205 protein-coding genes, 1 tRNA gene, 1 other RNA gene, 3 pseudogenes and 1 riboswitch (2 of these 211 only partly in view) are annotated in these 223,824 nt (G+C 72.4%); of the genes and pseudogenes, 115 read left to right on the top strand and 95 right to left on the bottom strand.

Annotated elements, in window-relative coordinates; genetic code table 11:
* The 3 genes from panB to DEJ48_RS27930 form a co-directional block, all read left to right on the top strand.
* On the top strand, positions 1-498 hold the 3' portion of the coding sequence (gene panB / locus DEJ48_RS27940) for a 3-methyl-2-oxobutanoate hydroxymethyltransferase (RefSeq protein WP_150218990.1). The gene continues 387 nt to the left of window position 1, outside the view; 498 of the gene's 885 nt are visible here — the last part of the coding sequence; its start codon lies off the left edge, out of view; its stop codon occupies positions 496-498.
* A 141-nt stretch (positions 499-639) separates the two neighbouring features.
* On the top strand, positions 640-1,662 hold the full coding sequence (locus tag DEJ48_RS27935; protein ID WP_150218989.1) for an ATP-binding cassette domain-containing protein: 1,023 nt from the start codon (positions 640-642) through the stop codon (positions 1,660-1,662).
* A complete protein-coding gene (locus DEJ48_RS27930; protein ID WP_150218988.1) occupies positions 1,659-2,489 on the top strand; it encodes an ABC transporter permease in 831 nt (276 codons plus the stop codon). The genes DEJ48_RS27935 and DEJ48_RS27930 overlap by 4 nt, the downstream gene beginning before the upstream one ends.
* Here the strand turns inward: DEJ48_RS27930 and DEJ48_RS27925 are convergent, their stop codons facing one another.
* Positions 2,490-5,786, bottom strand: a complete 3,297-nt coding sequence (locus tag DEJ48_RS27925; protein ID WP_150218987.1) for an ATP-binding protein — start codon at positions 5,784-5,786, stop codon at positions 2,490-2,492.
* A 252-nt stretch (positions 5,787-6,038) separates the two neighbouring features.
* Complete coding sequence (locus DEJ48_RS27920) at positions 6,039-6,524, bottom strand: DUF6578 domain-containing protein (protein WP_150218986.1); 486 nt, start codon at positions 6,522-6,524, stop codon at positions 6,039-6,041.
* A gap of 97 nt (positions 6,525-6,621) precedes the next feature.
* Between DEJ48_RS27920 and DEJ48_RS27915 the strand changes: the two genes are divergently transcribed.
* Positions 6,622-7,419, top strand: coding sequence for a site-2 protease family protein (locus tag DEJ48_RS27915; protein ID WP_150218985.1), 798 nt, complete (start codon positions 6,622-6,624; stop codon positions 7,417-7,419).
* A gap of 4 nt (positions 7,420-7,423) precedes the next feature.
* Here DEJ48_RS27915 and DEJ48_RS27910 read toward each other — a convergent pair whose 3' ends face one another.
* The 3 genes from DEJ48_RS27910 to DEJ48_RS27900 form a co-directional block, all read right to left on the bottom strand.
* A complete protein-coding gene (locus tag DEJ48_RS27910) occupies positions 7,424-7,612 on the bottom strand; it encodes a hypothetical protein (RefSeq protein WP_150218984.1) in 189 nt (62 codons plus the stop codon).
* 89 nt (positions 7,613-7,701) lie between these two features.
* Entirely contained in the window at positions 7,702-8,406 is a 705-nt protein-coding gene (gene npdG / locus DEJ48_RS27905) for an NADPH-dependent F420 reductase (RefSeq protein WP_150218983.1), read from the bottom strand.
* 24 nt (positions 8,407-8,430) lie between these two features.
* Positions 8,431-9,507 (bottom strand): sialidase family protein, encoded by a 1,077-nt coding sequence (locus tag DEJ48_RS27900; protein WP_150218982.1) that lies wholly within the window; start codon positions 9,505-9,507, stop codon positions 8,431-8,433.
* A gap of 79 nt (positions 9,508-9,586) precedes the next feature.
* On the opposite strand from DEJ48_RS27900, the gene DEJ48_RS27895 reads away from it, so the two are divergent.
* Both DEJ48_RS27895 and DEJ48_RS27890 read left to right on the top strand, forming a co-directional pair.
* Positions 9,587-10,189, top strand: coding sequence for a hypothetical protein (locus DEJ48_RS27895; protein ID WP_150218981.1), 603 nt, complete (start codon positions 9,587-9,589; stop codon positions 10,187-10,189).
* A gap of 60 nt (positions 10,190-10,249) precedes the next feature.
* Positions 10,250-11,530: an MFS transporter gene (locus DEJ48_RS27890; RefSeq protein WP_150218980.1), complete on the top strand. Its 1,281-nt coding sequence runs from the start codon at positions 10,250-10,252 to the stop codon at positions 11,528-11,530.
* Between the two features lie 66 nt (positions 11,531-11,596).
* On the opposite strand, the gene DEJ48_RS27885 is transcribed toward DEJ48_RS27890, so the two are convergent.
* The gene (locus tag DEJ48_RS27885) at positions 11,597-11,830 is read right to left on the bottom strand and encodes a hypothetical protein (protein WP_150218979.1); all 234 of its coding nucleotides are present in this window, start codon (positions 11,828-11,830) and stop codon (positions 11,597-11,599) included.
* A gap of 79 nt (positions 11,831-11,909) precedes the next feature.
* Here DEJ48_RS27885 and map point away from each other — a divergent pair, with 79 nt between their 5' ends.
* Both map and DEJ48_RS27875 read left to right on the top strand, forming a co-directional pair.
* Positions 11,910-12,767 (top strand): type I methionyl aminopeptidase, encoded by an 858-nt coding sequence (map, locus tag DEJ48_RS27880; RefSeq protein ID WP_150218978.1) that lies wholly within the window; start codon positions 11,910-11,912, stop codon positions 12,765-12,767.
* A 163-nt stretch (positions 12,768-12,930) separates the two neighbouring features.
* On the top strand, positions 12,931-13,608 hold the full coding sequence (locus tag DEJ48_RS27875) for a heme oxygenase (biliverdin-producing) (RefSeq protein ID WP_150218977.1): 678 nt from the start codon (positions 12,931-12,933) through the stop codon (positions 13,606-13,608).
* 63 nt (positions 13,609-13,671) lie between these two features.
* On the opposite strand, the gene DEJ48_RS27870 is transcribed toward DEJ48_RS27875, so the two are convergent.
* The 3 genes from DEJ48_RS27870 to DEJ48_RS27860 are packed head-to-tail and all read right to left on the bottom strand — an operon-like array spanning position 13,672 to position 17,409.
* Positions 13,672-14,349 (bottom strand): PhzF family phenazine biosynthesis protein, encoded by a 678-nt coding sequence (locus tag DEJ48_RS27870; protein ID WP_150218976.1) that lies wholly within the window; start codon positions 14,347-14,349, stop codon positions 13,672-13,674.
* A gap of 15 nt (positions 14,350-14,364) precedes the next feature.
* Positions 14,365-15,891: an HtaA domain-containing protein gene (locus tag DEJ48_RS27865; protein ID WP_150218975.1), complete on the bottom strand. Its 1,527-nt coding sequence runs from the start codon at positions 15,889-15,891 to the stop codon at positions 14,365-14,367.
* 60 nt (positions 15,892-15,951) lie between these two features.
* Complete coding sequence (locus DEJ48_RS27860) at positions 15,952-17,409, bottom strand: HtaA domain-containing protein (protein WP_150218974.1); 1,458 nt, start codon at positions 17,407-17,409, stop codon at positions 15,952-15,954.
* A gap of 177 nt (positions 17,410-17,586) precedes the next feature.
* On the opposite strand from DEJ48_RS27860, the gene DEJ48_RS27855 reads away from it, so the two are divergent.
* From DEJ48_RS27855 to DEJ48_RS27820, 8 genes are all read left to right on the top strand, one after another.
* Entirely contained in the window at positions 17,587-18,609 is a 1,023-nt protein-coding gene (locus tag DEJ48_RS27855; RefSeq protein WP_150218973.1) for a hemin ABC transporter substrate-binding protein, read from the top strand.
* Entirely contained in the window at positions 18,606-19,703 is a 1,098-nt protein-coding gene (locus DEJ48_RS27850; RefSeq protein WP_150218972.1) for a FecCD family ABC transporter permease, read from the top strand. Before DEJ48_RS27855 ends, DEJ48_RS27850 begins: the two co-directional genes overlap by 4 nt.
* Positions 19,704-19,717: 14 nt before the next feature.
* On the top strand, positions 19,718-20,623 hold the full coding sequence (locus DEJ48_RS27845; protein ID WP_150221439.1) for a heme ABC transporter ATP-binding protein: 906 nt from the start codon (positions 19,718-19,720) through the stop codon (positions 20,621-20,623).
* Between the two features lie 195 nt (positions 20,624-20,818).
* On the top strand, positions 20,819-21,985 hold the full coding sequence (gene efeO, locus DEJ48_RS27840) for an iron uptake system protein EfeO (RefSeq protein ID WP_150221438.1): 1,167 nt from the start codon (positions 20,819-20,821) through the stop codon (positions 21,983-21,985).
* Positions 21,986-22,000: 15 nt separating this feature from the next.
* Complete coding sequence (gene efeB / locus DEJ48_RS27835) at positions 22,001-23,239, top strand: iron uptake transporter deferrochelatase/peroxidase subunit (RefSeq protein ID WP_150218971.1); 1,239 nt, start codon at positions 22,001-22,003, stop codon at positions 23,237-23,239.
* 4 nt (positions 23,240-23,243) lie between these two features.
* Positions 23,244-24,095: an iron uptake transporter permease EfeU gene (gene efeU, locus DEJ48_RS27830; RefSeq protein ID WP_150218970.1), complete on the top strand. Its 852-nt coding sequence runs from the start codon at positions 23,244-23,246 to the stop codon at positions 24,093-24,095.
* Positions 24,096-24,172: 77 nt separating this feature from the next.
* A complete protein-coding gene (locus tag DEJ48_RS27825; RefSeq protein WP_150218969.1) occupies positions 24,173-24,511 on the top strand; it encodes a hypothetical protein in 339 nt (112 codons plus the stop codon).
* A 70-nt stretch (positions 24,512-24,581) separates the two neighbouring features.
* Positions 24,582-25,562 carry a hypothetical protein gene (locus DEJ48_RS27820; protein ID WP_150218968.1) on the top strand — a complete coding sequence of 327 codons (981 nt, stop codon included), beginning with the start codon at positions 24,582-24,584 and terminating at the stop codon, positions 25,560-25,562.
* A 7-nt stretch (positions 25,563-25,569) separates the two neighbouring features.
* On the opposite strand, the gene DEJ48_RS27815 is transcribed toward DEJ48_RS27820, so the two are convergent.
* A complete protein-coding gene (locus DEJ48_RS27815) occupies positions 25,570-26,307 on the bottom strand; it encodes a bifunctional DNA primase/polymerase (protein WP_150218967.1) in 738 nt (245 codons plus the stop codon).
* A gap of 171 nt (positions 26,308-26,478) precedes the next feature.
* Between DEJ48_RS27815 and DEJ48_RS27810 the strand changes: the two genes are divergently transcribed.
* Positions 26,479-27,342, top strand: coding sequence for a glycerophosphodiester phosphodiesterase (locus DEJ48_RS27810; RefSeq protein ID WP_150218966.1), 864 nt, complete (start codon positions 26,479-26,481; stop codon positions 27,340-27,342).
* A 6-nt stretch (positions 27,343-27,348) separates the two neighbouring features.
* Here DEJ48_RS27810 and DEJ48_RS27805 read toward each other — a convergent pair whose 3' ends face one another.
* On the bottom strand, positions 27,349-27,993 hold the full coding sequence (locus DEJ48_RS27805; protein ID WP_150218965.1) for a TetR/AcrR family transcriptional regulator: 645 nt from the start codon (positions 27,991-27,993) through the stop codon (positions 27,349-27,351).
* Between the two features lie 130 nt (positions 27,994-28,123).
* Here DEJ48_RS27805 and DEJ48_RS27800 point away from each other — a divergent pair, with 130 nt between their 5' ends.
* Together DEJ48_RS27800 and ddaH are read left to right on the top strand one after the other, a co-directional pair.
* Positions 28,124-28,306, top strand: coding sequence for a DUF6243 family protein (locus DEJ48_RS27800; protein WP_150218964.1), 183 nt, complete (start codon positions 28,124-28,126; stop codon positions 28,304-28,306).
* Positions 28,307-28,447: 141 nt separating this feature from the next.
* Positions 28,448-29,281, top strand: a complete 834-nt coding sequence (ddaH, locus tag DEJ48_RS27795; protein WP_362821980.1) for a dimethylargininase — start codon at positions 28,448-28,450, stop codon at positions 29,279-29,281.
* On the opposite strand, the gene DEJ48_RS27790 is transcribed toward ddaH, so the two are convergent.
* On the bottom strand, positions 29,278-31,302 hold the full coding sequence (locus DEJ48_RS27790) for a glycoside hydrolase (protein ID WP_150218963.1): 2,025 nt from the start codon (positions 31,300-31,302) through the stop codon (positions 29,278-29,280). The two genes, ddaH and DEJ48_RS27790, sit on opposite strands and share 4 nt — an antisense overlap.
* Before the next feature lie 187 nt (positions 31,303-31,489).
* Here DEJ48_RS27790 and DEJ48_RS27785 point away from each other — a divergent pair, with 187 nt between their 5' ends.
* The gene (locus DEJ48_RS27785; RefSeq protein WP_223832228.1) at positions 31,490-31,969 is read left to right on the top strand and encodes a hypothetical protein; all 480 of its coding nucleotides are present in this window, start codon (positions 31,490-31,492) and stop codon (positions 31,967-31,969) included.
* 1 nt (position 31,970) lies between these two features.
* Here DEJ48_RS27785 and DEJ48_RS27780 read toward each other — a convergent pair whose 3' ends face one another.
* The 4 genes from DEJ48_RS27780 to DEJ48_RS27765 all read right to left on the bottom strand — a co-directional run bounded on the left by DEJ48_RS27780 (position 31,971) and on the right by DEJ48_RS27765 (position 37,561).
* Positions 31,971-32,990 carry a small ribosomal subunit Rsm22 family protein gene (locus tag DEJ48_RS27780; protein ID WP_150218961.1) on the bottom strand — a complete coding sequence of 340 codons (1,020 nt, stop codon included), beginning with the start codon at positions 32,988-32,990 and terminating at the stop codon, positions 31,971-31,973.
* Positions 32,991-33,415: 425 nt separating this feature from the next.
* A complete protein-coding gene (locus DEJ48_RS27775) occupies positions 33,416-34,615 on the bottom strand; it encodes a serine hydrolase domain-containing protein (RefSeq protein WP_150218960.1) in 1,200 nt (399 codons plus the stop codon).
* Positions 34,546-35,844, bottom strand: coding sequence for a multidrug effflux MFS transporter (locus tag DEJ48_RS27770; protein ID WP_150218959.1), 1,299 nt, complete (start codon positions 35,842-35,844; stop codon positions 34,546-34,548). Before DEJ48_RS27770 ends, DEJ48_RS27775 begins: the two co-directional genes overlap by 70 nt.
* 82 nt (positions 35,845-35,926) lie before the next feature.
* Positions 35,927-37,561, bottom strand: coding sequence for an alkaline phosphatase D family protein (locus tag DEJ48_RS27765; RefSeq protein ID WP_150218958.1), 1,635 nt, complete (start codon positions 37,559-37,561; stop codon positions 35,927-35,929).
* A 133-nt stretch (positions 37,562-37,694) separates the two neighbouring features.
* On the opposite strand from DEJ48_RS27765, the gene DEJ48_RS27760 reads away from it, so the two are divergent.
* Positions 37,695-38,516: an SDR family oxidoreductase gene (locus DEJ48_RS27760; RefSeq protein WP_150218957.1), complete on the top strand. Its 822-nt coding sequence runs from the start codon at positions 37,695-37,697 to the stop codon at positions 38,514-38,516.
* 129 nt (positions 38,517-38,645) lie between these two features.
* Positions 38,646-39,116, top strand: coding sequence for a lamin tail domain-containing protein (locus tag DEJ48_RS27755; RefSeq protein ID WP_150218956.1), 471 nt, complete (start codon positions 38,646-38,648; stop codon positions 39,114-39,116).
* A gap of 146 nt (positions 39,117-39,262) precedes the next feature.
* Here DEJ48_RS27755 and DEJ48_RS27750 read toward each other — a convergent pair whose 3' ends face one another.
* Positions 39,263-39,586, bottom strand: coding sequence for a nuclear transport factor 2 family protein (locus DEJ48_RS27750; protein ID WP_150218955.1), 324 nt, complete (start codon positions 39,584-39,586; stop codon positions 39,263-39,265).
* Between the two features lie 158 nt (positions 39,587-39,744).
* On the opposite strand from DEJ48_RS27750, the gene DEJ48_RS27745 reads away from it, so the two are divergent.
* From DEJ48_RS27745 to DEJ48_RS27730, 4 genes are all read left to right on the top strand, one after another.
* Positions 39,745-40,320 carry a DoxX family protein gene (locus DEJ48_RS27745; protein WP_150218954.1) on the top strand — a complete coding sequence of 192 codons (576 nt, stop codon included), beginning with the start codon at positions 39,745-39,747 and terminating at the stop codon, positions 40,318-40,320.
* A 101-nt stretch (positions 40,321-40,421) separates the two neighbouring features.
* A complete protein-coding gene (locus DEJ48_RS27740) occupies positions 40,422-40,877 on the top strand; it encodes a MazG-like family protein (RefSeq protein WP_223832227.1) in 456 nt (151 codons plus the stop codon).
* Entirely contained in the window at positions 40,867-41,658 is a 792-nt protein-coding gene (locus tag DEJ48_RS27735) for an SAM-dependent methyltransferase (RefSeq protein WP_150218953.1), read from the top strand. Before DEJ48_RS27740 ends, DEJ48_RS27735 begins: the two co-directional genes overlap by 11 nt.
* Positions 41,659-41,677: 19 nt before the next feature.
* Positions 41,678-42,220, top strand: a complete 543-nt coding sequence (locus DEJ48_RS27730) for an MOSC domain-containing protein (RefSeq protein ID WP_150218952.1) — start codon at positions 41,678-41,680, stop codon at positions 42,218-42,220.
* A gap of 6 nt (positions 42,221-42,226) precedes the next feature.
* Here the strand turns inward: DEJ48_RS27730 and DEJ48_RS27725 are convergent, their stop codons facing one another.
* Entirely contained in the window at positions 42,227-43,156 is a 930-nt protein-coding gene (locus tag DEJ48_RS27725) for an aminoglycoside phosphotransferase family protein (protein WP_150218951.1), read from the bottom strand.
* 161 nt (positions 43,157-43,317) lie between these two features.
* Here DEJ48_RS27725 and DEJ48_RS27720 point away from each other — a divergent pair, with 161 nt between their 5' ends.
* Complete coding sequence (locus DEJ48_RS27720; protein WP_150218950.1) at positions 43,318-44,067, top strand: hypothetical protein; 750 nt, start codon at positions 43,318-43,320, stop codon at positions 44,065-44,067.
* 24 nt (positions 44,068-44,091) lie between these two features.
* Here DEJ48_RS27720 and DEJ48_RS27715 read toward each other — a convergent pair whose 3' ends face one another.
* From DEJ48_RS27715 to DEJ48_RS27700, 4 genes are all read right to left on the bottom strand, one after another.
* Complete coding sequence (locus tag DEJ48_RS27715) at positions 44,092-44,565, bottom strand: hypothetical protein (RefSeq protein ID WP_150218949.1); 474 nt, start codon at positions 44,563-44,565, stop codon at positions 44,092-44,094.
* Positions 44,566-44,768: 203 nt separating this feature from the next.
* Positions 44,769-52,073 (bottom strand): non-ribosomal peptide synthetase, encoded by a 7,305-nt coding sequence (locus DEJ48_RS27710; protein ID WP_150218948.1) that lies wholly within the window; start codon positions 52,071-52,073, stop codon positions 44,769-44,771.
* Positions 52,070-55,330 carry a type I polyketide synthase gene (locus DEJ48_RS27705; protein WP_150218947.1) on the bottom strand — a complete coding sequence of 1,087 codons (3,261 nt, stop codon included), beginning with the start codon at positions 55,328-55,330 and terminating at the stop codon, positions 52,070-52,072. Before DEJ48_RS27705 ends, DEJ48_RS27710 begins: the two co-directional genes overlap by 4 nt.
* Positions 55,327-56,640 (bottom strand): MFS transporter, encoded by a 1,314-nt coding sequence (locus DEJ48_RS27700; protein ID WP_150218946.1) that lies wholly within the window; start codon positions 56,638-56,640, stop codon positions 55,327-55,329. Before DEJ48_RS27700 ends, DEJ48_RS27705 begins: the two co-directional genes overlap by 4 nt.
* 257 nt (positions 56,641-56,897) lie before the next feature.
* Here DEJ48_RS27700 and DEJ48_RS27695 point away from each other — a divergent pair, with 257 nt between their 5' ends.
* Entirely contained in the window at positions 56,898-57,116 is a 219-nt protein-coding gene (locus DEJ48_RS27695) for a response regulator transcription factor (RefSeq protein ID WP_150218945.1), read from the top strand.
* Positions 57,117-57,146: 30 nt separating this feature from the next.
* Here DEJ48_RS27695 and DEJ48_RS27690 read toward each other — a convergent pair whose 3' ends face one another.
* From DEJ48_RS27690 to DEJ48_RS27660, 6 genes and pseudogenes are all read right to left on the bottom strand, one after another.
* Complete coding sequence (locus tag DEJ48_RS27690; RefSeq protein ID WP_150218944.1) at positions 57,147-58,550, bottom strand: DEAD/DEAH box helicase; 1,404 nt, start codon at positions 58,548-58,550, stop codon at positions 57,147-57,149.
* 114 nt (positions 58,551-58,664) lie between these two features.
* An RNA gene (gene rnpB / locus DEJ48_RS27685) (RNase P RNA component class A) lies at positions 58,665-59,082 on the bottom strand.
* 130 nt (positions 59,083-59,212) lie between these two features.
* A pseudogene (locus DEJ48_RS41115) lies at positions 59,213-59,995 on the bottom strand (DMT family transporter); the annotation flags it as partial.
* 19 nt (positions 59,996-60,014) lie between these two features.
* A complete protein-coding gene (locus tag DEJ48_RS27670; RefSeq protein WP_223832226.1) occupies positions 60,015-60,896 on the bottom strand; it encodes an AraC family transcriptional regulator in 882 nt (293 codons plus the stop codon).
* Positions 60,897-60,963: 67 nt separating this feature from the next.
* On the bottom strand, positions 60,964-61,494 hold the full coding sequence (locus DEJ48_RS27665; RefSeq protein WP_223832225.1) for a TetR/AcrR family transcriptional regulator: 531 nt from the start codon (positions 61,492-61,494) through the stop codon (positions 60,964-60,966).
* On the bottom strand, positions 61,487-61,939 hold the full coding sequence (locus DEJ48_RS27660) for a DUF4260 family protein (RefSeq protein ID WP_150218942.1): 453 nt from the start codon (positions 61,937-61,939) through the stop codon (positions 61,487-61,489). Before DEJ48_RS27660 ends, DEJ48_RS27665 begins: the two co-directional genes overlap by 8 nt.
* Positions 61,940-62,116: 177 nt before the next feature.
* Between DEJ48_RS27660 and DEJ48_RS27655 the strand changes: the two genes are divergently transcribed.
* Together DEJ48_RS27655 and DEJ48_RS27650 are read left to right on the top strand one after the other, a co-directional pair.
* Entirely contained in the window at positions 62,117-62,956 is an 840-nt protein-coding gene (locus tag DEJ48_RS27655; protein WP_150218941.1) for a MerR family transcriptional regulator, read from the top strand.
* Complete coding sequence (locus DEJ48_RS27650) at positions 62,953-63,672, top strand: hypothetical protein (RefSeq protein WP_223832223.1); 720 nt, start codon at positions 62,953-62,955, stop codon at positions 63,670-63,672. The genes DEJ48_RS27655 and DEJ48_RS27650 overlap by 4 nt, the downstream gene beginning before the upstream one ends.
* Here DEJ48_RS27650 and DEJ48_RS27645 read toward each other — a convergent pair.
* Complete coding sequence (locus DEJ48_RS27645) at positions 63,654-65,096, bottom strand: RNB domain-containing ribonuclease (RefSeq protein WP_150218940.1); 1,443 nt, start codon at positions 65,094-65,096, stop codon at positions 63,654-63,656. The two genes, DEJ48_RS27650 and DEJ48_RS27645, sit on opposite strands and share 19 nt — an antisense overlap.
* A 174-nt stretch (positions 65,097-65,270) precedes the next feature.
* Between DEJ48_RS27645 and yaaA the strand changes: the two genes are divergently transcribed.
* Entirely contained in the window at positions 65,271-66,077 is an 807-nt protein-coding gene (gene yaaA / locus DEJ48_RS27640) for a peroxide stress protein YaaA (protein WP_150218939.1), read from the top strand.
* A gap of 95 nt (positions 66,078-66,172) precedes the next feature.
* The gene (gene eda / locus DEJ48_RS27635) at positions 66,173-66,823 is read left to right on the top strand and encodes a bifunctional 4-hydroxy-2-oxoglutarate aldolase/2-dehydro-3-deoxy-phosphogluconate aldolase (protein WP_150218938.1); all 651 of its coding nucleotides are present in this window, start codon (positions 66,173-66,175) and stop codon (positions 66,821-66,823) included.
* 63 nt (positions 66,824-66,886) lie between these two features.
* Here the strand turns inward: eda and DEJ48_RS27630 are convergent, their stop codons facing one another.
* The 3 genes from DEJ48_RS27630 to DEJ48_RS27620 are packed head-to-tail and all read right to left on the bottom strand — an operon-like array spanning position 66,887 to position 69,846.
* A complete protein-coding gene (locus DEJ48_RS27630) occupies positions 66,887-68,218 on the bottom strand; it encodes a bifunctional RNase H/acid phosphatase (protein WP_150218937.1) in 1,332 nt (443 codons plus the stop codon).
* A gap of 36 nt (positions 68,219-68,254) precedes the next feature.
* A complete protein-coding gene (locus DEJ48_RS27625; RefSeq protein WP_190538060.1) occupies positions 68,255-68,998 on the bottom strand; it encodes a zinc ribbon domain-containing protein in 744 nt (247 codons plus the stop codon).
* Positions 68,995-69,846: a Nif3-like dinuclear metal center hexameric protein gene (locus DEJ48_RS27620; protein WP_150218935.1), complete on the bottom strand. Its 852-nt coding sequence runs from the start codon at positions 69,844-69,846 to the stop codon at positions 68,995-68,997. The genes DEJ48_RS27625 and DEJ48_RS27620 overlap by 4 nt, the downstream gene beginning before the upstream one ends.
* Positions 69,847-70,433: 587 nt before the next feature.
* On the opposite strand from DEJ48_RS27620, the gene DEJ48_RS27615 reads away from it, so the two are divergent.
* Positions 70,434-71,642, top strand: coding sequence for a hypothetical protein (locus DEJ48_RS27615; protein WP_223832222.1), 1,209 nt, complete (start codon positions 70,434-70,436; stop codon positions 71,640-71,642).
* 44 nt (positions 71,643-71,686) lie between these two features.
* A complete protein-coding gene (locus DEJ48_RS39850) occupies positions 71,687-71,860 on the top strand; it encodes a hypothetical protein (protein WP_190537638.1) in 174 nt (57 codons plus the stop codon).
* 114 nt (positions 71,861-71,974) lie between these two features.
* Here the strand turns inward: DEJ48_RS39850 and DEJ48_RS27610 are convergent, their stop codons facing one another.
* The 3 genes from DEJ48_RS27610 to DEJ48_RS27600 all read right to left on the bottom strand — a co-directional run bounded on the left by DEJ48_RS27610 (position 71,975) and on the right by DEJ48_RS27600 (position 74,922).
* Positions 71,975-72,916: a 3-oxoacyl-ACP reductase gene (locus DEJ48_RS27610; protein ID WP_150218934.1), complete on the bottom strand. Its 942-nt coding sequence runs from the start codon at positions 72,914-72,916 to the stop codon at positions 71,975-71,977.
* 13 nt (positions 72,917-72,929) lie between these two features.
* Positions 72,930-74,006, bottom strand: a complete 1,077-nt coding sequence (locus DEJ48_RS27605; protein WP_150218933.1) for a Zn-dependent alcohol dehydrogenase — start codon at positions 74,004-74,006, stop codon at positions 72,930-72,932.
* Between the two features lie 61 nt (positions 74,007-74,067).
* Positions 74,068-74,922 (bottom strand): MaoC/PaaZ C-terminal domain-containing protein, encoded by an 855-nt coding sequence (locus DEJ48_RS27600; RefSeq protein ID WP_150218932.1) that lies wholly within the window; start codon positions 74,920-74,922, stop codon positions 74,068-74,070.
* A gap of 405 nt (positions 74,923-75,327) precedes the next feature.
* Here DEJ48_RS27600 and DEJ48_RS27595 point away from each other — a divergent pair, with 405 nt between their 5' ends.
* Positions 75,328-76,530 carry a sensor histidine kinase gene (locus DEJ48_RS27595; RefSeq protein WP_150218931.1) on the top strand — a complete coding sequence of 401 codons (1,203 nt, stop codon included), beginning with the start codon at positions 75,328-75,330 and terminating at the stop codon, positions 76,528-76,530.
* Here DEJ48_RS27595 and DEJ48_RS39845 read toward each other — a convergent pair.
* Positions 76,520-76,666: a hypothetical protein gene (locus DEJ48_RS39845; protein WP_190537636.1), complete on the bottom strand. Its 147-nt coding sequence runs from the start codon at positions 76,664-76,666 to the stop codon at positions 76,520-76,522. The genes DEJ48_RS27595 and DEJ48_RS39845 overlap by 11 nt on opposite strands.
* A 595-nt stretch (positions 76,667-77,261) precedes the next feature.
* On the opposite strand from DEJ48_RS39845, the gene DEJ48_RS27590 reads away from it, so the two are divergent.
* Positions 77,262-77,903: a response regulator transcription factor gene (locus tag DEJ48_RS27590; protein ID WP_190537634.1), complete on the top strand. Its 642-nt coding sequence runs from the start codon at positions 77,262-77,264 to the stop codon at positions 77,901-77,903.
* A 33-nt stretch (positions 77,904-77,936) separates the two neighbouring features.
* On the opposite strand, the gene DEJ48_RS27585 is transcribed toward DEJ48_RS27590, so the two are convergent.
* The 5 genes from DEJ48_RS27585 to DEJ48_RS27565 all read right to left on the bottom strand — a co-directional run bounded on the left by DEJ48_RS27585 (position 77,937) and on the right by DEJ48_RS27565 (position 84,375).
* Positions 77,937-78,749 carry a hypothetical protein gene (locus tag DEJ48_RS27585; protein WP_150218930.1) on the bottom strand — a complete coding sequence of 271 codons (813 nt, stop codon included), beginning with the start codon at positions 78,747-78,749 and terminating at the stop codon, positions 77,937-77,939.
* Complete coding sequence (locus tag DEJ48_RS27580) at positions 78,749-79,306, bottom strand: SigE family RNA polymerase sigma factor (RefSeq protein WP_150218929.1); 558 nt, start codon at positions 79,304-79,306, stop codon at positions 78,749-78,751. The genes DEJ48_RS27585 and DEJ48_RS27580 overlap by 1 nt, the downstream gene beginning before the upstream one ends.
* Before the next feature lie 48 nt (positions 79,307-79,354).
* The gene (locus DEJ48_RS27575) at positions 79,355-80,842 is read right to left on the bottom strand and encodes an MFS transporter (RefSeq protein ID WP_411757491.1); all 1,488 of its coding nucleotides are present in this window, start codon (positions 80,840-80,842) and stop codon (positions 79,355-79,357) included.
* Between the two features lie 97 nt (positions 80,843-80,939).
* The gene (locus DEJ48_RS27570; RefSeq protein WP_150218927.1) at positions 80,940-82,130 is read right to left on the bottom strand and encodes a lipid-transfer protein; all 1,191 of its coding nucleotides are present in this window, start codon (positions 82,128-82,130) and stop codon (positions 80,940-80,942) included.
* 37 nt (positions 82,131-82,167) lie between these two features.
* Positions 82,168-84,375, bottom strand: coding sequence for an acyl-CoA dehydrogenase (locus DEJ48_RS27565; RefSeq protein ID WP_150218926.1), 2,208 nt, complete (start codon positions 84,373-84,375; stop codon positions 82,168-82,170).
* 262 nt (positions 84,376-84,637) lie between these two features.
* Here DEJ48_RS27565 and DEJ48_RS27560 point away from each other — a divergent pair, with 262 nt between their 5' ends.
* The 5 genes from DEJ48_RS27560 (at position 84,638) to DEJ48_RS27540 (ending at position 90,464) form a co-directional block, all read left to right on the top strand.
* On the top strand, positions 84,638-86,371 hold the full coding sequence (locus DEJ48_RS27560; protein ID WP_150218925.1) for an MFS transporter: 1,734 nt from the start codon (positions 84,638-84,640) through the stop codon (positions 86,369-86,371).
* A gap of 99 nt (positions 86,372-86,470) precedes the next feature.
* The gene (locus DEJ48_RS27555) at positions 86,471-87,145 is read left to right on the top strand and encodes a class I SAM-dependent methyltransferase (RefSeq protein ID WP_150218924.1); all 675 of its coding nucleotides are present in this window, start codon (positions 86,471-86,473) and stop codon (positions 87,143-87,145) included.
* A 98-nt stretch (positions 87,146-87,243) separates the two neighbouring features.
* The gene (locus tag DEJ48_RS27550) at positions 87,244-88,278 is read left to right on the top strand and encodes an N-acetylmuramoyl-L-alanine amidase (RefSeq protein ID WP_150218923.1); all 1,035 of its coding nucleotides are present in this window, start codon (positions 87,244-87,246) and stop codon (positions 88,276-88,278) included.
* Between the two features lie 194 nt (positions 88,279-88,472).
* Positions 88,473-89,339: a hypothetical protein gene (locus DEJ48_RS27545; protein WP_150218922.1), complete on the top strand. Its 867-nt coding sequence runs from the start codon at positions 88,473-88,475 to the stop codon at positions 89,337-89,339.
* A 114-nt stretch (positions 89,340-89,453) separates the two neighbouring features.
* The gene (locus tag DEJ48_RS27540) at positions 89,454-90,464 is read left to right on the top strand and encodes an LLM class F420-dependent oxidoreductase (RefSeq protein ID WP_150218921.1); all 1,011 of its coding nucleotides are present in this window, start codon (positions 89,454-89,456) and stop codon (positions 90,462-90,464) included.
* Positions 90,465-90,482: 18 nt separating this feature from the next.
* On the opposite strand, the gene DEJ48_RS27535 is transcribed toward DEJ48_RS27540, so the two are convergent.
* On the bottom strand, positions 90,483-91,034 hold the full coding sequence (locus DEJ48_RS27535) for a hypothetical protein (protein ID WP_150218920.1): 552 nt from the start codon (positions 91,032-91,034) through the stop codon (positions 90,483-90,485).
* A gap of 138 nt (positions 91,035-91,172) precedes the next feature.
* Between DEJ48_RS27535 and DEJ48_RS27530 the strand changes: the two genes are divergently transcribed.
* Entirely contained in the window at positions 91,173-91,466 is a 294-nt protein-coding gene (locus DEJ48_RS27530; protein WP_150218919.1) for a hypothetical protein, read from the top strand.
* Here the strand turns inward: DEJ48_RS27530 and DEJ48_RS27525 are convergent.
* The 3 genes from DEJ48_RS27525 to DEJ48_RS27515 are packed head-to-tail and all read right to left on the bottom strand — an operon-like array spanning position 91,460 to position 94,709.
* Positions 91,460-92,542, bottom strand: coding sequence for a prenyltransferase (locus DEJ48_RS27525; protein ID WP_150218918.1), 1,083 nt, complete (start codon positions 92,540-92,542; stop codon positions 91,460-91,462). The two genes, DEJ48_RS27530 and DEJ48_RS27525, sit on opposite strands and share 7 nt — an antisense overlap.
* Positions 92,539-93,303 (bottom strand): class I SAM-dependent methyltransferase, encoded by a 765-nt coding sequence (locus DEJ48_RS27520; RefSeq protein WP_150218917.1) that lies wholly within the window; start codon positions 93,301-93,303, stop codon positions 92,539-92,541. Before DEJ48_RS27520 ends, DEJ48_RS27525 begins: the two co-directional genes overlap by 4 nt.
* The gene (locus DEJ48_RS27515) at positions 93,297-94,709 is read right to left on the bottom strand and encodes a glycosyltransferase family 4 protein (RefSeq protein WP_190537633.1); all 1,413 of its coding nucleotides are present in this window, start codon (positions 94,707-94,709) and stop codon (positions 93,297-93,299) included. Before DEJ48_RS27515 ends, DEJ48_RS27520 begins: the two co-directional genes overlap by 7 nt.
* A gap of 214 nt (positions 94,710-94,923) precedes the next feature.
* Between DEJ48_RS27515 and DEJ48_RS27510 the strand changes: the two genes are divergently transcribed.
* Complete coding sequence (locus DEJ48_RS27510; protein ID WP_150218916.1) at positions 94,924-95,544, top strand: TetR family transcriptional regulator; 621 nt, start codon at positions 94,924-94,926, stop codon at positions 95,542-95,544.
* 291 nt (positions 95,545-95,835) lie between these two features.
* Positions 95,836-96,444, top strand: a complete 609-nt coding sequence (locus DEJ48_RS27505; RefSeq protein ID WP_150221431.1) for a response regulator transcription factor — start codon at positions 95,836-95,838, stop codon at positions 96,442-96,444.
* Between the two features lie 330 nt (positions 96,445-96,774).
* Here DEJ48_RS27505 and DEJ48_RS40460 read toward each other — a convergent pair.
* The 6 genes and pseudogenes from DEJ48_RS40460 to DEJ48_RS27475 form a co-directional block, all read right to left on the bottom strand.
* Positions 96,775-97,242 (bottom strand): annotated as a pseudogene (locus DEJ48_RS40460) (ATP-binding cassette domain-containing protein); the annotation flags it as partial.
* Between the two features lie 1,055 nt (positions 97,243-98,297).
* On the bottom strand, positions 98,298-100,025 hold the full coding sequence (locus tag DEJ48_RS27495; RefSeq protein ID WP_150218914.1) for an ABC transporter ATP-binding protein: 1,728 nt from the start codon (positions 100,023-100,025) through the stop codon (positions 98,298-98,300).
* A gap of 122 nt (positions 100,026-100,147) precedes the next feature.
* Positions 100,148-100,273: a SapB/AmfS family lanthipeptide gene (locus DEJ48_RS27490; RefSeq protein ID WP_150218913.1), complete on the bottom strand. Its 126-nt coding sequence runs from the start codon at positions 100,271-100,273 to the stop codon at positions 100,148-100,150.
* Positions 100,274-100,328: 55 nt separating this feature from the next.
* Entirely contained in the window at positions 100,329-103,043 is a 2,715-nt protein-coding gene (gene lanKC / locus DEJ48_RS27485; RefSeq protein ID WP_150218912.1) for a class III lanthionine synthetase LanKC, read from the bottom strand.
* Between the two features lie 219 nt (positions 103,044-103,262).
* Positions 103,263-103,496 (bottom strand): ferredoxin, encoded by a 234-nt coding sequence (locus tag DEJ48_RS27480; protein ID WP_150167258.1) that lies wholly within the window; start codon positions 103,494-103,496, stop codon positions 103,263-103,265.
* Complete coding sequence (locus DEJ48_RS27475) at positions 103,496-104,962, bottom strand: aldehyde dehydrogenase (RefSeq protein WP_150218911.1); 1,467 nt, start codon at positions 104,960-104,962, stop codon at positions 103,496-103,498. The genes DEJ48_RS27480 and DEJ48_RS27475 overlap by 1 nt, the downstream gene beginning before the upstream one ends.
* Before the next feature lie 188 nt (positions 104,963-105,150).
* Between DEJ48_RS27475 and DEJ48_RS27470 the strand changes: the two genes are divergently transcribed.
* From DEJ48_RS27470 to DEJ48_RS27440, 7 genes are all read left to right on the top strand, one after another.
* Entirely contained in the window at positions 105,151-106,206 is a 1,056-nt protein-coding gene (locus DEJ48_RS27470) for an MBL fold metallo-hydrolase (RefSeq protein ID WP_150218910.1), read from the top strand.
* Positions 106,207-106,261: 55 nt separating this feature from the next.
* Positions 106,262-106,343: riboswitch (cobalamin riboswitch) on the top strand.
* 143 nt (positions 106,344-106,486) lie between these two features.
* A complete protein-coding gene (locus DEJ48_RS27465) occupies positions 106,487-107,716 on the top strand; it encodes a prenyltransferase/squalene oxidase repeat-containing protein (protein WP_150218909.1) in 1,230 nt (409 codons plus the stop codon).
* Entirely contained in the window at positions 107,713-108,387 is a 675-nt protein-coding gene (locus DEJ48_RS27460; protein WP_223832221.1) for an SCO2322 family protein, read from the top strand. The genes DEJ48_RS27465 and DEJ48_RS27460 overlap by 4 nt, the downstream gene beginning before the upstream one ends.
* 42 nt (positions 108,388-108,429) lie before the next feature.
* Positions 108,430-109,773 carry an energy-coupling factor transporter transmembrane component T gene (locus tag DEJ48_RS27455; protein ID WP_150218908.1) on the top strand — a complete coding sequence of 448 codons (1,344 nt, stop codon included), beginning with the start codon at positions 108,430-108,432 and terminating at the stop codon, positions 109,771-109,773.
* Positions 109,770-111,695, top strand: coding sequence for an ABC transporter ATP-binding protein (locus DEJ48_RS27450; protein WP_150218907.1), 1,926 nt, complete (start codon positions 109,770-109,772; stop codon positions 111,693-111,695). The genes DEJ48_RS27455 and DEJ48_RS27450 overlap by 4 nt, the downstream gene beginning before the upstream one ends.
* Positions 111,635-112,528, top strand: coding sequence for an ECF transporter S component (locus DEJ48_RS27445; RefSeq protein ID WP_411757490.1), 894 nt, complete (start codon positions 111,635-111,637; stop codon positions 112,526-112,528). The genes DEJ48_RS27450 and DEJ48_RS27445 overlap by 61 nt, the downstream gene beginning before the upstream one ends.
* Before the next feature lie 345 nt (positions 112,529-112,873).
* Positions 112,874-113,329, top strand: coding sequence for a lytic transglycosylase domain-containing protein (locus DEJ48_RS27440; RefSeq protein WP_150218905.1), 456 nt, complete (start codon positions 112,874-112,876; stop codon positions 113,327-113,329).
* A gap of 84 nt (positions 113,330-113,413) precedes the next feature.
* Here the strand turns inward: DEJ48_RS27440 and DEJ48_RS27435 are convergent, their stop codons facing one another.
* Both DEJ48_RS27435 and DEJ48_RS27430 read right to left on the bottom strand, forming a co-directional pair.
* On the bottom strand, positions 113,414-114,721 hold the full coding sequence (locus tag DEJ48_RS27435) for an alpha/beta hydrolase (protein WP_150218904.1): 1,308 nt from the start codon (positions 114,719-114,721) through the stop codon (positions 113,414-113,416).
* A gap of 95 nt (positions 114,722-114,816) precedes the next feature.
* Entirely contained in the window at positions 114,817-115,986 is a 1,170-nt protein-coding gene (locus DEJ48_RS27430) for a steroid 3-ketoacyl-CoA thiolase (protein ID WP_150218903.1), read from the bottom strand.
* A 298-nt stretch (positions 115,987-116,284) separates the two neighbouring features.
* Here DEJ48_RS27430 and DEJ48_RS27425 point away from each other — a divergent pair, with 298 nt between their 5' ends.
* The gene (locus DEJ48_RS27425) at positions 116,285-117,532 is read left to right on the top strand and encodes a cytochrome P450 (RefSeq protein ID WP_150218902.1); all 1,248 of its coding nucleotides are present in this window, start codon (positions 116,285-116,287) and stop codon (positions 117,530-117,532) included.
* Positions 117,533-117,676: 144 nt separating this feature from the next.
* Positions 117,677-119,302 (top strand): hypothetical protein, encoded by a 1,626-nt coding sequence (locus DEJ48_RS27420; protein ID WP_411757489.1) that lies wholly within the window; start codon positions 117,677-117,679, stop codon positions 119,300-119,302.
* On the opposite strand, the gene DEJ48_RS27415 is transcribed toward DEJ48_RS27420, so the two are convergent.
* Positions 119,253-121,316 carry a bifunctional glycosyltransferase 87/phosphatase PAP2 family protein gene (locus tag DEJ48_RS27415; protein WP_411757488.1) on the bottom strand — a complete coding sequence of 688 codons (2,064 nt, stop codon included), beginning with the start codon at positions 121,314-121,316 and terminating at the stop codon, positions 119,253-119,255. The genes DEJ48_RS27420 and DEJ48_RS27415 overlap by 50 nt on opposite strands.
* A gap of 426 nt (positions 121,317-121,742) precedes the next feature.
* Here DEJ48_RS27415 and proP point away from each other — a divergent pair, with 426 nt between their 5' ends.
* Positions 121,743-123,227, top strand: a complete 1,485-nt coding sequence (proP, locus tag DEJ48_RS27410) for a glycine betaine/L-proline transporter ProP (RefSeq protein ID WP_317850933.1) — start codon at positions 121,743-121,745, stop codon at positions 123,225-123,227.
* Between the two features lie 728 nt (positions 123,228-123,955).
* Here proP and DEJ48_RS27405 read toward each other — a convergent pair.
* Positions 123,956-125,052: pseudogene (locus tag DEJ48_RS27405) on the bottom strand (serpin family protein).
* A 199-nt stretch (positions 125,053-125,251) separates the two neighbouring features.
* On the opposite strand from DEJ48_RS27405, the gene DEJ48_RS27400 reads away from it, so the two are divergent.
* Positions 125,252-125,929, top strand: a complete 678-nt coding sequence (locus DEJ48_RS27400; RefSeq protein ID WP_150218899.1) for an O-methyltransferase — start codon at positions 125,252-125,254, stop codon at positions 125,927-125,929.
* A 66-nt stretch (positions 125,930-125,995) separates the two neighbouring features.
* Here the strand turns inward: DEJ48_RS27400 and DEJ48_RS27395 are convergent, their stop codons facing one another.
* On the bottom strand, positions 125,996-126,388 hold the full coding sequence (locus DEJ48_RS27395) for an FHA domain-containing protein (protein WP_150218898.1): 393 nt from the start codon (positions 126,386-126,388) through the stop codon (positions 125,996-125,998).
* 111 nt (positions 126,389-126,499) lie between these two features.
* Here DEJ48_RS27395 and DEJ48_RS27390 point away from each other — a divergent pair, with 111 nt between their 5' ends.
* The 5 genes from DEJ48_RS27390 to DEJ48_RS27370 all read left to right on the top strand — a co-directional run bounded on the left by DEJ48_RS27390 (position 126,500) and on the right by DEJ48_RS27370 (position 129,168).
* The gene (locus tag DEJ48_RS27390; RefSeq protein WP_150218897.1) at positions 126,500-126,916 is read left to right on the top strand and encodes a DUF1992 domain-containing protein; all 417 of its coding nucleotides are present in this window, start codon (positions 126,500-126,502) and stop codon (positions 126,914-126,916) included.
* Positions 126,917-127,040: 124 nt separating this feature from the next.
* A complete protein-coding gene (locus DEJ48_RS27385; RefSeq protein WP_190537626.1) occupies positions 127,041-127,733 on the top strand; it encodes a hypothetical protein in 693 nt (230 codons plus the stop codon).
* Entirely contained in the window at positions 127,726-128,109 is a 384-nt protein-coding gene (locus DEJ48_RS27380) for a hypothetical protein (protein ID WP_150218896.1), read from the top strand. The genes DEJ48_RS27385 and DEJ48_RS27380 overlap by 8 nt, the downstream gene beginning before the upstream one ends.
* 127 nt (positions 128,110-128,236) lie before the next feature.
* Positions 128,237-128,554 carry an antibiotic biosynthesis monooxygenase family protein gene (locus tag DEJ48_RS27375; protein ID WP_150218895.1) on the top strand — a complete coding sequence of 106 codons (318 nt, stop codon included), beginning with the start codon at positions 128,237-128,239 and terminating at the stop codon, positions 128,552-128,554.
* Positions 128,555-128,631: 77 nt separating this feature from the next.
* On the top strand, positions 128,632-129,168 hold the full coding sequence (locus tag DEJ48_RS27370; RefSeq protein ID WP_150218894.1) for a GNAT family N-acetyltransferase: 537 nt from the start codon (positions 128,632-128,634) through the stop codon (positions 129,166-129,168).
* 48 nt (positions 129,169-129,216) lie between these two features.
* On the opposite strand, the gene DEJ48_RS27365 is transcribed toward DEJ48_RS27370, so the two are convergent.
* A complete protein-coding gene (locus DEJ48_RS27365; protein WP_150218893.1) occupies positions 129,217-131,301 on the bottom strand; it encodes an MFS transporter in 2,085 nt (694 codons plus the stop codon).
* A 140-nt stretch (positions 131,302-131,441) separates the two neighbouring features.
* Here DEJ48_RS27365 and DEJ48_RS27360 point away from each other — a divergent pair, with 140 nt between their 5' ends.
* Complete coding sequence (locus DEJ48_RS27360; RefSeq protein WP_150218892.1) at positions 131,442-132,398, top strand: peptidoglycan-binding domain-containing protein; 957 nt, start codon at positions 131,442-131,444, stop codon at positions 132,396-132,398.
* Between the two features lie 187 nt (positions 132,399-132,585).
* On the opposite strand, the gene DEJ48_RS27355 is transcribed toward DEJ48_RS27360, so the two are convergent.
* Positions 132,586-133,275 (bottom strand): HAD-IA family hydrolase, encoded by a 690-nt coding sequence (locus DEJ48_RS27355; protein ID WP_150218891.1) that lies wholly within the window; start codon positions 133,273-133,275, stop codon positions 132,586-132,588.
* Positions 133,276-133,545: 270 nt separating this feature from the next.
* A complete protein-coding gene (locus DEJ48_RS27350; RefSeq protein ID WP_150218890.1) occupies positions 133,546-134,127 on the bottom strand; it encodes a TMEM165/GDT1 family protein in 582 nt (193 codons plus the stop codon).
* Positions 134,128-134,636: 509 nt separating this feature from the next.
* Here DEJ48_RS27350 and DEJ48_RS27345 point away from each other — a divergent pair.
* The 4 genes from DEJ48_RS27345 (at position 134,637) to DEJ48_RS27330 (ending at position 139,741) form a co-directional block, all read left to right on the top strand.
* A complete protein-coding gene (locus tag DEJ48_RS27345; protein WP_150218889.1) occupies positions 134,637-135,299 on the top strand; it encodes an HNH endonuclease family protein in 663 nt (220 codons plus the stop codon).
* Between the two features lie 121 nt (positions 135,300-135,420).
* Entirely contained in the window at positions 135,421-137,079 is a 1,659-nt protein-coding gene (locus DEJ48_RS27340; RefSeq protein WP_150218888.1) for an alkaline phosphatase D family protein, read from the top strand.
* 144 nt (positions 137,080-137,223) lie between these two features.
* Entirely contained in the window at positions 137,224-139,206 is a 1,983-nt protein-coding gene (locus tag DEJ48_RS27335) for an FAD/NAD(P)-binding protein (RefSeq protein WP_223832220.1), read from the top strand.
* 79 nt (positions 139,207-139,285) lie between these two features.
* Positions 139,286-139,741, top strand: a complete 456-nt coding sequence (locus DEJ48_RS27330) for a DoxX family protein (protein ID WP_150218887.1) — start codon at positions 139,286-139,288, stop codon at positions 139,739-139,741.
* Positions 139,742-139,824: 83 nt separating this feature from the next.
* On the opposite strand, the gene DEJ48_RS27325 is transcribed toward DEJ48_RS27330, so the two are convergent.
* Entirely contained in the window at positions 139,825-140,427 is a 603-nt protein-coding gene (locus tag DEJ48_RS27325; RefSeq protein ID WP_411757487.1) for a superoxide dismutase family protein, read from the bottom strand.
* Positions 140,428-140,678: 251 nt separating this feature from the next.
* Here DEJ48_RS27325 and DEJ48_RS27320 point away from each other — a divergent pair, with 251 nt between their 5' ends.
* Positions 140,679-141,305 carry a DedA family protein gene (locus DEJ48_RS27320; RefSeq protein ID WP_150218886.1) on the top strand — a complete coding sequence of 209 codons (627 nt, stop codon included), beginning with the start codon at positions 140,679-140,681 and terminating at the stop codon, positions 141,303-141,305.
* Between the two features lie 79 nt (positions 141,306-141,384).
* On the opposite strand, the gene DEJ48_RS27315 is transcribed toward DEJ48_RS27320, so the two are convergent.
* Positions 141,385-141,612 (bottom strand): DUF2277 domain-containing protein, encoded by a 228-nt coding sequence (locus tag DEJ48_RS27315; RefSeq protein ID WP_150218885.1) that lies wholly within the window; start codon positions 141,610-141,612, stop codon positions 141,385-141,387.
* A gap of 142 nt (positions 141,613-141,754) precedes the next feature.
* Between DEJ48_RS27315 and DEJ48_RS27310 the strand changes: the two genes are divergently transcribed.
* Both DEJ48_RS27310 and DEJ48_RS27305 read left to right on the top strand, forming a co-directional pair.
* On the top strand, positions 141,755-142,111 hold the full coding sequence (locus DEJ48_RS27310) for a hypothetical protein (protein ID WP_150218884.1): 357 nt from the start codon (positions 141,755-141,757) through the stop codon (positions 142,109-142,111).
* A gap of 81 nt (positions 142,112-142,192) precedes the next feature.
* The gene (locus DEJ48_RS27305; protein ID WP_150218883.1) at positions 142,193-142,501 is read left to right on the top strand and encodes a hypothetical protein; all 309 of its coding nucleotides are present in this window, start codon (positions 142,193-142,195) and stop codon (positions 142,499-142,501) included.
* A gap of 93 nt (positions 142,502-142,594) precedes the next feature.
* Here the strand turns inward: DEJ48_RS27305 and DEJ48_RS27300 are convergent, their stop codons facing one another.
* Positions 142,595-143,485 carry a PRC and DUF2382 domain-containing protein gene (locus DEJ48_RS27300; RefSeq protein ID WP_150218882.1) on the bottom strand — a complete coding sequence of 297 codons (891 nt, stop codon included), beginning with the start codon at positions 143,483-143,485 and terminating at the stop codon, positions 142,595-142,597.
* A gap of 555 nt (positions 143,486-144,040) precedes the next feature.
* Here DEJ48_RS27300 and DEJ48_RS27295 point away from each other — a divergent pair.
* On the top strand, positions 144,041-144,664 hold the full coding sequence (locus tag DEJ48_RS27295; protein WP_150218881.1) for a hypothetical protein: 624 nt from the start codon (positions 144,041-144,043) through the stop codon (positions 144,662-144,664).
* 574 nt (positions 144,665-145,238) lie between these two features.
* Here the strand turns inward: DEJ48_RS27295 and DEJ48_RS27290 are convergent.
* On the bottom strand, positions 145,239-145,784 hold the full coding sequence (locus DEJ48_RS27290; RefSeq protein ID WP_150218880.1) for a flavoprotein: 546 nt from the start codon (positions 145,782-145,784) through the stop codon (positions 145,239-145,241).
* 133 nt (positions 145,785-145,917) lie between these two features.
* On the opposite strand from DEJ48_RS27290, the gene DEJ48_RS27285 reads away from it, so the two are divergent.
* The 4 genes from DEJ48_RS27285 (at position 145,918) to DEJ48_RS27270 (ending at position 148,544) form a co-directional block, all read left to right on the top strand.
* The gene (locus DEJ48_RS27285) at positions 145,918-147,096 is read left to right on the top strand and encodes a helix-turn-helix domain-containing protein (RefSeq protein WP_150218879.1); all 1,179 of its coding nucleotides are present in this window, start codon (positions 145,918-145,920) and stop codon (positions 147,094-147,096) included.
* A gap of 175 nt (positions 147,097-147,271) precedes the next feature.
* Positions 147,272-147,670 carry a hypothetical protein gene (locus tag DEJ48_RS27280; RefSeq protein WP_190537624.1) on the top strand — a complete coding sequence of 133 codons (399 nt, stop codon included), beginning with the start codon at positions 147,272-147,274 and terminating at the stop codon, positions 147,668-147,670.
* A gap of 205 nt (positions 147,671-147,875) precedes the next feature.
* Positions 147,876-148,124: a hypothetical protein gene (locus DEJ48_RS27275; RefSeq protein ID WP_150218877.1), complete on the top strand. Its 249-nt coding sequence runs from the start codon at positions 147,876-147,878 to the stop codon at positions 148,122-148,124.
* An 84-nt stretch (positions 148,125-148,208) separates the two neighbouring features.
* Positions 148,209-148,544 (top strand): DUF397 domain-containing protein, encoded by a 336-nt coding sequence (locus DEJ48_RS27270; protein ID WP_150218876.1) that lies wholly within the window; start codon positions 148,209-148,211, stop codon positions 148,542-148,544.
* A gap of 293 nt (positions 148,545-148,837) precedes the next feature.
* Here DEJ48_RS27270 and DEJ48_RS27265 read toward each other — a convergent pair whose 3' ends face one another.
* Both DEJ48_RS27265 and DEJ48_RS27260 read right to left on the bottom strand, forming a co-directional pair.
* Positions 148,838-149,092 (bottom strand): helix-turn-helix domain-containing protein, encoded by a 255-nt coding sequence (locus tag DEJ48_RS27265; protein WP_223832219.1) that lies wholly within the window; start codon positions 149,090-149,092, stop codon positions 148,838-148,840.
* Positions 149,093-149,333: 241 nt separating this feature from the next.
* Positions 149,334-149,405: transfer RNA gene (locus DEJ48_RS27260), tRNA-Val, on the bottom strand.
* A gap of 198 nt (positions 149,406-149,603) precedes the next feature.
* On the opposite strand from DEJ48_RS27260, the gene DEJ48_RS27255 reads away from it, so the two are divergent.
* The 5 genes from DEJ48_RS27255 (at position 149,604) to DEJ48_RS27235 (ending at position 154,250) form a co-directional block, all read left to right on the top strand.
* Positions 149,604-150,467, top strand: a complete 864-nt coding sequence (locus DEJ48_RS27255; protein WP_150218874.1) for a DUF4097 family beta strand repeat-containing protein — start codon at positions 149,604-149,606, stop codon at positions 150,465-150,467.
* Between the two features lie 77 nt (positions 150,468-150,544).
* The gene (locus DEJ48_RS27250; RefSeq protein ID WP_150218873.1) at positions 150,545-151,957 is read left to right on the top strand and encodes a hypothetical protein; all 1,413 of its coding nucleotides are present in this window, start codon (positions 150,545-150,547) and stop codon (positions 151,955-151,957) included.
* 111 nt (positions 151,958-152,068) lie between these two features.
* A complete protein-coding gene (locus DEJ48_RS27245) occupies positions 152,069-152,605 on the top strand; it encodes a DUF4383 domain-containing protein (protein ID WP_150218872.1) in 537 nt (178 codons plus the stop codon).
* Between the two features lie 23 nt (positions 152,606-152,628).
* Positions 152,629-153,279, top strand: coding sequence for a bifunctional 4-hydroxy-2-oxoglutarate aldolase/2-dehydro-3-deoxy-phosphogluconate aldolase (locus DEJ48_RS27240; RefSeq protein ID WP_150218871.1), 651 nt, complete (start codon positions 152,629-152,631; stop codon positions 153,277-153,279).
* Positions 153,276-154,250: a sugar kinase gene (locus tag DEJ48_RS27235; RefSeq protein ID WP_150218870.1), complete on the top strand. Its 975-nt coding sequence runs from the start codon at positions 153,276-153,278 to the stop codon at positions 154,248-154,250. The genes DEJ48_RS27240 and DEJ48_RS27235 overlap by 4 nt, the downstream gene beginning before the upstream one ends.
* A 239-nt stretch (positions 154,251-154,489) precedes the next feature.
* On the opposite strand, the gene DEJ48_RS27230 is transcribed toward DEJ48_RS27235, so the two are convergent.
* The 4 genes from DEJ48_RS27230 to DEJ48_RS27215 are packed head-to-tail and all read right to left on the bottom strand — an operon-like array spanning position 154,490 to position 159,281.
* Positions 154,490-154,717 (bottom strand): FmdB family zinc ribbon protein, encoded by a 228-nt coding sequence (locus tag DEJ48_RS27230; protein WP_150218869.1) that lies wholly within the window; start codon positions 154,715-154,717, stop codon positions 154,490-154,492.
* A 9-nt stretch (positions 154,718-154,726) separates the two neighbouring features.
* Entirely contained in the window at positions 154,727-155,542 is an 816-nt protein-coding gene (locus tag DEJ48_RS27225) for an HAD family hydrolase (RefSeq protein WP_150218868.1), read from the bottom strand.
* On the bottom strand, positions 155,539-158,067 hold the full coding sequence (locus DEJ48_RS27220; RefSeq protein ID WP_190537622.1) for a phosphoribosyltransferase: 2,529 nt from the start codon (positions 158,065-158,067) through the stop codon (positions 155,539-155,541). Before DEJ48_RS27220 ends, DEJ48_RS27225 begins: the two co-directional genes overlap by 4 nt.
* A 14-nt stretch (positions 158,068-158,081) precedes the next feature.
* Positions 158,082-159,281 carry an HpcH/HpaI aldolase/citrate lyase family protein gene (locus tag DEJ48_RS27215; protein ID WP_150218866.1) on the bottom strand — a complete coding sequence of 400 codons (1,200 nt, stop codon included), beginning with the start codon at positions 159,279-159,281 and terminating at the stop codon, positions 158,082-158,084.
* Positions 159,282-159,527: 246 nt separating this feature from the next.
* On the opposite strand from DEJ48_RS27215, the gene DEJ48_RS27210 reads away from it, so the two are divergent.
* Positions 159,528-160,379: a TerD family protein gene (locus DEJ48_RS27210; protein WP_150218865.1), complete on the top strand. Its 852-nt coding sequence runs from the start codon at positions 159,528-159,530 to the stop codon at positions 160,377-160,379.
* Between the two features lie 16 nt (positions 160,380-160,395).
* On the opposite strand, the gene DEJ48_RS27205 is transcribed toward DEJ48_RS27210, so the two are convergent.
* From DEJ48_RS27205 to DEJ48_RS27180, 6 genes are all read right to left on the bottom strand, one after another.
* Positions 160,396-161,133, bottom strand: coding sequence for a Tellurium resistance (locus tag DEJ48_RS27205; protein ID WP_150218864.1), 738 nt, complete (start codon positions 161,131-161,133; stop codon positions 160,396-160,398).
* Positions 161,134-161,302: 169 nt separating this feature from the next.
* Positions 161,303-162,448, bottom strand: coding sequence for a DUF475 domain-containing protein (locus DEJ48_RS27200; protein WP_150218863.1), 1,146 nt, complete (start codon positions 162,446-162,448; stop codon positions 161,303-161,305).
* Positions 162,449-162,512: 64 nt separating this feature from the next.
* A complete protein-coding gene (locus DEJ48_RS27195; RefSeq protein ID WP_150218862.1) occupies positions 162,513-163,088 on the bottom strand; it encodes a TerD family protein in 576 nt (191 codons plus the stop codon).
* A gap of 128 nt (positions 163,089-163,216) precedes the next feature.
* Positions 163,217-163,792: a TerD family protein gene (locus DEJ48_RS27190; protein ID WP_055545611.1), complete on the bottom strand. Its 576-nt coding sequence runs from the start codon at positions 163,790-163,792 to the stop codon at positions 163,217-163,219.
* Positions 163,793-163,905: 113 nt separating this feature from the next.
* A complete protein-coding gene (locus DEJ48_RS27185) occupies positions 163,906-164,373 on the bottom strand; it encodes a peroxiredoxin (RefSeq protein WP_150218861.1) in 468 nt (155 codons plus the stop codon).
* A 176-nt stretch (positions 164,374-164,549) separates the two neighbouring features.
* Positions 164,550-164,981 carry a DUF3052 domain-containing protein gene (locus DEJ48_RS27180; protein ID WP_150218860.1) on the bottom strand — a complete coding sequence of 144 codons (432 nt, stop codon included), beginning with the start codon at positions 164,979-164,981 and terminating at the stop codon, positions 164,550-164,552.
* A 369-nt stretch (positions 164,982-165,350) separates the two neighbouring features.
* On the opposite strand from DEJ48_RS27180, the gene aceE reads away from it, so the two are divergent.
* A complete protein-coding gene (aceE, locus tag DEJ48_RS27175) occupies positions 165,351-168,083 on the top strand; it encodes a pyruvate dehydrogenase (acetyl-transferring), homodimeric type (RefSeq protein ID WP_150218859.1) in 2,733 nt (910 codons plus the stop codon).
* Between the two features lie 215 nt (positions 168,084-168,298).
* Here aceE and DEJ48_RS27170 read toward each other — a convergent pair whose 3' ends face one another.
* The gene (locus DEJ48_RS27170) at positions 168,299-168,673 is read right to left on the bottom strand and encodes a peptidase inhibitor family I36 protein (RefSeq protein ID WP_190537620.1); all 375 of its coding nucleotides are present in this window, start codon (positions 168,671-168,673) and stop codon (positions 168,299-168,301) included.
* A gap of 217 nt (positions 168,674-168,890) precedes the next feature.
* Complete coding sequence (locus DEJ48_RS27165) at positions 168,891-170,501, bottom strand: MFS transporter (RefSeq protein WP_150218858.1); 1,611 nt, start codon at positions 170,499-170,501, stop codon at positions 168,891-168,893.
* 114 nt (positions 170,502-170,615) lie between these two features.
* Between DEJ48_RS27165 and DEJ48_RS27160 the strand changes: the two genes are divergently transcribed.
* From DEJ48_RS27160 to DEJ48_RS27150, 3 genes are all read left to right on the top strand, one after another.
* Positions 170,616-171,269: a TetR/AcrR family transcriptional regulator gene (locus tag DEJ48_RS27160; RefSeq protein WP_223832218.1), complete on the top strand. Its 654-nt coding sequence runs from the start codon at positions 170,616-170,618 to the stop codon at positions 171,267-171,269.
* A 107-nt stretch (positions 171,270-171,376) separates the two neighbouring features.
* On the top strand, positions 171,377-172,588 hold the full coding sequence (locus DEJ48_RS27155) for an alpha/beta hydrolase (RefSeq protein ID WP_150218857.1): 1,212 nt from the start codon (positions 171,377-171,379) through the stop codon (positions 172,586-172,588).
* Positions 172,589-172,663: 75 nt separating this feature from the next.
* Positions 172,664-173,548 carry a DUF4429 domain-containing protein gene (locus DEJ48_RS27150; protein ID WP_190537617.1) on the top strand — a complete coding sequence of 295 codons (885 nt, stop codon included), beginning with the start codon at positions 172,664-172,666 and terminating at the stop codon, positions 173,546-173,548.
* A gap of 30 nt (positions 173,549-173,578) precedes the next feature.
* Here the strand turns inward: DEJ48_RS27150 and DEJ48_RS27145 are convergent, their stop codons facing one another.
* The gene (locus tag DEJ48_RS27145; RefSeq protein WP_150218856.1) at positions 173,579-174,595 is read right to left on the bottom strand and encodes an aldo/keto reductase; all 1,017 of its coding nucleotides are present in this window, start codon (positions 174,593-174,595) and stop codon (positions 173,579-173,581) included.
* A 3-nt stretch (positions 174,596-174,598) separates the two neighbouring features.
* A complete protein-coding gene (locus DEJ48_RS27140) occupies positions 174,599-175,018 on the bottom strand; it encodes a MerR family transcriptional regulator (RefSeq protein ID WP_190537616.1) in 420 nt (139 codons plus the stop codon).
* Between the two features lie 94 nt (positions 175,019-175,112).
* Between DEJ48_RS27140 and DEJ48_RS27135 the strand changes: the two genes are divergently transcribed.
* The gene (locus tag DEJ48_RS27135; RefSeq protein WP_150218854.1) at positions 175,113-175,613 is read left to right on the top strand and encodes a GNAT family N-acetyltransferase; all 501 of its coding nucleotides are present in this window, start codon (positions 175,113-175,115) and stop codon (positions 175,611-175,613) included.
* Between the two features lie 18 nt (positions 175,614-175,631).
* The gene (locus DEJ48_RS27130; RefSeq protein WP_150218853.1) at positions 175,632-176,453 is read left to right on the top strand and encodes a serine hydrolase domain-containing protein; all 822 of its coding nucleotides are present in this window, start codon (positions 175,632-175,634) and stop codon (positions 176,451-176,453) included.
* A gap of 16 nt (positions 176,454-176,469) precedes the next feature.
* Here the strand turns inward: DEJ48_RS27130 and DEJ48_RS27125 are convergent, their stop codons facing one another.
* The gene (locus tag DEJ48_RS27125) at positions 176,470-177,132 is read right to left on the bottom strand and encodes a pirin family protein (protein WP_190537614.1); all 663 of its coding nucleotides are present in this window, start codon (positions 177,130-177,132) and stop codon (positions 176,470-176,472) included.
* Between the two features lie 70 nt (positions 177,133-177,202).
* Here DEJ48_RS27125 and DEJ48_RS27120 point away from each other — a divergent pair, with 70 nt between their 5' ends.
* From DEJ48_RS27120 to fabF, 5 genes are all read left to right on the top strand, one after another.
* Complete coding sequence (locus tag DEJ48_RS27120; RefSeq protein WP_150218852.1) at positions 177,203-178,411, top strand: PucR family transcriptional regulator; 1,209 nt, start codon at positions 177,203-177,205, stop codon at positions 178,409-178,411.
* A 100-nt stretch (positions 178,412-178,511) separates the two neighbouring features.
* The gene (locus DEJ48_RS27115) at positions 178,512-179,423 is read left to right on the top strand and encodes an ACP S-malonyltransferase (protein ID WP_150218851.1); all 912 of its coding nucleotides are present in this window, start codon (positions 178,512-178,514) and stop codon (positions 179,421-179,423) included.
* Positions 179,424-179,451: 28 nt separating this feature from the next.
* Positions 179,452-180,456 carry a ketoacyl-ACP synthase III gene (locus DEJ48_RS27110; RefSeq protein ID WP_150218850.1) on the top strand — a complete coding sequence of 335 codons (1,005 nt, stop codon included), beginning with the start codon at positions 179,452-179,454 and terminating at the stop codon, positions 180,454-180,456.
* Between the two features lie 97 nt (positions 180,457-180,553).
* A complete protein-coding gene (locus DEJ48_RS27105; protein WP_016642582.1) occupies positions 180,554-180,802 on the top strand; it encodes an acyl carrier protein in 249 nt (82 codons plus the stop codon).
* 70 nt (positions 180,803-180,872) lie between these two features.
* The gene (fabF, locus tag DEJ48_RS27100; RefSeq protein ID WP_150218849.1) at positions 180,873-182,135 is read left to right on the top strand and encodes a beta-ketoacyl-ACP synthase II; all 1,263 of its coding nucleotides are present in this window, start codon (positions 180,873-180,875) and stop codon (positions 182,133-182,135) included.
* A gap of 60 nt (positions 182,136-182,195) precedes the next feature.
* Here fabF and DEJ48_RS27095 read toward each other — a convergent pair whose 3' ends face one another.
* Positions 182,196-182,690, bottom strand: coding sequence for a DUF3145 domain-containing protein (locus DEJ48_RS27095; RefSeq protein ID WP_150218848.1), 495 nt, complete (start codon positions 182,688-182,690; stop codon positions 182,196-182,198).
* A gap of 343 nt (positions 182,691-183,033) precedes the next feature.
* Here DEJ48_RS27095 and DEJ48_RS27090 point away from each other — a divergent pair, with 343 nt between their 5' ends.
* Together DEJ48_RS27090 and DEJ48_RS27085 are read left to right on the top strand one after the other, a co-directional pair.
* Positions 183,034-183,945 carry an SGNH/GDSL hydrolase family protein gene (locus tag DEJ48_RS27090; protein WP_150218847.1) on the top strand — a complete coding sequence of 304 codons (912 nt, stop codon included), beginning with the start codon at positions 183,034-183,036 and terminating at the stop codon, positions 183,943-183,945.
* A gap of 27 nt (positions 183,946-183,972) precedes the next feature.
* A complete protein-coding gene (locus DEJ48_RS27085) occupies positions 183,973-184,962 on the top strand; it encodes an aldose epimerase family protein (RefSeq protein ID WP_150218846.1) in 990 nt (329 codons plus the stop codon).
* A gap of 20 nt (positions 184,963-184,982) precedes the next feature.
* Here DEJ48_RS27085 and DEJ48_RS27080 read toward each other — a convergent pair whose 3' ends face one another.
* Positions 184,983-187,451, bottom strand: a complete 2,469-nt coding sequence (locus DEJ48_RS27080) for a beta-glucosidase family protein (protein WP_150218845.1) — start codon at positions 187,449-187,451, stop codon at positions 184,983-184,985.
* 160 nt (positions 187,452-187,611) lie between these two features.
* Between DEJ48_RS27080 and DEJ48_RS27075 the strand changes: the two genes are divergently transcribed.
* A complete protein-coding gene (locus DEJ48_RS27075; protein WP_150218844.1) occupies positions 187,612-188,229 on the top strand; it encodes a TetR/AcrR family transcriptional regulator in 618 nt (205 codons plus the stop codon).
* Here the strand turns inward: DEJ48_RS27075 and DEJ48_RS27070 are convergent.
* Together DEJ48_RS27070 and DEJ48_RS27065 are read right to left on the bottom strand one after the other, a co-directional pair.
* Positions 188,152-188,547 (bottom strand): RidA family protein, encoded by a 396-nt coding sequence (locus DEJ48_RS27070; RefSeq protein ID WP_150218843.1) that lies wholly within the window; start codon positions 188,545-188,547, stop codon positions 188,152-188,154. The two genes, DEJ48_RS27075 and DEJ48_RS27070, sit on opposite strands and share 78 nt — an antisense overlap.
* A 16-nt stretch (positions 188,548-188,563) precedes the next feature.
* Complete coding sequence (locus DEJ48_RS27065; RefSeq protein WP_150218842.1) at positions 188,564-189,406, bottom strand: NAD(P)-dependent oxidoreductase; 843 nt, start codon at positions 189,404-189,406, stop codon at positions 188,564-188,566.
* Between the two features lie 58 nt (positions 189,407-189,464).
* Here DEJ48_RS27065 and DEJ48_RS27060 point away from each other — a divergent pair, with 58 nt between their 5' ends.
* The gene (locus DEJ48_RS27060) at positions 189,465-190,418 is read left to right on the top strand and encodes a LysR family transcriptional regulator (RefSeq protein WP_223832217.1); all 954 of its coding nucleotides are present in this window, start codon (positions 189,465-189,467) and stop codon (positions 190,416-190,418) included.
* 50 nt (positions 190,419-190,468) lie between these two features.
* A complete protein-coding gene (locus tag DEJ48_RS27055) occupies positions 190,469-191,368 on the top strand; it encodes an aminoglycoside phosphotransferase family protein (RefSeq protein WP_223832216.1) in 900 nt (299 codons plus the stop codon).
* A gap of 67 nt (positions 191,369-191,435) precedes the next feature.
* On the opposite strand, the gene DEJ48_RS27050 is transcribed toward DEJ48_RS27055, so the two are convergent.
* On the bottom strand, positions 191,436-192,068 hold the full coding sequence (locus tag DEJ48_RS27050; protein WP_150218840.1) for a LysE family transporter: 633 nt from the start codon (positions 192,066-192,068) through the stop codon (positions 191,436-191,438).
* Between the two features lie 428 nt (positions 192,069-192,496).
* A complete protein-coding gene (locus tag DEJ48_RS27045) occupies positions 192,497-193,093 on the bottom strand; it encodes a TetR/AcrR family transcriptional regulator (protein WP_150218839.1) in 597 nt (198 codons plus the stop codon).
* A 105-nt stretch (positions 193,094-193,198) separates the two neighbouring features.
* On the opposite strand from DEJ48_RS27045, the gene DEJ48_RS27040 reads away from it, so the two are divergent.
* Both DEJ48_RS27040 and DEJ48_RS27035 read left to right on the top strand, forming a co-directional pair.
* Entirely contained in the window at positions 193,199-193,438 is a 240-nt protein-coding gene (locus DEJ48_RS27040; RefSeq protein ID WP_150218838.1) for a hypothetical protein, read from the top strand.
* A 59-nt stretch (positions 193,439-193,497) separates the two neighbouring features.
* On the top strand, positions 193,498-194,754 hold the full coding sequence (locus DEJ48_RS27035) for a pyroglutamyl peptidase (RefSeq protein WP_150218837.1): 1,257 nt from the start codon (positions 193,498-193,500) through the stop codon (positions 194,752-194,754).
* A gap of 14 nt (positions 194,755-194,768) precedes the next feature.
* Here the strand turns inward: DEJ48_RS27035 and DEJ48_RS27030 are convergent, their stop codons facing one another.
* Complete coding sequence (locus DEJ48_RS27030) at positions 194,769-195,563, bottom strand: EI24 domain-containing protein (protein WP_150218836.1); 795 nt, start codon at positions 195,561-195,563, stop codon at positions 194,769-194,771.
* Positions 195,564-195,664: 101 nt separating this feature from the next.
* Here DEJ48_RS27030 and DEJ48_RS27025 point away from each other — a divergent pair, with 101 nt between their 5' ends.
* Both DEJ48_RS27025 and DEJ48_RS27020 read left to right on the top strand, forming a co-directional pair.
* Positions 195,665-198,259 (top strand): M14 family zinc carboxypeptidase, encoded by a 2,595-nt coding sequence (locus DEJ48_RS27025; protein WP_150218835.1) that lies wholly within the window; start codon positions 195,665-195,667, stop codon positions 198,257-198,259.
* A gap of 86 nt (positions 198,260-198,345) precedes the next feature.
* Positions 198,346-199,506 (top strand): serine hydrolase domain-containing protein, encoded by a 1,161-nt coding sequence (locus tag DEJ48_RS27020; RefSeq protein ID WP_150218834.1) that lies wholly within the window; start codon positions 198,346-198,348, stop codon positions 199,504-199,506.
* A 69-nt stretch (positions 199,507-199,575) separates the two neighbouring features.
* Here DEJ48_RS27020 and DEJ48_RS27015 read toward each other — a convergent pair whose 3' ends face one another.
* Both DEJ48_RS27015 and DEJ48_RS27010 read right to left on the bottom strand, forming a co-directional pair.
* The gene (locus tag DEJ48_RS27015) at positions 199,576-200,004 is read right to left on the bottom strand and encodes an organic hydroperoxide resistance protein (RefSeq protein WP_098242314.1); all 429 of its coding nucleotides are present in this window, start codon (positions 200,002-200,004) and stop codon (positions 199,576-199,578) included.
* Between the two features lie 81 nt (positions 200,005-200,085).
* Entirely contained in the window at positions 200,086-201,120 is a 1,035-nt protein-coding gene (locus DEJ48_RS27010; RefSeq protein ID WP_150218833.1) for an NADP-dependent oxidoreductase, read from the bottom strand.
* Positions 201,121-201,230: 110 nt separating this feature from the next.
* On the opposite strand from DEJ48_RS27010, the gene DEJ48_RS27005 reads away from it, so the two are divergent.
* Positions 201,231-201,698 (top strand): MarR family winged helix-turn-helix transcriptional regulator, encoded by a 468-nt coding sequence (locus tag DEJ48_RS27005; RefSeq protein WP_150218832.1) that lies wholly within the window; start codon positions 201,231-201,233, stop codon positions 201,696-201,698.
* Between the two features lie 13 nt (positions 201,699-201,711).
* Here the strand turns inward: DEJ48_RS27005 and DEJ48_RS27000 are convergent, their stop codons facing one another.
* The 3 genes from DEJ48_RS27000 to DEJ48_RS39840 all read right to left on the bottom strand — a co-directional run bounded on the left by DEJ48_RS27000 (position 201,712) and on the right by DEJ48_RS39840 (position 204,066).
* Positions 201,712-202,443 (bottom strand): hypothetical protein, encoded by a 732-nt coding sequence (locus DEJ48_RS27000; protein ID WP_150218831.1) that lies wholly within the window; start codon positions 202,441-202,443, stop codon positions 201,712-201,714.
* Positions 202,444-202,545: 102 nt separating this feature from the next.
* On the bottom strand, positions 202,546-203,874 hold the full coding sequence (locus DEJ48_RS26995; protein WP_411757548.1) for a helix-turn-helix domain-containing protein: 1,329 nt from the start codon (positions 203,872-203,874) through the stop codon (positions 202,546-202,548).
* Positions 203,875-203,913: 39 nt separating this feature from the next.
* A complete protein-coding gene (locus DEJ48_RS39840) occupies positions 203,914-204,066 on the bottom strand; it encodes a hypothetical protein (RefSeq protein ID WP_190537612.1) in 153 nt (50 codons plus the stop codon).
* A 228-nt stretch (positions 204,067-204,294) separates the two neighbouring features.
* On the opposite strand from DEJ48_RS39840, the gene DEJ48_RS26990 reads away from it, so the two are divergent.
* From DEJ48_RS26990 to DEJ48_RS26945, 10 genes are all read left to right on the top strand, one after another.
* Positions 204,295-205,329 carry a DUF3068 domain-containing protein gene (locus tag DEJ48_RS26990; RefSeq protein WP_150218830.1) on the top strand — a complete coding sequence of 345 codons (1,035 nt, stop codon included), beginning with the start codon at positions 204,295-204,297 and terminating at the stop codon, positions 205,327-205,329.
* 516 nt (positions 205,330-205,845) lie between these two features.
* Complete coding sequence (locus DEJ48_RS26985) at positions 205,846-207,075, top strand: glycosyltransferase family 4 protein (protein ID WP_150218829.1); 1,230 nt, start codon at positions 205,846-205,848, stop codon at positions 207,073-207,075.
* The gene (locus tag DEJ48_RS26980) at positions 207,072-207,791 is read left to right on the top strand and encodes a class I SAM-dependent methyltransferase (protein WP_150218828.1); all 720 of its coding nucleotides are present in this window, start codon (positions 207,072-207,074) and stop codon (positions 207,789-207,791) included. The genes DEJ48_RS26985 and DEJ48_RS26980 overlap by 4 nt, the downstream gene beginning before the upstream one ends.
* Entirely contained in the window at positions 207,788-212,209 is a 4,422-nt protein-coding gene (locus tag DEJ48_RS26975) for an alpha-(1->3)-arabinofuranosyltransferase (protein ID WP_150218827.1), read from the top strand. The genes DEJ48_RS26980 and DEJ48_RS26975 overlap by 4 nt, the downstream gene beginning before the upstream one ends.
* Positions 212,206-213,765 (top strand): condensation protein, encoded by a 1,560-nt coding sequence (locus DEJ48_RS26970; protein ID WP_150218826.1) that lies wholly within the window; start codon positions 212,206-212,208, stop codon positions 213,763-213,765. Before DEJ48_RS26975 ends, DEJ48_RS26970 begins: the two co-directional genes overlap by 4 nt.
* Positions 213,762-214,511: a class I SAM-dependent methyltransferase gene (locus DEJ48_RS26965; RefSeq protein WP_150218825.1), complete on the top strand. Its 750-nt coding sequence runs from the start codon at positions 213,762-213,764 to the stop codon at positions 214,509-214,511. The genes DEJ48_RS26970 and DEJ48_RS26965 overlap by 4 nt, the downstream gene beginning before the upstream one ends.
* A 14-nt stretch (positions 214,512-214,525) precedes the next feature.
* Positions 214,526-215,434: a hypothetical protein gene (locus DEJ48_RS26960; RefSeq protein ID WP_150218824.1), complete on the top strand. Its 909-nt coding sequence runs from the start codon at positions 214,526-214,528 to the stop codon at positions 215,432-215,434.
* The gene (locus DEJ48_RS26955) at positions 215,431-215,658 is read left to right on the top strand and encodes a Trm112 family protein (RefSeq protein WP_150183948.1); all 228 of its coding nucleotides are present in this window, start codon (positions 215,431-215,433) and stop codon (positions 215,656-215,658) included. The genes DEJ48_RS26960 and DEJ48_RS26955 overlap by 4 nt, the downstream gene beginning before the upstream one ends.
* 34 nt (positions 215,659-215,692) lie before the next feature.
* Complete coding sequence (locus tag DEJ48_RS26950; protein WP_150218823.1) at positions 215,693-216,496, top strand: FkbM family methyltransferase; 804 nt, start codon at positions 215,693-215,695, stop codon at positions 216,494-216,496.
* Positions 216,477-217,082 carry a hypothetical protein gene (locus DEJ48_RS26945; protein WP_150218822.1) on the top strand — a complete coding sequence of 202 codons (606 nt, stop codon included), beginning with the start codon at positions 216,477-216,479 and terminating at the stop codon, positions 217,080-217,082. Before DEJ48_RS26950 ends, DEJ48_RS26945 begins: the two co-directional genes overlap by 20 nt.
* 4 nt (positions 217,083-217,086) lie before the next feature.
* Here the strand turns inward: DEJ48_RS26945 and DEJ48_RS26940 are convergent, their stop codons facing one another.
* Positions 217,087-217,401 (bottom strand): hypothetical protein, encoded by a 315-nt coding sequence (locus tag DEJ48_RS26940; RefSeq protein ID WP_150218821.1) that lies wholly within the window; start codon positions 217,399-217,401, stop codon positions 217,087-217,089.
* A 154-nt stretch (positions 217,402-217,555) separates the two neighbouring features.
* Between DEJ48_RS26940 and DEJ48_RS26935 the strand changes: the two genes are divergently transcribed.
* From DEJ48_RS26935 to DEJ48_RS26920, 4 genes are all read left to right on the top strand, one after another.
* On the top strand, positions 217,556-218,461 hold the full coding sequence (locus tag DEJ48_RS26935; protein WP_150218820.1) for a LysR family transcriptional regulator: 906 nt from the start codon (positions 217,556-217,558) through the stop codon (positions 218,459-218,461).
* Positions 218,462-218,564: 103 nt separating this feature from the next.
* On the top strand, positions 218,565-219,134 hold the full coding sequence (locus DEJ48_RS26930; protein ID WP_150218819.1) for a cysteine dioxygenase family protein: 570 nt from the start codon (positions 218,565-218,567) through the stop codon (positions 219,132-219,134).
* Positions 219,134-220,225 carry a YeiH family protein gene (locus DEJ48_RS26925; protein ID WP_150218818.1) on the top strand — a complete coding sequence of 364 codons (1,092 nt, stop codon included), beginning with the start codon at positions 219,134-219,136 and terminating at the stop codon, positions 220,223-220,225. Before DEJ48_RS26930 ends, DEJ48_RS26925 begins: the two co-directional genes overlap by 1 nt.
* A 441-nt stretch (positions 220,226-220,666) precedes the next feature.
* Positions 220,667-222,118, top strand: a complete 1,452-nt coding sequence (locus tag DEJ48_RS26920; RefSeq protein WP_150218817.1) for an acyl-CoA synthetase — start codon at positions 220,667-220,669, stop codon at positions 222,116-222,118.
* Positions 222,119-222,230: 112 nt separating this feature from the next.
* On the opposite strand, the gene DEJ48_RS26915 is transcribed toward DEJ48_RS26920, so the two are convergent.
* A complete protein-coding gene (locus DEJ48_RS26915; protein ID WP_150218816.1) occupies positions 222,231-222,617 on the bottom strand; it encodes a peptidase inhibitor family I36 protein in 387 nt (128 codons plus the stop codon).
* 240 nt (positions 222,618-222,857) lie between these two features.
* Between DEJ48_RS26915 and DEJ48_RS26910 the strand changes: the two genes are divergently transcribed.
* Positions 222,858-223,316, top strand: coding sequence for an ArsR/SmtB family transcription factor (locus DEJ48_RS26910; protein WP_190537610.1), 459 nt, complete (start codon positions 222,858-222,860; stop codon positions 223,314-223,316).
* A 39-nt stretch (positions 223,317-223,355) separates the two neighbouring features.
* On the opposite strand, the gene DEJ48_RS26905 is transcribed toward DEJ48_RS26910, so the two are convergent.
* Positions 223,356-223,824: the end of a S8 family serine peptidase gene (locus DEJ48_RS26905; RefSeq protein ID WP_150218814.1), read on the bottom strand. 3,212 nt of this gene lie beyond the right edge of the window; the window shows 469 of its 3,681 coding nt (coding positions 3,213-3,681); its start codon lies off the right edge, out of view; its stop codon occupies positions 223,356-223,358.

Raw genomic sequence — 223,824 nt, 5'->3', positions numbered from 1 at the left:
ACGCGCCTGGTGAAGGAGGCGGGCGTCGGCGCGGTCAAGCTGGAGGGCGGCGAACGCTCCCTGGCCCAGACGGAGTTGCTGGTGCAGTCCGGCATCCCCGTCATGTCCCACCTCGGCCTGACCCCGCAGTCCGTGAACACCATGGGATACCGCGTGCAGGGCCGCGGCGACGAGGCCGCCCACCGGCTCCTCAACGACGCCAAGGCCGCGCAGGACGCGGGCGCGTTCGCGGTCGTCCTCGAGCTGGTCCCCGCGGAGCTCGCGGCCGAGGTCACCCGCTCCCTGCACATCCCGACCGTCGGGATCGGGGCGGGCTCCGACTGCGACGCCCAGGTCCTGGTCTGGACGGACATGATGGGCCTGACCGGCGGGAAGATGCCGCGCTTCGTGAAGCAGTACGCGGAGCTGCGCGGCGCCATGGCGGGCGCGGCGAAGGCATTCGCCGAGGACGTCGTGGGCGGCGCGTTCCCGGCACCCGAGCACGCGGTCCACCGATGACCGCCTGAGACCACCGCGGCACCACGGCAGCCCGCCGATCTTCCCCCGTCGGCGGGCTGCCGCTTTCCCCGCGCGGTGGCCGAAAGCCGTCTGTCGGTCGGCTGTCGGTGTTTTGTCGGTGGGCTCTGACACCTTGGGGGCATGAACCGAATCGACATCACCCCCGGCGGCGCAGGGAGCGCGGTCACCGTGAGGGGACTGGTCAAGCACTACGGCGAGACCAAAGCACTGGACGGCGTGGACCTCGACGTGCGCGAGGGCACCGTCCTCGGCGTGCTCGGTCCCAACGGCGCGGGCAAGACCACCCTCGTGCGCTGCCTGTCCACCCTCATCACCCCGGACGCGGGCTCCGCCCTGGTCGCCGGGTACGACGTGGTGCGTCAGCCCCGCCAGCTCCGCCGCGTCATCGGCCTCACCGGGCAGTACGCGGCGGTGGACGAGAAGCTGTCGGGACGCGAGAACCTCTACATGATCGGGCGGCTGCTCGACCTGTCCCGCAAGGAGGCCAGGTCCCGCGCCGACGGTCTCCTGGAGCGGTTCTCGCTCACCGAGGCGGCCAAGCGCCCCGCCAGCACGTACTCCGGCGGCATGCGCCGCCGCCTCGACCTCGCCGCGTCGATGATCGGCAGCCCCTCCGTCCTCTACCTGGACGAGCCGACGACCGGCCTCGACCCCCGCACCCGCAACGAGGTGTGGGGCGAGGTCAAGCGCATGGTCGGCGACGGCGTGACGGTGCTGCTCACCACGCAGTACATGGAGGAGGCCGAACAGCTGGCCTCCGAGCTGACGGTCATCGACCGCGGCAAGGTCATCGCCAACGGCGGCATCGACGAGCTGAAGGCGAAGGTCGGCGGCCGCACCCTGCGCATCCGTCCGGCCGACCCGCTGGAGCTCGGCCCGCTCGCGAGCGCCCTCGACGACCTGGGCCTGACCGGCCTCGCCACCACCACGGTGGACACCGAGTCCGGCACGGTCCTCGTCCCGATCCTCAGCGACGAGCAGCTGACCGCCGTCGTCGGCGCGGTCACCGCGCGCGGCATCACCATCGGCTCGATAGCCACCGAACTGCCCAGCCTGGACGAGGTGTTCCTGTCCATCACCGGCCAGAAGGCCAGTGCCCCGCAGGACGCGCGTCCCACGGAACTCGAGGAGGTCGCCGTATGAGCGCCACCACACTCACGGCCACCCCCCTCAAGAAGGGCGAGGCGGACGCCCGCATCGGCCTGCGCGGCCATGTCCGGCACACCGGCGCGCTGGTCCGCCGCAATCTGCTGTGGATCAGGCAGGACCCGGAGTCGATGTTCGACGCGGTCCTGATGCCGATCGTCTTCACGCTCCTGTTCGTGTACGTCTTCGGCGGCTCCATCGGGCAGGCGCTCGGCGGCGGTCAGGACCAGTACGTGCAGTACGTGGTGCCCGGCATGATGGCGATGATGAGCATGAACATCGCGATGGCCGTCGGCACCGGCTTCAACCAGGACTTCCAGAACGGCATCATGGACCGCTTCCGGACCCTGCCGATCGGTCAGGGCTCGGTGCTCTTCGCCAAGATCGTGGTGGAGCTGATGCGGCTGCTCATCGCGACGACGATCATGATGATCGTCGGTGTCCTGGTGGGCTTCGACATCACCAACTGGGGCGGCCTGTTCGCCGCCGTCGGCCTCTCCGCCCTGTTCGGCACGTCCATCATGTGGATCTTCCTGGTCCTCGGCGTCTCGATGAAGAGCGCCCAGTCCGTGCAGGCGATGGGCTTCCTGGTCCTGATGCCGCTGCAGTTCGGCTCGTCGATCTTCGCGCCGACCCAGTCGATGCCGGGCTGGCTCCAGGGCTTCACCGACTACAACCCGCTGTCCGCGCTCGCGGACTCCGCGCGCGGACTGATGGTCGGCGGTCCCGTCGCCCACGACCTGTGGGTGACGGTGGGCTGGTCGGTGGCGCTCACGGTGGTCATGGCGCCCATCGCGATCCACAAGTTCCGCACGAAGAACTGATCACCGGGCCGCCCACGCGGCACACAGGGCGGTGACCTCCTCCAGGGAGAGGTCACCGCCCGACGCGTACGCCGCCTCGAACGCGTCGTCGCCGAGCGCGGCGCGGCACCGCTCGTCCGCGCCCTCCCGGATCTCCCGCTCCATGGTGGTCGCGAAGTGCCCGGGCGGCAGCTGGCCGTCGGAGACCGCGAGGAGCCGCGCCGCCTCGTACGCGTGCTCGCCCTCCCCGGCGAGCGCCATGACGACGATCGACAGGTGCACGGCCACCATCTGCGGGGCGACGATCCGCGACAGCGGATCGAGCGCCTTCCCGAATGCCTGGCACGCCCCCACGAGGCTCTCGGCGTACCGCCCGTCCAGCGCGTCGAACCAGGCGGTGACGCCGAGCACGGAACTGTCGAAGATCGCGTACCCGATACCGCTGAACTCCAGGCGCAGCAGGCGCAGTTGCTCGCGCGCCTCGTCGAGGCGGTGGCTGCGGCCGAGCGCCAGGGCGAGGAAGAGCCGGGCGGCGGGCAGGGCGTCGGTCGTGCGGTGCCGGCCCGGGTCGTCGAGGACCTCCCGCAGCAGCGCCTCACCCCGGTCGAAGAGGTCACGCCGCGCGGGCGAGTCCGTCAGGATCGAGCCGAGCCGGGCCTTGAGCAGCGCCACCTGGCTCTGCGCGTCGAGCTGCGCGGCGTACTCGATCGCGGCCTCGTAGTCCTTCGCGGCCGCCGCGAACTCACCGCGCCGCTCCCGCGATTCGCCGCGCGCGGCGAGCGCCTCGGCCATGCCCCACACGTCACCGATCCGCCGGAACGCCCGCAGCGCCTCGTCCGCGTCGCCCAGGGCGTCACCGGCCCAGTCGGTGCGGTTGGCGAAGATGTTGGCCCGCGTCTGGAGGGCGGCGGCGAGCTCCCATTCGTACCCGAGCGCACGGCAGGCGGCGACCGTCTCGTCGAGTACGTCCCGCAGCGCGTCCATGCCGCCGCCGAGCAGCACGGCGAAGAACCAGAGGTTGCCGGGGGTCCGGCAGGTCTGCGGGAGGCCGGGCCGGTAGGCGCGCCGGACGCCCTCCAGCCTGGTCGCCGCCTCCGGCGACTGCCAGTCCACCATGTCCATCTCCATGCAGGAGACGAGGAGCAGGTGCACGCCGCGGCGGGCCTCCACGAGGACCTCGGGGCGCATCGGCGGGGGCGCGTCCGTGCACGACTCGTACAGCGGGGGCGCGGGCTCGACGGGCGGCGCGAACGGGTCGGGGCCGAGGGCGGCGACGTCGCGGGACCAGTTGCGGGTCTCCAGGCGCAGGCCGCGGATCTGCCAGAACCAGGAGAGGGACAGGACGAGGCAGAGCGCCTCCTGTTCGTCCCGGGCGGCGACCGCGTGACGCAGGGCGGTGCGCAGGTTCTCGTACTCTGCCTCGAAACGCTCCACGGCGGCGAGTTGCCCGCGGCCCCGCAGCTCGGGGTCGGTGGTCCGCGCGACCTCGCGGTAGTGCACGAGGTGGGCGCGCTCGGCGGCGGCCCTGTCCCCCGACTCGTCGAGCCTCTCCCCCGCGTACTCGGCGACGGTCTCGAGGAGCCGGTAGCGCATGCCGCCGTCGGAGAGCGCCGCCGGGGCGGCGACGACGAGGGACTTGTCGACGAGGGATCCGAGCAGGTCCGCGACGTCGTGCGGGCTCCCGGGGACCGCGCACACCTCCTCCGCCGCGGTCAGGTCGCAGCCGCCCGCGAAGACCGCGAGGCGCCGCAGGACCGTGCGCTCGGCCTCGTCCAGGAGGTCCCAGGACCAGTCGACGACGGCCCGCAGCGTCTGCTGGCGCGGCAGGACCGTGCGGGCGCCGCTGGTGAGCAGCCGGAAGCGGTCGTCGAGACGGTCGGCGATCTGGCGTGGGGTGAGCATCCGCAGCCGGGCGGCGGCGAGTTCGATGGCGAGCGGCAGGCCGTCGAGGCGGCGGCAGATCTCGGCGGCGGCCGCCGGGTCCGCCCCGACGGTGAAGCCCGGCCGGGCCGCGGCGCCGCGGTCCGCGAAGAGGCGCAGCGCGACGGGCTCGGGCAGCGGCTCGACGGGCCGCAGCAACTCACCTGGTACGCCGAGGGGTTCACGGCTCGTGGCGAGGACCGTCACCCCGGGGCAGCGGGCGAGGAGTTCGTCGGCGAGGCGCGCCGCGGCCTCGACGACGTGCTCGCAGTTGTCGAGGACGATCAGCATGCGGCGCGCGCCGCAGTGCTCGACGAGCCGGGCGACGGGGTCCTTGCCCTGCCGCTCCGTCATGGCCCGCATCTCCTCGGCGCCGGCGCCGCGCAGCACGGTCTCGCGGGCGCCGAGCGCCGTGAGGACGGCGGCGGGGACGTCGGCGGGATCCTCGACCGGGGCGAGCTCGGCCAGCCACACGCCGTCCGGGTGACCTCCCGCGACGGCCTCGGCGACCTCCTGCGAGAGCCGCGTCTTCCCGGCGCCGCCGGGGCCCAGCAACGTCACGAGCCGCGCGCCGTCGAGGTCGCTCCGGAGCGCGTCGATGTCGGCCTCGCGGCCGACGAAGGAGGTGAGCCGGGCCCGGAGGTTGCCGGGGGCGCGGTCACGGGCGGGGGCGGGGGGCGGCTGCCTCAGCAACTCCTCGTGCAGGGCGCGGAGTTCGGGGCCCGGGTCGGCGCCGAGCCGGTCCGCCATGCCGCGCCGCACTCCTTCGTACGCCGAGAGCGCCTCCGCCGCGCGGCCCGTGTCGCGCAGGGCCCGCAGCCGCAACGCCTGCAGCGGTTCGTCCAGGGGGTACGTGTCGCAGAGCTCGGCGAGCTCGGGCAGGGCCCGCTCGGCGTCCCCCAGGGCGAGGGCCGCGGTCATCCTGGCGCGGCGGGCGTCGAGGTGGCGGGCCTGCCAGCGGGCGGTGTCCGCGGTGCGTTCGGGGAGGTCGGCGAGGGGCTCGCCGGTCCACAGGGCGAGCGCGTCGTCCAGGGCCGCGGCCGCCTTCGCCGCGTCGCCGTCCGCGAGGGCGCGGGTGCCGTCGGCGACGAGGCGGTCGAAGCGGAACACGTCGACGTCGTCCGGGTCCGCGCGGAGCCGGTAGCCGCCGTCCGCCGAGGCGACGGCGTCCGCGCCGAGCGTCCTGCGAAGGCGGGCCACCAGTGCCTGCAGCGCGCCGTTCGCGTCCGCGGGGGGATCGGCCGTCCATACGTCGTCGACGAGGGCCTGGGCGGGGACGAGGGAGCCGGGGCGCAGGGCGAGGGCGGTGAGGAGGGCGCGCAGGCGGGCGCCGCCGACGGGAACGGGGGTTCCGTCGGGGCGGGTGGCTCTGGTCGTCCCCAGCACGCGGTATCTCACCGGGACATTCTCCCTGACCCTCGACCGGGGCGGTCCTGGCCCGCCGCTCCGCGGCGGATGCCTCCCACCCGCCCGCCCGTTCGCCCCGCGACGTCCCGTGGGAGCAGGAGCCCCGGCCCGCCGCTCCGCGGCGGGTCACTCCCACCCACCCATTCACCCCGCGCCGTCCAGCGGGAGCAGGGGCCCGCCGACGGAGGCAGGCGGGCGGGGCGCGGGGCCGTACCGGTGAGCCACCTCCGCCTACACCTCCACCTACACCTCCACCTCCAGTGCCACCAGCACCCCCGTCTCCTCCCGGCGCAGCTTCGCCCCCGCCGCCGCCCTGCCCACGTGCTCGAAACGCTTCGGGCACCTGTCCACCGGGCGGAGGGTCCTCTTCCCCGGTACCAGGTTCTCCTCCAGAAAGCCCTGGCCGACCACCTGGATGCCACGGACCACCCCCGTCGTCCGCGGCCACTCGCCGCCGTGGTGCTCCACCCTGAGCAGGCCCCTCAGGTGCAGCCGCGGCGGCCACGCCCCCGATCCCGTCCACGGCACCGTCACCCCGCCCGAGCAGACCACCGGGCCGCCTCCCGCCGACTCCACCGGTCCCTCGATCTCGGTGAGTTCCGCCCGCCACTCGCGCTCGGGCGCCGTCGTGTCGACCATGAGCCGCCACGTCACCTCGTCGCCCACCGCGAACGGGTCACCGCAGCACTCCAGCTGCCAGTCCTCGTACATCACGTTCCATACGGTCATGCGCCCAGCGTCCCCGGAACCCGGCGCGGCGTGCGAGACGTTTTCGGTACGGTCGGCACGCCCGGCCGCCGCCGCCAGACTCCAGGAGCACCGCCCCATGACCACCACCCCCGTCCGCCGCTCCGACCGGCGGATCAGCCCCGTCTTCCTGGGGATCGCCGCCGTCACCGCGGTCTCCGGCTGGGCCGCCTGGACCGGTTTCGCCGACAACCCCGGGCTCGCCGTCTTCCTCTTCGTGACGGCCGCCTGGATCGTCTCGCTCTGCCTGCACGAGTACGCGCACGCGCGCACCGCGCTGCACAGCGGCGACATCTCCATCGGCGCGAAGGGCTATCTGACCCTCAATCCGCTCAAGTACACGCACGCGCTGCTCAGCATCGTGCTGCCCGTGCTGTTCGTGATCATGGGCGGCATCGGTCTGCCCGGTGGCGCCGTCTTCATCGAGCGCGGCCGCATCCGGGGCCGCTGGCGGCACAGTCTGATCTCGGCGGCGGGCCCGCTGACGAACGTGCTGTTCGCCCTCGTCTGCACGGCGCCGTTCTGGCTGCACGCCCTGGACGGCGTCCCGGACACGTTCCGCTACGCGCTCGGGTTCCTCGCCCTGCTCCAGGTGACCGCCGCGATCCTGAACTTCCTGCCCGTCCCGGGCCTGGACGGGTACGGCGTCATCGAACCGTGGCTCTCGCACAGGATCCGCCGCCAGGTGGAGCCGTTCGCGCCGTTCGGGCTGATCGCGGTCTTCGTCGTCCTGTGGATCCCGGAGGTCAACCGCGCCTTCTTCGACGCGATTGACGCGGTCCTGCGTTCCCTGGGCGTCACCGAGTGGGACACCTACTGGGGCCACGAGCTGTACCGCTTCTGGGAGGGGTCCCAGGAGATTCCTCCCAGGCCCTAGGGCTTTACGCCTGCGCCCGCTGCGCGTCCCGCTCCGCCTTGGCCCGCCGCAGGTAGAACCAGGCCATGTTCGACGAGAGCCCGGCGAGCAGCACCCACACGATGCCGAGCCAGCTGCCCTGCACGAAGGAGATCACGGCCGCGGCGACGGCGAGGGCGCAGACGACGAGGGCGTACACGGCGAGGCGGGGCATGGGGGTCGGCTCCTGTCGGGGAAAGCGTGCTGACGTACGCATCCAGTGTCCCCCATGCCCCGCCCCGGCCCCGCACGCCCCGGCGGTCTCTAGACGTCCGTGACGCGCAGGCCCGCGTGCGCCTTGTAGCGGCGGTTCACGGAGATCAGGTTGGCGACCAGCGACTCGACCTGGTGGGCGTTGCGGAGGCGGCCCGCGAAGACGCCGCGCATGCCGGGGATGCGGGCGGCGAGGGCCTGGATCGTGTCGGTGTCGGCGCGGCTCTCGCCGAGGACCATCACGTCCGTGTCGATCTCCTCGATCTCCGGGTCCTGGAGGAGCACGGCCGACAGGTGGTGGAAGGCGGCGGTGACGCGGGAGTCGGGGAGCAGCGCGGCGGCCTGCTCGGCGGCGCTGCCCTCCTCGGGCTTGAGGGCGTAGGCGCCCTTCTTGTCGAAGCCGAGCGGGTTCACGCAGTCGACGACGAGCTTGCCGCTCAGCTCCTCGCGGAGCCCTTCGAGGGTCTTGGCGTGGCCGTCCCACGGCACGGCGACGATCACGATGTCGCTGCGCCGGGCGCACTCCGCGTTGTCCGCGCCCTCGACGCCGTGGCCGAGCTCGTCGGCGGCGGCCCGCGCACGCTCGGCGGCGCGGGAGCCGATGATCACCTTCTGGCCCGCGCGGGCGAGGCGGTAGGCGAGCCCCCGCCCCTGGTCGCCGGTGCCGCCGAGCACGCCGACGACGAGCCCGGACACGTCGGGCAGCTCCCAGGGGTCCTTGGCGGGGGCCTTCTGCACACTGTCGTTGGAAGTCATGCGGCGACCTTACTCAGCCGTACGTCACGTCAGTTCCGCGACCGGCACCCGGCGGAACGTGATCGTCTCGTACGCGCTGAAGTCACCGGTCTCGTAGAGCAGCCCGACGGTCTCCGCGTCGAGGCGCACGAGGTCGGAGTACGCGGCGGGGAGCCCGTCGACCGTGTGGGCGACCTGCCAGGTCGTGCCGCCGTCGGTGGAGCGGCGCACGGTCATGAGCGCGCGGAAGCCCGGGTCGGCGGGGCCGGAGAAGAGGAGCACGTCGGGGTCGCGCAGCTGGAGGACGCTGCCCTCGACGACGGGGCCGGTGAGGCCGGCCTGGGGGCGGAAGGGTCGGGCCAGGCTGTGGCCGCCGTCGTGGGAGTGGGCGTCGCCCCGGGTGCCGGGGGCCGGGGAGTCGTTGCGGGTGTTGAAGTAGACGCGGCCGTCGGGGAGTTCGGCGGCGGTGGTCTCGTTCACGTTGATGTAGCCGTTGGTGTTGTCGTCGATGTAGCCGATGCGCCAGGTCGCGCCCGCGTCGTCGCTGAGCAGGCAGTGTCCGCCGTTGTACTTCCCCTCGGTGCCGTTGTCGGCTCCGGAGGGCGGCAGGGAGTGGTTGGCGGGGACCAGCACCCGGCCCGTGGTGAGCTGCACGGCGTGCCCGGGTGTCGTCGCGTACCACCGCCAGTTCGCCCGCTTGGTCTGGCCGGTGATCTCGCGCGGGGCGCTCCAGGTGAGGCCGTCGTCGTCGCTGTGCTGCACCCAGACGCGGCGTCCGGCAGCGGCGGAGACCTGGCCGCGGCGGATGGCGTCCTCGGTGGCCGCGGCGGCGTTCCTGACCTGGACGAGGAGGACGCGTCCGGTGTCCAGGACTACGGGGGCGGGGTTGCCCGCGAGGTCGGCGCCGTTCTTGCCGACGACCTGGAGCGGGCCCCAGGTGCGGCCGCCGTCGGCGGAGCGCTTGAGGACGATGTCGATGTTGCCGAAGTCGTCCTGGGAGCCGACGCGGCCCTCGCAGAAGGCGAGGACGGTGCCGGTCGTGCTGGTGACGACGGCGGGGATGCGGAAGCTCGCGTATCCCTCGCGGCCCGCCCGGAAGGGAACAGATGTCTCAGCAGTCATCCCCCGCCCTTCCCCTGCGCGGGGGAATTCCCCGTGAACGCCCGGTGACGAGTGGCCTGTTGCTGCATGATGCGACGCCATGGACGCCGTTCGGGTCGCGCTGCTGCGCGAAGTGCTCGCCGGGACGGAGTGGCTGGGCGCCACCCGCCGCTTCGCCGGGACGCTGCGGACCTCCGTCGTGCCGCACGGCGGCGGGCTGCTGCTCGTGGGCACGGAGGCGTACGAGCCGTGGCACCTGGCCGCGCACCTCGTCGACGAGGCGGCCTGGTCGGGTACGCCGGAGCTGACCCCGACGCTCGTGCGCCACCGGGTCCTCGCCACGGACCCGGCGCATCTGTCGACGGGGCTCGGCCGCATCGAGGCGGCACGGCGCGGCGAGACGCTGCTCGTGGTGGCGCCGGACGCGCCGGACCCGGAGCTGCTCACGCGGGTGCACGACGCGCGGCGGGCCGGCGCGACGGTGCTCGCGCTCGACGCCGGGGACCGGGACCTGGCGGCGCTCTCGCACGAGGTCCTCGCCGTACCCGAGACGCCGGAGCTCGACCTCGACACGGTCCAGCACCTGGTGAGCGCGGCGGCCGGCGAGAACGCGCTGCCCGCGGCGCGGGGCCGCAGGCGGCTGCGCGACCGTCTTTCCCGGCTCGCCGACCAGCTGACGTCTCCGCCGCCGACGCGGTGGTGAGTGCGGAGCGAACAGAAATAAGTTGCTCACCGCACCGGTCTGCGCAGAGCATGACTCTTCGTGCCTCTCTCCGCGATACTGCCCGATCTCTCCCCCTGGCGATCCACCCGTGACTTCCGGTTGCTGTGGGTGCAGGGGCTCGTCACCACGTTCGGCAGTTTCATGGCCCTGGTCGCCCTGCCGCTCCAGATCAAGGAGCTGACGGACTCACCGGTCGCGGTCGGCGCGATGGGCGCGGTGGAGTTGGTGCCCCTGATCGTCTTCGGTCTGTACGGCGGGGCGCTCGCCGACGCCGTGGACCGGCGCAAGGTGATCCTCCTGACCGAGGCGGGCCTCGGTCTCCTCGCCGTCGTCCTCCTGGTGAACGCGCTGCTGCCCGAGCCGCTGCTGTGGCCGCTGTACGTCGTGGCGGCCGGTGTCTCCGCGCTCGCCGGGTTGCAGCGGCCCGCCCTGGACTCCCTGATGGCGCGGATCGTGCCGCACGACCAGCTGACGGCGGCCGCGGCGCTGAACTCGCTGCGGTGGAACGTGGGCGCCATCGCGGCGCCCTCCCTCGCGGGCATCGTCGTCGCGTACGCGGGCCACGCCTCGGCGTACGGGGTCACGGCCGTCTGCTTCGTGCTCTCCGTCGCGCTGTGCACCCGTCTCTCCCCGGCGCCCGCCGCCCACGACGCGGAGAAGCCGTCGCTGAAGGGGCTCGCGGAGGGCGCGCGGTACGCGTGGTCACGGCCGGTGCTGCTCGGTACGTACGCGATCGACATGGCGGCGATGTTCTTCGCCTTCCCGAACACGATCTTCCCGTTCCTCGCGGACGACCTGGACGCGAAGTGGGCGCTGGGCCTGATGTACGCGGCCGGGGCGGTCGGGTCCCTGGTGTTCAGCCTCACCAGCGGATGGACGTCGCGGGTGCGGCGGCACGGGCTGCTCGTCGTGTTCGGGGCGGCGGGCTGGGGCCTCGCGATCACCGCGGCGGGCTGGCTCTCCAACATCTGGCTGGTGCTCGTCTGCCTGGCGTTCGCGGGCGCCGGGGACATGGCGAGCGGGCTCGGGCGCTCCACGATCTGGAACCAGACGATCCCGGACGAGCTGCGCGGGCGGCTCGCCGGGATCGAGGTCCTGTCGTACAGCGTCGGCCCGCAGCTCGGGCAGGTCCGCGCGGGCACGGCGGCCGGCTGGACCGGCACACGGCCCGCGATCTGGTCGGGCGGCCTCGCCTGCCTGGCCTCGGTCGGCATCCTCGCGGCGGTGCTGCCGAAGCTCGTCTCGTACGACGCGACGACGGACCCGGACGCGAAGCGACGCAGGGAGGCGGGCGAAACGCCGGAGCCGGTGGCCCCGTAAGGGGCGCGGGGAACAGCGCGACCAGCCACCCCCGGCCCGCGGAGGCCCACCGGCTCCGGAAACCCCCTACGTGTCGCCGTCCTCGCCCCGCGCACTCGCGTCATGCCACTTGGGATCGTTCTCCCATTCGAGATTCCGCTCCTGAGCGGTCTGCATCGCGTGCTGCGCCTCCTCGCGGGACGCGTAGGGCCCCATCCGGTCCTTGCCGGGGCAGTCAGGGCCCTCCTCGACCTTTCCGTGCTCCAGGCAGTAGAACCACTCGCCCGGCTTGCCGACTGTGCGCTTCTTGAACAGCGCCATGCCCCGCTCCTTCCGTCCCCGTTCGGGTACCGCTCTCCGAGACCATGCTGCCCCACGACGGCTGGCTAGACTCGCTGGCATGTCTGGCCAGTCACTGCTCGTCCCGGGGGAGCTCTCTCCCCACCGTTCCGTCCCCGGCGCCATCCGCCGCCCGGAGTACGTGGGGAAACCCGCGCCGACCCCGTACTCGGGACCCGAGGTGCAGACCCCCGAGACCATCGAGCTGATGCGTACCGCGGGCCGCATCGCCGCCCGCGCCATGGAAGAGGCCGCGAAGCACATCGCGCCGGGCGTCACCACCGATGAGCTGGACCGCGTCGCGCACGAGTACATGTGCGACCACGGGGCCTACCCCTCCACGCTCGGCTACCGCGGCTTCCCGAAGTCGCTGTGCAGCTCGGTCAACGAGGTCATCTGCCACGGGATCCCGGACTCGACCGTCCTGAACGACGGCGACATCATCAACCTCGACGTGACGGCGTACATCGGCGGCGTGCACGGCGACAACAACGCCACCTACCTCGTGGGCGACGTCGACGACGAGTCGAAGCTGCTCGTCGAGCGGACCAGGGAGTCCCTCAACCGCGCCATCAAGGCCGTCAAGCCCGGCCGCCAGATCAACATCATCGGCCGGGTCATCGAGTCGTACGCCAAGCGCTTCGGCTACGGCGTGGTGCGCGACTTCACCGGCCACGGCATCAACACGTCGTTCCACTCCGGCCTGATCGTCCCGCACTACGACAGCCCGCACGCCACGACCGTCATCCAGCCCGGCATGACGTTCACGATCGAGCCGATGCTGACGCTCGGCACGCACGAGTACGACATGTGGGAGGACGGCTGGACCGTCGTCACCAAGGACAGGAAGCGGACCGCTCAGTTCGAGCACACGCTGGTGGTGACGGACACCGGGGCGGAGATCCTGACGCTGCCCTGAGCAGGATTTCGTCCAGGAGGTTCCGCGGGCCTCAGGCGGGTAGCGTTTTTACCGACAGGATGTCGGGAACCAGTTGACTTAGGTAAGCCTAACTTGCATGATCTGCGGAGGGCGCACCGGTTCCCGCCATTCCGTCAGCCCACGGCTCCCCTGGAGGCATCGCATGGTCACGCCGCACCCGCCGCTCACGCCGTTCTCGACGGTCATCCGCACCGCGTCCCACGAGCAGCACACCGAGGCGGAGACCTCGTCCTTCATGAGCGACCTCCTCGGCGGCAGGCTCGGCGTCGACGCGTACACGCGGTACACGGAACAGCTCTGGTTCGTGTACCGCGCCCTGGAGGACGGCGCCCGCGCGCTGCGCGAGGACCCCATCGCCGGGCCGTTCATACGGCCCGAGCTGGCCCGCGTCGGCGAGCTGGAGCGCGACCTCGCGCATCTGCGGGGCGCGGACTGGCGCGCGGGCCTCACCCCGCTGCCCGCCACGGAGGCGTACGCGGCCCGGGTCGAGGAGTGCGCCCGCACCTGGCCCGGCGGGTACGTCGCCCACCACTACACGCGGTACCTGGGCGACCTCTCCGGCGGCCAGATCATCCGCGGCAAGGCCGAGCAGACCTGGGGCTTCGCCCGCAAGGGAGACGGCGTGCGGTTCTACGTCTTCGAGGGCATCTCCAACCCGGCCGCGTTCAAGCGGAGTTACCGCGAGCTGCTCGACGGGATCGACGCGGTGGTCACGGACGAGCTGGAGAAGAAGCGGATCGTCGACGAGTGCAAGTTCGCTTTCGCTCTGAATACGGCGGTGTTCCGTGAGCTCGGGGACGAGTTTCCGCTGACCGCCTGACCGGTGGACGACTCGGGGGCTCCGCCCCCGGGCCCCCGCTCCTCAAACGCCGGAGGGGCTGAATTACCCGCCCGTCGGGCTGAATTGACCGTCTGGCCGGCTGAATTCCACTCTGCCGCCCACCTCGATCACGTTCCCCGGACCCGGCGCCGTGAGGATCTGTGAGCCGCGGCCCTGCGTGATGTTGAGGGCGCGGCCCAAGTCGTGGGTGAGCAGGAGTGCCGCCGCGCCCGTCGCCTCGTCCTCGTCGATGCCGTCGTTCCGGCCGGGGAACGCCCGTGCTCGTACGCGCCCCGCGGCCTCGTCCTGCCACGCCCAGGCGTAGACCCACTCCCCCGGCGGCGGCACGTCGAGCGCGTCGACCTCCGCCGCCGTCCCGTACCGTCGCAGCGTCCTCGGCGGCGCCCACTCCGCGCGGGCCGAGATCCACGTGAACTCGCCGTCCTGACGTGACGTCACCACCCCTGCGGGCGTGACCAGTTCGGGCAGGTCGAGGAGCCATGCCGTGCCGACGCAGGGGTGACCCGCGAAGGGCAGCCGCAGGGTGGGCGTGTAGATGTCGATGACACCGCGTTCCGGGTCGTCGACGAAGACCGTCTCGCTGAAGCCGAGCTTGCACGCCAGCGCCTGGCGGTCCTCGCGGACAGGCGTGCGGGCCCCGTCGCGCACGACACCGAGTTCGTTGCCGTGCCGACCGTCGGGCCCGCAGAAGACGCGTACTACGTCGAATGGTTCAGTCACCCGGGCATTGAAGCATCACACCGCTTCGGGGCCCCGTCGCCGCCGTGCCGCGACGACCGCGCCCGCGCCCGCCGCCAGCGCCACACCCGCCGCGCCGAGCAGCGCGGTGGAGGGGACGGAGGAGCCGGTGGCCGCGAGTGTGCCCGTACCGCCGCCGACCGCGCCTCCGCCGCCGACCGATCCCGAGCCCGTCGTGCCGGTGCCCTTGGTGCCCGTGCCGCCCGCCTCTCCGCCGTCGGCCTCCGGAAGGTTCGCGCCCGCCTTGGCGGAGAGCGCGACCGTCACCGGGTCGAGCTTCTCGCCCGGCTCGTACGGGGAGCCGGTCGTGTCGTTGGCGAACTGCTCCGCGCCCGCCGCCGTGAGGGTCGCGGGCACCTTGTCGAAGTGCACCACGTCGTTCTTGGGCCGGTACGAGACCCCGGAGAGGTCCAGCGTGGCGAACTGCACGTCGTTGTTGGTGCCCTTGGGCGTGGTGACGTCGGCGAGCAGCGTGCCCTTGGTGCCGTTCGCCCGCACCTTGAGGTCGCCGAACTTCATGTCGATGCCGTGCGCCTTGTACGTGAAGCGGACGCTGCCGCCGAAGGACGCGTCGGCCTTCTTCGCGTCGGAGTCCAGGTCCGCCTTGGCGTAGGGGAACCGGAAGCCGCTGGAGATCTTCTTCGCGCCGCCCGCGACGGTCGCCTCGCCGCCGGTGGAGATGTACTTGCGGAAGGACTCCTTCAGCCCCCAGGACAGCGAGCCGTCGACCACTCCGGCCGGGGTGGCCGCCGCGGGCTTCTGGGGCTTTTCGGCCGCGGGCTGCCGCGACTTGGTGGGCTCGGGGCGCTTGGGGGGCTTCGGGTGCCTGGGGGTCTCGGCGGGCTTCGTCGGTTCGGCGGGCGCGGGGGGCTCCGCGGGCACGGGCCCGCCGGGCGTCACCGTGAGCGTGGCCGGGTCCAGCTTCTCGCCCTTCGCGTACATGCCGTTGAACGCCTTGGCGCCCTTCTCGGTGAGCGTCGCCGGTATGTCCTTGAAGACCATCGCGCCGCCTTCGCCCCCGCCCTGGCCGGGGCCGACCGCGCTCAGGTCGAGCAGGGCCAGGTCGATGTCGTTCTGCTTGGCGCCGTTGAGCGTCACATCGGCGCGGATGGCGCCGGTCTTGCCCTTGGTGCGGACCTTGACGTCGGCGATGCTGATGTCGAACTTGTGGAGCGCCGACGTGAAGCGGACGTCGCCCTTGAAGGCGGTGTCGGTGGCGTGCGTGCCGGTGTCGTACGTCCCCTTGCCACCGGAGAACGTGAACACCCCGTTGTCCGCGGCCTGCGTGGCGCCGTTCTTCGCCTCGATCTTGCCGTGGGCCATGCCCATGACGTACTTCCGGAAGGACTCCTTCACACCCCACTGCAGCGTGCCGTCCTTCAGCTCCAGCTTCGGCGGGGCGGGCTTCTTGGCACCGCCACCGCCGTCGGCGGCGAGCGCGGGCAGCGTCAGGGCGCTCGCGCCGAGGGCGACAGCGGTCGCGACGGCTGCCGCGAAGGTCATGGAACGACGGGTGGCGGCCATGATCAGGCTTCTCCTTGGGAGAGAGGGAGGGGGTGAGGAGGGAGCGGGGGGGGGAGGTGGTCAGGAGTCGTCGGGGTCGGGCGTCGGCGTGTCGGTCGCCGCCCGCCTCTTGCGTACGACGCCGAAGGCGACCGCCGCGGCGAGCAGTACCGCTACGCCCGCGCCGACGCCGATGGGCACGGCGTTCGACGAGGAGTCGGCGGATTTCGCGGCGTTCTCGGTCTTCGGCTGCGCGTGCTTCTCCGGCTTCTCCGGTGCGGAGTCAGGCCGCGCGGACGAGCCGAGGTCGGGCAGCGCGGGGAGCTTCGCGTCCGTGTCGAGGGCGACGGCGAGCGACAGGGGGTCCATCGCGGAACCCGCCCTGTACATGCCGCCGAACGCCTCGGCGCCCTCGGCGGTGAGCTTCGACGGCACCTCGGCGAGGGAGACGAGGCCGTCCTTCGGCTTCAACTCCTTCTCCCCCGCCGGGAAGGTGATCAGCGGGGCGTCCTTGAGGGTCGCGCCGCGGTCGCCCTTGCTGTCGACGTCCGCCGACAGCGTGCCCTTGCCGTCCTTCACCTCGACGGCGATTCCGGCGAGCGTCAGGTCGAGGCCGTGCGCGCCGGTGAAGCGCACCGATCCGGCGAAGTCCGCGGCGAGGGTGTGCTTCTTCTCGTCGTACGTGCCCTCGCCCTTCGGGAAGCGGAAGAGCGCGCCCCCGTCCTGGGCGCCGGCGGACAGTTTCCATTCGCCCTCGGCGATGGGCCCGGTGACGTACTCGCGGAAGGTGCGGCGCACGCCCCAGTCGACGGCGGCGTTCTCGATGCGCCCCGCCTTCGCCTTCTCTTTCCCCTTCGCCTTGCCGTCCGAAGGGGCCTTCTCGGGTTCGGACTCGGGCGCCGACTTCGCGACCAGGTCCGTCGACAGGCTCACCGGGTCGAGCGCGGTGCCCGCCGGGTAGTACCCGGCGAACGCCTTGGCGCCCTGTGACGTGAGTGTCGCGGGGAGGCTGTTGAGGGCGATCGGCCCCGTGCCGCCCTTCATGTCGATGCCGGAGACATTGAGCGAGGCGAGCGGCACCTGCGGGGTCGAGGTGACCTTGCCGGTGCCCTTCTCCTTGCTGACCATGTCGGCGTAGAGCGTGCCGGAGCCGCCGGAGACCTTCACGGTGGGGCGGCTGATCGTGAGGTCGAGCTCGTACGAGCCGCCCTTCTTGTGGCCGGTGAAGCGCACCCCGCCGGAGAACCCGGCGCCGAACGTCCCGCTCTCCGGGTCGTACGAGCCCTTCGCCGAGTGGAAGCGGAACTGGCTGCCGCCGACCGTGGCGGCGCCCCCTTGCAGGGTCGAACCGCCGTGGGCGATGGGCCCGGTGACGTAGCTCTGGAAGGAGGACTTGATGCCCCAGTCGAGCCGACCGCCCCGGACCGTGCGGTCGTCGGCGTGCGCGGCGGCCGCCGGGAACAGGGCTCCGGCCAGTGCGGTGAGCGCGGCCACGGTTCCTGCGCGGCCGATGGCGCGCGCCTGTCCGGACGACGGCATGGGGATCTCCTCCAGCTCTGCCAGGGCCTGGCTAATTAGGTAAGGCTAACCTAAACTACGATCACTCCGGACTGGAAGACCACAACCGGAATCCGGCCGGACCCGACCGGAACCGACCGGCTCCGATCCCTCGGGGCAGGCATCAACTACGCGACAGGACGGTGGACTTCGGTGCGTATGGCGCGCTCACTCCGTATCGCCGGCGCATGGGCCGCCGTGCTCGCGCTCGGCCTGACCGGGTGCGGGACGTCGGACGACGGCGGCGGGCGGACACCGAAGACGGGCACCGGGGCGGCGGCCTCGGCGCCCGACCGGGTCGAACCGCTGGCGGCCCGGCCGAAGGCCGAACTCCCCGCCACCGTCACCTCCGCCGACGGCCACCGGGTGACCGTGCAGGACACCAGCCGCATCGTGCCGCTCACCGGCAGCCTGAACGAGATCGTCTTCACCCTGGGCCTCGGCGGGAACGTCGTCGCCCGCGACATCACCGCCACCTTCGAACAGGCGAAGAAGCTGCCGGTGGTGACGCGCGCGCACGACGTCTCGGCGGAGAGCGTGCTCTCGCTCGAACCGTCCGTCGTCCTCGCCGACTCCACCACCGGCCCCGCCGAGGCCCTCGACCAGATCCGCGACGCGGGCATCCCCCTCGTCGTGTTCGACCCCGCGAAGAGCCTCGCCGACGTGGGCCCGCGCATCGAGGCGGTGGCGAAGACCCTGGGCGTCGAGAAGGCGGGCGCCGAGCTGACCGCGCGCACCGAGCGGCGGATCGACGCGGTCCGTGACGACATCCCCGCCGGGACCCGCGGAAAGAAGCCGCGGGTCGCCTTCCTCTATCTGCGCGGCTCCGCATCCGTGTATCTGCTGGGCGGCCGCGAGTCGGGGGCGGGTTCGCTCCTGGAGGCGGCGGGCGCGGTCGACGCGGGCAAGGAGTCCGGGCTGCGCAAGGACTTCACCGCGATCACCAGCGAGGCGCTCGCCAAGGCCGCGCCGGACGCGATCCTCGTGATGACGAAGGGCCTGGACTCGGTGGGCGGCGTCGACGGTCTCCTGAAGGTGCCGGGCGTCGCCGAGACCCCCGCGGGCCTCGACCGCCGCGTCGTCTCCGTCGACGACGGCGTCCTCCTCAACTACGGCCCACGCACCGACCAGGTCCTCAAGTCCCTGGTGAAGCAGTTGTACGCGGGCGACTCCGCGTCATGAGCCTGTTGACCGGGCCCGGGGCCCGAAGGACCACCCCCGCGGCCCCCGACGAGCCCCCTCGGACCCGCCGGGGCGCCGCCCTCCCGCTGACCGTCGGCCTCGCCGCCGCCCTCGTCGTCCTGTGTCTGGTCTCCGCGGGCGTCGGCGCGTACGACATCCCGCTCGGCGACGTCGTCTCCTCCGTGCAGCACCGCATGGGGCTCGGCGGGGCCGCGCTCGACCGGGTCGGCGAGAGCGTGCTGTGGAACGTGCGGCTGCCGCGCGTCGTGCTCGCCCTCCTCGTCGGCGCCTCGCTCGGCTGCGCGGGCGCCCTGATGCAGGGCGTGTTCGGCAATCCGCTCGCCGAACCCGGCGTGATCGGGATCTCGTCGGGCGCCGCCGTCGGCGCCGTCGCCTCCATCGCGCTCGGCTTCTCCTTCTTCGGGAACTGGACCGTCACCGTCTGCGCGTTCGTCGCCGGGCTCGCGACCGTCCTGCTCGTGTACGCCATGTCGCGCGAAGGCGGCCGCACGGAAGTCGTCACGCTGATCCTCACCGGCATCGCCGTGAACGCCTTCGCGGGCGCCCTCATCGGCCTGTGCATCTTCTTCGCGGACAACGCGCAGATCAGCCAGATCACGTTCTGGCAGCTCGGCTCGCTCGCCCAGGCGACGTGGCCGAAGGTCCTCGCCGTGCTGCCCTGCGCGCTGCTCGGCCTCGCCGTCGCGCCGCTGTACTCCCGAAAGCTGGACCTCCTGTCGCTCGGCGAACGGCCCGCCGGACACCTGGGCGTGGACGTGGAACGGCTGCGGCTCGTGCTCGTCCTCGTGGTGGCGCTGCTGACCGCGGCGGCCGTGTCCGTCGCCGGGATCATCACCTTCGTCGGCCTCCTCGTCCCCCATCTGCTGAGGATGGCCGCGGGCCCCGGGCACCGCTTCCTCGTGCCCGGGAGCGCGCTCGGCGGTGCGCTGGTCCTCGTCGTGGCCGATCTGGCCGCGCGCACGCTGGCCGCGCCCGCCGAGCTGCCGCTCGGTGTGCTGACCGCGCTCTTCGGCAGCCCGTTCTTCTTCTGGCTGCTGCGCAGGACCCGTCGCAGGCAGGGAGGCTGGGCGTGAACGGACAGGTGGGCATGATCGGGCAGTTGAGCAGGAGGCTGTTCGCGGGGCGTGACCGGGCGCTGCCCGCACCGGCCGCCCCGGGTGACGTCCTCGCCGAGGCCGAGGGGGTGCGGGTGCGGCTCGGCGGGCGCGAGGTGCTGGGCGGGAAGTCGGGCGGGATGTCGGGCGAGGCGTCGGGCGGGGTGTCGCTCGCCGTTCGCGCGGGCGAGGTGCTGGCCCTCGTCGGGCCCAACGGGGCGGGAAAGTCGACCCTGTTGGCCGCGCTCGCCGCCGACCTGCCACCCGCCGAGGGGGTCGTACGCGTCTGCGGCAGGCCCGCCGCCGACTGGCCCGCACCGGACCTCGCGCTGCGCAGGGCCGTGCTGCCGCAGTCCGCCGCGCTGTCCTTCCCCTTCCCCGTCGAGGACGTCGTCCGCATGGGCCGCGCGCCCTGGGCCGGGACGCGTCCGGCGGACGACGACGACCGGATCGTGCGCGCGTCGATGGCGGCCACCGAGGTGACGGAGTTCGCCGCGCGCCCCTTCTCCGCGCTCAGCGGCGGCGAGCGGGCCCGGGTCGCGCTGGCCCGCGTCCTCGCCCAGCGCGCCCCGCTGCTGCTGCTCGACGAGCCGACCGCCGCCCTCGACCTGCGCCATCAGGAGCTGGTCCTGCGGATCTGCCGGGAGAGGGCGGCCGCCGGTGACGCGGTCGTGGTGGTCCTGCACGATCTGGGGCTCGCGGCGGCGTACGCGGACCGGGTCGCGGTGCTGCGCGACGGGACCGTCGCGGCGGAGGGCGCCCCCGGCGACGTATTCGAGGAAGCACTGCTCTCCGAGGTGTACCGGCAGCCGGTCGAGGTCTTCCCGCATCCGCGCACCGGCGCCCCCGTGGTCGCCCCGCTGCGGAAGCCGCCGCAGGGCCCGCACACCCCCGCTTGACCGTCGCTTTGCCTGGTCATGGCCCATCCATCAGGCTGCTGTGATCGGGCCGTGAGCGGTGGTGGAACGTGAGAGCTGAATCACGGAACGGGCGGGTATTACCGAGGTAAGGCTCAGTTAAGTTAGGTCCGCCTCGCCCGCCTGTGGCGAGGCCAGCGCCTGCCGTGAACCGCCTTGGAGCCCCCTATGCGCCCCGTGCGACCCGCCCGTGTCCCCGTCGTCACCGCCGTCGTCGCCGTGGCCGCCCTGACCGCCGTCACCGGCTGCACGGAGAAGAGCGACGCCAAGAGCGGCGGGACGAACAGCGTCAGCGTGACCGCCACCGACGACGCGTGCGAGGTCTCCAAGAAGGAGTTCACCGCCGGACACGTCGAGCTGGCCATCGAGAACAAGGGTTCCAAGGTCACCGAGGTCTACCTCCTCTTCCCCGACGACCGCATCGTCGGCGAGCGCGAGAACATCGGCCCCGGCACCAAGCAGAAGCTGACCGCCGAGGTGAAGGCGGGCTCGTACGACATCGCCTGCAAGCCCGGCATGAAGGGCGACGGCATCCGCCAGAAGGTCACCGTCACCGGCGGCGGCAAGAGCGCGAAGCGCGACCCGCGCCTGGACAAGGCCGTCGCCGCGTACCGCGCCTACGCGCAGGCACAGGCCGACGAGACGCTGCCCGCCACGAAGACCTTCACCGACGCCGTGCGCAAGGGCGACCTCGACGCGGCGAAGAAGGCGTACGCCACCTCCCGCATCGGCTGGGAGCGCACCGAGCCGGTCGCGGAGTCCTTCGGCGACATCGACCCGAAGGTCGACGTGCGCGAGGACGGCCTCGAAGAGGGCCAGGACCTGGCGAAGGACTGGACGGGCTGGCACCGTCTGGAGCGCGCGCTGTGGAAGGACAAGAAGATCGGCGAGCGCGAGAAGACGCTCGCCACGCAGCTCGACAAGGACCTCCTGGACTGGCAGAAGCGGGTCGGCAAGGCTGTGATCACGCCGACCTCCATGGCCAACGGCGCCAAGGAGCTCCTCGACGAGGTCGCCACCGGCAAGGTCACCGGCGAGGAGGAGCGCTACTCGCACACCGACCTCGTCGACTTCAAGGCCAACGTCGAGGGCGCCCAGAAGTCGTACGAACTCCTGAAGCCGGTCGCCGCCGAGAACGACCCGGCGCTCACCAAGGAGCTCGACAAGCAGTTCGCTGCCCTGGACAAGCTCCTGGAGAAGCACCGCGAGGGCGGCGCCGGCTCCTACGCGTTCACGTCGTACGACAAGGTCGGCAAGGCGGACCGCAAGGAGCTGCACGACGGCGTCAACGCGCTGGCCGAGCCGCTGTCCAAGCTCGCCGCCGCCGTCGCCGAGTCCAAGTAGCGGCAAGGGGGAACGATGGCTGAGACCACCACCACGAGGCGTTCCGTGCTCGGCTGGGGCGGCGCCGGGCTCGCGCTCGGCGCGGCCGCGGCGGGCGGCGCCGTGGCGATGGCCCGCTCCGGCGACGACGTGACACCCGCCGCCGATCCGGGGGCCGCCGTCGCCTTCCACGGCGCGCACCAGGCCGGCATCGCGACCGCCGTCCAGGACCGGCTGCACTTCGCGGCGTTCGACGTGAAGACGGACGACCGGGAGGAGTTCGTGCGGCTCCTCAAGGACTGGACGAAGGCCGCGGCGCGGATGACCGCGGGCCACGCGGTCGGCGAGGGCGCGTACGGCGGGCTCGCCGAGGCGCCGCCGGACGACACCGGCGAGGCCCTCGGTCTCAGGCCGTCCCGGCTGACGCTCACGATCGGCTTCGGGCCCTCCCTGTTCGGGAAGTTCGGGCTCGACGACAAGCGGCCCGAGGCCCTGGTCGACCTCCCCAAGTTCCCCGGCGACAACCTCGACAAGGACCGCAGCGGCGGCGACCTGTGCGTGCAGGCCTGCGCGGACGACCCGCAGGTCGCGGTGCACGCGATCCGCAACCTCGCCCGCATCGGCTTCGGCAAGGTCGCCGTGCGCTGGTCCCAGCTGGGCTTCGGCAAGACGTCCTCGACGACGCCCGACGCCCAGACGCCGCGCAACATGATGGGCTTCAAGGACGGCACGCGGAACGTCTCCGGCACCGACGCCGCCGCGCTCGCCCGGCACGTGTGGGTCGGGCCGAAGGACGGCACGGACTGGATGACGGGCGGCTCCTACCTGGTCGCCCGCCGGATCCGCATGAACATCGAGACGTGGGACCGGACCTCGCTGCAGGAGCAGGAGGACGTCTTCGGCCGCGACAAGGGCGAGGGCGCGCCGGTCGGCAGGGCCAAGGAGCGGGACGAGCCGTTCCTCAAGGCGATGAAGCCGGACGCGCACGTCCGCCTCGCCCACCCCGACACCAACGACGGGGCGACGATCCTGCGCCGCGGCTACTCCTTCACGGACGGCACCGACGGCCTGGGCCGCCTGGACGCGGGCCTGTTCTTCCTCGCGTACCAGCGGGACCTCCGCAAGGGCTTCATCCCGGTGCAGCGCAGCCTGTCGCGCTCCGACGCGCTCAACGAGTACATCCAGCACGTGGGTTCCGCGGTCTTCGCGGTCCCGCCGGGCGTCCGCGACAAGGACGACTGGTGGGGCAGGGGCCTGTTCACCGGGGAGGCATGAGCCGATGTTCGGCAACTATCTGATCGGCCTGCGCGAGGGCCTTGAGGCCAGCCTGGTCGTCTGCATCCTCATCGCGTACCTGGTGAAGACCGGGCGGCGGGACGCGCTCGTCCCCATCTGGGCGGGCATCGGCGTCGCGGTGGCGCTGGCACTCGGCTTCGGCTGCGCGCTCACCTTCGGCTCGTCGGAGCTGACGTTCGAGGCGCAGGAGGCGCTCGGCGGCTCGCTGTCGATCGTCGCGGTGGGCCTGGTGACGTGGATGGTCTTCTGGATGCGGCGCACGGCACGGCACTTGAAGGCCGAGCTGCACGGCAAGCTGGACGCGGCCCCGCGGATGGGCACGGCGGCGCTGGTGGCGACGGCGTTCCTCGCGGTCGGCCGGGAGGGCCTGGAGACGGCACTGTTCGTGTGGGCGTCGGTCCGCGCGTCGAGCGACGGGTCGCACGCCCCGCTGATCGGCGTGATCCTCGGGCTGCTCTCCGCGGTCGCGCTCGGCTGGCTGTTCTACCGGGGCGCGGTCCGCATCAACCTCGCGAAGTTCTTCACCTGGACCGGCGCGATGCTGGTCGTCGTGGCCGCGGGCGTCCTCGCGTACGGCGTGCACGACCTCCAGGAGGCGCGGTTCGTCGGCGGCCTGAGCGACAAGGCGTTCGACATCAGCGCGACGATCCCGCCGGACAGTTGGTACGGCACGCTCCTGAAGGGCGTCTTCAACTTCCAGCCCGACCCGACGGTGCTGCAGGTCGTGGTGTGGCTGCTGTACCTCGTCCCGACGCTGGCGTTCTTCTTCGCGCCGACGCGTTCCACTCCGCGGAAGGCCGCGCCCGAGAGGGCAACAGTTCCGGAACAGGGTTGATCGGGACTCGTCAAGTTGCAAAGGCGTGTGCCTATGATCGGCGCGTTCATCAGTCGATCGACCTACGGGGAAGCTCCATGCGTAACTCCCGGTTCGGGAAGAGCCTTGCCACGCTGACCGCGGTCACCGCGGTGGCGCTCGGCGCCTCGCTGATCACCGCTCCGACCGCCTCGGCGGTCGGCGGCAGCGCCTGCACCAAGAACGTCAAGAACCACAACATGATGGTCATCAACGTGGGCGCCACCGCGTACTCGGGCCCCGGCACGAGCTACAGCAAGCGCAAGCGCCTCGAGTGGTTCGACAACGTCTACGTCCGCTGCTACACGGTGAAGCGCAACACCCAGTGGTACTACGGCGACCTGCCCCGCACCAGCAAGCGCGGCTGGGTCAACGCGCAGCTCCTGCAGGAGATCTGACCCGCACCACGCACCCTTTCCCGGGCCCGATAAGGTTCGGGCCCGGGAAGGGGTAGGTGAGGGAATTCCGATGAGCAACGTTCGCAGGGCACGACGGCTGCGCAGGCCCGTCACGGCGTCGGCGGCGGTGACGGCACTCGCGCTCGCGGCGACCGGATGCGTGACCGTGCACGGTGAGCGGGAGATCGTTCCCACGGCCACCAAGCCGGAGGCGGAGCGCGCCCTCAAGGACTTCCTCAAGGCGTACAACGCGGCGGACAAGGCGTACGACCCGGCCCTGGACGCCCCCCGCATCACCGGGCCCCTCGGCGCCATCAACCAGGGCGGCCTGAAGTCGCGGCGCGTGCAGCACCCGGACGGCAACGCGGGGCACGTGCCGCTCGAACTCTCCGACGCGACGTACGCGATCCCGAAGAAGGCCGGCTGGCCGCGCTGGTTCATGGCCGACACGAAGGCCAACCGCCGCTCGGACCTGCGCTGGCTGTGGGTGTTCACGAAGGGCGGCCCCGACGAGATGTGGCGGGCCACCTACCTGAACCTGGTGTCGCCGCAGAAGATGCCGGAGCTGAAGAAGGACGAGGACGGCTGGGCCGTGCCGGTGGCGCCGACCGCGAAGGACCTCGCGATGGCCCCGTCGGACCTCGGCAAGGAGTACACGACGTACCTGAAGTCGGGCGGCGACGGCTTCGCGCCCGGCGATCACACGACGCGCTGGAAGGCGTACCGCGAGCGCAACAGCAAGCGGGCCGGTCTCGCCGTGCAGTACGTCGACGAGCCGCGCAACGAGGGCACGTTCGCGCCGCTGGGCCTGCGCACCGAGGACGGCGGCGCGCTGATGTTCTTCTCCACGCACCACTACGAGAAGCAGACCGCGTTCAAGGGCCTGAGCCCGAAGGTCGACGCGGACGCGAAGGCCCTCCTCAAGGGCACGGTGCGGCAGACCCTGATGCTGGAGCGGGTCTCCAACCAGGTGGTCGTCGACCCGACGGGTGGCGGCGATGTGGCGTTCCTCGGCCGCATCCAGGGGTTGACGGGCGCGAAGGGCGACTAGCGGCCCCTCAGCCGCGCAACGGCCAGGCGGCGATGTCGTCCTGGGGCTCGCCCGCGACCCGGGCGCACTCGTCGGTGAGCGTCGCGAGGAGCGTCAGCGGGTCGGGCAGCGGGTGCTCGGGGCCGCGCAGCCAGCGCACCTCCAGGTCACCGGGGAGCCGGGCGGGCGGCACCAGGACGTAGGAACCCCGGCAGTGCCAGCGCAGGCCCGGGTGTTCGTCCATCGTCTCGGGGTGGCTGTCCAGCTCGCAGGGCCACCACTCGTCCTCGTCCTCGGGGGTGCCGCGGGTCGCGGTGAAGAAGAGGAGCCTGCCGTGTCCGTTGCTGCCGCCCGACTCGGCGACGGGGCCGACGTCGATGCCGGCCGCGAGGAGCCGTTCGAGGGCTTCGAGGCCGGCGTCCAGCGGTACGTCGAGGACGTCGTGGACCATGCCCGTCGCGGTGATGAAGTTGGCCTGGGGCTGGTGGCGGGCCCACCGCTCGATCTGGCCGCGGTCGGTCGTGGACTGCGTCTGCCAGGCGAAGGAGACGGGGTGCCGGGCCGGTGTGGGGCAGCCGATGCGGTCGCAGGAACATCGGTACCCCGACGGATACGCGGCGGGCGCGAGGGGCAGCCCGGCCCCCGCGGCGGCGAGGAGCAGCTCCTCGCGGGCCCGGTCATCCGCCGATGTGTCCTTGGGACGCCGACGGAGCCACTGGGAAATCCTGCCCTGCCCGCCGGACCGGCTGCCGAACTCCGCGCCCATCTAGCCCCTCACCTCGCCGTTGTGCCGAAAGCATGACCCCATGGTCGCACCATCCTGCGCCCCGGGGGGCCGGAGCTCACATCCGGGGTCTCCCGGGGTGATGCCAGCCTGTGGGTGACATAGCGGTCTATTTCAGTGCAAGGAGTGATGTACCGGCCTACCGTGGGCGCCATGGTCATTAGGACTGTGCTGACGGGCCTCACGGCGCTCACCCTGACGGCACCGCACGGGTTCCTCGCCCCGATCGAGTGGGGCGGCGGGCCCCTGACCGTGGACGCACTCCCCCGCGTCGTCTACACGGCCCACCGCGGCGGGGCCCTGGAAGTGCCGGAGAACAGCATGTCGGGCCTCCTGGCGGCCTTCGAACGCGGCACGGCCCAGGTCATCGACTTCGATACGCGGATACTGCGCGACGGCACCCTGGTGGTCATGCACGACGAGACCGTGGACCGCACCACGTACGCGTCCGGCTCGGTCCGCACCATGGACCGCTGGGACTGGCTGGCCGTCCGGCTGCGGCCGGGGACCACGCTGCCGGGCAACTGGCGCCCGGAGCGGCCGCCGACGGTCGCGGAGGTCCTCGACCGGTTCGGCGGGAAGATCATGCTGATGCTGGAGGCCAAGGACCCCAAGAGCCTCGATCCGCTCGCCCGGCTCATCCGGTCGCGCGGGCTGACCCGCTCGGTGTTCGTGAACACCAACGACCCGGCGGTCGCGCGGCGCGCCCACCGGCTGGGGCTGCTGGCCCAGCTGTGGCGTTCCCGGGGGCAGATGCTCACCGACCGCCCGGAGGGGTGGGCGGCGTTCGTGGACGTCCTGGACGTGGACTACAAGGCGCGCGACGGCGACCTGCTGCGGGCGGTCAACTCGGGCATTCCGCGGGTGTGGGCGCACACGGTGACCAAGCCGAGGCAGCGGGACCGGGTGCTGTGGCTCGGCTGCAACGGCGTGATCACGGACGCCCCCGGCCTGCTCTCGCGCACGCCGGTCAAGAAGTACAAGCGGGTCAGGGTCGGCGGGCCGGTCCGGCGGTGAGCCCGGTCAGGGTGCCTCGGGGCGCGGAGTGATGCCGTAGAGGGCGTACTCCACGAGCGTGTCGGCGTAGGCGTGGGTGAGCGGCCCCGAGCGCATCATCCAGCGCTGGGCGAGCGGGCTCGCCCACAGTTCCAGGGCGATGCGGGGGTCGATGCCGGGGGCGACCTGCCCGGCGTCGCGGGCCTGCTCCACGCGCCGCACGTAGAGCTGGAGCTGCGGCTCCAGGAGCTTCTCGACGAACTCGGCGCCGAGCTCGGGGTTGAGCAGCCCCTCGGCGGCGAGCGCGCGGTAGGGGGCGTCGTACTTGGCGTCGTTGAACTCGTCGACGGTGGCCCGCATCACGTACTTGAGGTCGGCCTCCAGGTCGCCCGAGTTGGGGATCTCCGTCTGGAGCTCGGCCTGGCCCGCGTTCTCGCTCGCGGCGCGTGCGGCCTGTTCGCCGAGGTCGAGGAAGGCGTCGAGCAGGACGGCGCCCTTGGACGTCCACCAGCGGTAGATCGTCTGCTTGCCGACGCCGGCGCGGGCGGCGATGGCCTCGATCGTGAGCTTCGCGTAGCCGACCTCGGTGACGAGGGCGAGGGCGGCGTCGTAGATCGCGCGGCGCGAGCGTTCGCTGCGGCGCGTGGAGTCGGGGGCAGTCTTCTGGACCATGCGTCGAATGTAGCAGCGGGCGAACCGAGACGTCCCGTCTTGACAAGACGTTCCGTCTCGCTGATAGTAGTCGATATCGCGAGACGCTCCGTCTCGTTAAAGGTGTCGACGCACGCTGAAGGAGTACGACATGACCCGAGGTGGATCCGGAAACATGCTGGGCGTCGGCGGCACGCGCAGCAATCTCTCCCGCGGCGCACTGCGCGGCGCGGGCCGCGGCGACCGTGTCGGCGGCGGGCTCAGCCCCCAGCAGCAGAAGCGTGAGCTGCTGCGCAGGCTGCGGGAGGGCCGCGAGGCGCACGGCAGGCCGTGAGGCATGGCACGGGTGGTGCGGATGACCATCTCGGCAACCACCCGTTCGGTGCACAGCGCGAAGGCTCCTCACACCGCACTATGGGCATCAACTGCCCCACCAAGGGCAGCACATGACCCTGCGGTACGTGAGGAGCCTTCTTTGTCCCGTAATCCTCGCTCTCCTCGGCGCGCCACACCCCGGCGCTATCTGATGTGCCCACCGGCACACTTCAAGGTCACTTACTCCATCAACCCCTGGATGGACCCCACCAAACCGGTCGACGTCCCCCTCGCCATCGCCCAGTGGGAGGACCTGCGCGACCGCTACCGCTCGCTCGGCCACACCGTCGAGGAGCTCACCCCCCGGCCCGGCCTGCCGGACATGGTCTACGCGGCGAACGGCGCGACCGTCGTCGGGGGCCGCGTGCTGGGCGCCCGCTTCGCCTACGCCGAGCGCGAGCCGGAGGCCGTGGCCCACCTGGAGTGGTTCCGCGCCCACGGCTTCACCGAGATCCACGAACCCGTCCACATCAACGAGGGCGAGGGCGACTTCGCCGTCACGTCCTCCTACGTCCTGGCCGGACGCGGCTTCCGGGCCAGCCCGCTCTCCCACGGCGAGGCACAGGAGTGCTTCGGCCGCCCGGTCATCGGCCTCGACCTCGTCGACCCCCGCTACTACCACCTGGACACCGCACTCGCCGTCCTGGACGACGCGGCGGACGACGTCATGTACTACCCGCCCGCCTTCTCGCCCGGCAGCCGCGCGGTCCTGCGGCGGCTCTTCCCCGACGCGCTGATCGCCGAGGAGCCCGACGCCGTGGCGCTCGGGCTCAACGCCGTCTCCGACGGGCTCCACGTACTGCTGCCGCAGGCCGCGGCTGGTCTCTTCCAGCCGCTGCGCGAGCGGGGCTACGAACCCGTCCCGATGGATCTGAGCGAACTGCTCAAGGGCGGCGGCAGCGTGAAGTGCTGCACGCAGGAGCTGCGGAGCTAACTCTTCCGCAGGTCGGCCGGGCAGAGCCGGCGCGGTTCGTCGTCACCCTTGAGGCGGGCGTCGACGCAGCCGCCCGGCAGCCCGTCGTGCGCCGTGGTGCCGAAGTTGGCCGTGACGGTCAGCGTGCCCCCGCCGAACACCGTGCGCTGGACCGTGTTGTCGGCGGTCAGGCGCCGGTAGGAGGTGAGGGGCTCGGTGCCCGCGGCCTTGTGCAGCGGCGCGAAGTACTTCTGCAGCGCCGCGAGTTCGGCACCGTGCTGCTTCAGGGAGGGGCCGTCGAGGACGTAGTTGAGCGGGGTGTTGTAGAGCATCGCGGTCAACGCGCGGTCGGTCTTCTGGTCCGGCAGCTTCTCGTACGAGAGCTCCCAGCGCTCGGCGTTGACGAGCGAGCCGTGCAGCGCGGTCTCGTAGAGCGGCACGCGGTAGCGCGGGTCGTACATCGCCTTGTCGAGGTCGGCGGGCAGGTCGACCGGCTTGAAGAAGATGCCGGGCGCGTCCTCCGGGTAGTAGCCGCCCCACTTCTCGCGGTCCTTCTGGAGCGCCCACAGGCCGTCGGCGACCGGGGTGCCCGCGCCGTGGTCGAAGGCGAGGACCTGGTTGGCCCAGGCTCCGGCGGTCTCGGAGCCGAGGACGAGGCCGCCCTTCCCGTGCTCCGCGATGCGCTGCATCCGCGCGAGGCGGTTCGTGCGGTCCTTCGCCTTGGTCATGCGGTGGCCCTCGGCGTGGTCACGGAAGAGTTCGCCGGTGGCGTCCACGTCGAGGAAGTAGCTGTCGGCGCCGTTGGCGACCATGGAGCGGGTGCGGTCCGCGAGGTGGTGCTCGCGCGGTTCGGACTGCTCGAAGGCCTGGGAGCTGAGGTAGCAGCCGCGGCCGCCGAAGCCGGTCTCGGGCTCGCCCTTCGCGTCGCGCACGCAGTAGTCGGGGTAGACGGTGCCCGGCCAGGCGGAGGTGGGGCTGTCCGCGCTCTTCGGGTCCTGGCCGTTGGCGAAGGAGTCGTAGGGTCCGACGAGGTAGCCGGCCTTCTTGGCGGCGCTCACCGCGGCCTTGTCCATGGGGCCGGGGCCCGCGTCGTAGCCGAGCCACATCCGGTCGACGCCGAGCTCACGGAGCCGTTCGACGCCCTCCGCCTTGCGGGCGGTGCCCCAGGTGTAGGCGTGGAAGGCGCCGAGGAGCTTCTCCGTGGCCGGGTTCTTCGCGATCTTCCGCTTCAGGCTGCCGAGGCGGCCGCGCTCGGCGAGGTAGGAGCGGTAGTCGGCGGCGGGCGCGACCGCGTTGCCGTCGGTCAGGGCGAACGTGACGGTGTAGTCGCGGGTGCCCTCGCCCCGGTCGAAGGTGTGCTCGGCGGTGGTGCGCAGCCGCCCGTCGTCGGCGGTGAAGCCGAGGTCCGTGCCGATGTCGGTGGGCGTGAGGTAGCTGACACCGGTCCGCTTGCCGGTGTGTTTGCCGAGGGTGTAGCCCCACAGGGGCAGGGTCAGCCCTTCGCTCATGTCGACGGTACTGCCCGCGAGTTGGCCTTTCCCCTTCGTCCAGAACGCGTCCTCGACGGGTATGTCCAGGCCTTCGCCGCGGGGCAGTTGGAGGGAGGAGGCGGTGGCGTCGGTGCCGGTGACGGGCCAGCTGACCTTGGTGTCGCGGTGCGCCTTCATGCTGAGGGAGAGGCGGCCGTGGTCGGTGCGCGCGGTGACGTCGATGCCGCGTGCGGGGTAGCTCCAGCGTGCCCGGTCCTTGCCGGTGCGGGTCACGGGGCCCGGCGTGCCGAGGTCGGTGCCCGCGGCGTCGGAGAGGGTCAGGTCGCGCCCCGCGCCGGTGCGGGCGCGGACGGCGAGCGTGGCGGTGTCGACGACCGCGGTGCCGCCGTCGAGGGAGAGTTCGACGTCGCGGCCGTGCGGCTCCTGCGCCCCGGCGGTGAAGGCGTACGTGGTGGCTCCCGCGGCGGCGACCGCGAGGGCGATGGACAGGGCGAGGAAACGGGTCTCCGACCGCCTGCGGGCGTGGCCGGGAGAGCTGCTCTTGTTCGGCATGGACCAGTAAGTAGTCGCCGACTCTAAGAACCTTTTAAGAACAGCGGCGGACCGGCCGTGAACAGGGGCGGTTCAGCCATCTGGCCGACTTCGTGCTAACAATACGAACGCAACACCACAACCAAAAAGTTGGGCCCACCAGGGCCCAGGGGGAAGAAGAGGTATCAGCGCAGTGAACCGCATGCGCATGTCCGCCGCAGTTCTGGCCACCGCGGGGGCGCTCACCGCCGCACAGCTGGGCCTGGCCGGGTCCGCTTCCGCGGCGTCCGGACCGACCGCCAAGGCCTCGCCGCGGGTCGTCAACGGCTGCCCGATCGACATCGTCTACCCGAAGCGCTTCTCGTACGACCGCTACGGGAACGTGACCAACGGTGGCCTGTACTTCGGCATCAAGAGCAAGACCACGAAGAGCATCAAGAAGGTCACCTTCACGGTGACCAACACCAAGAACGTCCGCTTCAGGACGGCGACGCCGACGGGCGGCAAGATCACCCACCGCACGACGAAGACCGTCTCGGTCTACGACAAGTCCTTCGCCGGCAAGGCGAAGCTCGGCTTCAAGGTGAAGACCCGGCTGCTCAACACCCGTTCGTTCGGCGTGAAGTTCACGCTGCGCGGGTCGGGCTGGAACTGCTCGGTGAACCAGGGGACCTGGGGCCCGAGGTAGTTCACTGCGCGGACGGGGGCGGCCACGCGTCGCCCCAGTCCGCGTCGCGCGCGGCGCGGTAGAGGAGGCCGTGGCGCTTGGTCACGGTCTCCCTGCGCAGCACCTCCTCGGCCTCGCACAGGTCGAGGAGGACCTGGCCCTTGCGGATCTGCGGGCGGCGCACGATGCGCGTGGGCGCGGGTTCCGGGTCGAAGCGGACCGCGGCGACGTAGCTGAACTTCTCGTCCTCGTACGCCAGGGAGCCGCCCTTGACCCGGCGGTGCAGGGACGACCTGCTGACGCGGGCGGAGAAGTGGCACCAGTCCGTGCCGGGCTCGATGGGGCAGGCGGCGCTGTGCGGGCAGGGCGCGGCGACGCGGTAGCCGGCGGCGATGAGGCGGTCGCGCGCCTCGATGACGCGCTGGTAGCCGTCGGGGGTGCCGGGCTCGATGACGACGACGGCCTGTTCCGCCGCGTGGGCGGCGGCGTCGACGACGGACCGCCGGTCGGCTTCGGTGAGCTCTCCCAGCACGTACGACACCGTGACGAGATCAGTGCTCTCGATCGCGAGCGCCGCTCCGATACGGGAGCGCTGCCACTGGACGTCGCGCAGCTGAGGTGCCGCGCCGGCCAGTTCCCGTCCCAGTGCGAGCGCGGGCTCGGCCCAGTCGAGGACCGTCACGGGCCGCTCCCCCGCCCAGGTCGCCGCGACGGCCCACGTCGCCGCGCCGGTTCCGCCGCCCACGTCCACGTGACTCCCGGGCGCCCACCCTTGTGGCGCGGCGTCCGCGAGCGCGCCGAGCGCGGCACGGACCGCCTCGAAGGTCGCGGGCATCCGGTACGCCGCGTACGCCACGACATCCGCACGGTCCCGCAGGATCGGCGCGTCGGTCGGGGTCCGCCCCCGATAGTTCGCGATCAGCCGCTCGACGGCCTGGGTCGCCTGCCGCGGCGGAAGACCGTCCAGCAGCCCGGCGAGGGCGGCGCGCAGGGTCTCGGCCGGGGACGCGGTGGCCGTGGCCTGGGGGGTGGGGGCGTTCACCCCGTGATTCTACGGGGGGCGGGTGTGACACGTGCCCCCCACTGTGCCTGAGCCCTGGACACGGGCTCGTCTGCCCGGCCGGGCAGCGTCGGCGGCTGCGGGCCCGCTCCGGCTGGTCGCGCAGTTCCCCGCGCCCCTAAAAACACCCCCGGCACCGCCAGGGCCCCGCACAACCAAGACACACGAACGCCCCCCGCAAGGACGCGAAGAACCCCGCGACCCAGCCCCGCCGGGGTTAGGGGCGCGGGGAACTGCGCGACAGACCCGCAGGGGCTGCTCAGGGGCGCGGGGAACTGCGCGACAGACCCGCAGGGGCTGCTCAGGGGCGCGGGGAACTGCGCGACCAGCCACCGGCGGCCCGCACCCGCCGACGCTGCCCAGTCGGGCAGACGAGGCCGCGTCACCGCCCCCGAGCAAGCGCAGCGCTACCGTCCCCGCGCCGCGCGAGCGAGCCGCGTCGCCGCCGCGACCCGGGGCGCGTTGTCCGCCGCCCGCCGGCGCGGATGGACCGTGTTGGCGAGCAGGACCAAGAACGTGTCCGTCGACGGATCGAGGACCAGCGACGTCCCCGTGAACCCCGTGTGGCCCGCCGCCCCCCGCCCCGCGAGCTCGCCCATGAACCAGGGCTGGTCGATGCCGAAGCCGAGGCCGGACCCCGCGAGCATCAGCTCGACGAAGTCGGGCCCGAGGATGCGCGCCCTGCCGTACGACCCGCCGCACAGCAGCGTGCGGCAGAGCACCGCCAGGTCGCGAGCCGTGGAGAACAGCCCCGCGTGTCCCGCGACGCCGCCGAGCGCCCACGCGTTCTCGTCGTGGACGGTGCCGCGCAGCATCCCCCGGTCGGCCTTGGCCCAGGGCTTGCGCTGGTCCTCCGTCGCGGCCGCGTCGGGGCGCGGTCCGAAGCCCGTGGCCGTCATGCCGAGCGGGCGGGTGATGCCCTCGCGGATCAGGTCGTCCAGCGGGCGGCGGGTGAGGCGCTCCAGGATGTGCTGGAGGAGCAGCATGTTCAGGTCGGAGTAGACGTAGTCGCCGGGTTCGGTGGCGGGGGCCTCGGCGCGCAGCGCGGCCAGGCGCGCCGCGGCGTCCCGGCAGTCGTACAGCGGCAGCTCGGGCCGGAGCCCGGAGGTGTGGGTGAGCAGCTGGCGGACCGTGATGCGGTGCTGCGCGGCGGCCGTGAATTCGGGGACGTACGCCCCGACGAGCGCGTCGATGCCGAGTGTGCCCCGCTCCAGCTGCTGCACGGCGGCGACGGTCGTGAAGAGCTTGGTGAGGGAGGCCAGGTCGAAGGGCGTGGTCGTGCGCATCGGCACCCGCCATTCGGGCGGCAGCTCGACGCCGCTGTCGGCTACCGGGTCGTACGAGGCGTAGCGCACCGCCCAGCCCGCCGCCTGCTCCGCGGCGATGACGGGCCCGCGGCCCACGAGGACGACGGCGCCCGCGCACCAGGGCCGCGGCCCGCGCGTCAGGTCGGTCACCTCGGCGACGAGGCGGCCGATCTCGTCGGGGTCGAGGCCCGCGCGGTCCGGGGTGCCGGGGCGCAGGAGTCTGGGTGCGCTCAGTGGTCCGCCTCCGTCGCGTGCGCCGTGGGTTCGTGCTGCCAGGGGCGGCACAGTCCTACGAAGCATGCGATGGCTGCCACCGCGCAGGCCAGTTGGACCACGGCCATCGGGACGGCCGTGTCCTCGCCCGCGATGCCGACGAGGGGCGAGGCGACGGCGCCGACGAGGAAGGAGGAGGTGCCGAGGAGCGCGGAGGCGGAGCCCGCGGCGTGCGGGGTGCGGTTCAGTGCGAGGGACTGGGTGTTGGGCAGGGTGAGGCCCATCGACGACATGAGGACGAAGAGCCCGGCGGCGACGGGAACCAGGCCGACGTCGCCGAAGACGCCGGTGGTCATGAGCAGCAGCGCCACCGCGGCAACCGTGATCATGGCGAAGCCGACGGCGAGGACCTTGTTGAGACTGGTGCGGCCGACGAGGATCTTGCCGTTGATCTGGCCCGCGGCGATCAGTCCGACGGAGTTGACGCCGAAGAGGAGGCTGAAGGTCTGCGGGGACGCGCCGTAGATCTCCTGGATCACGAAGGGCGAGGCGGAGATGTACGCGAAGAGCGCGGCGAACGCGAAGCCGCCCGCGATCATGTAGCCGGCGAAGACGCGGTCGGCGAGGAGCGACTTCATGGTGCGCAGCGCCTCGACGGTGCCGCCGCTGTGCCGCTTCTCGGGGGCGAGGGTCTCGGGCAGGCGGCGCCAGACCAGCAGGGTCAGGGCGGTGCCGACGACCGTGAGGACGACGAAGATGCCGCGCCAGTCGGTGAAGCGGAGCACCTGGCCGCCGATGAGGGGCGCGGCGACGGGGGCGACGCCGGAGATCAGCATCAGGGTGGAGAAGAAGCGGGCCATCGCCACGCCGTCGTACAGGTCGCGGACGATCGCGCGGGCGATGACGATCCCGGCGGAGCCCGCGAGGCCCTGGAGCAGGCGGAAGCCGATGAGGAGCTCGACGGTGGGCGCGAAGGCGCAGGCCGCGGTGGCGATCACGTAGACGAGCAGGCCGGCGAGGAGCGGTCGGCGGCGGCCCCACTTGTCGCTCATGGGGCCGACGACGAGCTGGCCGAGTGCCATGCCCATGAGACAGGCCGTCAGGGTCAGCTGGACGGTCGCGGCCGGGGAGCTCAGGGCGTCGGTGACCTCCGGCAGCGCCGGCAGGTACATGTCCATGGAGAGCGCGGGGACGGCGGTGAGCCCGCCGAGCACGAGGGTGACCAGGGCTCCAGTACGGCGAAGGGCGGCGGGACCGGATGGCTCCGCCGCCTTCGGTATCGGATGGTCTTCCGTGGCCTGCCCGAGCTCAGGCATCGCGCCCCTCCCAGTCGCTGCGTCTCGCCTCTGCGGCTTCTATCGTCGCAGCTGTGGGTGGGTGGTACGGACCGGTTTCCGGCTACGCCGGGTGCAGGCCCGGGTTTCCCGCCTCCGTCACGAAGGACGCAGCCGTGCTGATGGGGGCGCCCGGCTTGGTGATCACGGGGACCGTCTTGAAGTCGGCGAGCGCGGAGTTGCGGTCGAGGGCGACGGTCACGTAGCCGCGGCGGCCGTTGTAGAACTTCATGTGCGGGTTGGCCTTCATGAGCGTGTTCCAGTTGGCGGGCTTGTCCGCGCCGTCCTTGCCGCTCGCGATGGACGTGGCGACGATCTCCGTGCCGACGTTCTTCGAGGAGGGGTCGTCGAAGTCGTCCTTGATGTCGAAGGCGTAGCCGACGTGCACGTCGCCGGTGAGGACCATGAGGTTGTCCAGGCGCGCGGCCTCGGCGCCCGCCAGGACCCGCTTGCGGGAGGCGCGGTAGCCGTCCCAGGCGTCCATGGAGAGCTTGGCCTGCGCGTTGAGGTCCAGCCTGCGCTCGGAGAAGGCGACCTGCTGCGGTACGACGTTCCACAGGGCCTTCGAGCGGCGCCAGCCGTCGATGAGCCAGCGCTCCTGGGTGGCGCCGGTGATGCTGCGCGCCGGGTCGTCCGACTCGGGTCCCGGGACGTGGGCCGTGTCGCCGTAGGCCTGGTCGGAGCGGTACTGGCGGGTGTCCAGGATGTCGAACTGGGCGAGCGTGCCCCAGGTGAGGCGCCGGTAGAGCTGCAGGTCGGGTCCGCTCGGCAGCTGGGCGCGGCGCAGCGGCTGGTTCTCCCAGTAGGCGCGGTAGGCGGCGGCGCGGCGCAGCAGGAACTCGGCCGGCGGGTCGTCGTTCTCGGAGATGTCGTCGGCGTAGTTGTTCTCGGTCTCGTGGTCGTCCCAGGTGACGACGAAGGGGTGCGCGGCGTGTGCGGCGCGCAGGTCGGGGTCGTGCTTGTAGAGGGCGTACCGCAGGCGGTAGTCCTCCAGGGTCTTCGTCTCCTTGTTGAAGTGCGCGGGCAGCGTGCGGTCGGTGTAGTTGCGGGCGCCGCCGACCGCGTTGACCGCGTACTCGTAGAGGTAGTCGCCGAGGTGGAAGACGACGTCGACATCGTCCTGGGCGAGGTGCTTGTACGCGGTGAAGTACCCGTCGTGGTACGCCTGGCAGGAGACGGCGGCGAGGGTGAGGCTGCCGGGGCGGGCGCCCTGGTGGGGCGCGGTGCGGGTGCGGCCGGTCTCGCTGATCCAGCTGCCGGTCCTGAAGCGGAAGTAGTAGGTGCGGCCCGGGAGCAGGTGGTCCGCCTCGACGTGCACGGTGTGGCTGAACTCGGGGTGCGCGGTGACCGTGCCCCGTCTGGCGACGCGCCGGAACCGGGCGTCGTGGGCGACCTCCCACTGGACGGTGACGCGCTGCTGCGGGAGGCCGCCGCCGGGCTCGTAGGGGGCGGGGGCGAGGCGGGTCCAGAGCAGGACCGAGGTGGGCTGCGGGTCGCCCGACGCGACGCCGAGGGTGAAGGGGTTGTCCGCGAGGCGCCGGGCGTCGAGCTCGGCGGCGCCCGCGACGCCCGCGGTGGGCAGGTTGGTGGCGAAGGCGAGTGCGGCGGCGGCGCCCGTGACGGTGAGGAAGCGACGGCGTCCCACGTGCTGGGCGGCGGCCCGGATCTCGGGTGCGTGCTGCTGGCCTGCGTTGGTCATGTGGCCCTCCCCTGACGATTGGTGTCAGGGGCATGGAAGTAGTGGGGGACGACGCGCGACTGTCGCGTACACAACACCCGTATGGCGGGCGGATGATGTCCGCGTGGACGCCCCTCCCGTACGCTGCGGGGCCATGAACGCTGAGCGAACTGCCGCATCGAACGGGTCGGGGACCACCCCTTCCGGAGCCTCGTCCAAGGTCGCCGTGGTGACCGGCGCCGGGTCCGGGATCGGCCGCTCCGTCGCCCTCGAACTGCTCGCCGCGGGCTGGTCCGTGACGCTCGCGGGCCGCCGCACCGAGACCCTGGAGGAGACGGCGGCCCTCGCGGCCGCCGGGTCGGGCGCGCGGGACGACGCCGTCGTCTGCGTGCGTACGGACGTGTCGCGCCCCGAGGACGTGGCGGCCCTCTTCGCCCGCGTCGGCGACGCCTTCGGCCGCCTGGACCTCCTCTTCAACAACGCCGGCACGTTCGGCCCCGGCGGCGTCCCGGTCGAGGAACTCCCCTACGACGCCTGGCGCCACGTCGTCGACACCAACCTGAACGGCGCTTTCCTGTGCGCGCAGGCGGCGTTCCGGCAGATGAAGGAGCAGGACCCCCAGGGCGGCCGCATCATCAACAACGGCTCCATCTCGGCGCACGCCCCGCGCCCCAACTCGGTGGCGTACACGGCGACGAAGCACGCCCTGACCGGCCTGACGAAGTCCCTCTCCCTGGACGGCAGGCCGTACCGGATCGCGGTCGGCCAGATCGACATCGGCAACGCCGCGACCGACATGACCGAACGCATGCAGTCCGGCATCCTCCAGGCCAACGGCGAGCTGGCGAGCGAGCCGGTGATGGACGTGTCGGACGTGGCCCGCACGGTGCGGCACATGGCGGAGCTGCCGCTGGAGGCGAACGTTCAGTTCGCGACGGTGCTCGCGACGAACATGCCGTACGTGGGGCGCGGCTGAGGCGATGGCGCGGCCCGGGGGCCGGCGCGAGATCTCCACAAGTGGAATAGGAACTACCGCATCAATCGGGGTCACTGCTCCCCTTATGCTCAGTTCCTCTCCACGAGAACTTCACACTTGGAGCACTCCTTGCGCATACGCACCACGGCCCCCGCCGTCCTCGCCGCCGCCGCCCTGTCGGTGTCGCTGCTCGCCGCGTCCCCCGCGTCGGCCGCGACGGCTCGTCACCAGGGCGGTCTGCACCTCGGCACCATCCAGTACGACAGCCCGGGCCGGGACAGCCGTTCGAACTCCTCGCTGAACGCGGAGTGGGTGAACATCCACAACAGCGGCCGCTCGGCGGTCCAGCTCAAGGGCTACAAGCTGAAGGACGACACCGGCTACACGTACACCTTCGGCAGCTACAACATCGGCGCCGGCAAGACCGTCAAGGTCCGCACCGGCAAGGGCTCCAACGCCTCCGGCGTGCGCTACTGGGGCCGTACCAACTACGTCTGGAACAACACCGGCGACAAGGCCCGCCTGATCAAGCCGAGCGGCTCGCAGCTCGACTCCTGCAAGTGGACGCGGCTGGCCTCGGGCTCCATCAGCTGCCACTGACCACCATCAGGGGAGGGGAGGGCGACCGCTCCGCGGCGGGGGCCCGCGGTTGGGGCCGCGGGAACGTTCCGCGCCGCGGAACGGTCGCCCTGCGACGGAACCCCCGCGATGGAAGGCCTTTCGACGGACGCTCTTACGACGTTCCGTCAGGCCTGGCCCGTCTCGAAGCGGGTGACCTTCCCGTCGTCGACGGTGAAGCGCCACTTCGTACGCATCTCCCCCCAGGCGTCGTTGCGGTACGAGACCGTCAGCACGCGGCCTCCGTCCGCCTCCGACTCGACGTCCATGTGGCCGTTGGACGAGAAGATCTCGCGGTCCGTCCAGTCGGCGACGTCACGGTCCGTGCCGTCGTCCGACATGGTCGCGCCGGGCGCGAGCAGGGCCTCGAAGGCGGCCTTGTCGTGGGAGTTCACCGCGGTCACGAAGGCCCGGACCGTGGGGTCCGCGAGCCGGTTCACCTGGATGCTCATGGGTTCACGCTCACACCGGGCGCGGCCCGCCGCCACCGCTGCCCCGCCGTACGGGCGTCACCCGTACGGCCCGGTGACCGGGTGGCCGGGGCCGGTCCGGTGGACGGTGGAGGCGGACGCGACCGCCACCCCGCCGAGGGGCCGAACCAGGAGTTCCCATGACCACCTGCACGTGCCTGGACCGCCGTGACCTCGGGCTGCTGCTGCTCCGCGCGGGAACCGGCGGCGTGCTCGCCGCCCACGGCGCCCAGAAACTGTTCGGCTGGTTCGGCGGCGGCGGTGTCGCGGGCACCGGCGCCTTCATGGAATCCGTCGGATACGCGCCGGGCCGCCTGAACGCCGTCGTCGCCGGTCTCTGCGAGGCGGGCGGCGGCGCGCTCCTCGCGCTCGGGCTCGCGACGCCCGCGGCGGGCTCGGCGGCGGCAGGCGCGATGGCGGGCGCAGCGGCCGTGCATGCGCCGAACGGCTTCTTCAGCCAGGGCGGCGGCTACGAGTACCCGGCGTTCCTCGGCATGGTCTCCGCCGCACTCGCCGTCACCGGACCCGGCCGCTACTCCGCCGACCACGCGCTCGGCCACTCCCTCAACCGCTCCTGGATGGTCCCCGCCGCACTCGCGGGCACGGCGGTCGGGGTGCTCGCGACGATCGGCGCGAGGAACAAGAACGTACGCGCGGCGGCGCGACCCGACGAGCCCGCGGCGGACAACGACGAGACGGCGGCGCGGGGGGCCTAGCGCGCTGAGGCCCGGCGCGCGGGGCCCGGGCCCGCGGGTCCGGGGCGCCCGCCGTCGCCCGACGGGAGAAGCACGGCAGGGCTCGTGGCAGTCTGCGGGGCATGGACGACGAGCAGCAGCCCCCCTCCCCCGCCCAGCCCGCCTCCCCCGCCGAACCCGCCGAACCCGCCGAACCCGCCGACGGCGACCCCTGGCCCACCGTCGAGCGGCTCCACGCCTGGCTCGACGCGCACAACCAGCAGCAGCCCCAAGCAGCCCTGCTGCTGCGCATGTTGAAGCTCTCGGAAGAGGTCGGCGAGGTCGCGCAGGCGGTGATCGGGGCCACGGGGCAGAACCCGCGCAAGGGCACCACGCACAGCTGGGACGACGTGCGGGCCGAGCTCTGCGACGTCATCGTCACCGCCATGGTCGCCCTGCGCACGCTCACCCCGGACGCGGCGGCCGTCCTCGCCGACCACCTGCGCCGCGTCGACGAACGCTCCACGGCCCACGGCGGCACCAAAACCGTTGTGCCGCCCGCCGGTCGTCGGGCTAGCGTCCCCGTTCATGACCACTGAGACCAGCGAGACGACTCCCGCCGACGGCGAACGGCCGCCGCGCCTCACCCGCCTCACCTTCCACGGCCCCCTCTCCGAAGCCCGCGCACAGCGGCTCGTCGAGCGCCTCGCCGCGTCCGGTCCGCGCACCGTGCTCGATCTGGGCTGCGGGTGGGGCGAGTTGCTGCTCCGCGTCCTCGAAGCCGTCCCCGGCGCCACCGGCATCGGCGTCGACATCAAGGGCGAGGACCTGGACCGCGGCCGGGCGGCCGCGAAGGAGCGCGGGCTCGACGGCCGGGTCCTGTTCGTCGAGGAGACGGCGCGGGACACCGCCCGCGGCCCCGCCGACGTCGTCCTGTGCCTCGGCGCGAGCCAGGCCCTCAGCTCCGCCGCACCCGCCCTGGCCACCGTCGAGGCGCTCCGCGCGCTGCGGGGCCTGGTCGAGCCGGGCGGCCGTGTCGTGCTCGGCGAGGGCTTCTGGGAGCGCGAGCCCACCGCGCGGGAGCTGGCCGGGATGTGGCCGGACGCCGACGCCGGCGAGCACCTGTACCTGGGGGACCTCGTGGACGCGGCGATCGAGGCCGGATTCCGCCCGCTGCGGGTGGAGACGGCGGGCGTGGACGAGTGGGAGGAGTTCGAGTCGGGCTACCGTGCCGACGTCGAGGAGTGGCTGGCGGCGCATCCCGACCACCCGGAGGCGGCGGAGACCCGCGCACGCGTGGACGCCCAGCGTTCGTCGTGGCTGCGCGGCTACCGCGGAGTGCTCGGCATCACCTATCTGACCTTGGTTCCGGTGGGCTGAGGCGGGTTAGGGTCGCCGTATGGGCGCCACGGTCGCTGCGGTCAGCAGCAACGCAACGTACTCCTTCACCAAGCCGACCCGTGAGAGCGTCACGCTGCTCACGGGCCTCGGCGTCGAGGGGGACGTGCACGCGGGTACGAAGGTGAAGCACCGCTTCCGTGTCGCGCAGGACCCGGACCAGCCGAACCTGCGCCAGGTCCACCTCATGCACGAGGAGCTCTTCGACGAGCTGGCCAAGGACGGCTTCACCGTGGCGCCCGGCGAGCTCGGCGAGAACGTCACCACGCGCGGCATCGACCTCCTGGGCCTCCCCACCGGCGCCCTTCTGCACCTGGGCGACGAAGCGGTCCTGGAGATCACGGGCCTGCGCAACCCCTGCCGGCAGATCGACGACTACCAGGCCGGCCTGATGAAGAAAGTCGTCGGCCGTGACGCGTCGGGGACCGTCTTCTACAAGGCGGGCGTGATGAGCGTCGTGCGCCGCGGCGGCGAGGTCCGCCCCGGCGACGCGATCGGCGTCGTGCTGCCGGAGGGCCCGCACCGGCCGTTGCGGACCGTCTGACGGGCTCTACCGCCCGAACCACGCCTCCGCCAGCGCGTCCGGCGTCGGCTCCGGCGGAGCGGGCAGTTCCCGCAGGTACCAGGGCAGATTGCTGTACACGTGGAGCAGGGTGTACGCGAGCAGCGGACGTGGCTCGAACGTCCGGCCGTACGCCTTCATGAAGCGGGCGAGCAGGCCCGGTTCGGCGCGCGTGACGAAGAGGCCGACGCCCACGAAGTCGTACGCGGGATCGCCGATCATCGCGGGCTCGAAGTCGAAGAGCCCGGTGAGCCGCCAGCCGTCGGCCGGGTCGACGATCAAGTGCTGGCGCATGAACTCGGTGTGCAGCAGCGCCGGCCGTACGCTCCCCGCGTCGGGCAGCGGCACGGAGTCCAGGAACACGGGGAGCTGCTCCAGCCAGGCCTCCGGCAGTCCGCACTTCCGCTGGCGGGCGACCGCTCCGGCCCGCTGCCGGTCGACGAACGCGCCCCAGTCGCCGGGCCCGAGGACGTCGGCGAGCGGGGCCGGGTCGAGCGCGTGGAGCGCGGCGAGCGCTTCGGCGGCGTCGGTGACGACGCGCTCGCGGTCGGCGCGCGGGATGCGCGGCCAGGCGGCGGAGAGGTCCTCGCCGGGCAGGCGGGACATCAGGACGTAGCGCCAGCCGTTCTCGTACGGCCCCTCGGCATGCAGGCGGGGCGTGGGGACGGGGAGGCGGCCCTCCACATGGCCGAGGACGCGGGCCTCGGTGACGGCGTCCCGCGCGGCCGTCCCGGGGAACAGCTTCAGTACGTGGGCGTCGCCGACCGCGTAGACCGGCTGGGAGCCCGCGGAGTAGCGGGTGAGGCGCGCCCCGGCGAGCCCGAGGCGGGCGCACAGGTCCTCGGCGGCGGGCCGCACGATCGTGTCGTCGGGGACGACGCGGTCCCACTCTTCGTCCGTGGTCACTTCGGGAAGCATGATCGGCACGGTAGAGGCGCCGTGGCGCGACGGCGACCGGGTTTCGCGGGGGATGGCTACCGAAGTAGGTGCGGGACCGACTTTCGGCCGCTGTGCGACGCCCCTCCTCCCTCCTAGCGTCCGGAGTGAAGACGGTCGACGGGCGGAACGGAGTCCACGAGATGCCGGGCAAAGAGCGCGGGAACAGCGAGGTACGGGGCGGGCGGTACGGCGAGGAGGACGGCGGGGCGCCAGGCGCGGCCACCCGCCTCGGTCACCCGCGGAGCGACCTGCTGGTGCTGCTCGTCGGCACGCCGCTCCTCGGGCTGCTGCTCGGGCTCGCGCTGCCGCCGTTCGCCCGCTGGGCGTCCGGGTCGCCGGTACTGCCGTGGCGGGACGGCATCGAGTTCCTCGGCAGGCTCGACGCGCCCTGGCAGCTCGGGCTCTTCGTGGCGGCGGGCCTCGTCGCCGGTGTCCTGCTCGTCCTCGCCGCGCACGCGGAGGAGATGAGCCTGACGCTCACCGACGAGCGGGTGGAGGTCGTGCGGGACAGCCGGCCCCGGGCCTTCGCACGCGCCGACGTCTCGGCGGTGTTCCTCGACGGCAAGCAGCTCGTGCTGCTCGGCACGGATTCGGGCGAACTCGTGCGCGGCGCGCACGCACCGCGCGCCGCCGCGCTGGCCGGGGCGTTCCGCGCACACGGTTACCCGTGGCGGGACAGCGACCCGCACGCGGCACTGTTCCGCCGCTGGATTCCCGGCACCCCGGACCTCCCCGCCGAGGTCCACGCGCTGCTCGCGGCGCGCGAGGCCGCGCTGAAGCGGAAGGCGCCGCGGGACGCCGGTGACCTCGGCGGGACGGTACGGGAGCTCGGTTACGTCGTACGCGACGAGGGGACGGAGCAGTACTGGCGCCCCCTCGCCGCGGTGTGAGGGGTGCGGGTCGGAGGGTGCGGGTCAGAAGACGAACGGTCCCGGTGACTGCGCCGACGTCGCGTCGCACGTCACCGTGAGGCCGAAGACGACGATCTTCAGGGACGTGCCCTCCAGGCTGTCGCCCGCGGCGACGGTCCCGGTGAGCGGTCCGGTGGAGACGTCGCCGCCCGCCGGGATGGCCGGGTTGGAGCTGCCGGTGAAGTCGGTCGTCCCCGAGCCGTTCTTCGCGAGGGTGAGCGTCGAGTTCACCGAGCCCGCTCCGATGTCGATCGGGGCCTTTATCGCCGAGGTCGACACCTCGATGGTCGCGCTGGTGCCGTCCTGGCTCGCGGAGAGCGTCGCCGTGCCCGAGCCGTACGTTCCGCAGTCGAACGAGAGCGTGGCGCTCTGCGGTTCGACGGCGCCCGCCGCGGGCGCCGTCGCGAGCGCACCGACGGCGAGGGCGCCGACGCCGAGAGCCGTGCCGATTCCTCTGCCGAGTCTGCCGTTCCGCATGGGGGACCTGCCTTCGTGGGGTGGGGGGAGGGCGGGGGCCTCGCATTCCTGACGGGTAGTCAGCTGTCCGGCCCGCCGCCCATTGAGGCACAGGGACCTTGGAGTGACAAGGCAAGGCTTGATGATTCTTGACATGTCACGACCAATTCCGGCCGTGCAGCGCACGTGCCCCTCTCACCCCACGTGGCCCCCTCCCCCCGGACTCACCTCTCGCCCCGGAGCGCCTCCCCCACCTCCTTCGCCAGGAGCCGCACGTACGCCTCGGTCCAGGCCTCGACCGTGGACCGGTCCCACAGGTCGGTCGAGTACTCCAGATACCCGGAGAGCACGTCGCCCGTCGGGATCAGCCCGAAGTTGAACTCGGAGCGTGCGCCCGGGACCGCGAGGTCCTCGACCGCCGTGGCCAGGCCCGGCAGTTCGACCTCGGTCTCCAGCGAGCTCTGGTACTGGAACCCCAGCGGCAGCCGGTCCGGCACCTCCGTGCCCAGCACCGCACCCACGTCCGCCGCCACCGCGCGGAGCGGCGCCGCATGGTCGATGGCACCGACCGCGGCCCGCGCCGCCCGGTCCACCAGCTCCCCGAACGACGCGTCCGCATCGCCCCGGACCCGCAGCGTGAAGGACGACACCGTGCAGGCCGCCAGCGCCTCGAACTCGCGCCGCTCGCGGTTGGCGTGGGAGATGCCGAGCACGACGTCAGGGCCCTGCTCCCCCACCTCAGCGACCAGCCGCGCGAACGCGGCCGCCGTCACCACGAAGGGAGTCGTACGGTGCCGTCGCGCCAGCGCCTCCACGTCGGCGCGCGCCTCCTTGTCCACCGTGAACAGGACGACGTCGCCCGCACCGCTCAGCTCCGCCGGACGGACCCGGTCAAGCGGCAGCGGCATCCCGTACCGCGCGCCCGCCAACTCCCGCGCCCAGTAGTCGACCAGGCGGCCCTTGTCCTGCGTACGGGTCTGCTCGCGCTGCCAGCGCGCGTACTCGCCCGGCTGCGGAAGGCTCTCGGCGGCGGGCAGGCCGTCGGGGGCCCCGGTGGCCGCGGCCCCGTACAGCGCCGCCAGCTCACGCAGCAGCAGACTGACCGACCAGCCGTCGCAGGCCGCGTGGTGCAGGACGAAGAGCAGCACCCAGCGGTCGCCGTCCACCCGCATCAGCCGCAGCACGGGCGCGAGTTCGGCCTCGATGTCGAAGGGGACGGCCACCGCATCCCCCGCCAGCCGCTCCGCCTCGTCGGCCGCGGCGTCCGCCGACCCGAGCCGCGCGAACAGGTCCTCCTCGGGCAGGGCCACGGGCCGCGCCGGCAACGCCTCCTGCCACCACTCCCCCTCGCCGTCCGCCACGAAGCGCGTCCGCAGCGCCTCGTGCCGGGCGACGAGCCGGGTGAGCGCGGTGCGCAGGGCCGGTACGTCGAGCGCTCCCGTCAGGGTGAGCCGCATCGCCACGTTGTAGATCTGCGGGCGCGGATGGGTGCGGTGGCGGGTGAGGAAGGCGGACTGCTGGGCGGTGAGAGGGGCACGGGCAGGCGTGTCGCCGGGCTCCGCGGTCTCACCGCCCGCCGCCGGGCGGACCCCGTCCCGCGCCAGGTGGGCGGCCATCGCCCGGAACGTGGGCTCCTCGTAGAAGCGCGCCACGGGGTACTCCGTGCCGAACTCCTCCCGTACGCCGTTGGCCAGCCGGATCGCCGTGAGGGAATGCCCGCCGAGCTCGAAGAAGGACGCGTCCGGCGCGATAGCCGACGCGTCGACCTCGAACTCCTCGGCCCAGAGCCGCTTGAGCCGCGCCTCGACGGACGCCGCGTCCGCGGCCCCCGACTGCGCGGAACCGGTTGCGTGCGGGGGCGTCTCGGGGTTGGTCACGATGCCGGGCGCGGGCAGGGCGGCGCGGTCAAGCTTGCCGTTGCCGGACAGCGGAAGGCCGGGCAGGACGGCCCAGGCGCGGGGCACGAGGTGGTCGGGCAGCCGCTCGGCGAGGCCGGCCGTCAGCCGTTCGCAGAGCTCCTGCGCGGCGACGCCGGGGTCGTGCGCGCCGTCGCGCACCACGTAGGCGACGAGGCGGGCGTCGCCGTGGCGGTCGCGACGGGCAAGCACGACGCCGTCGCGCACCCCGGCGAGGCCGTTGAGCGCGCGGGACACCTCTTCGGGCTCGACACGGTGACCCCGCACCTTCACCTGGTCGTCCGTACGGCCGCGGAACTCCAGGGCGCCGTCACCCCTCCAGCACACCAGGTCGCCGGTGCGGTACATCCGCCCGCCGGTGCCGTGTGGATCACGCACGAAGCGCTCGGCCGTCAGCTCGGGCCGCCCCAGGTACCCGGTGGCCACGCCGGGCCCGCCGACGTACAGCTCCCCGACCTCCCCGGCGGGAACCTCGCGGCCGTCCGCGCCGAGCACCCGGAGGGTGACGTTGTGGACGGGCCGGCCGATCGGGATCGGCAGGTCGGGTCCGTCCGGGGAGCGCGGCCCGACCGTCTCGGCCGTGCACAGCACGGTCACCTCGGTCGGCCCGTACACGTTGACCGTCTCGTACGGCGCGCCGGGGCGCGGGCGGGCCCGCATCACATCGCCGCCGAGCAACAGGTGACGCAGAGGCGGCTGTTGGGGCTCGGGAAGGGCGAGGACCGCCTCGCCGAGGGCGGTCGGCAGGATCGAGAAGGTGACGCCCCGGTCCGCGTACCAGCGGGCCAGCGCGGCCGGATCCTTGCGAACCGCCTCGTCCGCCACGACGACGGTGGCACCCGCCGTCAGCGCCGGCCAGATCTCCAGGGCGGCGGCGTCGAAGCCCTGGCTGCAGACGGCGGCACTGCGGTCGTCCACGGTGAACCCGAACCGCTCGTGGTGCCACTGGCAGAGATCGACGACGGCCCGGTGCGGAAGGGCGACGCCCTTGGGGGTCCCGGTGCTGCCGGAGGTGTAGATGGCGAAGCAGAGGGAGTCGGGGGCGGCGGTCGCGGTGTCGGGGGCCGTGGTTCCGTCCCGGCGGGCCGTCATGCTCGCCGAGACGTCCACCAGCGCCGTCCCGGCCGGGACCTTCGGTCGCCCGGCTCCCGGGTCCGCGCTCGTGCCCGTCACCAGAACCCGCGCCCCGCACTCCGCGAGGACCGCCTCGGCCCGCGCCGTGCCCTGGGCCGGGTCCAGGGGGACGTACCCGCGCCCCGACTTGAGGGCCGCCAGCATCGCGACGATCAGGTCGGCGCCGCGCGGCAGCCACAGCGCGACCGGTGTGCCGGGCCCTTCCGCCGTACGCAGCACCGCCGCGAGCCGCTCCGCGCGCTCCTCCAACTCTCCGTACGTCAGCTCGCCTTCGCCGCTGATCACCGCCGTACGGCCGGGGGCCACCTGCGCCCACCGCGACGTCAGCGAGTCGACCGTGCTGCTCGTCCGCTGCCGGACCGGCCCGTGGCGCCACTCCCCCGGCACCGCGCCCGCGGGGTCCGGGTCCGTGAGGTCCGCGCCCACCGCCTCCGCGAGGATGCCCCTGAACGTCCCGAAGAGCGCGTCGACCGTCGCCTCGTCGAAGAGGTCCGTGTGGTACTCCAGGTGGCAGCGGATGCCGTCCGGCAGGTCGGTGAAGTAGACGCTGAGGTCGGTCAGCGCCTTGTCCGGGCCCGAGTCGAGCGGTGTCGCCCGCACCTCGGGCAGGTCGAAGAGGAACGGGTCGCCCGTCTCGAACTCGGCGAGCGTCTGGAAGACGGGCGTACGGTCCAGGGTGCGCGGCGGCGCCAGCTCCCGCACGACCGCCTCGAAGGGCACGCCGGCGTGGTCGTACGCGTCCAGGGCCACCCCGCGCACCCGGTCGAGGAGCGTGGTGAAGTCCGGGTCCCCGGAGAGGTCGAGGCGCAGCGCGAGCGTGTTGACGAAGAAGCCGATGACGTCCTCGTACTCGGGCTTGCGGTCGGACATCGGCGTGCCGACGACCAGATCGTCCTGGCCGGTGACCCGGTGCAGCGCGGCCGCGTAGCCGGCGAGCAGGGTCATGAAGAGGGTGCTGCGGCGGGTCCGGCTGAACTCCCGCAACCGTGTGGACAGTTCGGGGTCCAGGGTGCGGAACAGGGCCCGGCCGTTGGACGTCATCACCGCGGGCCTCGGCCGGTCGGTCGGCAGGTCGAGGACGGGCAGGTCGCCGTCGAGCGCCTTCTTCCAGTACGCCAGGTCCTCGGCCGCCTCGGGGCCGCCCAGGGAGTCGAGCTGGGTGCGGGCGTGGTCCGCGTAGGTGCGGGTGAGGGCCGGGAGGTCCGTCGACGGCTCGCCCCGCAGCCGGGCTCGGTAGAGGGCGGACACATCGCGGGCGAGCACGGCCGCGGACGCCGCGTCCATCACGATGTGGTGCAGGGAGAGCACGAGGACGTGCCGCCGCTCGCCGAGCCGGACGAGACGTGTGACGAACAGCGGGCCCTCCGCCAGGTCGAAGCGGCGCTCGCTCTCGTGCGCGAGGACGGCGGCGACGGCGTCCCCGCCCCCCGTGCCGTCGACGACCTCGAAGTCCACCCCGCCCGGCGGGCGCGTGAACTGGCGTGCCTCCCCCGCCACTTCACGGAAGACGGTGCGCAGCTGACCGTGGCGCGCGGCCAGGTCGCCGAGCGCGGCCCGCAGCGCCGGGACGTCCAGCGGGCCTTCGAGCTCGATGGCCTTGGTCTCGTTGTACGCGGTGCGGCCCGGCAGCATCCGCTCCAGGAACCAGACACGCTGCTGACCCGGGGAGAGCGGCGCGCCCCGGTCGGCGGCCACCGGCACGGGCGCGCTCTCGTGCGCGCCGCGCAGCGCGTCGAAGTGCCGCAGCCCCTCCCGCAGCGCCGTCGGCTCCACGCCGAAGTCGACGAGCCCGACGATTTCGTCCGCGCCCGCCGCGCGCACCGCGTCCACGACGGGCCGCACACTCTCGGGGCTGCCGATGAGGGCGCGCTGGTCGCAGTAGCGGTCGTAGGCGCGGCGGAAGACCACATCCAGGTCGTCCTCGCTCAGGGCGGACATGTCGATCTTCTGGCCCAGGCTGTTCGCCACGTTGCCGAACAGGGACAGGGACGAGCGCATGTACCGCGCCAGGGGGTCGCGTGCGACGGCGCGGGCCGCCGCGTGGTCCTCGGCGAGGTAGGTGTGCAGCAGCACGGCCACGTGCCCGGCGTCCGGGTCGAGGCCGCACTCGGCGCGCGTACGGCGGTAGAGCGCGACGTTGTCGCGTAGCTGCTCGACGCTCTGGGTCATGAGGTTGGTGACGATGCCGACGTCGTTGCGGGCCGCGAGCTCGTACGACGCGGGGTTGCCGACGACCGCCGTGTACATCGGCGGCGCGTCCTGCACGGGCCGGGGGAACAGCCGCAGGTCGCTCTCCCCCTTCCCGGTGGTGCGGCGCACCGCCTCGCCGCGCCACAACTTCCGTACCTCCGCGACCTGTTCGTACATCAGCTCCTTGTGGGAGCCGAAGCGCTCGGGGAAGAAGACGAAGTCGTTGGCGTGCCAGCCGCTCGCGCAGCCGATGCCGATCCGGCCGCCGGAGAGGTTGTCGACCATCGACCACTCTTCGGCCACCCGGATCGGGTCGTGCAGCGGCAGCACGACGGAACCCGCGTTGATGCGGATGCGCCCGGTCTCGCGGGCGAGCGCGGCGGCGAGGACGACGGGGTTGGGGAAGAGGCCGCCGAAGGAGTGGAAGTGCCGCTCGGGGATCCACAGGGAGTGGAAGCCGTGGCGGTCGGCGAACCGGGCCGTCTCCAGGAGGTGGTCGTACTTGCCGTGCCCGGAGGTCGCGTCGTCGTCCTGCGGATAGTCGCCGAAGAAGTAGACGCCGAAGTCGAGGGGGCGGGACTTCCGTTCCGCCCCCTCCGGCCGCTCCGGCCGCTCCGGCCGCTGAGCGGTCACGGCCGCACGGTTCCAGGCCATGGCCTTAGGCTTCGCCGCGGGAACGGGAGCCGCCCCGGGAACGGGAACCGCCTCGGGAGTGGCCCTCCGCGCGGGCACCGCGGGCTTGTTCCCGAGCGGGAACCCGGCCCCGCGCAACTCCCGGAGCGAGTCCTTCACCGCTTCCGCGATGAACTCGACGTCGCCGTCGGAGTGTTCGGTGGACAGGAAGAAGTTGCGCCACTCCCACACGTGCACGCCGCGCAGCATCAGGTGGTGGTAGAGGAGTTCCATGTCCGCGCGGTGCTCGAAGCGGAACATCGAGCCGAAGTGGCTCATGCTCAGCGCGTATCCCTCGGCCTCGAAGAACGAGTTGAGCGTGGCGGCCAGTTCGTCCGTGCGGGCGTTCAGCCGCTCCTGGAGGCGCGGGCTGTGCTCCTTGAGGTGGGCGAGCACGGCGCGGGTGGCGACCATCGACACCGGGTGCTGGATGTACGTACCGCCGAAGAACGTGGTGTCGGCGGCCGGGTAGCTGTCGTCCCCGTAGCTCCAGTGGCCGCCGTCGATGCCGTCCATGATGTCGGCGCGGCCGGCGATGGCACCGATGGGGAAGCCGCCGCCGAGCAGTTTCCCGTACGTGGCGAGGTCGGGCGTGACCCCGTAGAGCTCCTGGGCGCCGCGCGGCGCGGGACGGAAGCCGGTCAGCATCTCGTCGAAGAGGAGCACGATGCCGTGCCGACGGGTCAGCTCGCGCAGGCGGCGTACGAAGTCGGCGGGCCGGAGCGACGGGTGGCGGCTCTGCACGGGCTCGACGACGACCGCGGCGATGTCGGCGGCCTGCTGCTCGATGACGGCGAGGCTCTCCTCCCCGCCGTACGGCAGGACGAGCAGGTCGGCGACGGCGCCCTGCGGGACGCCCGCGGACATCGGGACCGTCGTCAGGCCCTCGCCGCCGGTGCGCGGGGAGCGCCCGAGCACGTTGTCGTTGTGGCCGTGGTACGCGCCCTCGAACGTGATGATGCGGGAGCGTCCCGTGGCGGCGCGGGCGAGCCGGATCGCCGCGGAGTTCGCCTCCGTACCGGAGTTGGCGAAGGCGACGCGCTCCATCCCGGTCAGCTCGGCGAGCAGCTCGGCGGCCTCGCCGGTCTCCACGTTGCGCGGGCCGAGCTGGATGCCGCGCGAGAGGTGCTCGCGGACCGCCTCGGTGACGAAGGCGGGCTCGTGCCCGAAGAGCAGGACGCCGAAGCCCATCGTGATGTCGACGTACCGGTTGCCGTCGATGTCCTCCAGCCACGACCCCCGCGCCCGGCGCCCCGCGATCGGATACAGCATCTCCTTCGTGCTGCTGCGGAAGCCGACCGCCGCCCTGCTGTCGGCGAGCACGCGCCGGTAGCGCTGGGCGATGCTCTTCGACGTGGGCGTCTTCGCGGTGTAGCGGCGCACCAGGTCGTCGAGATGGGCCCGCTGCGTGTCGGTCGCGTTGCCGCGGATCATGCCGGAGCCGCGGGCGACCTCCAGGCGCGGCCCGTGCTGGGCCGGGCGGGGCGCCGGGGACTCGGCCGGGGGCTGCGCCTCCTGCGGGGTGTCCATCTGCCGGGCGATGCGCCGCGAGAGCTCGGCCATCGCGGCGAGGTCCTGGTCGACGGCGGCGGATACGGTGTCCGCTCCCCCGGTCATCGGCCCGCCTGCGCGGTGAGCAGCTGGGAGAGCTGTCCCATCAGCTGGAGCTGCACCTGCGTGAGCTGCTGGAGCTGCCGCCGGAGCTCTTCGACCTCATGACGGGTGGCGTACGCGTCCTGACGCGTGGCGTCCACGGCGGCAGGCGGAGTGTCGTGGACGGCCGGGCGCTCCTCGGTCGCCGCCACGGGGGCCGAGGCCACGGTGGGGGCCGGGGCCACAGCGGGGGCCGAGGCGCGGGCCGGAGCCGCCTTGCCCGCGATGATCACCGCCAGGCCGCGCGCCGTTCCCGCCTCCTCGAAGAGCTCCCGCATCGACACCTTGACCCGGTGCTCCTCCTCCAGTTCCCGGAGCACCCCGATCATCTGCAGCGAGTCCGCGCCGAGGTCGAAGAAGGACGCGTCCTCCGCTATCTCGCTGGTGTCGTAGCTGAGGTGTTTCGCGGTGACCTTGATGATGTGCTGGAGCACCCGCTCGACCGCTGCCTCGTCCTGTGCCACTGCCGCCCCATCCCTTGTCGGTTGTTCGCGTACGGGTTGTTCGGGTTTCACGGGCCGGGGGAGGTGGTTCTCCGGCCCCGTCCAGTAGTCCTTGTGCTGGAAGCGGTATCCGGGCAGCGGGATCCTCCGGCCGCCCGTCCCGCCCATGAAGGCCCGCCAGGCGACCGGCGCCCCCGCCCGGAACAGCCCGGCGGCCGCGTCCCACAGCGGTGCGAGCCCCGCGCCGCGCCGCAGCGTCGGATGCCCGGCCCGGTCCGGGAGCGCGCGCCGCGCGAGGCCGCTGAGTGTCGTGTGCGGGCCGATCTCCAGCAGCGTGCCAACGTTGTCGTACGAGGCTGCCAACTCCCCCAGTACGTCGGCGAACCGGACCGGCTCACGCGCCTGACGTACGACATAGTCGGCGTCCGGCACCCACCCGGCCGGCCGCGTACGCCCGTCGAGCCCGCTCACGAACGGCACGCGGCTCCCCCGCCACTGCACCCCGCCGACCAGTTCCCGCACCCCGTCGAGCGCCGGGTCCATGAGGGCCGTGTGGAAGGCGTGCCGCACCGGGAGCGCGCGTACGTCGATGCCGCGCCCGGCGAGGAGTTCCGTCAGGCGTGCCATGGCGTCCGCCGGGCCCGCGAGGACCTGACTGTGTTCGCCGTTCGTGACGGCGAGCTCCACGCCGGGCACCTCCGCCGCCAGGTTCCGCGCCGTGTGCGCGTCCGTCGGGACGGCGACCATCGCGCCGGGCGCGCACCGCTCCCGCATGAGCCTGCCCCGCCCCGCGGTCAGCCGCAGCCCGTCCTCGACGCCGAGCACACCGGCCGCGTACAGCGCGCCGTACTCCCCCACGCTGTGTCCCGCCACCACGTCCGGCTCGATCCCTGCCTCCTGCCACAGGCGGACGAGCGCGCACTGCAGCGCGAAGAGGGCGGGCTGCGCCACCTCGGTGTCGAGGACCGGCTCCCCTGGGTCCCCGCTCCCGGCGTCGCCGAGCAGCGGGCCGAGGAGGCTGCCCCCGCCGGTGAGGCCGGCGAACTGCCGCTCGCAGGCGTCCAGGACTTCGCGTACGACGGCGAAGCGCCCGTACAGGGGACGGGCCGCGCCCCGGTGAAGGCTGCCCTGCCCCGTGAAGAGGAAGCCGACGCCGCCTCCGCCCGACCGCCGTGACCGGGACGGTCCGGACCCCGCGATCCACTCGTCCAGCGCCCCCGTCAGCGCCGCCACCGTGTCGCCGCGCACCGCGAGCCGGTGGCCCCGGTGGGAACGGCCCAGGGCCAGCGTGGTCACGAGGTCGGCGTGGTGCGTCGCGGGGTGGGCGCGCAGGTGGTCGCGGAGGGCCGCGGCGTTGTCGGCGAGCGCCTTCTCCGTGTGGCCGGAGACCACCAGGACGCCCGGGGGCGGCGGCACGTCGGCGGCGGGCCTCGGCGTGGGCCCCGGGGCCTCCTCCAGGACCATGTGGACGTTGGTGCCGCCGACACCGAACGAGCTGACGCAGGCCCTGCGCGGCACGTCGCCCGCGGGCCACGGCCGGGCGGATTCGGGGATGTGGAACGGGCTGGCCGCGAGGTCCAGGGCGGGGTTGGGGCGGCGGAAGTTGGCCATCGGCGGGATGACGCCGTGCCGCAGGACCAGGAGGGTCTTGACCAGGCTCGCCAGGCCCGAACACACGTCGAGGTGGCCGATGTTGGCCTTCACGGAGCCGAGGGCGCAGTAGCCCGTGCGGTCGGTGTCGGCGCGGAACGCGGCGGTGGCACCCTCGAATTCGATGGGGTCGCCCTTGAACGTGCCGGTGCCGTGCGTCTCCAGATAGCCGACCGTGCCCGCGTCGACGCCCGCACGTTCCAGGGCGCGGCGGATCGCACCGCGCTGGCCGTCCGCGCTGGGCGCGCTGAACGCCTTCTTGTCCGCGCCGTCGTTGTTGACGCCCCAGCCCCGGATGACGCCGTGGATGTGGTCACCGTCCGCGACGGCCCGGTCCAGGCGCTTGAGCACCAGCGCCACGACCCCCGTGCCGCCGACGGTCCCGTCCGCGTCGGCGTCGAAGGGCCGCAGGCGGCCGCTCTTGGAGAGGATGGACCCCTTGACGTACTGGTAGCCGAGCACCTGCGGCACGTGGAGGGCGGTGGCCCCGGCGACGGCGATGTCGCACTCCCCGGCGACCACGGACTGCGCGGCGAGGCAGGCCGCCGTGAGCGAACTGGAGCACGCCGTCTGGACGTTGACGGCGGGGCCGGTCAGGCCGAGCCGGTAGGCGGCGCGGTTGGCGGTGAAGTCGGTGAAGTTGCCGATGGTGACCTGGAGCCCGGCGACCCAGTCCTCGATGCCGCCCTGGAGGACGTTGTTCTGGAGGTACGTCTGGAGGGAGTAGAGGTGATAGCCGGTGCTCGCGTACACGCCGACGTCGTTGCGAGCACCCCCGGACCGTCCCCCCGCGTACCCCGCGTCCTCCAGCGCGTGGTGCACACACTCCAGGAACAGCCGCTGCTGCGGATCGGTGATCCGCGCCTCGTGCGCACTCATCCCGAAGAACGCCGCGTCGAAGCCCGCGATCCCGTCGAGCACCCCGCTCGCCCCGACGAACTCCTCGGCCCGGTACACCTCTTCGGGCACCCCGGCGGCGGCGAGTTCGCCCTCGGTGAAGCGGCGGATGCGGTCGGCGCCGTCGTGGATCGTGCGCCAGAACTCCTCGGGGGTGTCGGCGCCGGGCAGCCGGAAGGACATGCCGATGACGGCGACGGCGTCACGGGCGGGGGCAGCGGCTGTGGTCATCGGGGGGCCTCGCTCTCGCGCTCCACGGATTCATTGCCCTGCCGGTGCGGCGGCTCCTGCGCCACCGGTAAGGGGTCGTCGGACGCCGCTCTCCGCCCCTGACGCACCAGGGCGACGAACATCCCGAAGCACAGGACGATGGCCGACCCGTGCAGCAGCCCCACGACGTGGAACGGCGAGAAGCGGTCGAGCAGCGCGCCGCTGACCAGCATGCCGAGACCGAAGCCGGTGTTCTCGACCGACGCGGAGAGGCCGAAGAGCCTGCCGCGCTGCTCGTCGGGGGCGGCCTGCAGCCTGGTCACATAGGCGATCTCGGTGAGCCCGTCGGCCATGCCCGCGACGAGGGCGGCCGCGACCGCCACGTACGTGGGCAGCCCGGCGAAGACCACGATGAACGCGGCCGACATCACGCACGCCCCGACCGCGAAGGCCCGCTCCCCCGGCCCCTGCCGCCCGCCGCGCCCGGCCCACCGCCCGCACACCTGCTGCATGACGATGTTGCCGATGGCCCACGTCGCCCAGAACTGGCTGACGAACGTGGCCGGATGGGACGGGTCGAGGTCGCTGGAGTAGACCGGCAGGGCCACGTTGTGGGAGGAGGAGCCGAGGCCGTCGGCGGCCCTGAGCGCGATCATCAGGGCGAGGACGGGGGCGGCCCGCAGCAGGATCAGCGCGCCGACGCCACGCTCCCCGGAGTCACCCGTCGAACCGTCCTCGGCCGCGCCCTCCTCAGCGCCCCCGTCCTTCTCCCGCCGCGCCCGCGTACGGATCGGCAGGGAGAGCAGGACGCACGCGGAGACCGCGAACGTGGCGGCGTCGAGGGAGATCGCGGCGACGTAGCCGAGTTGCGCGACCACGACCCCCGCGGAGGCGAAACCGGCGATCATGGCGAGGGAACGCCCGGTCGCGAGCAGCGAGTTGGCGCGCAGCCGCAGGTCGCCGCCGACGATCTCGGGGATGCTGCTGCGCAGCGCGACACCGGAGAGGGTCGAGCAGAAGCCGGTCACGACGGCCAGCACGTACAGCAGTCCGGCGCGGCCCCCGTCGGGCGCGATCAGCAGCGCTATCATGGCGGCGCACTGTGTGAGATCGGCGCCAACCATCAACATCTTCCGGTCGTGCACCGAGACCAGCCGCCCGCTCACAAAGCCGGAGACGACGCTGGTCAACAGGCGTACGGCCATGAAGATTCCAGCGGCCAGGGCGCTGTCGGTCACCTCGTAGACGAAGACGTTGAGGGCGACCATGTTCAGGTAACTGCCGTACGCCGATATGCCGTTGCCCACGACGAGCAGGCGAAAGTACCGCAAGCTTCCCCCCTGGTCCACGCGCCGGGCTGCCTTGAGAACGTGCACGGCTGCGCTCAGCCGAGGCCGCCTTCACAGTCACCCGCGCCGAACCCCGCTCACAGTCCCTCGAATTGGGGACTTGACACGGCCTGTCGCCCTCAGTAGCGCCGCGTTTCCCCTGGGTACGCGGGGTTTCCTTTCTGTTTCTTCACAAGCGTGGTTAGATCACGTTGCGGCTACAGCCGTCGTACGTGTTGACAGTCCCTCCCGGAGGGAAGATGCCAGTAAGCAGCCGCCCGCCGAACCCGCCGGCGTTGTCCCACAGGGAGCGTCAGGTGCTGGCCCATATCGCGGATGGCCTCTCCCACAAGCAGATCGCCCGGCGTCTGGGCATCAGCGTGCACACCGTGAGCACGTACTTGCGCCGCATCCGCAGCAAGCGCACCGCGCCCACGGTGGCCCATCTGATCCACCTCAGCCACACGGAGGACTGCTGACAGCCCTCCGGTGAGTGCCGCCCTCCGTGGTCAGCCCCCGCGCCGCACCCGAGCCGCCCTGCGCGCCTCCGCGAGCTTGCGGGCCTCGGCCGTCTTCCGTGAGGACGACTTGCCGCCACCCTTGCCGCCCGAGCCGCCGGGACCCTCCTTGGTGCTGCCGAGGCCGCGGAAGGGCGCGTTGTGGTTCTTGGCGCGGCCCGCGCCACCGTCGAGCGGGGTGCCCGAGGGGGCCTTCGCGCCGGTGATCCGGGACAGCTCCGCCTCGCCCGAACGCACCTTGGTCGTCTTCGGCTCGACGCCGGCGTCGGCCAGCACCTGGACGGTCTCGCGCCGCTGGTTGGACAGCACCAGGGTGACGACGCGGCCGGACTCGCCGGCGCGTGCGGTGCGGCCCGCGCGGTGCAGGTAGTCCTTGGGGTCGGTCGGCGGGTCGACGTTGACGACGAGGTCGAGGTCGTCGACGTGCAGACCGCGGGCCGCGACGTTGGTCGCCACGAGAACGGGGAGCCTGCCGTCCTTGAACTGCGCGAGGGTACGCGTGCGCTGCGGCTGGGACTTGCCGCTGTGCAGGGCCTCGGCGTGCACCCCGCTGTCCCGCAGGTGCTTGGTGAGGCGGTCGACGGCGTGCTTGGTGTCCAGGAAGAGCAGGACGCGGCCGTCGCGGGCGGCGATCTCGGTGACGACGGCGTACCGGTCGGGGCCGTGGACGACGAGGACGTGGTGGTCCATCGTCGTGACGGCGCCCGCGGACGGGTCGACGGAGTGCACGACGGGGTCGTTCAGGTAGTCGCTGACCAGCTGGTCGACGTCCCGGTCCAGGGTGGCCGAGAACAGCAGGCGCTGCCCGTCGGGCCGCACCTGGTCGAGGGCCTCGGTGACCTGCGGCAGGAAGCCCATGTCGCACATCTGGTCGGCCTCGTCGAGGACAGTGATCCGGACCTTGCCCAGTCGGCAGCCCCTGCGGTCGATGAGGTCGTGCAGGCGTCCGGGGGTGGCCACGACGACCTCGGCGCCGTCGCGCAGCGCGGCGGCCTGGCGGGCGATCGAGATGCCGCCGACGACGGTGGCCATGCGCAGCCGCAGCGCCTCCGCGTACGGCGTGAGCGCCTCGGTGACCTGCTGGGCGAGCTCGCGGGTGGGCACGAGGACCAGCGCGAGGGGCTGCTTGGACTCGGCGCGCCGCCCGGCGAGCCGGGCGAGCAGCGCCAGGCCGAAGGCGAGCGTCTTGCCGGAGCCGGTGCGGCCACGGCCCAGGACGTCCCGGCCCGCGAGGGCGCTGGGCAGCGTGGCGGCCTGGATCGGGAAGGGCTCGGTGACGCCGAGCCCGTCGAGCGTCCGCAGCAGCGCGCCCGGCAGTGCCAGCTCCGCGAAGGAGGAGACGGCGGGCGGGGCGGCGTCGGCGGGGGTGCCGGGGCGGTCGTCCTGGGGGGTCATGGCGGGCCTTCCGCATCGGGAGCGTACGCGTACCGAGGAAGGCCCGGCAGGCTGCGGCCCAGCGGGCGCGGGCCTGGGTGGTGCGCCGCTCCGGGCGGGCCGGAGCGGGTGGGGCAGACGAGCCGGGCTGTACGCCGGGTTCTGTACCGCGGGTCCTCGCGGACGTCGCGGTGACGGCCATCCATCTAGGGCCGGCATTGCTGCCGGCCTCGTGCGGTCTACCCGCGGACTCGGGCGGGCAGCCCTCGATCATCCGCGCAGAGGCGCCTCTTCCTGAGAAGAGGCGTCTCCTCTTGACCTTGCTCCAGGTGGGGTTTACCTAGCCGCCTGAGTCACCTCAGGCGCTGGTGGTCTCTTACACCACCGTTTCACCCTTACCGAGGGCCTTGCGGTCCCCGGCGGTCTGTTCTCTGTGGCACTGTCCCGCGGGTCACCCCGGGTGGCCGTTAGCCACCACCTTGCCCTGTGGAGCCCGGACGTTCCTCGGGAAGGGCCCCCGAAGGGGTCTTCACGCGGCCGCCCGCCCGGCTCGTCTGCCGTGCCGACCATGGTACCCGCCGGTCCTGCCGGGTCGGCGCCGCGGCCACCCTCGCCGTCGCCGTCGCCAGGACCGATCCGGTGAGGATCAGGGCGAACGCCGCCACGACGTCCCCCGTCAGCGGCTCGGAGAGGAAGGTGACGCCCGCCGCCACCGCGACGGCCGGGTTGACGTAGGTGAAGACGACCGCGCGGGTCGGCCCCGCCTCCCTGATCAGTTCGAGGAAGACGACGAAGGCCAGCGCCGTGCAGATGACGCCGAGGCCCGCGAGGGACGCCAGGGTCGCGCTGTCGGGCATGGCGGCGGGCCGGGACGCCACGGCGGCCGGGGCGTAGACGAGCGCGGCCAGGGCGAGGCAGGGCGCGATCAGCTGCAGGGTGGGTACGTCGCGGAGGTGCCGGGCCACGATCAGGGGGGCGATGGCGTACCCGAGGGCGGTGAGCATCACCTCCGTGAGGGACCAGGCGTCGCCGCCCGTCAGGTGGGGCACCGTGAGGACGGCGACGCCCCCGAGGCCGAGGCCGAGGCCGGTGAGGCGGCGCGCGCCGAGGCGTTCCGTGTCGCCGAAGAAGCGGGCGAGCAGGGCGCCGATGATCGGGACGGCGGCGATGAGGAGCCCGGCCGTGGAGCTGGAGATGCGGCGTTCGGCATCGGTCAGGGTCCACCACGGACCGAGGATCTCCACGCAGGCGAAGGCGAGCATGGGACGCCAGTGCGTACTGAGGACGCCGGGGAGCCCGCCCTTCCGTACGGCGAACGGGAGCAGCAGGGCCGCGCCGAGCGCGCAGCGCGTGAAGACCACGAACGACGGGGACAGGTCGCTGTCGACCGCCACTTTGATCATGAGGTAGGGGATGCCCCACAGGACACCCATGAGGGAGAAGAGAAACCAGGCGCGTGCCGTCATGCGGGCAGTTTCGGCCGCGTCACCGTCCGGTGTCTTGAACGCTGTTGCGACGGACACCGCTGCCGCGGACGCTGCTGCGGTACGCCGCCGGGGTCACCCCCAGCACCCGGCGGAACCAGCGCGTGAGGTGCGCCTGGTCGGCGAAGCCCACGAGCGGAGCCACCTCGGAGGGGCGCAGTCCCGCCTCCAGGTGGGCGCGGGCCAGCGTCACGCGATGCTGGGCGAGCCAGGCGTAGGGCGGCATCCCCGTCGACGTACGGAAGGCGCGCAGCAGCTGGTAGCGGGAGAGGCCGAGCGGGGCGGCGAGTTCGGTGAGGGTGGGCGGGGTCAGCAGCTCGTCGGCGAGCCGGCCCCGCACGGCGCGGGCGATGTGGTCGGCGCCGGGGACGCGGTCGTCGAGGGGGCGGGCGGTGCCGTGCCTGCGGGCGAGGGCGGCGAGCAGCCACGGGATCCTGGACTCGGCCTCCAGCGGGTCGGCGTGGGCGGCCAGTTCGGTGTGGGCGGCGCGCAGGGCGGCGGCGAGTTCGGGGTCGTCGACCACGGGGTCGCGGAAGTGCGGTGCGGCGGTGGTTCCCTCGGCGAGGAGGGGCGGCGCCGGGTACATGGCGCGGTAGGCGTAGCCCCCCGCGGCGCCGGGGCCGCCGGTGTGCACCTCGCCGGGGGCGAGGACGACGATGGAGCCGGGCCCCACGTCGAGCCGCCCGCCGCGGTAGTCGATGACCTCCCGGCCCTCCACACAGACGCCGACGCTGAACTCGTCGTGGCAGTGCGGCGCGTAGCGGTGCCGGTCGAAGCGGGCGGTGAGGAGGTCGAGGGGCGGGGTGCGGGGGCCGAGGGGGGCGCGGGCCCAGACGGCTTGTTCGCGGGGCTGGCTGCCCGCTCTCGTCATGCCGTCGTCCATGCGCTGTCCGCTCCCCCGGTGGATCACCGCCGGTACCGTCCCTACGGCCCGTGCGGCTCACGTCGTCTCACCGGTCCAACGCCCGCGAGCCCCTCTTCCATGCCGCCCCGAGGTCGACGCCCTCAGGGAACCGTCCGTGGATCTCCAGGATCACCATGCCGTGCGCGAACGCCCAGGCGGCGCGGGCCAGGTCGGTGTCGCCGCCGCAGACCCGCATCAGGGGTGCCGCGGCCCGCTCCTCCAGGCCCTGCGGCAGGGCGTGGCGCGGGAGGGGGCGTTCGGTGGCCAGGCGGTAGAGGTGGGGGTGGCGCAGGGCGTAGGCGCGGTAGGCCTCGGTCAGGGCGTCGAGGGAGCCGGGGGCGGTGGCCTCGGCCTCCTCGCAGGCCGCCGCCGACTCGTCGAGCATCTGCGCGACGAGCTCCACCTCGACGGCGGACTTGTCGGGGAAGTGCTTGTAGAGGGAGGGGGCCTTGATGCCGAGCCGGTCGGCGAGCGAGCGCATCGTGAGCTTCTCGGCGCCGGACTCCTCCAGGAGGTCGCGGGCGGCCGCGACGATCTCTCTGGCGCGGGGGGTGAGGCGCTCGTTCTGGTCAGACACGCTGGAAGCCGTCCTTCGTCCGCAGTCCATAGCCGAAGGCGCGATCGTACGAGATGTGGGCGAGCCACCCGCACAGGGCGGCGAAGGCGGGCGCCCAGACGACGGGCGTGAAGGTGTAGAGGGCGATGAGCGCGAGAGGGAGCAGCGCGCGGTGGGCGGTGTTGTAGTACGGGACGGCGCGGGGCGGCAGCTGGCCCTTCGCCATGTGGGGGGCGTCCCGCAGGCCCACGAGGAACGTCAGATCGGGGGCGATGAAGAACGCTCCGGCGAGCAGGCCCGCGAGCCAGCCGTGGTTGACGCCTTCGAGCACGGCGAAGGCACTCCAGAAGAGCGCGTTGGCGAACCAGGCGGTACGACGGGTGACGGCGAGGGCGCGCTTCGCGGGGGTGCCGGGGGTGTCGACGGTGTTGGCGGTGCCGGTGGGGGTGTGGGTCAGGGTGCTCATGGGGTCCTCCTCCGAGGTTCGGGCCTTGCGGCTACACGGGCTAACTTTGTTAGCTAGAACGTATGGCTAACAAAGTTAGCCGTCAAGGGGTGGGGGCGGAACTCTCCGAGGACGGGCCCCGAACACCGCCCGCTCGGCGCTTGACCTTGCCGCAGCGTCAACGTTTCTACTGAGCTCATGCGGATCGGAGAACTCGCCGGCCTGGTCGGCGTCACCACGCGCGCCATCAGGCACTACCACCACCAAGGCCTGCTGCCGGAGCCCGAACGGCGCCCGAACGGCTACCGCGAGTACGGCCTGCGGCACGCCGTCGCCCTGGCCCGCATCCGGCGGCTGACGGAGCTCGGCCTCGGCCTCGCCGAGGTGCGGGACGTCCTGGCGGACGACGCGGGCCGCGAGCTGACCGAGGTCCTCGGCGAACTCGACGCGGACCTCGCGCGGCAGGAGACCGCGATCCGCGAGAGCAGGGAACGGCTGCGGTCGCTGCTCGACGACGCGGAGCGCGGCCGCCTCTCGCCCGAGGGCCCGCTCTCCCCCGAACTGGCCGCCTTCTTCGGCGAGCTGGCGCACTCGGCCGAGGGGCGGCCGGGACCGGAGTCCGCGATGGCGGCGAAGGACCGCGAGTTCCTCGTCCTGCTCGACACCACCGCGTCACCGGAGGACCGGGACGCCTTCCTCACCGCGCTCCGCCCGGCGTTCGAGGCGCCGGGCGCGGTCGAGCGTGCCCACGAGGTGTACGCGCGGCTCGACGCGCTGGCCGACGCCGACCCGGCGGATCCGCGTACCGCCGCCGAGGTGGACGCGGCAGCGCGGACGCTCGCCGCCATGCTGCCGGACTCGCTCCTCGCCGAGATCGGCACGGAGGGCGTGCTGGCGGTGGCCGACGGCCGCGGTGTCCGCGACGACGGCTTCCTGGAGGCCTTCTTCGCCGACTTCGCGCCCGCGCAGGCGGAGGCGGTACGCCGCGCGATGCGGATGCTCGCGGAACGCGGCACGGAGAAGGAGACCGGACCATGAACTCCCGCACGGCCCGAACCACGAGCCCCCGCACGAACCGGACCCCGAGCCCCCGCACACGACTCCGCCGATGGAAGGACCGGCTCACGGCGATCACCCCGGCCCCCCTCCGACACCTGGCCGGGCACGAACTCCGCGTCCTGGTCAGCCTCGTGATGTGGGTGGCCCGGCGGCGCCACGGGGTGGACCGGGCGGCGGGGGAACGCGCCTTCGGGCACGCCCGCGGCCAGGCGGCGATCATGTACGGCCTGACGTTCGTCTGTGTCGTCGAGGCGTTCGGCATGTCCGTCCTGCTGCGCGGCTTCCCGGCCGCCCACGCCGTGATGCTGTTCATCGACGTCTACAGCGTGATCCTGATGGTCGGCATCCACGCCGCGTCCGTCACCCGCCCGCACGTCCTCTCGCCGGACGCGCTGCGGGTGCGCCAGGGTGCGCACCGGGACCTGCGGATACCGCTCGCGCTGGTGGACACCGTGCGCGCCGAGCGGCTGTTCACGCACGAGCCCGCCGACGGCGTGCTCGCCCTGCCGGTCGCCTCGACGACATCACTCACGCTCACCCTGACCGAACCGGTCACCGCCGTGGGTCTCCTGGGGAAGCGGCGCGAGGTGACGACGGTGCGGCTGCAGGCGGACGAGCCGCGGCGGCTGCACGAGGCCCTGAAGGAACACCTGGCGGCCCGCGCCGCCGACCCCTCTCACGCGGGCGCGAACTGAACCTTCGCCGCGCCGGGGTCAGCCCGGGTGAGCCGGACCCGCAACCGCTCGCCCAGCGGCAGCCCGGCCGAACCGCCCTCGATCCGGGCCACGATCGCGGGCTCCGTCAACTGCACGGTCCCGACGGCCGGTTCGCCGTCCTTGACGTCCACCACGACCGCGTCGAACATCTCGCCGACCCGCCCCTGGAGCAGGGCGGCCTCCACGATGTCGACGCACTCCCGCTCCACGGTATTGCCGCGCCGCGTGCCCTCCGCCATCTCCTTGGGCAGCTCGTCCAGGGCGGCGAGCGCCCACTCCGGAGGCGGCGCCTCCGCGCAGGCCGCGAGGCAGAGCTCGGCGGCGTAGCGGTCGACGAGGCGGCGCAGGGGTGCGGTGCAGTGGGCGTAGGGCGCGGCGACGGCGGCATGGGTGGTGAGCTCGGGCAGCCGGCCGTCCCGGAACGCCGTGTAGCCCGCGCCGCGCAGCAGCGTCGTGCACTCCTGGAGGAAGGCGGCGTGGTGCGGGATGCGGGGGTCGAGGGAGCGTACGAGCTGCGCGTACGACACGTGGTGCGGCCAGTCGATGTGCAGGGCCTTCGCGGTGCGGCGCAGGCGGCCCACGGCGCCGTCGGGGGCGGTGGGCAGGGTCCGCAGGACGCCGGCGCCCGAGGCGAGCATGAGCTCGGCGGCGGCCATTCCGGTGAGCAGGGAGATCTGTGCGTTCCAGCCGTCGGCGGGGAGCGGGGCGCGGAAGCCGAGCTCGTACGTTCCGTCGCGCTCGACGATCTCCTGCTCCGGTACGTCGAGGGAGATGCCGCCGCGCTCGACCTCCAGCCGTTCGCGCAGCCGGCCGATGTCCCGCAGCAGCGCGACGGGCTCCTCCGCGGTGCCGCCGTCGATGGCGGACTGCACTCCTTCGTAGTCGAGCTTGGCGCGGCTGCGGACGAGGGCGCGCCGCACGTCGGTGCGCTCCGCCCGTCCGTCCTCGTCCAGGTCGATCGTCCACAGGGCGGCCGGGCAGGTCTGCCCGGGCAGCAGACTGGCGGCGCCCTCGCTGAGCGCGGTGGGGTGCAGGGGGACCTTCTCGTCGGGGAAGTAGAGGGTGGTGACGCGGCGGTGGGCCTCGGCGTCGAGGGGGCCGCCGGGGGTGACGTACGCGGCGACGTCGGCGATCGCGTACGACACGCGGAACCCGCCTCCGGCCCGCCGGGCCAGGTGCATGGCCTGGTCCAGGTCGACGGAGGCGGGCGGGTCGACGGTGAAGAGGGGCAGGTCCGTGGCGTCGTACTCCGGGAGTCTCGGGGACGCGGCGGCGCGGGACGCCTCCGTGAGGACGTCGGCGGGGAACTCCTGGGGCACGTCCAGTCTCGTACGCAGGTCACGCAGCGCCGCCCGCAGCGGGGCGTCGGCTGCGCCGGTCACGCGGAAGTGGCGGCGAGGCATGTGCCGAGCGTATCCGGGCTGCGCCCGGCTTGTACGGTTTCGCACCCACCCGTTCACCCCGCACCGCCCTGCGGGAGCAGGGGCGCGAACCCGGCCCCGGCAACCGGCCCCACGCGCCCCGTACCCTTTCGCAGGGGCCGCACCCCTCCCCCGTACCCCCTAAGGAGTCCCACCGTGCTCGTCCTGCTGCCGCCGTCCGAAGGCAAGGCCTCCTCCGGTCGTGGTGCGCCGCTCAAGGCGGAAGAACTGTCGCTGCCGGGTCTCACCGAAGCGCGGCAGGCCGTTCTCGACGAGCTCGTCGAGTTGTGCGCCGCGGACGAGGAGAAGGCCCGCACCGTGCTCGGCCTCAGCGAAGGGCTGCGCGGCGAGGTCGCGAAGAACGCCGCGCTGCGCACCGCGGGCGCCCGCCCCGCCGGCGAGGTCTACACCGGCGTGCTCTACGACGCCCTCGGCCTCGCCTCCCTCGACACCGCCGCCAAGCGCCGCGCCACCCGCTCGCTCCTCGTCTTCTCCGGCCTGTGGGGCGCCGTCGGCGTGAACGACAGGATCCCCTCGTACCGCTGCTCGATGGGCGTCAAGCTGCCCGGCCTCGGCGCACTCGGCGCGTACTGGCGTACGCCGATGGCCTCCGTCTTGCCCGAGGCCGCCGGCGACGGTCTCGTCCTGGACCTCCGCTCGTCCGCGTACGCCGCCGCGTGGAAGCCGAAGGGTGAGGTCGCCGGCCGGACGGCGACCGTCCGCGTGCTGCACGCGCAGGTCGACGAGGAGACCGGCGCCGAGAAGCGGTCCGTGGTGTCGCACTTCAACAAGGCGACGAAGGGCAGGATCGTCCGGTCCCTGCTGACCACGGGGACCAACCCCGAGGACCCGGCGGAACTGGTCGAGGCGCTGCGCGACCTGGGGCACGTGGTGGAGGCGGAGGCGCCCACCAAGGCGGGCAGGCCGTGGGCACTGGATGTCGTGGTGCGCGAGATCCACTGACGGGGCAAGCCGAACCCGGAGACCCCAGCTCAAGCCCGTTGCAGTATTTGCAACGGGCTTTGCGCATGCTGCATGCCTAGGTGCAGGATGCCCCCATGACCTCTCCCGCGTCCGCCTCCGCCTCCCCGTCCCCCGCCTCCGTCCTCGACCTCGCCCCCGTCGTCCCCGTGGTCGTCGTCTCGGACCTCGCCGACGCCGTGCCGATGGCGCGCGCCCTCGTCGCGGGCGGGCTGCCCGCGATCGAGGTGACCCTGCGGACGCCCGTCGCACTCGACGCGATCTCCGCCATCGCCGCGGAGGTCCCGGACGCGGTGGTCGGCGCGGGCACCGTCATCTCCGCACGGAACGTCTCCGAGTCCGTCGAGGCGGGCGCCCGGTTCCTCGTCAGCCCGGGCTGGACGGACACGCTGCTGGACGCGATGCAGGGCTCCGGCGTGCCGTTCCTGCCGGGTGTGTCGACGACGTCGGAGGTCGTGGCACTGCTCGAACGCGGCGTACGGGAGATGAAGTTCTTCCCCGCGGAGGCCGCCGGCGGCACCGCCTACCTGAAGTCGCTCGGCGCCCCGCTGCCGCAGGCCCGGTTCTGCCCGACGGGCGGCATCACCCCGGACTCCGCGCCCTCGTACCTCGCGCTGAAGAACGTCGGCTGCGTGGGCGGCAGTTGGATGCTGCCCGCCGACGCCGTCGCCGCGAAGGACTGGGACCGCGTGGAGTCGCTGGCCCGCGAGGCGGCGTCCCTGCGCTAGTGCCGGCGCACACGTACGTGCATGGGTGCACGCATGCGTACGTGCATGCGTACCCGCATGACGTCAGCGCAGGTACGACGTGTCGTTGAGGAGGCGCAGCGACGCGTTGCCGTCGGCGTAGTACGCCACGGCCGACACCGAGGCCGCCGAGAGCTCCATGCGGAACAGGGACTCCGGCGGCGCGCCGAGCGCGAGCCGCACCAGCGTCTTGATGGGCGTGACGTGCGTGACGAGCAGGACGGTGCGGCCCGCGTGGGCACGGGTCAGACGGTCGCGCGCGGCGGACACGCGACGGGTGACCTCGGCGAACGACTCGCCGCCCGGCGGCGCCGCGTCCGGCGAGGCCAGCCAGGCGTTCAACTCCTCCGGCGAACGCTCGCGCACCTCGCCGAACGTCAGCCCTTCCCACGCCCCGAAGTCCGTCTCGCGCAGGCCGTCTTCGAGGTGTACGTCGAGTCCGAGACGGGCGGCGACGGCGTGCGCGGTCTCCTGGCAGCGCTTGAGCGGCGAGGAGACGATCGCCTGCACAGTGCCGCGCGCGGCGAGCGCGGCGGCGACGCGTTCCGCCTGCTCGCGCCCCACGTCCGACAGGGCGGGATCGGAGCCGCCGCTTCCGGAGAACCGCTTCTCGGGCGTCAACGGGGTCTCGCCGTGCCGCAGCAGCACGAAGGTCGCGGGCGTACCGAGATCGGCGGGCGCGGCCCATCCGGCCCGCGGGGCCCGCACGGCGCTGCCCGAGGCATTACCGGCGGCCCGGGCGTCGACAGCCTCCGCCACGGCGACACCACCGTCACCCGAGACTCCGCCGGCAGCACCGGCGCTGACACCGGCACCGGCAGCCCCGCCGCCCCGCCCCGCCATCGCCGCCCGCGCGAGGGCAGCCCCCGCCGCCGCGTCGCCGGGCGGGCCCGTCGGAGCCTCCGCCGCCGAGCGGGCCGCACGCGCGTCGAGCTCCGCCGTGGACGCCGACGGCGACCACTGCTCCCCCCGCTTGCCCGCGTCCATCGCCTCGTTCGCGAGCCGGTCCGCGTGCTTGTTCCTGTCGCGGGGGATCCACTCGTACGTCACCTGGGACGAGGGGAAGATCCGCGCCGCCTCCGCCGCGAGCGGCTTCATGTCCGGGTGCTTGATCTTCCAGCGGCCCGACATCTGCTCGACGACGAGCTTGGAGTCCATGCGCACGTGCACCGAGGCGGCCGGGTCCAGCTGGTGGGCGGCCTTGAGACCGGCCACCAGGCCCTTGTACTCGGCGACGTTGTTCGTCGCGACGCCGATGTACTCCGCGGCCTCCATCAGGGTCTCCCCCGTGGCCGCGTCGATGACGACCGAGCCGTAGCCCGCGGGCCCCGGGTTGCCCCGGGAGCCGCCGTCGGCCTCGACGATGAATTCGCGCATGTCCAGAGGTCCTTACGTCCCTACGCCCTTACGTCCTTACAGGCCGGACTCGGACGTACGGACCAGGATGCGACTGCAGTTCTCGCAGCGCACCACCGTGTCCGGGGACGCCGCCTTCACCTCGTTGACCTCGGTGATGTCGAGCTCGAGGCGGCAGCCCTCGCAACGCCGCTGGTGGAGCCTGGCGGCACCGATGCCACCCTGCTTCTCGCGCAGCCTGTCGTAGAGCTTGAGCAGGTCGGCGGGGATGGAACCCGCCACGACCTCGCGCTCCTTGCCGACCGTCGAGGTCTCGCCGTCGAGCTCCTCGAAGGCGGCGTCACGGCGCGCCGTGGCGTCGTCGATCTTGGACTGGACCGACGAGACCCGGCCGGTGAGCTCGGTGACGCGCTCCTGCGCGGACTCGCGGCGCTCCATGACCTCCAGGACGACGTCCTCCAGGTCGCCCTGGCGCCTGGCGAGCGAGGTGATCTCCTTCTGGAGGTTCTCCAGGTCCTTCGGCGAGGTGACGGCGCCGGAGTCCAGGCGCTGCTGGTCGCGGACCGCGCGCTGGCGGACCTGGTCGACGTCCTGCTCCGCCTTGGTCTGCTCGCGGGCGCAGTCGCTCTCCTCGGTCGTCGCGGCGACGAGCAGGTCGCGCAGCTGCGCGAGGTCCTTGTTCAGCGACTCGATCTCGGCGTGCTCGGGCAGCGACTTCTTCTTGTGCGCGAGCTGCTGCAGGCGTACGTCCAGGGCCTGGACGTCGAGCAGTCGGATCTGGTCGGCGGGCGCGGCGTTCAGTTGGGGGCTCCAGTTGAGTCGTGAGGTGCGGCCGCGTGGGCGGTCCAGGGGTCGGTGACCGTCTTCGAGACGTGGACGCGCAGTCCCCATCCGTGACGGTCGGAGATTTCGTCGAGCTGCGCGGCGGCCAGTTCGCACCACGGCCACTCGGTGGCCCAGTGCGCGGCGTCGAGCAGCGCGAGCGGGGTCTGCGCGCGGGCCTCGGAGACCGGGTGGTGGCGCAGGTCCGCGGTGAGGAACGCGTCCACGCCCGCGGCGCGCACGTCGTCGAAGAGGCTGTCGCCTGAGCCGCCGCTGACCGCGACGGTCCGGATCAGTGCGTCGGGGTCGCCTGCGACGCGGATGCCCTGCGCGGTCGCGGGCAGCCGCTTCGCCGCGCGCCCGGCCAGCTCGGCGAGGGTCACGGGGTGGTCGAGCTCGCAGACCCGGCCGAGGCCTCGGCGGCCCCGCGGGTCGGCGGGGTCCGGCACGAGCGGCCGTACGACACGGAGGTCGAGCGCGCCCGCGAGGGCGTCGGAGACGCCGGGGTCCGCGCGGTCGGCGTTGGTGTGCGCGACGTGCAGCGCGACGTCGTGCTTGATGAGGTCGTGGACGACCCGGCCCTTGAAGGTGGACGCCGCGACCGTCGTCGTACCGCGCAGGTAGAGGGGGTGGTGGGTCACCAGGAGCTGGGCTCCGAGCGCGACTGCCTCGTCGGCGATCTCCTGGACGGGATCGACGGCGAAGAGGACGCGGGAGACCTCCGCATCGGGGTCGCCGCAGACCGTGCCGACCGCATCCCAGCTCTCGGCCAGATCGGCGGGCCACAGGGCGTCGAGCGCGGCGATGACTTCAGACAGACGGGGCACGGAGAAAGGCTACCTTCCCGCTGCGCTCGGCATGTCGTGCGTTACTTACCGCTACGGGTCGGCTACGGACCGGCCCGCGACCCGCGCCCCTGGCGGGGCCAGCCATCACCGAATGGCCCCGCCGCGCGGGTGCGGACGGTCGCGGACGCGTCTGCTCAGCACGCAGCGTTGGCGTCTGCGACCCCGTCGCGGGCTGAGCGCGCAGTTCCCCGCGCCCCAGACGGGGCACGCCACCCACCAAACGACCCCGGCCCGCGGGTGCCCACGGCCGCAGCCCCGTCTGCTCAGCACGCAGCGAAGGCGTCTGCGGGCCCTCGCGGGCCGAGCGCGCAGTTCCCCGCGCCCCTGACGGGGCACGCCACCCACCAAACGACCCCGGCCCCCAGGTGGCCCACCAACGCAGCCCCGTCTGCTCAACACTCAACGATGGCGTCTGCGGGCCCTCGCGGGGCGCAGGGCACAGCACACGCGCCCCTGCCCTCTCAGGTGAATCAGCGCATCGCCACCCTTCTGTGTGAAGCGGACGCCCGTCGGTGCCACGTCAGTGCGGGCGAAAACTAGCTTCGGGGCCGGAGGTGACACTCACGATGACAGCGCCACCAGCACCGACGGCGCCCCCGGCGCCGCCGGAGCCGCCGCCACCGGCCCGGGCCCGCATCCGGGTCCGCACACCCGCCCGCACCGCGGGCTGCACCATCTCGGCCGACGGGTCGTACGCGGCACGCCTCGCCCGTGCCGCCGGATCGCCGGACGCCTGGTACCCCGAACGCTGGACCCTCGGCTCCGCCGAGCCGTACGCGGTGCCGCTGCCCGGCAACCAGCCCGAGGAACCGTCCACGGAAGTGCTCCCGATGGCCGACGGCCGCGTCCTCGTCCACCGCGTGGTGAGCGAGCGGCACGTCTTCACCCTGCTGTATCCGACGGGTCCCGGCACGGGCGAGGTGCCGCTGGGGGCCGTGGAGTGCGGGGAGTTGACCCTGCTGCCGCCCGCGCCGGGCGGCACCCGCGCCTACGCCGTCGCGCCCGGCACCCGTTCCTCGGACATCTGGCTCGTGGCGGGCGGCGCCTTCGGGCCCGAACACCTCGCCGCCGTGCCGGGCCGCTGCTCCGGCGGGGTCTGGCTGGACGGCACCGACCGCATGCTGGCCCTCGACCGCGAACTGGACGGCCGCACCAAGACGGTCGCGGTGGACCTGGAGCGCGACGGCGAGGTCTCCCCCCTGCTGCAGATCTCCGAGGACAGCGACGACCGGCTGCTGCTCGCCGACGCCGACAGCGGACTGCTCCTGATCCGCTCCGACGCCCCGGGCGACGACCGCCTGGGCTGGGGCGTCCTCGGCGGTACGCGTCCGGTGCGTTTCCCGGAGAGCCTGCGTCTGCCCGACCTCACCGTGACGCCGTTCGCGATCCAGCCGGGGCAGGTCCTGACGCCGGAGGCGTGCGGGGTGGCCCTGCGGATCGACGGGCCCACGCTCCCGGCCGGCGCGGGCAGCTGGCTCGGGCTGTGGCGGCCCGCCGCACGGCAGGTGCAGCAACTCGCCGCGCCCGCGGGGTGGTTGACGGGTTCGGGTTGGTGGACACGGGACGGCGAACTCTGTCTGCCGTACGCGACGGGAGCCGCTCCGTGCGGGGTCGCGCGGGTGACAGGACCTGCCGCGCCCCCCGTCGCCGAAGCGCCGCAGGCCGACGCGCCGCCCGCCCCTCCGCCGCCTCCGCCGGAGCCTCCGAAGCCCACCGCGACACGCCCGGTCCCCTTGCAGCAGGCACCCCTCGGCGGGCGGGCGGCGGGCGGTTAGACTCGCCCGGCTGTACGAACGATCTTCTTTACGGGGTGAATGGCTTGACTACGACCGACACCGTCACGAAGACGGAGACGGAGACACAGCACGACACCGCACCAACGATGTCGGCGACCGCGTCCGCCGGCGCGGGCAGGCACCGTGGCCCGGTGTCCGAGCACGACGAGCAGGCGGCGCCGCGGGGGCGGCACCGCAGGCAGGACCAGCAGTCCTGACCCGGCCCACCCGCCGCATCGCATTGCAGAAACGTCTCACCCCCGCACCGCCACGAGCGGTGCGGGGGTGAGACGTTTCCTGATTCCCTGAGACTCTCCGGGGTGGAGTCAGGGTTATCCCCGCTTCAGGCCGAGCACCTCCGCCGCCGCGAACGTCTCGTTCGGCGGGCGGTCCGCGTAGTACGGGGAGAGCGCCTCGTCCAGCTCGTCGAAGGTGAACGTCTCCTTCGCCGAGTCGAACTTCGCCGCCACCCTCGGCCGCTCGACGACCGCGACCATGCCCCCGTGGACCACGAGCAGTTGCCCGTTGACCCGCCCCGCCGCGGGAGAGGCGAGATACCCGACGAGCGGCGAGACGTGCTCCGGCGCCAAGGGGTCGAGCCGCCCCTCCGCGGGCTCCGCGAAGCCCGCGAAGACGTCCTCCGTCATCCGCGTACGCGCCCGGGGACAGATCGCGTTCGCCGTCACCCCGTACTTGGCGAGCGCCAGGGCCGTCGACGTCGTCAGGCCGACGATGCCGCCCTTCGCCGCCGCGTAGTTCGGCTGGCCCGCGGACCCGGCGAGGAAGGCCTCGGAGGAGGTGTTGACGATCCGGCCGTACACCGGGCCGCCCGCCGCCTTGGAGCGCTCGCGCCAGTGGGCCGCCGCGAAGTGGGTGGTGTTGAAGTGGCCTTTGAGGTGGACGTGGATGACCGAGTCCCACTCGGACTCGGTCATCGAGAAGATCATCCGGTCCCGCAGGATGCCCGCGTTGTTGACGAGGACGTCCAGCTTTCCGTACGTGTCGATCGCCAGCCGCACCAGCTCGCGGGCCTGTTCGTGGTCCGCCACGTCGCCGGTGTGGGCGACGGCCTGGCCGCCCGCCGCCCTGATCTCCGCGGCGACCTCCTCGGCGGGCGCCGCCGACGCCTCGCCCGAGCCGTCGCGGCCCGGCTGACCGAAGTCGTTGACGACGACGGCCGCGCCGAGCCGGGCGAGTTCCAGCGCCTCGGCGCGGCCGAGCCCGCGGCCCGCGCCGGTGACGATGGCGGACAGGCCCTCAAGTGGCAGTGACATCGAAGTCCTCTCGTCAGATCTCTATGCAGGTGCGCAGGGACACGCCCGTCCGCATCTGGTCCAGGGCCTCGTTGACCTCCGCGAGCTGCACCCGGTGCGTGATCAGGCCCGCCAGGTCGATGCGGCCCGCCCGCCAGAGGGCGATGGCCCGCTCGTACGACGTGAGGACGTCACCCCCGCCGTACATGGAGGGCAGGATGCGCTTCTCGTCGAAGAAGAGCTCGAACATGTTGAACTGCAGCTGGTCGTCCATGGCCCCGGCGCCGACGACGCACATCGTGCCGCCGCGGCGCGTCGTCTCGTACGCCGTGCGGGCCGTGGCCGACTTGCCGACGACCTCGAAGACGTAGTCGAAGCCCTCGCCCGCGGTGATCCGCTGCTTGGCGTCGGCCAGCTCGTCGGGCGACACCGCTTCCGTGGCCCCGAACTCGAGCGCCGACTCCCTGCGCGACGCGACCGGGTCGACCGCGACGATCTGCGCCGCGCCCTTGAGCCGGGCGCCCTGGATGGCCGATATGCCGACGCCGCCGCAGCCGATGACGGCGACCGACGAACCGGCCGCCACATCGGCCGTGTTGATGGCGGCGCCGAGTCCCGTCGTCACGCCGCAGCCGATGAGCGCCGCGATGTCGAAGGGCACGTCGTCGGGGATCGGCACGGCGCATCCCGCGTCGACGACGACCTCCTCGGCGAAGGTGCCGGTGCCCGCGAAACCGAAGACGTCCCCGCCGGGGCGCTTGAAGTTGGGGGTGCCCGCGTTCATGAACCCGGCGAGACAGAGCTGGGTCTGCCCGCGCTTGCAGGCGGGGCAGACGCCGCACGCGGGGAGCCAGCAGAGGAGGACGCGGTCGCCCTGGGAGAGTCCGGTCACGCCGTCGCCGACGTCGATGATCTCGCCGGCGCCCTCGTGTCCCGGGACGAAGGGCGCGGGCTGGGGCAGCACGCCGTTCATCGCGGAGAGATCGGAGTGGCACAGTCCGGTGGCCCGGACCCGGATCTTCACCTTGCCGGGACCGAACCCCGCCGTCTCGATGTCGTCGAGGACTTCGAGCTTCTCCTGGCCTGTCTCGTGCAGTACGGCTGCGCGCATGGTGCGGCTCCTCTCGTACGGAGATCCGGGCGGGCCCGAGCCGGTCGGGCCCCGAACTGACTCAGGCGTGCTCGACGACCGTGTCGGCGAGGACCGGCGCCTCGTCGCGCTCGGCCGCCGTGACCGTGGCCCGCACGCGGCCCTCGCCGCGCCACATGCGGATCCGCAGCGTCTCGCCGGGGAAGACGACGCCGGTGAACCGGGTGCTGTAGCCGCGCACGCGTGACACGTCGCCGTCGAGCTGGGTGTCGACGACTGCCTTGAGCGTCATTCCGTAGGTGCACAGGCCGTGCAGGATCGGCCTGTCGAATCCGGCGAGTGCGGCGAACTCGGGGTCGGCGTGCAGCGGGTTCCAGTCGCCGGAGAGGCGGTAGAGGAGGGCCTGGTCCTCGCGGACGGGGCGCTCGACCTCCAGGTCCGGGGCGCCCTCGGGGTCGGGGAGGCGGGTGGAGGGGCCGCGGTCGCCGCCGAACCCGCCTTCGCCGCGCACGAAGATCTGGGCGTCGCTCGTCCACAACGGCCCGTCGTCGTCGGCGACTTCGGAGCGCAGGACGAGGATCGCGGCCTTCCCCTTGTCGTACACGGCGGCGACCCTGGACGTGGTCACCGCCTTGCCCTCGACCGGGATCGGGCGGTGCAGCGTGATGCTCTGGCCGCCGTGCAGGACAGCGGCGAGGTCCACTTCGATGCCGGGCGCGGAGAGCCCGCCGACGACGCCCATCCCGGCGCCCGCGACCGTGGCGAAGCTGGGCAGGACGTGCAGCCGCGACTCCAGGGTGTAGCGCAGTTCGGCCGGGTCCGTGGCGGGCAGTCCGGCGCCGAGACCCAGGTGGTAGAGCTGGATGTCCTTGTGGTCCCAGGTGATCTCGGCGGACCGGGGCTCGGCGGCCACGGCCTTCTCGGCGTCGATGGGCATCGGGTGGCAGCTCCTTGGGCCGACGGGGCCGACGGGGAAAGACCTCGGTGCGACCGTCCGCACCGTCGGCCGCACCGAGGTCGCAACAGGGCCGGAGGGCCGGACCCGCGAACCGGTCGGTGGACCGTCCCGCGAAGCCGACCGGTTCTAGAACGCGTTCCAGTCCGGCGACCCCATGTATAGCCGAGGCCCCAGCACTTGTGAACCCTCCTGACGCGACGTCAGATGCCGGTGCGCGTCGCGAGATCTCCGCCCGCGTCGCGCGAGCGGTGACATTTGTACCGGCCGGGACCGTACGGCTGCCTCTGCCGGGCGCCGGCGCTCGGTTCGTACGCTGTTGTCCCGTACCGGCACACCGCCCGGACCGTGGTGAGACGAACGACCCAGAGGGCGAGGAACCTGGACATGTCCCGGAAGAACAGGGTCAGCTGTCGGCCGCACGAGGTGCGGGAAGGGCGCGGCGGCGACAGGAACATCGAGGAGCTCGGCCCGCCGTCCAACGGGTTCTCGCTCCTGCCCTGGCTCCTCATGGGGCTCGGGGCCGTCTCCCACCTCCTCCAGGGCGACACCCCCAACCCCTGGATCGGCGGCCTCGGCGTCCTCCTCTTCAACTCCCTCTACGTCTTCCTGGCCTTCCGCGCCTTCGACAAGCGCACCCGCGAGGCACGCGCCACCCGGGTCGCGCTCGTCCTCCTCGGCCTGCTGACCGTCGCCCTCGCCATCGGGTACGGCGGCAACTGGCTCCTCTTCTTCCCGCTGCTCGGCCTGGCCGTCGGGGCCATCGTGCGCGGGCGCGGTCTCGGGCCCATCAGCCTGGCCCTGAGCACGCTCGCGGGCGTCATCGGCGGGCTGAGGGAGGGCTGGACCGGGTTGAACGTCGCCTACGGCACGTTCCTCTCCACCATGGTGACCGCCGCGATCCTCTCCCTCTCGGAAGCCGTGCGCGAACTCCGCGACACCCGTGAGGAACTGGCCCGCACCGCCGTCGAGAAGGAACGCCTCCGCTTCTCCCGCGACCTGCACGATCTGCTGGGCCACACGCTCTCCGTGATCGTGGTGAAGGCGGAGGCCACGCGCCGCCTCGCCCCGCGCGACCTGGACGCGGCGCTCGGCCAGGTCGCCGACATCGAGTCCGTCGGACGGCAGGCGCTGACCGAGATCCGCGAGGCCGTCACCGGCTACCGCGAAGGCAGCCTCGCCACGGAGCTCGACCACGCCCGTGACCTCCTCGAAGCCGCCGGGATCGGCACGGTCGTCCGCCAGTCGGGGCCGCCCCTCGCCCCGCAGACCGCGGCGCTCCTCGGCTGGGTGGTCCGCGAGTCCGCGACCAACGTCGTACGCCACTCCGGCGCCGCCCACTGCGAGATCGAGGTCACGGGCACCGCCGACGAGAGCCGCCTCGTCGTCACGGACGACGGTCGCGGCGAGGGCGAGGGCGCGCCCGGCAGCGGCCTCAAGGGCCTGGCCGAACGCCTCGCCGCGGCCGGCGGCTCCCTCACCTCGGGTCCGGGCCCCCGCTCCGGCTTCCGGGTCACGGCGGTCCTGCCGACGGCCGAGAACGTCCCGGCGCCGGATGCCGCCGGCGCCGGCGCCACGCTCAACGGTTGATCCACCAGGCGGCCCCGGCGCCGCTCACCGTGGTGAGCAGCGAGACCAGCCACACGGGTACCCGCTGGACGGTCACGTGCAGCCCACCGCAGCGGAGTTCGATGGCGGGCGGCGGTGTCATGGGTTCCGTGCTCATCGTGGCGTCCTCTCTCGGTGCGCCGCCCCGGTGGCGCCGCCTGTGCCGTGACTCCTGTCGCGCGCCGTCGCGTGACGCCGGTGCGGGTGAACGGACGGAACACCGACAGCACCTCCGGCCCCGGCACGACGTTATGCCGCGAGGAGCAACGACCCGGGGGGTTACGGCCCATTCCCGCGCTCGACCAGCAACTCGGGACCGTACTTGGCGAGTTCATGCGAACGGGTTCGGAAGTGATGTGCGCGCGGAGCTGTGGTCGGCGCAGGCCGGAGGGTTCCCAGCTCCCTCGCGGCGTATCGCGCTGAACACCCTTCGAGGCTATCGCCCACGAGGGGGGCTCCGTCATGAGCCGCATGTGTACAAAACCAGGCGGGCAACTTTGACGCTCTGCACAGCCACCGCGCTGACCTCCCCTGTTTCCCCGCGCCAGGCAGGGGGGAGGTGTGCAGGTGGTAGCGCTGGAGGAAGATCGTGACCGGGGGCGGGGCGGAGTCGTCGCCGTCGCCGTGCACGACGCCGCTCACCGGACGGGACACCAACCGAGCCCCACCGCGCCGGACACGGTGGGGCTGCGCGGAGCCGTAGCCTGACCCCCATGAACGAGATGCCCCGGGACCACCGCCCGGCGAAGTCCGTGAGAGTGCTCCTCGCCGAGGACCAGGGCATGATGCGGGGCGCGCTCGCGCTGCTGCTCGGGCTGGAGGAGGACATCGAGGTCGTCGCCCAGGTCGGCAGGGGCGACGAGATCGTCGACGCGGCGCTCGACGCCCGGCCGGACGTCGCCCTGCTCGACATCGAACTGCCGGGTCGCAGCGGTCTGGATGCCGCCGCCGACCTCCGCGAGGAGTGCCCCGACTGCCGGGTCCTGATCCTCACCACCTTCGGCAGGCCCGGGTATCTGCGGCGTGCCATGGAGGCGGGCGCGGTCGGGTTCCTGGTCAAGGACGGGCCCGTGGAGGAGCTCGCGGAGGCGGTCCGGCGGGCGTTGCGCGGCGAGACGGTGATCGATCCGGCGCTCGCCGCGGCCGCGCTCAGCGCCGGGCCGAGCCCGCTGACCGGCCGGGAGGCGGACGTCCTCAAGGCCTCCGTGGACGGGGCCACGGTCGCCGACATCGCGGGCACGCTCCATCTGTCGGAGTCGACCGTACGGAACTATCTGTCGGCGGCGATCGGCAAGACGGGGACGCGCAACCGGATGGAGGCGGTGCGGGAGGCCCGGCAGCAAGGGTGGCTGTGAGGCAGGCGCGCGCGGCCACGGCGTGGCGGGTCGTCAGTCCTCCTGCACCGTCGTCACCACCTTGTCCTCACCGTGGAGCCGGATGGACACCAACGTGCCGGACGGGCCCGGCTCGCCCTCCTGCCGGGTGAACCACAGGTAGGCGGAGCCCGCCGCCCGGTGGAGTTCCGGCTCGGACGTGCCGTGCTCGTACTCGTACTCCACGCGCTTCGTCCCGGGGCCCACGTGCCCGACCGTGACGGTCCTGCCCTGCACCTCGAACTCCACCGACGCGAAGCTCAGGCCGTCGTCCCCGCCCGGTTCCTTGTCCTGGAGTCCGAAGGACTCCACCTTGTCGCCCTTGCCGGCGGTTCTCACGACGATCGCGTACCAGGGCTGGTCGAAGTTCGGGGCGGGGTCCGTCGTCCGCTCGTCCCAGACGCCCGCCTGCGTCATCGCCCTCTTCTGGCCGCGCGCCTCCGCGTCGTCCCGCGGCGCGTCCCACACCTGCAACTCCACCCGCGCCACCGGCGTTCCGGAGCCGCCGCGCACCTCGGTCAGGGGGGTGGCCCGAGGGGTGTAGACGTGCCGGGCCCGGGCGGTGCCCTGGTCCGACGCCACCTGGGCGCGGTCCCTGCCGTCCACCACGGCCAGCGCCAGCGAACCCGTCGAGGCGACGATCGTGGCGGCCGCGAGTGCGCCGAGGGCCCAGCGGCGCGTCTTCCTGCGGCGGCCGCCGCGCAACACCGCCTGGTACGGGGCCGCACCGATCTCGACCACGTCCGCCACGTCCGCGAGGCGGTGGGCGATGTCACTGTGCGCGTCCACGTCCGCGTCGAGGCGCGCCGGGTCCTGGTCCCTGGTCATTACTTCTCCCCTCGGCTTCCGACCTTCTCGGTCAGTGCGGGTATGGCGCGCAGCTTGGCGATCCCTTTGGCGGCGTTGCTCTTGACCGCACCGACCGAGCAGCCCATGGCCTCGGCGGTCTGCGTCTCGCTCAAGTCCTCCCAGTACCGCAGGACGACCGCTTCTCGCTGGCGGGCGGGCAGTTGGGCGAGGGCGTGCAGCAGCGCCGCCCGGTCGTCCGCCTGCGCCATGCGGTCACCGTGCTCGGGTCTGTCGAGCACCGGGCCCGAGTCCTGCGGCGACAGGAACTCCTTGAGCTTGGGGCGGTGCTTGCGCGCGTGCAGGTTGATCATGATCCGGCGCACGTACGCATCCGGGTCGTCCGCCGTGCTCACCCTTCGCCACGACACGTACGTCCGCTCCAGGGACGACTGCACCAGGTCCTCCGCGGCATGCTGCTGCCCCGTGAGGAGAAACGCCGTGCGCATCAGATGCGGCCAGCGGCTGGTGATGAAGCCCTGGAAGTCGTTGTCGGACGCGCCGTCGAACCCGCCCACCGTCTGCTTCTGCTCCCCCATGAATGCCTCCTTGCACAGTGGAGTCCATGAGGGCCGCAAACCGTTGCCTCAGTCGGTGGCCTGGCCCCGGACCCGGCGTCCCGGCATCCACACCAGCAGCACCGCCACGCCCGCCAGCAGGATGAACGCGCTGGTCCGGAACGCCATCGCGTAGCCGTCGGTGAGCGCCTGCGGCGACGTGGAGCCGTTCATCCGCGCGGCCGCCACCGTGGAGAGCACGGCGAGGCCGAGCGCGCCGCCCATGGTGCGCGAGGTGTTGACCAGGCCGGAGACGAGTCCCGCGTCGCCCGGCTCGGCGCCCGACGTGGCGAGCGAGGCGAGCGGGGTCGTCGCGAGGCCCGCGCCGAACATCATCACGAGGCCCGGCAGCAGGATCGCGGTGACGTACGCGCCGTCGACCGTCATCGTCGACTGCCATCCGAAGCCCACGGACGCCACGACGATGCCCAGCACGGAGACGGTCTTCGGTCCGAGCACCGGCATGAGGCGCGGCGCGAGCATCGAGCCGAGGACGACGGTGAGCGAGGACGGCATGAGGGCGAGGCCCGCCTTGAGCGGGGAGTAGCCGAGGACGTTCTGGGTGTAGAGCGTCATGAACATCCACATGGCGAACATGCCGCCGCCGCACACGAACATCGCGGCGTTCGCGGCCGACACCGTCCGCACCTTGAACAGCTTCAGCGGCATCAGCGGCGCCTTCGTGCGCGCCTCCACCACGAGGAACGCCGCGAGCAGGGCGAGGCCCGCCGCCAGGGGGACCAGGGTGGCGGCCGCCGTCCAGCCCTTCTCCTCGGTCTGCACGATGCCGTACGCGAGGGTGGCGAGACCGGCCGTCACGAGCACCGCGCCCGGCACGTCGAGGCGCCGGGTCCGGTCGGCCTTGCTCTCGGAGAGCCAGGCCAGGCCCGCGACGATCACCAGGGCGCCGACCGGCACGTTGATCAGGAGCACCCAGCGCCAGGAGAGCAGGTCCGTCAGGACGCCGCCGACCAGGCCGCCCGCCGCGCCGCCGCCCGCGCCGACCGCCGACCAGACGCCGATGGCCCGCGCCCGCGCCGGGCCCTCGGGCACCGCCGACGTGAGGATCGTCAGGGTCGAGGGGGCGAGCACCGCCGCGCCGAGGCCCTGTACGGCGCGCGCCACGAGGAGCTGCCACTCGGCCTGCGCGAGGCCGCCGCCCAGCGAGGCGGCGGTGAACAGGCCCAATCCGACGAGGAACATCCTCTTCCGCCCGAAGAGGTCCCCGGCGCGCCCGCCGAGCAGCATGAATCCGGCGAAGGCTATGGAGTACGCGTTGACGACCCACTGCAGGCCGACCGCGCTCATGCCGAGGTCGGACCGCATCGACGGCAGCGCCGTGTTCACCACGGACACGTCCAGGACGACGAGGAACTGTCCCGCGCACGCGGTGAGCAGGACGGCCCACACCGGGACGGACCGCTTCCGCGGGGCGGCTCCAGGGGACGGCGAACCGGAGGAGGACGGGGAGGACGGGGCTGAGTAAGTGGTGGAGGGCGTCTGGACCATGACAGCCATCCTCTCAAGCGAAACTCGAGCGACGCATCGGAAATTCGCTCGACAGGACCTGGGCCGTCGGACCTAGGACCACCCTCCCCACCCGAAGACCAGGCCCCTACGGCCGCCGCAGCACCGTCACCACCGCCGCCCCGCCGAGCCCGATGTTGTGTGCGAGTCCCACCCGCGCCCCCTCGACCTGCCGGGCCGCCGCCTCGCCGCGCAGCTGCCAGGTCAACTCCGCGACCTGCGCGATGCCCGTCGCGCCGAGCGGATGGCCCTTGGAGATGAGGCCGCCGGAGGGGTTCACCACCCACCGCCCGCCGTACGTCGTCGCGCCGCTCTCGACCAGCTTTCCGGACTCGCCGGGCGCGCACATGCCCAGCGCCTCGTACGTCAGGAGTTCGTTGACGGAGAAGCAGTCGTGCAGCTCGACGACGTCCACGTCCTCGATGCCGAGCCCGGACGCCTCGTACGCCTGGCGTGCCGCCGCCCGCGACATCGGCTGCCCGACGGCGTCGACGCAGGACCCGGAGTCGAAGGACTCGCCGGTGTCGGTGGTCATGGCCTGGGCGGCGATCTCCACCGCGCGCCCCGCGAGGCCGTGGCGTTCCACGAACCGTTCGGAGACGACGACGGCGGCCGCCGAGCCGTCCGACGTCGGGGAGCACTGGAGCTTGGTGAGCGGGCGGTGGATGGTCTTGGCGGCGAGAACCTCGTCGACGGTGTACGCGTCCTGGAACTGCGCGTACGGGTTGTTCGTGGAGTGCCGGTGGTTCTTGGCGCCGACCGCGGCGAGCTGCGCCTCGGTCGTGCCGTACTTCTCCATGTGCTCGCGGGCCGCGTTGCCGAAGATCTGCGCGGTGGGCGGGGTCATCTCGAAGCCGTGGCGGGCGGCCATGATGCCGTAGTGCCGGGCGACCGGTGACGTCTTGAAGTCGCCCCCGTCGCTTCCCCCGCCCAGTGCTCCCCGCGTCATCTTCTCGAAGCCGAGCGCGAGCACGCAGTCGTTCAGGCCGCCCTCGACGAACTGGCGCGCCAGCATCAGGGCGGTCGCGCCGGTCGCGCAGTTGTTGTTGACGTTGTAGACGGGGACGCCCGTCAGGCCGAGTTCGTAGGCGGCGCGCTGGCCGGCCGTCGATGCCTGGAAGCAGTGGCCGACGGGGACCTGCTCGACCTGGTCGTAGGTGATTCCGGCGTCCTCCAGGGCCTGGGTGCCCGCCTCCTTCACCATGTCCCAGTACTGCCAGTCGCGCGTCTCGGGCTTCTCGAACTTCGTCATCCCGACGCCGACGATGTAGCTCTTCATGACGCTCGTACTCCTTCGGTCAGGGGGCGGGCGGAGGTCAGTCACGGGGCAGGCCGAGGATGCGCTCGGCGACGACATTGAGCTGGACCTGGGTGGTGCCGCCCGCGATCGTCAGGCAGCGAGACATCAGGAAGCCGTGCAGCGCCCGCTCCCCCGGGCCCTCGCGGACCGCGCCCGCCGTGCCGAGGAGTTCGAGGGCGAGCTCGGCGACCTTCTGCTGGTGCGGGGTCTGGACGAGTTTGCGTACGGAGGAATCCGCGCCGGGGCCCGGCTCCTCGCCCCCGCCCGCGACCTGCCGGATGGTCGTGCGCAGCCCGATGCAGGCGAGGGCGTGGGCCTCGGCGGCGAGCGCTCCGATGCGGGCGCGGTGGGCGCCGTCGAGTTCACCGGCGCGCGCGATGAGCGCTTCGAGGCCCGTGTCGAACGTCAGCTGGTCCGCCATGTGGACCCGTTCGTTGCCGAGGGTGTCGCGGGCGACCCGCCAGCCGTCGTCGATCTCGCCGACGACCGCTTCGTCCGGCAGGAAGACGTCGTCGAAGTACACCTCGTTGAAGAGGGCGTCCCCGGTGATCTCCTTGAGGGGGCGGATGTCGATGCCGCTCGCGGCCTTCATGTCGACGAGGAAGTACGTCAGGCCCTTGTGCTTGGGCGCCGACGGGTTCGTGCGGGCGAGGAGGATCCCGTGGTCCGCCCACTGGGCCGCGCTCGTCCACACCTTCTGCCCGTTGACGCGCCACCCGCCGTCGACGCGCTCGGCCCGTGTGCGCAGGGACGCGAGGTCGGAGCCCGCCTCCGGCTCGCTGAAGAGCTGGCACCAGAGCAGCTCGCCGCGCAGGGTGGGGGCGAGGAAGCGGTCCCGCTGCTTCTCGGTGCCGTACGCGATGAGGGAGGGGATCACCCAGGTCGCGATCCCCAGATCGCCGATCCTGACTCCGGCCGCCTTCAACTCCTCCTGGATGACCAGTTGTTGGACGGGGCCCGCGCCGAGGCCGTGCGGGGCGGGGAGGTGCGGGGCCGCGTAACCGGTGGGGGCGAGGGCCTTGCGGGCCGCGGCCGGGTCGAGCCCGCGGGCCGCGGCGATCGCCTCGCGGGCCCGGGCCCGGTGGTCGTACGTCTCCGCCTCATCCGGCAGCTCCAGGCGCAGCTCGCGCCGCGCGCCGCCCTCCGCGAGCCGCACGGCCCGCAGCCGGTGCGCGTCACCGGCGCCGAGCAGCTGCCGCGCGACCACCGCCCGGCGCAGGTACAGGTGGGCGTCGTGCTCCCAGGTGAAGCCGATGCCGCCGAGGATCTGCACACAGTCCTTGGCGCAGGAGTACGCGGCGTCCAGGGCGGTGCCCGCGGCCAGCGCCGTGACCAGACCGCGCACGTCGGCGGGTACGTCGGGCCCGTCCGCCGCGCGGGCCGCGTCCCACGCCAGGGCCCGCGCCTGCTCGACGCGGACCAGCATGTCCGCGCAGAGGTGCTTGACGCCCTGGAACTGTCCGATGGGCCGCCCGAACTGCTCGCGCACCTTGGCGTGTCCGGCGGCGGTGTGCAGCGCCCACGCGGCGGTGCCGCACGCGTCGGCGGCGAGTACGGCGGCGGCCAGATCGCGGACGGCCGCGGAGTCCACGGCGAGCACCCGGTCGGCGGGGACGTGGACGCCCCGTGCGCCCACTTCGGCGGTGGGGCGGGTCGGGTCGGCGCTGTCGTGGGTACGTACGGTCAGCGCGGCGGCGTCGACAGCCAGCCAGAGGGGCCCCGGCGCCGGTGCCCCCGCTTCCGGCTCCCCCGCCGCCGACAGGATCAGCAGATCCGCCTCCCCGCCGGAGAGGACGGGCGGCGCCACCCCGTCGAGGACGTACCCGTCGGGGACGGCGACGGCGGTCAGCGTGCCCGCGTCCAGGGCGACGGCACCGATCCGGGCGCCCCGCGCCAGCTCGGCGGCGAGGTCGTGCGCTCCCGCCCGGCGCAGCACCAGCGAGGCGAGAGAGCTCGCCGCGAACGGCCCGGGCAGTGCGGCCCGTGCCGCCTCTTCGAGGACCACGGCCAGGTCGAGGAGGTCGCCGCCCCCGCCCCCGTACTCCTCGGGCAGGTGGACGCCGAGCAGCCCCTGCCCGGCGAGTCCGTCCCAGTGGGCGGGGCGGCCGCCGCCGGGCGGTCCGTCCAGGAGCTTGCGCGTCTCCTCGGGCGGCACGGCACGCGCGATCCAGCCGCGCACCGCCGACGCCAACTCCCTTTGTTCCCGCGTGATTCCGATCCCCATGGACATCCTCGCCGGTAGCAGCTGCCGGGACGGCGACAGACTAGAACACGTTCCAATCTGACGGAAGGTCAGATGCCGCCCGGCCCCGGCGCTCCGGCGATGACTCGGTTAACAGAAGGTCAAGAATTCCCCTCGTACGACATCCGTCGGAATAGTCGCCCGGGGAAACAGGTTCGGCTTACACACACGTTCCTGCTCCTGCCGATACGCCCCCGCTCCTGCCGAGCCCGACCTTCCGCCCCGGAGGCCCCAAGCAATGTCGATGTCGATGTCGACGAACCACTCACGCGGCATACGCGGGGTCGTCCCCGTGCTCGCCTTCTCCGGCATCGTCGTCGCGGTGATGCAGACCCTCCTCGTGCCGGTCATCAAGGACCTGCCCGAGCTGCTGAACACCTCGCCGTCCAACGCCACCTGGGTCATGACGGCGACCCTCCTCGCCGGCGCCGTCTCCACGCCGATCATGGGGCGCCTCGGCGACCTGTACGGCAAGCGGAAGATGTTGCTCAGCAGCCTCGCCGTGATGGTCGTGGGCTCGCTGGTCTGCGGCTTCACCGACGATCTCGTCGTGATGATCGTGGGCCGCGCGCTCCAGGGCTTCGCCATGGGCGCCATCCCGCTCGGCATCGGCCTGATGCGCGACGAGCTGCCCCGCGAGAAGCTCGGCTCGGCGATGGCCCTGATGAGCTCCTCCATCGGCGTCGGCGGCGGCCTCGCCCTGCCCGTCGCCGCGCTGATCGCCCAGCACGCCGACTGGCACGCCCTCTTCTTCGGCTCCGCGGGCCTCGGCGTCGCCTCCATCCTGCTGACCCTCGTCTTCGTGCCCGAGAGCCCGGTCCGCGCCGAGGGCACCTTCGACGTGCTCGGCGCGCTCGGCCTCTCCGCCGGACTCGTCCTGTTCCTGCTGCCCATCACCAAGGGCAGCGACTGGGGCTGGAGCGACCCGACCACGCTCGGCCTCTTCGGCGCCTCGGCGGTCGTCCTCGTCCTGTGGGGCGTGATGGAGCTGCGCGTCAAGGCCCCGCTGGTCGACCTGCGCACCACCGCACGCCGCTCGGTGCTCTTCACCAACCTCGCCTCGATCATGGTCGGCGTCGCCTTCTACGCCGTCTCGCTCGTCCTGCCCCAGCTGCTCCAGCTGCCGACGGCGACCGGCTACGGCCTCGGTCAGTCCATGGTGGTCGCGGGTCTGTGCGTGATGCCGCTCGGCCTGACGATGATGTTCACCGCGCCCGTCTACGCCCGCCTGTCGGCGAAGTACGGCCCGAAGGTGACCCTGATCCTCGGCATGCTGATCATCGCGATCGGCTACGGCGCCGGGCTCGGCCTGATGAGCGCCGCCTGGCAGACCATCGTCATCTCGGTGCTCCTCGGCGCGGGCATCGGCCTCGCCTACTCCTCGCTGCCCGCGCTCATCATCGGCTCGGTCGACCCGTCCGAGACCGGCGCGGCCAACGGCCTCAACACCCTGATGCGCTCGATCGGCACGTCGGTGTCGAGCGCCGTGATCGGCATGGTCCTCGCCAACACCGCCGACCATGTCGGGGGCGTCGCGGTGCCCACCATGCACGGTTTCCGAGTGTCGTTCCTGATCGCGGGCGGCGCGGTCGCCATCGGTCTGCTCTTCGCGCTGATGCTGCCCTCCGCGCGGCGTCCCGCCACCACGCAGCTGCGGGCCAGCAGCGAGGAGGACGCGAACCTGGAGCGCGCCGTCCAGGTCCTCGCCGGGTTCCACGGGCAGGTGCGGGGCGCGGACGGGACGCCCGTCCCCCGCGCGAAGGTGACGCTGATCGACCGCAGCGGGCGCCAGGCGGGCGCCGCCCTCACGGATGACGGCGGACGGTACGAGCTGGCCGTGCCCGGCGACGGCTCGTACGTCCTGGCGGTGCGGGCCACGGGCCACGGCCCACTGGCTTCGGCGGCGGCCCACCCCGGCCAGGACCGCCCGGTCGAGCTGGACCTGTCGCTGCCGGGCAGCAGCGACGTACCGGCCTGAGACGCACTTCCCGAACACGTACCCCCGTCACGCCCGTGGCGGGGGTGCCGTGCATCATGGGCGGCCATAGCTGCGCACGACCTGACCTGGAGGAACCCCATGGCCGCCGTCGCCGAGCCCGCGCCGATGCCCGCGCCCGAGCCGGAGGTCCTCGCCGCCTTCGAGGCCGCCAAGGGCTTCATGCCGCGCGGCGAGGGGCTCGCGCTGTACGCGGCCGCGACGGAGGCCGCCGCGCTCGGCCTGCCGCTCCTGGAGGTCGGCACGTACTGCGGCCGCTCCACCATCCTGCTCGCCGCCGCGGCCCGGCGGGCCGGGGTGAGCGCGATCACCGTCGACCACCACCGCGGCAGCGAGGAGCAGCAGCCCGGCTGGGAGTACCACGACCCGGAGACGGTGGACCCCGAGGTCGGCCGGATGGACACGCTGCCGACCTTCCGCCGCACCCTCCACAAGGCGGGCCTGGAGGACCACGTGATCGCGGTCGTCGGGCGCTCGCCGCAGGTGGCGAGGGCGTGGGGCGGCGCGCTCGGCCTGGTCTTCATCGACGGCGGCCACACGGACGAGCACGCCACGGCGGACTACGAGGGCTGGGCGCCGCACGTCGCCGAGGGCGGGCTGCTCGTCATCCACGACGTGTTCCCCGACCCGGTCGACATCATGACCGGGCAGGCGCCGTACCGCGTCTACCTCAGGGCCCTGGAGTCCGGTGCGTTCGATGAGATCGCGGTGACGGACTCGCTGCGCGTGCTGCGGCGCACGGCGGCGGGGATCTGACCTCGGCGTGAGCGACGGGCATCCGACCCCGGCCGGGTCGCCGGGTATCTGGCCCCAACAGGAGCGAGGGGCCCGGCCTCGCGGATAGGCTCGCCCTCGTGTCGTACGTAGGTCCGGAATTCGATCCCTCCCAGCCGCCCCGGCGCAGCGTCCGCCGACCGCTGACGGTGGCCGTCGCCGCGCTGGTGCCGACCTGTCTGGCGGGGTATCTCGTCTACCAGGCGACCAGCGGGCCCGACGGGAACGAGCCCGCGAGATCGCTGCCGGCCTCGTCGAGCGCGTCCGCCGACCCGGACGCGCCGTCCGGCTCCTCCTCGTCGCCCGTGTCCGGAGCCAGCCCCTCCGACAAGGACGGGAAGAACGGGGAAAAGGACAAGAACGACAAGGACGGCAAGGGCGGGGACGGCGACGACAACGATTCGGCCACGAAGCCGTCCGGTGGCCGTCCCGCCGCCAACGGTCCCCTCAAGGGCAAGGTCGTCGTGATCGACCCCGGCCACAACCCCGGCAACTTCCGCCACCCGTCGGACATCAACCGACAGGTCGACATCGGGACGAACCGCAAGGAGTGCGACACGACGGGCACGTCGACCAACCACGGCTACACCGAGGCGAAGTTCACCCTGGACGTCTCGCGCAAGCTGCGGACGCTGCTCCAGAAACAGGGCGCCACGGTCAAGTTCACACAGGACGACGACCGCCCGTGGGGTCCGTGCGTCGACGAGCGCGCCCGGATCGGCAACAAGGCACACGCCGACGCGGTGGTCTCCATCCACGCCGACGGCTCGGGCGCCGGCAACCGCGGCTATCACGTGATCATGCCGGGGAAGGTGCGGTCCGGTTCGGCCGACACCTCGGCGATCGTCGCGCCCTCGAAGGAGCTGGGCGAACGCATCGCCGGCAAGTTCGTGAGCGTGACGGGCAGCGCCCCCTCGAACTACATCGGCGGCGGCACCGGCCTCGACACCCGCACGGACCTCGGGGGCCTCAACCTCTCCACCGTTCCCAAGGTGTTCATCGAGTGCGGGAACATGCGGGACGCGAAGGACGAGGCCCTGCTGACGAGCCCTGCGTGGCGCCAGAAGGCGGCGCAGGGGATTTCGGAGGGAATCGCGGGGTTCCTGCGCAAGTAGGGGCGGAAGCGGAGGTGAACGTCTTCGCCATGAAGCGTGGACGTCTTTATCCCGAGCAGACACCCCGCACGTCCGGACGATATTGTCCTCCCTACGATGAGGGGCCACCCCCGCGCTTCGCGCACCGCGACACGACCGCGACTACGGCGACAGCGACGCCTCCACTGACGAGACGACTGACGAAGGACCCTGAAGTGAATTTCCGCTCCCTCACTCGAGGCGACGGCGTGGTGATCGGAGCAGCGGTGTTGCTCTTCATCGCCTCGTTCCTCGGCACCCTCGACATCGACGGCGCCCCCGATGACAAAATCCCGAACGCCTGGGAGAACGGCAACCTGCTGCTGAGCGTGTACCTGCTCGGCATCATCGGTGCGGCCCTCATCGTCGTCGGCCGCGCGCTGCCGCAGCAGCGCAAGGTCGCGGGCCTCGACCTCGGCCAGCTCGGTGTGGCCTTCGCCATCGCCGCCGCGTGGAGCTCGCTCGGTGCGATCTTCGACACCGACCAGTCCTACGGCTTCTTCTTCGACAGCTCGCTCGGTGCCCGCGGAGACTCCCCGGACGCCGGTGTCGGCCTCATCCTCGGCCTGATCGCCGCCCTGGTGCTCGCCGCCGGTGCGGTCGCCGGGCTGATCGTTCCTGCGCTGAAGGCCCCGCTCATGGGCGGCCCGAAGCCGATGGCCCCGCAGCCCTACGGCGGTCAGCCGCAGGGTGGCTACGGCTACCCGGGCGCCGGTGCGGGTCAGCCGCAGCCGGGCGCCCCGTACGGCGGTCAGCCGGGCCAGCCGCAGGGCCAGTCCTTCGGTGGCCAGCCGCAGCCGCAGGCCGGGCAGACCCCGCCGCCCGCGCAGGCGCAGCCCGCCGGTGACTTCTCGCCGTTCTGGTTCGCCGTGCCGGTGCCGCGTCCGCTGTACGCGGAGGACGGCTCGCCCACGCCGATCGCCGAGCTGGCGCCGGGCACCTGGTACCTGGCCGTCGAGCAGCGCGGCCCCGGCCTGGTGGCCCAGACGCAGGACGGCCGTCGTGGCGTCCTCCAGGACACCACGGGGATCCAGCGCGGCTGATCCCGGTAGGCCTCGCACGGCCCCTCGCCCTTCCGGGCTGGGGGCCGTTGTCGTACAGTCCCTCCCCTACGGAACCAATCTGACGCCCCGTCAGCTCACCAGGGAGGCAGGCCTATGCGGCTCGGGCTCGCACTCGGATACTGGGGGCGCGGCCCCGACCCCGGACACGTCGCCCTGGCGCAGGAGGCCGAGCGGCTCGGGTACGACTCCGTGTGGACCGCCGAGGCCTGGGGCTCGGACGCGTTCACGCCGCTGACCTGGATCGCCGCGCAGACCTCACGGATCCGGCTCGGCACGGCCGTCGCGCAGATGGCGGCGCGCTCCCCCGTCACCACCGCCATGCACGCGCTCACCCTCGACCACCTCTCCGGCGGCCGCATGATGCTGGGGATGGGGCTGTCGGGGCCGCAGGTGGTGGAGGGGTGGTACGGGCGGCCGTTCCCCAAGTCGCCGCTGACCGCGACACGCGAGTACGTCGAGGTGATCCGGCAAGTCCTGCGCCGCGAGGGCCCCGTGGAGGTCGCGGGCCGCTTCCACTCCCACCCGTACGGCGGCGAGGACGGCACCGGGCTCGGCAAGCCCCTCAAGCCGATCACCCACCCCCTCCGCGCGGACCTGCCGGTCCTGCTCGGCGCCGAGGGGCCCAAGAACATCGCGCAGACGACACGGATCGCGGACGGCTGGCTGCCGCTGTACTGGTCGCCGCTGCGGACCGACGTGTACGAGGCGTCGCTCGCCGACGTCCCCGAGGGATTCCTCATCGCCCCCATGGCACGGGTCAAGGTGTGCGACGACGTCGCCGAGGGGCTGCTCCCCGTCAAGGCCATGCTCGGCTTCTACATCGGCGGGATGGGGCACGCGGCCCGCAACTTCCACGCGGACCTGATGGCGCGCATGGGGTACGCGGACGAGGCCTGGCACATCCAGGAACTGTTCCTCGCGGGCCGCAGGGAGGAGGCGGTGCTCGCGGTGCCGGACGCCTTCGCCGACGAGATCTCGCTGGTCGGGCCGCGTGCACGGATCGCCGAGCGGCTTGAGCTGTGGCGCAGGGGTCCGGTGACGGATCTGCTGGCGCTCGCGCCGGACCCGCACACGCTGCGGGTCCTGGCGGAGCTCAACTCGTAGCCAGGGAAGCGCCCTTGCTCATCCCTTGGTCAGCTCGCCCGCCGACGGCACCTTGTCCTTGACCTCCGCGCCCGCGCTGCTGCCCGCGCCCTTGACGTCCTTGATGATGTCGTCGAAGGAGTTCACGACCGAGTCCGTGCCCTCGCCCTTGCGGAGCTTGGACGGCAGGTCCTTCAGGGCGTCGATGCCGGACGTCAGCGGGGCGACGGCCTTGGAGAGCGTGGGGTCGCCCTTCGCGTTCTTCGTCGCGGCCTTCAGCCTGTTGTACGTGAAGGCGCCCGCGAGGCCCGCCTTGATCAGGGCGAACTTGCGGCCGCCCGCGCCCTTCTTGAACTTGCCGGCCCGGTACGGCTTCACGATCCACTGGTACGTCGCCCCGGCGGCCAGACCCGCGTTGGCGACGAAGCGGGTCTTGGCGAACTTCTGCTTCTCGACGCTGCTGCTGGGGGACGGCGCCGACGCGGCGGCGGTGTCCTCGCCGCTGCCGCCGCAGGCCGTCGCACCGGCCAGCAGGGTGCCGCAGAGCGTGAGGGAGACCGCGGCGCGGCGGACGGGTACGGAGCTGGGCACGACGGGGCCTCCAGACGGGAGCTGAGCGGCCCGTGGGAGAACGCGGACCTCTCCGCAGCCTCACCCCGGGGGCGGTGTCCCGCCACCGGGATGCGCCCGTCCGGGTTTCAACGGGGCGTTCCCAGGTATCCGGGCCCTATGTCTCCCACGCGGAACTCCCACAGCAGCACTGCGGCGCGAGTCATCGTCATCGTCGCCGACGTCATGGCCGCGATCCTCGGCCTGTGGATCCTGATGTACCTGCTGGACGCGAACCGCGCCAACGACCTCGTCCAGTTCATCCACGACGTGGCCCGCTGGCTGGCCGGCTGGTCCCACGATCTCTTCACGTTCGACGAGGACTGGGCGCGCGTCGTGGCGGGCTACGGCCTCGCCGCGGTGGTCTACCTCCTGGTGGGCCACGCGCTGGCAGGCCGTCTGCGCCGCTACTGAGGCGGTTCGCAGCACTCCGGGTCCAGGCCGAGCGGCAGGTGGTCGCCCGAGAAGACCGCGCAGGTCGCCTCGTCGCCGCCCAGTGCCGCCACGGCCAGGAGGAGCGAACCCGCCGTCCAGGTGGTGAGTTCCTCGGGCCAGACCGTCTCGTCGTCGAAGACGTAGCCCGTCCAGTACAGGCCCGACTCCGGGTCGCGCAGGTGCTGGATGGACTGGAGGACCTCCAGGGCGCGGTCGGACTCGCCTATCACCCAGAGGGCGAGGGCGAGTTCGGCGCTCTCGCCGCCGGTGACCCACGGGTTGGGCACGACGCAGCGCACCCCGAGGCCGGGGACGACGAAGCGGTCCCAGCCCTCCTCTATGCGGGACTTGGCGGCCACGCCGGTCACCGCGCCGCCCAGGACCGGGTAGTACCAGTCCATCGAGTAGCGGTCCTTGTCGAGGAACCGCTCGGGGTGGTGGCGGATCGCGTGCGCGAGGGCGCCCGCTGCCAACTCCCAGTCGGGCTGCGGCTCTTCGCGCTGCTCGGCGATGGCGAGGGCACAGCGCAGCGCCTGGTGGATCGAGGACGAGCCGGTGAGGAGCGCGTCGGTCACCGGTGTGCCGTCCGGCTCCCGCTTCCAGCCGATCTGCCCGCCGGGCTGCTGGAGTGCGAGCACGAACTCGACGGCGGCGACCACGGCGGGCCACATGCGGTCGAGGAACGCCTCGTCGCCGGTGGAGAGGTAGTGGTGCCAGACGCCGACGGCGAGGTAGGCGCAGAAGTTGGTCTCGCGGCCGCGGTCGGTGACGTCGTGCGGGTCCCCGTCGGCGTACGCCGCGTACCAGGAGCCGTCCGGGTTCTGGTGGCGTGCCAGCCAGTCGTAGGCGCGCTCGGCGGCCGCGTGCTCGCCCGCCGCGTCCAGCGCCATCGCGGCCTCGGTGTGGTCCCACGGGTCGAGGTGGTGGCCGCGGAACCACGGGATGGCGCCGTGCTCGCGCTGCGCGGCGAGGATGCCGCGTACCGTCGTCATGGCCTGATCGGCCGTCAGGACGCCGGGCAGGACGAGGTGTTCGGTCCGCTCCGGGCTCGTCACTTGGCGGCCGCCGCGGCGTCGACGTCGGCTTCGGCGGTGGCCTTCGGGAGGTGCGGTTTGGTCGCGTACGCCACGAAGCTCTTGCCGACGACGGGGTTGAGCAGCTGCTCGGCGACGCGCGTCGCGAGGGGCTTCTTCATGATGTCCCAGACGAGCAGCTTGTGGTACGCCCGCACGGGCAGCGCCTTGTCGTTGTCGACGCCGAACGCGCACTTCAGCCACCAGTACGGCGCGTGCAGCGCGTGCGCGTGGTGCGTGCCGTAGGGCTTGAGGCCCGACTCCCGCATCCTTTCGAGGAGTTCGTCGGCCTTGTAGATGCGGATGTGACCGCCCTCGACCTCGTGGTAGGCGTCGGAGAGGGCCCAGCAGACCTTCTCCGGGCCGTAGCGCGGGACCGTCACCGCTATGCGGCCGCCCGGCTTGAGGACCCGCACCATCTCGGCGAGCACGCCCTTGTCGTCGGGGATGTGCTCCATGACCTCGGAGATGATGACGACGTCGAACGACGCGTCGGGGAAGGGCAGGTTGAGCGCGTCGCCCTCCATCGCGGTCGCCGTCGCCCCCGCGGGCGCCTCACCGGCCTCCTTCATCGCGGCGAACCACTTGGCGACCTCGCGGATCTCCTCGGCGTTCTGGTCGAGGGCCACGACCTGCGCGCCGCGCCGGTAGCACTCGAAGGCGTGCCGGCCCGCGCCGCAGCCGAGGTCGAGGACGCGGTCGCCTGCGGCGAGCGGGAAGCGGGTGAAGTCGACGGTCAGCACGTGGCCCTGCTTTCGTGGTGAGGTCCTGCAACTTCGGGGGCGGCCTCGGCCGCGGGAAGGGCGTGGCCGCGGGCGACCGCCCGGGCGGCGCCACGTCCCGCGGAGCGTTCGATCGCCGCGCGGTACAGCTCCGCCGTGCCCTGGGCGGCGCGGGCCCAGGTGAACTTGGCGAGGACGCGTTCGCGGCCCGCGGCGCCGAGCCTGGCCCGCAGGTCGGCGTCGCCGAGCAGCCGGTTCAGGCCGTGCGCCAGCGCGCCCGCGTCGCCCGGCGGCACGGCGAGGCAGGTCTCCCCGTCGGGGCCCGCGACCTCCGGGATCGCGCCGCCGGTGGTGGCGAGGAGCGGGGTGCCGGTGGCCATCGCCTCCGCCGCGGGGAGCGAGAACCCCTCGTACAGCGAGGGGACGCAGGCGACCTGCGCCGAGCGGACGAGGTCGACGAGCTCGGCGTCGGTGATGCCCTTGACGAACTCGACGGCGCCTTCGAGGCCGTGGCGCTCGATGGCCTTGGCGACGGGGCCGTCCTCGGCGCGCTTGCCGACGACGACGAGATGGGCGCCGGGGTGGTCGGCGCGGACCTTGGCGAGCGCCTCGACGAGGTGGATCAGGCCCTTGAGGGGCACGTCGGCGCTGGAGGTGGTGACGATCCTGCCGGGCACTTCGGGGACGGCGGGGTCCGGTGAGAAGAGGCCGGTGTCGGCGCCGATGTGGACGACCTCGATGCGGTCCTGGCGGACGCCGAGGTGGTCGACGATCTCCTGCCGGGACGTGCCGGAGACGGTGAGGACCGAGGGGAGGCGGCGCGCGACACGCTTCTGCATGCGCGTGAACGCGTACCACCGGCGGACGGAGGCGCGGCGCTTCCAGTCGGGCGCGGCGTCCAGCTCCAGCTGCCGGTCGACGGTGATGGGGTGGTGGATCGTGGTGACCAGGGGCGCGCCGAGGTCGCCGAGGAGGCCGTACCCGAGCGTCTGGTTGTCGTGCACGACGTCGAACTCGCCGCGCCGGGCGCGCAGGTGCCGCCGGGCGCGCAGGCTGAACGTGGCGGGCTCGGGGAAGCCGCCGGTCCACATCGTCGCCACTTCGAGGGCGTCGACCCAGTCGCGGTACTCGTCGCGTTTGGGCGTGCGGAAAGGGTCCGGCGAGCGGTAGAGGTCCAGGCTGGGGAGCTCGGTGAGCTTGAGGCCGGTGAGGTCCTCGCCCTCGTCCAGGACGGGGTAGGGCTGCGCGCCGATCACTTCGACGCTGTGGCCGAGCCGGGCGAGTTCGCGGGAGAGGTGACGTACGTAGACACCTTGGCCCCCGCAGAACGGGTTCCCCTTGTACGTGAGGAGGGCGATGCGCAACGGGCGCTCGCCGTCGACGCCGGAGCCCTTTCGGGGGCGTGCCTCCATGGCCTCAGCGGTCACTCTCGGGCCCCCTTCTCCCTGCAGTTCTCCGCGAGGTTACGCCGGGACGGTAATCTAGAACAAGTTTCAGACTGGATCGCTGAATGATCGCTGAACGAGCTTTGAATCTACCGGCAGGTAGGCGAGGTGTAAGGCCCGGATCAGGTGATTCGCGCCACGACGGGCTCCCTGCCATGCTGTGCGATCTCGCGAGGCGTAGCGGAGGGGCATCGACATGACAGCGGAAGCCAAGGCGGCGAACCCTGCGGCGCCTGCCCTCACCGAGCGCCAGGAGGCGCGCCGCCGCCGCATCCTGCACGCCAGCGCGCAACTGGCCAGCCGGGGCGGCTTCGACGCCGTGCAGATGCGGGAGGTCGCCGAGGCCGCGGGCGTGGCGCTCGGCACGCTCTACCGCTACTTCCCCTCCAAGGTCCATCTGCTGGTCGCCACGATGCAGGACCAGCTGCAGCACATGCACACGACGATCCGGAAGCGTCCGCCTGCCGGCGAGACGCCCGCCGAGCGGGTCGCGGAGACGCTGATGCGGGCCTTCCGCGCGCTGCAGCGCGAGCCGCATCTGGCGGACGCGATGGTACGGGCGCTGACCTTCGCCGACCGGTCCGTGAGCCCCGAGGTCGACACAGTGTCGCGGCTGACGACGGCGATCATCCTGGACGCGATGGGCCTGGAGGAGACGCCGACCCCGCAGCAGCTGTCCGCGGTGCGGGTCATCGAGCACACCTGGCACTCGGCTCTGATCACCTGGCTGTCGGGCCGCGCCTCCATCGCCCAGGTGAAGATCGACATCGAGACGGTGTGCCGTCTCATCGATCTGACGGCGGAGACCGGCGCGTAACCGGACTTTCACACTCGTACCCATGGCGGACAGCGAAGCCTTGCCCATAACCTGTCGGCAGAGCCTTGCCCATAGCCTGACAGCGGGGTTCCTCACATAGCCTGTCGGCGCCGCCGTGCCCATAAGCCGTCCGTCACCTGATCGACGCACGGGGGGCGCACAATCGTATGGCAAATGCGCCCCCGCCCTTCCCCTTGGCCAGTTCTCCGCGTCACGACCGGGGTACTCACCGCTATGAATGTCAGCGTGCTTGAACGGAGCAACCGGCGCGGGGAGCTGGAGGGGCAGAGCGTGATCCGGGTTCTACTCGTGCACGACGCCTGTCTGTTGCGAATGGCTTTGGCGGAGCAACTAGCCCGCGAGCCGGATCTGGAGGTGTTCCACTCGCCGTGGTCCCACGCGCGCGGGCGGCAACGGAACGTACGACCGGACTTATGCGTGGTGGACCTCGACGACGAGGCCACCTACGCCATGGCTCCGCTCGGCGAACTCACCGGGCCGTCCGCGTTGGGAAGAGGGTGCCGGGTCCTCGTGCTCGCCACCGCCAACCGCCCCGGCCAGCTGCGGCGGGCGGCGGAGGCGGACGCACTCGGCTATGTGAACAAGGCGAGCCCGCCGGAACGGCTGCTCGCGGGGATCAGACAGGTGGCGGCGGGCCAGCGGTTCGTCGACGAGTCACTGGGCTTCGGCTTCCTCAAGGCGGCGCAGATGCCGCTCACCCGGCGCGAGTTGAGCGTGCTCTCACTCGCCGCCGGGGGCGCGTCGGTCGCCGAGATCGCCAACAGCCTCCACCTGTCCAACGGAACGGTGCGCAACTACATGGCCGCGATAACCCGGAAGACCGGGGCGCGGAACAGGATCGACGCGATCCGGATATCGCAGGGAGAGGGGTGGGTGTGACGCGACGGATTCCTTCTCGGGGGCCGACTTCTCGGGGAGCGACTCGGGGACCGGACCCCACTCGCCCGCTCCATTGAGGTCCCGGTAGAGAGGGGAACGTTCCATCAGCTCGTCGTGCCGACCGCACAGGGCATGCGTCCCGTCCATCACCAGGACGCGGTCGGCACGGCGGGCCGAGCTGATGCGGTGGGCGATGACCACCAGGGTGCCGCCCGGGCGCGCAGCGAACGCGCGCTCGGCGCGGGACTCCGCGACCGGGTCGAGATGACAGGTCGCCTCGTCGAGGATCGCGAGCGGAGCGCACGACAGGTAGGCGCGGGTCAGCGCGATCAGCTGACGCTCCCCCGCCGACAGTTCGGCCGGTACCAGCGCGGCGTCCGGGCCGCCGAGCCGCTCGACGAGCGGGGCCAGACCGATGGCCTCGGCGGCGGCGAGCATCTCCGGCTCCGGGACGGGGCCCTCCCGGAGGTAGCGCAGGTTGTCGCGCAGCGTCCCGGTGAAGACGTACGCCTCCTGCGGGATGAGGACGCGCCGTCCCACGGCCCCCGTTCCGCGCACGGAACGCCCGTCGACGCGTACGTCCCCCGCGTCCGGTTCGAGCAGCCCCGCGACGATTCCGGCCATGGTGGACTTGCCGATGCCGCTGGGCCCGACGACGGCGAGGTGCTCGCCCCGGGCGACGGTGAGCTCAAGATCCTTGAGGACGGGTTCCGCGTGGGGCCCGTAGGCGAAGGTGAGGGCGGTGAGGCGGAGGGCGGGCGGGTCGGAGGCGGCGAAGGCCGAGGCCGAGGCGGGCATCCGGCGCTCGCGGGACCCGTCCTCGGGGGGTACGTGCTGGCGCGTCCCGTCCACGGGGGTCTCGTGCTCGCGCGTCCCGTCCGCGGGCGGCGCGGCGGGCTCCTCGGGCGCGTCCCAGATCAGGCGCCGCAGGACGATCGCCAGGCGGGAGCCGCTCGCGCCCAGGCCGTGCACCAGGTTGTGGAGGGCGGGCAGCAGGGCCTGTGTGACGTACGCGAGGGCGCCCACCAGCGCGCCCGGCGTCACCCCGTTGTCCAGGAGCCAGGGGCCCGCGGCCAGGAGCAGCACCAGCGGGAGCTGGCCGCCGACCGCCAGGGCCGCCGTGCGCAGGATGCCCCAGCGGGCGAGGGCGCCGGCCGCCGCGTACTCCGTGGCGACGCCCCGGTCCAGGCTCTGGGCCACGTCCCGCTCCGCGCCCGCCGCGGCCACGTCGCGCAACCCCGGTGCCACGACGCCCAGTTGCCCCGCCAGCTCCTCGTCCGCGACCAGGAACTCCTCCTGCCTGCGGGCCAGCGGGCGCAGCGTGGCCACGAACAGGCCGATCCCGGCGAGCAGCGGCGGCGCGACCACCAGGAGCAGGAGCGGGTCCAGCGAGAACAGTCCGACCAGCGCGCCGGCGGCCGTGAAGACGAAGGAGCGGGAGACCATCACCAGGCCCGCGAAGGTGTCCCTGGCGATCTCCACCTGCTGGGTGAGCCGCGACACGGCGCCGCCGTCCACCTCCCGGAGCCCGCGCCCGACGACCTGCCGCACCAGGGAGTCCCGCAGCGGTTCCACGAGGTCGGCGACCGCGCGGTACACCTGCCCCGTGCCGTACGCGGCGACCAGCACGCCGAGCGCGGCCGCGCCCAGCCAGCCGAGACCGACCGCTTCGCGCCCGTCGAGGAATCCGTCGTCCAGGGCGTGCGCGAGGGCGTAACCGGTGAGGAACGTCTGCCCGGTCTCCAGGACGGACCAGAGCGCGAGCCGCACCACGACCGGCCACCTGCGCCACAGGAAACGGACGCCCCTGCGGTAGGGGCCCGGTGCGGCCGACGTGGCCCGGGAAGACCGCTTCACGCGCCGAACACCTCCCGGTACTCAGCCCGTTGCCACAGTTCCGCATGGGTGCCCAGCGCCCTGATCCGGCCCTCGTGCAGCCAGGCCACCGTGTCCGCGCGGGCCGCCGTCGCCGCGCGGTGGGCGATGATCAGGCGGCTGCGGTGCGGGGTGTGGCGGAGCAGGGCCTCGGCGATGTGGTGCTCGGTGACCGTGTCCAGGCTGGACATCGCGTCGTCGAGGATGAGGAGCCTGCCGCCGCGTGCGAACGCCCGCGCCAGGCCGAGGCGTTGGGCCTCTCCTCCGGAGAGGGGCGCTTCGGCGCAGGGCGTGGCGTAGCCCTCGGGGAGGCGGGTGATGAAGGAGTCGGCGCGGGCGGCGCGGGCCGCCTCGCGGACGCGTTCGGGTGCCGGGCGGGGGGCGCCGAAGCCGATGGTGTGCTCCAGGGTGCCGCCGAGCAGCGCGGGCCGCTCGAAGGCATAGCCGACCTCGCGGCGCAGCTCCTCGCGGCTGAGCGAGTCCAAGGGCGCGCCGTCGAGGCGTACGTCCCCTTCGTCGGGGTCGGCGAGGCGGCCCGCGACTGCGGCGAGCAGGGACTTTCCGGCACCTGAGCGGCCGACCACGGCGACCGTGGAGCCCGCGGGGACCGTCAGGTCGACGCCGTCGAGCACGGCGCGTCCGCCACGGCTCGCCCGTACGCCGCGCAGCTCCAACCGGCCGCCCATCGGGGGTAGTTGTTCCGTTCCGTGTGCCGTCTCGGGTTCCGCGAGCACCTCGCCCAGGCGCCGTGCCGCGGCCCGCGCCCGGACCAGGCCGCCCAGCTGGCCGACGAGCATGCCGACGCCCGTGGCGAGCACGGCATACCGGGATGCGGCCAGCAGGTCGCCGACGCTGATGCGCTCCTGGAGCACGAGGTGGCCCGCCACCGCGGCGACCGCGATCTGCAGGAGCGGCGCGACGGCGACGGCCTGCGCCTGGGAGCGGCCCTGGACGCGCCACATCCGGTGCCCCTGGCGGGAGAGTTCGGGCAGCGTCCGCAGGACCCGCGCCGTCTCCTTGTCCTCGGTGTGCGCCGCGGCGATGGTGCGCGCGCCGCCGATCGCCTCGCCGAGGCGGCCCGCGATGTCGCCCTGGACCTGCTGGTAGCGGGCCACGCAGTCGGAAGAGACGCGCACGAACGCACGCAGAAGGAAGAAGAGGACGGGTGCCCCCACGACGAACACCACGGCGAGCCAGCCGTCGATGAGGGCGAGGGCGACCACGGCGCCGACGGGTGTGACCAGGGCGGCGAGGAGCGCGGCCGCGGTGGCGGGTGCGATGCCGGCGTGTGCCGCGTTGTCGATGAGGCGTGCGACGAGGTCGCCGGGGGCGAAGCGGGCGGTGGTGCGCGGTCCGACGGCGAGTACGTGGCGGACGACGCGGCCGCGCAGCCAGGCCGTGGTGCGGGCGTTGGTGGTGCCGGTGAGGACGCCGTCGAGGGCGTCGAGGAGGGCACTGGCGCCGATCAGTGCGGCGCAGGCGAGGATCCAGCGGGTGGCGTCGGTGTCGCCGCGGCCGGTGAGGTGGCCGGTGAGGATGGCGTCCAGGGCGCGGCCGATGGTGAGCGGCAGGAGCAGGGCGGCGCCCGAGCCCGCGACGGCGCAGAGGGCGAGGACCGTGCAGCGGGCCGCGCTGTAGCGGGTCGCGGCGCCCAACAGGTGCGCCGATGCGGCGGGTTGCTCTGGGCGGGTGGTGGTCGTCGCCATGCGGTACGGGTCTCCGTCGCCTCGTCGTGGCCGTAGGCGGTGGCAGGTGCGGGCCCGGGCGGCACCCCGTGAGGGGCCCGCCCGGGCCTTCAAACGCCTAGCCGTTCATCTGGGGACAAGCCTCAGAGACAGAGCACGATGCTCGCGTCGCTCCAGCAGAGGAGCAGGCTGGCCTGGCTGCCGCCGCCACCGTGGCCGCCGCCCGTCATCTCGTCGGATTCCATGCTCTGCAGGTCGAGGAGTGCCATGAAACTTCCCTCTCTTTTGGGGGAGTTGCGGATCGCATATCCCTATGGGGTTGTGTCACGACCCCGCTGTGAGGCGGGACCGGCTCTGGGGCCGCCGAAGGGGCGGCAGGAAGGGGACGTGTGCTCCGTCGTCCCCGAGGGCGCCGGCGAGTGCGACGAGGCAGCCCGCCGTCCCGGTGTTGAGGTCCATGGACAGCCGCAGCATCTGGTGTCCGGGGAAGGCCAGCTGGCCCGCGTACGCCATGGCGAACCAGCCGAGCGCCTCGACCTGCTCCGCGACGTCCTCGGGCGTGATGCCCGGGGTGGTGCTGCGGTTGACGTGGGCGAGGAGTCCCGCGCGGCCCTGGAACAGGCCGGGCTGTACGCAGAAGCGTGAGCGTGCGGAGGCGAGGATGCCGGGGCGTGCCGCTTCGAAGTCCGCGTCGGCCCGGTGTTCGAGGTAGTCGTCGATGACCATGCCGATGCCGACGCTGCCGTCTCCGAGGTAGGGCATGGTGCGCCAGCCCTCGTTGACGGCGAGGCTGCCGTCGCGTTCCTGGGTGACGCACTGGCCGAGGTCGGCGCGCAGGGCGCGGGCCGCCAGGTCGAGGAGGGCGGAGTCGCCGTTCCGCTCGTACAGGCGCAGGAAGAGCAGTGCGGGTCCCGTGGCGCCGCGCAGCAGGCCGGCGCGGCGGCGTTTGCCCTGGTCGGCGGCGCTGTCGGCGGTGAGGCGTGCGCCGAGCACGTCGGCGGCGCGCAGCGCGTGTCGGGCGAGTTCCTCCTCGCCCGTGCTGTGGGCGAGGGAGTCCAGGGCGAGGCCGAGTCCGGCGAGGCCGCCGTACAGGTCGGAGGGGAGCCGCTCCCACTTCTCCTGGAGGACGAGGCCGGTGAGGTCGAGGGCGCGGGTGCGGTGGCCCAGGCGGTCCAGTACGTGGGCGACGCCCGCGAGTCCGTCGTACAGGCCGAGGGGTGTGCCGCGCGGCGTGGGCTCCGTGTGCTTCAGCAGCCAGCGCTCGCCTTCCTCGTAGCGCTCGGCGCCGGTCTCGGCGAGGGCGTACAGCACGCCGGCCGCGCCGTGCGCGAGGCCGAGTCCGCCGCCGTCGGCGAACTGCGCGATGTCGCCGGGGAAGAGCCGGTCGTCGCGTTCGGGGGTGGCCGAGGCGAGGATGGCCTTGACCATCGAGTCGCGGCTGTAGGGCCAGTCGGCGGGGTCGACCAGGGGCGCGGTCGCCCCGGCCGTGTGACGGGTGGCGCCGGTCCGGTCCCCCTTCAGGACGCCCCCCACCGGGGCCTCCGTGTCTCCCGCTGCGCGGACCGGCGCCCGCTCGGGTCCCCCGGCACGGCCGCGTGGACCGTGTTCGATCTCGGCCACGGCCTCGGCCAGGAACTCCTCGGGGACGTCGGGGAATTCGGCGGCGATCACCTGGGCGAAGTGCGCTGCCTTGCCGCGGTCGATGGAGAGCAGTGACGTGATCGGCAGGAAGAGGGCGAGGCGCAGGCAGGCGAGTGCGTAGCGGTCGACGTCGGTGCCGGTGCGGTCGGGCGGCGCGAGGAATCCGGGGTGTGCGACGACCTGGCGGCCCCCGTCGCCCACGGCCGCCGCCGCCTCGAAGTCGAGGAGGGAGACGGACTGTTCGTCGGGCGCGACCATGATGTTGAAGAGGTGCAGGTCGTTGAAGACGACGCCCCGTCCGTGCACGGCGGTGACGGCGTCCTCGACGGCGCGGTGCATGCGCAGCGCCCACGCCGTGTACTCGGAGATGGCCGCGGGGTCCGGCTCGCTGGTGCACAGCGGGTGCCGGTGCGCGAAGAACGAGTTGAGGGTGGACCCTTCGAGGAAGTCCATGACGAGGAAGCGGTGACCGTCCAGGAGGAACCAGTCGCGCACCTCGGGGGCGACGCCGAGTCCGGAGAGCTTCTCCAGTGCGGCCTTCTCGCGTTCGAGGCGCGTCACGGCGTCGGCGCCGTCGGCGGCGAGGCCCGCGTGCGGGCGGCCCTCCTTGAGGACGACCTTGCGGCCGTCGCGGGTGTCGGTACCCGCGTAGACACCGCCGCCGTTGGAGAAGTGCAGTGCCTTCTCGATGCGGTACGGCAGGTCGGCGACGGTCGTCGTGTTGCGGGCCGCGAGCGCCGGTTCGAGGAACGAGGGCAGCGTCACCCAGGCGGGGACCTTGAAGGCCGGGTCGCGCGGGTCGGGGACGAGCTGTCCGTCGCCGTCCTCGATGGCCGGCACCATCGTGCCCTTGCCGTTGTCGCACATGCGGCGGGTGAACGCGCCGTACCTGACGTACAGCGGGCCCTGCCGCCAGCGCAGGTCGGTGAGGATGTACGGGCCCTCGGTGCCCTCCAGGCGGTCGCCCAGGTCGTCGAGGATCTCCTGGAGCTGCGCCTCGTCCGCCGGGTAGACCGTGACGGCCTTGCCGCTGTGGTCGCGGCCCGCGTACTTGCTGTTGCGCAGGTGCAGGAGGTGTCTGCCCGGCACGAACTTGAAGGGGATGCGGCGGGGCACGCAGTAGTCCCAGACGATCGAGGCGACGCGGTCCGCGTTCTCCAGCGTCGCGGAGACGTGGATCTTCCAGCCCTGCTGGGGCGCGGGCAGCGCGGCTCCTTCGCCGTCCACGGGGACGAGGGAGAGCCAGTCGCCGACGCGTCCGGAGCGCCATCCCTCGGGGACGGTCCTGCCGGCCACCGGGAACTCGGTGGCGCCCGGGGCGCCCTTGGACGACAGCCGGTCCGGGGTCTCGTAGAAATGCCTGTCGGCCAGACAGTAGACCTCGTACCGCTTGTCCATGGCGTCCCCTCTCCGCTCGGCGTGGCAGAGAGATTTCCAGGGCGCCAGGGGACGGAACAGTCACGACTGTCATCAGAACGCCGTGCGGAACGCATGGGTAAAGTCACGTTCGCTCATGTTCGAGAGCACAGAATATCCGCGGCCCGGACAAATGGCGACACCCGCGCCGTCATGAGGAGGAACGGGGCGCGGGTGTCAACGAGTCGGAAACGTGCCGGGTCACTCCTCCGGCGGGAACACGACCTCCCCGCCGTGGGCCAGCGTGATCGTGATCGCCTCGACGGGGCAGCCCTCGGCCGCTTCGAGGACCTTTTCGTTGGCGTCGGTCTCGGGGGCGGTGGGGTGCGACTGGCGGGCGGTGTCCAGTGCGAAGCCGCCGGGCGCGGTGAGCACGCACATCCCGGAGCCGATGCAGACCGACCGGTCGACCTCGACGTGCCAGCGGTCACCCATCAGGCACCGCTCCCCTCATGGCCGGCCGGGAGATGGATCATCTTGTGCTCGAAGAACGCGCCGTATCCCTCGGGGCCGAACTCGCGGCCGATGCCGGAGTTCTTGTAGCCGCCGAAGGGGCCGAGCATGTCGATGCTGAAGGTGTTCACGGAGTACGTTCCGGTGCGCACCCGGCGGGCGATGCCGATGCCGCGCTCGGTGTCGGCGGTCCAGACGCTGCCGCTGAGCCCGTAGTCGGAGTCGTTGGCGATCGCCACCGCCTCGTCCTCGTCGCCGTAGGGCAGCAGGCAGATGACGGGGCCGAAGATCTCCTCGCGGGCGATGCGCATCGAGTTGTCGACGCCGCCGAAGAGGGTCGGCTCGACGTACCAGCCCTGGTCGAGTCCGGCCGGACGGCCGCCGCCCGCGAGGATCTTGGCGCCTTCCTCCTGGCCGATGCGGATGTAGTCGAGGGAGCGCTGCTGCTGCCGTCGGGCGACGAGCGGGCCGAGTTCGGTGGCGGGGTCGAGGGGGTCGCCGACCTTGAGGGCGCTCGCGGCGGCGGAGAAGGCGTCGGCGAACTCGTCGTAGCGGGTGCGGGGCACGAGGATGCGGGTCTGGGCCACACAGGCCTGGCCGTTGATCATCCAGGCGAACGGGGTGATGCCCGCGACGGCGGTCGCCGCGTCGGCGTCCGGCAGGACGAGGGCGGCCGACTTGCCGCCGAGCTCCAGCGTGACGCGGGTGAGGTTGCGGGCGGCGACCTCCATGACGCGCTTGCCCGCGGCGACGGAGCCGGTGAAGGACACCTTGTCGACGCCGGGGTGCCCGACGAGGTACTCGCTCACCTCGCGGTCGGCGCAGACGATGGAGAGCACGCCTTCGGGCAGGCCCGCCTCGGCGGCCAGCTCGGCGAGTATGTAGGCGTCCAGGGGCGCTTCCGGGGAGGTCTTGAGGATCACGGGGCAGCCGGCGAGCAGGGCGGGCGCCAGCTTGGCCGCGGCGGTGAACTGCGGGACGTTCCACGGCACGACGGCCGCGACGACGCCGACCGGTTCGCGCCGGACGAGCAGCTTGCCGAGGACGCCGTCCCGCTGTTCCTCGTACGGGAAGTCGCGGGCGACGGTGATCGCCGCGTCCCAGACCATCATCGCGGCGAGGGCCTGCATCATGACGCTGGAGGTGTAGGGGGTGCCGTTCTCGCTGCTGATGACGCGCGCGATCTCCTCGTGGCGCACCGCGAAGCCGTCCTTGATCTTCGTGACGACCTCGATGCGCTCGTCCAGGGTCATGCGCGGCCAGGGGCCGTGCTCGAAGGCCTCGCGGGCGGCGGCGACGGCGCGGTCGATGTCGGCGGGGGCCGCGTGCGGCACGCGGGCGAAGACCTCTCCGGTGTGCGGGGAGACGACGTCGATGACGTCCTTGCCGAGCGGGTCGACCAACTCCCCGCCGATGAACAGCTGTCCGTGTTCCACGAGCTCGGTCATGGCTGACTGCCTCCTGCGGAGCGTTTCCTGACACCGTCTCAGAACTGATACCAGTTCTAGTTCGTGGAGTCCACGGACGGAAGGGGCAACACAGCCTCCAAGCAGTCGACTTGGGCGACTATTGGAACTAGTTCTAGTTATAGTGATGGCCCCCGGCGAGGGGACCGGCGACGAGAGACGAGGCCCTCATGACCCCGCAGGTGACAGAGCCGCCGGTGACCGAGCACGGCGGCGGCGTCTGGAGCATCAAGGTCCCGATCCCCGACAACCCGCTCGGCTTCACCCTCGTCCACCTCCTGGACACCGACGCGGGGCCGGTCCTCGTCGACACCGGCTGGGACGACCCGGCCTCCTGGGACACCCTCGTCGCCGGGCTCGCCGCGTGCGGCATCGCGGTCGCCGACGTGCACGGCGTCGTCATCACCCACCACCACCCCGACCACCACGGCCTCTCCGGGCAGGTCCGCGACGCCTCCGGGGCGTGGATCGCCATGCACGACGCCGACGCGTCGGTGGTGCGCCGCACCCGCTCGAACCCTCCGGACCGCTGGTACGCGTACCTGGTGGACAAGCTCACGGCCGCCGGCGCGCCACCCGACCACGTCGCCCCGCTGATCCGGGCCCGCGACGAGGGCCGCCCCCGCAAGCTCCCCGGCCTCGCCCCCGCCCTGCCCGACCGCTCCATCACCCCGGGTGAACTCCTCGCCCTGCCCGGCCGCCGCCTGCGCGCCATCTGGACACCCGGCCACACGCCCGGCCACGTCTGCCTCCACCTGGAGGAGGACCACCCCGCGGGCCTGCGCGGCAACGGCCGCCTCTTCTCCGGCGACCACCTGCTGCCCGGCATCACCCCGCACATCGGCCTGTACGAGGACCCCGACTCGGAGACCGTCACCGATCCCCTCGGCGACTACCTGGACTCCCTGGAGCGCGTCGCCCGCCTCGACCCGGCGGAGATCCTCCCCGCCCACCAGCGCACGTTCACCGACGCGCCCGCCCGCGTCGACGAGCTCCTGGCCCACCACGAGGAGCGCCTGACCGGACTCCTCGCCCTGCTCGCCGAGCCCCTCACCCCCTGGCGGATCGCCGCCCGCATGGAGTGGAACCGCCCCTGGGACGAAATCCCCTACGGGTCGAGGACCATCGCCGTCTCGGAGGCCGAGGCCCATGTGCGGCGGCTGGTGAAACTGGGGCGTGCGGAGGTCGTGCCGGGGAGCGATCCGGTCGCGTTCGTGGCGGTGTGACCCGAGAGGTGCGCGGACCGGCCGGTAGAGTGAGGGCGTCGTCCTCACGTCCGCCAGGGGGAAGCCGGTGCAAGTCCGGCGCTGACCCGCAGCCGTGTACGGGCCCGAACCTTAGGGACCCGTGAGCCGGAATGCCCGGCGCGGAACGTGACCGGCTCGCTTCATCGGGGCCCCCGATGAGCGGCACCGTCGAGGTATACGGAGCCGGAGCCGCCCGGTCGCCGTGCTCGCACGGTCCGTGCCGCCCCGCTCCCCGCAGGGAGAGGCAACCCGCCCCATCATGAACGTTCGTCGCAGCGCAGCGGTCCTGGCCGCCGCCGTCGCCGTGTTCGGCTCGGCCGCGGCACCGGCCGCCTTCGCGGACGACGCGAAGCCGTCGCCGTCGGCCGCCCTCCCCTCGGGCCTCTACGGCAAGACCGACCCGAAGTTCGACGGCGTCTTCCGCCAGTCGTACGCCCTGCTCGCCCAGGACACCGAGGGCGTGAAGCCCGCCGCGAAGGCCGTGGACTGGCTCACCGGCCAGCAGTGCGCGAGCGGCGGCTTCGCCGCGTACCGGGCGGACTCGACCGAGCCCTGCAACTCCAAGACGGCGGTCGACAGCAACTCCACCGCGTCCGCCGTGCAGGCACTCGCCGCGCTCGGCGGCCAGGACAAGACGGTCAAGAAGAGCGTCGACTGGCTGAAGTCCGTGCAGAACAAGGACGGCGGCTGGGGCTACAACCCGGGGCTGCCCTCCGACGCGAACTCCACCGGCATCGTGGTCGGCGCGCTCGTCGCCGCGGGCCGCAACCCCGCCGACGTGAAGTCGCAGGACGGCAAGTCCGCCTACGACGCGCTGCCGAAGCTCGCCATGGACTGCGGCAAGGACGGCGGCGCCTTCGGCCTCGCCGACATGAAGTCCGGCAAGCTCGCGCCGAACGCCGACGCCACCGCCGCGGGTGTGCTCGGCAGCCTCGGCAAGGGCCTGGTCGTGACCGCCCCCAAGAAGTCCGATGACGCCGCGCCCAAGTGCGCGAAGCCGGACACCGCCACGCAGGCCGCGAGCAACGGCGTCGGCTACCTGCTCGACACCCTCGGCAAGAGCGACGACCACCTGATGTCGTCGATGCCGGGCTCCACGGACCAGCCGGACTTCGGCAACACCGCCGACTCCGTGCTCGCGCTCGCCGCCGCCGGGCAGAAGGAGCGGGCCGAGCGGTCCGCCGAGTGGCTCGCGAAGAACTCCGCGGACTGGGCGAAGCAGTCGGGCCCGGCGGCGTACTCCCAGCTGATCTTCGCCGCGCACGCGGCGGGCATGGACGCGCGCGACTTCGGCGGCGCCGACCTCGTCAAGCAGCTGAACGCCACCGGTCCGGCCCCCGAGACCTCCGCCAAGTCCGCGTCCGACGCGGACGAGAAGAAGGACGACGACGGCGGCGTCAGCGTCTGGTGGATCGTCGGCGTCGGCATGGTCGCCGGCATCGGCATCGGCTTCCTGTACAGCGGCAACCGCAAGAAGCAGCAGCCGTGACGCGGGGCCGGGTGCGGCGCGGCCGCCTCGCCCTCGCGGCACTCCTCGCCGCGCTGCTCGGCGTCCTCGCGGCCGCGCCCGCCCAGGCCGCCGGCTACCGCTACTGGTCGTTCTGGGAACGGGACGGCAAGGAGTGGACGTACGCAAGCCAGGGTCCCGGCACCGCGCGCCCCGAGGACGGGGACGTGCAGGGCTTCCGGTTCTCGGTCTCCGACGACTCGAAGGACTCCGCGAAGCCGCGCGGCCCCGCCGACTTCGACGCCATCTGCCGGGACACCCCGGCGAAGGACGGCCGCAAGCGCGTCGGCCTCGTCGTCGACTTCGGCACGGCGGGCGACGCCCCCGGCGGCGAGACGCCGCCGAAGCAGCGGACGGCCTGCGCGCAGGTCGGCGAGGACGCCACCAGCGCGGAGGCGCTCGCCTCCGTCGCCGAGCCGCTGCGCTACGACAGCAAGGCGCTGCTCTGCGCGATCGACGGCTACCCGAAGACGGGCTGCGGCGAGCAGGTCTCCGACGGCGCGGGCACGGAGACGAAGACGCAGCCGGGGAACACGCCCGGTGGCGGCGACGGCGACGACGGCGGACCCTCCGTCGGCCTGGTCGCCGGGATCGCCGCCGTCGTCCTGCTCGGCGGTGCCGGTATCTGGCAGGCCCGCCGCCGCCGCGCCTGACGCGCGGCCCGTACGGACAACGGACACGACACGGACAGCACCATGACGGACCACGGCAGCGGCGCGCCCGCCCTCCTGCGGCGCCGCCTCGCCCCCGAGGCGCACCGCGGCAACGCGCTGCACCCGGGCGCGTGGTGGGTGTGGGCCATCGGCCTCGGCACCGCGGCGTCCCGCACCACCAATCCGCTGCTGCTCGGCCTGCTGATCGGCGTCGCGGGCTACGTGGTGGCGGCGCGGCGGACGTCGGCGCCGTGGGCGAAGTCGTACGGCGCGTTCGTGAAGCTCGGCCTGGTGGTCATCGCGATCCGGCTGGTCTTCGCGATCGTGCTCGGCTCGCCGATCCCCGGCACGCACGTCGTCGTCACGCTGCCCGAGGTGCCGCTGCCCGACTGGGCGAAGGGCGTGCGGATCGGCGGCCGGGTGACGGCGGAGGGCCTGACCTTCGCGCTCTACGACGGAATCCGCCTCGCCGGCCTGCTGATCTGCGTCGGCGCGGCGAACGCGCTGGCCAGCCCGGCACGGTTGCTGAAGTCGCTGCCGGGTGCGCTGTACGAGGTCGGGGTGGCGGTCGTCGTGGCGATGACGTTCGCGCCGAACCTGATCGTGGACGTGCAGCGCCTGCGTGCGGCGCGCCGCCTGCGCGGCCGCCCCGACCGGGGCATCCGGGGCCTCCTCCAGGTCGGCCTCCCCGTCCTGGAAGGCGCGCTGGAGCGGTCGGTCGCGCTGGCCGCCGCGATGGACGCGCGCGGCTTCGGCCGCACGTCGCCCGTCCCTGCGGGGGTCCGCAGAGCGACCTCCGTCCTCACCCTCGGCGGCCTCATGGGTGTCTGCGTGGGTACGTACGGACTCCTGACCGCACAAGGCACGTCGTACGGCCTGCCCGCCCTGATCGTCGGTCTCCTCGCCGCGCTGGCGGGACTGCGGCTCGGCGGCCGCCGCTCGGTGCGCACCCGCTACCGCCCCGACCCGTGGGGCGCCCGCGCCTGGCTGGTCGCCGGGTCCGGGATCGCGGTGGCGGCCCTGATGATCTGGGCCACCAGTCACGACCCGGCGGCCCTGCACCCGGGAGTCGTCCCGCTGGTGGCCCCCGCCCTGCCCCTGTGGCCTGCGGCGGCGGTCCTGCTCGGGCTCCTCCCCGCGTTCGTGGCCCCGGTGCCGCCCGACAGCGCCCGGCCCGCCGCGCCCGTTCCGCGCGGGACGGGCGGTCGCACGAACCCACCGCCCACCCCGCCCGGCACGGAGCCGCCCGCGCCGGAGACGACCGGGCCCGCCCCCGCCCCGCGGACGCGGCCCTCACCCGCCGCCTGGCGCACGCGTCCGCCCACCGCCGAAGCGACGTCCCCGCGCCCGGCCCCCTCCCCCACTTCCTCCGAGGAGACCTCATGATCCGCTTCGAGGATGTGTCGGTCACCTACGACGCGGCGTCCGGACCCACCGTCCAAGGCGTCGACCTGACCGTCCCCGAGGGCGAGCTCGTGCTGCTCGTCGGGCCGTCCGGGGTCGGGAAGTCGACGCTGCTCGGCACCGTCAGCGGGCTCGTGCCGCACTTCACCGGGGGCACCCTGCGCGGGCGCGTGACCGTGGCGGGGCGCGACACGCGTACGCACAAGCCGCGCGAGCTCGCCGACGTCGTCGGCACCGTGGGCCAGGACCCGCTCTCGCACTTCGTGACGGACACCGTCGAGGACGAGTTGGCGTACGGGATGGAGTCGCTGGGGCTCGCCCCGGACGTGATGCGGCGGCGCGTCGAGGAGACCCTCGACCTGCTCGGCCTCGCCGACCTGCGCGACCGCCCCATCGCCACCCTCTCCGGCGGCCAGCAGCAGCGCGTCGCGATCGGCTCGGTCCTCACCCCGCACCCTCAGGTCCTCGTCCTGGACGAGCCGACGTCCGCCCTCGACCCGGCCGCCGCCGAAGAGGTCCTCGCCGTGCTCCAGCGGCTCGTGCACGACCTCGGCACGACCGTGCTGATGGCCGAGCACCGCCTGGAGCGGGTCGTCCAGTACGCGGACCAGGTGCTGCTGCTCGCCGCGCCGGGCGAGGCACCGGTGCTCGGCGACCCGGCCGCGCTGATGGCCCGCTCCCCCGTCTTCCCGCCCGTGGTCGCCCTCGGCCGCATCGCGGGCTGGTCCCCACTGCCGCTGACCGTGCGGGACGCACGGCGCAGGGCGGGCGCGCTGCGGGAGCGACTCGCGGGCGCGGAACCGAGAAGGGGGACGCCGGCCGAGGAACCCCGACGGCCCGGACCGCGCAAGGAACGTACGGCCACGGCAGCACAAGAGGCGGGTGGCGCCTCCCCCGAACACCTCGCAGGCACCGAACCGCGAAGCAACGCACCCGCCGAGCCGGGCGCCGGACCCCGACGGCCCGGACCGCGCAAGGACCGTACGGCCGCAGCACCACAGGAAACCGCCGCAGCCTCCCCCGAACACCTCGCAGGCACCGAACCGCGAAGCAACGCACCCGCCGAGCCGGGCGCCGGACCCCGACGGTCCGGACTGCGCAAGGAACGTGCGGCCTCGGCACCGCAGGAGGCAGGGGGTGCCTTTGTCGAACGGCTCGCCGTGCGCCGCGGGCGCGTCGAGGCGCTGCGCCGCGTCGACCTCACCGTCACCCCCGGCGAGACCGTCGCCCTGATGGGCCGCAACGGCGCCGGGAAGTCCACGCTCCTGTCCACCCTCGTCGGCCTCCTCGAACCCACATCGGGCACCGTCCGCGTCGGCGGCGCCGTCCCCCACCGCACGTCACCCCGGCAGCTGATCCGCCACGTGGGCCTCGTCCCGCAGGAGCCGCGCGACCTGCTGTACGCGGACACCGTGGCCGCCGAGTGCGCGGCCGCCGACCACGACGCGGACGCGGCGCCCGGCACCTGCCGGGCCCTGGTGGACGAGCTGCTGCCGGGCATCGCGGACGACACGCACCCCCGTGACCTCTCCGAGGGTCAGCGTCTGACGCTCGCCCTGGCCATCGTCCTGACCACGCGCCCGCCGCTGCTGCTCCTGGACGAGCCGACGCGCGGCCTCGACTACGCGGCCAAGACCCGGCTGGTCACGGTCCTGCGCGGGCTCGCCGCCGAGGGGCACGCGATCCTGCTTGCCACGCACGACGTGGAGCTGGCGGCCGAGATCGCCCACCGGGTGGTGATCCTCGCGGACGGCGAGGTCGTCGCGGACGGCCCGACCGAGCAGATCGTGGTGTCGTCGCCGTCCTTCGCGCCGCAGGTCACGAAGATCCTGGCGCCCCAGGAATGGCTGACGGTCCCGGAAGTCCGCCGGGCCCTGGACGCGGGCGGGGGCGAGACCTCGTGACGGTCGTCCCCGAGGCGCGCCCCCACGCGCGGCCCATCCGTCTCGGCCGCCGCTCGATCGCCGCTCTCGCCCTGGTCAGCGCCGTCGGCGTGGCCGCGTTCGGGTGGCCGCTGCTCGCCGCGGGCGACTCGGGGCTCAGCGAGCACGCCCAGGACGCGCCCTGGCTCTTCGCCGCCCTGCTTCCGCTGCTGCTCGCCGTCGTCGTGGCGACCATCGCGGACGTCGGTCTCGACGCGAAGGCCATCGCGATGCTCGGCGTGCTCGCCGCGGCGGGCGCCGCGCTGCGCCCGCTGGGCGCGGGGACGGCGGGCATCGAGCCGATGTTCTTCCTGATGGTGCTGAGCGGGCGCGTGCTCGGGCCCGGCTTCGGGTTCGTGCTGGGGGCGGTGTCGATGTTCGCGTCGGCGCTCCTGACGGGCGGCGTGGGGCCGTGGATGCCGTTCCAGATGCTGTCGATGGGCTGGGTCTGCATGGGCGCGGGGCTGCTCCCGGGGCACGAGCGTCTGCGGGGGCGGGGCGAGCTGTGGCTGCTCGCGGGGTACGGGGCAGTGGCCTCGGTCCTGTACGGCACGGTGATGAACCTCCAGGGCTGGCCCTACCTCGGCGGCCTCGCGACCGGGGTCTCGTTCGTGCCGGGCGACCCCGTCGTGGAGAACCTGGGCCGGTTCGTCGCGTACTGCCTGGCGACCTCGCTGGGCTGGGACCTGCCGCGGGCGGTCGTCACCGTGCTGCTGAGCCTCGCGCTCGGCCCCGCCGTCCTGAAGGCGCTGCGGAGGGCCACGCGCCGGGCCGCGTTCGAGGCGCCGGTCACATTCGAGGCACCCGAGCCGTAAGGCAACCGACGCACTCCGTTACATCGAGGCGCTTCGCGAGTGAGGCGGCCCACAGGACGTTGGTCCTCTACGAAGGAGGCCCGTAGATCACGCTCCTTGATGTACATGCGTCAATCTTCGCCCTGACCTGCGCATTGAGAGCCAGGTCACATGAAGGACATTCGTCTCGGATGCGACTTCAACTAGTAAATGGGGTCATTGCGGCGACGTAACAGCCCTGCTTCTCTGGATGAGTCGCACGGCGCCGACAGCCCACCCGGGCCTCGGCGCCGCCGCATGTCCCCCACACTTCCGTGTCGGACGGCGTGCACCGCGACAGCCCCGTCCCCCACCGGAAGGTCCTCCGTGTCCGCCTCGCTCATCCGCCGCATCGCTTCCCCGAAGAAGGCCATCACCGGCGGTCTCGTCGCCGTCGCCGCTTCCGGCATGGTCTTCGCCGCGGCCCCGGCCCAGGCAGCCACCCCGACCACCACGAAGGCCGCCGCCCCGGCCGCCGCTCCCGCCGCCGCCCCGGCCTCCGCCAAGGCGATCGCCAAGAAGAAGATCCCGGACCCGGCGCAGTTCGCCGCGTTCGACAAGATCGTCTCGCACGAGAGCGGCTGGAACCCGAGCGCCACGAACTCCTCCTCCGGCGCCTACGGCCTGGTCCAGGCCCTGCCCGCCTCGAAGATGGCGTCCGCGGGTGCGGACTGGAAGACCAACCCGGAGACCCAGATCGAGTGGGGCCTGAAGTACATGAACGACCGCTACGGCAGCCCGGTCGACGCGTGGAACCACTGGCAGGCGAACGGCTGGTACTGAGCAGCCGGCGCGAACCGCCACTGAAGAACCACCACTGAGAGAGGCGGCAACCCTTCGCGGGTTGCCGCCTCTCTCGCGTACCGCCTATGCCTCCACCCTCACGAACCACCGCGCGACCTTCGGCGCCGCCTTCCCCAGCGACTCCATGTGCGTCACCCCGCCCTGGTCGAGGACCGGCGCCCGCACCCCGTGCGCGGCCAGGGCCGCCGCGCAACTGCGGGCGTTCTGGATGGGCACGTCGGTGTCGCCGCGCGCGGCGTAGAGCCGTACCGGAGCCGCCGGCTTCCCGTCGCAGAAACCGTCGTTCGCCGCCAGCGCCGCCAGCAGGCCGCCCGTCGGGTGCCGCAAGCGGTCGTAGAAGTCGGGTGTGAGGAGTTCCTTCAGCGTCTTGGGCAGTGCGGGGATGACCTCCTCCTCGCTGTGGCGGCTGTCGAAGAGCCGCTCGATCCCGTCCGCGTAGGGGGCGCGGAAGACGTCGGAGGGGTCCTTGTAGATCGGGTGCAGGCGGTTCTGGGCGACCAGGAAGTACGAGAGGTAGAAGACGGCGCTCGTGTCGTTGACCCGGCCGTCGAAGAGGGCGGGCATCTCCGCGCCGGACAGGTCGTGGGGGCCGCTGACGGGGGCGACGGCCCGCACGGTGAACCCGGCGAGCCCGCGGCGCGCCTCCCGCGCGAGGGCCATCGCCACCTGGCCGCCCTGCGAGAAGCCGGTGAGGTACAGGTCTCCGGAGAGGGTGCGCCCCTCGCGCTCGGCCGCGGTCCGGGAGGCGCGCAGCATGTCCTCGGAGGCGGTGACCGCCGAGCGCGCGTCCATGTACGGGTGGACGCCGGGGCCCTTGCCGAGCCCGAGGTGGTCCGGCGCGGCGACGGCCTTGCCCGCGGCGGCGTGCAGGTAGGGACTGAGCCGACCGAAGTCCTCACTGACCGAGGGCGCGTAGTCGCGGTGGACCATCGTGCCGTGGGCGTCGGAGACGAGGCCGAGGGCGCGGTGTCGCTCGGTTTCGGACTGCGCCTTGGGCAGCACGAACACGCCGGTGGCTGTGGTGGGGCGGCCCTGGGTGTCGACGGTGCGGTAGGTGAGGCGGTACGCCCGCACGCCGTACCGCACCGTCTCCGTGCCGAACTCGCCCTTCTTCAGGAAGGCGGCGACCTCGGCGCGGCTCAGGTCGGCGACCGGGGTGACGCGCAGGAGGGCGCCCCGGCCGGTGTGATGTGCGACGGCAGCCGGGCGGCCGTCGGCGGTACCGGCGCCCTCGGCGCCCTGCGCGGCGGGCGCGGCGGTGAGTCCGGCGAGGCCCGCGAGCGTCAGCGCGGCGAGGGCGGCGCCCCCGCGGCGTACGGAACGGGCCTTGCCGGCGGTGGAGTTGGTGGTGTTCGTGCGCTCGGCGTTCATGGGGACGACGTTACGAAGAGTCACCGCGCGGGCGACATCCGAGAACCCCCCGGCCACGGGGTGTGCCTGACGCCACCCGCGCCCACCGCCTGGAGCTACAGCCGCTGGATGATCGTCCCCGTCGCCACCGCCCCGCCCGCGCACATCGTGATGAGCGCGAACTCCTTGTCCCTGCGCTCCAGTTCGTGCAGCGCGGTCGTGATGAGCCGCGCCCCCGTCGCCCCCACCGGATGGCCGAGGGCGATCGCGCCGCCGTTCACGTTGACCTTCTCCAGGTCCTGGCCGAAGACCTGCGCCCAGCTCAGCACCACGGACGCGAACGCCTCGTTGATCTCCACGATGTCGATGTCCTTCAGGGACATCCCGGCCTTGCCGAGCACGGCGCGTGTGGCGTCGACGGGCCCGTCGAGGTGGAAGTGCGGGTCGGCGCCGACGAGTGCCTGCGCGACGATGCGCGCCCTCGGCTTCAGCTTGAGGGCCCGCGCCATCCGCTTGGAGGCCCACATGAGGGCCGCCGCGCCGTCCGAGATCTGCGAGGAGTTGCCCGCGGTGTGCACGGCGGTCGGCATGACCGGCTTGAGGCGGCCGAGCCCCTCCATCGTGGTGTCGCGCAGCCCTTCGTCGCGGTCGACGAGCCGCCACATGCCCTGGCCCGCGGCCTGTTCCTCCTCCGTGGTGGGCACCTGCACAGCGAACGTCTCGCGTTTGAAGCGTTCCTCGGCCCAGGCGACGGCCGCGCGCTCCTGCGAGATGAGGCCGAGCGAGTCCACGTTCTCGCGGGTGAGGCCGCGCTTGCGGGCGATGCGCTCGGCCGCCTCGAACTGGTTGGGCAGGTCGACGTTCCACTCGTCGGGGAAGGGCTTGCCGGGTCCGTGCTTGGAGCCCGAGCCGAGCGGCACCCGTGACATCGCCTCGACGCCGCAGCTGATGCCGACGTCGATGACGCCGGCCGCGACCATGTTGGCGACCATGTGGCTCGCCTGCTGGGAGGAGCCGCACTGGCAGTCGACGGTGGTCGCCGCCGTCTCGTACGGCAGGCCCATGGTGAGCCAGGCGGTGCGCGCCGGGTTCATGGACTGCTCCCCGGCGTGCGTCACCGTGCCGCCGACGATCTGTTCGACGCAGTCGGCGTGGATGCCGGTGCGGCCGAGGAGTTCGCGGTAGGTCTCACCGAGCAGATAGGCGGGGTGGAGATTGGCGAGCGCCCCTGAGCGCTTGCCGATGGGCGTGCGTACTGCTTCGACGATGACGGGTTCCGCGGCCATGGGCTCGTCCTCCCTCTCCACGTCCCGCGAGCCGTCCCGGCGGCTCGCGAGTGGAACTAGTACGCGTTCTAGTTCTGTCCTGCAGTCTGCTGAGCGGGGCCCGGGTGCCGCAAGGGTCTTGCACGCATTGCGCGCAGGACCCGCACGCAACCGGACCCGCTGTGGGCCTTGCCTCTTGTAGAACCCGTTACTACCTTGCGAGCCAACCATCCTGATGGCCCGTCAGAAACAAGCGGGACCCGGAAGAGGAACACGAGAGACCCGACCGTCGGAAATCAGCCCACGCCTGGAGTTGCCGATGCCCTGTCCCGCGCTGCCCGACGGGTTCGACTTCACCGACCCCGACCTGCTCCAAGACCGCGTACCCCTTCCGGAGTTCGCACAGCTGCGGCAGACGGAACCGGTGCGCTGGATCGCCCAGCCGCCGCGCATATCCGGCTACGACGACGCGGGCTACTGGGCCGTCACACGCCACGAGGACGTCAAGTACGTCTCCACGCACCCCGAGTTGTACTCGTCCAACCTCAACACCGCGATCATCCGCTTCAACGAGACGATCACCCGGGACCAGATCGAAGTCCAGAAGATGATCATGCTCAACATGGACCCGCCCGAGCACACCCGGGTCCGCCAGATCGTGCAGCGCGGCTTCACCCCGCGCGCCATCCGCTCGCTGGAGGACGCGCTGCGCGCCCGCGCCGGGTCCATCGTCGAGACGGCGCTGGCGAACGCGGGCCCCGACGGCTCCTTCGACTTCGTGACGAACGTCGCCGTCGAGCTGCCGCTGCAGGCCATCGCCGAGCTCATCGGCGTGCCCCAGGCCGACCGCTCGAAGATCTTCGACTGGTCCAACAAGATGGCGGCGTACGACGACCCCGAGTACGCGATCACCGAGGAGGTCGGGGCCGAGGCCGCGATGGAGATCGTCTCCTACGCGATGAACCTCGCCGCCGCCCGCAAGGAGTGCCCCGCCAAGGACATCGTCAGCCAGCTGGTGGCGGCCGAGGACGAGGGCAACCTCTCCTCCGACGAGTTCGGCTTCTTCGTGATCCTGCTCGCCGTGGCCGGCAACGAGACCACCCGCAACGCCATCACCCACGGCATGCACGCCCTGCTGACCCATCCGGACCAGTGGGAGCTCTACAAACGCGAGCGCCCGGCGACCACCGCCGAGGAGATCGTGCGCTGGGCGACCCCCGTGGTCTCCTTCCAGCGCACCGCCACCCAGGACATGGAGCTCGGCGGCGCCCGGATCAGGAAGGGCGACCGGGTCGGCATCTTCTACTCCTCGGCCAACCACGACCCCGAGGTGTTCGAATCGCCCGAGAAGTTCGACGTCACCCGCGACCCCAACCCGCACCTCGGCTTCGGCGGCGGAGGCCCGCACTTCTGCCTAGGCAAGTCCCTCGCGGTCCTGGAGATCAACCTGATCTTCAACGCCGTCGCCGACGCCATGCCGGGCCTGCACCTGACCGGCGACCCGCGCAGACTCCGCTCGGCCTGGCTGAACGGCGTCAAGGAGCTACGGGTCGGCACGCGGCCCTGAGGAGCGGCACACGACCGTGCGCCGATAGAGCGTCATAAGGCGACCTATCAGGTCAATTACATTTACGGAACCAACGTTTCCGTTGCATCCGGCGTCTGGGGAAGTGAACCTTGCCTTCCCCGGACTCGAACGGAAACGGTGGCCGTGGCCTCTGCCGACGTAACGCTCGCCCCGTCCGACAGCACGTCCACGGGCCGGAACTCACCCCTCCGGCCCTTCTTCCGGCGCCACCGCGTCCCCCTCCTGGCCACGCTCCCCACCCTTCCCCTGTACATCGTGTGGGCGGCGTTCCTCGCCACGGGCGGCGGCGACCTCGCGGCGCAGGAGGCGTGGGCACGGTTCGCGTCCGAGCACGGCACGGCCGCGTACAACCTCTTCTGGTACGGCGGCATGCACACCGCCAGCTACAGCCTCATCTCGCCGTACCTGATGGCGGCGCTCGGCGTGCGGACCGTCACGGTGGTCTCCGGTGTCGCGGGGGCCTGGCTGGTCGCCGCCCTGATCGCGCGCTCCGGCATCCGAAGACCGCTGTGGCCCGCCGTGCTCGCGTCGCTCGCGGTGTGGTGCAACGTCGCCTCGGGGCGCACGACGTTCGCGCTCGGTCTCGCCTTCGCCCTCGCGGCCTGCCTCGCCCTGGTGCGGCAGCGGCGCACGGTGGTCGCGGTGGTGTGCGCGGCCCTGGCCACCATGGGCTCCCCGGTCGCGGGGCTCTTCCTCGTCGTGGCGGGCGCGGGCTACTTCTTCGTACGCGACTGGGTGCGGTCGGCCGCGCTGATCCTGCCGCCGTTCCTGGTCGTCGCGGCGACCACGGTGCTCTTCCCGTTCACCGGCGAGCACCTGATGCCCTTCGACCGGATCTTCCCGCCCGTCCTGTTCAGCCTGGCGCTCATCGTCGCGGGCCCGCGCGAGTGGCGGGTGCTGCGGTGGGGCGCGGGCGTCTACGCGGTCGGGACCGTCCTGACGTACCTCATCCCCTCCCCCATCGGCACCAACGTCGAACGGCTCGCGGAGCTGGTGGGCCCGGCGCTGCTGCTCGCCGCCCTGCTCGTGCCGGGCCTGACCAAGGCCCGCAGGATCGTCCTGACCGTCGCGCTCGTGCTGTCCTCGGCGTGGGTGACGCAGAAGACCCTCGACGACCTCGCCGTGTCGACGAAGGTCCCGAAGTGGGCGGTCGACACGCACGGCGTGGTGCGGGAGCTGGAGCGCCTGGAGGCCAACCGCACCCGCGTCGAGGTCGTCCCGACCCGCAACCACCGTGAGGCCACGGCGCTCGCCCCGTACGTGAACATGGCGCGCGGCTGGAACCGCCAGCTCGACATCGAGCGCGGGCGGCTCTTCTACGACGGTTCGTTCTCGGCCACCACCTACCGCGAGTGGCTCGACCGATGGGCCGTCGGATACGTGGTGCTGCCCTCGGGCAAGCCCGACGGCTTCGCCGAGGACGAGGCGGCGCTGGTGGCGAGCGGACCCACGTGGCTGAAACCGGTGTGGAAGGACGCGCACTGGCAGATCTTCAAGGTGAAGGACCCGGTGCCGCTGGTCTCCGAGCCCGCGGCGGTCGTCCGCTCCACCGGGTCGAACGTGGTGGTGCGGGTGCCGAAGCGCGGCTCGGTGACGCTGCGTCTCGTGTACTCGCCGTGGCTGCGGGCCGAGGGCGCCTGCCTGAAACCGCACGGCGAGTTCACGCGCCTCTCGGTGCCGGCACCGGGCACGTACGAGATCACCTCGGGGTACGGTCCTTCGCGGAGCCGGCCTTCGACGTGCCGGTGACGGGCTCCGCGCCCGTGGCCACCTTCAGCGGCTGCCGCACCCGCGGCCCCGACAGCACGTAGGTCAGGCCGAAGCCCGCGCCCACGACGGCCGCGCCGCCCACCGCGTCGAGGACCCAGTGGTTGCCGGTGCCGACGATCGCGCAGACCGTGAAGAACGGGTGCAGCAGGCCGAGCGCCTTCATCCACCACCGCGGCGCGAGGACCGCGATGACCAGACCGCACCACAGCGACCAGCCGAAGTGCAGCGAGGGCATCGCCGCGTACTGGTTGGTGAGCTGCGTCAGCGTGCCGTAGTCCGGCTGGGTGAAGTCCTGCACGCCGTGCACGGTGTCGATGAAGCCGAGCTCCGGCATGAGGCGCGGCGGGGCGAGCGGGTAGGCCCAGAAGCCGATGAGCGCGAGGACCGTGGCGAAGCCGAGCGCGGAGCGCGCCCAGCGGTAGTCGGCGGGCCTGCGGACGTACAGGACGGCGAGGACGCTCAGCGGCACCAGGAAGTGGAACGACGTGTAGTAGAAGTTGAAGAAGTCCTCCATCCAGCCGGTCCGCGCCGTCAGATGGTTGAACCAGTGCTCGATGTCGATGTGCAGGAACCGCTCGATCGCGTGGACCTGCGTGCCGTGGTGCTCGGCGTCGGCCCGGCCCCCGGAGATCGTGCCACCGGTCGCCGCGAGCCTGACCTGCTGGTACGCGGAGTAGCCGACGCGTATCAGGAGCAGTTCGAGCAGGAGGTTCGGGCGGGCGAGGACGCGCCGCCAGAACGGGACGAGCGGGATCCGGCTCCAGCGGGCGGGGACGGGCTCGGCGTACTCGGTGGGGATCGGGTCGCGGTACTGCGGGTGGGACCGGGAGAGGAACGGCACGACGACGGCCGCGGCGAGCGCCGCGATCAGCACGATGTTGTCGCGGATCGGCGCGGTGACCGACATGTTCGGCAGCATCATCTTGGCGGGCAGCGTCGACACGAGGATGACGGCCACCGGCCACATGTAGCGGTCGGACTGACGCTTGCCGACCCGGCCGACCACGGCGAAGAGCACCCACAGGAGCTGGTGCTGCCAGGTGGTCGGCGACACCGCGACGGCGACGCAGCCGGTGATCGCGACGGCCAGGAGCAGCTGCCCGTCCCGCGCGTAGCGCACGGCGCGACGCAGGCCGACGGCGATGACGGCCGCGCTCAGCGCCAGGAAGACGGCGATCTCCAGCGGGCCCTCGAGGCCGGCGCGGAGCAGCATGCCGTGCAGCGACTGGTTGGCGTTGGCGTCCGGGTCGGCCCCGAGGCCGGTGCCGGCGAGGTGGTGGATCCAGTACGTCGTCGAGTCGCTCGGCATCGCGGCCCAGGCGAGCGCGGTGACGGCGGCGAAGGAGCCGCCGGTGGCGGCGGCCGCCCGCTTGCGGCCGGTGAACCAGAGCGGCACGGCGAAGAGCAGCATGGTGGGCTGCAGGGCCGCGGCGACGCCGATCAGCACACCGCAGCTGCGCTGCCCGCGGACCGCGAAGAGGCCGAGGAGGACGAGCAGGACCGGCAGGATGCTGGTCTGGCCGAGGTAGAGGGTGTTGCGGACCGGCAGCGACAGGATGAGCAGGCTGACCGCGACGGGGGCGGCGAGCAGCGAGGTGCGGCGGGTGACGGGCTGCGGCAGGGCGCGGGCGGCGACCACGCCGAGCACGACGACGAGACCGAGCGTCCCGAACGTCCACCCCCAGCCGAGCGCCTGTTCGCCCGCACGGGTGAGCGGTTTGAGGACGAGTCCGGCGAACGGCGTGCCGGTGAACTTGTCCGCGTCGTAGAAGGAACCGTTCACGTGCAGGACGCCCTCGGGACCGATCCACGTCTCCAGATCCGTCAGCCGGTCGCCCTCGGGCGTCCGCAGGACGACGGCCATCTGCCGGATCGCGAGGACGGCGGCGAGCAGCCAGAGGACGACACGGGCGGCGCCCATCCGCGCCCCTGGTTCACCGGCCTGCCCCGTTCCCAAGACATCGCCCGGTCCCCTGTGCTCAACGTTCGCCACGCCCCGTCGACCCTCCCGTCCGCGTCAGTCCCCGCCTCTGATGTGAAGTTCTCGTCCCTGATGTGGGGACGCACGCAACCACCATTTCACCTGGCAGCCACATCGCTTTCTATCGCTTTCGCCTGAAGCGCCCAACAGGGCCTCCCCGCGGGCCCGACGGGTCCCGCCCCCGGTCAGGGGCGGTTCGACGCCTCGGGCGGCCGCGGTTCCAGCCCTCCGCCGCGACAAAGATCACATGGGTGCATAACCCCCGCCACCTGGGGAAATGCCGTTTGACCTGCATAGCAGCGGTTTTGCGTCACTGTGCGGCCGACCGGACACCGACCGTAATGATGCCGCTTGCACCTATGGTCGCTTTTCGGGCCGCCCCGGGTGACCGGGTGCGGCCTCGTCCTTGTCGTCGACCGAAAGCAGGCGAGCGAACCCTTGGCGAGCGCCACCCCCGTCGCACTACGGAAGCCCGAGCCGTCGGACGCACCCCTGCCCGGACAGCGGAGCGAAGCGGACCCCGGCCGGAACGCCACCGCCGGCCCCGCTGCCGGCACCACCGCCGACGTCACCGTCACGGACCCCGCGATGGTGAAGCGCGCGGTGAAGGCGGCCGCCCTCGGCAACGCGATGGAGTGGTTCGACTTCGGTGTCTACAGCTACATCGCGGTCACGCTCGGCAAGGTCTTCTTCCCCTCGGGCAACCCGACGGCGCAGCTGCTCTCCACGTTCGGCGCGTTCGCCGCGGCCTTCCTGATCCGGCCGCTCGGCGGCATGGTCTTCGGCCCGCTCGGCGACCGCGTCGGCCGCCAGAAGGTCCTCGCCCTCACCATGATCATGATGGCGGCGGGCACGTTCGCCATCGGCCTGATCCCGTCGTACGCGTCGATCGGCGTCTGGGCGCCGGTCCTGCTCCTTGCGGCCCGCCTCGTGCAGGGCTTCTCCACGGGCGGCGAGTACGCGGGTGCCTCCACCTTCATCGCCGAGTACGCGCCCGACAAGAAGCGGGGCTTCCTCGGCAGCTGGCTGGAGTTCGGCACGCTGGCGGGTTACATCGGCGGCGCGGGCCTGGTCACCCTGATGACGGCCCTGCTCTCCTCCGACGACCTGCTCTCCTGGGGCTGGCGCATCCCGTTCCTGATCGCGGGCCCGATGGGCCTGATCGGCCTCTACCTCCGCATGAAACTGGAGGAGACCCCGGCGTTCGCCGCCGAGCTGGAGAAGGCCCACAAGGACGAGCAGACCCGCGCGAAGGTGCGGCTGCGCGACATGGTCACGGGCCAGTGGAAGGCCCTCCTCCTCTGCATGGGCCTGGTCCTCGTCTTCAACGTCACGGACTACATGCTGCTGTCGTACATGCCGAGCTACCTGACCAGCGAGCTCAAGTACGACGAGACGCACGGGTTGCTGGTCATCCTGGCCGTCATGGCGCTGATGATGATCGCCCAGCCCTTCATGGGCGCCCTCACGGACCGGGTGGGCCGCCGCCCGGTCATCGCCGCGGGCTGCGCGGGCTTCTTCCTCCTCTCGATCCCGGCGCTCCTGCTGATCCGCGACGGCTCCCTGTGGGCGATCGCCCTGGGCCTCGGCGCGCTCGGCATGCTCCTGGTCTGCTTCACGGCGTCGATGCCGTCGGCCCTCCCGGCGCTCTTCCCCACGAAGGTCCGCTACGGCTCCCTGTCCATCGGCTTCAACATCTCCGTCTCGGTCTTCGGCGGCACGACGCCGCTGATCGTCACGGCGCTGATCGGCGCGACGGGCGACAAGATGATGCCCGCGTACTACATGATGGCCGCGGCCGTCATCGGCGGAATCGCCGTCTGGTACATGACGGAATCCGCCCGCAAGCCGCTGCCGGGGTCGCCGCCGGCGGTGGAGACGGTGGCCGAGGCGCGGGCGATGGCTCTGCGCGAATCGAGCTAGCCCCCGCAGCCCGGGAGCACCCCTTCCGCACGCACCCCGAACCCGAACCTGAACCCGAATCCGAACCCGAACCCGGACACGGCCCGCGCCCCGAACCGGCCAGGCCCGGGGAACGACGGGCGACGGGCCGCATGCGATCCGCGGCCCGCACCCACCTGCCCGCGCGGTTCCCCCCCCACCCCAGGGGCGGTCCCGCTCCACGCCCACGGTCCAAATCTGCGGGCCGGACGTGGCTGGTCGCGCAGTTCCCCGCGCCCCTAAGGCAGCCCCACTGCACCCCCACGTCCACCCCCCGCCCCAGGGGCGGTCCCGCCCTCGCCCACGATGCAATCTGCGGTCCGGATGTGGCTGGTCGCGCAGTTCCCCGCGCCCCTAGGGCAGTCCCGCTGCACGCCCACGGTTCAGTCCACGCACCTGGGCGAGCCCCAACGAAACGGCCAACGCAAGCCGGACCACCCAGGGGCGCGGGGAACTGCGCGATCAGCCACAGCAGCCCCGCAGACGACACACGACCGCAAGCCCCATAGGGGCGCGGGGAACTGCGCGACCAGCCGAATCCGGGCCCGCGGACGACACTCGACGGCACACCCCCCAGGGGCGCGGGGAACTGCGCGACCAGCCGAATCCGGCCCGCGGACGAACAACGACCGGCCCCCCAGGGGCGCGGGGAACTGCGCGATCAGTCGCAGCCGGCCCGCGGACGAACACCCCCCCCGGCAAGACGCACGTCACACCGCCGGACAACCCCCCTGCCACGCCGCGAACAGCGGCACCTCCTCCGCGCCGGCGAGGACCACCACCCCGAAGGGGCGGTCAAAAGAGATGTGCTCGGCACGCCGAGGAACATACGCCCCACCCGGCCGCATCGGCACAGCCGTAACCGCCACCCCCTCCACCCCCAACTCCGCGACCCGCACCACCGCCTCCTGCACCACCTGCGATATCGCGAGCCTCTCCGAAGACATCCCGGAGAAGTCCGCCGCGTCGCTCATCGCCCACCGCACACCGAGCGCGCCCAACTGCCCCGTCGCATCCGTACGCGTCCGCAGCGCGAGCCGAGGCAGGGCCATGGTGACCTGCTCCGCGTCGATCGCCGAGCACCGCGCACGGGGCGCCCACGCCAGCGGCAGCACCGCGGCCGGCCCGGCCCCCCGCTCCCCCAGCACGAACCGCACCCGCACCGCCGCACCCGCACCCCCGCCGGCCACCCCCGCACCCCGCATCTCCACGACACGCGCCCCGCCGACCGCCCACGCATCCCCCGCCCCACCCGCCGCCGCATCGTCGGCACCCGGTGCCCGACGCCCCCCGCGTCCGTGAACAGCGCGTCACTCGTGCCCGCCCCGTCGAAGGGGTCCTCCCAACGCGCCTTCAGCACCAGCGCGTTGACCAGCAGGAGCAGCGTGTCCGCTGTGACGACCACCGGCAGGCGCTCGATCATGCCGTCCGTGGCCTCCTTGACCCACGCGTCGGCCGCGTCCGGGTCCATGGGCCCGAACCCGATGTCCGGCAGCGCCTCCTCGTACTCCCGCAGCACCGGCACCCGGCTCCACACACGCGTGGCGACGCCCACCGCGTCCGTACCCGCGAGGGCGCGCGCCCCGTCCGTCACCGCGCGCGCCGCCCCGTCGCCGGCGACGCCGAGCAGCCCCCGCAGCTCCTCGGCCGTCTCCCCGCGGGCGCCCGCCGCGACGGAGGCCAGCGCGAGCCACATGCCGACGGGCGAGCACACGAAGTCACCGGCGCCGCCGGCACCCCCGGCCGACCGCTCCATCTCGGGCAGCCACCGCTCGGCGAACTCCCGCACCGCACCCGCGTAGGCCATGCCGTCCCCCGTTCCCGCGCGCCGCGCGAGCCCGAGTCCCGCACCCGGCGCCGCACCGCTCCATCGATTCGATCTCCGTCACCGCCAGTATGCGAGCCCGCACCGACAACCAGACCGACAATCCCCCTGACAACACCCGCTCCCCACCGTAGGCTCCTTAGCGAAACTAACTAGACAGCCGAAGGGAACGTCCGGCCACATGACCCAGCAACAGTGGGACTCCGTCGACGACTACTTCACCGGCCTCCTCGCCCCCGCGGACGAGGCCCTGACCGCCGCCCTCCACGACAGCGACGCCGCCGGTCTGCCGCAGATCGCCGTCTCCCCGAACCAGGGCAAGCTGCTCCATCTCCTCGCCCGGACCCAGGGCGCCCGCCGCGTCCTGGAGATCGGCACCCTCGGCGGCTACAGCACCATCTGGCTGGCCCGCGCCCTGCCCGCCGACGGCCGCGTCGTCACCCTCGAACACAACCCCGCGCATGCCGACGTGGCCCGCGGCAACATCGCCCGCGCCGGGCTCGACAAGATCGTCGAAGTGCGCGTCGGCCCCGCCCTGGAATCGCTCACCGTGCTCGGCGCCGAACACGCCGCGCACCCCGAACCCTTCGACCTCGTCTTCATCGACGCCGACAAGGCCAACAACGCGCGCTATCTGGAGTGGGCGCTCGAACTCACCCGCCCCGGCAGCCTGATCATCCTCGACAACGTCGTGCGGGGCGGCGCGGTGACCGACGCCGCCGGCACCGACCCGGCCGTGCTGGGCACCCGCGCGGCACTCGAACTCATCGCGGAGCACCCCAAGTTGTCCGGCACGGCGGTGCAGACGGTGGGCACCAAGGGGTACGACGGCTTCGCGCTGGCCCGCGTACTCGACTGACCGGCCGTCGTATGACCGGCCGTACGCCGTACGGACAACGCCGCCCGCAGGAACACCGCCCGTACATCAACTCTCGTGGTAGTAACCGACGTTCACGCTCCGCGGCCCGAACCGGTCCCGGATGACGACCTCGCCGGAGCCGCCCCGGGGCAACGGCGCGGCCCCTCCGTACACGAGGGTCCGCGCCGTACCCCCGGACAGCAGCCGCACCTCGGAGGCCGGATCGGGGTTCGAACCGCGCAGCCAGCTCACGGACCAGGCCCCGTCGGGCCCGCAGCGGAACTCCAGGTGCGTACGGGAGACGAACAGCCAGTCGTCGGGCGTCACCAGGCGGCACACGTTCCTGTCCCGCCCGACCCGCAGCACCGCACCCGGTTCGCTCGGCGCCTCGGCCATCAGCATGCCCGCGGTGGCACCCGCGTCCGCCCCGGACACCGAGGCCATGGTCAGTTCCAGCACGTGAGTACGCTCCTTCAACTCACCACGGCGCGTACGTGATTGACGGTTCCCGCGCTGCCGCATCCTAAGGGCCGCCGGGCGGCCGCACGACCTCCCTGGGACAATGGCCCCATGACTGAGCGCAAGCCACCTGGAGTCAATTTCGAGTCCTGGATCGACAAGCAGATCCGCGAGGCGGAAGAACGCGGGGACTTCGCCTCCCTGCCCGGAAGGGGCCGGCCGCTGCCCGAGGGCCCCGACCCCACGTACGACGAAATGTGGTGGGTGAAGCGGAAGATGGCGCGCGAGGGCCTCTCCTGCCTCTCCCCCACGCTCGCCCTGCGCAAAGAGGCCGAGGACACCCTGGCCGCCGCGGCCGACGCACCCTCCGAGCGCGTGGCGCGCAGGCTCATGACGGAACTCAACGAGAAGATCCGCACCGCACTCCGTACGCCGCCGCCGGGTCCACCGCTCGGCCTCGCGCCCTTCGACGTCGAGGAAGTGGCCCGCGACTGGCGGGACCGCCACGGGGAACGCCACGCTGACTGAGGCCGGCTCGCACGGGTCGTTTGGCGGCCCGATTCCGGGCAACTCGTTCCGGGGAACGGGTGTCGGGGTCCCTGCCGGGCCCCGCGCCCCAGGCCGATCCCCGAGCCGAAAAGGGCACCCACCCATGTCCACACTCATGATCATTCTGCTGATCGTGGCCGTCGTCGTCATCGCAGCCGCCGCGTTCGCCGTGCTGAACCGCAGGCAACAGGGTGCGGGCGGCAGGCGCGGTCTGCAGCGCCGCTTCGGACCCGAGTACGACCGCGCGGTCGCCCGGCACGACGGCGACACCAAGGCCGCCGAACGCGACCTCGGCGAGCGGGTGAAGCGGCACGGTTCCCTGCGCGTGCGGCCGCTGGACCCCGCGGCGCGCGAGCAGTACACGGCCCGCTGGACCGTGGCCCAGGAGCGCTTCGTCGACTCCCCGCGCGAGGCGGTGGCCGAGGCGGACCGTCTCATCGCCGAGCTGGCCGGCGCCCGCGGCTTCCCGGACGCCGGGCACTACGAGGACCAGGTCGACGCGCTCTCCGTCCACCACGCCCACCACGTCCACGGCTACCGCAAGGTGCACCGCGCGGCCCTCGGCACGACCGGCACCATGGGCACGGACCCCATGGGCTCGGAGGCCACGGGCGTGGAGCGGACCGGCGGCGCCGGCACCGAGGAGCTGCGCGCCGCGCTGCTCGAGGCGCGCGGGCTCTTCGAGGCGCTGGTGGCGGAGCACCGCTCCGACGCCGACGCGACGCCCACCACGGGCCGGCACGACACCCGTAAGCGCTCGACCGGCATCACCCACAAGGGAGTTCAGCATGGCTGACGTACATCCCGACGGGACCGCTCTCTTCCCGATCGACGCACGCGACAAGCTGGCGCTGCGCCTCCAGAACGCCGTCAACGGTTTCGTCGACAGCCCGCGCGCCGCGGTCGAGAACGCGGACCGCGTCCTGGAGGAGGCGATAGCCGACCTCACCCACACGCTGGCCGAGCGCCGGAACGCCCTGCGCACGACGTGGCAGTCGCACGCCGCGGAGGTCCCCCCTGGCGAGCCCGGCGCCCCGCCCGCCCCTCCCGCGACCACACCGGCCGCCACTCCGGCCGCCACACCGGAAGCGTCCCCGGCAGGCGACACCGAACAACTCCGCCTGGCCCTCCAGGACTACCGCGAAACAGCGGAACGCCTCCTCCGCCTGTAAGCAAGGACAGGCCACAACAGGCCCCCGAACCGAGCCCCGGGACCCCGCCCGCCGGACCTCCGTGACATCCGGCCCCGGGGCCCGGGGCTCACGCCGCTCCGACACCCCCGTACGGCAGGATGGCCGTATGAGCGTAGTGAAGATCAACGTCCTGACCGTCCCCGCCGACCGGCGCGAGACCCTCGAGAAGCGCTTCGCGTCCCGCGCCGGTGCCGTCGAGAACTCGGACGGCTTCGAGTGGTTCGAGCTCCTCCGCCCCATCGAGGGCACCGACGACTACTTGGTCTACACGCGCTGGCGTGACGAGGAGTCGTTCCAGGCCTGGATGGAGGGCCCGATGAAGTCGGCCCACCAGGGCGGCGGCGACCGCCCGAAGCCCGCCGCGAGCGGCTCCTCGGTCTGGTCCTTCGAGGTCGTGCAGCAGGCGGCCCCCAAGGGCGAGTAGCGGCTGGGCCCAGAGCCCCCCTTCTCACGTCCAAAACCCCTTGCGTGGGCCCGGGCCCGTCGGCCCAGAATGCGCCCATGACCAAGCCTGTCCCCGTGGCCCCCGCCCTCACCACCGCAGCCGCCACCTGGAGTGTCGCGGCCGAGGCGTATGACTCCGATGTCGTGCGCGCGCTCTGGCGCGCGTACTACACCGAGGTCAGCGATCGCTGGTACCTGCTGCACGAGGGGCGGGTCACGGAGCCCGTCGAGCTGGAACGGGAGATCGCCGCCGAGAGCGGGAGCGATCTCGCCGCGCCCGGCGGGGCGCTGCTCGTCGCGCGGTACGGGGGCGAGCCCGCCGGTACCGCCGGCGTGCGGCTGCTGGATGCGTCGACCGCCGAGCTCAAGCGCGTGTTCGTACGCGAGGACATGCGGGGCAGGGGCGGCGCCGCCGTTCTCCTCGCCGCCGTCGAGGACGCCGCCCGGGCGCTCGGGGCCGAGCGGGTCGTCCTCGACACCCGTACCGATCTCGTCGAGGCCCGCGCGCTGTACGCGCGGCACGGGTACGAGGAGACCGAGCCGCTGACCGTGCGGCCCTACGCCGAGCACTGGTTCGCCAAGAAGCTGGTCTGACGGCGGGCGGTCGGCGAGGGAAGGGCCTGGGGGCCCGGTGGCCCGCGGTCACGCCGCGCGTACCACCGTCGCCCCGTCGCCCCGCGGCCGCTCAGACTCCGAGCCGCACAGTTCGGAGCTGAGCTCCTCGACGAGCTGGACCAGGTCCGTGGGGCGGTCGGCGTTCCACCAGTCGCCGAGCAGCTCCGACAGGGACTCCTCGCGGGCCTTGGCCAGTGTGGCCGCGACCTCGTGGCCCTGGGGAGTGAGCACCATCTCCAGGCCGCGTCGGCGCGCCAGGCGCCGCTCCTCGACCTGGCGGGCGGCGGCCGTGACGACGGTCAGCGGCACGGTGGTGCGCTCGGCGAGGACGCCCGGTTCGACGGAGCCGTGCCGGGCGATGCGCAGGAGCAGCCAGCTCGACGCGGGCAGCAGGTCGTGGCCGGCCCGCGCCGTGATCTTCTCGTAGATCGCGCGCCTGCCCTCGCGCGTCCCGAGGACCGACAGGGCCCGCGCGCACTCGTCGTACGACGAACGCTCCACCGGATTGCTGGCCAGCGTCTGCGTCGGGTCGGGCGCCGTGACCGAGGCGCGCAGCTTGTCCTCGCGCAGGAACCAGGCGAGGACGAAGGCGGCGAAGGCGACGGGCGCCGCATACAGGAAGACGTCCGTGATCGACGAGGCGTACGCGTGCAGGGCGTCGGGGCGCAGGTCCGCGGGGAGCCGCGCGATGCCGCGCGGGTCCGCCTCCAGGGTGCGCACGCTCAGCCCCGGCGGCAGCTGCTGCGCGGCGAGGGCGTCGGTGAGCTTGTCGCCGAGCCGGTTGGTGAAGATCGTGCCGAAGATCGCGACGCCGAAGGACGCGCCGATGGAGCGGAAGAACGTCGCGCCGGACGTGGCGACGCCCAGGTCCTCGTAGCTGACGGCGTTCTGCACGATGAGGACGAGGACCTGCATGACGAGGCCGAGTCCCAGGCCGAAGACGAAGAAGAACACGCTCATCTCGGCGGTGCCGCTGTTCTCGTCCAGCTGGTGGAGGAGGAGCAGGCCGATCGTGGTGACGGCCGTACCCGCGATCGGGAAGACCTTCCAGCGGCCCGTACGGCTGACGATCTGCCCGGACGCGGTGGTGGAGAGCAGCATGCCCGCCACCATCGGCAGCATGTGGACGCCCGACATCGTGGGGGTGACCCCCTGCACGACCTGCAGGAACGTCGGCAGGTAGGTCATCGCGCCGAACATCGCGAAGCCCACGATGAAGCTGATCACCGCGGACAGGGCGAAGGTGCGGATCCGGAAGAGCTTGAGCGGGAGGACCGGTTCGGCGGCCCTGCGCTCCACCGCCACGAACACCACGGCGAGCACCACGCCGAGCACCGCGAGCCCGATGATCTGCGCCGATCCCCAGGCCCACGTGGTGCCGCCGAGCGAGGCGACGAGGACGAGACAGGTGGCGACGGAGGCGATGAGGAAGGTGCCCAGGTAGTCGATGGTGTGGCGGGTGCCACGCACCGGGATGTGCAGCGTGGTGGCGATGACGACGAGCGCGATCACGCCGATGGGCAGATTGACGTAGAAGACCCAGCGCCAGCTGAGATGCTCCGTGAAGAGTCCGCCGAGCAGCGGCCCGAGGACGCTGGTCGCGCCGAAGACCGCGCCGAACAGGCCCTGGTACTTGCCGCGTTCGCGCGGCGAGACGAGGTCGCCGACGATCGCCATCGACAGCACCATCAGACCGCCGCCGCCGAGTCCCTGGAGCGCGCGGAAGCCGATGAGCTGCGGCATGTTCTGCGCCATGCCGCAGAGCGCCGAGCCGACCAGGAAGATCGCGATCGCGGTCTGGAACAGCTTCTTGCGGCCGTACTGGTCGCCGAGCTTGCCCCAGAGCGGGGTCGCGGCCGTCGCGGCCAGCATGTACGCGGTGACGACCCACGACAGGTGGTCCATGCCGCCGAGGTCGCTGACGATGGTCGGCAGCGCGGTGGAGACGATGGTCTGGTCGAGGGCCGCGAGCAGCATGCCGAGGAGCAGCGCGCCGATGGAGATCAGTACGCCGCCGGGCGGATGCCCGTTCCCGGCGTGGCCGCTCGCCGCGTGCATCGGGACGGGGCCGGGCCCCTCTCCCATGGGGTGGGCGCTGACATCCTGCGACATGGACACCTCCTGAGGGGTCCGCGTTCTCTTTCCATCCTGGTCCGTGTCTCTCGTTATGGCCTGTTGAAGCGAGTCGCCGCATAATCTCTGGAGCTCCGGGGGCGGGCGGGACGGCGGGACGTACGAGGGGAGGGACGGCCGTGGCCGGACAGCGGGACGAGGAAGCAGCCGCTGAGGGGGCGGGTGGCGCCGGTGGCGATGCGGTGGATCGGGTGCGGGCCCGGTCCGTCGCCGCGGCGGCCGCGGCGGACTTCGATCCGCTGCGGATACGGCCGTACGTTTCGCTGCCTGATCCCGCGGGGTCGTCCGCCGAGCGCTCCGGGGACGAGGGTGGGGGTGTCGCCGCGGGCCGCCCTTTGACCGCCTCCTCGGACGCACGGCGATTCGTGTCGTATGCGAATCCGGAGACGGATGCGAAGCCGGATGCGAAGCCGGATACGGGGGCGGCGACGAAAGCGGAACCGGCGGTCGACCCGCACGAGGACGCCGACCCCCACGAGACGCGACGCCTCCGCAAACGCCCCCTCGCCCTGCTCGCCGTCACCGGCGCCGTCGCCGCCGTGACCGCCGCCACCGTCTTCGCGGTCGGGCTGCTCTCCTCGGCCTCGGACGGGCCGACCCGGGACAGGACGCTGCCGGACGACCTCACGTCGGCCTACGCGGACCCCACGAAGCCCGCGGCGCCCTCAGCGCACACGTCCGCCTCGTCCTCACGCGCCCCCTCCGCCCCGGCAAGCGTCCGGCCCTCGCGATCCGCGTCGCCCACGCGCTCGACGCTGCCCTCCTCGCCCCCGCCCTCGTCCGAGCCTCCGTCGACGGCGCGTGCGACGGGGTCGGTGGGCACGTCCGCGTCACCGCCGCGCGGGACGGCGGGCGCGACGCTGCGACAGGGAGACAAGGGAGCGCAGGTCACGGAGTTGCAGGGCAGGCTGGCGCAGCTGTACCTGTACGTGGGCGAAGTGGACGGCTCGTACACGTACGAGGTCACCGCGGCCGTACGCCGCTACCAGTGGGCCCGCGGCCTCAGAGACGACGCACCGGGCGAATACGGCCGCGAAACACGCCGCAGCCTGGAATCGGAGACGACGAAGCCCTGACCGTGACGGGAGCGGGACGGGCCTGGGCGCGGGATGGAGCTTCGGGTGCGGGATGGGGCCCTGAGCGGGTGACGGGCCTGAGAACAGGACCGGAGACTGCGAGCAAGACCGGGCCCGGGCAGCGGGACCGCAGCCTGCGAGCGGTGCCGGCCGCGAAAGCGGGACCGGGCCCGAGGTCCCTCCGACCTCAGTCGAACGTGAGGCGGATCGAGCCGTCGCCCGCGTCGGCCACCCCGACCCCCGTCAGGTCCTCGACGTGCACCGTGGGGCCGAACTGTCCGGCGCGCGGGCCCACGCCCACGACGCGCATGCCGGCCGCCTGGCCCGCGCGGATTCCCGCCTCGGAGTCCTCGAAGACGATGCAGTCCGCCGGGTCGAAGCCGAGCGCGGCCGCTCCCTTGAGGAACCCCTCGGGGTCCGGCTTGCTCGCGCCGACGCTCTCCGCGGTCACCCGCACGTCCGGCAGGGCGAGCCCGGCCGCGGCCATCCGTCCGGTGGACAGCGGCACGTCGGCGGAGGTCACGAGCGCGTGCGGCAGGCGCAGGCCGGTCAGGGCGGCCAGGAACGCGGGGGCGCCCGGTACCGGGACGACGCCCTCCATGTCGGCGGTCTCGGCGGCGAGCATCTCGCGGTTCTCCGCGTAGTTCTCCTCCATGGGCCGCTCGGGCAGCAGCACCGCCATGGACGCGTACCCCTGCCGCCCGTGGACGACCTTGATGACCTCGTCGAAGTCGAGGCCGTGCCGTGCGGACCAGCGCTGCCAGCAGCGTTCGACGACGGCGTCGGAGTTGACGAGGGTGCCGTCCATGTCGAGGAGGACGGCGCGGGCGGTCAGGACGGGTGCGACAAGGTCGGCGGTCGTGGCCGTGGCCGTCATCGGAGTGCTCCAGAGCGCAGAGGCGGCGGAAGATCAAGGCGGCTCCGCCCGCCGGTCAGGGAGTACGGGCGGAGCCACTTTGTTCCTGCACGGTACAAAACGCGGGCCGCAAAAGCCAACGCCGCAGGTCACACCGCCCAAGCGACCCAAAAGGGACGTGCCGCAAACCGGGTCAATCATCCCGTCGACCCCGCCCCCGAGATCCCGCCCCCGATCCCGGACCTGACCCCGACCTCAGCCCCGACCGCCTAGCCTCACCTCACCTCACCGTCAGGCGGCGATCGCCTCGTAGAGGCTCCACACCCCGAGCCCCAGCATCAGCAGGGCCGCGATCTTCGTGATGAGCGACAGCGGAACCCGCTTCATCAGCGCCTTTCCGCCGACGATGCCGAGCCCGGCGACCGCCCACAGGGCGAGCACCGCGCCGAGGCCCACGGAGATCGGGTCGTCGTAGCGGGCGGCCAGGTTGGCGGTCATGATCTGCGTCAGATCGCCGAACTCGGCGACGAGGATGAGCATGAAGCCCGCGCCGGACACCTTCCAGAAGCTCTGGTTCTCGGGCTGCTTGACCTCTTCCTCGTCGTCGCCGCCCTTGAACAGCAGCATCGCGGCGCCGGCCAGGAAGAGGACGCCCGTGAGCGCGTGGACCAGCTGCTGCGGGAGCAGGGTCAGGACACTGCCCGCCGCGACGGCGAGCACCACGTGGACGGTGAAGGCGGCGGCGACGCCCGCGAAGACGTAGGAGGCGCGGTAGCGCGTGCCGAGGACGAGACCGGCCAGTGCGGTCTTGTCCGGCAGCTCGGCCAGGAAGACGACGCCGAAGACGAGCGCCATCACGCTGAAGCTGATCAAGGGTTCCTCAATCGGTCGGGCCGCCCCACCGAGAGTGTTCCACCATTTCGCGTACGACACCTCGGCACGGCAGCGCACACGGACGCACACGGATGTGGACGTCTGGACGTACACGGGTGTGGACGTCATGGCGTACGCGTCATGCGTACGCCCGCACTGCTTGCCGAAGGTCTCGCTGGCCTGCCCCGTGGGGCCTGCCTCCGGGCGCCGGCTCAGACGAGCTGAGCAGTATGTCGACGGTCCGGCGAAGAGCTACTCCCCTTCTGCGCCGTCCATCGTACGCGACTCCCGACCACCCCTGGCCAGGGACTTTTGCCCCACCGGGCAGTGACCTGGATCACAGGCGGGCAACTCCCCGCACGCGACACGCATATGACGCGGTGCCAGAACTCTTGAAGTCCGCACCTATTTGACGCGACCCTGTCACCAGTAGCTCATCCGCAATCAACCCGTGCCCGCGACGATGACCGCCCCACCGGTCAACAACCCCCCACACACGAGGAGTTCGCATGTCCGCTGTCTACGCGCGTCGACGCACCCGCTTCACCCGGCCCGCCTTCGCCGCCGCAGCCGTCGCCCTCGCATCCGCCGCCACCCTCGTCACCGGCACCTCCGCCCAGGCCGCTCCCCCGGCCCCGGTCAGCGCCGCCACCGCCCGGACCTACCTCGGCGGCCTCACCGTCAAGGCCGAGGGCTCCTCCGACGGCTACAGCCGCGACAAGTTCCCGCACTGGAAGACGCAGTCCGGCGCCTGCAACACCCGCGAGGTCGTCCTCAAGCGCGACGGCACGAACGTCCAGCAGGACTCCAGCTGCGCCGCCACCTCCGGCACCTGGAAGTCCGCCTACGACGGCGCCACCTGGACCGTCGCGTCCGACCTCGACATCGACCACGTCGTGCCGCTCTCCGAGGCCTGGAAGTCCGGCGCGAACAGCTGGACCACCGCGCAGCGCGAGGGCTTCGCCAACGACCTGACCCGGCCGCAGCTGATCGCCGTGACCGACAACGTGAACCAGGCCAAGGGCGACAAGGACCCGGCGGAGTGGATGCCGCCCACCGCCTCGTACCACTGCTACTACGCCCGGATGTGGGTGGACGTGAAGCACCACTACAACCTGAGCGTGAACACCGAGGAGAAGAGCAAGCTCACCTCCGTCCTCAGCGGCTGCTGAACCGTTCGTCCTCGACGACTGCTGAACCGTTCCCGCAATCGCCGGGCCCGTTCTCGCGGAACCGGCCCGCCCTTCCCCGTCGTTCCGTACCGTACGGGGCGACGGAGGAAGGTGATCATCTGTGGCACGGCTGCGCCTGGGTCCACTGCTGAGGTACGTCGACGGTTCCACGGCGACCGTCTGGGTCGAGGCCGACCGGCCCTGCACCGCCGAGGTGCGGTGCGCGGACGGCGCGGGCGGCGCGGCGCGGACCTTCCAGATCTCCGGCCATCACTACGCGCTCGTGCCCGTCACCGGCCTGACGCCGGGCACGGAGACGGCGTACGAGGTGCGGCTCGGCGACGACGCGGCCGCCGCCGTGTGGCCGCTGCCCGATTCGCCCTTCCCCGCGAGCACCATCCGCACGCCCGCGGAGTCCGGCGCGGGCGACGAGGAGCTGCGGGTCACGTTCGGCTCCTGCCGGTGGGCCGCCCCGCCCTCCGGCGAGCACGACCCCGTGGGGCCCGACGCGCTGGACACGCTCGCCGCCCGCATCGCCGCCGACCCGGCCTCCGAACGCCCGGACGTGCTGCTGCTCCTGGGCGATCAGGTGTACGCGGACCAGACCTCCAAGGCCACCCAGCGCTGGCTCGCCGCCCGCCGCGACCTCACCGCCCCTCCGGGTGCGCAGGTCGCTGACTACGAGGAGTACACGCACCTCTATGACGAGTCCTGGCTCGACCCGGAGGTGCGCTGGCTCCTGTCGACCGTCCCCAGCAACATGGTCTTCGATGATCACGACGTGATCGACGACTGGAACACCAGCGCCTCCTGGGTCGCCGAGATGCGGGCCACGCCCTGGTGGCGCGAGCGGATCCTGAGCGGCCTCATGTCGTACTGGGTCTACCAGCACCTCGGCAACCTGCCCCCCGACGAACTGGCCCACGACAAGCTCTACGCCTCCGTGTGCGCGACCCCGGACGGCACGGACGTGCTCCGCGCCTTCGCCGCCACGGCCGACGCGGACGCGGGCGCCGCCCGCTGGAGCTACCGACGGGACTTCGGGCGGGTCCGGCTGCTGATGGTGGACACCCGCGCGGCCCGCGTCCTCGCGGAGGGCGAGCGCGCGATGCTCGACGCCGCCGAGGCGGAGTGGGTGCGCGAACAGGCCCTCGCGGATCCGGGGACGTACGACCATCTCCTCATCGGCACCTCGCTGCCCTGGCTGCTCCCCCACCTCATCCATGACGCCGAGGGGTGGAACGCCGCGCTCTGCCGGGGTGAGCGCGGCGAGCGCTGGGCCCGGTTCGGGGAGAACCTGCGGCGGCGCTCCGACCTGGAGCACTGGGCCGCGTTCCCGGCCTCCTTCGAAGCGCTCACCGCGCTGATCGCGGAGGCGGGTTCGGGCCCGGGGGCTCCCGCGACGGTCTGCGTGCTCTCCGGCGACGTCCACCATGCCTACGTGGCCGAGCCGAACTGGCCCGGAGGCGACGGGCCCGACGCGCGGGTGCTCCAGCTGACCTGCTCGCCGGTCCACAACTCCATCCCCAGGTCGATCAGGCTCGGGTTCCGCTTCGGCTGGAGCCGGGTGGGACGCCGCCTCGGGCGACGGTTCGCCCGGCACGCCAAGGTGTCGCAGGCGGGCATCGACTGGCGCAGGACGGGCGGCCCCTGGTTCGGCAATCAGCTCATGACGCTCACCCTGCGCGGCCGTTCGGCACGGCTGAGGCTGGATCAGGCGCGGGCGGTGCGGGGCGGGGGCGTACGCCTCGAGACGGCGGACGAGACGCGGCTTTCGTGAAGGGCCGGTGAGGGAGAAGCGTCCCCGCGGCGCTCCTGCGGCACCAGTCCCTTACACGTTCGGGGTTCGGCAGCGGGGGCGGCGACGGCATGATGATGCGGACCGTCTGGTTCCAGCGTCCTCAATGCCCCGGGAGTCACGCTTTTGTCTCCGTCTGCGTCTGTACGAATACCCGCACCCGTCCACGCGTCGAGCCCGCCCGCGCTCGCCCTGGTCGGTGCAGGCCCCCGCGGCACCAGCGTGCTCGAACGGCTCTGCGCGTCGGCGGCCGACCTCCTCCCGCCCGGGGCGCACCTGACGGTCCATGTCGTCGACCCGGACCCGCCCGGCGCGGGCCGTGTCTGGCGTACGGCACAGCCCTCCGAGCTCCTGATGAACACGGTCGCCTCCCAGGTGACCCTCTTCACCGACGCGAGCGTCGACTGTTCGGGGCCGATACGCACGGGCCCGAGCCTGTACGAGTGGGCCGCCGACGGGCGGGTCCCCGGGCTCGGGCCCGACGACTACCCGACCCGCGCCTGCTACGGCCGCTATCTGGAGTGGGTGTTCGCGGAGGCGGTGCGGCGGGCACCCGGAACGGTCCGGGTCCGGGTGCACGCGGCGCGTGCGGTGCGCCTGGACGAGACGGCCGACGGGCTCCAGACCCTCGTACTGGACGACGGCCTCGTACTGTCCGGGCTCTGTGCGGTCGTCCTCGCCCAGGGCCATCTGCCGACGGCGCCGGGACCGGAGCAGCGACGTCTGACAGCCCACGCGGCACGGCACGGTCTGCGCCACTTCCCGCCCGCCAACCCCGCCGACCTGGACCTTTCCGTCATCGCCCCCGGCGAGCGGGTCCTGCTGCGCGGCCTCGGCCTCAACTTCTTCGACCACATGGCCCTGTTGACGGAGGCCCGCGGCGGCCGATACGCACGCATGCCCGACGGGACCCTGCGCTACGAACCGTCGGGCCGCGAGCCGCGCCTGTACGCGGGATCGCGGCGCGGTGTCCCCTACCAAGCACGCGGCGACAACGCGAAGGGCCCCTACGGACGCCACGAGCCGGCCGTCCTCACCGCCGACGCGGTCGCCCGCTTCCGCAAGCGCGCGGACAGCGGCGACGCACCCGACTTCCTCGCCGAGATATGGCCCCTGATCGCGAAGGAGGTGGAGACGGTCTACTACGAGGCGCTGATCGCGGGGCGGGGCGAAAGCCGTTCGGACGTTTCCGCCCCGGGCGACGGCTCGCGCACGCGTGACTTCCGGGAGCGGTTTCTCGCCGCTGACCACGGAAGCCCCCACGAGGCCCTCGTCCTGGCCGAGTTCGGTGTCGGTGATGCCGAGCGCTGGTCCTGGGAGCGGCTCGCCGCGCCGCATCCGGCCCGGCCCTTCACCTCCCCGCGGGACCACCGCGCGTGGCTGCTCGGTCGGTTGCGCGAGGACGCGGCGCAGGCCGCGCTCGGCAACGTCGCGGGACCGCTGAAGGCCGCACTCGACGTGCTCCGCGACCTGCGCAACGAACTCCGCGGCGTCGTCGACCACGGCGGGCTCTCCGGGGTCTCGCGCCGCGACCACCTCGACCGCTGGTACACGCCGCTCAACGCCTTCCTCTCCATCGGCCCGCCGCGCCGCCGCATCGAGGAGATGACGGCACTGATCGAGGCGGGGGTCCTGGACGTGCTCGGACCGCGCCTGACCGTGTGGTCCGACGGCGGGGCCTTCGTCGCGCACTCCCCCGACGTACCGGACTCGGCCGTCCGGGCCACCTCCCTGATCGAGGCCCGGCTGCCCGAACCCGACCTGCGGCGCACCGGCGACGCGCTGCTGCACCACCTCCTCGCGGACGGCCGGTGCCGGACCCACGTGGTCGACGGGTACGAAACCGGAGGCGTGGACGTGTCCCCTCGCCCGTATCACCTGATCGACCGTCACGGTCGGGCACACGCACGCCTGTTCGCGTTCGGGGTGCCCACGGAAGGGGTCCACTGGGTGACCGCGGCCGGTGCGAGACCCGGCGTCGACTCGGTGACCCTGTCGGACGCCGACGCGGTGGCGCGCGCCGCCCTGCGCACGGCGGCCGGTACCGCCGGCACGCCGCCCACGCCCCGGGCCGAGCCGAAGCGGAACCTCCGAATGACCGAATGTTGAACTTGCAAGCACTAATTAGGTTGCCCTAATCTTGGGCCTCCGCTCGGTTACCGTCCCCCAACCGAAGGAGTCCCCCACCATGACTGGACGTCTCGACAGCGCCCAGCCCTACGCCCTCGGCCTGTTCCGCATCGTGATCGGCCTGCTCTTCGCCTGCCACGGCGCCGCGTCCCTCTTCGGCGTCCTCGGCGGCGCGGACGGCGGCGGCACGATCGACGCCGGCACCTGGCCCAGCTGGTACGCGGCCGTCATCCAGCTCGTCGGCGGCGCCCTGGTCCTGCTGGGCCTCGGCACCCGCGCCGCCGCGTTCATCTCGTCCGGCTCGATGGCCTACGCCTACTTCAAGGTCCACCAGCCCGAGGCACTGTGGCCCATGGAGAACGGCGGCGAGGCCGCGGCGATCTTCTGCTGGGCGATGCTGCTCTTCGTCTTCACCGGGTCCGGCGCGTTCGGCCTGGACCGGCTCTTCGCCTCGCGGGGCAGGAGCGGCGACGAGGAGGACGCGGAGGCGAAGCGCACGCCGGTCGCGGCCTGACCCGCACGGCGCGCCCCTCTCCCCGCTGCGTGCGGGGAGGGGGGCCTTTTTCACTGGGGCCTCTTTTCACCGGGGGCCTTTTGTCACGCCCCCCACGCCCCGCCCGACTTCTGCGCCTCCGGCAGGGCCGCGAACGGCACCGTGAAGCACGCGGCGCGGTCACCGGCGCCGCCCGGCTCGTCATGCAGCACGACGGAAGCCGCCTCGCCGGGCCTGAAGCCCCAGTCGTGCCGTGCGGTCGCACTTCCGGAGCCGTCCGCTCGGGCGGTGAAGTCGAGCCACACCTCGTTCTCCGCGTTGACGTACGCGGGGTCCTTCGACGGCTGGACCGGGTCGACGCGGTGCTGGTAGTGACCGCCCGCCGCCTCCGGCTTCGCCGCGCACGGCTTCTGGTGCACGTGCACGCCGTACGCGTGCCCCGCCTTCATGCCCTTGACCTTCAGCGTGACGGTCGTGGCGCCGCCCTCGACGCTGCGCTGCTCCACCTCGATCCAGGACGCCGCGGGCACCAACGCCGTGTCGTACGTGACCGCCGGCGACGGGATGAAGGCCGCCGGCGGCGCGAACCACGCCTCGGCCCGCGCCCAGGCGGACCCGGCCGCGTGCGCCGGACCCACCGGCCCGCCGCCCGCAGCCAGCACCGCCACCACCGCGCCCGCGACCATCCGCGTCGCCGTACGTGCCATCGCCACCGTCACCATCGCCCGCCACCGTCCCTCGCTCGTGCCGTCCTACTCGTTCGTACGGGACTTCGGGGCCGTACGCCGCATCGGGGGAGGCAGCCGGGTGAACGTGATGTAGGGAACATCTAAGCCCCAGTGGATCTCCGCGCCCCGCACGCGGCGTACGCTGTACAGCTGTCACCAAGGCCGCCCCTGCCGTTCTCCGCGACAACAGCGGCAACGCGCTGCCGATCGGGGAGTAACGGGGAGTTACGGTGCTTGAAGTTGTGGGGGCGTTGACCGGCAGTCCGTGGATCTACGCGGTCGTGGCCCTGTCCGTCCTGTTCGACGTCTTCGTGCCCGTCCTGCCGAGCGGGGTCATCGTCATCATGTCGGCGACTGCGGCCGCGGCGGCGGGAACGGGAGCGGCGGGGCAGGTCCCGCACGCCGTGCCCGACATCATGATGCTCACCCTCTGCGCGGCCACGGCGTCCGTGCTCGGCGACATGGTCGCCTTCCGGCTCGCCTGGCGCGGCGGCGAACGGCTCGACCGCGCCATCGCCCGTTCCCGGCGCCTGACCACCGCGCAGGAACGCCTCGGCACGGCGCTCGCACGGGGCGGCGGCGTCCTCGTCGTCATCGCCCGCTTCGCACCGGCCGGCCGTTCGATCGTCTCCCTCGGCGCGGGCGCGGCCCACCGCAGGGTGCGCGAGTTCCTCCCCTGGTCGGCCCTGGCGGGCGTGGCCTGGGCCGGCTACAGCGTCGCCCTCGGCTACTTCGGCGCCCAGTGGCTGGGCGCGACGTGGCTGGCGACGGGCGTCTCACTGCTCGCGCTGTTCGCGGCGGGGGCGGGGGCGGCCTTCCTCGTACGCCGCCCGAAGCCGACGACGACGGCGGGCTGACGGCCACGGCGGACTGACGGCGGGCTTACGGCACGCGGGGCGCGAGCCGCCGATCGCGGCCTGATCGCCCCGTCGGCGCCTACGACGCCCGCGCCGCGGCCCCCCGTACCTCCAGCCCCGCCAGCAGCTCCTCCGTCGCCTTCGCCACCGCGTCCACCGCGTGGTCGAAGACCTCGCGGTTGTGGGCGGCGGGGGCGCGGAAGCCGGAGACCTTGCGGACGTACTGGAGCGCGGCCGCGCGAATCTCGTCCTCAGTGGCGTCCTCGGGGATCGCGGGCGGACGCAGCGTCTTGATGCTTCGGCACATGCCTCCAGCTTGCCACCGCGGCTCGTTCCCGTCCCGGAGAAGTCGGCTCGTCCCCACCCCCACCCCCATCCCCGGAGAAGTCGGCTCGATCGTGCGCGCGCTTCACTCGCACACGTAATTCGAACAGGAGTACCATTACGGCGTGCCCGCCACCCCAGCCCCCCATGACTTCCCGACCGACCTCCTCGCCGGCCAGGAGGAACTGCACCGGGTCCGCTCCGCGCTCCTGGCGCTGCTCAAACGTCTGCCCTGGTCGGTCGAGCCCCACGACGGGTTCAGCGACTCCAGCGGCTGGCGCAGGACGGAACGCCCCGCCTCCCCCGGATGGTCCCGGGAAGAGCAGGCCGAGGTGGAGGAACTGCGCGCCAAAGAGCGGGAGTTGGCGGTTTTCGTGACGTGCCACAAGTACTGGGAACAGGTCACGGGACCCGACAACGTTGCCGCGCGCGCCGCCCTCAAACACGCCCGCGGAACGCCGGACGAGTCCCTCTCCTCCTAGCCATTGACAGCCGCAGAGGGCGGGCGTTGACTCGCTACCAGCCACGCACGAGAGCCCCCTTCGAGCCATGGAGGTGCAGCCTTGAACGTCCTGATAGTCGTCGCGATCCTGGCCCTCTTCGGCCTGGGCTTCAACCAGCCACTGCTCTGGCTCGCCGCGGCAGCACTCGCCTTCTACCTGGTCCGCTTCTACGAGGGCGGCTCCGCCGCCAAGAAGAGCGGTTCGGGCGGCGGCGCCGCGAGCGGCAGCGGAGGCATGGGGGGAGGCGGCGGCAGCGGAGGTGGAGGCGGTGGCTACCCCAAGACCTACCGCGACTACCGCATCCGCAAGGAGCGCCAGGAACGCTGGGACCGCCGGTACCGCAGAACGCACCCGGGATCCGGCCGCTGACCCGGCCACGAGACAGCCGAAGGCCCCCCGCCGGGACAGGCGGGGGGCCTTCGCACCGCAGTCGCGGCAGCGCCGACCGGCGGGCGGCGGACGTCAGTGACGCGGACCCTGCTTCCGGTCGCGCCAGCCCTCGCCCTTCGCGCCACGCTCGCCCTTGGCGCGGTCGTACTCGATCTGCTCCTTGCGGACCGTGTCCGAGACCTCTTGCGTCTCGGTGACCCGCTCGGTCTCCAGGCGCACGCGCTCGACCGGCACGGACTCCTTGCGGACGACCGCCTTCTCGGCGTGCAGGGTCACCTCGGCCTCGGCCTCGCCGATGCTCGCGCGCGTGCCGTCACCCTCACGGATGGGCTCGCGGACGACACGGACCTCTTCGTGGGAGAGGGGCACGGACGTCTTCACGTCCTCGGTGACGACCACCTTGCGCAGCCGGGCCTGGCCGACCACTTCCTCCTCGGTGCCGACCCGCAGCCGCTCCTCGGAGCGGATCATCTCGTCGGACTTGGTGTCGTCACGACCCGTCGATCGGCTCGCGGCGCCCGCTCCGACCATGCCGGCACCCGCGCCCGCACCGGCCATGCCCTCGCGCTCGCGCATGCCCTCACGGCCGCGCACACCGGCCGCCGGCGCGCCACCGGCCGCGCCACGGGTGGTCGACTCGGGCCGGGTCAGCCCGTAGTGGGCGTAGAGCTCGTGCTCCTCACCCGGCTCGATGTGCTGGTCGGCGTCGATGCGGGGAGCGTCCTTGACGGCTTCCTTGGTCGTCGCCACGTGCAGCTGGTCGTCCTGGCGGCGGGCTCCGGCGAGCGGGACGAAGCTCTGCTTCATGCCGAAGAGGCCGGTCTTGACGGTGACCCACTCGGGGCGGCCGCTGCGGTCGTCGAGATAGACCTGCTCGACGCTGCCGATCTTTTCGCCGGTGCGGTCGTAGGCCGTCAGGCCCGTGAGCCCGTCGGGGTTGGTGAAGCCTTCGCCCTGCGTCATGGGTGATCACTCCCTCGGAGCGCGCGACGGGCGATGTCGTTACTCGCCACGACAGACGCACGCTTCCCCTCCATCGCGCGCCGCCCGGCGGCACACCGCAACCAGGAAAGTGACGGAACGTGCACGGAGCGCGCTGCGAGGCCCCCTCAGCGGCACGCCTGCGCCGATCGACCCGATCTGCCCACCCACCGACCGGTTAGCCCATTCGAGGTAGGGGGTTGATCGATTCCCTGCCGCTCACCGGACCGAACGCGGCGGAGCCATCCGGGGCGCCCAGCGCGGATGGACACCGAAAACCCCCGCGGCAGCGGCCGCCGAGGAGCCAGAGCCGCCCGTCGGGGAGCAGCCGACCGACGCCACGAGCGACACCCCCGAACCGTCCTCACCCTCGGCCCCACCGCCGGTCTCGCCCGCCGCGTTCGTCGCCGCCGTCCGCGACGCCTCATCGGCCCCGCACCGCCACTTTCGTGTCACAGCGACGTCACTACGCCTTCACGATCTCCCCACATGCCGCATGATGGCCCCTTTCAGCACATGCACATCCCAGGGGGGATCATGCACACCCGCACCGCCATCGCGGCACTCATCGCTAGCGTCAGCCTGCTCACGCTCACCAGCTGCGGCCCCGACGAGGACTCCAGCACCGGCAGCAGCAAGGACAAGCCCTCCGCCGCCCAGGACGCAGACGACAAGACCGAGACAGCAGCACTCCCCGACATGACCGGCAAGGGCCTCCAGTCCGCCCAGGACCAGGCTCAGGGGGCAGGGTTCTACGGCCTCACCTCGCACGATGCACTCGGCCGCGACCGCATGCAGGCCTTCGACCGGAACTGGAAGGTTTGCTCGCAGACCCCGAAGGCCGGTACCCACCCGACTGACACGAAGGTCGACTTCGCCACGGTCAAGCTGGAAGAGACCTGCCCGGGCAAGGACGCCGGCGCCGAGGAACCGGCAGCTGCAGGCGCGACCATGCCTGACTTCAAGGGCAAGGCCGTCAAGGTCGCGCGCGGCGCCCTCGACTCGGGCACGAGCCTCACCGTCGAGGACGCGTCCGGACAGAGTCGGTTCATCCTCATGGAGTCGAACTGGAAGGTATGCACGCAAGACCCTGCCGCAGGCGCCAAGCTCGACGGGCAGCCGGTGAAGCTCGGCGCGGTGAAGTTCACAGAGTCCTGCTGATCGACTTTCAGCCCGGCCCGGTCGCGACCCTACGTGGCCGGGCCCTCGTACGCCCGAGGAGGTGTCTGCCATGACACGTCCTCAGGGCAGCAAGGGCGGTCTCGTCACCGACGGGGAGCGCGCCGAGGTCATCCGGCTTCACGGCCAGGGCAAGGGGCGGAATGCGATCCTGGCCCGCTCTCGATGGGCCTCGATCCGCACCGGCGGCAGTACCTGTAGTGGCTCGTACGGGAGGGCGGGACGGCTGGGCATTGCATTGGCCATGGGTCAGGGTGGCGGGACGCTGAGCGGGGCAGGTTCCGGCCGCTCCTGGGCTCCCCTGCGGCCGGACCCCGCCTCGACCGCAGGGCTCGCGCCGCGGAAGCGCGCAGGCACGCTACGGGAGTTGAGGGCCGGGGACGTCGCCGCCTCTCGCAAGAGGGGCGACGATGCCGTCGGCTGTCCACATGATGTATTCCCCGGGCACCTACCCGGGCATTCACGCATATGCGCTTCGTGACGTGTCGCGGTGGGCGCCGATGGGGCGCACTGGCCTGTGAGTCGAGAACGTGGTGGGCGGGAGGGGGCCCTTTCGTTATGCCGGGGCGACCTTCTTGGCCGCGGCAAGCGCCGCGGCCCACGGGTACGCCTTCGGCTTCCCGGACCCGGCCGGGTTCGGTGTGAACCCGCCTTCCTCCTTGTACAGGACCGCGACCCCTTGCTCGCGCAGCTCGGCGATGCTCCGGTCCAGCGCACGGTGTTGGGCATAGGCCGCGTTCACGCAGGGCATCGCGACGGTCGGGATCTCCTTGCCGATCGCCTCGGCAACGACGCCGACAACGAACGACGAGGTGAACCCCGCTGCCCACGAGTTGATGGAGTTGAACGTGGCCGGAGCGAAGAGGATGACGTCCGCCTTCGGCCATGCGTCGTCCTCACCGGGCCGCTTGTACTCGCTGCGCACTGGGTGCCCGGTGAGCGCAGCCAACTCGTCGAGGCTGTCGTCGAGCCAGCGGGCCGCGCTCGGCGTCAGCCCCAGGCAGACGTCCCACCCATCGGCCTGCGCCGTCTCGATCACTCCGGCCAGCTCGAAGACGGGAGGAGCGGCCGAGCCGAACAGATACAGGGTGCGTGAGGTCATGGACGCCATCCCACCCCGGACGGCTGGCCGCATGCAACTGCCCCCGATCCAGGCGGATCGGGGGCAGAAGCCGGGCCAGCGCTACCGAGCGCGAGTACCGTTCCAAGTGGTGAGCCAGGAACGGAGTTCCAGTATGTCCAGAGACGACCACCCCGGCGCCCGTATCGCGAAGTACAGGAAGCTGGCCGGATACACGCAGGACGGCTTGGCCAAGAAGATCGGGTACTCGTACAGCCTTCTTCACCAGGTCGAGGGTGGCCACAAGGCAGCGAGTCCCGCCTTCACTGCGGCTTGCGCTCGAGTGTTGCGGGTGGACGTGACCACCCTGACAGGACAGCCGTACATGACCGAGCTGCAGCAGGACCGGCTCGCCGGGCTGATCCGGCCCATCCGTGAATCGCTCGACCTGTTCGACCTCGGCGCCGACCCCGACGTGGCCACACGCGAGACGCCGCAGCTGGTGGCAGCAGCAGACACCCTGTGCCAGCAGGTTCGGGCCACCCAGCTCAACAAGGCTGCCGTGACACTGCCTCTGCTGATCAGCGAACTCACGACGGCGGCCTACCGCACCCCGTCCACAGAGGTATGGGCCGCGCTTGGGTCCACCTACCGGACTGCTCACGACGTGACGGTCAAGCTCGGCTTCTACGACCTCTCGACCATCGCGCTCGACCGTATGGAATGGGCCGCGCAGCGGGCCTCCGATCCGGTGCTCTCGGCCGTGCGCCAGTACATGCGCGGCCTCGTCTATCACCGTGAGGGCGAGCACACCATCGGGCTTCGCCTCGTAAACGCAGGCCATCGCCTCCTCGACGCGACCGGTGAATCCCCGGAGTCCCTGGCCGTGGCCGGACAGCTGCACCTCGGCGCCACCGTCATCGCCGCGCGCGCCCGCGATGAGGCCGCAGTGCAGGAGCACTTGCGGGAGGCCAAACAGATCGCGAAGCGGGCCGGCGCCGTCGAGCATGTGCACTGGCTGTCGTTCGGGCCGACGAACTGGGCCGCACACGAGCTGTCCGCGCTGACGGAGATGGGCCAGTACGGCAAGGCTGTTGAGAAGGCACGGAAGATCAAGGTGCCTCACACGTGGCCCACTTCCCGTCGTGCTCACGTACTGATCGACCGGGGTCGGTCGGAGATGGAGACGGGCCGTACAGAGGCAGCGCTGAAGTCCATCGCCAAAGCGCGCGAGGTCGCGCCACAACAGACTCGGTACCACCCGGGCGCACGCGCAACGATCGAGGGGCTCGTGCACCAGGCGCGCAGGACTCCCGACGCCCTGGGCCACATGTCTGCGTGGCTCGGCCTGTGACATCCACTGTCACTGAAGAGTGACAGTTGGTCCCCTTTCGCTTCGTCACCCTTGTCGGACCGAGGGAAGACGCAGACGGCAGGGGCAGACGGTGAACACGCATCAGACATGCAGTGCCGCGTTCGACTGGCTGGCGCGCGCGCAGGCGGCGCCGGAGCAGGCACACAAGGAGTGGATGCAAACAGGCATCGCTCTCCTGCCGCTGGGGAAGCGGTTCAACTCCGTATACCTGCCCGCCCCGCTCGTGCACGTCGCGCTGGGCACCAGTGACTCGGACGACGTGGTTCGCGCGCTCGCCGAGCTGCTCGGCGGACCGGTCATCCACAACAGGCCGCAGCACCAGTACTACGCGCTCGTCGAGCTCACCAACGCGCAGAGGTGGACGCAGGAGTACCCGCAGGCCCCGATGCTGGGCGCTGGGCAGTTCCTGTCCGTACCGGCCTCCGACCTCACGGGCCCGACCGGCCTGTACTGGACGGTGCGGCCCCGCATTGTCGGCGACCTGTGCGCCATCCCGTCCGTCGCCGCGCTCGTCCACATGGCCCGCGACCCGCGACGGGCGGGCGCACGATGAGCACCGAGCCGCTGGCCGTCTGGGTTTTCAGCCCTGAAGCGGCCTCGCAGACCGTGGACGGGATGCTCCGAACGCACCAGCTCGGTTGCCTCGCCTGCCGAACCGAGGAGTGCGAGGAGGGCGCACGGATGCGCCGGGCACTGCGCGCGGTACACACCGTGCTGCAGGGCCCCGAGCCCCCCATGCCCCTCGGAGAGGTCCCTCAGTGACCGACACCCCGGCAGACCCGGCCGAGCCGCTGCCGTTGCCGTGCTCGCCGTGCCTGCGACGCCTGGTGACGGATACGCCGGAGCCGCACGACTGCGACCAGATGACTCGGGTCAGCATCGCCCGTGGGGGCGAGCTCGTCGTCGGCGCCGAGCAGAACTGCCCGTGCATCTGCCCGCGCCAGATGGAGAGCGCGGCGCTGAAGACAGTGCGCGCTCAGGCCCGATCCTCGGCCCGAACGGACTGAACTACCCCCACGTACTCCTGCCGTGCACGCGACAGGTGACCTAGCCCTGACCCGGTCAGGGATCAACCCATCAGGAGGCGCCCCATGGGCACGCTCACCAACGGCCGCACCACGATCCCGTACGACAACTGGCACGCGCCGCACCTCGACTGGCGGAAGGCCGGCAAGACCGACCTCGACCCGATTCTGAAGGAATGCGTGATCCTCGCCGCGGCGCCGGACGCCCAAAACCACCCGCACCACAGCATCCCCGACGGGACACGCATGATCGCGATCAGTGACGACAAGGACCCGGAGTCGCCGGTCCTGTACATGAGCCGGGCCGAAATCTCCAAGTTCTTCGACGGGGTGGTCAACGGTGAGTTCGACGAGTTCCGGGCGAGCGAGGACGAGCTCGAAGCAGCTGCCGCCACAACCTGATCCGCCCGCAGCAGGCGAGGCTGGGCAGGCACCGGCCGACAACCGTCAGTCACTCGAAGGCGGTCCGGTGTGCAGCGCGCACACGGGCCCGCCGGCGTCGACGATCCGCAGCAGTACGGGTACTCACATCTGCCACGTCTGTACGCCCCTCGGGCGGACGCCTGCGGAGACGTACGCGGTGGTCCGGCGACAGAACGCCGTGCTGGACAGCCCCTACTGGCGCGTGCGCGCACCAGCAACCTGACGTGTGCGGTCTCGACCGGTTCCCCCGATCCGGCCGAGGCCGCACCCCGCTACACGAGATCGCGCAGCGGCACGCCGAGCGCGTCGGCGATGCGGACCGGGTTGTCGACGATGGGCGAGGCGTGCCTCCGCTCGATGCGGTTGACCGACCGGCAGTCGAGCCCGGCGCGCTCGGCGAGGCCCTCTCGGGTGAGGTTCGCGTGGAAGCGTGCGGCTTGGATGCGGGCGCCGACGGCCCGGCGGGCGGCGAAAACGCGGGGCGAGGGCGGAGCGGGCTGTCGCGCGGCCTGCGGGTCGGGCCTCACCGCTCGGGCACCGCAGGAGGTCACGAGCGCGCGTCTGGCGCGCGTAGGAAGACGCGCCAGCCCTCGTCGAGAGCGACTCTTTGCAAAGGGTCTCGCCCGTCCAGTCCCTCGGACGAGTGATGAGCGCCTCATGATCGCCGGGGGATGTGGACTGTTAGTGGACTCAGAGCGCAAAGAGGCCCCCTGACCGAACACAGTCAGGGGGCCTCAAAACAGGCTTTCACCTGCTGCTTGCTACCGGTGGGCGCGGACGGTTTCGAACCGCCGACATCCTCCTTGTAAGGGAGGCGCTCTACCCCTGAGCTACGCGCCCGGGAACGAGTGGACAGCCTACCTTGCCGCAGGCAGTGCCCCGCAAACCCCTTTTGCGCCGCTGCGGGGAGGGTGGCGGGCTGGGCGGTCAGGGGGGTTAACCCCACCTCGGAATCTGCGGCGGCCTGGATCCTCCCGGCTCGGGCGGTTCCGTAGAGTCTGTCGGGAGAGAGCAAGATCATTCCAGGGGGAGTCCGTCATGACCGTCCACGCCCGTCGCTCGCGCGCCGCCCGCGCCACCCGCGCCCTCGCCGCCGTCGGCGCGACCGTGGCCGTCTCCCTGCTCGTCGGCGCGTGCGGGGCGGACGCCGACGACGACTCCGAGCCGGAGCACCGGACGTTCGCCCTGGCGGGGAAGACGCTGACCGTCGAGTCCAGCGACTCCTCGCTCGAACTGGTCCCGGCGGGCGAGGGTGCCAAGGGCGTGCAGGTGACCCGGTGGTTCGACGGGGAGACTCTGCTCGGCGGGGACCCCAAGGTGACGTGGGAGATGGACGGCGACCGGCTCACGCTCGGCATGTCGTGCTCCGGAGTCATCGCCAACTGCTCGGCCAAGCACCGCGTGGAAGTGCCCCGCGGGGTCGCCGTGAACGTCGAGAACAGGGACGGGAGTGTCACGGCGAGCGGGTTCCGGGACGCGATGAAGGTGCGTACGCGGGACGGGTCCGTCACCGTCAAGGACGCCGGTGCCGCGCTCGACCTGAACAGTTCCGACGGGTCGATCACCGTCGAGGGGGTGAAGGGCCGCCTCGACCTGCGCAGCTCCGACGGATCCGTCACCGCGCGCGACGTGACGTCGCGGCGCGTGGCCGTCGACGCCAAGGACGGGTCCGTACGCCTGGAGCTGGCCTCCGTGCCCGACCGCGTCGAGACCCGTGGCAAGGACGGCTCCGTCGACATCGCGGTGCCGAGGACGAAGGACGGCGAGCGCGTCCGGTACGACGTGCGGACCGAGACCTCCGACAGCGCCGTCGACGTGTCGGTGCCCAGGGACGACAGCAGCCCCCACCACATCTCCGTCCACAGCGCCGACGGCAAAGTCACGGTGCGCAGCGCGAACTAACGGGCCCGTGTATTCGTCTTCAACCGGTGGGAGAATGTGACACCGGGCAGGGCGGATGACAGCACGGGAGAGGGATAGTGACGGCGACACCTTCGCAGCCGTACACACCGGACAGAGCGGGGATCAGGGGCGCGACGGCCCGCGGGCGCGCACGCCCGGGCCCCCTGCGTGACACCCTCGCCCTCGTCACCGCCGTCACGCTCTCCCTACCGCTGCTCGCCCTCGCCGTCCCGGCCGCGTTCGCGGGCGGCGGCACCCGGCGCTGGTTCGGGGGGCGCGGCGAGAGCCTGCGGGCCGAGGCGCAGGCGGCGAAGGACGCCGCCGCCGCGGCCTTCTACGAGTTGGACACCGCCCAGCGCGACCTCCGCATCTCCATCGAGACGATCGTCGCCGTCGACTCCTCGCCCGCGGCCCAGCGCGCCGTCTCCGACTTCGAGGCGATCGGGCACCGCATCGACGAGGTCAGCCACCAGTACATCAGCGCGGTGGACGCCCATGACCTGGACCGGGACGACCTGGAGTCCTCCGTCGCGGCCCGCGCGAGGACCGAGCTCACCGCCGCGAAGACGGAGCTCGGCAAGGCCAAGCAGGACCTGGAACGTTTCCAGCAGGGGCTCGGGCCGCTGCTCGACAAGGCGGAGACCCAGCTCGCCCGGCTCGCCCCCGCCGTGGAGCGGGCCCGCCAGACGCTGCTCGCCGCCAGCAACGCCCTCGACTCCGTGCGCGCGGCCGGCCTGAAGGCCGACGACCTCGCCGCCCGCCTCGCGGCCCTCGGCCCCGAGCTGACCAAGCTCAACCAGGGCGCGGGCCGCCACGGCGTACCGGAGACGCTGCAGCGCGCCGACCGCGTCCTGCGCGACGCGGAGGCCGTGCGCGCCGAGGCCGAGCGGCTGCCCGAGCGGGCCGCCGAGATCGACCGCCGCCTGGTCTCGCTGCGTACCCGCGCGCAAGCCCTGACGACCCGCACGGGCCAGGTCGACCCCGTCCTCAGCGAGCTGCGGCGCCGCTTCACCGCCGCGTGCTGGCAGGACCTGCAGCACGTCCCCGACCAGGCCGCGGAGAACGTGCGCCAGGCCGAGGCCAAGCTGAAGGAGGCCCAGCAGGCGCGCGCCGAGCAGCGCTGGCCCGACGCCACCTCGCGGCTGTCCACGGTCCGGGCGCTGCTGAACACGACGGACGAGGCGGTGTCGGCGGCCGGCGACCGTCTCCAGCGGCTCAACGCGGTGTCCAAGGACCCGCAGCAGGAGATCGAGCGCACCCGCTTCGCGATCCGGGACGCGCAGCGCCTGGCGATGGCGGGACGCCAGACGCCCGAGCAGCGCCACGCCCGGCCGCTCGACGAGTCCGTGGCGCGCCTGGACCGCGCGGTGGCGTCCCTGGAGGGCCGCCACCCCGACTACTGGCACTTCCTGACCGAGACCGAGGCGGTCCGCACGACCGTGGCGCGCGTGGTCGCGCAGATACGGGAGGAGCGGGGGCAGGGCGCCTGACGGGTCCCGGGTCCGCACCCGGGCCGACGCGCACGCCTACGTGTGGCAGGAGGCCCCGTACGGACGGATCCTGGAGTCACGTGCGAGTCACGTACGCACCAGGAGGCGGCCATGGCCACACATGTGCTTCATCCGGGGACGAAGCGGGGGCAGCGGAAACGCCGTGAGCGGCGCCGCATCACGCTCGACGAGCACCTGCCCGTCGACCACCGGCTGAACCAGGTCTACCGCGCGGGCGCGGGGCTGATGGGGCTCGTCCTGCTCGCGTTCGGCGTTCTCGGCCTCATCGACAAGATCGGATTCTTCGACACGCGGGGCGACACGGTCGCCGGACTCAGTACGAACGGTGCCCTCAGCGTCCTGTCGATCGCCGTCGGGCTGCTGCTCCTGGTCGGCATGGTGATCGGCGGCAACTTCGCCTCGACCCTGAACATGGTCCTGGGGATCCTGTTCGTGGTCAGCGGCTTCGTCAACCTCGCCCTGCTGGACCGGAGCCAGAACATCCTGGCCTTCCGGATGCAGAACGTCCTCTTCAGCTTCGTGGTGGGGCTGCTGCTCATGGTCTTCGGGATGTACGGCAGGGTCAGCGGCGGTCTCTCGCCCGACAACCCCTACTGGAAGGCGCGCCACCCGGATCACGCCGGCTGAAACGGCTGTGCGAATGTGGGGAGATGCTCGACTCTTCCTCGGTCTTTCCCGCGGCTCTCCGGGCGCGGCGCCTCGTCGCCATCGTGCGCGGCTCCGACCCCGACGCCTCCTTCCGTACGGTCATGACGCTCGTGGAGTCCGGCGTCCCTCTCGTCGAGGTCTCCCTCAGCGGCGCCGACGCGCTCGGCGTGCTGCGGCGGGCGCGGGCCGAGCTGGGCGCGGAGGCCTGGCTCGGCGCGGGGACGGTCCTGACCGCCGACGACGCGCGCCGGGCGGCCGACGCGGGCGCCAACCTGATCGTCACGCCCGGTCTCGGTGAGGGCGTCGACGAGGCAGTCCGGCTCGGCCTTCCGGTGCTCGGCGGCGTCCTCACGCCCACCGATGTGATCGCGGCCCGGGCGGCGGGCGTGACGGCGCTGAAGATCTTCCCCGCGTCGGCGATGGGCGGGCCGAGCTACCTCAAGGCGTTGCGCGCCCCGTTCCCGGACGTCCCGTTCGTACCGGTCGGCGGCGTGGACGCGGTGGCCGCGGAGGCGTATCTGGAGCTCGGCGCGGTCGCGGTGGGCGTCGGCTCGCCGCTGATCGGCGACGCGGCCGACGGCGGCGACCTGAACGAGCTGCGCGCGCGGGCGGCGGAGTTCGTCCAGGTGACGGAGAAGGCGACGCCCCGATGACCCACACTCCGCACGCCCCCGCTGCCCCCGACGTCCTCACCCTCGGCGAGACCATGATGGCCCTGCGCGGCGGCGGCCCCCTCAAGCTGGGCGGCACCATGGACGTGTCCATCGCCGGGGCCGAGAGCAACGTCGCCATCGGCCTGTCGCGCCTCGGCCACGCCGTCCGCTGGGCGGGGGCGGTCGGTGACGACGAGGCCGGCGAGCTGGTGCTGCGCACGCTGCGCGCGGAGGGCGTCGACGTCGGCGCCGCCACGCGGGATCCGTCGGTGCCGACGGGTCTGCTCCTCTTCGAGCCTCGGCTGCCCGATGTGACCCGCGTGCACTACTACCGCGCGGGCTCGGCGGGTTCACGCCTGACGCCCGCCGCCGTGGACGCGGCGTTCGCGGGCGGGGCGCCGCGCGTCCTGCACCTCACCGGCATCACCCCGGCCCTCGGCCCGTCGGCGGCGGAGGCCTGCCGACGCGCGCTGCGGCTCGCCCGCGACCACGGCACGCAGGTCTGCCTGGACGTCAACTTCCGCTCCCGCCTGTGGAGTGCGGACGAAGCGGCGACGGAACTCCGCGGGTGGCTCCCCTACGTCGACGTACTCATCGCCTCCGACGACGAGCTCCCCCTGTGCCTCCCGACCCCCTCCCCCGATTCCGAGTCGGAGAAGTCCCTCCTGTCCGGGGGAATCCGCGAACTCGTGGTCAAGCTCGGCGCCCGCGGCGCGACGGTCCACACGGCCGACGACACGCTGCACTCCCCGGCACGGCAGGTCCAGGCGGTGGACGCGGTGGGAGCGGGCGACGCGTTCGTGGCCGGCTACTTGTCGGCGCTGCTCGACGACGCGGACGTGGCGACCCGACTGGACCGCGCCGTCACCACGGGCGCGTTCGCGGTGGCCTCCCGGGGCGACTGGGAGGGAGCCCCCACGAGATCGGAACTCCCCCTGCTGACGGCGGCAGCGGGCACGGTGGTCCGCTGACCCGACGACTGCGGCGCGGAACAGGGCGGCCCCTTGGGGGCGCGACTGCGGCGCGGGCCAGGACGGACCACCTAGCGGCGCAGCTGCGGCGCGGGCCAGGACGGACCACCTAGCGGCGCAGCTGCGGCGCGGGCCAGGACGGACCACCTAGGGGCGCAGCTGCGGCGCAGGCCAGGACGGACCACCTAGGGGCGCGGGGAACTGCGCGACCAGCCGAGACGGACCCGCAGCTCACCACCTCAGCCGCAGCAACCGCCCCCACAACACCCACCGCCGCCACCGCCGGCCGCAGGCGCGGACGAGGACGACGGGGACGACGCGGAACCGCCCACCGCCACCGCGGAAAGGAGCTTCACCGTGTCCGCGTGCCCCGCAGGGCACTCCGCCGGCGCCCCCGACTCCGCCATCGGACGCGACAGCTCGAACGTGTCACCACAGGACCGGCACCGGTACTCATAACGAGGCATGGCCCCAGGCTACTGGGGCCCCACCGCCGACAGGAACGCTCCGGCGATCTTCTCCCCCGCCGCGATCCCCCGCTCCGGAAGCACCGTGAGCCCCGCCGCCACGAACCCCGTGTCCGCGAGCTCCCCGTGCCCCGGCCGCCAGGAGCGGTCCGCCGCGAGCAGCAGGTCCGCGTCGAGCAGCGAGTCGCCCGCGGCGAGGATCTCCTCGGCCCCGGCGCGCCGCGCGACCTCCCGCACGGCCGCGCTCTTGGTGAGCGGCTTCGGTACGGCGTACAGCTTGCGGCCCTGGAGCGAGACCGTCCAGCCCCGCTCCTCCGCCCAGACGGCGAGCTCCTTGACCCACTCCTCGGGCAGGAGCTCCCGATCGACGACGAGGTACGCGAAGAGGTCCTCGGCGACGCGTTCCTTGAGCAGCCAGGCGGGATCGGCGGTGCGCACGAGATGCGCGCGGACCTCGTCGAGCGTCGCGCACTCCGCGGCGAGGCGGCGCGCGACCGTCGCCTGCCAGTCGGGGTCGGAGACGCCGTCGACGAGCAGGTGCCCGCCGTTGGCGCAGACCGCGAACTTCGGCGCGGGCCCGGGGAGATGGATGCGCCCGTACTGTTCGCGCGTGCGCGTCGTGGTCGGCACGAAGATGGCCGTGCGGGCCAGCTCGTCGAGGAGCCCGGCGGCGGTCTCGGTGACGTACGACAGCGGCTTGCCCTCGTACACCTCGACGCAGAGCAGCCGCGGCGCCTGTGCGTCCGGCATGGTCAGGCCGAGCGCGGCGGCGGAGTAGATGAGGGTGCGGTCGAGGTCGCTGGCGACGATTCGGGTCGCGGTCATCGGGACGTCACCGCCTTGCCGTCCGCGCCCGTCGCGCCGCGCGTGTACTGGGGGTGGATCAACCCGACGCAGGTGTACGGGAGTTCGTCGACCTCCTCCACCGGCACGCCCCGCTGCTCGGCGAGCAGGCGCACGTGGTCGAGGTCCGCGCCCGCCCCCTTGCGGGCCAGGATCTTCCAGGGCACGCGGCGCAGCAGCACGCGCGTCGTCTCGCCGACGCCCGGCTTGACGAGGTTCACGTCGTGGATGCCGTACTCCTCGCTGATCCGCTCGACGGCGGCCCAGCCCTCCCAGGTGGGCGCGCGGTCGGCCGAGAGCAGTTCCTTGACGCGTACGTCCACCGCGTCGGTCACCTCGTCGAAGCGCGCGGCGACCGCGTCGACGAAGTGCACGGACACGTCGGCGTCGGCGAGCTCGCGGTAGAACTTGCCGCCGTGGAAGTCGTCGGGGCCGACCAGGTCCGCGCGCAGGACGGTACGTGAAATCAGGCCGGAGACCGTGGAGTTGAGGCAGGCGGAGGGGATGAGGAAGTCCTCGCGGGTGCCGTAGGTGCGCACGCACGAGCCGGGGTCGGCGAGCACGGCGATCTCCGGGCTGAAGCCCGCGGGGCCGCCCGACTCCTCGAACTCCCTTACCGCGTCGGCCAGTTCGCGGGTGATCGCGCCCTTGCCGGTCCAGCCGTCGACGAAGACGACGTCGGCCGGGTCGTGGTGGGCGGCGAGCCAGCGCAGGGCGTTGGCGTCGATGCCGCGGCCGCGGACGATCGACACGGCGTAGTGCGGCAGGTCGAGGCCGTGCCGGTGCGCGGCCCAGCGCCGCATCAGAACGCCGACGGGGGTGCCCGCGCGGGCCAGGGAGACGAGGACCGGACGCGGGGACCGCTCCGCGAGCACGGTCTCGGTGACGGTTCCGACGGCCTGCGCGATGCGGGCGGCGGATGTGTCGAGCGCGGCGCGGAACAGCTCCTGGTAGCGCTCGCTCGGCTGGTACTCGACGGGCAGCGACTCGGCGTAGTGCGCGCCGCCGCTCTGTATCGCCTCCTCGCGTTCCTCCGTGGGCGCTTCGAGCGTCACGTCCGAGAGGTCCTGGAGCAGCCAGCCGACGTCTTCGGGCGCGTACGAGGAGAAGGCGGGGCCACGGAGTGGCTCGGGAAGCATGCGGGACCTTTCAGGAACCTGCTCGGGCACGTGTTCAGGGATGCGCTCAGACGCGTACTCGGGTACGTACGACGGGACCACCGCAAGCAGGACGCGTCCGGTGTGTGCGGACAGCTGCGCCAACAGCCCTCCCCGGGCGTGCAGTTCGGGCGTGTCGGCGACCGAGTCCACGACGGCGACGATCGCGTCGAAGCCGGCGCCCGCGACGTTGTACGCGTACCGCGTGCCGGGTCCGTCGGCGGGCTCGTCGTGCGCGGGGAAGGCGAGGCGGGTGCGTATCGCGTAGCCGGGGTCGTCCACGGCGAGGACGGGCGAGCGGGTCGTGGTGGAGAACCGCACCTCCGCCCCGGTCCGGCGTTCCAGCTCGACGCCGAGCGCCAGCGGGGCGTACATCAGCTCTTCGAAGCCGAGGACGAGCACGCGGCCGCTGCCGCCGCGCGCGCTGTCGGGCAGCGCGTCCGCGATCCGGGCCGCCATGCCGGGCAGGGCCGCGTCGAGGGCCGCGCGGTGCGCGGGCGTGAAGCCGTGCCGTCCGCCGTCGGGAACGCCCGCGGGCCAGCCGAGTTCGACGCGGTCGACCGGACCGCGCTCCCCCCGCGGCTGCGGGACGGCGGCGCTCCCTGACCCGCCCTCGTGCTCGGCGACCAGCGCCTGGCCCTTCTCCAGGACGCCGTCGGGCAGCCGCACCGTCCCGGACGCGGCCGCGACGAGGTCGACGCGCGCGCCGATCTCCCGGGCGAAGTCGGCGAGCCGCCCCTGGTCCTCGGGCGAGCGCATGTCGACGAGCGCCACGATGACGTACCGCCCGCGGGGGAAGCGCTCGTGGAGGGCGCGCACGGTGTTCAGGACGGTGTTGCCGGTGGAGAACTCGTCGTCGACGAGGACGAGCGGCCCGTCCCCGGCGAGCAGCCAGGGGTCCTCGGGCAGCAGCAGGTGCGAGGTGGCGTGCGAGTGGGACTCCTCGAAGCCGCCCGCGCGCTCGACGCCCTCGACGGGGCGCCGGGTGGAGTGCAGGTAGGGGGCGAGGGCGACGCCGTCGGCGACGGCGTGGCCGAGGCCGGTCGCGGTCTCCGCGTAGCCGAGGACGACGGCGCGCGCGGCCTCCTCGTCGCCGAGGAGGTCCCGCACCCGGACGCCGAGGTCGCGCCCGGCCGCGTACACGACCGAAGGGAGCTGCGGGACGTGCTTGCCCAGGACGTTGGAGACCAGGAGGTGAGCCCGCTTGGGGTTGCGGCGCAGGGCGAGGCCGAGCATGCCGCGCAGCGTCTCGTCGCCGTCGAGGCCGACCCCGAGCCGCTCGGCGACCCAGTCCCCCGTCCACACCGGCGTGTCCGGCACCGCGTTCTCGCTCTCCGATATGTGCGTCATATTCCTTTTATTCATCAGCTGGGAAGACCCGCCGTCAGCAGTTCCACGAATCCGACGTCCTCCCGCGCGACGCCGAAGACCTCGGCGCGGCGCAGCGTCCGCTCGGCCCAGGCGCGGTGCGGCTTCACCTCGTTCATCTTGTTCGTGTACGAGGAGCGCAGGACCCCGCCGCCGTCCCGCTCCGGGCGCAGGATGTCCTCGGCGTCGCTGAACTCCTCGTGGCTGACCACGGAGAGCGCGTGCACGGGCAGTACGTGCGAGGGGTGGATGCAGGTCTTGCCGAGCAGGCCGTTGGCCCGGTCGAGTTCGATCTCGCGGAGCAGGCCGTCCATGTCGTGCTCGATGAGGGCCTGGCGCAGTTCGTCGGCGCGACCCTCCAGGAAGGGGCTGCGGCGCAGCTGCGGCTTGAACATCCGCTCCTGGACCCGGAAGTACTCCCAGACGGGTCCGGTCACGGTGAAACCGGTGCCGTCGGCCCTGCCGAGCACGTTGACCACGTCGGCGATGACGGAGGCGACGATCTGCACGTCGTACGCGGTCATGTCCGGCGGCCTGCGCAGTCCGTACGCCGAGCAGAAGTCGGTGACGCCGAGGCGCAGCGCGAGGATCCGGTCGCGGTACTTGTCGACGGTGCGAGCTATCCCGGAGAGCGTCTCGGCACGGCTCTCCAGGTGCAGCAGCTCGGGCGACTCCAGGACGGGCATGGCGAAGAGCCGCCGCGCCGGGCCGCCGGAGTGAGGCCCACCAGGGCTCGCCGGAAGCTCCGCCTCCGCGGCCACGAGGGCCTCCAGGAACGGAACGCCCCGCTCCTCGGTGAACTTGGGCAGCACGAATCCGGACAGCAGGCGGACGCTCGCGCCGAGCCTGCGCACCATGTCGGGTATCTGCTCGGCGGCGCGGACCCGGACGAAGAGCAGGGGCGGCTCCACGTCCCGCTCCGCCAGGTCGGCGAACTGCCGGACCAGGTTCTCCTCGGCGTCGGCGACCTCGGCGTCGTCGATGGAGTCCTCCAGGCAGACCACCATGGAGGTCACGCCGCGCCCGGCCTGTTTCAGGATGTCCTCGGCGAGCCGGGGGCGGGTGGCCGGGCTGTAGAGCGTGGCGCCCAGGGCGGGCGCGAGCAGGTGGGGCGGGGAGTCCGCGGTGAAGGCACACGGCTCCCGGTGGAAGAGGCGGTGCCGCACCTCTGGGGCGATATGCCCGAAATGACGCATGTGATTCCCTGCTATCGCCTGTTTCGTCGACGTGGACCGTTCTGATGTGGCCGGTAATAGTACGTAGAGACGGGTGCCGGGGGTTCCCTCCGGGCATGAACTTCAGGTAACCCGGCCATGTCACACATGCTCACCACACAACCGTCGCACGCTCGCACCACCCGCAGGTCAGGAGCATGGTGACGCGGCCGGGACCTTGGGCCCCCCGCGTTGTCCCACCCCTGTGGGGGAAGGCAGGATGACCGCATGACGCACGCGATGTTGAAGGGGTCGAACGTCCCTCTCGAAGCCTCGGCCGTCCGCGCCGTGCTGCGCTGGACCCCCGGCCAGGGCGTCCCCGACGTCGACGCGTCGGCGCTGCTGCTGGGGGGCGACGGGCGGGTGCGCTCGGACGAGGACTTCGTCTTCTACAACCAGCCGCGCCACCCGGCGGGCAAGGTCTGGCGGCTCGGCAAGAAGCGGACCGCCGAGGGCCTGACCGACACCATCCAGACGGACCTCGCGGGCATGGACCCGGCCGTGAGCCGCGTGCTCCTCGCCGCGTCGGCGGAGGGCGTCGCCTTCGAGCACGTGCCCGCGCTGCGGATCCTGCTGTACGACGCCGCCGTCGCCGACGGCGAGCCGCTCGCCCACTTCGACATCACTCCGCAGACCGGCGAGGAGACCGCCCTGATCTGCGGGGAGCTCTACCGTCGCGGCGAGGGCTGGAAGTTCCGCGCGCTCGGCGAGGGGTACTCCAACGGCCTGGAGGGTCTCGCCTCCGACTTCGGCATCTCCGTGGACGACTCGGACTCCGCGGCCCCGGAGCCCGCGCCCTCGGCATCCTTCCCGCTGCCGCCCCAGCAGCCCATGCCGCAGCACCAGCCCGCCCCGCAGTCGCCGCCGCAGCCCTCGTACGGCTATCCGCCCGAGCCGCCCCGGCACCCGGCGCCCCAGCCCTCCTACGGCTATCCGCCGGCCGCGCCCACCCAGCCGACCCCGATCGTGCAGCCGGCCCCGGTCGCCCAGCCGTCGTACGGCTATCCGCAGCCGGTGACCCCGATGCCGGACCCGAACTTCCGCCTGCCTCCGCAGGGGCCGCAGTTCCTGTCCCGCTGACGGGGCCCGCACGGGCTCAGCCCACCTTGGACTTGTAGCCGCGGCCCCACTGGAGCCCCCAGCCGTACAGCCGGTCGAGCTCGGCCTGGAAGCCGTAGACGAACTTGACCTCGCGGCGCACGATCAGCTCGTCCTTGACGTTCTCGATGGAGACGACCGCGCACGAGCGGGCCTGCGGCTGCCGCTCGTCCAGGTCGATCTCGATCCGGGGGCCGTTGCTCGGGTAGAGCGTGACCTTCGCGTGCGTACGGTCGAAGGCGGGGGTCTGGTCGTAGATGTACACGAACACCAGCAGCCGCTTGATCGACTCCCGGTGGTCGAGGTTGACGTAGAGCGTCTCGCCCGAGCCGGAGCCGAACCGGTCGTCGCCGCTGCCCTTCACGTACGGCGGGGAGTTGAGGCTTCCGAAGAAGTTGCCCAGCGGCTGCACCACGCCCTTGTCGCCGTCGGTCAGCTCGTACAGACAGCCCAGGTCGAGGTCGACGTTGACCATGCTCTGGGTGTGCGCCTGGACCGGCTCGGGCCGGAACATCTGGAAGGGGTGCCGCAGCAGACCGCCGCCGCGCGGCTTGCCGATCAGGTCGGACGTCCGCATCTGCCAGGACAGGTTGACCCGCAGGTTGCCGGTGGCCGCGCCCTGCTTGGAGAGCGAGACCGTCGGGTGCCGCTTGGTCAGTTCGATGGAGTTGGTGGCGGCGCTGCCCGATTCATAGTCCGTCGAACGCCCACGCCACAGACCGTCCCAGAAGGACATTCCGCCCCCAAGTGCCCTTGTGCCACCTACGAATGCCATCACGAAAACCGACGGGGCGGCCATGAGGACATCTCCTCGACGGCCGCCCCGCACAGAGCGTTCCTCGCCCTGGCCGTCGTCACACTCCGGGGACCGGAATCGGACAGCTCGGCAAGGGAATCAGTCAGTCTCAGACGCCCGAGGAGACCTCCGCCTTGTCTCCGGAGTTCCCTTGTCCCTCGGCCGCCGCGAGCCGCTTGTTCCTGATCACCGACGAGATGAAGGACCAGGCGATCAGGATGACGCCGACGGAGCCGGTGATGACCTCGTGGATCTCGTACTGGATCGTGATCAGGAGGATCACCGCGAGGGCACCGATCGCGTAGTGCGCGCCGTGCTCCAGGTACACGTAGTCGTCGAGGGTGCCCTGGCGGACCAGGTAGACCGTGAGGGACCGGACGTACATGGCGCCGATACCGAGACCGAGGGCCATCAGCACGATGTCGTTGGTGACGGCGAAGGCACCGATGACACCGTCGAAGGAGAAGGACGCGTCCAGGACCTCGAGGTAGAGGAACATGAAGAACGCCGCCTTGCCGGCCAGGACGACCGCAGGAACCTTCTTCCCCGACTTCGCGGCCGCTTCCTCCTCCTCGTGCTCGCGCTCCTCCTCTTCCTCGAGCTTGTTCTCGAAGTATCCGGAGAGGCCGCCGACCACGAGATAGGTGATCAGACCCGCGATGCCCGAGATGAGGACTGTCTGCGCCTTGTCCACATGTGCGCCGCCGTGCTGGTGGGCGTGGGTGGCGAAGGTCATGGCGGTGACCAGGAGCACGACGAGCGCGATGCAGACCGACAGCATGTCGACCTTGCCGAGCTTGGCGAGCGGACGCTCCAGCCAGCCCAGCCACTTGATGTCCCGGTCCTCGAAGATGAAGTCGAGGAAGATCATCAGCAGGAACATGCCACCGAAGGCGGCGATCGACGGGTGGGCGTCGGTGACCAGCTGCTGGTACTGGTCCTTGTCGTTGAGCGCGAGGCGGACGGCCTCGATCGGGCCGATCTTGGCGCTGATGGCCACGATGACGACGGGGAAGACCAGCCGCATGCCGAAGACCGCGATCAGCACACCGACGGTGAGGAAGATCTTCTGCCAGAAGGCATTCATCTTCTTCAGGATTCCGGCGTTGACCACCGCGTTGTCGAAGGACAGCGAGATCTCGAGGACGGAGAGGATCGCCACGACGCCGAAGCCTGTCCACCCCCCGTAGAACACCGCGGCGACCAGGCCGAGCGCGGTGACCGCGAACGACCAGCCGAAGGTTTTCAGAAGCACTGGCTACCCAATCGTGTGTGTACGGGCTCCCGTGTAGCGGTCTCCCCCGCGCCGGTCCCCTGCTTTACGAAACGTTGACCCCGAAGTCTAGAGCGATGCCGCGCAGACCCGACGCGTACCCCTGCCCGACTGCACGGAACTTCCACTCTCCCCCGTACCGGTACACCTCACCGAAGATCATCGCCGTCTCCGACGAGGCGTCCTCACTGAGGTCGTAGCGGGCAAGTTCCTGGCCGTCCGCCTGGTTCACGACGCGGATGAACGCGTTGCTGACCTGGCCGAACGTCTGGCCCCTGTTGTCCGCGTCATGGATCGAGACCGGAAAGATGATCTTGTCGCAGTTCTCCGGGACCTTGGAGAGGTCGATCAGGAGCGACTCGTCATCGCCGTCGCCCTCACCGGTGAGGTTGTCGCCGGTGTGTTCGACGGAGCCGTCGGGGCTCGTCAGGTTGTTGTAGAAGACGAACCACTCGTCGCCGAGGACCCGGCCCGCGTTGCACAGCAGCGCGCTGGCGTCGAGGTCGAAGGGGGCGCCGGTGGTGGAGCGCGCGTCCCAGCCCAGGCCGACGAGGATCTGGGTGAGGTTCGGTGCGGCCTTGGAGAGGGAGACGTTGCCTCCCTTGGCGAGCGTGACGCCCATGGTGAAGTCCTCCCCGTGATGACGGAATCCCCCGGGCGGCGGTGGCCGCGCACGGGGTGATGAGCACGTCCGGCGCCGCACCTGGGAAGTGTGCGGCGCCGGACGGAGAGCGCTGGGGTGTGCTCGGCTCAGACGTTGACGCCGAAGTCCTGCGCGATGCCGCGCAGACCCGAGGCGTAGCCCTGGCCGACCGCGCGGAACTTCCACTCGGCGCCGTGGCGGTACAGCTCGCCGAAGACCATGGCGGTCTCCGTCGAGGCGTCCTCGGAGAGGTCGTACCGCGCGATCTCGGCGCCGCCCGCCTGGTTCACGACGCGGATGAACGCGTTGCGCACCTGGCCGAACGACTGCTGGCGGTTCTCGGCGTCGTAGATCGAGACCGGGAAGACGATCTTCTCGACGTCGGCGGGGACCGCGGCCAGGTCGACCTTGATCGCCTCGTCGTCGCCCTCGCCCTCGCCGGTGGTGTTGTCGCCGGTGTGCTCGACGGAGCCGTCGGGGCTCTTCAGGTTGTTGAAGAAGACGAAGTTCTGGTCACTGCTGACCTTGCCCTCCGCGTTCGTCAGGATCGCGCTTGCGTCGAGGTCGAAGTCCGTACCGGTGGTGGTGCGGACGTCCCAGCCGAGGCCGACCAGAACCGCGGTCAGGCCCGGCGCCTCCTTGCTCAGCGATACGTTGCCGCCCTTGCTGAGGCTGACTCCCACGAGTCCTCCCAATTGGTGTCCAGGGGCGGGGAGCCCCAAGCGTTGCGTTGCCATCGGATCAACGTGTGGATCCTAGTGACCGGTTCCCGGCCGCGAGCGAAAACAGGGTTCGCTCAGAGCGTTTCGAGCGCCTCGACGTACTCGTTCAGGTCACGCGCGTCGGGCAGGTCGTTGACGACCGTCCAGCGGACCACGCCCTCCTTGTCGATGATGAAGGTGCCGCGCACCGCGCAGCCCTTCTCCTCGTCGAAGACGCCGTACGCCCGCGAGACATCGCCGTGCGGCCAGAAGTCCGAGACCAGCGGGTACTCCAGACCCTCCTGCTCGGCGAAGACGCGCAGCGTGTGCATGGAGTCGTTGGAGACCGCGAGCAGCTGGGTGTCGTCGTTGACGAACTTCGGGAGTTCGTCACGGAGCGCGCAGAGCTCGCCGGTGCACACGCCGGTGAACGCGAACGGGTAGAACAGCAGCACCACGTTCTTCTCGCCGCGGAAGTCGGACAGCTTCACGGTCCGGCCGTGGTTGTCCTTCAGCTCGAAATCCGGGGCCTTGGTGCCGGCCGCGATTCCATCGAGCGCCATGTGTACGCATCCCTTCGACGGGCCCGTTCGGGCTGGTGGGGCTGTTCGGGTGAGTCCACCCTACGTCCGTGCGATCCGCACGGCCCGTACCCCACATGTGCCACACGCATGCGTGAGGCTCCCCACCGACCAGCAGGTCGGCGAGGAGCCTCACCAGCACTCGTCGCGGCGGAGCGCTATCGCTTCTTGGCGGCGCCCTTCGGCGTGTTGAGCCGGCTGCCGCTCCAGTCCTTGCCGGCGTTGATGCTCTTGGTCGCCGACAGCCCGGCGGTGGTGGCCGCCTCACCGATCTCGCTCGGCTCGACGTACCCGTCACGACCGGTCTTCGGAGTCAGCAGCAGGATCGAGCCGCCTTCCTCCATGTACGCGATGGCATCCACCAACGCATCAGTCAGGTCCCCGTCGTCCTCACGGAACCAGAGCACCACGGCGTCAGCCACGTCGTCGTAGTCCTCGTCGACGAGCTCTGTGCCAGTAGCCTGCTCGATGGCCTCGCGGAGCTCCTGGTCGACGTCGTCGTCGTAGCCGATCTCCTGGACCACCTGGTCGGGCTGGAAACCAAGCCTTACGGCAAGGTTCGTCTCCGCGTGGTCCGCGGTCGCGCTCACGGATTGCCTCCTGATCATGTTTTTGGGAATGCCTGTCAGCCACGCGCGTGCGCGGGGCGTTGGCCGTAGTCCACACGGGCGGGACGGATCGCGCAAGTACCCGGCCGCCGAGACCGCCGAAACGGTGACGTTCCCGACCGTGTCGCCGCAACTGTCGCCACATCCGTACGAGACCGAACGGCTCTGCGAAGCGGTTAGGCAGGATGGGCGTATCGTTGCGATTTGGGCCGAGCCTACCCCAGGGGCGGCCGACCGGGCGTCTCGGTTACCTCTCGGTAGACATGACGTTTGCGTCCGCGAGGTACACGATGGGGAGCGGTGCACGGCCAGGTATGCCCCAGGCGAAAGCCCCAACAGCGAAGGAACAGCGTGGCTTCCGGATCCGATCGCAACCCGATCATCATTGGCGGCCTGCCGAGTCAGGTCCCGGACTTCGATCCCGAAGAGACCCAGGAGTGGCTCGACTCCCTCGACGCCGCGGTCGACGAACGCGGCCGTGAGCGGGCCAGGTACCTGATGCTCCGGCTGATCGAGCGCGCGCGGGAGAAGCGCGTCGCCGTGCCGGAGATGCGCAGTACGGACTACGTCAACACGATCGCCACCAAGGACGAGCCGTTCTTCCCCGGCAACGAGGAAATCGAACGCAAGGTCCTGAACGCCACCCGCTGGAACGCCGCGGTGATGGTCTCGCGCGCCCAGCGCCCCGGCATCGGCGTCGGCGGCCACATCGCCACCTTCGCCTCCTCCGCCTCGCTCTACGACGTGGGCTTCAACCACTTCTTCCGCGGCAAGGACGAGGGCGACGGCGGCGACCAGATCTTCTTCCAGGGGCACGCGTCCCCCGGTATCTACGCCCGCGCCTTCCTCCTGGACCGGCTCTCCGAGCAGCAGCTCGACGCGTTCCGCCAGGAGAAGTCGAAGGCCCCGAACGGCCTCTCGTCGTACCCTCACCCGCGCCTGATGCCGGACTTCTGGGAGTTCCCGACCGTCTCCATGGGCCTCGGCCCGCTCGGCGCGATCTTCCAGGCCCGCATGAACCGCTACATGGAGGCGCGCGGCATCGCCGACACCTCCAAGTCGCACGTGTGGGCCTACCTCGGCGACGGCGAGATGGACGAGCCCGAGTCTCTCGGCCAGCTCTCCATCGCCGCCCGCGAGGGCCTGGACAACCTGACCTTCGTCGTCAACTGCAACCTGCAGCGCCTCGACGGCCCGGTGCGCGGCAACGGCAAGATCATCCAGGAGCTCGAGTCCCAGTTCCGCGGCGCCGGCTGGAACGTCATCAAGCTGGTCTGGGACCGCAGCTGGGACCCGCTGCTCGCGCAGGACCGCGACGGCGTCCTGGTCAACCGGCTCAACACCACGCCCGACGGCCAGTTCCAGACGTACGCGACCGAGACCGGTTCGTACATCCGCGAGCACTTCTTCGGCGACGACCACCGCCTGCGCGCCATGGTCGAGAACATGACCGACGAGCAGATCCTGCACCTGGGCCGCGGCGGTCACGACCACAAGAAGGTCTACGCGGCGTACGCGGCGGCCAAGGCCCACAAGGGCCAGCCGACGGTGATCCTCGCGCAGACGGTGAAGGGCTGGACCCTCGGCCCGAACTTCGAGGGCCGCAACGCCACGCACCAGATGAAGAAGCTCACGGTCGACGACCTCAAGGGCTTCCGCGACCGTCTGCACATCCCGATCACGGACAAGCAGCTGGAGGACGGCGCCCCGCCGTACTACCACCCGGGCCGCGACTCCGAAGAGATCCAGTACATGCACGACCGGCGCCAGGGCCTCGGGGGTTACGTCCCGACCCGCGTCGTGCGCTCCAAGCCCCTCCACCTTCCGGAGGACAAGGCGTACACGGCCGCGAAGAAGGGTTCGGGCCAGCAGTCGATCGCCACCACCATGGCGTTCGTCCGCATCCTGAAGGACCTCATGCGGGACAAGGAGATCGGCAAGCGTTTCGTGCTGATCGCCCCCGACGAGTACCGCACCTTCGGCATGGACGCGTTCTTCCCGAGCGCGAAGATCTACAACCCGCTCGGCCAGCAGTACGAGGCCGTGGACCGTGAGCTCCTCCTCGCGTACAAGGAGTCGCCGACGGGCCAGATGCTGCACGACGGCATCTCGGAGGCGGGCTGCACGGCGTCCCTGATCGCCGCCGGTTCGGCCTACGCGACGCACGGCGAGCCGCTGATCCCGGTCTACGTCTTCTACTCGATGTTCGGTTTCCAGCGCACCGGCGACCAGTTCTGGCAGATGGCCGACCAGCTCGCGCGCGGTTTCGTCCTCGGTGCGACCGCCGGACGCACGACGCTGACCGGCGAGGGCCTGCAGCACGCGGACGGCCACTCGCAGCTGCTGGCCTCCACGAACCCGGGCTGCGTCGCCTACGACCCCGCGTTCGGCTACGAGATCGCACACATCGTCAAGGACGGCCTGCGCCGGATGTACGGCCCCGACAGTGAGGACGTCTTCTACTACCTCACCGTCTACAACGAGCCGATCCAGCACCCGGCCGAGCCCGCCGACGTGGACGTCGACGGCATCCTCAAGGGCATCTACCGCTTCAAGGCGGGCGAGCAGGGCGCCATCCCGGCGCAGATCCTCGCGTCCGGCGTCGCGGTGCCGTGGGCAGTCGAGGCGCAGCAGATCCTGGCCTCGGAGTGGAACGTCAAGGCGGACGTCTGGTCGGCGACCTCCTGGAACGAGCTGCGCCGCGAGGCGGTGGACGTGGAGCGCCACAACCTCCTGCACCCGGAGGAGGAGCAGCGCGTCCCGTACGTGACGCGGAAGCTGTCCGGCGCCGAGGGTCCGTTCGTGGCCGTCTCCGACTGGATGCGGAGCGTCCCGGACCAGATCTCCCGCTGGGTGCCCGGCACGTACCAGTCGCTGGGCGCGGACGGCTTCGGCTTCGCGGACACGCGTGGTGCGGCCCGCCGCTTCTTCCACATCGACGCGCAGTCGATCGTGGTCGGCGTGCTGACCGAACTGGCGCGTGAGGGCAAGGTGGACCGCTCCGTCCTGAAGCAGGCGGTCGACCGCTACCAGCTCCTCGACGTCGCGGCGGCCGACCCGGGCGCCGCGGGCGGCGACGCGTAGGCAGCACGGCACGCCCGGTGGGGCGGAGACACGAGCCGGAGGGCGGCGGGATCGGATCCCGCCGCCCTCCGGCTTTGCTACGGCGTCCGCGGGCCCGTCAGGACACCTCTCGTGCGTCGCGCGATCCGGCCGGTTCCGCGACCCCGTACGGCCGCGTGAGCCGGGGAGCTTGCGCGTCGTGCGTCCGGGGCCCGCCACGGTCCGGGTACCCGCCTTCAGCTCTCCCAGACCTTGAAGGCCCGGATGCGGTACGGCGATTCGGGCGCCCAGGTGCCACCGCCCGGGTAGGTGTCGAACTCGCCCGTCTCCCCGCACTCCGCCGACTGGTACACGGTGACGGGCCGTCCCGTGCGGTTGGCGAGGGCTTCCGCGCTGCCCCCCTCCGGCAGCGCGGTGCAGCTCTCGATGTCGATGTCCGACAGCTCGTACACCTGACGTGCGCCCTTGAACTGCGCCTTCTGCCAGAGACAGAGCTCGCCGGGGCCGCAGGGCCGCAGCGTCGGCGGGGCGGCGGCTCCCGCGTGTGCGGGTGTGAGGATGACGGCGGCGAGTGCGGCTGCCGTGATGGTCGTGGGCATGGTCGTACGCATGTGCTCAACCCCCGTGTGCTGACGGTCTTCCGACCGCGACGATCTTCTGACTGCGACGATCTTCTGACTGCGACGATCTTCTGACTGCGACGATCTTCTGACTGCACTGTGGACCCGCCGATCGGGGCGCCGGAAGGGGTACGAACACCGCTCACCCTGATACACGAAAGCCCCCCAGGATGTCCCTGAGGGGCTTTCCCTGACCTGGCGGTCGGGGTCAGATGTGGCCGACGCCCGCGCCCGCCTCCGCGTTGTCGCCGCGCTTGGTCAGGAACGCGACGAACACCGCGACCACGGCGACGCCGGCGGCGACCAGGCAGGCCATGCCCATGCCCGACATGAAGGTGTCGTGCGCGACCGAGGTGATCTGGTCGGCGAGGGACGGCGGGGCCTTCGGCGGCACCGGCGCCACACCGACCTGGACGGCCTCGGCCGCCTTGTCGAGCTGGGCCTCGCTGAGCGGCGGGAGCTTCGCGTCGGCCCAGTTGCCGGGCAGGTCGCTGTCGACCTTGGAGGCCATGACGGCGCCGAGGACGGCGGTGCCGAGGCTGCCGCCGATCTGCATCGCGGCCTGCTGGAGGCCGCCGGCGACGCCGGAGAGCTCCATCGGCGCGTTGCCCACGATGACCTCGGTGGCGCCGACCATGACGGGGGCGAGGCCGAGGCCGAGGAGGGCGAACCAGATCGACATGATGCCGCTTCCGGTGCCCGCCTCCAGCGTGGACATGCCGTACATGGCGACGGCGGTGCAGACCATGCCGCCCGCCAGCGGGATGCGCGGGCCCACCTTGGTGATCATGGCGCCCGCGAGCGGCGAGGCGACGATCATCCCGCCGGTGAGCGGCAGCAGGTGCAGACCGCTGTCGACGGGGCTCATGCCGTGCACGTTCTGCAGGTAGAAGGTGACGAAGAACAGTCCGCCCATGAACGCGATGGCCATGAGCACCATCAGGACCACGCCCGCGGAGAGCGGCACCGAGCGGAACAGGGCCAGCGGGATGAGCGGTTCCGCGACCTTCGACTCCCAGACCGCGAAGAGCGCGAAGCTCACCACGGCGGCGCCGATGAAGGTCCAGGTCATGCCCGCGCCCCAGCCCCACTCGGGGGCCTTGATGAGCGCCCAGACCAGGCAGAACATCGCCGCAGACAGCAGCACGATGCCGATGATGTCGAAGGACCTGGGGGCGTTCTCCGCGCGGTGGTCCTTGAGGATGACGACGCCGAGCACCAGGGCGATGACGCCGACCGGCACGTTGATGAAGAAGACGGACTGCCAGCTGACGTGCTGGACCAGGAGGCCGCCGAGGATCGGGCCGCCGGCCGTGGAGACGCCGATGACCATGCTCCAGATGCCGATGGCCATGTTGAGCTTCTCGGCCGGGAACGTGGCTCGCAGGAGGCCGAGCGCGGCGGGCATCAGGAGGGCTCCGAAGAGTCCCTGGAGCACGCGGAAGGTGATCACCAGCGCGATGCTGTCCGAGAAGCCGATGGCTCCGGAGGCGGCGGCGAAGCCGACCACACCGATGAGGAAGGTCTGCCGGTGGCCGAAGCGGTCGCCCAGCTTGCCCGCGGTGATCAGGGCGACGGCGAGCGCGAGGAAGTAGCCGTTGGTGATCCACTGGACGTCCGCGAAGGTGGCGCCGAGGTCCTTCTGGATGGCCGGGTTGGCTATCGCCACGATGGTGCCGTCGAGGGCGACCATCATCACGCCGATCGCCACGGCGAACAGCGTCAGCCAGGGGTGGCCACGGAGCCCCTTGGCCGGGACCGGAACGGGTGCGGGCTCCGGCCCCTTGTCCGCCTTGTCGACGGTGATCTGACTAGTCATGCGAGGAGGCTAGTGACAGCGACTGACAGTTGACAAACCATTTCACAAGTCGGTAACTGTCACGTAGCTCACAGGTATGGTGAACTGGGAAAACGCGAGGAAGAGGGCCACGGCTTGAAGACGACCCAGCCGGCGACGGGACTGCGCGAGCGCAAGAAGCAGCGCACCCGGGACACCCTCCTGCGCGTGGCGCTCGAACTCTTCACCACCAAGGGGTACGAGGAGACGACCGTCGACGAGATCGTCGAGGCGGTCGACGTGTCGCAGCGCACCTTCTTCCGGCACTTCGCCAACAAGCAGGAAGCCGCCTTCGCCGTCCAGACGATGATCGAGGCGCGCTTCGTCCAGGCCGTCCGCGACCGCCCCGCCCACGAGGCCCCGCTGGAGGCGCTGCGCGGCGCCGTCCTCGGCACCTGGGAGGCGATGGGGCAGTCCATCGAGGAGGTCGTCCCGGTCGAACTCCACATGCGCACCTATCAGATGATCGAGTCGACCCCCACCCTGCTCGCCGTCCACCTGCGCCGCTCCATCGAGACCGAGGACGAGGTAGCCCGCGTGATCGCCGAGCGCGAGGGGCTCGACCTGGAGACCGACCCGCGGCCGCGCGTGGCGGTGGCCGCGTTCAGCGGCGTCATGCGCGTGACGGGGCGCCAGTGGGGCGCGGGCGAGGACACCAGCCCCGAGTCGATCCGCGCGCTGACGGAGGCGTACCTCGACCACCTGGGTCCCGCGTTGGCGGAGGGCTGGCGCACCGCGCACGGAGAGTGACCCGGCCGCAGCGGATGCGCCCGCTATGCCTCAATTCACCCTCCAGAAACGTGATCTGCACCACGCGATGCACGGTAAACATCACGGTTCTCCTAGGGTGTTCCGTAGTGACTTCCTTCGACTCCTCCCCCCAACTCAACGCATGGCGCGCCCTGCTCGCGCTGGCCGTCGTGTTCGTCATGCTGGCGACCACCGGCTGGACCGCCGTGCGCCACAACAAGGGCGACGCGTCGCCCCTGCAAGCCGCGCTCTCCGCCTGGGAGCGGGGAAGCATCGACGGACGGGCCCTGCCCGACCCCGATGCCCCCGCAGGCCGGCTCGCCCGCTTCTTCGCCTCCCTCGACGGACACCAGCGCGAACGGCTCGCCGGCCGCTATCCGCTCGCGGTCGGCAACATGAACGGCGCGCCCGCCACGCTGCGCTACCGCGCGAACCACATCGCGCTGGGGCAGGCCCGCAAGATCGAGCGTGAACGCATGCACGACAAGCGCCTCTCCCCGCTGGGGCAGCAGGAGGCCGAGCGCAGGATGAAGCGGTTCGGCGTGATGATGCGCCCGGGACGCCAGGTCCTCGCCTTCGACCCGATGGGCAGCGGACGCATGGCAGAAGTCTTCGGGGACATGGACAAGGCCCGCCGCGTCTCCGTCGTCGTGCCCGGCGTCGACACCAACGTGCTGACCTTCGAGCGGACCTTCCGCAAGTACTCGGCGCCGGTGGGCATGGCCAAGTCGCTCTACCGCGCGGAGCGCGCGGTCAGCCCCGGATCGCACACCGCCGTGATCGCCTGGGCCGACTACACCGCGCCCGTCGGCATCGGCGTGGACGCGGCCACGGCCATGCGCGCCGAGGACGGGGCCACCCGCCTCGAATCCATGGTGCGCGGCCTGCCCGGCCGCACACCGGTCGCCCTGTACTGCCACAGCTACGGCTCGGTGGTGTGCGGGGTGGCCGCACGGAAGCTGCCCTCGCGGGTCACGGACATCGCGGTGGCGGGCAGCCCCGGCATGCGGGCCGACTCGGCCTCGCAGTTGGGCACGGGCGCCCGGATCTGGGCGACCCGGGACGGCGACGACTGGATCCAGGACGTCCCGAACATGGAGTTCGGCGGGCTCGGCCACGGCGCCGACCCGGTGGCCGAGGGCTTCGGTGCGCGCGTGTTCTCCGCGGCGGGCGCCCAGGGGCACACCGGCTATTTCGAGCCGGGCACGGAGAGCCTGCGGAACTTCGCGGAAATCGGGACTGGTTCGTACCACGCGGTGCGGTGCGCGAGCGAGGACGGTGCCTGCCGGAAGGGTATTTCCGGCGGGGCAGCGGCCTGACGCGCGTAGAAATCGATGAAACAGCGGCCCGCCGCAGGAGGGACGGAGGCGCGCGTGCCGCCTACGATGAGCCGCATGGGTGATGTTCTGGCCGGATTTCATGCCGCCTGGGAGTTCGAGTCCGACTCTGTGCTCATCCGCTTCGAACGGGGAATCCGCACGCCGAAGCTGTTCCAGGCGCTCGGCGAACGGCGCATCCCCCATGAGGCGATCTCGGCGGTGACGCTCTCCCCCGGCAAACGCGGGACCGTGGTCCTGCATGCCGTGCCGAGACCGGGCGCCGATCCTCTGATGGAGGCCGCCGCGGGGCAGCTCAAGGAGGGCTGCGACCCGTACCGCCTGGTGCTGCCCGCGGAGCGGGAGACGCTCGCCGAGTACTACGCGGACGAGTTGCGGGCACAGCTGCCGCCGGACGGCACGGAGAGCACGGACCGCTTCCTGGTGGCACCCCCCGAGGCGCCGCTGCAGTTCAAGGCGTACGACGGGAAGGCGTCCTTCGACGGGAAGCTGGTGTCGTTCCGCTGGTTCTGGACGGGTGCCTCCTCCGCGAAGTGGAAGGCCGGCGACCAGAGCTTCCCGGTCACCGACCTGAGCGGCATCGAGTGGCGCTCCCCCGAGGTGTTCGAGGGCCATCTGCGGCTGCTGCGGCGCGAGACGCCGGTGGCGCAGCCCGCACAGGCCGACCAGGACCCGGCGGCCGTCGTCTTCGGCCTCGGCTACGGCCCGGTCCACGAGTCGCTGCCGTTCGCCGCGTCGGTCCTCGCCGCGGTGCGGGCCTCGGGCCCGGCGGCGAACTCCGACGGCCCGGGCACCGTCGCCGCCGCCGTGACGCCCGCCGTGCGGCGCGACCCGGCGGACATCGCGGACCGCATCCGGCACCTGGGCGAGCTGCACCAGGCGGGCCTGCTCACGGACGACGAGTTCACGGTGAAGAAGACCGAGCTGCTCGCCGAGCTGTGAGGGCTGCCCGGCCCTGACCCGCCCGTTCCGCTACTCGCGTCCCGCCGACGTGAAGGTCATGTCGGCGTAGCGGTCGCCCGCGACGCCCGCGGCGATCGGTTCGAGGGCGGCGAGGTCGTTCTCGGTGAGGGTGATGCGGGTGGCCGCGGTGTTCTCCTCGACCCGGGTGGCCTTGCGGGTGCCGGGGATCGGGACGACGGGCAGGCCGTGGAGGTCCGCCTGCTGCTGGACCCAGGCCAGGGCGACCTGGCCGACGGTGGCTCCGTGCGCCTCGGCGACGGAGCGGACGGGGGCCAGGAGGGCGGCGTTGGCGGTGGCGTTGGCGCCGGTGAAGCGGGGCTGCTGGCGCCGGAAGTCGTCCTCGCCGAGCTCCTTGTCGGCACTGACGAACGAGCCGGTGAGGAAGCCCCGGCCGAGCGGCGAGTAGGGCACGAGGGCCACGCCGAGTTCGGCGGCGGCGGGGACCACGCCGCGCTCGATGTCGCGGCTGAACAGCGACCACTCCGACTGCACGGCCGCGACGGGGTGGACGGCGTGCGCGGCGCGCAGTTCGTCGCCGGTGACCTCGCTCAGCCCGATGTGCTTGACCTTGCCCGCGGCGACGAGCTCCGCCAGCACGCCGACCGTCTCCTCGATCGGCACGTTCGGGTCGCGGCGGTGCATGTAGTAGAGGTCGACGACGTCCGTGCCGAGGCGGCGCAGGCTCGCCTCGACACTGGCGCGGATGTACGCGGGGCTGTTGTCGATGCGCCGCTTCGTCGGCTCCGCCGGGTCGATGGCCAGGGCGAACTTGGTGGCGATGACGATCTCGTCGCGGTGCGCCTTGACGAAGGGCGCGAGGAACTCCTCGTTCTCGCCCATGCCGTAGACGTCGGCCGTGTCGTAGAGGGTGACGCCAAGATCCAGGGCGCGGTCCAGGGTGGCGCGGGCCTGGTCGGTGTCCGTGGGCCCGTAGGCGAAGCTCATGCCCATGCAGCCGAGACCCTGGACGCCGACCTCGGGGCCGCCCGTGCCGAGCCGCACCTTCGCTATTGCCTTGTCCGTCATCAGTCAGGGCCTTTCCGACGCCCTGCGGGCGCACGCATAGTTGTCGATCTTGTAGTCGAGGACGGCGAGGGTGTCCTGCAGCTCCGTGATGCGCGCGCGGACGTCGCGCCGCGTCTGCTCCAGGAGTTCCTGGCGCTGCGGGAACGTGTGCTGCCCTTCGCGCACCAGCTCCGCGTACCGGACCATGTCCGCGACGGGCATCCCGGTCAGGCGCAGCTTGCCGACGAAGGACAACCAGTTCAGGTCGCGGTCGCTGTAGCGGCGCTGGCCCGTGTGGGAGCGGTCGATGTGCGGCATCAGGCCGATCCGCTCGTACCACCGCAGGGTGTAGGCGGAGAGCCCGGTGCGGTCGACGACTTCACTGATCGTGTAGTGGTCCTGCCCGTCCGGCTTCACCTGGGTCGTGGTCTCCGTCACCGTCATGACCCACACGCTAAAACCTTGGAGTGCACTCCAAGCAAGCGGATCCGGGGGAAATTCGCGAGACGTCCCAGCTCCTGGTCACTACGGTCCCCGCATGAGTCTCGTACGCCGTGCCACACCCGAAGACGCCGAGGAACTGCTCAGACTGAGGCAGGTGATGATCGACTCCGTCTTCGCGGGGCGCTCACCGGCCGCCGGGGGCACCGCCACCGCGTCCGACACGAGCTGGCACGCCGAGTCCCTGCCGACCGTACGCCGTCGGCTCGCGGAGCCCGAGGGGGACTTCGCGGCGTTCGTCGTCGATCATCCGGAGCGCCCCGGCGGGCTCGCGGCGCTGGCCGTCGGCACGCTCGACTACCGGATCGGGCGCGCGGGCAATCCGCACGGCCTGACCGGCTCCGTCTTCAGCGTCGCCACCGACCCGGACCAGCGGCGCAAGGGGTACGCGCGGGCGGCCATGGAGGTGCTGCTCGACTGGTTCCGTGAGCGGGGGGCGGGCAGCGTGGACCTCAACGCGTCAAAGGAGGCGGAGCCGCTGTACGCGTCGCTCGGCTTCGTCCGCAAGCCCGACCCCTCGATGCGCCTCAACCTGTAGGCCGCTTAGGCTCGGGGCATGCAGAGCCTCGCGTTGATCGAGAACTGGCCGGTCCCCACCGCCGCCGCGGCCGTCGTCCGGGCTGACGGCACCGTCGTGGGGACGCACGGCCCCACGGACCGGCGTTTCGCGCTCGCCTCGGTCACCAAGCCCCTCGCGGCGTACGCGGCACTCGTCGCGTACGAGGAGGGGGCGATCGAGCTCGACGAGCCCGCCGGACCCGAGGGGTCGACGGTGCGGCACCTGCTCGCGCACACCAGCGGTCTCGCGTTCGACGAGCACCGGGTGACGTCGGCGCCGGGGACGCGGCGGCTGTACTCGAACGCGGGGTTCGAGGTCCTCGGCGAGCACATCGCCAAGGCCGCCGACATCCCCTTCGACGAGTACCTGCGGCAGGCGGTCCTCGCGCCGCTGGGGATGACGTCCACGACGCTGGAGGGCGGCCTCTCGCCCGCCAAGGACGGTGTGTCGACGGTCGACGACCTGGTGCGGTTCGCGGCGGAGGTGCAGGCACCCCGGCTCCTCGACGCGCGGACCGTGGCGGCGGCGATGACCGTGACGTACCCCGGGCTGAAGGGCGTCCTGCCCGGTTACGGGCACCAGAACCCCAACGACTGGGGTCTCGGCTTCGAGATCCGGGACTCCAAGACGCCGCACTGGACGGGGAGTTCCTCGTCGCCCCGGACCTTCGGCCACTTCGGCCAGGCGGGTACGTTCCTGTGGATCGACCCCGACGCGCGGGCGGCCTGCGTCGCGCTCACCGACCGGCCCTTCGGTCCGTGGGCCGCCGAGGTGTGGCCCCCGTTCACCGACGCGGTGCTCGCCGACCTCCGCGGCTAGGCGTCGCCCGCCACGGTCAGGGGGCGCTCGTCATCTCCCAGATCAGCACCTCGGTCGCGTCCTGGGCCTCCCCTTCGAGCTCCGGCTCCGCGCCGATCCGCGCGGAGTCCCCCGGGCGCAGCAGGTCGCCGGCGAGGGACAGCGCGCCGCGCACCACGTGGACGTACACGAACGGCGCGTCCGGGACCGCGAGGCGCTCCCCCGCCGTCAGGCGCCGCACGTGCAGGAGCGCCCCCGCGCCCGGCACCGCGTACGGCGTCGAGTCGGCGATCCCGCGCACCACCTCGTAGGACGGTTCGCCGCCCGGGGCGAGCGGGGCCAGCCACATCTGGACGAAGACCAGGGGCTCCGCGCCGTCGTTGCGTTCCACGTGGCGTACGCCGCCCGCCGCGGAGAGGTGCTGCACGTCGCCGGGTCGGACCAGGGACGCGTGCCCCCGCGAATCGCGGTGCGTGAGCTCGCCCTCGACGACCCAGGTCACGATCTCCGTGTGGCTGTGCGGATGCTCGTCGAAGCCCGCGCCGGGCGCCAGGCGCTCCTCGTTGCAGGCGAGGACCGCGCCGAAGCGGAGGTTGTCGGGGTCGTAGTGGGGGCCGAAGGAGAAGGCGTGGCAGGACTCGATGCCGGCCGCGGTCTCCCCGCCGCGGTACCGGTCGCCGGAGCGCCGTACGTCAATCACGTCCCCCACGGTAGGACAGGTCCTGGCCCCTGCACCGCATGTCCCCGCCCCGATAAGGCAGTCTTGTCCCGTGCCCGAACCTTCAGCGAACGCAGCCCATCAGGACGCCCGACGGTCCGCCCACGCCCATGCCGCGACCCTGAAGCGCCTGGAGAAGTCGTCCGGGAGCCTCGCGGCGCAGGCCATCGCGCGCATGGACGAGACGCTGTCCTGGTACCGGGCGATGCCGCCGGAGAACCGCTCCTGGATCGGTCTGGTCGCCCAGGCCGGTATCGCCGCGTTCACCGAGTGGTTCCGGCACCCGGACGCCCCCCAGGCCATCTCGACCGATGTCTTCGGCACCGCCCCGCGCGAGCTGACCAGGGCGATCACCCTGCGCCAGACCGTGGAGATGGTGCGTACGACGATCGAGGTCATGGAGTCGGCGATCGACGAGGTCGCCGCGCCGGGCGACGAGTCGGTGCTGCGGGAGGCCCTCCTCGTCTACGCCCGCGAGATCGCCTTCGCCACGGCGCAGGTGTACGCGCAGGCCGCCGAGGCACGCGGTGCCTGGGACGCGCGGCTGGAATCGCTCGTCGTGAACGCGGTGCTGTCCGGCGAGGCCGACGAGGGCGCCGTCTCGCGCGCCGCGGCCCTCGGCTGGAACTCCCCGGAGCACGTCTGCGTGGTCCTCGGCACCGCCCCCGACGGTGACAGCGAGCTCACCGTGGAGGCCATCCGCCGCGCCGCCCGGCACGCGAAACTGCAGGTCCTCACGGGTGTCCTCGGGGACCGCCTGGTCGTCATCGCGGGCGGCAACGACAATCCGCTGCACGTCGCGAAGTCCCTGATCGGGCCGTACGCCGCCGGTCCCGTGGTGGCCGGGCCGATCGTCCCCGACCTGCTCGCCGCCACCCGCTCCGCGCAGGCCGCGGCCGCCGGACTGAAGGCCTGTGCCGCCTGGCAGGACGCGCCGCGGCCCGTCCTCGCGGACGATCTGCTGCCCGAACGCGCGATCGCGGGGGATCCGGCGGCTCGCGAGCAGCTGGTGGAGGAGATCTACAGACCACTGGAGGAAGCGGGCTCGGCGCTCCTGGAGACGCTCAGCGTCTATCTGGAACAAGCCAGCAGTCTCGAAGGCGCGGCCAGAATGCTCTTCGTCCACCCGAACACCGTGCGCTACCGGCTCCGACGTGTGACTGACGTCACCGGGTGGTCGCCTTCCGATGTGCGCTCCGCTTTCACGCTGCGGATCGCGCTGATCCTGGGGCGGCTGGCCGACGGCGATCCTCAGACATAGGGTTGGTCGGCGGGTTTGTCGGCCTCCTACAAATCCCCCAGCGGTTCTTCGTCCCTGTCCCCACGGGCGGGTCCCACCGTCCACAAGAGAGAGTGTAAGAGTGCTCGTACTCGTCGCTCCCGGCCAAGGCGCTCAGACGCCCGGCTTCCTGACCCCCTGGCTCGACCTCCCCGGTGCTGCCGACCGCATCGCCGCCTGGTCGGACGCCATCGGGCTCGACCTCGCCCACTACGGCACCCAGGCCGACGCGGACGCGATCCGCGACACGGCCGTGGCCCAGCCGCTGCTCGTGGCCGCCGGTCTGCTCTCCGCCGCGGCACTCGGTGACATCACGCCGGGCGCCGTCGCAGGGCACAGCGTCGGCGAGATCACGGCCGCCGCGTACGCCGGTGTGCTCACCGACGACGAGGCCCTCGGCCTGGTCCGCACCCGCGGCCTCGCCATGGCCGACGCGGCCGCCGTCACCGAGACCGGCATGGCCGCCCTCCTCGGCGGCGACCCCGAGGTCACCGTCCCGCACCTGGAGAAGCTCGGGCTGACCCCGGCGAACGTGAACGGCGCCGGCCAGATCGTTGCCGCAGGCACCCTCGAGCAGCTCGCCGCCCTCGCGGAGGACAAGCCCGAGGGCGTCCGCAAGGTCGTCGCCCTCAAGGTCGCGGGCGCGTTCCACACCGAGCACATGGCACCCGCCGTGACGCGTCTTCAGGAGGCCGCCGCCGGTCTCACCGTCGCCGACCCGAGGCTCACCTACGTCTCGAACCGCGACGGCAAGACGGTCACGACCGGCGCCGACGTGATCTCCCGCCTGGTCGGGCAGGTCGCCAACCCGGTCCGCTGGGACCTGTGCATGGAGACCTTCCAGGAGCTCGGCGTGACGGCGCTGATCGAGGTGTGCCCCGGCGGCACCCTCACCGGTCTCGCCAAGCGCGCCCTCAAGGGCGTTCAGACCCTCGCGGTGAAGACCCCCGACGACCTCGACGCGGCCCGCGCGCTCGTCGCCGAGCATTCCTGAGCCGACGACAGACAAGGAGCCGTAGCGCATGTCGAAGATCAAGGCCGCACAGGGCCATCCGTACGCGCGGATCATGGGCGTCGGCGGCTACCGTCCCACCCGGGTCGTGCCGAACGAGGTCATCCTCGAGACGATCGACTCGTCCGACGAATGGATCCGCTCCCGCTCCGGCATCGCGACCCGCCACTGGGCCTCCGAGGAGGAGACCGTGGCCGCGATGTCCGTCGAGGCCGCGGGCAAGGCGATCGCCGACGCCGGCATCACGCCCGAGCAGGTCGGAGCCGTCATCGTCTCCACCGTCTCGCACTTCAAGCAGACCCCGGCCATCGCGACGGAGATCGCGGACAAGGTCGGCGCGGGCAAACCCGCCGCGTTCGACATCTCCGCGGGCTGCGCCGGCTTCGGCTACGGCCTCACCCTCGCCAAGGGCATGATCGTCGACGGTTCCGCCGAGTACGTCCTGGTGATCGGCGTGGAGCGGCTGAGCGACCTCACCGACCTGCACGACCGCGCGACGGCGTTCCTCTTCGGTGACGGCGCGGGCGCCGTGATCGTGGGCCCCTCCAAGGAGCCGCGGATCGGTCCGACGGTGTGGGGCTCGGAGGGCGACAAGGCCGAGACGATCAAGCAGACCGAAGCGTGGGACGTCTACCGCAACGGTGGCGCCCCCGCCAAGTACCCTGCCATTACCCAGGAGGGCCAGGCGGTCTTCCGCTGGGCCGTGTTCGAGATGGCGAAGGTCGCCCAGCAGGCGCTGGACGCGGCCGGAATCACCGCGGACGACCTGGATGTCTTCATTCCGCACCAGGCCAACGAGCGGATCATCGACTCGATGGTGAAGACTCTGAAACTGCCGGAACACGTCACGGTCGCCCGTGACGTGCGCACCACCGGTAACACCTCGGCCGCCTCGATCCCGCTCGCGATGGAGCGGCTCCTGGCGACCGGCGAGGCGAAGAGCGGCGACACCGCCCTCGTCATCGGCTTCGGGGCGGGTCTCGTCTACGCCGCCACGGTCGTTACCCTCCCCTAGGCATCGCGTCCGGATCATCCGGTCCGGGCGCCGCAACCAACCTGCCGCTGCCGCGGCGGGCGCCACACCCTCTGGATACATAAGAAGGAGCGCCAACATGGCCGCCACTCAGGAAGAGATCGTCGCCGGTCTCGCGGAGATCGTCAACGAGATCGCCGGCATCCCGGTCGAGGACGTCCAGCTGGACAAGTCCTTCACCGACGACCTGGACGTCGACTCGCTGTCCATGGTCGAGGTCGTCGTCGCCGCCGAAGAGCGCTTCGACGTGAAGATCCCGGACGACGACGTCAAGAACCTCAAGACGGTCGGCGACGCGACCAAGTACATCCTCGAGCACCAGGGCTGACCTGCCCCGTGCTCTGTCGCCACCCGGCGGTGGCGCCGCTGATCCCCTCAACACCGTGGAGAAATTTCCTGTGAACTCGACCAATCGCACCGTGGTCGTCACCGGTATCGGCGCAACCACACCGCTGGGTGGCGACGCCGCGTCGACGTGGGAGGGCCTGCTCGCGGGCCGCTCCGGCGTCAGCGCGCTGGAGCAGGACTGGGCAGCCGAGCTGCCCGTCCGCATCGCCGGCCAGATCGCCGTGGAGCCGGGCGAGGTCATCCCCCGCCCGCAGGCCCGCAAGCTGGACCGGTCGGCGCAGTTCGCGCTGATCGCGGCCAAGGAGGCCTGGGCGGACGCCGGCTACACCGCCAAGGCGGGCGAGGACACGTCCGTGGACCCGCACCGTCTCGGTGCGGTCATCGCCTCCGGCATCGGCGGCGTGACCACGCTTCTGGACCAGTACGACGTGCTGAAGGAGAAGGGCGTACGCCGCGTCTCCCCGCACACCGTGCCGATGCTGATGCCCAACTCCCCGGCGGCCAACGTCGGCATCGAGCTGGGCGCCCACGCGGGCGTCCACACCCCGGTGTCGGCCTGCGCCTCGGGCGCGGAGGCCATCGGCTACGCGATCGAGATGATCCGCACCGGCCGCGCCGACGTCGTCGTCGCGGGCGGCACGGAGGCGGCGATCCACCCGCTGCCGATCGTCGCGTTCGGCAACATGATGGCGATGTCGAAGAACAACGACGACCCGCAGGGCGCCTCGCGTCCCTACGACGCCGACCGCAACGGCTTCGTGCTCGGCGAGGGCGCCGGCGTGATCGTCCTCGAGTCCGAGGAGCACGCCAAGGCCCGCGGCGCGAAGATCTACGCGGAGGCCGTCGGCCAGGGCATCTCGGCCGACGCGCACCACATCACGCAGCCCGAGCCGTCCGGCAACGGCATCGCCGCGGCGCTGCAGAACCTGATCGACTCCACCGACCTCAAGCCCGCCGAGATCGTGCACGTGAACGCGCACGCGACCTCGACGCCGCAGGGTGACGTCGCGGAGATCAAGGCGCTGCGCAAGGCGTTCGGCGACGACGTGGACCACATGGCGATCGCCAGCACCAAGTCGATGACCGGTCACCTGCTCGGTGGCGCCGGCGGCGTGGAGACCGTGGCCACGGTCCTCGCGCTGAAGCACCGGATGGCCCCGCCGACGATCAACATCGAGAACCTCGACCCCGAGGTCGACGCGGACGTCATCCGTGACAAGGCCCGCGCGCTGCCCGAGGGCAGGATCGCGGCGCTGAACGACTCGTTCGGCTTCGGCGGCCACAACGTCGTCCTGGCGTTCCGGACCGTCTGACCTCGCTCGCAGTACGTACGCGAAGGGCCCCCACCGCAAGGTGGGGGCCCTTCGTACGTCTCAGACCACTTGGTGGAGCCACCGCACGGGCGCGCCCTCGCCCGCGTATCTGAACGGTTCGAGTTCGTCGTCCCAGGGCTTGCCGAGGAGCTTGGCGAGTTCCGCCTCCAGGTCGCTCTCGCCGCGCTGCGAGCGGGCCAGCGCGGCGCGGAGCCGGTCCTCGGGGATCAGGATGTCACCGTGCATTCCGGTGACGGCGTGGTAGATGCCGAGGTCGGGGGTGGCGCTGTACCGCTCGCCCTCGGCGCCGGCGCAGGGCTCCGCCGTGACCTCGAAGCGCAGCAGATCCCAGCCGCGCAGGGCGGAGGCGAGCTTGGAGGCGGTGCCCACCGAGCCCTGCCAGGAGAATTCGGATCTCCAGGTGCCCGGCGCGGCGGGCTGCCTGATCCAGTCGAGGCTCACGCGCGCGCCGAGCACGCCCGCGACGGCCCACTCGACGTGTGGGCACAGCGCGCGCGGAGCGGAGTGCACGTACAGAACTCCACGTGTCGTCACCGGGACCTCCAGTGTGGGTCGAGGTTCGCCTTCCCCAGCGGCCTCGCGCCCGTGCCGAGCAGTTTTCCCCAAATACTAGATAAACCTGGGAAAAGGGGACAGATGTGACGTGATGTAATTTAGCGGAACCACTAGAGCGAGGCGCCACCGGGTGGATCACCCGCCCTGTCGCTGCCGTGACAGCAGGGGCCCGGCGGCTATGGGCCCGAGGCTACCGTGCGGCGGCGCAAGGAGTGTGACGTACCGTCGGTCCGAAGGCCAGGAAACTCCGACCTTTCACCCGGCGGGGCGCAACCCCGGGCACGCGCACGACGTCACGTTGAACGACTGAGGGGAGCAGGGGATGCGGAACCGCAGGCGCCGGTCGCGCGCCGTCGTCGCCCTCGCGACGGCGGCCCTGCTCTGCGGCGGGGCGCTGACCGCGTGCGACGCGCAGGGCGGGAACTCGGGGGCCCCGGGCAGCTCGTCGGCCGCCCGCAAGCCATCGCCGAAACCCACCCCCGCGTGGGACACCTCGCCCCGCTCGCTGGCCGCCGTCGGCGACTCCATCACCCGCGGCTTCGACGCCTGCTCGGTACTCTCCGACTGCCCCGAGGCGTCCTGGGCGACCGGCACGGACACCGAGGTCGACAGCCTGGCGACGCGGCTCCTCGGGAAGGGGCGGGCCGCGTCGCACAGTTGGAACCACGCGAAGACCGGCGCCCGGATGGCGGATCTGACCGGGCAGGTCGAGGCGGCCGCCGCGGACCGCCCCGAGCTGGTCACGGTGATGACGGGCGCCAATGACGCGTGCCGCCCGACGGCCGCCTCGATGACGCCGGTCGGCGAGTTCCGCGCCGACTTCCAGGAGGCGATGCGCACGCTGCGCCGCGAGCTGCCGAAGGCTCAGGTGTACGTGGCGTCCGTGCCGGACCTGAAGCGGCTCTGGTCCCAGGGGCGGACGAACCCGCTGGGCAAGCAGGTGTGGAAGCTGGGCATCTGCGCCTCCATGCTGGCCGACCCCGACGACCTGGACTCCGCGGCGACGCGGCGGCGCGCGTCGGTGCAGGACCGCGTGGTCGCGTACAACAAGGTCCTCGAAGACGTGTGCGACAAGGACCGGCGCTGCCGTTACGACGGCGGAGCCGTTTTTGACTACCGATTCGACGGGGACCAGTTGAGCCACTGGGACTGGTTCCATCCCAGCAAGAACGGTCAGGCGCGGCTCGCGGAGATCGCGTACCGGCAGGTGACGTCGAGGAAGCCCGTGGCGTAGCAGCCGGGTCCGCGTAGGGTCTCGATCATGCGCAGTGAACTCTTCGGGACGCTTCCCGACGGCAGCCCCGTCCACCGCTGGACCCTGGAGAGGGCCGGGGTGCGGGTGGGCGTCCTGACCTACGGCGGGATCGTGCAGTCGGTGCGGGTGCCCGACCGGTCGGGGCAGGTGGCGTCGGTGGCGCTGGGGTTCGAGGAGCTCGCGGGGTATCTGACGCATCCGGGGCCGTACTTCGGGGCGCTGGTGGGGCGGTACGCGAACCGGATCGCGGGCGGCGCCTTCTCCCTCGACGGGCGTGCGCACCGGCTCGCGCGGAACAACGGGCCCAACGCGCTGCACGGCGGCGAGCGCGGTTTCGACAAGCACGTCTGGGACGCGGAGCCCGCGGGCGGCGGGCACGGGGTGCGGCTCTCGCGGGTCTCCCCCGACGGCGAGGAGGGCTACCCCGGGCGGCTCGCGGTCTCGGCGACGTACACGCTGGACGAGTCGGGTGCGCTGCGGATCGCGTACGAGGCGACGACCGACGCGCCGACCGTCGTGAACCTCACCAACCACACGTACTGGAACCTCGCGGGCGCGGAGTCAGGGTCCGCGCTCGGGCACGAGGTGCGGATCGCCGCCGCCCGCTGCACGCCGGTGGACGGCGGCGGGATTCCGACCGGGGAGTACGCGGACGTGGCCGGGACGCGGTGCGACTTCCGTGCGGCACGCGAGGTGGGACCCGGCTTCGACCACAACTACGTCCTGGACGAGGGCGTCACCGCGGAGCCGGTGGAGGCGGCCGTGCTGAGCGACCCCGTCTCCGGCCGGACGCTGACCGTCGCGACGACGGAGCCGGGGCTCCAGCTCTACACGGCGGACCACTTCGCGCCGGACCTGCCGTTCGCGCCGGGGGCCGGGATCGCGCTGGAGACCCAGCACTTCCCGGACTCCCCGAACCGGCCGGAGTTCCCCGGGACGGAGCTGCGGCCGGGCGGGGTGTACCGGTCGGAGACGGTGTACGGCTTCTCGTGGTGACGCGGGGGGCGTCCGTCCCCTCAGGCGATGAGCGTCTCGGTCAGTCGGCGGTCGGCCACCGAGCGGCCCGCCTGCACCTCGTACGTACCACTGCGGTACGTCCAGGTGTCGGCGCTCTCGTCCCAGATCTCGAAGGCCCTGCGCGGGAGTTCCACGGTCACCTCGACCGCCTCGCCCGGCGCGGCCTCCGCGCCCGCGAACCCGGCGAGCCACCGGGCCGGGCGGGCCGGGTCCTCTGCGGCGGGGGCCAGGTAGACCTGGACGACCTCGCGGCCCGCGCGGTCCCCGGTGTTGCGGACGCGGATCGTGGCCGTCGCGCCCTCGACGGTCAGTGACTCGTAGGCCCAGTCGGTGTAGCCGAGGCCGTGGCCGAAGGCGTAGGAGGGGGTGGCGCCCGCCTTCTCCCAGGCGCGGTAGCCGATGAACACGCCTTCCGTATAGGCGAGTTCGCCGTCGTCGGGTGTGACGCCCGTGACGGGGGCGGCGGTCAGGTCGCCCCAGGTGGTGGGCAGGCGGCCGCCGGGCTCCTCGGTGCCGAGCAGGACGTCGGCGAGTGCGGCGCCGCCCTCCTGGCCGGGGAACCAGCCGAGCAGGACGGCAGCGACGTCGTCCCGCCACGGAAGCTCCACCGGGGAACCGGAGTTGACGACGACCACGGTCCTCGGGTTCACGGCGGCCACGGCGCGCACCAGGTCGTCCTGGCGGCCGGGCAGCCGCAGGTCGCGGCGGTCGAAGCCCTCGGACTCGACGCGTTCCGTGGTGCCGACGACCACGACGGCGGTGTCGGCGGCGCGCGCCGCCTCGACGGCCTCGGCGATCAGCTCGTCGGCGGCGCGGCGCGGGCCGAGGTGGACGAGGGAGAACACGACGCCCGGCAGCGGCGCCGCGAACTGCTTGTCCAGCGGGTGGCGCAGGGAGATCTCGACGGATTCGCCCGCGGTGAGCCGCACCCGGCCGCGCTCGACGGGCGCGCCGAAGAACGCCTCGAAGGGGTCGGAGGCCGAGCCCATCTCCTGCACGCCGTCGTAGAGGGTCTCGCCGCCGACGGTGAGGGTGAAGGCGCCGAGGCCGCTCGTGCCGAAGACGTGCTCGCCGCTCTCGCGCGGGGTGAAGGAGCCGACGACGTCGACGGCCGCGAGGGTCTCGTGGGTGACGCCTTCGGGCAGGTCGTCGCCGATCCACTGGACGTGGCCGGAGGGGAGGCCGCCCTCGCCGAGGACGGCGCCGGTGGTGTCGCGGCAGATCGCGCGGAGCTCGAACCCCTGGTCGGCGGCGGCGAGTTCGTCGCTGGGGTCGGCGCCGACGGCGTAGGTGAGCGCGCCGTCGGGCAGGGCGGCCTGCAGGCCGTCGAGCGGGGAGACGACGTGGGCGGGGAAGACGGTGGCGGAGCCGCCGCCCAGGATGCGGGCGTCGCGGGCGGCGGCGCCGATGAGGGCGACGGTGCCGGCGTTCGTGCCGCTGCCGTCGGGGCTCAGCGGGAGGGCCCGGTTCTCGTTGCGCACGAGGACGAAGGCGCGGCGGGCGATCTCGCGGGCGAGCGCCTCGCCGTCGATCCCGGCCGGGAGGTCGCGCGGGGCGACGACCGGCTCGGCGCCTTCGAGGATGCCGACGCGGGCGGCGAGGCGCAGGACGTTGCGGACGGCCGCGTCGACGGCTTCCTCGGCGACCTCGCCCGCGCGGACGGCGGCGGCGAGGGGCTCTCCGTAGACGGTCTTCGGGCCGGGCATGGCGACGTCGAGGCCGCCCTGGATGTCGCCGGTGGTGGAGCGGGCGGCCATCCAGTCGGAGACGTTGTAGCCGTCGAAGCCCCACTCGCCGCGCAGGACGCCCTCGACGAGGTGCCGGTGCTCGGTCATGGTCACGCCGTTGACCTGGTTGTACGCGGTCATGATGCCCCACGGGCGGGCGTCCGTGACGATGGCCTCGAAGGGCGCCAGGTACAGCTCGCGCAGGGCGCGCGGGGGCACCTTGTTGTCGACGGTGAAGCGGTCGGTCTCGGCGTCGTTGGCGACGAAGTGCTTCACGGTCGTGCCGACACCGCCGGACTGCACGCCGCGCACGTAGCCGGTGCCGATGACGCCGGTCAGATACGGGTCCTCGCTGTACGCCTCGAAGTGACGGCCGCCGAGCGGCGAGCGGTGGAGGTTGACGGTCGGGGCGAGGAGGACGTGCACGCCCTTGCGGCGGGCCTCCTGGGCGAGCAGGGCGCCCGCGCGGTGGGCCAGGTCCTGGTCCCAGGCGGCGGCGAGGGCGGTCGGGGAGGGCAGGGCGACGGAAGGGTCGTCGGCGGTCCAGCGGGTGCCGCGCACGCCGATCGGGCCGTCGGACATCACGAGGGACCGCAGGCCGATCTCCGGCAGGGCGTGCAGGGCCCACATGGTGCGGCCGCCGAGGAGCCGGGCCTTGGCGTCGAGGCCGAGCTTGCGGAGTGCGGCCTCAACGACTGCCTCGCGTGCCCGGTCCTGCTCGGTGGGCCTGGTCTCCGCCATGGCGGCGCCTCCTCGTTCCGTCCGACTCGTCCTTCCATCGTGCACCTGATACCAGTAGAGAGGTAGGTTTCGTTATCTTGCCGTTACCAAAGGTCTTCGTTCGAGCCTGTCTGTCGTACGGTCCTCCGAGCGGCGACGGAGTACGGAGGGGGTACGGGCCATGGCGGCCAGGGCCAGGAGCGAGGAGCGGCGCGCGGAGATCCTGCGCGCGGCGTTCGAGGTGATCGCCGAGCGCGGCTACCGGGGCGCGAGCCTCGGGGCGGTCGCCGAGCGCGTCGGACTCACCCAGCAGGGCCTGCTGCACTACTTCCCCACCAAGGAGGCGCTGCTGGTCGCCGTCCTTGAGGCACGCGACCAGTGGGACGCGGTGCCGCGCGGCGAGTGGCGCCTGGATTTGCTCGGCTCGCTCGTGGAGTACAACGCGATGCGCCCCGGCGTCGTGCAGACGTTTTCCGCGCTGCTCGGCGAGAGCGTCACGGACGGGCACCCGGCCCGCGAGTTCTTCACCACCCGGTACGGGGCGGTGCGGGAGAACTTCGCGGCGGTGCTGCGCGCCGAGTACGGCGACCGGCTGCCGGGCGGGCTCACTCCGGAGGCGGCGGCGCCGCTGATGGTGGCGGTGATGGACGGACTGCAGTACCAGTGGCTGCTCGCCCCCGACACGGTGGACATGCCGGGGGCGTTCAGGGACTTCCTGCGGCTACTGGGTGCCGGTGGGGGCTCCGAGGGCGGCGACGACCTCGACCTCGACCAGCGCGCGGGGCGGGACGAGACGTGAGACCGCGACGGTCGTGCTGGTGGGCGGGGTCGCGGTGAGGAACTGCTTCCGCACGGTGGCGTAGTCGGCGAAGCCGTCCATGTCGGTGAGGTACGTACGGATGTTGATGATGTCGTCGAGCCCCGCGCCGTGCGCGGCGAGCAGCGCCCGCAGCGCCTCGAAGACCCCGCGGGACTGGGTCGCCATGTCCTCACCCTCGGCGCACTGCCCGGAGACGTACAACAGGACTCCCCCGTCGGCGTGTTCGACGCGGGCGACCTGCGAGTAGGGGCCGAAGGGCTGCGGGGCGCCGACGGGGTTGTCGATGGATATCTGCATGACTGATCTGCTCTCCTCAACTGTCGCTGCCGGTGCGGGTGGTACGGGTGGTGCGGATGTGGGTGACGGCGCGGGCGATGTCCTCGTGCCCGACGTCAGGATCGGCGGCGGCCGCTCGGAAGTGCGTCAACACGGCTTCCATGGCGGGCAGTTGCGTGGTCCCCGTCGCCAGAGAGACGTCCTTCACGGCGAGGTCGCTGCCGAAGTGCACGTCGGCCGCGAAGGCGCGGGCGACGGCGCCGCCGAGCGGGCCGGCGGCGAGGGCGTCCCTGGCGGTGCCCTCGTCCAGGCCGAGCGCGTCGGCGAGCCTCATCGCCTCGGCGACCAGGGCGACACCTCCGATGACGGCGGTGTTGACGACGAGCTTGAGCGCGGCGCCCGAGCCGAGGGCGCCGGTGCGGGTGACGGGCCCGAAGTGCGCGAGCACGTGCTCCACACCCGCCGCGTCGCCGCCCGCCAGGATGCCGAGGCGCCCTGCGGCGGCCTTGTCCGTGCTGCCCATGACGGGGGCGTCGACGAGGATCACACCGTCCGGCACGCGCCCCGCCAGCTCCTCCACGACCTCCGGCCCGACGGTCGACATCTCCACCCAGTACGCGCCGGGGCGCAGCACCGGGACGATGGCGTCGGCGACTTCGCGTACGGCGTCGGGCCCGGCGAGCATGGTGATGACGACGTCGGCGTCGCGGACGGCTTCGGCGGGGGTCGCGGCGACGGTGACGCCGGCGCTTTCCGCGGCGAAGGCGGCTGCTTTTGCGCGAGACCGGTTCCAGACGGTCAACGCGTGCTCGGCGGTCCAGAGTTGACGGGCCATCGGCTCGCCCATGTGCCCCAGGCCGAGGAATGCGATCTTCTCCATGGATCCGACGCTAGGCCCGGCCACGCGATGCGACAAGCGAATGTCTAGCATGCCGACCATGCCGAACCCGCATGCCGCACAGGCCGCCCCCGGCGTGGGGTCCGCGCCGCAGCCCGAACTGACCACCGTCTGGCTCCGGACCTTCCTGGACGTGGCCCGGCACGGGTCGTTCACGGTGGCGGCGCGGGAGCTGGGCTGGACGCAGTCCGCCGTGTCGCGGCAGATCGCCGCGCTGGAGGCGGCGCTCGGCGGGGCGCCGCTCTTCGACCGGCTGCCGCGCGGGGTGCGGCCGACGGCTCAGGGCCGGGCGCTGCTGCCGCACGCGGAGGACATCATGTCCCGACTCCACGTGATGGCACGGGAGTTGTCCGCGTTGCAGGACGCGGCGGGTGGGCTGCTGCGGGTCGGGGCGTTCGCGACGGCGGACGCGGGGCTCGTGCCGAGGGCGATCGCCGGGTTCCGCGCCCGGCACCCCGGCGTCACGCTCACCCGCGAGGAGGGCCTGACGCCCGCGCTCCTGTCCCGCCTCTCGGAGGGCGAGCTCGACCTGGCCGTGGTGTCGACGACGGGCGGCACGCTGTCCGGCCCCGGCGAGGCGTATGAGCTGCACCATCTGCTCGACGAGAGGCTGTACGTCGCGCTGCCCGCGGGACACGCACTGGCGGCCGAGCCCGAGCTGCCGCTCCGCCGCCTCGCCGGGGAGGAGTGGATCTCCGGCAGCCCGCGTGTCGAGGGTTCCCTGCTCGAACCGGCGCTGCGCCACGGCTTCCGGCCGCACGTCGCGCACGTCGTCGCGGAGTGGACCGCGAAACAGGGGTACGTGGCCGCGGGCCTCGGCGTGGCCCTCGTCCCCGCCCTGGCGGCGGAGGGCGTCCGGCCGGACATCGCACTGGTGCCGGTACGGGACGAGGACGTGCCGCCGCGCGCGGTGTACGCGGCGACGGCACGGGGCCGGGCGCCCGCGCCCGCGGTACGGCCCTTTCTGGGGGCGCTTCGAAGGGCGGTCCGATAAGCACAGCCACGGAGCGGATACGGTCGGACGGCCATCGACGAGGGGGAGTTATGGGCACCGGGAAGATGCACGCCGACGAAGTCGACATCGACGAGGCGTTGGTGCGGCGGCTGGTCGCGGGGCAGTTCCCGGCGTGGACCGGGCTTTCCGTGGAGCGCGTGGACTCCGCGGGGACGTCCAACGCCATGTTCCGGCTCGGTCCCGACATGGTGGTACGGCTCCCGCGGCTGTCCGGCTCCGCCGAGGACGTCGAGCGGGAGCACCGGTGGCTGCGCGAGCTGGCGGCGGCGCTTCCCGTACCCGTACCGGCGCCGCTCGGCCTGGGCGGGCCGGGCGAGGGCTATCCGTACCCGTGGTCCGTCTTCCGGTGGCGCGACGGCGAGACACCGGTCGCGGGGCGGCCGCTCGCGGAACCGGAGTCGTTCGCCAAGGACGTGGCGGCGTTCGTCACCGCCCTCCGCGAGGTCGACGCGACCGGCGCCCCCGCCGCCTCCCGCGGCGGACCCCTGGCGGCGCGCGACGCCTCCACGCGCGAGGCCATCGCCGGGCTGCACGGAGTCGTCGACGTCGACGCCGTCACCGAGGTGTGGGGCGCCGCGCTGCGCGCCGCTCCGTGGCAGGGGCCCGGTGTCTGGGTGCACGGGGATCTGCAGCCGGGGAACGTACTGGTCCACGAGGGACGGCTCGGTGCTGTCATCGACTTCGAGTGCATGGGTACGGCCGATCCCGCCGTCGACCTGATCTCCGCGTGGTACCTGATGGACGCGCAGGCCCGCCCGGTCTTCCGTGCCGCTCTCGGTTCGGCCATGGACGAAGACATGTGGGAGCGCGGGCGGGGCTGGGCCCTCTCGATCGCCCTCGACGAACTCGCGTACTACCGGGGGAGGGACGCGGTGATGGCCGGGACGGCGGAGGTCGTTGTCGGGCGGCTCACGGGGATCGTCGGCTGACGGGGCTCGTCGGCTGACGGGGGTTGTCGGCTGACGGGCCCGCCTTCGGCCGTCCGGCCCCCGGACGTCAGGCGCTCACCAGCAGGTGGACCGCGAGTCCTGTGATCAGCGCGCTCGACGTCAGCGCCGTGACCAGGCGGCCCTTGCGGCTCGTCAGGACGCGGCCCAGCAGCGCGCCGCCGCCCGCGAGGAGCAGTTGCCAGCTCGCGGACGCCGCGAAGGCGGCGAGGGCGAACGCCGTCCGCTCCGCGTGCGTCAGCGATTCCGTGGCCGGGCTGCCGAGGACGAGGGCGGCGAAGTAGACGACGGTGGCGGGGTTGAGGAGGGTCAGGCCGAGGAGGGCGGCGTAGGCGCGGGTGGGGCCGGGCGGCGTGCGGGCGCTGATGCTGGTGGCGTCGTTGTGGGCGTTGTACTCGCGTACCGCGGTCGACGTGCCTCTTGCGGCCAACGCGAGGAGTACGAGGACCGAGGCCCAGCGCAGGGGGGTCATGGCCGGCTCGATCGTGTCCGCGAGTGAGGCGCCGCCCCATGCGGCGGCCAGGGCGTAGAGTCCGTCGGCCGTTGCCACGCCGAGTGCGGCGCAGGCGCCGGTCTTCAGGGTCGTGCGGGCGGTGAGGGCCACGAGGTACGTTCCTACGCCGCCCACGGGCATCGCGATGCCGTAGCCGGCCAGGAGGCCCGCGATCAGGATCGCGCTCATGCGGGGAGCCTCGCGGCAACGGGGGTTCCCGGCAACTGGTTTGGCCCCGTAGGAGCGCCGAGCCCGCCGCTCCGCGGCGGATTCCTCCCACCCGCCCACCCGTTTACCCCGCGACGTCCGGCGGGAGTAGGGGCCGGGGGTGGGACGAGTTGCTCCGCGACATCCGGCGGGAGTAGGGGCGGGGGCGGGGTGGGGTTGCTCCGCGACGTCCGACGGGAGTAGGGGCGGGGGCGGGGTGGGGTTGCTCCGCGACATCCGACGGGAGTAGGGGCCGGGGGGCGGGGCGAGTTGCCCCGCGACGTTCGGCGGGGGTGTGGGCCGGGGGCGGAGCGAGTTGCCCCGCGACGTTCGGCGGGGAGAGGGCGGAGGGCGGGGCGGGTTGCCCCGTCACCGTTCGGCGGGAGCAGGGGCGGGGGGCTTGCTGGGGGTTATGGTCTCAAGTTTTGCGCGTAGTCCCTCAGCAATTCCCGCGCGCCCTCCGGCGATTCGTGGCCCACCAGGACCTGGGACGTCAGGCCCTCCGTCAGGGCCAGGAGGAGTCTTGCCTGCGATCGGGCGTCCAGGTCGGGGCGCAGTTCGCCCGTCGTGCGGCCGTAGTCGAGCAGCCAGGCCAGGAGGTCGTGGAGCTTCGCGTACGTGTCGCGCAGCACCGCCGCCAACTCCTCGCTCACCGCCGCCTGCGCGACGAACGCTCCCCAGACCTGCGCCTCCGTCCTGTCCTCCGGCTCCAGCAGGGCCAGCGCCGACAGGGTCCGGTCCAGCAGTGTCAGTGCCGACTCGGGCGTGCCCGACGCCTCGATGCGGGCTCGCGCGCGGTCCCCGATCCGGTCCGAGATGTCCTCCAGGGCGAACAGGAGCATCTCGTCCTTCGTGCGGAAACAGCGCTGCACCGCGCCCATCGACACCCCGGCCTCGGCGGCCACGTCCCGCAGGCTGACGGCCTCCATGCCGGAGCGCGCGATCAGGCGGCAGACCGCTTGGGCGATACGGCTCCGACGGTCCTCGTAGTCGACCTGCTTGGGCATGCGGCGAGCACCCTTTCCTTTTCGATGCGGTTGCATCGTATCGGAGGTGCGTGCATTATCTGATGCGACCGCATCGGAAACACTGGAACGGGACGGGAAACTCACGTGACCACAACGCAGACCAAGAAGTCCTCCGCCGGGCTCCTCGCCCTCTTCGGGGCCGTCCTGCTCGTGCAGGGGTTCGGCTCCGCCATCACGGAGGCCGGGTGGGACACCTCGTTCGGCGTCTCCGCCCTGCTGCGGGAGGCGGGCGCGCCGGCCTGGGTGGATCTCGCCGTCGGAGCCGTCGGCTGTGCGCTGCTCGGGGTCGCCGCCCGCACCCGGAGCCTGCGCGACGCGCCGTAGCGCTCACCCCTTCCGCCCCGCGATACTTCCGCCACCTCACCCCTCACGGAAGGACTCGCGTGCTCTCACGACTTGGCGCCCTCGGCGTCGCCGCCCTGCTCGCCGGGCTCGGTGTCCCGGCGTCCGCCCCCGCCGGACGCACCGCCGCCCCCACCGCCGAGGAGGCCCGCCTCGACCGCGCCGCCCCGCAGGAGATCCTACGGAAGAGCGGATTCGACTCCGTGGCACCGGAGTTCACCGAGGCCCTGAAGAACGCCCGCTCCTACGACCACGCGCGGCGCCTCGTCGTACGCGAAGGTCGGTCTCTGTGGCGGCGCGCCGTCGACCGGGCCCAGGGCAAGCAGCAGAACGGCAGCAGCGGCATCAGCGCCGACGACGATCGGCCCCTCTACTGGGCCCGGCTCGGGATGACGCGCGAACTGCGGCAGTGGAAGCCGGATCGTTTCGCCCTCACCCCGAGCGCCCGGGAACGGCTCATGGGTGCCTTGGAGCGGTCGTCACGCGGGCAGGACTCCGTCGACCTCCGGCCCGGCAAACGCGGACACGGGCACGGGCACGTCAAGCGCATCCTCGTCACCGGGTTCGACCCCTTCACCCTCGACCGCGACGTCCGCATCAGCAATCCGTCCGGCGCCGCCGCCCTCGCCCTCGACGGCACGACGATCCGGACCGCCGACGGGCCCGCCCGCGTCGAGGCCGTCGTCTTCCCCGTCCGGTGGGACGACTTCGCCGACGGTGCCGTGGAGCGGGCGCTGCGCCCGTACCTGCCCCGGGTCGACCTCTTCACCACGATCAGCCAGGGCCGCGTCGGCCGGTTCGACGTCGAGCGGACCAACGGCGCCTGGCGCGGCGGCTTCGGCGACAACGAGAACCTGTCGCGGACCGGGACCGTGCCGGTGAGCGATCCCGGCTCCCAGCCCCAGTGGACGTCGACGACCCTCCCGTACAAGGAGATCGTGGCCGCGAAGACCGGGCGCTTCCCCGTGTACGACAACACGTCGGTGACCGAGATACCGGCGGGCGGCGGCGAGCCCGTGGTCCGGCCGGACGGACCCACCGAGGGGTCGACGGCCCGTGCGGGCGGCGGCGGGGACTACCTGTCCAACGAGATCGCCTACCGCGCAACCCTGCTGCGCGACCGGCTCGGCCTGCACGACCGGCTGCCCGGCGGCCATGTCCACACGCCGGTGCTGCAGTTCGGCGCGGGGAACACCGATCCGGCGACGGGTGATGTCACCGATCCCGAGTTCGTGCGGAACCGGCTCGACATCATCGACCAGGTGCGGGGCATCCTCCGCGTCGCCGCATCGTCCTGAGCAGCCGCATCGTCCTAGGCACTGCCGGCCACGGCGGCACGTGAGCCGTCGTCGTTCCCGGTGCCCTCATCGTTCTCGCCCATCAGATCCCGCGCCATCAGCGTCGCCCCCGCGACCGCGCCCGGCATCAGGAACACCGCGACGAACGGCACCAGGAAGGCGACGGCGAGCGGCGTCCCGAAGCCCCAGGCGAGAGTCTTGCGGGAGCGCAACATGGCGAGCCGCTCCCGCAGTTCCACGCCCCGGCGCTGCAGGGCGACCGCCGTGAGCTCCTCGACCAGGAAGAAGCCGGTGACGCAGAAGCCGATCACCGGGACGACCGTCTGGCCGACGACGGGGATGAAGCCGAGGGCGAAGAGCAGGACGCCCCAGATGAGCGCGCGCACCACGATGCGCAGGCTGTCCCGCGCGGAGATCCACAGGTCGCGCCAGAGCGGCAGACCCGATTCGGGGGCGTGGCCGCACTCGGAGATGTCGACCTGTTCGGACAGCGACTCGTAGAACGGTTCGCCGATGAGCAGCGTCACCGCGGTGAAGGTGAGGACGGACAGCAGCAGGGCGAGGGCGAAGAGGAGCGCCGTCAGGAAGCCGCGGAAGGCGCCCTGCCAGGGCGAGGACCAGTCGTCGGCGAACGGCGTGGCCCAGCCGACGAGGTCGCCGCCCCACAGGGCGAGCGAGACGAGCGCCGCCGCGTAGAGGACGAGCGTGACGAGGCCGGGCAGCAGCCCCCATCCGTACTGCCTGCCGTGCTGGGCGACCCAGCGCTGCCCCTTCAACAAGTAGCCGAAGCCCACACCCAGATCGCGCATGCGGCACACCTTAGCCGCAGGTCAAGGCCCATCAGTAACGCCCTCTTGTTGACAGTGAGTTGAACCGGTAGACCTCTCGTACCGATCTTCCGGAGGTGCGTATGGGTATATCCCGGCCATTCAGACCCGTTCCGCTCACCGTGACCGCCGCGGTGGGCGCGCTGGTCCTCACCGCTCTCGCGCCGGGCAGCGCGACCGCCGACCCGACGCCGCGTCCGGTCACCCGCGAGGGTTCGCCGCTCGGCGCCGACCGGGCCGCCACGGCTCCGGGAGCCGCCGCCGAACGTGCCCTCGGGGATGCGTCGTCCGTCACGCGGAGACCAGGGAGCGACCGGGGCCGCGGGTATCCGCGCGAGCGCGAGCTCGAACTCCCCCCGGTGAACCCGGCCGACAAGTCGATAAAGCTGGGGCTGACGCCGTACCACGGCATAGCCCCGAAGCTGAACGCCCTGCAGCGCCTCGGCGACCGCGTGAGCGTGGAGATCGCGGGCCGTTCGGCGGGCGGACACCAGCTCTACCTCGTGACCGTCACCGCGCCCGAGTCCGCGCGCGAGACGGCCCGGCAGACGCGGATGCGGGAGCGGATGGAGAACGACCCGGCAGGAGCCGCGAAGGACCGGGCGATCAAGTCCTCGTACAAGACGCCCGTCTTCATCAACAACAACATCCACGGCAACGAGTGGGAGGGCACGGACGCGGCCCTGAAGCTCATAGAGAAGCTCGCGAAGGCGAAGGACAAGGGGAGCCGGGACCTCCTCGCCCGCAACCGGCTCTACTTCAACATCACCACCAACCCCGACGGCCGCATAGCGGGCACCCGCGCCAACGCCAACGGCTTCGACCTGAACCGCGACTTCATCACCGCCTCGCAGCCCGAGGCCCGCGCGGTGCGGCGGATCGCCGTCGACAAGCAGCCCGCGGTCATGATCGATCTGCACGGGTACGTCAACGGCACGCTGATCGAGCCGACCACTCCCCCGCACGGCGAGAACTACGAGTACGACCTGTTCCTCAAGAACTCCTACGCCAACGCCCTCGGCATGGAGGCCGCCATCAAGGGGCTCGGCCACACGGAGGAGAAGGACGGCGTGCGACCGCCCGTCATCCCCTTCCGCGACCAGCAGGAGGGCTGGGACGACTGGCCGCCGATCTTCACACCGCAGTACATGCCGTTCCACGGCGCGGTCGCGACGCACACCATCGAGTTCCCGATGCAGGTGAACAACGCGGAGTACGAGTCGCAGCCGACGGCCGAGCTGCGCCGCAGGGCCGCCATCAACGTGGACATCGCGGGCGCCGCGATGCGCGCCACCCTCGACTACACCGACCGCCACCGCACCACCGTGATCGCCGACCAGATCGAGGTCTTCCGGCGGGGCGCGACCGGCGCCGAGCAGGTGCCCGTCTCGGAGGAGACCGTGCCGGGGGTGCCGGGCATCGGCCCCGAGGACGTGTACACGACCACGTTCCCCCGCGCGTACGTGATTCCGGCGGGCGGTGGACATCAGGGTGGTGGCCGGCAGCGTTCGGCGACGGCCGCGGCGCGGCTCGTGGACCATCTGGTCGCCAACGACGTGCGCGTGCAGCGGGCCGGGCACGGCTTCCGGCTCGGCGGGCGGACGTACCCGAAGGGCTCGTACGTCGTCGACATGCACCAGCCGAAGCGGGGTCTGGCCAATGTGATGCTGGCCGACGGGCGGGACATCAGCGACAAGGTGTCGACGATGTACGACATCTCTGGGTGGAGCCTCGGACGGCTGTGGGGCGCGAGCGTGGACTCCGTGGAGCGCGGGGACCTGCGTGGCGTGCACGGTCGTACGGTGGGGGCCGCGTCCCGCGTCGGGTACGTGGCGCCGCACGGCGATCTGCGGCTGCGCCTCGACGATCCGCGGGAGATCGCCGCGCTGAACTCCCTTCTGGAGAAGGGGGTTTCCGTACGTCGTGACCGTGACGGGAGCGCCGTCGTGCCGTCGTCCGCGCGCCGCGCCGCGGCCGTCGCCGCGAAGGAGTACGACGTCGCGTTCGACGCCACGAAGGCGAAGGGCGGCGCGGTCCTGGACCGGACGCGGGTCGCCGCGGCCGTCACGCCGGGCGAGCTGTTCGCGTTGCGGGAGATGAACTTCGACGTGGTGCCCGTGTCGACCGCGGTGCTCAACTCGGGCTTCGACTGGAAGACGGCGGACGCGCTCTTCGTGTCGGCCGGGCTCGACCGGAGCAAGCTGAACACGGCGGCCAGGGCCGGGCTCGACCGGTTCCTCGCCGGGGGCGGCGGCCTGGTCGGCCGGGGCGGGGCCGGTGCCGCGCTCAACGCCGACGCCGGGCTGCTCGCCGTCAAGGCGGTCCAGGGCAACGGCGACGCCAACGGCGTGGTCCGCGTGGCCAACGCGGGCGGCACGGTCACCGGCGGGGCGCCGGACCACGGGTTCGTCTACGCGCCGTCGTGGTTCACCGACCTCGGGCCCGGGGTGCGTGTGGAGCAGAAGTACGGCACCGGCAACCCCCTGGTCTCCGGGCACTGGCGGGCCACGGAGGACGGCTCGGGCGGGCCCGCGGACGCGGCGGGCCGGGCCTCGGTCGTCAGCGGGTCGGCGGGCGGCGCGCACGTCGTGCTCTTCGGCACCGAGCCGCTCTTCCGCGACCACCCGAAGGGGTCGTTCCCGCAGGTGGGCAGGGCGCTGCTGAGCGTCGGCCGGTAAAGGGGGTGCGGGCCGGGGCGCGACGGCTGATCATGTCACTGTCACGCTGATCGTCAGACCGTCGCGCCCCCGGAGGTTCCGCCGCCATGACCCGTGAGATGCGAGTGCAGGGAACGGTCGCCGACGGGTACGAGGCGGTGCGGGAGGAGTTCACCGCCGTACTCGCCGGTGAGCTGCCCGAGTACGAGGGCCAGCTGGCCGCGTACGTGCACGGGCGCCGGGTCGTCGATCTGTGGGTGGGCCCGGACGTCACCGCCGGGAGCCTCTACGGCGTGTACTCCTCCACCAAGGGCGCCGCGCACCTCGTCGTCGCCCTGCTCGTGCAGGACGGGGTCCTCGACCTGGACCGCGCGGTCGCCGCGTACTGGCCGGAGTTCGCCGCCGGGGGCAAGGGCGCGGTGACCCTGCGGGAGCTGCTCGCGCACCGGGCGGGCGTCGCGGGCGCCGACGCCGGTTTCTCGCCGGAGGAGCTCGCCGACGACCGGGCCATCGCCGCGCGCCTCGCCGCACAGCGCCCCTTCTGGCGCCCGGGGAGCGCCTTCGGCTACCACGCCTTCGCCGTCGGGGCCCTCGCCGGGGAAGTCGTGTTCCGTGCCACCGGGCGGACGCTGCGGGAGGTGTACGAGGAGCGGGTGCGCGCCCCGTACGGCCTCGACTTCTTCCTCGGGCTGCCCGAGGAGCACGAGGGGCGGTTCCGTTCCGTGCAGCCGATGGCGCCCACGCCGGAGCAGGCGGCCGTGCTCGCGGCGGAGCCGTCCCAGCCGCACACCCTCAACGCCGTCGCCTTCAACCGCCACGCCCCGGAGCCGACCGACCTGGAGTCGGCGCCCAACTCCCGGCTCCTGCGCGCCGAGGGGAACGCCTCCTTCGGCGGAGTGGCGTCCGCGCGGGGGCTCGCCGGGATGTACGCGGCGGCGGTCACCGGCGTCGACGGCGGGGAAGCGCTGCTCACGGCGGACACGGTCGCCGCGTTCGGGCAGGTCCAGTCCGTCGGGCACGATCTGGTCGCGGGCGCGTTCAAGGCGTTCGCGGTCGGTTTCCAGGCGACGTCGGTGGCCGTGTACCCGTTCCTGGGCGCGGGCACGATCGGGCACAGCGGCGCGGGCGGCTCGCAGGCGTTCGCCGATCCGCGCGGCGGCCTCGCCTACGGGTACACGCGGCGCCGGTTCGCCTGCCCGGGCGGCCCGGCCGTCGAGAACGAGCGGCTGGTGCGCGCGGTGCACGAGGCGGCGCTCGCGGCGGGCTGAGCGAGGTGCGGGCATGACTGAGGGCCGCCCCCGGCAGGGAGCGGCCCTCACGTCCTCGCGGTCCGCGGATCAGGCGGCCGAGACCTCGACCTTGATGTTGCCGCGCGTGGCGTTCGAGTACGGGCACACCTGGTGCGCCTTCTCGACGAGCGACTGCGCGGTGGCCGCGTCCACGTTCGGGATGGAGGCGGTGATCGCGACCTCCAGGCCGAAGCCGCCGGCCTCGTTCTGGCCGATGCCGACCTTGGCGGTCACGGTCGAGCCGGAGATGTCGGCGTTCTCCTTGCGGGCGACGACGCCGAGGGCGCCCTGGAAGCAGGCGCTGTAGCCGGCGGCGAAGAGCTGCTCCGGGTTGGTGCCGGCGCCGCTGCCGCCCATCTCCTTCGGCGGGTTCACGACGACGTCGAGCTTGCCGTCGTCGCTGGCGACGCGGCCGTCGCGGCCGTTCTCCGCGGTGGCCACGGCGGTGTACTTGACGTCGATCTTCTGGATGGACATAACTGCTCTTTCCTCCTGAGATGTGACGTGGTGCGCGCCCACAACCACGATTTGCGGAATCAGGTTATCGGATGCCGGAAATCACGCGAGAGAGACGATCATCTTTCCGGTGTTCTCGCCGCGGAGCATGCCGAGGAAGGCCTCCACGCCGTTCTCCACACCCTCGACGACCGTCTCGCGGTACTTGAGCTCGCCGGAGCGGATCCAGCCGCCGACCTCGCGCACGAACTCGGGCTGCAGCGCCGCGTGGTCCTGCACGAGCATGCCCTGCAGGCGCAGGCGCTTGCCGATGACCATGGCCAGGTTGCGCGGGGCCGGGGTCGGCTCGGTGTCGTTGTAGCCCGCGATCATGCCGCAGATGGTGACGCGGCCGTGCACGTTCAGGCGGCTGATGGCGGCCTCCAGGTGCTCACCGCCGACGTTGTCGAAGTAGACGTCGATGCCGTCGGGGGCCACCTCCTTGAGCTGCTCGGCGACGGACTTGTCGTCCTTGTAGTTGAAGGCCGCGTCGAAGCCGTACTCCTCGACCAGGAGCTTCACCTTGTCGTCCGAGCCCGCCGAGCCGACGACGCGCGAGGCGCCCTTCAGCTTGGCGATCTGGCCGACCTGGCCGCCGACCGCACCGGCCGCGCCGGAGACGAAGACGGCGTCGCCCTCCTTGAAGGAGGCCACTTCCAGCAGGCCGGCGTACGCGGTCAGGCCCGGCATGCCGAGGACGCCGAGGTAGGCGGAGAGCGGCGCGGCCTCCGGGTCGACCTTCGTGGCGTGCTGGACGGGCACGGAGGCGTACTCGCGCCAGCCGGCGAAGTGCAGGACGTGGTCGCCCACAGCGAAGCCCTCGGCGTTCGACGCGACGACCTCGCCGACCGCGCCGCCCTCCATGGGGCGGTCGAGCTGGAACGGCGGCACGTACGACTTCACGTCGTTCATCCGGCCCCGCATGTACGGGTCCACGGAGAAGTGCAGGTTGCGCACGAGAACGCGGCCCTCGGCGGGGGCCTCCACGGGGGCCTCGCGCAGTGCGAAGTCCTCCGGGACCGGCCAGCCGGACGGGCGCCGCACGAGGTGCCACTCGCGGCTGACGGAGGGGAGCTGCTGCTCGGGGGTGACGGTCATGAGGGGCGTCCTCCTACTGCGGATCAGCGTCAAGGAAAATACTTGAGGTTGTAAAACAACCATGCTCCTGAATATTTCATGATGTCAAGTAAACGGGTAGCCTGGTGAGCATGGACACCAGTGGCTCCGGCGACCGCGTACCTCGCGACCGCTCCTCCCACACCGATCCGCTGACACTCGAAGTCGTCGAGCTCATCGGCACGGTCGTGGCGCGCTACTACGAGGAGTACGAGGAGGCGGCCGCCGAGCACGCGCTGACCGGGGCACAGGCACGCGTCCTCGGGCTGCTCTCCCTCGAACCTATGCCCATGCGCCGCATCGCGCAGAAGCTGAAGTGCGAGCCGTCGAACATCACGGGCATCGTCGACCGCCTGGAGGCGCGCGGGCTCGTCGAGCGGCGCCCCGACGCGGCCGACCGCCGCGTGAAACTGGCGGCGCCCACGGCGGAGGGCGCGGAGGTCGTCCGGGACCTGCGGGAATCCCTGGACTTCGCGCGCGAGCCGCTGGCGGAACTGTCACGCGAGGAGCGGCTCGTGCTGCGGGGGCTGCTGCGGAGGATGGCGGGCCAGGAGATCTGACCTTTTCCGGTGGTTACGTGCACCACCACAGGAAGCGGTCGCACGTCTCCGTGGGCTCGGGCTCCGGGGGACGCGTCGGCTTCGGGTCGTCCGCGGGAGGCGGAGACGTGGGGTCGGGCGCGTCCGGGGTGCCGCCCTGGGGCGGGGGCGCGGTGGAGGTGGGAGTTCCGGGGCCCTCGTCGCCCTCGCCCGCCTCGCTCCCCCGGCCCTGCTCGCCCCGCTCGGCGTCGTCGCCCTCGTCCTCGCCCCGCTTCTTCTTTCCTTTCCCGTCCTTCTCGTCCCGCTCCTCGGCGGCCTTCGACTCGTCCGCGTCCGGACGGGACGACGTGGCCACCGCGTCCTCGGCCGTCGCGCCGCCCGGAGCGCTCCCGTCCGGGCCCTTCGACTCCGACGGGGACGGGTGCGCGGCCCCGGTGTCCGACGCGGAGGCCGCCCGGTCGCCGGAGCCGCCCTCCGTGCCCAGCTCGGCGAGGCTCAGGCCGCCCGCCGCGAGCGCGAGGCCCGCGGTGACGAACAGGATCTTGCGACGCCTGCGCCGGTGCGCCCTGCGGGTGCGCTCCTTGCGGCGGCCGCGGCCGCGGGTACGCGGGGACGACTCCTCGTACGCGTCGTCGTGGGCGTCGGGATCCTCCCGCGACGCGGCGACGGACTGCGCGTACTCCCGGCAGGCTTCGGCCGGGGTTCCGCACCCCGGGCAGGCGAGGGCGCCGTTGAGGTGCCTGCGGCACGGGTGGCAGTAGTCCATGAGGCATGGAGGCTAAGTGCCGCGCCGGTGACAGTGGAAGCCGCCGCTGTGAAAGTTGTGTGCGGAATCGTCGAGTCCGGCCCGTTCCGGGCACCGGGCTGCTCACGCCCTTCCCAATTGTCCCCTCAACCTGCGGGCCCGCAGCACCAGTTCCAGCTCGAAGCGCCGGTCCGGGTCGTCCACCTCGTCGCCCCAGAGCTCCCTTATCTGCCGGAGGCGGTAGCGGACCGTCTGGGGGTGCACGCCGAGCCGCGCCGCCACTTCGGGGGCGCCGCCGCGGGTCTCCAGCCAGGCGAGGAGGGTCTCCGCGAGACGGCGTCCATGGGCGGGGCCGCAGTGCTCCAAGGGGGCCAGGCAGCGGCGGGCCAGGTCCTCGATCAGCTCCTCGGGCTGGAGCAGCACCAGCGCCTCGGTGTGCTCCGTGCAGTGCAGGACCTCGCCGGAGGGCAGCAGTCCGCGTTCCATGAGGCGCACCGCCGCCTCCGCCCAGCGCAGCGACTTCGCGGCGTCGGCGAGGGCCACGGGCGGGCCGATGGCGCCCGACCAGCCGGTCATGGCGCGGCGCAGGAGTTCGGGGCGGCCCGCCGCGTCGGGGTCGGGCACGACCATGCGGGGCTGCTCGGCCTCCATGTCGAGCAGGACGCCCTCGCCGACGGCGGGCGCGACGGCCTCCCGCGCGGGGCGCAGCAGGACGCCGACGGCGACGCGTTCGGGCAGCTGCCAGCCGACGCGGGCGGCGCGCTCGCCGAGGCCGTTGCCGAGGGCCGCGGCACCGGAGGAGGGGCCCGAACCCGACCCGTACGACGGGCCCGGTGCGCTGTCGGAGCGCCGGTCGGAGAGCAGCAACTCCATCAACTTGCGTTGCAGCCGCAGCCGTTCACCGGCTTCGCGGGCCGCCGCCTCCGCGTAGCCGCGCACGGACTGGTCGACGAGGCCGTCCAGGTACTCGAAGCCGGACTCGGCGAGTTCGTACATGGCCGGCGGCGGGATCTCGATCTGCTGGCCGATCTCGGCGAGGCGGCGCCAGGCGAGACGTACACCCAAGCGGTAGATGGCCTGGAGCGAGTCGAGGCTGCGGCCGTGCAGGCCCTCGCCCCGGCCGAACTCCTGGAAGACCTCCAGGTGGTAGCGCGGGCGGCCCTCCTGGGACGCGATCTCCTTGACGAAGCCCTCCAGGGCGCGGCGGATGCCGATCAGCGCCATCGGCTCGCCCGAGTCGTCGAGGACGACGGGCAGCCCGGGGTACTCGGCGCGGATCTCGCGCAGGATGTCCTGGGCGAGCGCGGGCACCTCCTCCAGGGCGAGCGCGGCGAACTCCCGCACCTGCCGGGGCGGTACGTCGCGCCACGCCGAGCGGAAGGGGGTGCGGCCCTCCGGGGCATGGGCGGCGTCCGGAGCGCGGTCGTCCGGGAAGGTGTCGTCGGCCGTCAGGTCGTCGGACGCCTGGGCGTGGGTCGCGGCCACGGTCGCTCACTGCCCCTGTGCCGGGGCCTCGTAGTGCACGAGTGGCGTGTTGGGCTGGTCCGGTGTGGCGCCGAGGAGGGCGACGATGCCGAGCGCGGCGCCCACGGCGAGCAGCGCCCCGGCGGCGACGGTGAGTGAAGCGGCGAGCAGTCGGTGCATTGCGAGGGTCAGCCTCTCTGTCGGAGGTCGTCCCCACCCCGGTCGCACAGCCCCTCGGACGGTGGCACGGCTCCGGCCACGAAGTCCTGGTCACACAGCCCGTACCGGCCCCGCCCGGCAAGTCCCCAGTCTCTGCAATGCATTGACACTTCGTCAAGGGTGCGCCTACGGTTCCCGGCCCATACGGCTCGGTAACACTTCTCCCGCCCTCAGCCCAGGAGTGACCCAATGCGCCGCACCGCCTCTCCTCTGTCGCTGATCCTTCTCGGGCTCGGCGCGTTTCTTCTGGTCCTGGCTCCGATGCTGGCCTGGTACGTCGAGCCACGCGCGAAACGCACGCCCGTGGATGTCGACATCACGACCGTCTTCAAAGGCAAGGGAAGCTATTTCGACACCGAGAAGATCAAGACGGTGCACGACAAGGACCTCACCATCACGCGTCAGGTCCGCGGCGACGTGGCCGACAGCGAGGACAGCGGGCGCGCGATCTGGGACGTGTCCACGTCAGTGGATCCGGACAAATCCCTGCCCGCCGCCGACCCGCACGACTCGCTCCAGTGGACGCTGGAGCGCTGGGTCACCGACCGGAAGACGAACGCGCCGGTGCACTGCTGCGGTGAGGAGCCGTACTTCGAGGGCGAGGCGTACCTGAAGTTCCCCTTCGACGTGGAGAAGCGGTCCTACACCTGGTGGGACAACACGCTGGGCGCGACCGTGCCGCTCACGTACCGCGGCACGAAGAAGATCCAGGGGTACGAGGGGTACCGGTTCACGGCGACGGTGAAGCCCACCAAGACGGGCACGCGCCAGGTGCCGGGGCGGATGGTCGGCCAGCCGAGGAAGAGCCAGGTCATCGCCGACGAGTACTACGCCAACCACGGCATCGAGCTCGTCGCGGACCAGCGCACCGGCCGGATCATCTACGCCGCGATCGGTCCCCGCAAGACGCTGCGCGCGCCGGGGTCGGAGAAGGACGCGACGGTGCTGCTCGACAGCGAGAGGATCGCGTTCACACCGGCCACGCAGAAGGCTCAGGTGAAGCTCGCGGACGACGACAGCAGTCGGCTGGAACTGGTCGGCGAGACGCTGCCGCTCGGTGCGGGCGTGCTGGGCGGGGTACTCGCCGTGGCGGGAATCGTGCTCGTCGTACGAGGGCGTCAGGACGACGGGGCGAACGGTCCCGGGCGGCGCGGTGGCGGAACGGAGCCGGACAGTCCGAATCCGGACACGTCACCGACCGCCCTGCAACCCAGCACGATGTGATGAGACGTCAGCTGTTGAAAGCGCAGAAATTGTCACTTCAGTGAGTAGCCGCGCGGTACGGGTCGGCGAAAACTATCCACCCCACCCGCGCACAGTCCCCGCACCACCCGGACACACCCCTCGCACCTCCCACGCACCACACGAGCAACACCCCCGCACCGCCCGCACGGCCCGTACGAGCACCACCCCGCACCACCCCGCACGGCCTGCACCACCCGCACGATCGCAGCCCTGCACCGCACCACCCGCACCGCCGGCACGAGCACCGCGCCGCACCACAGGCACCACCCCGCACAAGCACCACTCCGCACCGCGTTCGTGCCACCCGCACCACCCGCACTGCCCGCACCAGCCGGACACGCACCTCCGTGAGCCCCACGCTCCACCGCCCGGCCCGCTCCACCGGCAGCACCCGCTCCATCCGCTCCACCCCGCAGGACCCGCAGAACCCAGCAGGACCGTTCCGCCCGACCGGACCCCCCACAGTTCCGCACCCTGAGACGAGTTGGAGCACGCATGCCCCAGCACGTACCGTCCTCGCTGCGCGCGGCCGCCCCACGCCGCGCGGAGCGTATTCCGGCGCTTCCCCCACAGCCGCGCCGGATCGTCTTCCTCGCCCACCGCGACCTCGGCAACCCGGCCGCGGGCGGCTCCGAACTCCTCGTCGACCGGCTGGCCGACGGCCTCAGCAAGCAGGGCCACCAGGTCACCTTGCTGTGCGGCGGCCCCGCCGCGTACCGCGACTACCGCGTCGTCTCCGCCGGTGGCGACCTCGGCCACTATCTGCGGGCCCGCACCGCGTTCACCCGGCAGGTCGGCGACTGCGACCTGCTCGTCGAGGTCTGCAACGGCATGCCGTACCTGGCGCCGCTGTGGCACCGCGGGCCCACCCTGTGCCTCGTCAACCACGTCCACACCGACCTGTGGGGGATGCGCTTCCAGGGCGCGCTCGCCCCCGCGGCCAGGATCGGCCGCAGACTCGAACACTGGGCGCTCTCGGGCGCGCAGCGCGGCAACCTCCTCGTGGCCGTCTCGCCGTCGACCGCCACGGCGCTGCGCGCGATCGGCGTCGACCGGGACCGCATCCGCATCGTGCACAACGGCGTCGAGGAACCGGGGCCGTTGCACGCCCGCTCCGACGAGCCGCTGTTCCTGGCCATGGGACGGCTCGTCGAGTACAAGCGGATCGATCTGCTGCTGCGGCTGTGGGAGCGCGTCAGACCCGTCACGGGCGGCAGGCTCGTGATCGTGGGCGACGGCCCCGAGCGGCAGCGCCTCGAGCAACTCGCCGGTCCCGGGGTCGAGTTCAAGGGGCACGTCTCCGAGGCGGAGAAGCACCGGCTGCTCTGTGAGGCGTGGATGCTGCTCCATCCGTCGGCCGTGGAGGGCTGGGGGCTCGTCATCACCGAGGCCGCGACCCGCTCGACGCCCTCGATCGGCTTCGACGTGCCGGGCGTACGCGACTCCGTGGAGGACGGTGTGACCGGTCTCCTCGCCCGGGGCGAGAGCTCCTTCGCCGCCGCGTGGTGCACCCTCGCGCTCAGCGCCGAGCGCCGCAGGGCCCTCGGCAAGGCCGCGGGCGAGCGGGCGGCGCAGTTCCGGTGGGGCAACACGGTGCGGCAGTTCCAGACGGTGGCGGCCGAAGCGGTCGCCGCACACCAGGTGTCCCAAGGCTCCGCCTCCCAGGGCCCCGCCTCCCAAGAGCATGCGTCCCAAGGACCCCCGACTCCCCAGAGGTCTGCGTGAAGGACCCTTCGCTGCGCCGCTCCGCCACCCTCTTCCGGGCCTTCCTGCGCGAGCAGCAGGAGCCCGAGCGGTGCTACACGCTCCTCGCCCGCGACGCCGCCGACCAGGTCGAGGCGTACGTACCGGTGAAGGGCCGCGTCGTCGTCGACATCGGCGGCGGGGGCGGCTGGTTCACGGAGGAGTTCCGTCGGCGCGGCGCGCAGTCCTTCCTCTTCGAGCCCGACCCCGCCGAGCTGGGACCCAAGCCGCCCGAGGGCGCCGTCGTCGCCGACGGGTACCTGCTGCCGCTGGCGGACGGCGTCGCAGACGTCACGTTCTCCTCGAACGTCCTGGAGCACGTCGACGACCCGCAGACGTTCCTGAGCGAGATGGTCCGGGTCACCGCACCCGGCGGGCTGATCTATGTCTCGTTCACCAACTGGCTCTCCCCGTGGGGCGGTCACGAGTGGGCGCCCTGGCACTACCTGGGCGCCGAACGGGCCCGGGCCCGCTATGAACGACGTACCGGCAAGGCCGCGAAGCACACGCTCGGCGAGAACCTCTTCGTCCACCACGTCGGAGCCACGCTGCGCCAGGTGCGCGGCCGCGACGACGTGGAGATCGTGTCGGCGCGCTCCCGCTACTGGCCCTTCCTGGCCGGGGCGATCACCAAGGTGCCGGGTGTGCGCGAGTTCGCGACCTGGAATCTCCTCCTCATCCTCAGGCGGTGTCCATGACCACGGTCCAGGCCCCACCCCCGGCGGCCGCAAGACCCACGACCGCTGCCCCTGAACCCTCGCGGGGGCCGCGCTCGCGGCGCTGGCTCCTGGGGTTCTGGGCCGTGGTGTTCGTGTCCTTCCTCGCGGTGAAGCCGGGGCGGATGACGTTCGACACCAAGCTCGGTGTCGCCGTCGACCCCTGGCAGTTCCTCTCCGACCTGGGGCAGCTCTGGCACGACAGGGGCGGCTTCGGCGGCATCCAGGACCAGTACGTCGGCTACGCGTTCCCGATGCTGCCGTTCTACGGCCTGGCCGACCTCGTGCAGCTGCCGGTCTGGCTGGCGGAGCGGCTCTGGTTCTCGCTGATCGTGGCGGTCGCGTTCTGGGGTGCGCTGCGGCTCGCCGAGCGCCTGGGCATCGGCAGCCGTCACAGCCGGCTGCTCGGCGCGGTGGTGTACGCGCTGTGGCCGACGTTCACCGTCGTCATCGGCTCGACGTCGGCGGCCGCGCTGCCCGGTGCGTTCCTGCCGTGGGTGCTGCTGCCGCTGGCCGACGACCGGTTCAGCGCGCGCATCGCCGCGTGCCGGTCGGCGCTGATCATCCCGTTCATGGGCGGGGTGAACGCGGCGGCGACGCTGGCCTCGCTGCTGCCCGTGGGCCTGTATCTGCTCTCCCGCCCGAACGGCCCGCGCAAGCGGAAGCTGATCACCTGGTGGGTGCCCGGCGTCATCCTGGCCACCGCCTGGTGGGTCGTACCGCTCCTGATGCTCGGCATCTACGGCGAGAACTTCCTGCCGTTCGTCGAGGACTCGGCGACCACGACCGGCACCATGTCGGCGACCGAGGCGCTGCGCGGCGCCGGCAACTGGGTGGCGTACCTGCACTTCGGCGAGGCCTGGCTGCCCGCGGGGTGGACCGTGGCGACGGCCGTCGTGGCCGTCCTCTGCTCGGCGTTCGCCGCGGCGCTCGGCCTCGCGGGTCTGGCGCGGCGTGACCTGCCGGAACGGCGCTGGCTGGTCCTCACGGTCCTGTCGGTCGTCCTGGTGACCCTCGCCGGTTACGGCGGCGCGTTCGGCGCCCCCTTCCACGGCACGGTCCAGTCGTGGCTGGACGGCGGGCTCGTCCCGTTCCGCAACATCTACAAGTTCCAGACGGGTCTCGCCCTCGCGCTCGCCTTCGGCCTGATGCACCTGGTGGGCGTCGCCGCGCGGGCGCGCGGGGCCCGGCCGGTGCGCGGCAGGCGGTACGCGCCGCTGATCGCGGCGGTCCTGGTCCTGCCCGGCCTGGCCCTGCCCTACCTCAACGGCTCGATCCTGCAGCCCGGTTCGTTCCAGAAGCTGCCCACGTACTGGCAGACGACGGCCGACTGGCTGGAGAAGTACTCGCCGGACTCGCGCGCCCTGGTCGTGCCCGCCACCGCGCACGGCATCTACACCTGGGGCTCCCCCATCGACCAGCCCCTCGACGTGCTCGCCGACTCGCGCTGGGCACAGCGCGACTACGTGCCGTTCGGCGCCCCCGGCAACCGGCGCGCGATGGACGCCGTCGAGCAGGCGCTGATGACCGGCGCCGAAGTGCCCGGCCTGCGCGACTACGTGACGCGGGCCGGTCTGTACTACGTCGTCGTGCGCAACGACCTCGACCCCGACCAGGTCGGCAACGTGCCCACCGCGACGGTCAAGCGCACCCTGGAGGAGTCCGGGTTCCGGCGCGTCACGGGCTTCGGCCCGCAGACCACCGGCGGCATCATCCCCGACGACACGCCGATCCAGGTGGAGGGCCTCTACCCGCGCCAGCGCGCCGTGGAGATCTACGCCCCCACCGACGGCGCCGAGCGCCCCGGCCAGGCAGGCCTGAAGCCGGTGTCGAACACGGCGGTCGTCAGCGGCGGCCCGGAGTCCCTCCTGCCGCTCTCCGCCGACCCGTCGATGCGCGACCGCCCCACCGTCCTGACCGGCGACAACCACCCCGGCGTCGGCGCACCCGCCCTGCAGGCGGTCGGTGACGGCATGCGCCGCGCCGACACCCGCTTCGGCCTGGTCAACTCCAACACCTCATACACGTACGGCCGCGACGAGCGGAACGCGGTCGACGCGCTCCAGAACCCGGACGAGAAACCGCACCAGATCCTGCCGAGCAAGGGCATCGACCACCAGACGACGTCCGAGCTGCGGGGCGCCAAGTCGGTGTCGGCGTCCAGCTACGGCAACTGGCTCTTCCACCTGCCGCAGTACGACCCGGCGAACGCCTTCGACGGAAACCCGGCCACGGCCTGGGCGGAGGGCAACGCCGAGTCCGCGGACGGCGAGTGGATCAAGGCCGAGTTCAACTCGAAGGTCGCGGTGCCGTCCTCCTTCCGCGTCACGCCGCTTCCGCAGAACGGCACGCGGTCGGCGCCCACCCGGATCAAGGTGGAGACGGAGCAGGGCAGCATCACCAGCCCCCTCCAGCCCAACGGGCAGCCCCAGCGTGTCAGGGCCAAGCCCGGCTCCACGGACTTCGTCAAGATCACGATCCTGGACACCCAGGTGGCACGCCCCGGCCTCACCGGCGCGGGCTTCTCGGAGATCACCATCCCCGAGGTGCGCATCACGCGTCTCCTCCAGCTCCCCACGGACGCGGAGAAGTCCACCGACGCGAAGGCCACCACGTACTCGCTGCACCGCACGGCCGACCCGGGCGCGTTCTCGCAGGTGGACACCGAGTCGGGGCTGCACCGCCGCTTCACGACGACGGCGGAGGGCGCGTACGACCTGAAGGCGAGCGCGGTGCCCGTGCCGGGCCGTGAACTCGACGAACTGCTCTACAAGGTGGCGCCCGAGCAGGAGCAGCAGATCATCGCGACGGCCGACTCCACCGCGAAGCTCGGCAGCGGTCTCTCGCCGCGCAACCTCACCGACGGCGACCTGACCACGGCGTGGGTCGCGGGCAGCGACGACCGGCCCGTCATCCACCTCAAGTGGCCCGGCAAACAGCCGGTGGGCGAGATCGTGCTGCCCGCGGCGGGCGGTCTCTCCACCCGGCCCGTGAAGATCGAGATCAGCTCGCCGGACGGCGCGGCGACCGCGGGCGTCGACGAGAACGGCAACGCCCGCTTCGCGCCCATCACCACCGACGAGATGGACATCACCATCACGGAGACGGCGCCGCTGACGGTCCACAACCCGGTGGCGGACGACGACCTCCAGCTGCCCGTGGGCCTCACCGAGGTGTACGTCCCCGCGCTCGACAAGTACCGCACCGAGCAGCCCGACCCCGAGGACCGCTTCTCGCTGCCGTGCGGCCAGGGCCCCACGATGTCGATCGACGGCGAGCTGTACGAGACGAGCGCGAAGGGCAGGGTCCAGGACCTCACCGACCGGCGTCCGGTCGACATCACGCTCTGCCAGGAGGGCGAGAAGTCCTCCGCCGTCCGCCTCGGCGCCGGGGCGCACAGCCTGGAGACGGGCGACGCGGGTCCGCTCGCCGTCATGGACGCGTCCCTGACCACCGGCACGCCGGCGACGCTCGACACCACCGCACGCGAGCTGAAGGTCAAGGACTGGCTCGGCGACCGCCGCGAGCTGACGGTCGGCTCGGGCGCCGCCTCGTACCTCACGACGTACGAGAACGTGAACGACGGCTGGAAGGCGACCCTCAACGGCAAGGAGCTGACGTCGGTCCGGCTCGACGGCTGGCAGCAGGGCTGGCTGGTGCCGAACGGCGAGGGCGGCACGGTCAAGCTGACCTACGAGCCGTCGCAGCTCTACGAGATCGGCCTGATCCTCGCGGGCATCGGCGTCCTCGCCCTGCTGGCGCTGGTCCTCGTCCGACGCCGCGACCCCAACACGGACGGCCCGTCCGCCGCACCGCCCGCCCCGGGCATCGTCCTGGGCACGGTGGCGCTCACCCTGGTGGCGGCGGTCATCGCGGGGCCCTTCGCACTCCTGGTCCCCGCGCTCGCCCTCCTCGCGTGGTGGCGCCACGCGCTGCTGGTGCCGATCGCGTTCCTCGCCATGGCGGGGGCGGGCATCGTGGCGGCGACGGGCGCGGGCGAGCCGGTCGCATCGGGCGGGGGCGCGTTCGGCCACCTGGCCCAACTCCTCGCCCTCATAGCCCTGTTCGCGGCGCTGGTGACGGTGCAGGAGACCCGCCCCCGGACGGTGCGAACGGTGAAGCACGGCCCGGACACGGTGGGCGGCCCCCCACCGCACACACCCGCTCCCGCACCGGGCCCCGACCCGGCGACGCTGCCGCTGGGCCCGAATCCGCCGCCGCTGCCCCACCGTAGGCGCGCGGGGGACGGCACGGACGGCGGACCGGGGACGTCCGCGGGACCGACCGTCTCGGCCCGCGGCCCGGCATCGGCCCAGCCTGACCCCGCGCCACCCGGCCGGACGATGCGCTTCACGCGCCGCAGGCGTCCGTCCACGACAGGAGAAGGCACCCAGCGATGACCGCACTGGAACACCCGGCACGACGCGCGGAAGGTCCCGGGCGGCCGCCCGCGCGCGTGCCGTTCCCCGTCGTCGACGAGGTCTCCCGGCACTGCCTCCAGGAGGAGGAGCCGGAGACCGTGCACATCGAGGTGCACCTGCCGGGCACCCCGGACCCGGACCGCCTCCGCGCCGCCTTCACCGAGGCCCTGCGCCGCCACCCGCGCATCCTGATGCGGGAGGCGCGGGGCCCCTGGTACCGCCGCCGCTACGAGTGGGAACTCACCCCGGATCCGGACGTGGAGGTGGTGACGTTCCCACCCCCGGAACCCGACGCCCTCAAACGCGCCCGAGAACGCGCCTTGGCGGAGGCACCCCCGCTCACCTCCTCACCCCCGATCCGCCTGGAGGTAGTGGCGACACCCCCACCGGCGGACGGCCGCGAGACACACCCGAGGGGACGCACCGGCATGTCCGCCCGCAGCGCGGAGCCACAGGCGTCCGGGGCGGAGGAGCCGACAGAGCCGCAGGGATGGCGAGGACGGACATACCAGGGCGGCCCCGCCCCGGAGAAGACAGAGCGCACCCCCACGGACCCGCCCCCGGAGACGCACCCCGGCACCACCCCGGACGGCGGCTCCGTCCTCTTCCTCACCATCAACCACACGGCCCTGGACGGCCCGGCCTGCCTACGCGTCCTGGCCACCGCCGCCGAGCTGTACGGCGGCAAGGACAACTCCCCGGCGGCGCCCCCCTCCCGCGCCCCGGCCCCCCAACAGACCACCGAGCAGCCCGAGGCCGACGCACCCTCCGGCTGGTCACCCCCCGCCCGGGTCGCGAAGGGCAGGCCCGAGCCCTCCCCCGGCAACGGCATGCTCGTCGCCGAGCTACCGGTCCCGCGCCGCCCCAAGGGGTCCCCGTTCACCGTGAACGACCAGCTCATGGTCGCCACCGCGCTGATGATCGCGCACTGGAACCGTGAACACGGGGCCCGGCCGCGCCCGTTCCGCATCACGATGCCCGTGGACGACCGCCCCCGGGACGCCACGATGCCGATGGGCAACGGCACCCGACTGGTGGAAGTCCCCTTCAGCGCAGCCGAGTTGTCCCCGCGGGACTGGACCCCGGAGGCGACCCGCGACCTCCTGCGCCGCACCTCCGAACGCACCCGCGCCCTCAAGGCGCTCTCCCGCCCCCAACTGGGCCACGGCGCCACGCTCCTGACCGCCCCCGTCCTGCCCGTCACCCTCCGTGCCGCCGTCACCCGCGGTCTGCGCAGAGCCGCCGCCCCCTGGACGTCGACGACGCTCCTGAGCAACATCGGCCGCGTCCCCTACGCCCTGGACTTCGGCGACGCGGGCCGCGCGCACGCCGTCTGGTTCTCCGCGCCCGCCCGGCTGCCGCGCGGCCTCACCGTGACCACGGCGTCGACGGCGGGCCGGCTGCACCTCGCCCTGCGCTGGTCGAGGACGCTGCTCAGCCACGGCGACGGCGCGCACCTGCGCGACCTGTTCGAGCACTACCTCAACGCGACGGAACACACCGAACCCCACGAGACCCACGGGGGGCCCATGTGACCACCGCCACCACGACCACAACCACCCGACGCCCCAAGGGACTCCGGGACTTCTACGAGAACCCGGCCGTCCCCGTCGCGTCCGGCGACGCCCGCAGCATCCGCCAGGCCCGCATGCTCGCCGCCGCGCTCGGCCCGGCCACCACCCGTACCGCCACGGTCCTGGACATCGGCTGCGGCGACGGCACGGCGGCGGCGACCGCGGCGCCGCTCCTCGCCGGGCACCGCGTCGTCGGCGTGGACTGGTCGCAGGACGCGCTGAGGCGTGCGCACGCCCGGCTTCCGTACGTCGTGCGCGGCGAACTCACCGACGGCGGGCTGCCGTTCGCCGACGGGACGGCCGACGCCGTACTGTTCAGCGAGGTCGTCGAGCACCTCGTCGACCCGGACAGCGCCCTGGACGAGCTGAGAAGGGTGCTGCGGCCGGGCGGGCACCTCATGCTGTCCACCCCGAACCTCGCCGCCTGGTACAACCGCGGCCTGCTCCTCGCGGGCGTGCAGCCCGTCTTCTCCGAGGTCAGCCTGCGCGGCATCCACGGCCGCCCCGGCAAGGAGGTCGTGGGGCATCTGCGGCTGTACACGGCGCGCGCCCTGCGCGAGTTCGTCGCCGCGTCCGGCTTCGAGGTCGTACGCCTGTCGGGGGCGCCGTTCCACGGCGTGCCGCGCCCGCTGCGCGCCCTGGACCGGCTGGCCTGCGCCGTGCCGAGTGCCGCGTCGATCCTCCTGCTGCACGCCCGAAGGGCTTGACCATGTGGTGGGGCGTGGCCGCGGCACTGATCGCGAACCTGCTCTACAGCACCGGATTCGTCCTGGAGAAAAGGGCGTTGACGGCGATGCCGTCGGTGAGCGTCCGCAGCCCCGCCCGGCTGCTGCGGCAGGTGCTCGGCAGTCCGCTGTGGATCGGCGGCTCGCTGGCCCTGGCGGCGGGCTTCGGTGCGCAGCTCGCCGTGTACCGCACGCTGCCGATCGCCGCGGCGCAGGGCATCTTCGTGTCCGGCCTCGTCCTCCTCCTGCTGCTCTCCTCCGTCCTGCTCGGCGAGCGGACATCGGGACGCGAGCGGTACGCGGTCGCCGGGATCCTGATCGCGCTGCTGATGGTCGTCCTCTCGCTCAGCGAGGACAGCGACACCGTCGGGCACGGCGCGCCCGTGCCGCTGATCCTCACCGTGTGCCTTCCCTCGCTGGCGGCGGGCGTCTGGCTGTACGGCTCCGCCGAGCGCAGGGCCAAGCACCGGCACCGGATGCCGACGGCGGGCGTCGAGTACGGCGTCGCGGTGGGGCTCCTGTACGGGGTGAGTTCGCTCGCCATCAAGGGCGTGTCCAGCTATCTGACGACGGAGGACATCGGCGGCGCGATCGGCGACCTGCTGCGCTCGCCCTACCCCTACCTGCTGCTCTTCACCGGCGCGTTCGGCCTGGTCATGTCGCAGGCGGCCCTCCAGCGCTGCCGGGCGTCCCTCATCGTCCCCGTGTGCACGACGGTGACGTCACTGTTCACGGCGGTGCTGGGGACGCTGGCGTTCGGCGAGGCGCTGCCGCACGAGCCGGTGCGCCTCACGCTGCGCATCGCGGGCACGGTCCTCGCCGTCTCCGTCCTCCTCGCCATGCCGAAGCACGACGACACAGCACCCCGGCCCTCGACCGCTCCCAAGGAGTTGACCAGCGGATGAACCCCGAAGACCCGCTGCTGAAGATCCTCGCGTGCCCGCTGGACAAGGGCCCGCTGCACCTGCTCGCCGCCGAGGAGCCCCTGGTGCCGGAGGAGTCGCTGTACAACCCCCGGCTGCGGCGGCGCTATCCGGTGCTCGACGGCATACCGCAGCTGCTTCCCTCCTCCGGCGAGCAGGTCCCGGAGGAGGAGCACGAGCAGCTGCTCAAGCGGATGTCCCCGTGACATCCCCGTGGCATCCCGTGACGAGAGGGTCCGCATGACTTTCGCCGCCCGCGTGGCGCCCTATGTCCCCGACCGCCTGATCGCCTCCCTGGCCCGGCTCGTCTATCCCCGCTTCGAACCGGAGCTCGCCCGCCTCGCCGACCTCTGTCCGCCGGGCTGCGGCACCGCCGTGGACGTCGGCGGCTGGTACGGCCCGTGGTCGCACCGGCTCGCCGCGCGCGCGCACCGCGTCGTGACCGTCGAGCCGGTGCCGCAGCTGGCGCGGCTCCTGGCGGCCAGTACGCCCCGCAACGTACGGGTGATCCAGGCCGCGGCGACGGACCGGCCCGGCACGGCCAGGCTGTGGCTGCCGCGCGGCGACCGCGGGGAGAGAGGGGTGTCGTCCCTGGTGCGCCGGGACATCCACGACGTGGCCGTGGACGTGCCGTGTCTGACCCTGGACGGTCTGGGCCTGCGGGACGTGCACTTCGTCAAGATCGATGTGGACGGCAACGAGCTGCGGGTGCTGCGCGGCGCCCGTGAGCTGATCACCCGCGACCGTCCGGCGATCTTCCTGGAGCTGGAGTCGCGGATCCAGCCGACCGCCCCGATCGTGGAGCTCCTCACCGGCCGGCACGGCTACCGGGGCTGGGTGCTGCCGGACGACAGCTGGCTGCCGCTCGACGCGTTCGACCTGGAGGCGCACCAGTCCGGCACCTCGTACGTCGTGTCGCAGGGCCTGCTGCGCCGGGTCCTCACGCCGAGGCGCCCCCGCTACGTCAACTCGGTCCTGTTCCTTCCCGACGGGGACCGCCCGGGAGCGCTCGCGGTGCGCGACGATGGGGTGCATGCCCGCTAGCCCTGCATCGCCCGCCCCCGGCCCGTTCACCGCGCTGGACTTCCAGCTGGTCCTGCTGCGCCGGATGGCCGACCACAACGCCGACCTGGTGGAGAGCGCACGGCACGCGCTGGGCGTCTCCGTCGCGGACATGCGGGAGGCCAACCGCCGCTGGCAGGCGATGACCCGGTCCTCGCGGTCGCGGGGCGCCGTCTCCCGCTACCGCTCGGTCCTCGGCCCGCCCGAGGCGACGGTCCGGCGCCGCATCGGCGACCTGGAGTGCGAGGCGCTGCTCTGGCCGGTGCCGCTCTGGCCCGACCTGCGCTTCGAGGTGCTGCGCGCACCGAACGGAGCCGTGTGGAACGAGTGGCTGGTGCGCGCGCCGGGGGCGGAGGGCCCCGAGCTGCGCACACTCGACGACCTCACGCCCTGGTCCTGCACGGTCGACGAGGCCGCCCGTGCCTTCGCGCCGGCCCGGCCCATGGAGGGGACGGCGCCGACGCGGTGGGGGCTCGCGTTCGAGGCGGTGGACGGGGGCGGTGAACGGCGGCGCTGCGTGGCGGAGTTCACGTGGGGGCTGGTGCAGCGCGTGGGCGTCAGGGAGTGAGTCGTCAGAGAACGAAGACGCTCTGCGCGGTCTCCGTGTGGTACGTCTCGCCCGGATACACGAGCTGCTCCACCTGACCGGTGCAGCCGGGCCCTGTGTGGACCTCGGCGATGGCGTCGGTGTTGTTGACCACCGAGCTCGGGAACCAGTCGATGGCGAAGCACCCGCTCGGGTCGGGGTGAGCCTGTCCGTTGATGTGCAGGACCCCTTCCGCCGCGTACGCCGAGTTCGGCACGGCGAGGGCGAGGGCCGCGGCCGCCGCGAGCGCCCCGAACGTCTTGGTCAGTTTGGCCACTGTGGTCATGCTCCGTCGGTTCATGTCACGCACAGTATCCGATCACGCACACCAGGTGACCGGCGCACGGGGGTGGCCCGTCCTCGGTCGCGCGCCGTGCACGCGCCCTCCTGCCCGCGGGGCAAAAGCCGGACCCCGGCCTTGTTCGCCGCCTCCAACATCTGCTTATGATTCAGCGGTGTTCGATTCGCGGCACATCAAGACGTTCCACGAGGTGGTCCGGGCCGGTTCCTACTCGGCGGCCGCCCGTTCCCTCGGCTATACCCAGCCGGCGATAACCCAGCAGATGAAGGCCCTCGAACGGTCCGTCGGCACCCCCTTGTTCACCCGCGTCGGCCGCCGCATGCGCCTGACCGAGGCGGGCGAGGCGCTGTCGCGGCACGCGGGGATCATCCTGGACGACATCTCCGCCGCCCAGCAGCAGATGAACGCGATCACGCGGCTGCGCTCGGGACGGGTGCGGGTCTGCGCGTTCCCCAGCGCCAACGCGACGCTCATCCCGGAGGCGCTGGCCCGGCTCGCATCGGGCCACCCGGGCGTGCGCGTGGAGCTCCTGGAGGACGAGCCGCCCGAGTCGCTGCGCCGGGTGGTGCGCGGCGAGTGCGACATCACGCTGGCCTTCACCTATCCCGGCCTGCACGACGAGGTGCCCGACGAGCTGGCGGAGATCCCGCTCCTGGAGGACCAGCTGACCGTGCTGCTGCCGGCCGGGCACCGCATGGCCCGCCAGCGCTCGGTGAAGCTCGCCGAGCTGGCCGAGGAGCGGTGGATCGCGGGCTGCCCGCGCTGCCGCGCCAACTTCCTGCACGAGTGCGCCGAGCTGGGCTTCGCGCCCGAGATCGCGTTCACCACCGACGACAACCTGGTGGTGCAGAGCCTGGTCGCGGAGGGACTCGGCATCGCGATGATGCCGGGCCTCGTCCTCAACTTCCTCTGCCACCGCAAGGTGACGGGCCGCGCCCTCGACCCGGCGTCGCGGCGCCAGGTGTCGGCGTACGTCCTCAAGGACCATCTGCGGATTCCGGCCACCGCGCTGGTCCTCGACGAGCTGCGGACGGTCGCCGCCAACCGCGTCGGCTGCTGATCACCACCCCTCCCCCAACCCCACCTGTCCATAAGCGGAAGTTGGGGGGTTGCCAAAAGACTGTCGTTGGACGTGATGGATGGGGCGGCGCGACGCTGCCGGTATGAGCACTCCGACCGCGTACCGGGCCGCCCGGACCACAGAGCGCCTCGACACCCTCGTCGCAGACGTGCGCGAGGCCGTGGGGCGCGGCCTGCCTCCCGACCTGACCGCGTACCTGGTCGGCGAACGGCTCGCCCCCCACCTCGGCTCCGCCGACCTGCTCACCGACGAACAGCGCGAGGGCGACCCCGAGAAGTACCGCCAGCACGTCCTGCACGCCGAGCACGACGGCAGCTTCTCGATCGTGGCGCTGGTCTGGCTGCCCGGGCAGCGGACCTCCATTCACGACCACGTGTCGTGGTGCGTCACGGGCGTGCACGAGGGCGAGGAGCAGGAGCGGCGCTACCGCCTGGTGCCCGCCGCGGGGACCGGCGGCGCGGCCCGCCTCGTCGCCACGGAGGACGTCGTCAACCCGCGGGGCTCGGTGTGCGGATTCGCGCCGCCCGGCGACATCCACCGGGTGTGGAACGCCTGCGGCACGCTCGCGATATCGATCCACATCTACGGCGCCGACATAGCCCGCCTGGGCAGCAGCGTCCGTCGCGTGTACGAACTCCCGGCCGACCGGTAATGGCGCTGCTCGGGGAGCGTACCGGCAGGTCCCGCAACCGTCCCCTGCCGTCCCCGCCCCCGCGGCGCACTCCGCGCAAGCTGCCGGGCCTGGCGCTCGCGGCGGCCGGTGTCGCCGTCGCCTGGGCCGTGCACCACCTCGTGCCGGGCGTTCCGATGCTCACCGTGGCCGTGGTCCTCGGCATCGCGGCGGCCCATGTGCCGGGTGCGGCGCACGCGTTCGTGCGCGGCTCCGGCAAGGCGGGCCTGACGTTCGCGGGCAAGCGGCTGATGCGGGTCGGCGTGGTGCTGCTCGGCCTGAAGCTGAGCCTGGACGACGTGCTGGGGCTCGGCTGGGCCTCGGTGGGGATGGTCCTCTGCGTGGTCGCGGTGACCTTCCTCGGCACGTGGTGGCTGGGCCGCCGGATGGGGCTGCGCGGCGACCAGCCGCTGCTGATCGCCACCGGCTACTCGATCTGCGGCGCCTCCGCGATCGGCGCGGTCAGCGAGGTGTCGGAGAGCGACGAGCGGGACACGGCCACCTCGGTGGCGCTGGTGACCTTGTGCGGCACGCTCGCCATCGCCGTACTGCCGCTGCTGCAGCACCCGTTGGGGCTCAGCGACGCGGAGTTCGGGCGCTGGGTCGGGGCGAGCGTGCACGACGTGGGCCAGGTCGTGGCGACGGCGCAGACCGCGGGTGCGGGGGCGCTGGGCGACGCGGTCCTCGTCAAGCTGATGCGGGTCGCCCTGCTCGCGCCGCTCGTCGCGGCGGTGGCCCTCTCGGTACGGGCGCGCCGGCAGGGACGCGGTTCGACCGAGGGGGCCGCGGGGGCGGGAACGGCCGGGGCCAAGCGACCGCCTCTGGTGCCGCTCTTCGTCGTCGGTTTCCTCGCCATGGTGGCGCTGCGCACGACCGGATGGCTGCCCGGCGGCGCGATCGACGCGGCAGGGACGGTACAGGAACTCCTGCTGGCCGCCGCCCTGTTCGGCCTCGGCAGCGCGGTCGACCTGCCGTCGCTGACGCGCACGGGCGGCCGGGTCGCGGCACTCGGCCTGGTCTCGTGGGGTGTGATCGCGGGGATCTCGTACGTGGGTGTGGTGCTGACGTACTGAGGGACGCACTCGGCGCGATCCGAACAACTGATGCGAACGGCTGGGCAGTTGTTCCCTGGAACAGGTGATCGTCGCCTCAGGAATTGCGCGGGGCGCACGTGATTGACGATGCTTACGGTGCGCGAGCGACGGACTGCAGAACGTTACCGCGTCCCCCGGTCCATGTCCCATACAAGGCCGGGGAGTCGGACCCGGATCCAGGTCCCGAGCATCCCTGAAAGTCCCACAAGGAGAAGCACCACCATGAACCTCATCACTGACGTCGTCGCCGGTCTCGCCCACTTCCTGGGCTGGCTCGTCTGACGTCACCCGCACCATCCGCAGCGACGCCGCCTCCCCCGTCCCAGGGGAGGCGGCGTCGCCGTATGTCGCGTCTGCCCCCTCATCGGCGTAAGACTCTCCTGACACCGGTGCAGACGACGACAACGAGGAGTACGACACGTGGATCCCCTCTTCCCGGCCCTGGACACCGCGCGCGGCGAGGCACTCCGGTTCGGCGAACGCTCCCTGACCTACCCCGAACTGGCGTCGACCGCCGCCTCCTTGGCCCTGAGGCTGCGTGACGCCGGGCGGGTCGCCGTCTGGGCGACACCGTCCCTGGAGACGGCGGTGGGCGTGGTCGCGGCACTGCTCGCGGGCGTACCGGCCGTACCGCTCAACCCGAAGTCGGGCGACTCCGAACTCACGCACATCGTGCGCGACAGCGCGCCGACGCTGGTGCTCGCGGAGCCGGGGGCGGAACTCCCGCCCGCGCTCGCGGCATTGGACCGGCACGACATCGACGTACACGAGACCGGCGGTCCGCACCCCGCCCCCTCCCCCGCCGAACCGGCCCCGGAATCGCCCGCCCTGATCGTCTACACCTCCGGCACCACGGGCCCGCCCAAGGGCGCCGTCCTGCCCCGCCGCGCGATCGCCGCCACCCTGGACGCACTGGAGGACGCCTGGCAGTGGACCGGCGACGACGTCCTGGTGCACGGCCTGCCCCTCTTCCACGTGCACGGCCTGATCCTCGGCACGCTGGGCCCGCTGCGGCGCGGCGGCTCCGTGCGACACCTGGGCCGGTTCGGCACCGAGGGCGTGACGCGCGAGCTCGGCGCGGGGGCGACCATGCTGTTCGGGGTGCCGACGATGTACCACCGGATCGCGGAGGCCCTGCCGGACGACCCGAAGCTCGCGAAGGCCCTTGCCGGTGCGCGCCTCCTCGTGTCCGGCTCGGCGGCGCTGCCTGTCCACGACCACGAGCGCATCGCCGCCGCCACGGGCCGCCACGTCGTCGAGCGGTACGGCATGACGGAGACACTGATGAACACCAGCGTCCGCGCGGACGGCGAGCCGCGCGCGGGCACGGTCGGCGTGCCGTTGCCCGGCGTCGAGCTGCGCCTGGTGGACGAGGCGGGCGAGGAGGCGGCGGCGGACGGCCCGGAGGCGGTGGGCGAGATCCAGGTGCGCGGCCCGAACCTGTTCACGGAGTACCTGAACCGCCCGGACGCGACCGCGGCGGCCTTCGCGCCCGGCGGCTGGTTCCGCACCGGCGACATGGCGGTGCGGGACCCCGACGGATATGTGCGCATCGTCGGCCGCAAGGCCACCGACCTCATCAAGAGCGGCGGCTACAAGATCGGCGCGGGCGAGATCGAGAACGCGCTCCTCGCCCACGAGGGGGTACGGGAGGCCGCGGTCACCGGGGAACCGGACCCCGACCTCGGCGAACGCATCGTGGCCTGGGTGGTCCCCGCCCGGCCGGACACCCCGCCGTCCCTGACCGACCTGGCCGACCACGTGGCCGCATCCCTGGCCCCGCACAAGCGCCCCCGGGTGGTGCGGTACCTGGAGGCCCTGCCGCGCAACGACATGGGCAAGATCATGAAGCGTGCGCTGACCGATTCCTGACCCTCGCCACCACACCGCGACCATGACCGGCCCCTCGTCCGCCCGCGCGGGCGGACGAGGGGCCGTCGGGGCGGGTGACGGCCGCCCCCGCGTCACACCGACGGGCCTGCGCTCAGCAGTTCACCCACTTGTTGGACTTCTGGTGCCAGACCGCGTCGCCGGTCCCGTAGGAACCCTGGGAAACGACGCCCGTGTTCCCGCGGTAGTTCTTCTCCCCGTACCACCTGTAGTCGCAGGAAGCCCCGTGGTTGTACCAGGACTTGAAGCCCTGGAAGACCACGTAGGGGGTGAGGTCAGCGTTGTTGTACTGCACCTTCTGCATACGCCCCGTGTAGTTCTTGCCGGCCCAGACGCAGAAGAATTTGCTCGGGCAGTCCGCCCGGGCCTGCGGAGAGACCTCCGCCTTTCCGACGGCTCCGGCCGTGCCCGTGCCGGCCAGGAGACCACCGGCCAGCACGACACTTCCGATCACAGCCGCGACCCCGTTGGTCATGCGCATGCTGCTACCCCCTTCGAGAAACGGTTGGCTTGGAGGCCGCTTGCCGCGCCCTGGGCGAGATGCATACCTTGGGCGCATCCGTCGGCCCCGGGAACGAGTCTGACCGCCCCGCCCCCGCACTCGCCACGACTGTGCGTCTGAGCGCAAACTCCCTGTTCGGAGGTGGACAGGTGCTGCGGATCCACTTCACCGGCGAGGATCTGGCCCGCACCGTGCTCGCCGAAGCTCCCGACCCGCTCTGTGAGTTGTCCATCAGCCTGCACCGGCGCGATACCAGCGTCGTCTTCGGCCCGTGGAGGGCGCGGCCTGATCCTCCAGCCCTCGTTCTTCTGCCGCTACCGGCCGACGAGCCTCTTCGACCCCCTGCTGCCGCCCGTCCTGCTCTACCCCATCGAACACGAGGCCGGCTGGACCGACCCCATTCGCCTCCGTGACCGTTCCGCGTCACTGCAGACCTCGGCGAAGCTCCTCGGCGTCGTACGCGCCCGACTCCTGGAGGCCGCCGCGGACGGCACCTCCACCACCGGCGAGCTGGCCCGGCGGGCCCACACCAGCCCGCCCAACTGCAGCCGTCACCTCGCGGCGCTGCGCCAGGCGGCACTCATCCACAGCCGACGCCACCGCAACACCACGCTGCACACGATCACCCCGCTCGGCATCGCCCTCCTGAACGGCCGACAGCCGCGCCTCCCCGCCTGAGGACGGGACGACGCGGCCACCGGGCACCGGCGAGCAGCGCTACCGCACCCCCACCGCCCGGATGATCTCCTGGGAAACGGCCCCGCCCCGGTCGTCGCCCGCCGAGGCCCGCAAGGACACCGACCGGGCGTCGCGCGGCACCTTCACCTCGCCCTCCCAGGCGGCCTTCCCCCCGTCCCGGTGCAGGCGCACGTCCCGCCAGATCTTCCCCTCGTCGTACGAGACGGAGAGCTTGCCGCGCCCGATGGCACCGGTGTCCGCCGCCCCCTTCACGTACTCGGCGAAGATCCCGACGTCGACGGTCCGGCCGCCCCGCACCGTGCCCGCGAGGTCCGTGTCCACGTCGAAGCCGAGGTTGAGCAGCGGCAGGAACGTCTTCTCGTCCGCGGGGGTCTCCTTGGACCTGAAGGTCCACTCGGCGTGGCCCTTCGTCGCGAGCTGCCAGCGCTCGGGGTCCAGCGTCGTGTCGGTGACGACCTTGTACGTGTGCTCGGCGGGGTCCGCGTCC

The sequence above is a fragment of the Streptomyces venezuelae genome (genome assembly GCF_008642315.1).
Lineage (GTDB): Bacteria > Actinomycetota > Actinomycetes > Streptomycetales > Streptomycetaceae > Streptomyces > Streptomyces venezuelae_D.
This window is presented reverse-complemented; position numbering and strand designations above follow the sequence as displayed.

What these genes read in the sequence shown, in the direction of transcription:
- eda (WP_150218938.1), top strand. Translation starts at nt 66,173, where the DNA reads ATGACCTCTCCCGCGTCCGCCTCCGCCTCCCCGTCCCCCGCCTCCGTC.
- DEJ48_RS27445 (WP_411757490.1), top strand. Translation starts at nt 111,635, where the DNA reads ATGGCTGACGGTCCCGGAAGTCCGCCGGGCCCTGGACGCGGGCGGGGG.
- DEJ48_RS27455 (WP_150218908.1), top strand. Translation starts at nt 108,430, where the DNA reads ATGACGGACCACGGCAGCGGCGCGCCCGCCCTCCTGCGGCGCCGCCTC.
- DEJ48_RS39840 (WP_190537612.1), bottom strand. Translation starts at nt 204,066, where the DNA reads ATGCACCGACTGCTCGCCGCTTCACTCACCGTCGCCGCCGGGGCGCTG.
- DEJ48_RS27285 (WP_150218879.1), top strand. Translation starts at nt 145,918, where the DNA reads ATGTCCAGAGACGACCACCCCGGCGCCCGTATCGCGAAGTACAGGAAG.
- DEJ48_RS27375 (WP_150218895.1), top strand. Translation starts at nt 128,237, where the DNA reads ATGAGCGTAGTGAAGATCAACGTCCTGACCGTCCCCGCCGACCGGCGC.
- DEJ48_RS27650 (WP_223832223.1), top strand. Translation starts at nt 62,953, where the DNA reads ATGAACTCCCGCACGGCCCGAACCACGAGCCCCCGCACGAACCGGACC.
- DEJ48_RS27825 (WP_150218969.1), top strand. Translation starts at nt 24,173, where the DNA reads ATGCGTAACTCCCGGTTCGGGAAGAGCCTTGCCACGCTGACCGCGGTC.
- DEJ48_RS27935 (WP_150218989.1), top strand. Translation starts at nt 640, where the DNA reads ATGAACCGAATCGACATCACCCCCGGCGGCGCAGGGAGCGCGGTCACC.
- DEJ48_RS27670 (WP_223832226.1), bottom strand. Translation starts at nt 60,896, where the DNA reads ATGGACGACGGCATGACGAGAGCGGGCAGCCAGCCCCGCGAACAAGCC.
- DEJ48_RS27930 (WP_150218988.1), top strand. Translation starts at nt 1,659, where the DNA reads ATGAGCGCCACCACACTCACGGCCACCCCCCTCAAGAAGGGCGAGGCG.
- DEJ48_RS27790 (WP_150218963.1), bottom strand. Translation starts at nt 31,302, where the DNA reads ATGCCGAACAAGAGCAGCTCTCCCGGCCACGCCCGCAGGCGGTCGGAG.
- DEJ48_RS27570 (WP_150218927.1), bottom strand. Translation starts at nt 82,130, where the DNA reads ATGAAGAGCTACATCGTCGGCGTCGGGATGACGAAGTTCGAGAAGCCC.
- DEJ48_RS27595 (WP_150218931.1), top strand. Translation starts at nt 75,328, where the DNA reads ATGTCCCGGAAGAACAGGGTCAGCTGTCGGCCGCACGAGGTGCGGGAA.
- DEJ48_RS27660 (WP_150218942.1), bottom strand. Translation starts at nt 61,939, where the DNA reads ATGAGCACCCTGACCCACACCCCCACCGGCACCGCCAACACCGTCGAC.
- DEJ48_RS26985 (WP_150218829.1), top strand. Translation starts at nt 205,846, where the DNA reads ATGCCCCAGCACGTACCGTCCTCGCTGCGCGCGGCCGCCCCACGCCGC.
- DEJ48_RS27630 (WP_150218937.1), bottom strand. Translation starts at nt 68,218, where the DNA reads ATGCGCGAATTCATCGTCGAGGCCGACGGCGGCTCCCGGGGCAACCCG.
- DEJ48_RS27145 (WP_150218856.1), bottom strand. Translation starts at nt 174,595, where the DNA reads ATGACGGACAAGGCAATAGCGAAGGTGCGGCTCGGCACGGGCGGCCCC.
- DEJ48_RS27300 (WP_150218882.1), bottom strand. Translation starts at nt 143,485, where the DNA reads ATGACGCAGGGCGAAGGCTTCACCAACCCCGACGGGCTCACGGGCCTG.
- DEJ48_RS27820 (WP_150218968.1), top strand. Translation starts at nt 24,582, where the DNA reads ATGAGCAACGTTCGCAGGGCACGACGGCTGCGCAGGCCCGTCACGGCG.
- DEJ48_RS27470 (WP_150218910.1), top strand. Translation starts at nt 105,151, where the DNA reads ATGACCCCGCAGGTGACAGAGCCGCCGGTGACCGAGCACGGCGGCGGC.
- efeU (WP_150218970.1), top strand. Translation starts at nt 23,244, where the DNA reads ATGTTCGGCAACTATCTGATCGGCCTGCGCGAGGGCCTTGAGGCCAGC.
- DEJ48_RS27080 (WP_150218845.1), bottom strand. Translation starts at nt 187,451, where the DNA reads ATGGCGGAGACCAGGCCCACCGAGCAGGACCGGGCACGCGAGGCAGTC.
- DEJ48_RS27270 (WP_150218876.1), top strand. Translation starts at nt 148,209, where the DNA reads ATGGGCACGCTCACCAACGGCCGCACCACGATCCCGTACGACAACTGG.
- DEJ48_RS27045 (WP_150218839.1), bottom strand. Translation starts at nt 193,093, where the DNA reads ATGCCCAAGCAGGTCGACTACGAGGACCGTCGGAGCCGTATCGCCCAA.
- DEJ48_RS27230 (WP_150218869.1), bottom strand. Translation starts at nt 154,717, where the DNA reads ATGCCTCGTTATGAGTACCGGTGCCGGTCCTGTGGTGACACGTTCGAG.
- DEJ48_RS27010 (WP_150218833.1), bottom strand. Translation starts at nt 201,120, where the DNA reads ATGACCGTCACCCCCGAGCAGCAGCTCCCCTCCGTCAGCCGCGAGTGG.
- DEJ48_RS26970 (WP_150218826.1), top strand. Translation starts at nt 212,206, where the DNA reads ATGACCGCACTGGAACACCCGGCACGACGCGCGGAAGGTCCCGGGCGG.
- DEJ48_RS27590 (WP_190537634.1), top strand. Translation starts at nt 77,262, where the DNA reads ATGAACGAGATGCCCCGGGACCACCGCCCGGCGAAGTCCGTGAGAGTG.
- DEJ48_RS27745 (WP_150218954.1), top strand. Translation starts at nt 39,745, where the DNA reads ATGACCACCTGCACGTGCCTGGACCGCCGTGACCTCGGGCTGCTGCTG.
- DEJ48_RS27020 (WP_150218834.1), top strand. Translation starts at nt 198,346, where the DNA reads ATGACCCGTGAGATGCGAGTGCAGGGAACGGTCGCCGACGGGTACGAG.
- DEJ48_RS27530 (WP_150218919.1), top strand. Translation starts at nt 91,173, where the DNA reads ATGTCTCCCACGCGGAACTCCCACAGCAGCACTGCGGCGCGAGTCATC.
- DEJ48_RS27345 (WP_150218889.1), top strand. Translation starts at nt 134,637, where the DNA reads ATGTCCGCTGTCTACGCGCGTCGACGCACCCGCTTCACCCGGCCCGCC.
- DEJ48_RS27600 (WP_150218932.1), bottom strand. Translation starts at nt 74,922, where the DNA reads ATGCCCATCGACGCCGAGAAGGCCGTGGCCGCCGAGCCCCGGTCCGCC.
- DEJ48_RS27705 (WP_150218947.1), bottom strand. Translation starts at nt 55,330, where the DNA reads ATGACCACAGCCGCTGCCCCCGCCCGTGACGCCGTCGCCGTCATCGGC.
- DEJ48_RS27815 (WP_150218967.1), bottom strand. Translation starts at nt 26,307, where the DNA reads ATGGGCGCGGAGTTCGGCAGCCGGTCCGGCGGGCAGGGCAGGATTTCC.
- lanKC (WP_150218912.1), bottom strand. Translation starts at nt 103,043, where the DNA reads ATGGACAAGCGGTACGAGGTCTACTGTCTGGCCGACAGGCATTTCTAC.
- DEJ48_RS27450 (WP_150218907.1), top strand. Translation starts at nt 109,770, where the DNA reads ATGATCCGCTTCGAGGATGTGTCGGTCACCTACGACGCGGCGTCCGGA.
- DEJ48_RS27330 (WP_150218887.1), top strand. Translation starts at nt 139,286, where the DNA reads ATGACTGGACGTCTCGACAGCGCCCAGCCCTACGCCCTCGGCCTGTTC.
- DEJ48_RS27645 (WP_150218940.1), bottom strand. Translation starts at nt 65,096, where the DNA reads ATGCCTCGCCGCCACTTCCGCGTGACCGGCGCAGCCGACGCCCCGCTG.
- DEJ48_RS27135 (WP_150218854.1), top strand. Translation starts at nt 175,113, where the DNA reads ATGAGTCTCGTACGCCGTGCCACACCCGAAGACGCCGAGGAACTGCTC.
- DEJ48_RS27365 (WP_150218893.1), bottom strand. Translation starts at nt 131,301, where the DNA reads ATGTCGCAGGATGTCAGCGCCCACCCCATGGGAGAGGGGCCCGGCCCC.
- DEJ48_RS26930 (WP_150218819.1), top strand. Translation starts at nt 218,565, where the DNA reads ATGAGCACTCCGACCGCGTACCGGGCCGCCCGGACCACAGAGCGCCTC.
- DEJ48_RS27910 (WP_150218984.1), bottom strand. Translation starts at nt 7,612, where the DNA reads ATGCCCCGCCTCGCCGTGTACGCCCTCGTCGTCTGCGCCCTCGCCGTC.
- DEJ48_RS27715 (WP_150218949.1), bottom strand. Translation starts at nt 44,565, where the DNA reads ATGCGGAACGGCAGACTCGGCAGAGGAATCGGCACGGCTCTCGGCGTC.
- DEJ48_RS26925 (WP_150218818.1), top strand. Translation starts at nt 219,134, where the DNA reads ATGGCGCTGCTCGGGGAGCGTACCGGCAGGTCCCGCAACCGTCCCCTG.
- DEJ48_RS27900 (WP_150218982.1), bottom strand. Translation starts at nt 9,507, where the DNA reads ATGACTGCTGAGACATCTGTTCCCTTCCGGGCGGGCCGCGAGGGATAC.
- DEJ48_RS27050 (WP_150218840.1), bottom strand. Translation starts at nt 192,068, where the DNA reads ATGAGCGCGATCCTGATCGCGGGCCTCCTGGCCGGCTACGGCATCGCG.
- DEJ48_RS27710 (WP_150218948.1), bottom strand. Translation starts at nt 52,073, where the DNA reads ATGACCGGGGGAGCGGACACCGTATCCGCCGCCGTCGACCAGGACCTC.
- DEJ48_RS27605 (WP_150218933.1), bottom strand. Translation starts at nt 74,006, where the DNA reads ATGCGCGCAGCCGTACTGCACGAGACAGGCCAGGAGAAGCTCGAAGTC.
- DEJ48_RS27895 (WP_150218981.1), top strand. Translation starts at nt 9,587, where the DNA reads ATGGACGCCGTTCGGGTCGCGCTGCTGCGCGAAGTGCTCGCCGGGACG.
- DEJ48_RS27800 (WP_150218964.1), top strand. Translation starts at nt 28,124, where the DNA reads ATGACCCGAGGTGGATCCGGAAACATGCTGGGCGTCGGCGGCACGCGC.
- DEJ48_RS27235 (WP_150218870.1), top strand. Translation starts at nt 153,276, where the DNA reads ATGACCCACACTCCGCACGCCCCCGCTGCCCCCGACGTCCTCACCCTC.
- DEJ48_RS26975 (WP_150218827.1), top strand. Translation starts at nt 207,788, where the DNA reads ATGACCACGGTCCAGGCCCCACCCCCGGCGGCCGCAAGACCCACGACC.
- DEJ48_RS27130 (WP_150218853.1), top strand. Translation starts at nt 175,632, where the DNA reads ATGCAGAGCCTCGCGTTGATCGAGAACTGGCCGGTCCCCACCGCCGCC.
- DEJ48_RS27390 (WP_150218897.1), top strand. Translation starts at nt 126,500, where the DNA reads ATGACTGAGCGCAAGCCACCTGGAGTCAATTTCGAGTCCTGGATCGAC.
- efeB (WP_150218971.1), top strand. Translation starts at nt 22,001, where the DNA reads ATGGCTGAGACCACCACCACGAGGCGTTCCGTGCTCGGCTGGGGCGGC.
- DEJ48_RS27090 (WP_150218847.1), top strand. Translation starts at nt 183,034, where the DNA reads ATGCGGAACCGCAGGCGCCGGTCGCGCGCCGTCGTCGCCCTCGCGACG.
- DEJ48_RS27770 (WP_150218959.1), bottom strand. Translation starts at nt 35,844, where the DNA reads ATGCCTGAGCTCGGGCAGGCCACGGAAGACCATCCGATACCGAAGGCG.
- DEJ48_RS27255 (WP_150218874.1), top strand. Translation starts at nt 149,604, where the DNA reads ATGACCGTCCACGCCCGTCGCTCGCGCGCCGCCCGCGCCACCCGCGCC.
- DEJ48_RS27195 (WP_150218862.1), bottom strand. Translation starts at nt 163,088, where the DNA reads ATGGGCGTCACGCTCGCCAAGGGAGGCAACGTCTCCCTCTCCAAGGCC.
- DEJ48_RS27845 (WP_150221439.1), top strand. Translation starts at nt 19,718, where the DNA reads ATGATCGGGCAGTTGAGCAGGAGGCTGTTCGCGGGGCGTGACCGGGCG.
- DEJ48_RS26950 (WP_150218823.1), top strand. Translation starts at nt 215,693, where the DNA reads ATGACTTTCGCCGCCCGCGTGGCGCCCTATGTCCCCGACCGCCTGATC.
- DEJ48_RS27380 (WP_150218896.1), top strand. Translation starts at nt 127,726, where the DNA reads ATGGCTGACGTACATCCCGACGGGACCGCTCTCTTCCCGATCGACGCA.
- DEJ48_RS27915 (WP_150218985.1), top strand. Translation starts at nt 6,622, where the DNA reads ATGACCACCACCCCCGTCCGCCGCTCCGACCGGCGGATCAGCCCCGTC.
- DEJ48_RS27850 (WP_150218972.1), top strand. Translation starts at nt 18,606, where the DNA reads ATGAGCCTGTTGACCGGGCCCGGGGCCCGAAGGACCACCCCCGCGGCC.
- DEJ48_RS27225 (WP_150218868.1), bottom strand. Translation starts at nt 155,542, where the DNA reads ATGACCGCGACCCGAATCGTCGCCAGCGACCTCGACCGCACCCTCATC.
- DEJ48_RS27860 (WP_150218974.1), bottom strand. Translation starts at nt 17,409, where the DNA reads ATGCCGTCGTCCGGACAGGCGCGCGCCATCGGCCGCGCAGGAACCGTG.
- DEJ48_RS27140 (WP_190537616.1), bottom strand. Translation starts at nt 175,018, where the DNA reads ATGACGGTGACGGAGACCACGACCCAGGTGAAGCCGGACGGGCAGGAC.
- DEJ48_RS27150 (WP_190537617.1), top strand. Translation starts at nt 172,664, where the DNA reads ATGGGTGATGTTCTGGCCGGATTTCATGCCGCCTGGGAGTTCGAGTCC.
- DEJ48_RS27580 (WP_150218929.1), bottom strand. Translation starts at nt 79,306, where the DNA reads ATGGGGGAGCAGAAGCAGACGGTGGGCGGGTTCGACGGCGCGTCCGAC.
- DEJ48_RS27555 (WP_150218924.1), top strand. Translation starts at nt 86,471, where the DNA reads ATGGCCGCCGTCGCCGAGCCCGCGCCGATGCCCGCGCCCGAGCCGGAG.
- DEJ48_RS27240 (WP_150218871.1), top strand. Translation starts at nt 152,629, where the DNA reads ATGCTCGACTCTTCCTCGGTCTTTCCCGCGGCTCTCCGGGCGCGGCGC.
- DEJ48_RS27490 (WP_150218913.1), bottom strand. Translation starts at nt 100,273, where the DNA reads ATGGCACTCCTCGACCTGCAGAGCATGGAATCCGACGAGATGACGGGC.
- DEJ48_RS27805 (WP_150218965.1), bottom strand. Translation starts at nt 27,993, where the DNA reads ATGGTCCAGAAGACTGCCCCCGACTCCACGCGCCGCAGCGAACGCTCG.
- DEJ48_RS26915 (WP_150218816.1), bottom strand. Translation starts at nt 222,617, where the DNA reads ATGCGCATGACCAACGGGGTCGCGGCTGTGATCGGAAGTGTCGTGCTG.
- DEJ48_RS27110 (WP_150218850.1), top strand. Translation starts at nt 179,452, where the DNA reads ATGTCGAAGATCAAGGCCGCACAGGGCCATCCGTACGCGCGGATCATG.
- DEJ48_RS27000 (WP_150218831.1), bottom strand. Translation starts at nt 202,443, where the DNA reads ATGGACTACTGCCACCCGTGCCGCAGGCACCTCAACGGCGCCCTCGCC.
- DEJ48_RS27610 (WP_150218934.1), bottom strand. Translation starts at nt 72,916, where the DNA reads ATGTCACTGCCACTTGAGGGCCTGTCCGCCATCGTCACCGGCGCGGGC.
- DEJ48_RS27220 (WP_190537622.1), bottom strand. Translation starts at nt 158,067, where the DNA reads ATGACGCACATATCGGAGAGCGAGAACGCGGTGCCGGACACGCCGGTG.
- DEJ48_RS27005 (WP_150218832.1), top strand. Translation starts at nt 201,231, where the DNA reads ATGGACACCAGTGGCTCCGGCGACCGCGTACCTCGCGACCGCTCCTCC.
- DEJ48_RS27695 (WP_150218945.1), top strand. Translation starts at nt 56,898, where the DNA reads ATGCCAGTAAGCAGCCGCCCGCCGAACCCGCCGGCGTTGTCCCACAGG.
- DEJ48_RS26940 (WP_150218821.1), bottom strand. Translation starts at nt 217,401, where the DNA reads ATGAACCGACGGAGCATGACCACAGTGGCCAAACTGACCAAGACGTTC.
- DEJ48_RS27215 (WP_150218866.1), bottom strand. Translation starts at nt 159,281, where the DNA reads ATGCGTCATTTCGGGCATATCGCCCCAGAGGTGCGGCACCGCCTCTTC.
- DEJ48_RS27740 (WP_223832227.1), top strand. Translation starts at nt 40,422, where the DNA reads ATGGACGACGAGCAGCAGCCCCCCTCCCCCGCCCAGCCCGCCTCCCCC.
- DEJ48_RS27400 (WP_150218899.1), top strand. Translation starts at nt 125,252, where the DNA reads ATGACCCAGCAACAGTGGGACTCCGTCGACGACTACTTCACCGGCCTC.
- DEJ48_RS27885 (WP_150218979.1), bottom strand. Translation starts at nt 11,830, where the DNA reads ATGGCGCTGTTCAAGAAGCGCACAGTCGGCAAGCCGGGCGAGTGGTTC.
- DEJ48_RS27065 (WP_150218842.1), bottom strand. Translation starts at nt 189,406, where the DNA reads ATGGAGAAGATCGCATTCCTCGGCCTGGGGCACATGGGCGAGCCGATG.
- DEJ48_RS27725 (WP_150218951.1), bottom strand. Translation starts at nt 43,156, where the DNA reads ATGCTTCCCGAAGTGACCACGGACGAAGAGTGGGACCGCGTCGTCCCC.
- DEJ48_RS27295 (WP_150218881.1), top strand. Translation starts at nt 144,041, where the DNA reads ATGCACACCCGCACCGCCATCGCGGCACTCATCGCTAGCGTCAGCCTG.
- DEJ48_RS27480 (WP_150167258.1), bottom strand. Translation starts at nt 103,496, where the DNA reads ATGGGTGACCGCTGGCACGTCGAGGTCGACCGGTCGGTCTGCATCGGC.
- DEJ48_RS27565 (WP_150218926.1), bottom strand. Translation starts at nt 84,375, where the DNA reads ATGGGGATCGGAATCACGCGGGAACAAAGGGAGTTGGCGTCGGCGGTG.
- DEJ48_RS27385 (WP_190537626.1), top strand. Translation starts at nt 127,041, where the DNA reads ATGTCCACACTCATGATCATTCTGCTGATCGTGGCCGTCGTCGTCATC.
- DEJ48_RS27510 (WP_150218916.1), top strand. Translation starts at nt 94,924, where the DNA reads ATGACAGCGGAAGCCAAGGCGGCGAACCCTGCGGCGCCTGCCCTCACC.
- DEJ48_RS27560 (WP_150218925.1), top strand. Translation starts at nt 84,638, where the DNA reads ATGTCGATGTCGACGAACCACTCACGCGGCATACGCGGGGTCGTCCCC.
- DEJ48_RS27720 (WP_150218950.1), top strand. Translation starts at nt 43,318, where the DNA reads ATGCCGGGCAAAGAGCGCGGGAACAGCGAGGTACGGGGCGGGCGGTAC.
- DEJ48_RS27280 (WP_190537624.1), top strand. Translation starts at nt 147,272, where the DNA reads ATGCAAACAGGCATCGCTCTCCTGCCGCTGGGGAAGCGGTTCAACTCC.
- DEJ48_RS27055 (WP_223832216.1), top strand. Translation starts at nt 190,469, where the DNA reads ATGGGCACCGGGAAGATGCACGCCGACGAAGTCGACATCGACGAGGCG.
- DEJ48_RS26990 (WP_150218830.1), top strand. Translation starts at nt 204,295, where the DNA reads ATGCGCCGCACCGCCTCTCCTCTGTCGCTGATCCTTCTCGGGCTCGGC.
- DEJ48_RS27030 (WP_150218836.1), bottom strand. Translation starts at nt 195,563, where the DNA reads ATGCGCGATCTGGGTGTGGGCTTCGGCTACTTGTTGAAGGGGCAGCGC.
- DEJ48_RS27060 (WP_223832217.1), top strand. Translation starts at nt 189,465, where the DNA reads ATGCCGAACCCGCATGCCGCACAGGCCGCCCCCGGCGTGGGGTCCGCG.
- DEJ48_RS27085 (WP_150218846.1), top strand. Translation starts at nt 183,973, where the DNA reads ATGCGCAGTGAACTCTTCGGGACGCTTCCCGACGGCAGCCCCGTCCAC.
- DEJ48_RS27785 (WP_223832228.1), top strand. Translation starts at nt 31,490, where the DNA reads ATGTCCGCCGCAGTTCTGGCCACCGCGGGGGCGCTCACCGCCGCACAG.
- DEJ48_RS39845 (WP_190537636.1), bottom strand. Translation starts at nt 76,666, where the DNA reads ATGAGCACGGAACCCATGACACCGCCGCCCGCCATCGAACTCCGCTGC.
- DEJ48_RS27760 (WP_150218957.1), top strand. Translation starts at nt 37,695, where the DNA reads ATGAACGCTGAGCGAACTGCCGCATCGAACGGGTCGGGGACCACCCCT.
- DEJ48_RS27325 (WP_411757487.1), bottom strand. Translation starts at nt 140,427, where the DNA reads ATGGCACGTACGGCGACGCGGATGGTCGCGGGCGCGGTGGTGGCGGTG.
- DEJ48_RS27210 (WP_150218865.1), top strand. Translation starts at nt 159,528, where the DNA reads ATGACGCACGCGATGTTGAAGGGGTCGAACGTCCCTCTCGAAGCCTCG.
- DEJ48_RS27370 (WP_150218894.1), top strand. Translation starts at nt 128,632, where the DNA reads ATGACCAAGCCTGTCCCCGTGGCCCCCGCCCTCACCACCGCAGCCGCC.
- DEJ48_RS27735 (WP_150218953.1), top strand. Translation starts at nt 40,867, where the DNA reads ATGACCACTGAGACCAGCGAGACGACTCCCGCCGACGGCGAACGGCCG.
- DEJ48_RS27315 (WP_150218885.1), bottom strand. Translation starts at nt 141,612, where the DNA reads ATGTGCCGAAGCATCAAGACGCTGCGTCCGCCCGCGATCCCCGAGGAC.
- DEJ48_RS26945 (WP_150218822.1), top strand. Translation starts at nt 216,477, where the DNA reads ATGGGGTGCATGCCCGCTAGCCCTGCATCGCCCGCCCCCGGCCCGTTC.
- DEJ48_RS27855 (WP_150218973.1), top strand. Translation starts at nt 17,587, where the DNA reads ATGGCGCGCTCACTCCGTATCGCCGGCGCATGGGCCGCCGTGCTCGCG.
- map (WP_150218978.1), top strand. Translation starts at nt 11,910, where the DNA reads ATGTCTGGCCAGTCACTGCTCGTCCCGGGGGAGCTCTCTCCCCACCGT.
- DEJ48_RS27655 (WP_150218941.1), top strand. Translation starts at nt 62,117, where the DNA reads ATGCGGATCGGAGAACTCGCCGGCCTGGTCGGCGTCACCACGCGCGCC.
- DEJ48_RS27185 (WP_150218861.1), bottom strand. Translation starts at nt 164,373, where the DNA reads ATGGCGCTCGATGGAATCGCGGCCGGCACCAAGGCCCCGGATTTCGAG.
- DEJ48_RS27475 (WP_150218911.1), bottom strand. Translation starts at nt 104,962, where the DNA reads ATGACCGAGCTCGTGGAACACGGACAGCTGTTCATCGGCGGGGAGTTG.
- DEJ48_RS27165 (WP_150218858.1), bottom strand. Translation starts at nt 170,501, where the DNA reads ATGACTAGTCAGATCACCGTCGACAAGGCGGACAAGGGGCCGGAGCCC.
- DEJ48_RS27435 (WP_150218904.1), bottom strand. Translation starts at nt 114,721, where the DNA reads ATGAACGCCGAGCGCACGAACACCACCAACTCCACCGCCGGCAAGGCC.
- DEJ48_RS27425 (WP_150218902.1), top strand. Translation starts at nt 116,285, where the DNA reads ATGCCCTGTCCCGCGCTGCCCGACGGGTTCGACTTCACCGACCCCGAC.
- DEJ48_RS27015 (WP_098242314.1), bottom strand. Translation starts at nt 200,004, where the DNA reads ATGTCCATCCAGAAGATCGACGTCAAGTACACCGCCGTGGCCACCGCG.
- DEJ48_RS27690 (WP_150218944.1), bottom strand. Translation starts at nt 58,550, where the DNA reads ATGACCCCCCAGGACGACCGCCCCGGCACCCCCGCCGACGCCGCCCCG.
- DEJ48_RS27920 (WP_150218986.1), bottom strand. Translation starts at nt 6,524, where the DNA reads ATGACCGTATGGAACGTGATGTACGAGGACTGGCAGCTGGAGTGCTGC.
- DEJ48_RS27205 (WP_150218864.1), bottom strand. Translation starts at nt 161,133, where the DNA reads ATGTCCTTCTGGGACGGTCTGTGGCGTGGGCGTTCGACGGACTATGAA.
- DEJ48_RS27430 (WP_150218903.1), bottom strand. Translation starts at nt 115,986, where the DNA reads ATGGCCGCGGAACCCGTCATCGTCGAAGCAGTACGCACGCCCATCGGC.
- npdG (WP_150218983.1), bottom strand. Translation starts at nt 8,406, where the DNA reads ATGACTTCCAACGACAGTGTGCAGAAGGCCCCCGCCAAGGACCCCTGG.
- DEJ48_RS27355 (WP_150218891.1), bottom strand. Translation starts at nt 133,275, where the DNA reads ATGACGGCCACGGCCACGACCGCCGACCTTGTCGCACCCGTCCTGACC.
- DEJ48_RS27105 (WP_016642582.1), top strand. Translation starts at nt 180,554, where the DNA reads ATGGCCGCCACTCAGGAAGAGATCGTCGCCGGTCTCGCGGAGATCGTC.
- DEJ48_RS27025 (WP_150218835.1), top strand. Translation starts at nt 195,665, where the DNA reads ATGGGTATATCCCGGCCATTCAGACCCGTTCCGCTCACCGTGACCGCC.
- DEJ48_RS27865 (WP_150218975.1), bottom strand. Translation starts at nt 15,891, where the DNA reads ATGGCCGCCACCCGTCGTTCCATGACCTTCGCGGCAGCCGTCGCGACC.
- DEJ48_RS27615 (WP_223832222.1), top strand. Translation starts at nt 70,434, where the DNA reads ATGACAGCGCCACCAGCACCGACGGCGCCCCCGGCGCCGCCGGAGCCG.
- DEJ48_RS27070 (WP_150218843.1), bottom strand. Translation starts at nt 188,547, where the DNA reads ATGCAGATATCCATCGACAACCCCGTCGGCGCCCCGCAGCCCTTCGGC.
- DEJ48_RS27875 (WP_150218977.1), top strand. Translation starts at nt 12,931, where the DNA reads ATGGTCACGCCGCACCCGCCGCTCACGCCGTTCTCGACGGTCATCCGC.
- DEJ48_RS27075 (WP_150218844.1), top strand. Translation starts at nt 187,612, where the DNA reads ATGGCGGCCAGGGCCAGGAGCGAGGAGCGGCGCGCGGAGATCCTGCGC.
- DEJ48_RS27290 (WP_150218880.1), bottom strand. Translation starts at nt 145,784, where the DNA reads ATGACCTCACGCACCCTGTATCTGTTCGGCTCGGCCGCTCCTCCCGTC.
- DEJ48_RS27730 (WP_150218952.1), top strand. Translation starts at nt 41,678, where the DNA reads ATGGGCGCCACGGTCGCTGCGGTCAGCAGCAACGCAACGTACTCCTTC.
- DEJ48_RS27575 (WP_411757491.1), bottom strand. Translation starts at nt 80,842, where the DNA reads ATGGCTGTCATGGTCCAGACGCCCTCCACCACTTACTCAGCCCCGTCC.
- DEJ48_RS27750 (WP_150218955.1), bottom strand. Translation starts at nt 39,586, where the DNA reads ATGAGCATCCAGGTGAACCGGCTCGCGGACCCCACGGTCCGGGCCTTC.
- DEJ48_RS27495 (WP_150218914.1), bottom strand. Translation starts at nt 100,025, where the DNA reads ATGGCGACGACCACCACCCGCCCAGAGCAACCCGCCGCATCGGCGCAC.
- DEJ48_RS27540 (WP_150218921.1), top strand. Translation starts at nt 89,454, where the DNA reads ATGCGGCTCGGGCTCGCACTCGGATACTGGGGGCGCGGCCCCGACCCC.
- DEJ48_RS27245 (WP_150218872.1), top strand. Translation starts at nt 152,069, where the DNA reads ATGGCCACACATGTGCTTCATCCGGGGACGAAGCGGGGGCAGCGGAAA.
- DEJ48_RS27465 (WP_150218909.1), top strand. Translation starts at nt 106,487, where the DNA reads ATGAACGTTCGTCGCAGCGCAGCGGTCCTGGCCGCCGCCGTCGCCGTG.
- DEJ48_RS27585 (WP_150218930.1), bottom strand. Translation starts at nt 78,749, where the DNA reads ATGACCAGGGACCAGGACCCGGCGCGCCTCGACGCGGACGTGGACGCG.
- DEJ48_RS27810 (WP_150218966.1), top strand. Translation starts at nt 26,479, where the DNA reads ATGGTCATTAGGACTGTGCTGACGGGCCTCACGGCGCTCACCCTGACG.
- DEJ48_RS27170 (WP_190537620.1), bottom strand. Translation starts at nt 168,673, where the DNA reads ATGCGTACGACCATGCCCACGACCATCACGGCAGCCGCACTCGCCGCC.
- DEJ48_RS27765 (WP_150218958.1), bottom strand. Translation starts at nt 37,561, where the DNA reads ATGACCAACGCAGGCCAGCAGCACGCACCCGAGATCCGGGCCGCCGCC.
- DEJ48_RS27775 (WP_150218960.1), bottom strand. Translation starts at nt 34,615, where the DNA reads ATGCTTCGTAGGACTGTGCCGCCCCTGGCAGCACGAACCCACGGCGCA.
- DEJ48_RS26955 (WP_150183948.1), top strand. Translation starts at nt 215,431, where the DNA reads ATGAACCCCGAAGACCCGCTGCTGAAGATCCTCGCGTGCCCGCTGGAC.